The organism is Ralstonia chuxiongensis (assembly GCF_024158925.1).
Classification (GTDB): Bacteria; Pseudomonadota; Gammaproteobacteria; order Burkholderiales; family Burkholderiaceae; genus Ralstonia; species Ralstonia chuxiongensis.
Map to the genome: position 1 here is coordinate 1 of NZ_JAMYWC010000002.1, position 225422 is coordinate 225422.

Consider the following 225422-nt stretch of genomic DNA (forward strand, 5'->3'; position numbering starts at 1 on the left):
CTCTGTCCATGACCTGATTCACTGCCTCGATCTTGAATTCCTCGGCGTATCTCTGTGCGCTCATTGCTTCTCCTGTCTAACCTCTAGTTTGAGGCTTGCAGGTGTCTACCGAGGCCGGGGCGATTCATTGACTGTCTGAGGGTGGAGCGTCAGTCTCAGAGAGTCGAGTTCGACAGTCCAAGGGTCGCGCTTCACGCTCCAACACTCGAACGGCGTGAGCGGGCTTGCTCGCCCCATGTGCGGGCGCTTTCCGTCAAAAGTTGTGTACAGCATTGCGATACGCCGCAGCGGTAGCCAACCTCACCGGGTTGTGCCAATCGGCATGACGTTGATATCCGCTTTAGAAGGAACGCAATGTCTCAGAACTTGATCTCGTTTCAACCCAGCGCCACCGACCTGACCGCCATTGACGGTGCGCTGAAGACACTGGAAGAAAAGCTCGTCGGCCTGATTGACCTGTCAGTCGAGCAGCGCAGCACGCTCATGAAGATGGGCAACAAGTCCGAAGCGTTCTGCCGCCAGGCAGTGGAACTGCTGAGCAACAACCCCAGCGTGCTTCCTGCCAATTTCAGCCTACAGGAGATGCGACGTGACTTGGTGGGCTTTGACACCCTGCGCCCTCGCCTCGCCCGCGTGGAGAAGTTGCTGGAAAGGATGCAGGATTCGCAACTGGCGATGGGCAGTGATCTGATGACGGCCGCGCTGGAGGGTTACACGTACCTGAAGGTTGCGGGCAAAGGGGAAGGGTTGGATTCGGCGCGACGGACGTTGTCGGCGCGGTTTAGTCGGGGGCCACGGAAGAAGGTGGAGGAAAGTGTGCAGTGAGGTGATTGGCTGCTGATGGTGGCCTAGATGTGGAAAAGCCCGCGATACTTTTGGCTCGCGGGCTTTTTCTTGCATATCGTTTGGCAGTGGTTTTGTACTTTGCCTATTTGGGATACCGGAGAGGCAACAGTGCCGTGGCCCAGCCGCCCCACCCACACCACGTAATTTCCACGCACCGCCGTAATACGCAATCAAGGCTCAACGCGAACAACTGTTGAGGCCGATACAAAGTCCGCATCAGGCTTGCCACGCCACCTTAAGGAGCCGTTGTGAATCTGCATCTCTGCGGTCATCGAAATAATCGCATTAGCCGGAACAACAAGGGTTCGCATGTCGTCCATCTCAGCACCGGGAAGTAGCTGATACTCACCCCCGGTGGCTTTCATCAGATCGACCTTCGCGACCAGTTCGCCCTCATCCTCATCAATCACAGCCTTTTCTTTCTTGTCCATCGCGATGCGACGAAAACGCAGCTCGAACGAGTCTCCAGCGCTGCTCTTCAGGACGAACTCGTAGCTGCTTGGATTTTTTGACCTGACATGCACAACCAGAAGGCGAAGATCGTCTCGGTATGGAAGAACTTTCGTATCCAGTGCAATGTTGTTCGTCCAATCGGTCGCGCCGGACAATTCGTATTTGTAGATCGCCCAACCACCACCTGCAGCAAGCGCGACAAATGTAAGCACGCGCAGGATAAAGTCAGCTTTCTCGAGTCGTAGCCTCATGCGCTCCTCCGCAACCGGCTGAAACACTAATCAGAATTCAGATCAACTGAGCGAGCGACTGGAGCACGTTTGCAGCCGTGCTGCTGGTTTTCTCAAATTCCTCGATCAAGGCGTCCATTTCAGACACAAGGAACCGCCTCGCTTTGTTGAGGTCCCCCGACATCCTTGGCAGCGCTGCTACTGTCTCTCTCAGAGCCTTGATGCTCATCGTAGGTTCATGAATCTGCGATCCTAGAGTTTCCAATGCGTTTCGAATCTCCAAGAGTTCATGCCTGTCAGTGGCGCCAATCTCATGCTGCAAGAAGAGCGAGTCACTCAAGGCTTCAAACGCAGCTTCACGATGCGATGTTAGAGCCGGCGTCTGTCCCTTCAAGACTCTCGCATATGCCTCCATGTCTGCTGCACAAAGCTTAATTAATCTCTTTGCAGCTTTGGGAGAGGGGGCGACTCCTGCCGCGCCAAGCTGATTCATGGAGTCTGTGTGCCCCGACATTTGCTCGCCAATACGGACCGTTGCTTCCCCTATCAGATCCAGAGCAGCTGTCATGTTCTCCATGCGCGTTTGGAATATCTCAATGTGATCAAGCAAACCTAGCTCTTCGTCGTCCGCGCAGTGTTGGCCGTCTTCGCTAGAGGTGTTGCAATCGTCCACAACGCGAATCCCTCCAGTCCGAATAAACCTTTGCGCCAGCATGGAAAGATGAGCTCGCACGGAGACACTGAAGCTAGCAACGTCATCAAACGTCGCATACGCCCCTTGTTGCGCTATCGATTTTTTGAAGTCGTGGACCTGTGCAAGCTGATCAGCGTCGATCTTGGATGGCGCGATCGGTGCATCCTTAAAGTACACCATGAGCTCTGGGGTGTTCTGCCCCCCCACCAATCTCGAGCGAGCTCTTTCGAACTCTTCCGCCGTTCCAGACATTGCACGAGGAGTAGGCGTTCCGAACCGACTCCAGAGAATCCCGATGAACACGTCGTAGTCGTCTCCAATCTGTCGATTGATTAGATCTTGAGGGTCACTACCAAAAGCCGGAGCTACGTGCGTTTCCCAGCGGACCAGTTCAAATGCAAGCCCTGATGTCTTTGCCCAGGTCTGGTTAATCTCTCGAATCGCATCCTCGAGCGCGTCTCGCTCTGGTTGAACATCTGATGGGGAAGCAACAAATATCTGAATGATGGTTGTCGTTCTCGGCATGGCTCTACGTCGGCTTAGGTCGTGGTGTCGCACAGATGCGACGGCTATTTCATTACAGAATTGCAAGCCACAGCGCGAAAGTTGTTAGGCTTGGGCAGTTGCTCTGACAGTCTGATGTCCCGGAGGTCATAGAGACTGATGCCTCTAAGGCTCGGGGCGTTAACTGCGATGGCCTTTTCCACGCCATCGCCGAGGTACACAACAACCTCACCATCGCGGGCATCACATTTATGGACGGTTCGGAAATCCAGTGTATATGCGGCCAGAGCGGTGATGAATCGCCCGCGATCTCCTAGATACCGACTCATGGCTATGCCGGCCGTGAACATGGAGAGCATGACTGCTGCCCAACAGATAAAAATCACAAAGCGCTTGACCTTGCCCTGCACGCTACCAACGCGCCAAGTGAGGGGGCCAACCATGAGAACCTCTAAGGCAACTCCGCAGCACAGCAGGCAGATGGCCACGAACCCCGCCGTTGAATACACAGTGCCCAAGAGCATCGCCCATGGCAAAGATGACGTTGGAATCGGAAAGATCGAGGCGAGCACTGCTGCAGTCTGCGCCTTGGACCACACCAAGATACCTGTCGTCATGAAGAACAAGGCAACTTTTCCGGACATCGATTGCGCCACCTTCCGGACAGTGGGAGGTGTGAGCAGAAGTGCGAAAAGCGAGAGAACCAGTAAGCCGGACGAGAACATATCGCGAATCAAAAAGTTCATCGCGTTATCCTCAACCGGCACCCGCGTGTGGTAGACGGCCAAAGCTAATGACATCAGCATGAACACCGTTGCTCCCACTAGGCCAAGCAGCTTTCCGGGTGTATCAGCCAGTGCTGCAATCTCTTGATCCCAGCCTGTCGTGATGGGCTCAATAACTGCGTCACTTGCATCCCTGCGTACCCGCAATTGCCAGCGACGAAATCCAGCTAGCGCTTCTTTCTTGATCATCGAATTTCCTCGCTTCCAAATGTTCTTTTCCGTGCGAGCGATCGCCCCCAACGAATAGAGGGCATCGAGGCTCCTACTTGGCACATGAGGTCGCCACCCCACGGTGGAAGGGTGCTCTACGCCGCATCAGAACAGCGATGTCCGCCTGACGCGACTCTTAGCGTTCGTCTCATATCAGATGGAAGAAACGCTAACTACCGCAAACCCGCACCTTTGATAGCCTGCGCCCGCAACACATGACCACGCGCGCATGCGCTTCTTCGGGGGAGCACAATGAAACGTCGGCAATTCCTTGCACAATCCATGGCCATCGTCGCAGGAGCGCTAGGCTCTAAGTTCGCCGACGCGGCGGCCATCTACCCGGCCAGTCCTTACGTCTATACGCCAAACGCTCAGGCCGACAACGGCCCTGCAATCAAGTCGTTGCTGCAGGCCGGCTACCGGTGGATTCAGATCAACGGCTCGAGCTGCCCAATCCTTTCGCGCATTGACCTTCACAACTCGGCTACCGGTGATCCGTACAACGGCATCGTGATCGAGCCAGCGCCAGGCTACTCGTCCGTGCTCGTTGATGTGGGCGATCCACTCGGCCCGACGCCACGCCCAGGCATTGGCCGAAACGTATCGAACCCCACCGATCCGAGCTATGCGGCTTTCAGCTACGAGCTGTATGCAAAAGGCGCAAGCTATCTCGTCAAGGCCGCAGCCCTCAACGATGTCGAGATATTTGTCGCTGACCCTTCGAAGTACGGCTATGGCGACTGGGTGTTCATCTCGAACACTTCGACCAGCCCAGGCACCTACCTCGGCCCGCAGGATGGCCCGATGGAGGTACGACAAGTCCTCTATAAAACGACGACCTCGCTGATCGTGGACCGCGCCCTGAAGATCGCGCATCCGCTTAATGCGACTGTCTCTGTCGTTAAGCCGATCAAAAACGCTGTCTTCAGAGGGCTGCAGTTCACTGGCAACAGCACTGTCGGCATTCATCTACATGTCGCGCAGTACTGCTCCGTGGAAAGCATTACCTCCAGCAACTGGAGTGGCGGGACGCTGGTCCTGTTCGACAACGGAGGATCGTTCAACCTCTTGCGCGACATCTACTGCACCGGCAAACAACCGGTTGCTCAACCGGGTACACCGGCGGCGCTCAATCAAAACTTCTGGGGCGTGGCGATGGAAGGGCAGGATTCCACACGTGCAATCAACTGTGGCGGCGAGCAGTGCGGCAACGGCATCACGATGAACTACTGCATCGACACGATTGCTACGGACGCCCGTGCCCGTCTCAACACCGTCAATGCAAATGCGAACTGGCAATCGGTACGCAGTGGTTTCATCCGTCCCCATACCGGCAGCGCATATGCGGCCGATACCTTGATCAGTGCGGACTGCGTTGATTGCTATGTGCTCGAACCGGGGGCGTTCTCGTGATGAAGGGCCAGGGGCGTCGTATGAGTTTGAATGCCGTTGCGATTCTGGCGGCTTGCGCCCTGCTCGCCACCACCGCTGAGGCCAGAGGCAAGGGCGGTAGCCGACCATCCTATTCGGGCAGCAAGCACACTAGCAGCCATGGCGGCTCCTACGCCGGTGGTAGCGGCTCATCGCACAAGGGCGGCTCGTATCGGAATAGCCGATCCGGCGACCGATACGGGAAGCATGGCGGGTAACTGCGCACCAATCTAGCTTTGGAACTAGTAATGAAGCGATGCTGGATCGTCGGGCTACTGCTAAGCGATGCCAGTCGCATGCCCCCAATGTCACATATCACCAGGCCGGTGTACGGCCATTCAACACCATGGTTAGTGCGATCACTCGTTAGCAGTGCGACTCATTCATCCGCTTACGGATGTAGTTCAAGTTGTCCCGCCACGGAGACATCTGCTGCGTAGTCACAGACAGTCGCAAAATCCCATCTCGATCCGCCCTAAGCCGCGCGCACTCTGCGTTAACACTGCTGACCTGCTGCTGAACAGCAACCGCCTCAGCCGCCAAGTCCCGATCCCGCTGCGCCATCCGCTGATCCCACTGCCGCGCAAGCTGCTCTTCCGCACGCTTCGCTGCTGCTGCAGCCTCTGCCATCTCACGCTGACGAGCATTGCTCGGCGTCTCGGTGGGCGCATTGCCGACAAGCGCGCGCATCGCCTGCCCGCACGGCGCTTCCGTGTAGACCGTCTGTCCGTTGATCACGCATTTGTTCACGCCGGCCGGAGGCGTGGTGGCCCGTGCGGTGGGTTGCTGCATTGGGGGCATGGGCTGACGCTGCGGCGGCGCCGCGGTGGGCGCCGGTTGCGTTGACGCGGCCTGCTGACTAGGCACGGCGGCGCCGTTGCCCGTGAGCCGCAATTGCTTCGCGGCGATGTAGACGACCAGAAGAACGGCCACCCACACCATCAAGGAAACGATCCAGTGCACGCCTTGCTTGGCGCCCCGGGGTGGCTTGCCATACCAGCGGGCGTATTCCTTCTGCCAGTCGGGATTGCGCAGCTGCGGCTCTCGACGGTCTCTGAACCAATCGCGATCTTGTACTCCCACGACCCTCACCCCTTTCTATGGCGGCTTGTTTGTTATTTGCTGGAATCGCGCCGGACATAATCCGCTGGCCGGATATAAGTGGTGCCCCTGCTCCCGGCGAGGACCTACGCTACAACGAATTTATCCGGCGCGAAATGCCACAAATTGGGGTGTCGCACGTGCGCCTTGCTAAGGCTCAAAAATAGATAACGCCTTGCAACTGCAGAGCGCCCTTCCCGGCTCGTCGCCTGTCTCGATGTTTCTCTTTGATTTTTAAGGGGAAAGCGCCATGGCCGGAGCGGCGGCATTTTTGGGGCAAACCCCGGACGCTACTTCGGTCGTAAATCGAAAGGGGTAAGCGCGCCTGCATTACGCCGCCCGATACGGCGCGCTGAAAAATGCGGTGGAGTCAGAGAATGCAGGCAACAAAAAACCCGCGACGCTCAACGCTTCGCGGGTTTTTTGGGGCATCGCTCATCAAACGCTGCCAGTAACTTGGTGGACCGAAGGAGGATCGAACTCCCGACCTCCGCATTGCGAACGCGGCGCTCTCCCAGCTGAGCTATCGGCCCGTGAAAAACGAGTCTACCCGAACTCCCCAGGCCCTTTCAATCGGGGGTTCAACCCGCGTTTTCCATGCCCGCATTGCCTTCCACGCCGACAATGCGCGGCGTATTGAGCGGCCTGGCGGTCACTTCGCGCTGGTCGCGCAGCCAGTCGGCCAGCACGTCCCACACGGGGCGCCCGCCCGCCTTGCGGGCTTCGGGCGATACGGCGGCCCAGCCGGCCACTTTGTAGCGGCGGTCGGCGTCGATGGGCTTGCCGTCACCCGGGCCGAGGCGCATGTCGGTAATGCGCTGGCCCATCGGCTTCTTCGGGTCGATGGTGTAGCGCAGGCCGCCGGTGCGCACCATGTCGCCGCCCTGCTGGTAGTACGGGTCTGGGTTGAACAGGTTGTCGGCCACGTCTTCCAGCACGGTCTTGATGGTCGCGCCGGTCATCTCGGTCAGCGTGGTGGCCGGGTAGGTGATGGCGGTCTGGGCCATCAGCGCTTCCATGGTGAGTGCCTCGCCGGGCAGCAGCGTGGTGCCCCAGCGGAAGCCGGGCGAGAAGGCAATCTCGGCGCCCTGCGCGTGCATCAGGCCATCAACGATGAGCTGATCGAACGTGCCGTTGAAGTTGCCGCGCCGGTACAGCAGGCCACGGTTCGTGGCGAGCGTTTCGCCCAGCTTGTCTTGGTATGGCGCACGCACGCGGTTGATCAGCGCCGTCATGGCCGGATCGGGCGGCAGCAGATCGGCAAACACGGGCAGCAGCGTATAGCGGATGTCGCGCACGGTGCCACCGCGCACATCCAGATCGAGCACGCCGACAAACTTGCCGTTGGCGCCCGCGTTGGTAACGAGCGTCACGCCTCCCGGGTTGCTGACCTTGACGGGCGCGGGCACGGCATCATGCGTATGCCCGCCGAGGATGGCATCCAACCCACGCACGCGCGAGGCGAGCTTCAGGTCGACATCCATGCCGTTGTGCGACAGCAGCACGACCACCTTGGCGCCCTTGCCGCGCGCCTCGTCAATCATCTTCTGCAGCCGCTCTTCCTGAATGCCGAAGGTCCAGTCGGGCGTGAAGTCGGCCGGGTGCGCGATGGGCGTGTACGGAAACGCCTGCCCGATGATGGCCACGGGCACGCCGTTCAGCTCGCGCAGCACGTACGGGTCGAATACCGGATCGCCAAAGTCCACCGTCTGGATGTTCTGCGCGACAAAGGCGACCTTGTTCTTGAAGTCGTGATCGACCACGTGGCGCACGCGGTCTGCGCCGTAGGTCATCTCCCAGTGCGGGGTCATGACGTCCACGCCCAGCGCGAGGGCCGCGTCGACCATGTCCTGGCCGTTGGTCCACAGCGCGGTGGCAGAGCCCTGCCAGGTGTCGCCGCCGTCCAGCAGCAGCGCATTGGGGCGCGTGGCGCGCAGGCGCTTGATGAGCGTGGCCAGATGCGCGAAGCCGCCCATGCGGCCGTAGCGGCGGGCGGCCTCGGTAAAGTCGAGCGACGTGAACGCGTGCGCGGCGCGCGAGCCGGGCGCGATGCCGTAACGCTTGAGCAGCGCGTGCCCGACCAGATGCGGCGGCTGCCCGGCCCATTGCGCCACGCCCAGGTTGACGCTGGGCTCGCGGTATTCGATGGGCAGCAACTGCGCGTGGCAGTCGGTGAAGTGCAGCAGGTGGACGTTGCCAAAACGCGGTACGTCGTAGCTGAGCGTGTCAGCGTGGGCGTCGGTCAGGCGCAGGCCGGCGGCTGCGGCAATCGCCAGGGCTTGAACGAATTCGCGGCGGTTCATGGTGTGGTGCTGTGCGCGTAGCGAGCCAGGTCGGCTACGTCGTCTTCAAGCATCTCGCCAACTTCCTTGCGCACCACACGCCCCTTGGCGTCGAGCACGAGCAGTTCGGGCAGGCCTTTGCGCGGGCCGGTGGCGGCGCACAGCGCGTCGGTTTCCATCGCTACCGGGAAGGTGAAGTTGCGCTTGGCGACGTAGTCCTTCGCGAGCTGCGGGTTGGCGTCGATGCTGATGGTGAGGATGCGCAGGTCAGTGCCGCGCGTGGTGTCGTACAGCTTTTGCAGGCGTGGGTTCTGCAGCGCGCAGAACGGGCACCACGATGCCCACGTGGCGATGATGACCGGGTGCCCGCGCCACGCATCGCCCGGCACGCGCGTGCCGTCGAGCAATTGCAGATCGGGCAGCGCAACCACATCGCCCACTTCAACGGCCTGCGCATGATTGGCAAACTGCGTGGCGGCAAACACCATCGCCGCTGCCGCCCACATCAGGAACCGTCGAATGGCTTGCATGGCGTTATTAGGTCACTGGTTCACGGGCGATGCCGGGTCGAACAACAGCGCCATCACGTCGCGGATCTGCTGTTCGGTCAAGATGCCCTTGTGCCCGAAGCGCGGCATGTTGGAGCACGCCGCATACGCGTTGGAGTTGTAGATCTTGCCCCAGGTGTAGCGCAGGATCGCTTCCGAATCCCCGCGCAGCTTGCCGTACTGGTACAGCGACGGGCCAATGGTGCCGTACGACACTTCGTCTTTCGACAGGCGGTGGCACGCATAGCAGTTGGCACCGTTCGCGCCGCCGGCGGGGTCGGAGAACTGCATGCCGCGGCCGCTCTGGGCGGTCTTCTCGCCCGCCTTCCAGTCGCCCAGCCATTTGTCGTCGGCCGGGTAATGGATGGTCTTGAGCTGTGCGTCTTCCAGCTTCTTGGCCACGGCGGCGGGCACGGCGTTGCGGTCGGCAAACTGGCTGCAGATCTTCTGCACGTCGTCGCGCTCGGTCACGCCTTCCACGGTGGCCGGGCCCTTGGAGACAAAGCTCTCGTGAATAACCTTGACGAGCGCGGCGTCGGCCTTTGCATCGGGCTTGGGCGGGGTGACGGCCTTGGAGGTGGCGTCCGCTGCGTGGGCGGTGCCGGCAGCCAGCGCCAATGTCAGCGCCGTCAGAACGATGGGGGTCAGTCGAGTCATGCGTGGCCTCATCGTTTGATGGACGGCGCGTCCATCTTGCCGCCGTTGGCGTTGCGGGCGAGGAACATCTCCAGCGCGGTGATCACCTCGCTGCCGTAGAGCGGTTCCGGAAAGCGCTGCTGGCGCAGGCAGTCGTACAGGCGGTGCTGCATGGTGCGTACCTCGCCCTGCGAGACGCGATAGCCCGGCCACGTTGAATACGCATAGCGCGCGCCGTCGGCGGTCAGCAGATCGGGCAGGTCTTGCAAGCGGATGCGCAAACCCGGCTGGGCATGGCACGTGGCGCAGGCAAAGTCGTACGCGCCGCCACGGTAGAAGAACATGCGGCGGCCGAGTTCGTACATGCGCTTTTCTTCGGGGTGGGCAAGCGGAATGTCGATGGCCGCGCCGCGCGATTCCGAGGCGACGTAGGCCATCAGCCGTTCAATGTCCGACGATTTACCGGGTGACGAGAACGGCCGCGCCGATGCCTCTTCCTTGGTCAGCCCCTGCAGAGTCATGCGGCAATACATGAGGCGCTGTTCGGCGTCCATCACGCGGCCGGTGTCTTTGAAGAAGCGCGGTAGTTTGGCGTATGCGCCCTTCACCACGCCGGGGCCGAGGCCCAGATCGCACGCTTCAAGCGAGGCCTGCTTGGGGCCGGCGGGCTTCTTCCAGAGTTCTTCGCCTGCGGCTTCCCAGAGTTCGGCCGGGTTGCCGTCGGCCAGCATTTCGCGGTACTGCGCGATGCCGGCGGCGGTGCTGTCCTTGGTGTCCTGGGCGGATGCCATTACGGCGCCGCCGGCTGCCAACGCCGCAGCCAGCACCATCGTCCATGTCTTGTGTTTCACGGTCCCCTCCGTGGGTCGCCTACGGTTTGATATAGGCGAAACCTTCTTCCTGCTGCAAGCGGGTGATTTCCACCACGCCGGCAGGCACCACCTTGGCTTCGAGCAGCAGCTTGTCTTCCGGCACCTTGAAGGCCATCAGCGAGTTGTGGCACACGCGAAACTCCACGCCCATGCTGGCCAGTGCGGCCACCGGCGCATCAAACGTGCGGCCCTGCGCATCCTTGGCGCCTTCAACCAGAAACTCGATGCCGTGGCCGAACGCCACCACCACGATCTTCGTGCCGGGTGCGCCGTTCATATGGTTGCGCAGGTTACCGATGGCGCGCACGGCCTGGTCGATGCCTTCGCTCAACTGGTAAACCACCTTGTAGCGGGCGCCGGCGCCGCCAGCGCGCGGGGCATTCTGGGCAGCGGCCTTGCCGGCCACACCCAAGGCCGCCAGCGCGGCGGTCACACGAAAGAAGCTGCGTCGCATTTGGGCCTCCGGGCCTTTACTGGATAGACGTCTCGTCGGTGCGCTTGTCGCCGTGGTTGTCGACCCACGTGACCGTAACCTTGTCGCCCTTGGTGCCGCCCTTGAACTTGAAATTGAGGAACGGATCTTTCGACACAGCCGGGCCAAACTGCGCGTCGAGCACCGTCTTGCCGCTGTGCAGCACCGTCACGTTGGTGATGTGCCAGGCCGGCACGATCTTGCCGGACGCGTCTTTGCGCTGGCCGGTTTCCATGTCGTGCTTCATCAGGATCTTCACGTCGGTCGTGCCGCCGTTTTCCATTGCGCGAATGCGCATCGGGTCTGCCATGGTGTCTTCTCCTGATGTTTAACCGCCGCAGCCACCAAGGGTGACCTTTACTTCCTTAGCCGCCAGCACCCATTTGCCGTTGGCGCGCACGGCGGCGTAGACATGGGAGGTCTCGCCCATCTTCACGCGCGTGCTGACAAACGGGTCGGTCCCGGCCGGAATGGCGAACGTTGCGGCCAGCGTGTTCGGGTTCTTTTCGACCAGGATGGCGATGAGGTCGGTGCCGGGCAGCGTGCTCGTCACGACCAGCGGCACCACGGCGCCGTTTTCTGCGATGTCCGGTGCGGTGAGCTGGATGCCCGCGCCGCCCTTGTCGACCGCGCCACCGCCCAGTTGCTTGAGCACTTCGTTTACGCCCTTGACGGCAAAGGCGGCCTTGTTCCACTCGGCCGCCTGGGCCGGCGTGGCGATGCCGGCGGACACCAGCAGCGCCATCATGGCGCCGGCGCGCAGCACGTCGCGGCGGCTCAGGTTGATTGCATCATTCATCGTCCGTTCCTCACTTGGCCGGGGCGCCCGCAAGCACCCAGTCGATCACGGTTTTCAGATCGGCATCGGCAATCTTCGGATTGGCCGGCATCGGGATCTGGCCCCAGTTGCCCATGCCGCCTTCGCGCACTTTCTTGATGAGCCTGGCTTGCGCGCCGGCATCGCCTTTGTATTTGGCGGCAACGTCCTGGTAGGCCGGGCCGACGAGCTTGCGGTCTACGGCGTGGCAGCCCATGCAGGCGTTCTGGTTGGCGATGGACAGCGCGCGGGCAGCGTCAACAGTGGCCAGCGCGGGCGTGGCGGACAGCGCCAGGCCGGCCAGCACCGCCGCAGCGGCGAGCGTGGGGGCGAACTTCATGTGGTCTCCAGAAGACGAGGCTGCCCGCATGCGTGTGCGGGCCAATGGTCGCAAGGGTCAGGATTGGACCCGGTATTGTGCCCGAAGTAGGCCAAATCCTATGTCGCCCCCACAGCAAAACGCCCGGTACCTTTCGGCCCGGGCGCTTGCTGCTGAGGGGATGCGGCGTCAGGCCATCGCCCGCCGCGGCGCCAGCCGGCCGCCAAACACGTTGAGCAGCAGCCCGGCCATCACCACCGCGCCGCCCAGCCATTGGGCAGGCACCAGGCGTTCGCCCAGCAGCACGGCGGCAGACACCAGCCCCACCACCGGCACCAGCAGCGTGAGCGGCGCAACCTGGCTGGCCGCGTAACGCGCCAGCAGGCGACTCCACAGGCTGTAGCCAAAGATGGTGGCGCCGAAAGACAGGTAGACGATTGCGCCGATGCTCGACCCACTGATGTTCGCCAGGCTATGCGCAATCTGCTCCGGCCCCTCCAGCCAGTACGACAGCAGGAAGAACGGAATCGGCGGGATGGCGGCGCCCCACACCACCAGGCTCACCACGTTTACCGGCCCGATCCGCTTGGTGACGATGTTGCCGCTGGCCCACGAAAACGCCGCGCACAGCGTCAGCAGGAAGCCGGCGGTGGTCATGCCCGTGACCGAGCCGCCACCTGCCATGCCGATGATCGCCAGCCCGCCGGCGGCCACCGCCATGCCGGCCAAGTGGAACCAGCGGATCGGCTCGCGCAGCACGATGGCCGCAATCGTCAGCGTAAAGAACGCCTGCGATTGCAGCACCAGCGAGGCCAGCCCCGCCGGCATGCCCACATACATGGCCGAGAACAGGAACGCGAACTGCCCAAAGCTGATGGTGGCGCCATAGGCCAAGAGCCACTTGAGCGCAATCTTGGGGCGCGGCACGAACAGCACAGCCGGGAACGCGACCAGCGCAAAGCGCAGCGCACCTAGCAGCATGGGCGGCACGCCATGCAGGCCCACCTTGATGACGACAAAGTTGACGCCCCACACCAGCACAACGGTCAGGGCCAGCAGCAGATCCTTGGGAGACATGATGATCGGAAGGTTCGGACGGCCGCCCGTGCGGCCACATGACGCACTGTAGGCGCGGGCCGCTTACACGACTTGCACAATCTTGCGCATTGTTTGTGCCCGGAGCCTCACGTTTAGCTTCACCTTTAACCGAGCATGTCCGACCAGATGGCGCGGCTCCAGCCCTGCGCCAGCTTGCCCTCTGTGGCAGACGGCGCCTCGGAAAGCCCGCCAGCGCCGGGCACGGTCACCATGGTGTGCTCGGCCGCGTCGTAGCGGTGCACGGTCGCCACGTGCATCGCCTCGTCCGGCGTGGCAAAGCTGTAGCAGGTGTTGGTGTACAGCGGTGACGCATCGGGCGCGTGCCCGGCCAGCATCGCCACCACGGCGGCGGCGGCCACCTTGCCGTGCTGATTGGCCATGTGGCCCGACTTGGGCATCAGCGGCGCTGTCTGGATGGCATCGCCAATCACATGCACGCCCGGCGCCACCTTCGATTCAAACGAGAGGAAGTCCACCTCGCACCAGCGCCCGTTGGCCGTCGCCAACCCGGCTTGCACGGCAATCGCGCCGGCGCGCTGCGGCGGGATGAGGTTGACGACATCGGCCTGCACGTCGTCCTGCACATCGAACTTGAGCACGCGGCCCGTGGCATCGATGTCGACGGCGTTGTATTGCGGGCGATATTCAATGTGCTGTGGATAACGTTCAGCCCACACGCGCTTGAACAGCGCGCCCTTGGAGGTGACGTCGTCATTGGCATCGAGGATGAGCACGCGCGAATCCGGCTTGGCGCGCTGCAGCCAATGGGCGATCAGGCACGCGCGCTCGTATGGCGCGGGCGGGCAGCGGTATGGCGCCAGCGGAATGCTGATCGCCACCGTGCCGCCGTTGGGCATGGCTTCGAGCCGATGGCGCAACGCCAGCGTCTGCATGCCGGCCTTCCATGCGTGCGGTGCTTGGGCAGCGGTGGCCGCATTGGCGAGACCGGGAATCGCCCCCGGCACGAAGTCGATGCCGGGCGAGAGGATCAGCCGGTCGTAATCGAGCGTGCCGCCGCCGGTCAGCCGCACCTGCTTCGCCCCTAGGTCAATGGCCGATGCGCGGTCGCGCACCCACCGCACGCCGTGGCGCTCGACCAGCGCGTCATACGGCACGGTGATGGACGCCATGTCACGGTCGCCCGACAGCACGAGATTCGACAGCGGGCACGAGACGAACGCGGCGTTCGGCTCAACCAGCGTCACGTCGACACGGCCGCCGGAAAACACGCGCACGTATTTGGCTGCCGTCGCGCCGCCGTAGCCGCCGCCAACCACCACCACGCGCGCATTGCGCACGCCCGACAGCGATGCGCATGCGGCCAGCGGCCCGGCAAGCGCGGTTGCCCCGAGCGCGCGCAAGAGTGCGCGTCGATCCTTGCGCAACGATTCACTCATGGCGCCTCCTGCGATTGGCGCGACAGCCAGCCTGCAATGGCGACGATCTGCGCATCGTCATAACCGCGGGCAATCTGGCCCATCACCGTGGACGGGCGCGTGCCGTTGCGGAACGCCTGCATCGCGTCGATCAGCTCGGCTTGCGAGCGACCCGCCAGCGGCAGCAACGTCTGCGCGGGGAGCCTGGCACCGGGCGCGGTATCGGCGTGATGGCAGCTTGCGCACGTGGCGGCCCAGGTGCGGGCCTGCAGATTGGAGGGCGGACGATCGGCCGCTTGGGCCACTTGGGCCGCAGGGGCCGTGAGCAGCGCCGCAAGCAATGCTGCGGCGGCAAGGCGGTGGACGACGGGCATCGGGGGGCTGCGAAGTCGCGGAAGCGTCATACGCTAACACGCACGGCCAGCCGTGTGCCCTGTGATGCGTGCAGCCAACAAAAAACGCAGCGCGGTGGCTGCGTTCCTTGCGAACCGATGTTGCGGACGTGGCTTACGGCAATTGCTTGCCCGGCGGCAGCGCCGGCGAGTTGGTCGGCGACACGGTCACGCCAGGCGAGGCCGAGGTGACTGGTGCCGGGGCCTGCGTGGCCGTCGGCGTACCTTGCACCGGCGCCGGCGTGCCTTGCGACGCATCAGGCGCCGTCGACGCGTTGGTCGACGTGGCATTGGCGTCCAGGCGCTTGCGCTCTTCCTCGGTCACGTAGTCGAACACCTTGACGACCTTGTTCACGCCGCCCACCGTGCGCACGGCTTCGGTGGCCTTGTTGCCTTCGGCCTCGGTCACCACGCCCATCAGGAAGACGGTCTGCGCTTCGGTCGTCACCTTGATGGAGTTCCAGGGCACGCCTTCCGTGCCGGCCAGCACGCTCTTCACCTTGGTGGTGATGTACGTATCGTTGGTGCGCGAGCCGAAGGTGCTCGACACCGGCGTCACCACGATCTCGTTGACGACTTCACGTGCGTTCTGCAGCTTCTGTGCGTATTGGCCGATCTCCTGCTTGGTCTGCTCGGTGCCGGCTTCGCCGGTCAGCAGGACCTTGCGGTTGTAGACCGTCACGTTCACGTGGGCGCGGCCGTCGTAGCGCGAGATCAGCGTGTTCTCGGCTTCCATCTGCAGGCCGCGGTCGATGGTCTGGGTGGCGGTCGGGCGGCGGTCGGTGGCGAGCGCCACGCCGCCGGCCACGGCGCCGGCAAACAGCGGGAAGCAGGCGGTCAACTGCGTTGCGGTAATACCGGCCAGAGCGGCCAGCACGGCGGTGCGCTTGACCGTGTGACGGAAGCGGGCAAACGTAGGCGACGAGAGTTTCATGCTGTCCTTGAATGAAGTCCGGAAGAAAGAAGAGCGAGGTTCATGCGAGGTTTAGGCGTCGGCACCGAAGGCATCGCGCATCCATTCGATACGCGCGCCGTCGATGGCGATAACGTCAAAACGGCAGGCGGGCACCTCTTCAGCCTGCCGCGCGAGAAAATCTTCGGCCGCGGCAATCAGGCGACGCTGCTTGGCGGGCGTGACACTCGCGGCCGCCCCGCCAAAGCGCTGCGTGGAGCGCGCCACGCGGGCGCGCACCTCGACGAATACGAGCGCGCCGGCCGCATCGCGCATCACCAGATCGATCTCGCCGCCCTTGCAGCGATAATTGCGGCTGACCACCGCCAGCCCGCGCGCCTGCAAGTAGCGCAGCGCACGGTCTTCACCGGCTTCACCGGTGGCGGCTGTGATGGTCTGCGGCGCATGCATGTGCGGTTTGAACCAAGTGACTGAGAGAAGTTCTCGTGAGTGATCCTGACTGGACCCTGCTGGCGCATGACCAGCACTATCCCGCCGGCGCATTATATGTGGTGGCCACCCCCATCGGGAACGCTGCCGACGTGTCGCTGCGGGCGCGTTACGTGCTGGGCCTCGTCGATGCGGTGGCCTGCGAAGACACGCGCAACACTGGGCAACTGCTCAATCGGCTGGGCCTGTCTCGACCGATGCTCGCGGCGCACCAGCACAACGAGCGAGAAGCCGCTGCACGCATCGTCGCGCGCTTGGCGCAGGGCGAGCGCATCGCCTATGTGTCCGATGCGGGCACGCCCGGTGTGTCGGACCCGGGCTCGCGCATTGTCGAGGCGGTACGCGCGGCGGGCCAGCGCGTGATTCCGCTGCCGGGCGCCAGCGCCGTGGTGACGGCGCTTTCCGCTGCGGGGGAACTGCTCGACACGTCGGAGGGGCAGTTCACCTTTGTCGGCTTCCTGCCACCCAAGGCCGGGCAACGCGAGGCGGCCATCCGCCAATGGGCGGCGCATGGGCCGGCATGGGTTCTGTATGAGGCGCCGCATCGCATTGAGGCCACACTCGCCGCGTTGGCCGAGCACTTGCCTGCGCGACGCATTCTGATCGGCCGCGAGTTGACCAAGCTGTTTGAGCAGATCGTCGTGCTGCCCGCTGCGCAGGCGCCCGCATGGCTTGCCGCCGATGCCACGCACGGCAAGGGCGAATTCGTATTGGTGGTGGAAGGCGCAGGCGCGCAGGACGCGGCACCGACCGCGATGGCGGCGGATCAGGTCTTGCGCCTGCTGTTGGCCGAGCTGCCCGCCAAGCGCGCAGCCAAGCTGGCCGGCGCGATTACGGGCGCGTCGGTCGACACGCTGTATCAGAGCGCGCTGGCGCTAAAAAACGAAGGGAAGGACTGAGGCAGGAAGGCGGCCGGATCAGCGGTGGTGTTTGACGCGACGCTTGACCGCCTTCTTCTTGACCGGTGCGGGTTCATCGCCGCCCACATCGGCATCGCCGTCGTTGCTGGCGACGTCCGTTTGCGTCAGCTCAGGACGCAGCGCTTCGACTTCAGCGCGCGACAGGCGGCGGATTTCCACCTGCGTCGAACCGCGCTTGACGAAATCGAGTCGCTTGGCTGCGGCATACGACATGTCGAGGATGCGCTTGCCGTAGTAAGGGCCGCGATCCGTCACCTTGGCCACGACCACGCGGTCGTTGGCGAGGTTGCGCACCAGCACCCAGCTCTGCAGCGGCAGCGACGGATGCGCCACCGTGAAGGCGTTCATGTTGAAGCGCTCGCCGCTGGCGGTGCGGCGGCCGTGGAAGCCGCGGCCGTACCACGAGGCCAGGCCGCGCTGTTCAAACGTGCCGAGGTCGGCGCGCAGGCCGGGGCTGGTATCGGTGTTCTCGTCGAGCTTGAGGCTGCTCGAATCCGGCGCGCCACGGAACGACAGCGTGCCCCATGCATCGGGGTTGTCGCGCGGGTCGGCCACCTTCAGCGCGGACGCGGTGGGCTTGCTGGCCTGAAGACCGGATTGCCCACCCACGGGCGGCTCGCCAGGAATGGCTGCGCAGCCCGCCAGCACCAGCAGCGCGGTGCCATGCGTCAGCCAGGCACGCAGCGTGCGGCCGGCCGAACGGCTGGAATTGAGGTGGGTCAACTTAAGCATGGCCGCGAGTCTAACATGCATGCTTCGATCGATTATTTACATTTCCTATTAAAACGGTCACATCATGCTGCCATCTCGCGCCAATTTTGTAATATTTTCTTTCCGATGTAACAGCGCACCCCGCGAGCCCAGTGCTGGCGCGGGCTCGGCCCGATACAATCGGGTTATCCCTGCCATGTGCAATTGCGCATCAAAGATCACATGAAAGTCGTTGTCGTCCCCGTTACGCCGTTTGAACAGAACTGCACGCTGCTGATTGGCGACGACGGTGCTGCCGCCGTCACCGACCCGGGTGGCGATATCGAGCGCATCCTGGCCGCCGCCGAGCAGCACGGCGCGCGCATCGAAAAAATCCTGCTCACGCATGGCCACGTCGACCATTGCGCCGCCGCCGATGCCCTGCGCACGCAGCTTGGCGTGCCCATCGAAGGCCCGCAGAAGGATGAGGCGTTCTGGATCGATCAACTGCCAATGCAAAGCCAGCGCTTTGGTTTCCCGCCCGCCAAGGCGTTCGTGCCTGACCGCTGGCTGGAAGACGGCGACACCGTGGAAGCCGCTGGTCGCACCCTGCAGGTGTTCCACTGTCCTGGCCATACACCTGGCCACGTGGTGTTCTTCAGCCCGGAAGACCGCGTTGCCATCGTCGGCGATGTGCTGTTCGCGGGGTCGATCGGCCGCACGGACTTCCCGCGCGGCAATCATGCGGACCTGATCAACGCAATCCGCACCAAGCTCTGGCCGCTCGGCGACGACGTTACGTTTGTGCCGGGCCATGGGCCTGTCTCGACCTTTGGCGATGAGCGTGCCAGCAACCCATACGTCGCCGATCGCCTGTTCGCCAACGAAGGCTCAGCATGAGCGGGACCGCCAACACCAGCCCCAACAACAGCGCCAACGAGAGCGACGACCCCTTCGCCGACAGCGCGCCCGCGGCTGCAGCCGACAAGCCCCGCCGCAAGCGCGGCAACCAGCCGCCCGACACGCGGCCCGAAATCTACGTCAGCACTGATATCGAAGCCGACGGCCCCATCCCCGGCCCGCATTCGATGCTGAGCTTCGCCAGCGCGGCGTACCTGGCCGACAAGACGCTTGTGGGCACGTTTGAAGCGAACCTGCAAACGCTGCCCGGCGCAGAAGGCCATCCGATCCAGATGCAATGGTGGAAAACGCAGCCCGAGGCGTGGGCTGCATGCCGCGCAAACCTCGAAGCGCCCGAAGTGGCCCTGCCGCGCTACGTGGAATGGGTCGAGAGCTTGCCTGGCAAGCCGGTGTTCGTGGCGTTTCCGGCGGGCTTCGATTTCACGTTCATGTTCTGGTACATGATGCGTTTTGCCGGGCGATCGCCGTTCGGCTGGGCGGCGCTCGACATCAAGACGCTGGCCTTTGCGCTCACGGGCATGCCGTATCGGCGCAACGTCAAAGCGGCTTTTCCCGAGCATTGGCACGACCCGCTGCCGCACACGCACATCGCGCTGGATGACGCAAAAGAGCAAGGCACGCTCTTCTGCAACATGCTGGCCGAACTGCGCAAGCGCGAAGCCGAGCGCGCCGCCGCACAATTGCCCCACCAATCTGCTCAGGATTGAGCGCCGCGCACGTCACGCATCTGGCGAAGACCCGCACGCGGTTTGCCTCTTGCCCGCGTGATGCGGGCACCATGCCGCAACGCAACTTGCAGCGCTGCAAACCCCCGTCTACGCTGGGCTTGTGCGAGCGACCAGACGACTGCGCCACCCGGCGCCGACAAGCAAAGCCACTCGCATACGCCATTTGCTTGCCGTATCGTTTTCGGGCCGCACGTGCCCCCGACGCCGGTGCGTGCCGGCGTCGGCTACCAGCCAACAACGGGGAGGTACCGCGATGCGATTTTCCCGTGACGCGTTTGACACGCAACACTTGCGAGCGATGACGGAGCGCTTGCATTGGCATCGCAAATCATCTGCGAAGGCGGTTCCGTTGAGCATGCGTGCGCAGCATCTGCATCACACGCACAGCAACGCACACCACGACGCAGACGTCATGAAAGTCGCCATGGTCTCGACCGCGGCGGCGCTGGCAGTGGTGCTTGCCGCCCTGCTGGCAGTTGGCTTCGGGTCAGAAATGGCCCGATGGATGGGCCTGGAATAAACCGGTGCCCTTGCGCGTCTTGACGGACGCAGCCCCGGCCCTCGCGCAAAGCGAGATACGGCCACCCCTGAACGGCCTGTCCGATGGAAATCGGCAGGCCGTTCAACTTTGTGGGGCGCGGTGAATTACTTCAGAAACGCGTCGAGCGCTTCGGGCGTGCGACCGATGGTGGCGCGGCCGTTGCGAACGAGCACCGGGCGCTGCAGCAGCTTCGGATGTGCTGTGATGGCCTTGAGCAGTGCGTCGTCTGTTGCATCGGCCAGATTGAGCTGTGCGTATTCGTCTTCGTTCTCGCGGATCAGGCTGCGCAGTGGTGTGTCGAGCTGCGCTGCGAGCTTTTTGAGGTCAGCCAGCGTGGGCGGGGTGGTCAGGTATTCGATGACGTCGAGTTGTTCGCCTTTTTCTGCGGCGAAGGATTGGGCTTGCTCGAGAGCGGTGCGGGATTTGGAGCAGCGGGGGTTGTGGTAGATCTGCATGGGCTCTGGTGTTGGCTTGATGGAACGTGCCGCAATCTTAAGGGCTGGCGCTTGGTGGCTGGTTTCGTGGTTGGTGTTGGGGGGATTCGTGATTTTTGTTTTTGTGGTGCATCCCTTGTTTCATCCCCTGCCGGGGCTGACTCACTTTCTTTGGTCTTGCCAAAAGAAAGTAAGCAAAAGAAAGGCGCGCCCGAGATGACGAAAGACTCCTTCAATTTTCGTAACCGGGCGGAGGCGGGGAAAACTCGCTGCGCTCAGACAGTTCCCCGCCTTTTTTCCGCCCGCTTACAAAAATTGAAGGCGCCATCTAGGGCAGGAAAGTCAAAGGCCAAACCATCTCAACGCGGGCCCAAACGACAAAGGCCAACCGCGCGACGGGTTGGCCTTTGTCGTTTGACGTTGAGCCCTTGATGGCGCCTTGAATTTTTGTGAGCGGGCGGATCAAGGAAGGAGGCTGTCTGAGCGCAGCGAGTTTGCCTCCTTCCCCGCACGGTCACACAAATTCAAGGAAGGGGTCGCCATCTCGGGCGCGCCTTTCTTTTGCTTACTTTTCTTTGGCAAGACAAAGAAAAGTGAGTCGGTCCCGGCAGGGAACGAAAGGGAGATGGACCACCAAGACAAAAACAAAACAACAATCACCCACCCAACAACTCCCCCACAGCACACCCCACCACCACAGTCGCGCCCCGCAGATCATTCAACCGCAGGTTTTCATCCGTGTTGTGCCCACGCGCTTCCATCAACGTACGCGGTCCTGCGCCATACAGCACCGTCGGCACGCCATGCGCCGTGTAATGCCGGGCATCGGTATACAGCGGCACGCCATGCACCGGCACATCCCCGCCAAACACGGCCAAGGCATTCCGCCGTAGCGCGCCAATCAGCGCGTCCACGCCCGGCAGTTCAGCAAGCGGCTCCGCCAGCAGAATCCGTTCGACTGAAACTTCGATCCCCGGCCGTTCTGCAGCCGCGCGCTCGATCACCGCGCGCAGTTCGCCTTCTGCATCGCGCCCAGCTTCTTCGGGAATCATCCGCCGGTCAACACGGAACGTCACCAGATCGGGCACTACGTTGGTGTTGATGCCACCCTGGATCAACCCGACGTTGAGCGTTGCGTGGTCAATGCCCGGCACGGCGGATTTGCGCGTTGCGAGTTCCGCGCGATATGCATACACGGCCTGCAGGATATGCGTGGCCGCCTCGATGGCGTCGATGCCCGTATGGGGCATGGCAGCGTGCGCCTGCTTGCCGCGCACCGTCACCTGCACGTGCAGGCAGCCGTTATGCGCCGAGGTGATGCCATAAGCAAAACCCGCCGAGATCGCGTAATCGGGCTTGCTCAGACCTTGATCCAGCAGCCACTTCGGGCCGATGTCGCCGCCGGTCTCTTCGTCGTATGTGAAGTGCAGTTCGACCGTGCCGTTGAGCTTCGCGCCACGCTTTTCTGCTTCGATCAGCGCGAGCAGCGCCCACGTGTAGGTTGCAAAGTCTGACTTCGACACCGCCACGCCGCGGCCGAACATGGTCGGGCCGTGTTCGGTCTCGACGATCTCGCCCCCGTACGGGTCGTGCGTCCAGCCCAGGCCCGGCGGGACGACATCGCCGTGTGCGTTCATGGCGACCGTGGGGCCGCCGCTGCCGAACTTGTGACGCACGATCAGGTTGGTGGCGCTGACCATGCCGGCGGCACGTACCTGCGCCTGCGGCACGGCATGCGCCTCGACCGTCAGGCCCAGCGCCTCCAGCAGCGCCTTGGCGCGGGCGGCATGCGGGGCGCAATCGCCGGACGGGTTGTCCGACGGCACCTTCACCAGCTCGCGCAGGAAATCAATCTGCTGCGCGTGCGCAGCCTCAACAAACGCGCGGATGTCCGCATCGATGCCGGGGGTGGCGAGTTGAGCCTGGGTCATGTCGATGTCTCCCTGATTGTGGTGGGACGGAGATTGAAAGTGACTGAGCCCCCGTTGTGCGGGGGCTCAGGATTGGCGCGGATGACGCGATGCTTACTGCGCGGCCTGCATGGCCTCGGCGGTCAACCACACCGATTCGGCCAGGTCTTGCTCGTCGCAGTTGTGGCCTTCGCCACCACGGTCGACGACGAGGAAATCGCTCACCTCGCCCAGGGCCAGCAGCGGGTGATGCCACACGCCGCGCGCGTAGTTCACGCCTTGCCAGCCGCGCGAGACGAACGCGCGCAACTTGGACGGGTCCAGCTCGCCGGCCGGTGCCACGACAATCAGATACGGCTTGTCGTTCTGCGGGATGAACGCCTGGCTGCCACGCGGATGGCGCTCCAGCATCTTGACCTCGAACGGCAGCGTGCGCGGCTGACCACGGAACAGGCTGATCAGCGCGCGGCCGCCCTCGCCCACATCCACGTTGGCGAGGTCATGAAAGCGGATGGTCGTGCCCTGGTTGATGGGGAATTGCTTGGCCCCTTCCAGTTCGATCACGTCGCCGAACGGCGCAAAGGCTTCGCGCGTAAGCGGCTCGATGGTCAGCGCAACGCGTGCGACGGTCTCTTGGCTCATTCGAGCACCCCCCACAGGCGCAGACGCGACACACCGCCATCGGGGAACATGTTGAAGCGCACGTGCGTCACGATGCCGAGGTCGGCGATTTCCGCTTCGTAGTAGTGCTGGAGATCCATCTGCAGCTTCTGCTCGGGCAGCAGCGTTTGCCAGAACATCGCTTGCGTCTTCAGCGAGCTGTCAGTGCCGCCCACCACGCGAGCGGCCTGGATGGAAACGCGATCAGCGAAGTTGCCCTTGAAGTGCGCGGTGTCGACTTCGATCTTGCGGATGCGGCCCGGGTTGGCCAGGGCGATCACGCACCAGTCGTTGCCCGGTTCGCGGCGGCGGCGCGTTTCCCAGCCGTCACCCATGTTCACGCCACGGCCCGGCATCAACATGCGCGAGGCCGGCCCGAAGTGTTCGTTGTTGGCTTCGACCACGTAGGCGCCGTTTTCCATGGCGGCCAGGTCGAACAGCTTGGTACGATCCGCGCCCTTCCAGTCGACTTGCGGCTGGCCGTACACGCGCAGCCGCGCGATACCGCCGTCCGGGAAAATGTTCACGCGCAGGTGCGTGAAGGCTTGCGTGCTCGTCACGGCCACGTAGGCGTGGCTGTTGCCTTGCAGCGTGGTCGACGGAACGATTTCAGTCCACTGCGTCGCTTCGGTCGGCTCGCCATCCGGCAGATAAGCGGCTTCAATGGAAGCGGCCGGCGGAAAGTTGCCGGTGAAGTGGCTGGTGTCGATATCCACACCTTTCACCACGCCCGGGCGGGCCAGGCGGACGATGCAATGGTCATAGCCACCGTTGCGGCGACGGCGCGTTTCCCAGCCATCCATCCACTTGCCGTGGTCGTCGTACTTGCCGGGAATGAAGACCGCCGGCTCGGGGTTGAGCATGCGGTCTTTCGGTGCGAAGAATTCGTCGGTCGCAAACGTGGCCTCTGCGCCAAGGCGGGGGTCCGCCAGGTTCGGATATCGGCGCGTGAAATCCGGCGCGTTCGGATCGAGCGTGGGCATCGCCATGTGGAACTCCTTGGTATTTGTCTCTGAATGTTATACGGCCGCCCCATCGAACAAAAACGGCGAGTAAGAACACTCGAAACTGTGGCGATGGGAATGCCGGAAGTGCAGCTTAGATGGCGGAAACACAAGGCTTCGCGGGACTGCATGAGTCGATCCTAGCATGTGAATTCAAAAATTGCATACAAAAATTGGATGGCCTATGATGCCGTCAACGCTCAACAATTCATCGCGACAATTTGTTGCGACGCAGCGAGCGAAACAAGGCCGTGACGACAATCGCAACCAACTGAATTAGACGATTGGGCGCGGCTTGAGACATCAGTAATCCAAAGGAGGATTCACCATGCAACGCTTTACGCGCCCGTTGTTCGGGCAGGTTTTGATTGCTCTTGCGCTGGGCATCGCGCTGGGCGTCTGGGCACCGGACTTCGCGCAGCACCTCAAGCCGCTAGGCGACGGCTTTCTGAAACTAATCCAGATGCTGATTACGCCGATCGTCTTCTCGGTGGTGGTCGTTGGCATTTGCGGCGCCGGTGAGTTGAAGAAGGTCGGGCGCGTGGGCGGCAAGGCCGTCCTCTACTTCGAGGTGGTTACCACCATTGCGCTGGCGCTGGGTATTGCGCTGGCCTATCTGTTCGGACCGGGCCACGGCATGAATGTGGACCCGAAGACGCTGGACCCGGCAGCGCTGTCCACCTACATGGCCAACGCCGAGAAGATGCATTCAGGCGGGTTCGCGACCTTCTTTCTGGGCTTGATTCCGGACACCTTCGTGAGTGCCTTTGCCAAGGGCGACGTGTTGCAGGTATTGGTGCTGTCGATCTTGTTTGGTTGCGCGCTGTCGATGCTGGGTGAGCGCACCAAGCCTGTCGTGGCGTTCATCGATCAGTTCTCGCAAGTGCTGTTCCGCATGATGGCGGTGATCATCCGCTTGGCGCCGCTGGGCGTGTTGGGCGCGGTGGCCTTTACCGTGGGCAAGTACGGTGCGGGCTCGCTCAAGCAACTGGGCTTCCTGGTGCTGCTGTTCTATGCGGCGGTGACAATCTTCGTGGTGGTGGTGTTGGGCACCATCCTGCGCCTGGCCGGCTTCAACATCTTCAAGCTGATCCGTTTCCTGCGCGCCGAACTGGTGGTGGTGGCGGGCACGGCATCGTCCGATGCGGTGCTGCCATCGATCATGAACAAGCTGGAGAAGATGGGCATCAAGCGCTCGGTGGTGGGTCTGGTCATCCCGACCGGCTACTCGTTCAACCTCGATGCGTTCTCGATCTACCTGACGCTGGCGGCGGTGTTCATCGCGCAGGCGACTAACACGTCGCTGTCGCTGCATGATCTGCTGCTGATCCTGGCTGTGGCACTCATCACCTCCAAGGGCGCGCATGGTATTCCGGGCTCGGCCATCGTGATTCTGGCGGCCACGCTGTCGGTCATTCCAGCCATTCCGGCGATCGGCCTGGTGCTGGTGCTCTCCGTCGACTGGTTCATCGGAATTGCCCGTGCGCTGGGCAACCTGATCGGCAACTGCGTCGCCACGGTCGTCATCGCGGCGTGGGAAAAGGATATCGACCGGGTGCGCGCCAATGCGGTGCTCGACGGCAAGATCGACATCACCGAAGAAGGCGAAGCGATTGCGCACAGCCACGGTGTGGCCGCACAGGCCGCCCACACGCTGCCGCATGCCTGAAGCGGCGCTACTGTCGGACGGCGGTAAAATCGGCGCCATGACCGAAACCACCGCCGCCGACATTTCCTCCGAAGGCATTGCCGATGACATCGCCCAGGCGATCGTCGCGCATCGGCTGCCGCCGGGCACCAAGCTGCGCGAAGAGGCGCTGGCGCGGGTCTACCACGTCAGCCGCACGAAGATTCGCGCAGCGCTCCTGATGCTGGCCAAGGACAAGCTGATCCGCATGGAGCCGGATCGCGGTGCGTTCGTAGCCAAGCCGGATGAGACCGAGGCGCGCGAAGTGTTTGCCGTGCGCCGCGTGCTGGAAGTGGCGCTGGTACGCGAATTCATCGCTAAAGCGACGCCGGCCGATTACAAGCGGCTGGAAAAGCACCTGGCCGAAGAACACAAGGTGGCGGCAAGCGGCGACTTGTCTGACGTCCCGCGCCGCAATCGCCTGATGGCCGACTTTCACCTTTTGATGGCCGACGTGGTCGGGAACAGCGTGCTCAAGGAAATGCTCTACGAGCTTTCCGCCCGCAGCTCGGTGATCACGATGATGTACCAGTCGACGTACGACGCCGTGCGTTCGTCCGACGAACACACTGCTTTCCTGGACGCCGCCAAGCGCGGTGACGTGGAAGGCGCCATCGCGCTGATGGAAGAGCACATGGCGCACACCGAGGCGTCGCTCAAGTTCGAATCGCCGGGCGGCCGGGCGACGGATCTCGTAGCCGCCCTCCTCGCCTGACCGCGCGTGCCGACGTACACGCTGCGCGCGCCGGTTTCTGCCGAGCTGGAAATCAAGAAGAGCCGCTTTATCGGATTGGCAATGCCGGTTGAAGACCGGGCCGCCGCCATGGACGTCATTGCACGCCTGCGCGCCGAACACCCCTCTGCCACACACGTCTGCTGGGCGCTCCTGGCGGGCGGCCAGTCCGGCATGTCCGATGACGGCGAGCCCTCCGGCACGGCAGGCCGCCCCATCCTGGAAGTGCTGCGCCATCATGATCTGGATGGCACGCTGGGCGCCGTGGTGCGTTACTTCGGCGGTGTGAAGCTCGGCGCTGGCGGTCTTGTGCGCGCCTACACGGATGCCATTGCTACCGCGCTTATGCACGCCGAACGCGTGGAGCGCATCGCCAGCACCACGCTCACCCTCGCTACCGATTACGCCGATGAGGCGCGCATCCGCCGCTGGATCGATGATGGCGGGTATGTGCTGCTGGATGCCGCCTACGATGCGGGCGTCACACTCACTGTGCGATTGCCGGTGACGGACGAAGCGGCCGCGCGGGTCACGTTGCGGGATTTGACGCAGGGGCGTGTGGCGATTACCTAGCGCTTATCGCTGGGGAGCGAGCGGAGCGGCGGGCGCGGAGCCCGCGCAACACGGGTTCTGACAGTCCGGTTGGAAAACTACGTAGGCGGCTGTCGGCATTTTTGGGGCGACACCCTCGCGTTCCACGGCACGTAGATGCGTATCGGCTTCAGACGACTCGACTTTGTCGCCTTCGATTCCGACAGCGTCCAGCACGGCCTGGATGCTTCTGAGGCGCAGCACCGCCAGCTCTGGGTCTGGGGCAGGCTCGGACGCCTCCCGCAAGCGCACCCGGTACTTGCCGCCGCTGTGAAAATCTTCTTTGAGCTGCGAATCCCATTCCGCCAGTTTCAGGATTTCGGTGGTCGGCAGCGCAGACTCGCCGGGCGAGAACACCAGCGGGTGCTCAAGCCCGGTCAGATCGCACGCCAGGGCGGAGGTGCTGAGCATGAGAGCGCCGACAACTGCGGTTCTGTGTAGCATCTTCAGTCTCCGGCATTGAGCGCGCCACCCGCGATGCATCTGATGACAAGTTTAGGAACCGTCATCCATTTCCGCACGCTCAACTCGTTCGCGACCAATACCCCGCCTGCCCATACACCGTCTTCAGGTGTTCGATAAAGAAGCGGATCTTTGCCGGCACGGGCCGCTGCTGCGGGTACACGGCGAGGATGTCGTAATCGGGCAGCGCGTAGTCGTCCAGCACGGTCATCAGCGCGCCGGATTCCAACTCGGGCTGGATCTCCCACGTTGAGCGCCAGCCCAGGCCGAGGCCTTCGCCCATCCAGCGGTGCAGCAGTTCACCATCGTTGCAATCGAGGTTGCCGTTCACCTTCACGGTGACGGCCTTGCCGTTCTGCTGGAAATACCAGCCGCGCTGCTGCCCGCCCTGCAGGTTGAAGGCGAGGCAGTTGTGGCGCGCGAGATCATCCAGCGTGCGGGGCACGCCGTGCTTGGCGAAGTACGCGGGCGTGCCGCACACCACGCGCTTGTTCGACGCCAGGCGGATCGCCACGAAGTTCGGATCGATCGCGCCGCCAATGCGGATGCCCACGTCATAGCCTTCACGCACGAGGTCGACCACGCGGTCAGTCAGGTTGAAGGAGATGCGCACGTCGGGGTTGGCGCGCAGGAAGTCCGGCGCATGCGGCGCGACGTGCTTGCGGCCAAAGGCAGCCGGCGCCGAAACGATCAGGTGCCCGGTCGCCTTGTGGCGGCCTTCGGCAACCAGCAGTTCTGCACGGTCCAGCTCGCCCAGCGCCTTTTTGCACTGTTCCATGAACACCGCGCCCTGCTCCGTCACCGCAATGCGGCGAGTTGACCGGTGCAGCAGCTTCACGCCCAGGCGGGCTTCCAGCGCGTTGATGCGACGTCCGATCATGACGGGCGTCACGTCTTGCGTGAGCGCGGCGGCGGCCATGCTGCCGTGTTCCACCACGGCGATGAACGCTTCGATCTGCTTGAGCTTGTCCATTCCATCATTCCAGTTCGCAATGTCTGACCATTTTAGTGAGCATTCCGTACCTGGATTGCGACTTTCTGGCGCATATCACCTGTGACGAATGGCAAAAATGGTGGACGACGATGTGATCGATGCGAGCGTGTCGCGTCGAATTATTGCGTCGCACAAACGTGCCTGAAAATGGCTTGAATCCAAGGCTTTCCGGCATGTTGATTGCCTTGGTATTGGTGCAGCACGCAAATCTATTCGGTATTCCGAGTTAGCAATCAACTGACGAAATCTGCGTTTATCCATATCGGCATGCGGGAATAGGATCAGCTCCAACTGATTCCCACCTTCCCCTTCCTGGAGACACCCCATGCCGAAGATGAGAGCGATTGATGCCGCAGTTGCGGTGATGGAAAAAGAAGGCATCACCACCGCCTTCGGCGTGCCTGGTGCCGCCATCAACCCGTTGTACTCGGCGCTGCGCCGCGCCGGCAACATTGACCACGTGCTGGCCCGTCACGTTGAAGGCGCCTCGCACATGGCCGAGGGCTACACCCGCGCCGAACCCGGCAACATCGGCGTGTGCATCGGCACGTCGGGGCCTGCCGGCACCGACATGATCACCGGCCTGTACTCGGCCTGGGCAGACTCGATTCCCATCCTGTGCATCACCGGCCAGGCACCCCGCGCCCGCCTGTACAAGGAAGATTTCCAGGCCGTCGACATCGAGTCGATCGCCAAGCCGGTCACGAAGTGGGCCGTCACCGTGCGCGAGCCGGCTCTGGTGCCGCGCGTGTTCCAGCAAGCCTTCCACCTGATGCGCTCGGGCCGCCCCGGTCCGGTCCTGATCGACCTGCCGTTCGACGTGCAAGTCGCCGAGATTGAATTCGACCCCGACACGTACAGCCCGCTGCCGGTCTACAAGCCCGCGGCCACGCGTGCCCAAGCCGAGCGCGCCATCGAGATGCTGTGCCAGGCCGAGCGCCCGCTGCTGGTGTGCGGCGGCGGCGTGATCAACGCCGATGCGGCCAAGCTGATGGTCGAGTTTGCGGAGCTGGTGAACGTGCCTGTGGTGCCCACGCTGATGGGCTGGGGTGTGCTGGCTGACGACCACCCGCTCAACGCCGGCATGGTCGGCCTGCAAACGTCGCACCGCTACGGCAACGCCACGCTGCTGGCTTCGGACTTCGTGTTCGGCATCGGCAACCGCTGGGCCAACCGCCACACGGGCAGCGTCGACGTCTACACCAAGGGCCGCAAGTTCATTCACGTCGATATCGAACCGACCCAGATCGGCCGCGTGTTCGGCCCGGACCTTGGCATCGTGTCGGACGCCAAGGCTGCACTGGAGAAGTTCATTGAAGTGGCCCGCGAGCTGAAGGCCGCCGGCAAGCTGCCGTGCCGCAAGAGCTGGAACGCCGACGTGCAGAAGCGCAAGCGCACGATGCTGCGTCGCTCGGACTTCGACAACGTGCCCATCAAGCCGCAGCGCGTGTACCGCGAGATGAACCAGTACTTCCCGCGCGACGTGCGTTACGTGAGCACGATCGGCCTGTCGCAGATCGCTGCTGCGCAGTTCCTGTCGGTCAACCAGCCGCGCCACTGGATCAACTGCGGCCAGGCAGGCCCGCTGGGCTGGACGATTCCCGCCGCCATCGGCGTGAAGGTGGCCTCGCCCAACAGCGACGTGGTGGCTATCTCTGGTGACTACGACTTCCAGTTCATGATCGAAGAGATGGCGGTGGCCGCGCAGTTCAAGGTGCCGTACATCCACGTGGTGGTGAACAACTCGTACCTGGGCCTGATCCGCCAGGCGCAGCGCAACTTCGACATGGACTACTGCGTCCAGCTCGCTTTCGACAACGTCAACGCCCCTGAGCTGAACGGCTACGGCGTCGACCACGTGAAGGTGGTGGAAGGCCTGGGTTGCAAGGCGATCCGCGTGTTCAACCCGGAAGACATCGAACCCGCCTTCGCGCAGGCTCGCCTGCTGATGGCCGAGTTCTCGGTGCCGGTGATGGTGGAAGTGATTCTCGAGCGCGTGACCAACATCGCCATGGGCACGGAGATCGATAACGTGGTCGAGTTTGAAGACGTGCTCGACCTGGAAGACACCCTCACGGAAGCCGAAGGCGTCACCGCATAAAGACGGCGCGCTGTTCCCTCACCGTCCGATAAAAGGAGAAACCATGACAAAGCTGGCAGCCAACCTGACCATGCTCTTCAACGAGCAGGCCTTCCTTGACCGCTTCGAAGCCGCTGCACGTGCGGGCTTCCGCGGCGTGGAATTCTTGTTCCCCTACGCGTTCCACGCAGACCAGATTGCCGATCGCCTGAACCGCTTCCAGCTCGACCTCGTCCTGCACAACCTGCCGGCCGGCAACTGGGACGGCGGCGAGCGCGGTATCGCCATCCTGCCCGATCGCGTGAGCGAATTTCAGGACGGCGTGGGCGAAGCCATCAAGTACGCCAAGGTGCTCGGCGTGAAACAGCTCAACTGCCTGGTGGGCATTCGCCCCGAAGGCGTGAGCGAAGACGCCGCACGCAAGACGCTGGTGGAGAACCTGAAGTTTGCGGCGAAGGCACTCAAGGCCGAGAAGATCGATCTGCTAATCGAGCCGATCAACACGTTTGATATTCCTGGCTTCTACCTGAACCGCACGCAGCAGGCGCTGGATCTGATTACCGACGTGGACGCGTCCAACCTGTACGTGCAGTACGACATCTATCACATGCAACGGATGGAAGGCGAAGTGGCAAGCACGCTGAAGCGCCATCTGGACAAGATCAAGCATGTGCAGTTGGCGGACAACCCTGGCCGTAACGAACCTGGTACGGGTGAAATCAACTACCAGTTCTTGTTCAACTGGCTGGATGAGATTGGTTACACCGGGTGGGTTGGGTGTGAGTACAAGCCGAAGGCTGGGACTGTGGAAGGTCTTGGCTGGCGGGCGGCGCACAAGGTTGCTTGATTTGTTTTTTGCCTTGTTCCGGCGGGGGCGGTGCATCCCTTGTTTCATCCCCTGCCGGGGCTGACTCACTTTTCTTTGTCTTGCCAAAGAAAAGTAAGCAAAAGAAAGGCGCGCCCGAGATGGCGAAAGATTCCTTGAATTTATGTCGCAGGGAGGGGAAGGGAAAAACTCGCTTCGCTCAGACAGTTTCCCTTCCTTTTTCCTCCCTGCAACAGAAATTCAAGGCGCCATCTAGGGCTCCAACGGCCAAACCATCGACCACAGGTGCAGTAGGAACCCGCAGCACAACGCGAAGCGAGCAACACAACACCAAACAAGAGCCAGCTAGGTCAGCACACAGATTGTGTGGCCGTACCCCTGCCCTAGATGGCGCCTTGAATTTGTGTAAGCGGGCGGAAAACGGAAGGAGGCTGTTTGAGCGCAGCGAGTTTGCCTCCTTCCCCGCCCGGTTACACAAATTCAAGGAAGGGGTCGCCATCTCGGGCGCGCCTTTCTTTGCTTACTTTCTTTGGCAAGACAAAGAAAGTGAGTCGCCCCCGGCAGGGGGTGAAAGGGAGATGGACCTCCAAGGTCCAAACCAACAACCACCAACATTCAAACCAAGGAGATCCCTCACCATGGCAACCGCAAATCTCAACCTCGGTTTCATCGGCCTCGGCATCATGGGCGCCCCCATGGCTGGCCACCTGCGCGCCGCTGGCCACACGCTGTTCGTGCACGACGTCAACCCGGCACCGGCCGCACTGGTGGAAGCCGGCGTGACGGTCTGCACAAGCGCCGAGGAAGTCGCCAAGCGCGCCGACATCATCTTCATCATGGTGCCGGACACCCCGCACGTTGAAGCCGTGCTGTTCAGCGAGAAGGGCGTCGCCAAGGCGCTGAAGGACGCAGGCAAGGACGCTGCAGCCGGCAAGATCGTGGTCGACATGAGCTCGATCTCGCCGATCGCAACCAAGGACTTTGCTGCGCGCATCAACAAGACCGGCGCGCAATACCTGGACGCTCCGGTGTCGGGTGGCGAAGTGGGCGCGAAGGCTGCATCGCTGACGATCATGGTGGGTGGTGAGCAGGCTGCGTTCGACCGCGTTGCTCCGCTGTTCAATTTGATGGGCAAGAACATCACGCTGGTCGGCGGCAACGGTGACGGCCAGACCACCAAGGTGGCCAACCAGATCATCGTGGCGCTGAACATCCAGGCCGTGTCGGAAGCGCTGCTGTTCGCATCGAAGGCGGGGGCGGACCCGGCGAAGGTGCGCCAGGCGCTGATGGGCGGTTTCGCAGCGTCGCGCATTCTCGAAGTGCATGGTGAGCGCATGGTCAAGCGTACGTTCGACCCGGGCTTCCGCATCGAGCTGCACCAGAAGGACTTGAACCTGGCCCTGCAGGGCGCCAAGACGCTGGGCGTGGCCCTGCCGAACACGGCCACCGCGCAGGAGCTGTTCAACACCTGCGCTGCCAACGGCATGGGCAAGCAAGACCACTCGGCACTGTGCCGTGCGATCGAGATCATGTCGAACCACGATATTGCGTAAGTTGTGTGCACTGTCGCAGCCTTCGGGCGGCGGCAGTTTTTTTGTTGTCTCCCCCGCTTTCTGCCATGCACCACGACCAGTCTGCCCAGGCCGCCCTGCGCGCTGCCTTGCCCAATCCGTCGCCGCGCGCGTTGCTGCACGGCCTGTTTGATACTGCGGTGGCTGCGGTCAGCGCTGCGCAATGCTTGCCGGCATTCCTGCCCGAACCGCCGCGTGGCCGCACCATCGTCATCGGTGCTGGCAAAGGTGCAGCCGCGATGGCCGAGGCGGTGGAGCAGCACTGGAAGGGCGAGCTGTCTGGCCTGGTCGTCACGCGTTACGAGCACGGCCGCGCGCCCGGCACACAAGGCCGCATTGAAGTGGTTGAAGCCGCGCACCCCGTGCCCGATGCGGCTGGCCAACGCGCCGCGCAACGCATGGTCGGCCTGCTCGAAGGTTTGACGAAAGACGACCTCGTCCTGTGCCTGATCTCGGGCGGTGGCTCGGCCCTGCTGGCTGCACCGGCCGAAGGGCTGACGCTGGCCGACAAGCAGTCCGTCAACCGCGCGCTGCTCAAAAGCGGCGCCAGCATCGGCGAGATGAACTGCGTGCGCAAGCACCTGTCGTCCATCAAGGGCGGGCGCCTGGCGCTGGCGTGCGCACCCGCACGCGTCGAGACACTGCTGATCTCCGATATTCCCGGCGACGACCCGACGCTCATCGCCAGCGGCCCGACGCTGCCCGACGCCACCACCTGCGCGGATGCCCTGGCCGTGATCGAAAAATACGGCATTGATGTGCCTGAAGCCGTGCGCCGTCATCTGGAAACCGGCGCGGGCGAAACGCCCAAGCCCGGCGATGCGCGTTTCGAAGGCCATCGCAGCCACGTCATCGCGACGGCGCAGCACGCGCTGGAAGCGGCAGCCGCACAGGCACGCGCACTCGGTTATGAAGCGCACATCCTGTCGGACAGCATTGAAGGCGAGGCGCGCGATGTGGCCGAAGTGCACGCCGGCATCGTGCGGCAGATCGTGGCGCGCAATCAGCCGTTCACCAAACCGTGCGTGATTCTGTCGGGTGGTGAAACCACGGTGACCGTGCGCGGTAACGGCCGCGGCGGGCGCAATGCCGAGTTCCTGCTGGCGCTGGGCGTGGCGTTGGATGGCCTGCCGGGTGTGCATGCAATTGCTTGCGATACCGATGGCATTGATGGGTCTGAAGACAACGCTGGTGCGATCTTGACGCCGGATAGTCTGGCGCGTGCTGAAGCGCTTGGGTTGCGGGCTAAGCAACTGCTCGACAACAACGATGGGTATGGGTTTTTTGATGCGTTGGGCGATTTGATTGTGACTGGGCCGACGCGGACTAATGTGAATGATTTTCGGGCGATTTTGATTACTGGCTGAGTGGATTTGGATGCAGGGATGGATTGGTGTTTTGGTTCATCCCTTGTTTCATCCCCTGCCGGGGCTGACTCACTTTCTTTGTCTTGCCAAAGAAAAGTAAGCAAAGAAAGGCGCGCCCGAGATGGCGAAAGACTCCTTGAATTTCTGTCGCAGAGAGGGAGTGCAGGCAACTCGCTTCGCTCAAACAGGCCTGCACTCTTTTTCCTCTCTGCAACAGAAATTCAAGGCGCCATCAAGGGCAGGAACGTCAACGGCCAAACCATCGCCCACAAGTGCAGTGGGAATCAGCAGCACAACTCGAAGCGAGCAACAGCAGCAACAAACAAGAGCCACTCGGGCACGCGACCAACGGTTCGGTCGTTGACGTTCCTGCCCTAGATGGCGCCTTGAATTTGTGTAAGCGGGCGGAACAAAGACGGGGAGCTGTCTGAGCGCAGCGAGTTTTCCCCGTCTCCGCCCGGTTACACAAATTCAAGGAAGGGGTCGCCATCTCGGGCGCGCCTTTCTTTGCTTACTTTCTTTGGCAAGACAAAGAAAGTGAGTCGCCCCCGGCAGGGGGTGAAAGGGAGGTGGACCGCCAAGGTCCAAACAAACAACCCCACCGGAAACACCAACATGCGCCGCTTCCGCAACACCAAAATCCTAGCCACCCTCGGCCCCGCCAGCAGCGACAAAGACACCATCCGCGCCCTCTTCGACGCCGGCGCGGACGTCTTCCGCTTGAACTTCAGCCACGGCTCGCACGAAGACCACCGCAAGCGCTACGACACCGTGCGCGCGGTGGAGGCCGAGACCGGCCGCCCCATCGGCATCCTCGCTGACATGCAAGGCCCGAAGCTGCGCATCGGCACGTTTGCCGACGGCCGCGTCGTGCTCAAGAACGGCGATCGCTTTGTGCTCGACCGCGACCCGACGCCGGGTGATGTCACGCGCGTGCACCTGCCGCACCCGGAGCTGTACGCGGCTGCCGCGCCGGGGCAATCGCTGTTGCTCGATGACGGCAAGATCCGCCTGGCGGTGGAAGCGGCCGATCCGACGGCCATCGTCACGCGCGTGGTCGATGGCGGCCCGCTGTCGGACCGCAAGGGCGTGAACGTGCCGGATGCGGTGATTCCCATTCCGGCGCTCACCGAGAAAGACCTGCGCGACCTGGACTTCGCGCTGTCGCTGGGCGTCGATTGGATCGCCCTGTCATTCGTGCAGCGCGCCGAAGACGTGATCGCCGCGCGCGAGATCATTGGCGACCGCGCCGGCCTGCTCTCCAAGATCGAGAAGCCCGCAGCGCTACTGCATCTGGAAGACATCGTGCAGGCGTCCGATGCGCTGATGGTGGCGCGCGGCGACTTGGGCGTGGAGTTGCCGCCCGAGCGCGTGCCTGGCGTGCAGAAGCGCATCCTGCGCATGGCGCGCCACCACGGCAAGCCGGTAGTCGTGGCCACGCAGATGCTGGAATCGATGATTGAGGCGCCGGTGCCAACGCGTGCCGAAGCGTCTGATGTGGCCAGCGCCGTGTATGACGGCACCGACGCCGTGATGCTGTCGGCCGAGTCGGCCAGCGGCAAACATCCGGTGGCCGCAGTCAGCATCATGAACCGCATCATTGCCGAGACCGAGCGCGACCCGCTGTACCGCAACCTGATCGACGCGCAGCATCAACCGCCGCTGCCCACGCGCCAGGACGCCATCTGCGCGGCCCTGCGCGACGTGACGCACATCCTGGGCGCGGTGGCCACCGTCACCTACACGTCCAGCGGCAAGACCAGCCTGCGCGCCGCGCGCGAGCGGCCGCTGGCGCCCATCGTGAGCATCACGCCGCGCCTCGATACGGCGCGCCGTCTGGCGATCACGTGGGGCGTGCACAGCACGGTCAGCCCCGATGTGAGCAACGTCGACGAGATGGTGGATGCAGCGTGCCGTGCCGCTGCGCGAGAAGGCTTTGCCGTGTCGGGCGATCAGATTGCCATCACGGCGGGCATGCCGTTCGGCCAGGCTGGTTCGACCAACCTGCTGCGCCTGGCGGAAATCTGGCCGCAGACGCTGGTCAGTGCGCAGACGCAAACCACTGCACTGCAGCCCGAACCGGCAACGGTCTGACGTGACCTCGGGTCAGTAGGCGGATCAGACCACTTTGGAGTAGCGCGGGACGAAGGTGACGGGCTTGCCCTCGGCTTCCACCGCGCGCTCCGTGCCTGCCTCACGCAGGTGCGAATCGAACACCATGGCGATGCGGCGCACGAGCAGCCGCCCTTGCGGCGTGATGACAATACGCTCGTCCCCTACCTTCACCAGCCCGGCTTCCTCCAGGGGTGCCAGCGCCTGCAGCTCGTCCGCAAAGCTGCGTTTGAAATCCAACCCGTGGCGCGCGCCGAATGCGCGCATGTTCAATTCGAACCCGCACATCAACTCGCCAATCAGCGCGCGGCGCACGTGGTCATCGGGCGTGAGTGACATGCCGCGCAGCACGGCAAGTTCGCCGGCGTCGATACGTGCGTAATAGGCGTCGAGATCCTTCTCGTTCTGCGCATACACATCACCCACGCGGCTGATGGCGGACACGCCAAAGGCCAGCATGTCGCAATCGGCGTGCGTCGAATAGCCCTGGAAATTGCGCTGCAGCCGCCCTTCGCGCTGCGCGATGGCGAGTGCATCGTCAGGCCGCGCGAAGTGGTCCATGCCAATGTAGACATAGCCTTCGGCAACGAGGCGCTCCACCGTCATGGCGAGCAAATCGAGTTTTTGATCGGCGGTCGGCAGGGTCAGCATGTCGATGCGGCGCTGCGCCTTGAACAGATGCGGCAGGTGCGCATAGCTGTAGACGGACAGCCGATCAGGCGCCATCTCCAGCACGCGATCCAGCGTAGCGTTGAACGTTTCCGTACGCTGATACGGCAAGCCGTAGATCAGGTCGAAGCTGATCGACTCGAAGCCCAGTCGGCGCGCCGTGTCGACCACGCGGCGTGTCTCTTCCACGCTCTGGATGCGGTGGACCGCGCGCTGGACGTCGGGGTCAAAGTCTTGAATGCCGAGGCTTGCGCGGTTGAAGCCGATTTCGGCCAGTACCTCAAGCGTGGCGTCGTCGGCGTGGCGTGGGTCAAGTTCGACGGAGATCTCGCCATCGTCGGCCAGATCGAAATGCTCACGCGTGGCGGCCATCACGGCGCGCATTTCGTCGTGCGCAAGGAACGTGGGCGTGCCGCCACCCCAATGCAATTGCGTCACGCGGCGCAGCGGGCCAATCTGGTTGGCCACCATCGCCATCTCGCGGGCGAGGGTTTCAACGTAGCGTGCGCTGCGCGAGTGATCCTTTGTGATGACCTTGTTGCAGCCGCAGTAGTAGCAAAGGTTCGCGCAGAACGGCAGGTGCATGTATAGCGACAGCGGCGCATGCAGCGCGGGTGCAATCGTAGCGCGGCGGTGTAAGGCGTCGAGGTAATCGGCGTTACTGAATTTGTTGTGAAAGCGGTCTGCCGTCGGGTACGAGGTGTAGCGCGGGCCGTGCGTATCAAAACGCTGCGCGAGCTCGCGCACCTGCGGCGCCGACCAGCGGAAGGCGGTGTCATTTGCGGCGGACGGATCGTCGGCCGGCTTGGCGAACGGAAACATGGGGCGGTTCTAGTGGGGGCGATGGCTCATCCTAAAACCGGGATGTGGGCGCCGCGTTGATGTGTGTCAACGTCGGTCAACGCCTGTTCCAAAGCGTTGCTAGCTGCACGCAGGCCGTCACGGCGGCACAACAGCGCAGTTCGGCGACGGGTCTTTTCGGGGTTTTGTGCTTTTGGTCCATCCCTTGTTTCATCCCCTGCCGGGGCTGACTCACTTTCTTTGTCTTGCCAAAGAAAGTAAGCAAAAAAAGGCGCGCCCGATGCGGCGAACCATCCCTTGAATTTATGTCGCAAGGAGGGAGGGGAGGCAAACTCGCTGCGCTCAGACAGGCCTCCCCTCTTTTTCCTCCTTGCAACAGAAATTCAAGGCGCCGCATAGGGCAGGGAAAGTCAAAGGACAAAAGCAAACCTTCTGGGTGCCCGCCCAAACGAAAAAGGCCAACCGCGCGATGGGTTGGCCTTTCTCTTTTGACGTTGAGCCCTTGATGGCGCCTTGAATTTTTGTGAGCGGGCGGATCAAGGAAGGAGGCTGTCTGAGCGTAGCGAGTTTGCCTCCTTCCCCGCACGGTCACACAAATTCAAGGGGAAGTCGCCATCTCGGGCGCGCCTTTCTTTTGCTTACTTTTCTTTGGAGGACAAAGAAAAGTAGATCGGTCCCGGCAGGGAACGAAAGGAGGGTGGACCACTAAGGTCAAAAAAAATCAAGAAACCACAGGCTTCTTCGCCGCCAACAACCCCTTCAACGCCCCCAACCGATCCTTCGGCGACATCGCCGGCATGGTGTCCTCGGGCGTCGGCCCCGCGTCTTCGCCAAGCTTCATCTCGGCGATATAGCGCGACGGCTCACACACCACCGTCTCCCGAGCCCGCTTGCGCTTCTTGCACCAGCTGATATGCAGACTGCGCTGCGCCCGCGTGATGCCCACATACATCAACCGCCGCTCTTCTTCGATCTTCTCGTCGGTCAGATCATCGTCTTCGCGGCAGTGCGGCAGGATGCCCTCTTCCACGCCCACCAAAAACACATGCGGATACTCCAGCCCCTTGCTCGCATGCAACGTTGAAAGACGCACCGCATCCGGGTCTTCTTCCTTGCCTTCGAGCATGCTGATCAGCGCGATGGTCTGCGTGAGCTCCAGCAGGTTTTTGCCGGCATCCATCAGGCCATCGGCATTGTCGAAACCGGTGGCCTCTTCGTCATCCTCTTTCTCGGGCTTGGTGCCCTTGCGCTTGAGCCAGTCGAGAAACTCCAGCACGTTGGTCCACTTGTTCTGGGCCTGGCGCTCGTCGTAGGTGTCATACAGGTAGGCCTCGTAATGGATGCCTTCCATCATCTCGTCGAGCAGCGTGGCGGCGGGTTCCTTGGCGGCCCGGTCCGACAGCCGCACGATGAATTCGCAAAACACCCGCAGCGGTTCGAGCTGGCGCGGCGCCAGTTGGGCCTCGATGCCGCCCATCATCGCCGCCTCGAACAACGACACCTTGGCCTGTCCCGCGAACGAACCCAGCACTTCGAGCGTCGCATTGCCCACGCCGCGCTTGGGCGTGGTGATGGCGCGGATGAACGCAGGATCGTCATCCGCGTTGGCAATCAGCCGCAGGTAGGCGCATAGGTCCTTGATCTCGGCCTTGTCGAAAAAGCTCTGGCCGCCCGAGAGCACATACGGAATGCGCTCGCGGCGCAGGATCTGCTCGAACAGGCGCGCCTGGAAGTTGCCGCGATACAGGATCGCGTAATCCCGAAACTGCGCGCGACGCTCGAACTTGTGGGCAGAGAGCTTGAAGACGACGCTCTCGGCTTCGTGCTCTTCGTCATTGGCGCTTGTCACGTTGATCGCGTCGCCCATGCCATGCTCGCTCCACAACGTCTTCTCGAACAGCTTCGGGTTCTGCGCAATCACGGCGTTGGCCGCGTTCAGGATGCGCACCGTGGAGCGGTAGTTCTGCTCCAGCTTGATGACCTTGAGGTTCGGGAAATCCGTCTGCAGCAGCTTGAGGTTGTCGAGCGTGGCGCCGCGCCAGCCGTAGATGGCCTGATCGTCGTCGCCCACCGCCGTGAAGGCCGGCGCACGCAAGTGCGAGCCGCCCGCCAGCAGCTTCAGCAGCTGATACTGGCAGGCGTTGGTGTCCTGGTATTCGTCGACGAGGAAGTAGCGCAGGCGGTTCTGCCACTTCAGGCGCACCTCTTCATTGCGGGCGAACAGCTCGGCAGGAATACGGATCAGATCGTCAAAATCCACCGCCTGATACGCGTGCAGCGTCGCAACGTAATTGCGGTAGACGAGCGCCGCCTGGTGGTCATCGACGTTGTTGTTGGCGAGCGCTTCGGCAATCGCGGTGTCCGGGTCGACGAGACCGTTCTTCCACAGCGAGATCGTGCTCTGCACGCGGCGGATCAGTTGCTTGTCGGTGGTGGCCAGCTGCTCCTGGATCATCCCGAAGCAATCGTCCGAATCCATGATCGAGAAGCGCGGCTTCAGGCCCACATGCTCGGCCTCGGCGCGCAGAATCTGCACACCGAGCGAGTGGAAGGTACACACCGTCAACTGCTTGATGGGAATGCGCTTGCCGTCTTCGCGTGTCTTGCCGTCCATCAGCTTGGCCACGCGCTCCTGCATTTCCTTGGCGGCCTTGTTGGTGAACGTAACGGCAGCGATGTGACGCGGCTCAAACCCCTTGTTCAGGATCAGGTGCGCGATCTTCTGCGTGATCACGCGCGTCTTGCCTGAGCCCGCCCCGGCCAGCACCAGGCACGGGCCATCGAGGTAATGCACACCTTCGGATTGGGCAGCATTGAGCCCGTGGGCGAGACCGGAAGACATGGGAAGAGGCAGAAGAAAAAGCAGGCGGGAACATACAGCGGAGGGCGATGGTAGCACGGCGCCTTTGCATCGATTGAGCCTGCGCAAGGCCACCTGCGTCGGGCCTGACGGAGGTGCGCGAAGCTGCACCGCATGCGTTTGCGCCCCCCGCTTTTCGCACGGGCGTTACACCGCTTACGCGTGGTTACACGAACCACGTAAGCGGTCATGCGCGGCACCCCGTTATGGACGGGACAGCGGCTGAATCGGTCGGCCGCCCACCGGAGAACCCACCATGCACCGCATCGTCAAAGCCCTGGCCGTTACCGCCGTCGCCCTGTCCGCCACCACCGGCGCCTTCGCCCAAACGCAGTGGCAAAAAGACCACCCGCGCCGTGCCGAGGTCAACCACCGCCTGGCCAACCAGAACAAGCGCATCCACAACGAAGTGAAGGAAGGCGAGATCACCAAGGGCCAGGCGCGCCAGATGCACCGGGAAGACCACCAGATTCGCCAGGAAGAGCGCGACATGGCGGCTCAAAATGGCGGCGCCATCACCAAGCAGGAGCAGCGCACGCTGAACCAGCAGGAAAACCAGGTCAGCCGCCAGATCGGCAAGTAAGTCAAAGCCAAAGCAAGACCAACCAACACCCGCACTCCGGCCACACGCTTGGAGCTTGGCGACCTCGCCAGCTCCCGAGGGTGTGGCCGTTGTCTTTGGCCTTTGACGTACCTGCCCTAGATGGCGCCTTGAATTTCTGTTGCAGGGAGGAAAAAGAGGGGAGGCTGTTTGAGCGAAGCGAGTTTGCCTCTCCTCCCTCCCTGCGACATAAATTCAAGGAATCTTTCGCCATCTCGGGCGCGCCTTTCTTTGCTTACTTTCTTTGGCAAGACAAAGAAAGTGAGTCAGCCCCGGCAGGGGATGAAACCAGGGATGCACCGAAAGCATAAAAACCAGCCCTCCTTTCAAAAGCCGCCAAGTCCACCCCAATTGACAATCCCATCCCCCTTCCGTAAATTCCGCCCATCCATCCGGGAGAGCGTGCCCGCCGTACACGGCAAGGCGCCGCCGAAGGGGTAGCACCCGAAAACTCTCAGGCATCCAGGACCGGGCGGATCGGCGGACATGCGTCCGACCGCACTCTGGAGAGCTGGCGCCGCACGATCACTGCGGGCGCCCACCGAAGGGGCTCACGAACGGCGCGCACCGCTATGCGCCCCGCTTCGCAATCTCTCAGGTACCAAGGACAGAGGGGCCATCTGCGCAGCTTGTTGATCTTCATGGCGTCACCATGAGGGATCAGGCTGTGCAGGTGGCCTTTTTGCTTTTCTGGTTCCCGATCCATGCGCCGCGCCCAAGCCACGGCGGCGCGCTCAGCCGAGAGATTCCATGACGCTCCAACACACGCCGCTCAATGCCATCCACCGCTCGCTGGGGGCCCGCATGGTCGACTTTGGCGGCTGGGACATGCCCGTCAACTACGGCTCCCAGATCGAAGAGCACCACGCCGTGCGCCAAGACGCCGGTATTTTTGATGTCTCGCACATGTGCGTGGTCGACCTCACGGGCGCACGCGTGCGCGACTTCCTGCGTGGGCTGCTCGCCAACAACGTCGACAAGCTGCAAACGCCCGGCAAGGCGCTCTACAGTTGCATGCTCAACCCCAAGGGCGGCGTGATCGACGACCTGATCGTCTACTTCTTCCGCGAAGACTGGTTCCGCCTGGTGGTCAACGCCGGTACCGCGCCGACGGACCTGGAGTGGATCGTCGCGCAGAACGCCGCCGCCGGCACCGACGTGACGATCACGCCGCGCCGCTCCGACAACAACGCTGGCGCCGAGCCGCTGGGCATCCTGGCCGTGCAAGGCCCGAATGCGCGCGCCAAGACGTACGCCGCGCTACCCGGCACGCAGGCGGTGGGGGACGCGCTCAAGCCGTTCAACGCCGGCTTCGTCACCGTGGAAAACGTGGGCGAGATCATGGTGGCCCGCACCGGCTACACCGGCGAAGACGGTTTCGAACTGGTCGTGCCGGCCGCGCAGATCGCCGGTGTGTGGGAGCGCCTGCTGCAAGCAGGCGTACGCCCGGCCGGCCTCGGCGCGCGCGACACGCTGCGCCTGGAAGCGGGCATGAACCTCTACGGCCAGGACATGGACGAGCACGTCTCGCCGCTCGACGCCGGCCTCGCCTGGACGGTCGATCTGCAAAGCGAACGCGACTTCACCGGCAAGGCCGCGCTGCAAGCCGGCGGCCAGCGCGAACAGTTCGTCGGCCTGATCCTGCGCGACAAGGGCGGCGTGCTGCGCGCCCACCAGAAGGTCATCACCACCGCCGGTGACGGCGAGATCACCAGCGGCACGTTCAGCCCGAGCCTGTCGCTCTCGATTGCACTGGCGCGCCTGCCCAAGGACGTGGCCATCGGCACCGACGTACAGGTCGAAATTCGCGACCGCAAGTTGACCGCGACTGTGGTTAAACTGCCGTTCGTGCGCAATGGCAAGGCGCTGGTCAGCTGAACACCGAATCTGCATCCCCCAATACCAATCTTCCGGAGAAACCTTTCATGAGCAACGTTCCCGCCGATCTGAAGTACACCGAACACGACGAGTGGATCCGCGTTGAAGCCGACGGCACGCTGACCATCGGCATCACCGATTACGCGCAGGACGCGCTGGGCGACATCGTCTTCCTGGAGCTGCCGGACGCTGGTCGCGCAGTCGCCAAGGACGAGGCGATTGCCGTGGTCGAATCGGTCAAGGCCGCCTCCGACATCTACGCCCCCGTCTCGGGCGAGATCATCGCCAACAACGCCGACGCCGCGGGCGCGCCCGAGTCGGTCAACGCCGGCGCCTACGAGGCGTGGCTGTTCAAGATCAAGCCGACCAACGCCGACGATGTGAACGCGCTGATGTCGGCCGAGCAGTACGCCGCCAAGATCGGCTAAGCCGGTCACCGAAGCCGATGTGCCTGACCCGCACATCGGCGCTTTGCCTGAATTTCGAGCCCTTGCCATGAACGCTCCGCACCCCGCTTCCTCGGCGCTTGCTGCCGAACGCCCCACCCTCGCCGCCCTGGAGGCGTGCGACGCCTTCGCGCACCGCCACATCGGCCCGTCGCCGGAAGAGCAAGCGCAGATGCTTGCTGCGCTCGGTTTTGATAGCCGCGCCAAGCTGATCGACGCCGTGATCCCGCCCGCCATCCGCCGCCAGGACGGCATGCCGCTGGGCGAATTCACGCAGCCACTGACCGAAGAAGCGGCGCTTGCCAAGCTGCGCGGCATCGCGGGGCAGAACCGCGTGGCCAAGAGCCTGATCGGCCAGGGCTATTACGGCACGCACACGCCGGGCGTCATCCTGCGCAACATCCTCGAGAACCCCGCCTGGTACACGGCATACACGCCGTATCAGCCCGAAATCTCGCAGGGCCGCCTGGAGGCGATGCTGAACTTCCAGCAGATGGTGATCGACCTGACCGCCATGGACATCGCCAATGCGTCGATGCTCGATGAAGCGACCGCCGCTGCCGAGGCGATGACGCTGCTGCAGCGCATTGGTAAATCGAAGTCGACCGTGTTCTTTGTGGCGGACGACGTACTTCCGCAAACGCTGGAAGTCGTGCGCACCCGTGCCGAACCGATCGGCGTGCAAGTGGTGACGGGGCCGGCGGCCGACGCTGCCAAGCACGACGCGTTCGGCGTGCTGCTGCAATACCCGGGCGCCAACGGTGCGCTGCTGGGCGATCTGGCGACGTACCAGGCGCTGACCGATGCCGTGCACGCTGCCGGCGGTTTGGTCGTTGCGGCTGCAGACCTGCTGGCGCTCACGCTGCTGGCCGCGCCGGGCGAATGGGGTGCCGACGTCGTGATCGGCAACACGCAGCGCTTTGGCGTGCCGTTCGGCTTCGGTGGCCCGCATGCCGGCTACATGGCCGTGCGCGATGCGTTCAAGCGCTCGATGCCCGGTCGCCTGGTCGGCGTGACGATCGATGCGCAAGGCAATTCGGCCTACCGCCTCGCACTGCAGACGCGCGAGCAGCACATCCGCCGCGAGAAGGCCACCTCGAACATCTGTACCGCACAGGTACTGCTGGGCGTGATGGCCTCGATGTACGCCGTCTACCACGGCCCGCAGGGCCTGAAGCGCATCGCCCAACGCGTGCACCGCCTGACCGCCACGCTGGCCGCCGGCCTGCGCGCGATCGGCTACACGCTGGAAGCCGACGCCTTTTTCGACACGCTGACCGTCGCCACCGGCGCGCGCACTGCCAACCTGCACATCGCGGCACAGGCGCACGGCATCAACCTGCGCCAGATCGACGATGCACGCCTGGGTATCTCGCTGGACGAGACGGTCACACGCGCCGATGTCGTTGCGCTGTGGGAAGTCTTCGCGCACGCCGCACACGCTGCCGCACCGGACTTCGACAAGACCGAAGCAGCAGTTGCGGACGCATATCCGGCCTCGCTCGTGCGCCAGAGCGCGTACCTGACGCACCCGGTGTTCAACGCGCACCATTCCGAACACGAAATGCTGCGCTACCTGCGCAGCCTGGCCGACAAGGATCTCGCGCTCGACCGCACGATGATCCCGCTGGGATCGTGCACGATGAAGCTCAACGCCACCGCAGAAATGCTGCCGGTGACGTGGCCCGAGTTCTCGAACATCCACCCGTTCGCGCCGGCCGATCAGACCGTTGGCTACCGCGAGATGATCGATCAGCTCGAACAGATGCTGTGCGCCGCCACCGGCTATGCGGCCGTCAGCCTGCAGCCGAATGCCGGCTCGCAGGGCGAATACGCTGGCCTGCTGATCATCCACGCCTACCACGCCAGCCGTGGCGAAGCGCACCGCAATGTGTGCCTGATCCCGTCGTCGGCGCACGGCACGAACCCTGCATCGGCACAGATGGCCGGCATGCAGGTTGTTGTCGTGGCGTGCGATGAGCGCGGCAACGTCGACCTGGCTGATCTGGAGAAGAAGGCCGCCGAGCACAGCAAGAACCTCGCGGCAATCATGATCACCTACCCATCCACGCACGGCGTATTCGAGGAAGGCGTCAAGCGCGTGTGCGAGATCGTGCACAGCCACGGCGGCCAGGTCTACGTGGACGGCGCCAACATGAACGCCATGGTCGGCACCGCCGCACCGGGCCACTTCGGCGGCGACGTCTCGCACCTGAACCTGCACAAGACGTTCTGCATTCCGCACGGCGGCGGCGGCCCGGGCGTCGGTCCGGTGGCCGTGGGCGCGCACCTTGCACCGTTCCTCCCGGGGCGCGCAGCCTCGGGTGAAGACGCCAGCCAGAACATCGGCAACGTGTCGGCCGCAGCGTTCGGCTCGGCGTCGATCCTGCCGATCTCGTGGATGTACATCGCGATGATGGGCGCAGCGGGCCTGACCGCCGCCACCGAGACGGCCATCCTGTCGGCCAACTACGTGGCCAAGCGGCTCGCCCCGTATTACCCGGTGCTGTACACGGGCGCGCACGACCTGGTGGCGCACGAGTGCATTCTCGACATCCGCCCGCTGCAGAAGGAATCGGGCATCAGCAACGAAGATATCGCCAAGCGCCTGATGGACTTCGGCTTCCACGCACCGACGATGAGCTTCCCGGTGCCCGGCACGCTGATGATCGAGCCGACCGAAAGCGAGCCGAAGGTGGAACTCGACCGCTTCATCGACGCGATGATCGCCATCCGCGGCGAGGTCGACAAGGTGATCTCGGGCGAATTCGACCGCGAAGACAACCCGCTGAAGCACGCACCGCACACCGCAGCCGTGGTGATGGCCGATGACTGGTCGCACAAGTACACGCGTGAGCAGGCCGCCTATCCGGTAGCATCGCTGCGCAAGCAAAAGTACTGGCCGCCGGTCGGCCGTGCCGACAACGTCTACGGCGACCGCAACCTGTTCTGCGCCTGCGTGCCGATGAGCGAGTACGCGCAGGATTGAGGCATTCGAAGTGACATGACGCGGCGGCGGTGCATTGTGTTCCGCCGCCGCGTCACATGTAACCGGACGCAACCCCTGTAACCCGCGCTCACAACGGACGCTTTCAGCGCCCTTCGCCGTTATGGTGACGCCAGTTCACCTGATCCGACGGGACCCTGCTATGCCAACGCGCCACCCTGCCCCATTTTTCCGTCTGCTTGCCTGTGTTGCCGCAGTGGTTGTGTGCGGAGCCTGCTCGCCGACACAGGCAGGTGCGGCTGCATCGTTGTACGCAGCCGCGCACAACCCCGCCAGGCCGGGGCAGGACTGGTGCAGCGTTTCACCAGCGCAGTCCGGCGAGCCCGCCGCGGTAAAGCGGGTCGCCCGCGCCACGCAGCACCTCACGCAGACGCCGCACCCGTTGCCTCGCCTGCATACCGAAGGCACGTTGCCACACCAGGGCATCTACGACGAATCCGTTGTGGCCGCGCGGGACTTTCCGGTCATGCGCGACGCAGCAATGGCCTGGCGCCTCACAGGCGACATGCGGTTCGCCGAGCAGGTCGACACCTTTCTGCACGCGTGGGTCGGCACGTATGTACCGAGCTTCAACCCGATCGACGAGACGAAGTTCGATGCGCTGATCCAGGCCTACATGCTCGCGCGCGACGGCCTGACGCCCGGCACGCGCGCAGAGACGCAACGCTTCCTGCGCACGCTGGCCGAGGGCTATATTGCCCGCACCGAGGCTGCGCACCAGCCGCTGTCACACACGTGGGTGAACAACTGGCAAAGCCACCGCATCAAGCTGATGGCAATGTCGGCTGCCGCGCTGGGTGACCACGCGTTGCTCGCGCAGGTACATCGCCTGTTCCTGCAACAGGTCGCCAATAATGTGCGCCCGGACGGGTCGGTGGAAGATTTTGAAGACCGCGATGCACTTCACTACGTCGTCTACGACCTCGAGCCGCTGACGATGGCCGCGATTGCCGTGCAGCCTTTTGGCCAGCACTGGCTACATGAGCGCGCAGCCAACGGCGCCACGCTCGCCGCCGCCGTTGATTGGCTCGTGCCGTATGCCGACGGCAGCCGCACGCACGAGGAATACGTCCACTCGCACGTTGCCTTCGACAAGAAGCGAGCCGACGCGGGCCTGCCCGGCTTCTCCGGCATGTGGGAGCCGAAAAGCGCCGGCACGCTGTATTGGCAGGCTGCGCGACTGGACCCGAAATACCGCACGCTGGCCGAGCGGCTCGCCGCGACCGCGCCTGACTGGCTGGCGCTGTGCGCAGCCCGCTAACCGGCGAAGCTCTGTACTGACAGCGCGCACAACTACCTGGCGCAAGTGGCCACAAGCCGCTTGCACCCTTTAACGCCCCCGGAGCCTCACCCCATGGCTGTTTCCGTTTTCGACCTCTTCAAGATCGGCATTGGTCCGTCCAGCTCGCACACCGTCGGGCCGATGCGCGCCGCGCTCATGTTTGCTTCCGGCCTGGAAGCCGATGGGCTGATGCCGCAAGTCGCCAGCGTGCGTGTCGAGCTGTATGGCTCGCTGGGCGCCACCGGCAAAGGCCACGGCACCGATCGCGGCGTCATCCTCGGCCTGATGGGCGAGGCGCCGGATACCATCGACCCGGACACCATCGATGCCAAACTGGCAGCGTTGCGCGCATCGCAATCGCTGTCGCTGCTGGGCCGTCACGCGATGCGCTTTACCGAGAAAGAACACATCGCCTTCTACCGCCGCGAAGCGATGGCCGAGCATCCGAACGGTATGAAGTTCCACGCCTTCGACGCTGCCGGCGAGCGTCTGCGCGAGGCGCGCTATCTGTCAGTCGGCGGCGGCTTTGTCGTCACGGCCGGCGCGCCAAACACGCAGGTGCTTGCAGCGCATGACCAGTTGCCGCATCCGTTCCGCAGCGGCAAGGAACTGCTGGCGATGTGCGAATCGACGGGCAAATCCATCGCCCGACTGATGCTCGAAAACGAACTGACGACGCGCACGGAAGCTGAAGTGCGCGCTGGTCTGCTCAACATCTGGCATGTGATGCAGGCGTGCGTGGCGCGCGGCTGCCGCACGGAGGGCGAATTGCCTGGCCCGTTCCACGTGCGTCGCCGTGCCGCCGAGTTGTATTCACGGCTCACGGTGCAGGCCGAACGCACGCTGTCCGACCCGCTGTCAGTCATCGACTGGGTGAATCTGTATGCGATTGCCGTGAATGAAGAAAACGCTGCGGGCGGGCGCGTCGTCACGGCGCCGACCAACGGCGCAGCGGGCATTATCCCGGCCGTGATGCATTACTACGACCGCTTCGTGCCCGGCGCGAATGACGATGGCATCGTGGACTTCCTCCTCACCGCCGGCGCGATCGGCATGCTTTACAAGATGAACGCGTCGATCTCGGGTGCGGAAGTCGGGTGCCAGGGCGAAGTCGGCGTGGCGTGTTCGATGGCGGCGGGCGCGCTCGCTGCGGTGCTGGGTGGTACGCCTGCGCAGGTGGAGAACGCGGCTGAGATCGGCATGGAGCACAACCTCGGGCTGACATGCGACCCGGTTGGCGGACTGGTGCAGATTCCGTGTATCGAGCGCAATGCGATGGCGTCTGTGAAGGCGGTGAATGCGGCGCGCATGGCGTTGCGCGGGGACGGCACGCATTATGTTTCGCTCGACTCCGTGATCAAGACGATGCGGGAGACGGGGGCGGATATGAAGACTAAGTACAAGGAGACTGCGCGGGGCGGACTGGCTGTGAATATTGTGGAGTGCTGATTTTGATTTTTGCCTTGGTGGTCCACACTCCTTTCGTTCCCTGCCGGGACCGACTCACTTTTCTTTGTCTTGCCAAAGAAAAGTAAGCAAAAGAAAGGCGCGCCCGAGATGGCGAAAGCCTCCTTGAATTTGTGTGACCGTGCGGGGAAGGAGGCAAATTCGCTTCGCTCAGACAGCCTCCTTCCTTGATCCGCCCGCCCACAAAAATTCAAGGCGCCATCAAGGGCTCAACGTCAAAAGAAAAAGGCCAACCCGTCGCGCGGTTGGCCTTTGTCGTTTGGGCTTGCGTCCAGAGTGTTTGGCTTCTGTCTTTGACTTTCCCTGCCCTATGCGGCGCCTTGAATTTCTGTTGCAAGGAGGAAAAAGGAAGGGAAACTGTCTGAGCGCAGCGAGTTTTTCCCTTCCCCTCCTTGCGACATAAATTCAAGGAGGGGGGTCGCCGCATCGGGCGCGCCTTTCTTTGCTTACTTTCTTTGGCAAGACAAAGAAAGTGAGTCAGCCCCGGCAGGGGATGAAACAAGGGATGGACCACAAACAAAAAATCTAGAGGACACACCAAAAAAATCCACCAAGCCCCCGCCCCCATCCACTCCTATAATCCGCGCCACAAGAACCCTCTTTGGAGACCCGCAGGATGCAATCCCTCCATCCTCCCAAGCACATTTCGGCAGCGACCCTGCCCGAGCTGACGCTACGCGGCATGATCCTCGGCGCGATCATCACCGTGATCTTCACCGCTTCAAACGTGTACCTCGGCCTGAAAGTCGGCCTGACGTTTTCATCGGCGATTCCCGCAGCGGTGATTTCCATGGCGGTGCTGCGCATGCTCGGCGGCACGAACATCCTTGAGAACAACATGGTGCAGACGCAGGCGTCTGCGGCCGGGACGCTGTCTTCCATCATCTTCATCCTGCCCGGCCTGGTGATGATCGGGCACTGGCAAGGTTTCCCGTTTTGGCAAACGTTTGGGGTCTGCATGGCGGGTGGCATGCTCGGCGTGGTGTTCACGATTCCGCTGCGCCACGCGATGGTGGTGCAGAGCGACCTGCCCTATCCCGAAGGCGTGGCGGCGGCGGAAATCCTGCGCGTGGGCAGCGGCCAAACGTCGGATGGCTCGGACGCTGACGCCGTGCCCGCCGCCACTGGCATGCGCGATCTGGCTGCCGGCGGCATCGTCGCGGCCATCGTGGCGTTTGCAACCAGTGGTCTGCGCCTGCTGGGCGAAGGGGCAAGCTGGTGGTTCGCTGCGGGGGCCGCGGTGGTGCGCTTGCCGCTGGGCTTTTCAACGGCACTGCTAGGCGCTGGCTATCTGATCGGCCTCGTGGCCGGGCTGGCCATGCTGGTGGGCCTGGTGATCGCCTGGGGCATCGCCGTGCCGTATCTGACCTCCATCACGCCGGTGCCGGCGGGCAAGGCGCTGTCTGCGTTCGGTACGGACATTTGGCGCACGCAGGTGCGTTTTATCGGTGCAGGCGTGATTGCGGTGGCGGCCGTGTGGACGCTGGGCACGCTGATCGGCCCGGTGGTGCACGGCGTGAAGCGCTCGTTCGGCAGCCTGCGCCCGAAGGCCGATGGCACGCTGCGCACCGAGCAGGACATGGCTCCGCGCTGGATTCTGCTGGTCACGCTGGCCATGGTCGTGGTGCTGGTGATCACGTTTGCCGCATTCCTGGCGCCGACCATGCTGTCGGCCGGCTCGCGCTGGACGCTGATCACCTGCGCGGTGATCTTTGCGGTGGTGTTCGGCTTTCTGGTGGCGGCGGCATGCGGCTACATGGCCGGGCTGATCGGTTCGTCGTCGAGCCCGATTTCAGGCATTGGCATCATCGCCATCACCTTGGTGTCGCTGCTGCTGTTGGCTATCGGCGCGGACAACGGCATCGTGGGCTCGCCGGAAGCGAGCAAGCTGGGCATTGCGCTGGCAATCTTCACAACGTCGGCCGTGGTGGCCGTGGCTACCATCTCCAACGACAACCTGCAGGATCTGAAGACGGGCTGGCTGGTTGGTGCCACACCGTGGCGCCAGCAGGTGGCGCTGTTGATCGGGTGCGTCGCGGGTGCCGCAGTCATCTCGCCGGTGCTGGAGCTGCTATACAACGCGTATGGCTTTCCGGGTGCGCTGCCGCGTGCCGGCATGGACGCTGCGCAGGCACTCTCTGCCCCGCAGGCCACGCTCATGACGGCCATTGCCACCGGCATCTTCACGCACCAGTTGGAATGGAACATGGTGATTGCCGGCATCGTCATCGGCACGCTGCTGATTGCCGTCGACTGGGCGCTCAAGCAGCGTGGTGGTGTCGCCCGGCTGCCGGTGCTGGCGGTAGGCATCGGCATCTACCTGCCGCCGACGATCAGCACGGTGCTGGTGACCGGTGCGGTGCTGGCGTGGATCATCGAGAAGATTCTTGCCAAGCGTGCGCAGGCAGCCGGCGTGCCGTACGCGCGCTATGCCGAGGTACCGAACCGCCACGGCGTGCTGCTGGCGTCGGGCCTGATTGTGGGCGAAAGCCTGGTGGGCGTGCTGATGGCGGCCGTCATCGGGGCCACGGGCAAGGATGCGCCGCTGGCGATCGTGGGCGCGTCGTTTGAAGGCACGGCGCAATGGCTTGGGCTGATCGTGTTCGCCTTGGTATGCTGGGCCTTCGCGCGCCGTGTTCTGGCGGTGCGCCCGACCCATTGAGCCCATCACGCATCATGCTGCTCCGCGACGCAACGCAGGCCGATCTGCCAGCCATCCTCGCCATCTACAACGACGTGATCGCCACCTCCAACGCGATCTACACCGAAACGCCGGTCACGCTGGAAGACCGCACCGCGTGGCTGGCGTTGCGTGCCACGCAGGGGTATCCGGTGCTGGTGGCCGATGATGGCGGGCAAGTCGCGGGCGTTGCATCGTTTGGGGATTTCCGGCCGTACCCGGGCTTTCGCACCACCGTCGAGCACTCGGTGCATATTCATCGCGACTGGCGCGGCAAGGGCCTGGGCAGCCTGCTGGTCGAGGCACTGTGCGAGCGTGCCGCTGCGCTGGGCAAACACCTGATTGTTGGCGCCATCGACGGCGCCAACGCAGGCTCGATCCGGCTACACGAAAAGCTCGGCTTTAAAGAAGTTGGCCGCATGCCCGAGGCGGCCATCAAGCACGGCCAGTGGCTCGACCTCGTCTTCATGCAGCGGTGGCTTGAAGCGCCAGGAACGGTCCGCAACGACTGACCGTTCCTTGATGCATCAGGCGGGCTGCGTTGCCGCCTGCTGCGTCCACCGCCCGCAACCGCGTCGCACAGTCTCGTGCAGGTTGCGGGTTTCACGTTGCGCCGCGCGGATCCATTCTGCATCCGCATCACGCGCCTCCACCACCTCCCGCACCATGTCGAGCGCGCCTTCGGACGACAGCGCTTCGGCGTGTGCCGACAGCACCTTGCTCGTTTCCAGGATGTGATCAGCCAGCGCGCCGCGGTTGCCCGTGGCCGGATCGACGTATTCGCCGGCCAGCCCGAAGCGGCATGCCTGGAAGCGGTTGAAGGTGTAGACGAGGTAATCGTCTTCCACGGGCATGAACGGGCGATCGAGCAGCAGCCAGCGGCCCAATGCCTGGATATAAGCGGCGATGGCGGCCGCGCGTTCGACGGTCAGCGGGGTGTCCATCACGCGGACTTCGATCGTGCCGAATTCGGGCTTGGGGCGGATGTCCCAGTAGAAGTCCTTCATGCTTTCGATGACGCCGGTGGCGTGCATCTTGTCGAAGTACGCAATGAAGGCATCCCACGTCAGCACGAACGGCGCGCGGCCCGACATCGGGAAGGCGCTGACCGAGTTCATGCGCGCGGAAGCAAACCCCGTATCCACGCCCTGCACGAACGGTGACGACGCGGCCAGCGCAATGAAGTGCGGCACGTAGCGCGACATGGCGTGCAGCAGATACAGCGCGTCGTCCGGATTCGGGCAGCCAATGTGCACGTGCTGCCCGAACACGGTGAACTGCTTGGCGAGGTAACCGTACAGATCCGAGATGTACTGGTAGCGCGGCGATTGCGAAATCTGGCGCTGGCTCCATTGCTGGAACGGATGCGTGCCGCCGCCGCAGATGCCGATGTTCAGCGCCGTGGCGGCGTCGGCCATGCGGTCGCGCATCTCGCGCAACTGCCAGAGCGCTTCATCATGGCTGTGGCAGATGCCGGTGGAGATCTCGATCATCGAATCGGTGATCTCCGGCTTGATGTCGCCGGGGTATTCCTTGCCCTTGAGCATGCGCAGCAAGTCGGGCGACGCTGAGGCAAGGTCGTAGTCATGGCGATTGACGAGCTGCAATTCCAGCTCGACGCCAAACGTCAGGGCTTCGGATTTCGAGAACGGTTCGAGGGACATGGGGCTCAGTGCCTCCCTTCGTCTTGTCGCACCTCACCTGCCCAGCGCAGCGAACGCGCGGTCAGGATCGGCGCAACAATCTGTTGGATCGCCAGCGTGCAAAGAATGATGGCCGCAAGCGGCCCGCCGGTTTGTGGATACAGTGCCGCCGTATCGTGCATCAGCAACCATGACAATCCTGACATGGGCCCGAGCGCTAGGCCCAGCGCGATGCTCTGCCGCATCGACAGGCCCGAGAACGAGCCCAGCGCCGTCGTGGCCGCCAGTTTGGCGATGAAGCGCGAGAGCACCAATGCCACCGCCGCCACACCGCCGATCACCCAGTCCGACGCCTTGAGCGGCAAACCGAGCGACACGATCATCACCACAATCAGGATGCTGCCCGCGCTGCCGAAGTGCGATGGCCACACACGCGGGTGATCGTCCTGGTGCTTGAACACCACGCCCGCCAGCAGCAGCGTGAGCGGCACCGACAGCTTGAGCAGCTTGGCCATCGCCAGCGCAAACAGCACCAGCCCCACCAGCACCAGGAACGCGTAGTGATCGTCACCCGCCATGCGGTGATACAGCGCATGGCCCACCTTGCCGACCACCCAGGCTAGAAGCACGGAACCTGCCAGCAGGTACAGCGGATGGAACAGCGCCGCCGCCCAGTGGCCGTATTCGCTGTGCAGCCACCCGGCGGTGAGCGGCGCCAGCACGCTTGCGTAGATGCTGTTGAGCGCGCCCAACGAGAGCAACCGCTCCGTCACCTGGCCTTCGGCGCGCAGTTCGTTCTTCAGTTGCAGCAGCACCGTGGGGGACGTGGCCACCGCGATGGCGCCTGCGGCCACCGCCACCGGCGCCGCCACGCCAAACAACTGCAGCACCCAGGTGACCAGGCCCCAGGTCAGCAGGCTCTCGAAGCCACTGGTGAGCAAGAGCCAGCGATTGGCACGCAGCCACTCGAATGACAGCCGGTGCCCCAGTTCGAACAGCGCCAACGCCAGCGCCATCTCGATCAGGATGTGGGTCTGGTCGAGCATGTCGGCGTCGATGAGCGGGCGGCCGAGCACGCCGGCCGCCAGGCCCGCCGCCGCATAGCCGACGATGCGGGGCAGCTTGAGCGCCGCGCGCGCAAACTCGCCGCACAACGCCGCGCCGACCAGCGCCAGCCCGATCCAGAAGAGACCGCCAGGTGCGGGCGGCCACGAAGGGAAGAGATCGTGAAGTCCTGTCATGGCCGACATGGTACCCGAAGCACCCGATTGGAAAAGTCAGCCAAGCACTGACACGCGTTAGACCCGCGTTACCCGATATTTAACGATAGATCGATGGTTTTCGATGTAGAAAGCGACAAGCCTGCGTTTGGGGCCTTGGGCTGCCGGCAAAGAAAAACCGCCCCGGAGGGCGGTTTTCATACTGCGAATGGCTGAGAGCCGGTCGGATTACTTGCCGCCGACGCTCTCCAGCGGTGCCCACTTGCCGCCGGTGACCTTGTAGACGGTAATGCCGCCGTCCTTCAGGTCGCCCTTCTCGTCATAGGCGTAGTGCTTGGCGGTCACGCCTTGCATGTTGGTCGCAGCCAGGATCGGCAGGTACTTGCTCGGATCCGACGAGCCGGCCTTGACCATGGCTTGCATCAGGGCCATTGCGCCGTCGTAGGCGTACGGCGAGTACGTCTGCACCGGCGTGCCGAAGCGCTTCTCATAGCGGGCCTTGTAGCCAGCGCCGCCCGGCATCTGCTCCAGCGGCAGACCGGCCAGCGAGCACACCACGCCTTCGGCCGATTGCGCGCCAGCCAGCTTGATGAAGTCGTCGGTCTTGGACATTTCGCCCGACATCAGCGTGGACTTCATGCCCAGTTCGCGCATCTGCTTGACCAGCGGAGCCGATTGGCCTTCCGCGCCGCCGTAGAACACGGCGTCAGGCTTCTTGGCCTTGATCTGCGTGAGGATCGACTTGAAGTCGCTGGCCTTGTCGTTGGTGAACTCGCGACGCACGATGGTGGCGCCGGCAGCCTTGGCGGCCTTCTCGAACTCGTCTGCCAAACCTTGGCCGTAAGCCGTGCGGTCATCAACGATGGCGATGTTCTTGTAGCCCAGCTTCTTGACGGCGTACGTGCCGACCACCGAACCCTGCTGGGTGTCGGAGGTCATCATGCGGAACGTCGTCTTGTAGCCTTGCTTCGTGTATTCCGGTGCCGTTGCCATCGCGATTTCTGCGATGCCGGCGTTGTTGTAGATGCGCGAGGCCGGGATGGTCGTACCCGAGTTGAAGTGGCCCAGCATGCCCTTGATGCCGCTGTCCACAAGCTTCTGTGCGACGGTGGTGCCGGTCTTCGGGTCAGCTTGGTCGTCTTCCGAAATCAGCTGGAACTTGACTTCCTTACCGGCGATCTTCGGATGCGTGGCGTTGAATTCCTCGACCGCCAGCGTCAGGCCGTTCTGCATGTCCTTGCCGTACTGGGCTTGAGGACCGGTCATCGGGCCGGCGTAGCCCAGCTTGATGACTTCTTGGGCCGATGCCGCGCTACCCAGCGCGCACAGCGCTGCCGCCAGACACAGTTGCTTCAATTTCATTTGTGCGTCTCCTAGTTCAAACGCAATTTGGATCAATAGCGCGACGGGATCACCGTCGCCCTCCTCCCGCTTCGCGCTCCATCCGCACCCGTCGTGCGGATGGCGCTGCGAATCCTGCTCGTGCTCCCCGTCAGCCGATGGTCATCAGGCTGGCGTTGCCACCCGCTGCGGCCGTATTGACCGACAGCGAACGCTCGATCAGCAGGCGCTCCAGCGCCAGCCCTTCCCCGCCATGCGGCAGGCCTTGCACGCCCACGATGGGGCCGGCGCGTCGTGCCAGTCCTTCGCAAATCGCGCGCAGATGGTCCGAATCGCCGTGGTGCAGCACCGCATCAAACGCCGCTTCGTCGGTCGACCCGACCACGCGGACGCGCGATTGTACTGCCGCCGGCAAGCCCCGAAGTACCGCTTCGATGGCAGGGTTTTCCTGCACAACGGCCACGCTGCCCACGGCCAGCACAGCCGCCAGCTGGCGCAGCCAATCGGCCGGATCTGCCGCCACGCACAGCACCGCTTCGCGCGGCAGCAGCGTGTAGGTGTTGCGCTCGCCCGTCGGGCCCGGCAGCGTGGCCGTGGCGCCCGTGGCCGACGCCGCAGCCAGGCGTTCGCACAGCGATGCCAGCTCAGGCGCCTGCTTGCGCGCCCAGTCCGTCAGCGCGTCGAACGGCGCCAGCAGCGCGCGGCGCGCATCGGTATCGATTTCCGTGCCGGCACCTGCGGTCAGTTGCAGTGCGGTGCGCATGCCGTCCTGCGGGCACGTCGAGAGCAAACGCAGCAGATACAGCGGCCCGCCAGCCTTCGGACCCGTGCCCGACAGGCCTTCGCCGCCGAACGGCTGCACGCCCACCACGGCACCGACGATATTGCGGTTCACATACAGGTTGCCGACGTGCGCCCGGTCCACCACGTGCGCAATGGTCTCGTCGATACGCGTGTGGATGCCCAGCGTCAGGCCGTAGCCCGTGCCGTTGATCTGCTCGATCAGCTTGGTCAGACCGGCGTTGTCACCGGAGCGCTTCCAGCGCACCACGTGCAGCACGGGGCCGAAGATCTCGCGCGTCAGGTCCGACAGGCTGTCGAGTTCGATGACGGTCGGGGGCACGAAGGTACCGTGCGCGCAAGCAGCCGGCACAGGCGCCTGATGCACGCGGCGACCCTTGGCCCGCATCGCTTCGATGTGGCCGACGATGTTGTCGCGCGCTTCGGCGTCGATCACCGGGCCGACATCGGTGACGAGGCGATCCGGATTGCCCATCGCCAATTCAGCCATGCCGCCCTTGAGCATCGCGAGCACGCGGTCGGCGACGTCATCCTGCAGGCACAGCACGCGCAGCGCCGAGCAACGCTGGCCTGCCGAATCAAACGCAGACGACAGCACATCCGCCACCACCTGCTCAGCCAGCGCGGAAGAATCCACAATCATCGCGTTCTGGCCGCCCGTCTCCGCAATCAGGGGGATCGGCGCGCCGTTGGCGTCCAGACGGCCGGCCAGCGTGCGCTGCAGAATGCGCGCGACTTCGGTCGAGCCGGTAAACATCACGCCCTTGGTACGCATGTCCTTCACCAGCGCGGCGCCGACGGTCTCGCCGCGGCCCGGCAGCAGTTGCACGGCGCCAGCCGGCACGCCGGCTTCGCGCAGGATGCGCACAGCCTGGGCGGCGATCAGCGGGGTCTGCTCGGCAGGCTTGGCCAGGACCGGGTTGCCGGCGGCCAGCGCTGCGCTCACCTGGCCGGTGAAGATCGCCAGCGGGAAGTTCCACGGGCTGATGCAGACCACGGGCCCAAGCGGACGATGCGTGTCGTTGGAGAACCCGCCGCGCACCTGAGCCGCGTAATAGCGCAGGAAATCGACGGCTTCGCGCACTTCGGCAATCGCATTGGACAGCGTCTTGCCCGCCTCGCGAATGATCAGCCCCATCAGGTGCTGCATCTCGCCTTCCATCAGGTCTGCTGCGCGATCAAGCAACGCGGCGCGCGCCTCGGGCGGCGTGGCTTGCCAGATCGGGGCGGCAGCGACAGCGGCCGACAGCGCGGCATCCACGTCGGCTTCGGTGGCTTCCGTCACGTGGCCGACCACGTCGCGCAGGTCCGACGGATTGCGCACCGGTTGCGGCGTGCCGCCAGCGTAAGGCGCATCGCCGATGGTCGGCTCAGCGTTCCAGACCGTGCTCGTGCCCGCAAGAAGGGCGGACGACAACGACGCCAGGCGCTGCTCGTTCGCCAAGTCAATGCCCGACGAGTTGGCACGCACATCGCCGTAAAGGTGGCGTGGCAGCGGAATCTTCGGATGCGGCAGGCCGAGCGTCCCTTCATCGGCGTGCATCTTTTCCACCACCGCCACCGGATCGGCGACGAGGTCGTCCAGAGGAATCGACTCGTCCGCAATGCGGTTCACGAATGAAGTGTTGGCGCCGTTTTCCAGCAGACGGCGCACGAGGTAGGCCAGCAGCGTTTCATGCGTGCCGACCGGCGCGTAGATCCGGCACGGGCGGTTCAGCTTGCCCGGCTTGTTGCCGACGACCTGCTCGTACAGCGGCTCGCCCATGCCGTGCAGGCACTGGAATTCGTATTGGCCGGGGTAATAGTTCTGGCCGGCCATGTGGTAAATGGCCGCCAGCGTGTGCGCGTTGTGCGTGGCGAACTGCGGGAAGATCGCCTCCGGCGCGGCCAGCAGCTTGCGCGCGCAGGCCAGGTACGACACGTCGGTGTAGACCTTGCGCGTATAGACCGGGTAGCCCTCCAGGCCGTCGACCTGCGCGCGCTTGACCTCGCTGTCCCAGTACGCGCCCTTCACCAGGCGGATCATCAGGCGGTGCTTGCTGCGGCGAGCCAGATCGATGATGTAATCGAGCACGAACGGGCAGCGCTTCTGGTAGCCCTGCACCACGAAGCCGATGCCGTTCCAACCGGCCAGCTCGGGCGCAAAGCACAGGCGCTCCAGCAGGTCGAGCGACAGCTCCAGGCGGTCGGCCTCTTCCGCGTCGATGTTGATGCCGATGTCGTATTCGCGCGCCAGCATCGCCAGCGCCTTCACACGCGGATACAGCTCGTTGATCGTGCGGTCGTGCTGCGCGCGCGAGTAGCGCGGATGCAGCGCCGACAGCTTGATCGAGATGCCCGGCCCTTCGTAGATGCCGCGCCCGCCCGACGCCTGGCCGATCGCGCGGATGGCCTGCTCGTACGACGCGAGGTAGCGCTGCGCGTCTTCCTCCGTCATCGCGGCCTCGCCGAGCATGTCGTAGGAATAGCGGAAGCCTTCGGCCTCGAACTTGCGCGCGTTGGCCAGCGCTTCAGAAATGGTTTCGCCGGTGACGAACTGCTCGCCCATCAAGCGCATCGCCATATCCACGCCCTTGCGGATCAGCGGCTCGCCGCTCTTGCCGATGATGCGCGTGAGCGCCTTCGACAGCCCCGCTTCGTTATGCGTGGCGACCAGCTTGCCCGTGAGCAGCAGGCCCCAGGTGGCGGCATTCACAAACAGCGACGGGCTCTGGCCGACATGCGAATACCAGTTGCCGTTGCTGATCTTGTCGCGGATGAGCGCGTCGCGCGTGGCCTTGTCGGGAATGCGCAGCAGCGCCTCGGCCAGGCACATCAGCGCCACGCCTTCCTGGCTCGACAAGGAGAATTCCTGGATCAGGCCCTGCACCAGCCCTTCGCGACCAGTGCCGACCTTTTGCGTGCGCAGCTTGCCAGCCAGATCGCGGGCGAGCTGCTTGGCTTCCGAGGCGAGCGCGCCCGGCAGACGGGCCTGCTCCAGCAGCATCGGAATCGCTTCGGTTTCCGGCCGGCGATAAGCGGCGGTGATGGCAGCGCGCAAGACCGATTGCGGTTGCACGCTTTGTGCGAATTCGAGGAACGGTTGCACCGCGGGCTCATCACCCTCGTGCACGTCCGAGACGGCTGCGGCGGCGGACGGGAGGCCATCCGCCACCGGGCCGTTTGCGTCAGTTGGCAGCTGCCCCCGCTCCACTTGGTCCAGATACGTGAAGATCGCCTGCTTGATCAGCCAGTGCGGCGTGCGGTCAATGGACTGCGCAACGCGCTTGAGGCGTTCACGCGAAGCATCGTCCAGCTTGACCCCGAGGGTGGTTGTAGCCATGTGGGTTCCTATCCAGAGCTGCCATTGCCTAGCTTGTGGCCGGCAAATTGGGCGGATCATACGCCTGGCGATCTTGAAGGTGCAACCTAGTGAAACCCCTTGGTTCGAAATGGGTAGATTGGGGGTGCAACCGCGGGTGATGTTGGAGATGCTTGGGGGTAGTTTTATGGGCTTGGTTTTTTTGTTTTTGGTGCATCCCTGGTTTCATCCCCTCCGGGGCTGACTCACTTTCTTTGGTCTTGCCCAAAGAAAGTAAGCAAAGAAATGCGCGCCCAAGATGGCGAAAGATTCCTTGAATTTATGTCGCAGGGAGGGGAAGGGAAAAACTCGCTGCGCTCAGACAGCTTCCCTTCCTTTTTCCTCCCTGCAACAGAAATTCAAGGCGCAATCTAAGGCAGGAAAGTCAAAGGCCAAACCATCTCCGCGCTGGCCTAAACGACAAGGCCAACCTCGCGATGGGTTGGCCTTTTTCTTTTGACGTTGAGCCCTAGATGGCGCCTTGGATTTTTGTTGCGGGGAGGATCAAGGAAGGAGCCTTGTCTGAGCGTAGCGAGTTTGGCTCCTTCCCCTCCCCGCGACACAAATCCAAGGGGAAGTCGCCATCTCGGGCGCGCCTTTCTTTTGCTTACTTTTCTTTGGCAAGACAAAGAAAAGTGAGTCGGTCCCGGCAGGGAACGAAAGGGGGATGGACCACCAGCACTCAAATCCTCAAAGGATCAATCTCCAACTGCCACCGCACCCCCTTCACAGTCTTGCCGATCCCAGCAAACCCCTCGGTCCAGGCAGACAAGAACTTCTGCAAAGCCGCCCGAGAAGCCGACTCCACCAGCAACTGCGCACGCTCCCGGTTAGCCAGCCGCACCATCGTCATCGGCACCGGATCATGCAAAAACACCGGCGCGCCCAATTCAGCGGCCAAGGCTTCACCGGCAGAACGCGCCGCCCCCAAGAACTCCAGCGCGCGCGCCACTTCCTTGTGCTCGGTGGTCAGCAGCGCCTGGTAGGCAAACGGCGGCAGCCCGGCTTGCTTGCGTTCCCGCAGCAACTGGCGCGCGAAACCGCCGTAGTCGTGCCGAACCAGCGCCTGCAGCGCGGGGGCATCCGGATACCGCGTCTGAATCAGCACTTCCCCCGCCAGCCCGGCCCGGCCCGCGCGGCCCGCCACCTGCATCAGCGACGCAAAGAGATGCTCCCCCGCACGAAAGTCGTGCGAGAACAGTGAGGAGTCGGGCGCGACCACGCCCACCAGCGTCACGCGCTGAAAGTCATGCCCCTTGGCGACCATCTGCGTGCCGATCAGGATGTCGACGCTGCCTTCGTGCACGGTGTCGAACAGCGCTTCGGCGCTGCCTTTGCGGCGGGTGGAATCGGCGTCGATTCGGGCGACGCGCGCCTGCGGAAACAGCTCGCCAAGCGTCTCTTCGATGCGCTGGGTGCCGCGCCCCAGCGGGGCGATGTCGACGTTGCCGCAGTCGGGGCAGTGATGCGGGATGCGCGATTCGTACCCGCAGTGATGGCAGCGCAAGCGCCGCTCGGGCTTGTGCAGCACCAGATACGCCGAGCAACGCGGGCAGCCCGAGAGCCAGCCACACGCGTCGCACGAGAGCACGGGCGCGTAGCCGCGGCGGTTGAGGAACAGCAGGCTCTGTTCGCCGCGCGCCAGGCGATCGGCAATCGCATCGACGAGCGGCTTGGACAGCCCATCGCGAATCTCTCGCCCGGCGCGGCGCTCCAGATTCAAGTCGATGAGCGATACGCGCGGCAGCACCGCTTCAGCCTGCGCGCGTTGCGAGAGCGTCAGGCGCGTGGTGGCGGTCTGCTCCGCGCGCCACCAGGTTTCCAGCGACGGCGTGGCAGAGCCCAGCACGACGGGGATGTTGCGCTGCTTGGCACGCCATAGCGCCAGGTCGCGTGCGGAATAGCGCAGACCCTCCTGCTGCTTGTACGACGTGTCGTGCTCTTCGTCGACGAGGATGAGCGCGAGGTTGGGCAGCGACGCCAGCATCGCCAGCCGCGTGCCGAGCACGATGCGTGCCTCGCCGCGATGGGCGGCCAGCCAGTTCAGCGCACGCGGCTGCTCGGCCAGCCCGCTGTGCAGCGCCGCCATGGGCACGCCGGGAAAGCGTGCGGCGATGCGCGCTTCCAGTTGCGGTGTCAGGTTGATCTCGGGCACCAGCATCAGCACCTGCGCGGCAGGATCGCGCGCCAGGGCGTCGGCGATGGCGTGCAGGTAGACCTCGGTCTTGCCGCTGCCCGTGACGCCGTACAGCAGGAATGGGCTGAATGTGCCGGCCGCGCCAGCTTGGGCAATGGCCGCCACGGCGGCGGCCTGCTCATCGTTCAGGGCAGGTGCGACGGAAGGCGCCGGCAGTTCGAGCGGTTGCGGCAACAGCGCCTTCGGCCGCAGTTCTGCGCGCAGCCATCCGACGGTCGCCCAATCCCGCAGCTTAGCGACGGCCTGCCCGTGCAGTTCGACGGCAGCGCTGGTGGTCAACTCGCCATCCCCGGTCAGCGCTTCGGCCAAGCGCATGGCGCCGGATGCACGTTTCGGGATGCTGTCCAGCAACGCGGCCCGGGCCGGTTCAAACATCACATAGGCGGTTTCGTTGGCCCGGCGCGCAAGGTTGTCCCAGCTCCCGGGCGTGCGCCAAAGAGGCGGCAGCGCCGGCAACGTCACCTCGCCCAGTGCGCGGTGGTAGTAGCCAGCAGCAAATTCGGCCAGGGCACGCCATTCGCCGTCGAGCGGCGGCACCCAGTCGAGCACGCGCTCGACATCGCGCAGCTTCTCTTGCGGCACGTCGGTGGTCGCGGCAGTTTCGACCACCAACGCCACCACGCGCCGATTGCCAAAAGGCACCACAACCAATTGCCCCGGCAGCACAGGCGGCGCACACCGGTAATCGAACACCGCATCGAGCGGCGTATCGATCACCACCCGCACGATGGCGGCCGACGCCTTGGCATCAGAGAACGCAGCGTCGACTTGGGTGGTGGTCATGCAGAGCGCAAACGGTTGAATTGCAAAGGGATTGTTGCGATGCAGCGGCGGATCCTGCACCTGGGAAATGCGTCTTGCCCATCTCACCTTGCCTTCACAGCCATTGCCGTGGTCGGCTCAATGTTCAAGTATTACTTGAGGTTTGTGCCTTGGCGCCCTGATCGGCGACCATTTTCCCGGCTATCCACACGGCCTGTGGATAACTTTGTTGAAAAGTCGCCTGCCGCGCCCGCGCAAGCCAATGGATTCACCGTTTTTCTAGCTTGCACGATTTACGCGCACGCGGCTTTCTTTTATAAAAATCAAACACTTATGCGTTGGATGCACACAGCCTGCCCTGCTGCGCCGCGGAAAGAACCAGCCGCGACAGCTTTGTGCATAAGTCAAGTCTTGACAGCCGACTTACGCACCAGAAAGCGCGAAATAAATCGCTTGACACCCCTTTGGCGCCAGATGGGGCCACCCGCAGGCGAGCAGTCACTCACCCCGACTGCACCAAAGCGGCGAAGATTCCACCCGTGCCCCCGGCTTCACGCACAACTGCGGCCCAATTCAAACGCTATCGCACCGCAACATTGATCTGATACGTGTTACTTCGCTTTCGTGCGAAGCGCGCGGCTGAAGCTGTGCACCTCGTCCACCAGCACCGTCACGGCTTCGGGTGGCGTGAACTGCGAGATGCCATGGCCGAGGTTGAAGATGTGGCCGTCGCTGTCGCCGCTGGCTGCGTAGTCTTCCAGTACGCGGCGCACTTGGGCGCGAATGGCGTCCGGCTCGGCAAACAGCACCGTCGGGTCCAGGTTGCCCTGCAGGGCAACGCGCCCTTCCGTTCGCTCGCGGGCAAGCTGTAGGTTGACGGTCCAGTCCACGCCCAGCGCGTCGGCACCGGTCTCGGCCATGGCTTCGAGCCACAGGCCACCGCCCTTGGTGAACAGGATGACGGGCACGCGCTGGCCGTCGGCCCCGGGGCGAATACCCTTCACCACGCGCGCCATGTAGGCCAGCGAAAACTCCTGGTAGATGCCATCGGCCAGCGCCCCGCCCCAGGTGTCGAACACCTGCACAGCCTGGGCACCGGCATCAATCTGCGCGTTCAGATAGTCGATGACGGCCTGCGCGTTGATCTCCAGGATGCGGTGCATCAGGTCCGGGCGCGCGTAGAGCATCGACTTGACGGTGCGGAAGTCGTCCGAGCCGCCGCCTTCGACCATGTAGCAGGCAAGCGTCCACGGGCTGCCCGAGAAACCGATGAGCGGCACGCGCTGGCGGCCGTCCTGCACCAGCGCGCGGCGGATTTCCGCCACGGCATCGAACACATATTGCAGCGACGACATGTCGGGCACCGACAGCGCCGCCACATCGGCTTCCGTGCGCACCGGCTTGGCAAAGCGCGGGCCCTCGCCCTGCGCGAACGACAGGCCCAGGCCCATGGCGTCGGGCACGGTCAGGATGTCGGAGAACAGAATCGCCGCGTCCAGCGGATAGCGATCCAGCGGCTGCAGCGTCACTTCCGTCGCATACGCCGGCGACTTGGCCAAGCCGAGAAAGCTGCCGGCGCGTGCGCGCGTGGCGTTGTACTCGGGCAGATAGCGGCCCGCCTGGCGCATCAGCCACAGCGGCGTGTAGTCGGTGGGCTGGCGGCGCAGGGCGCGCAGGAAGGTGTCGTTGGCGAGCGGGGCGGACATGGCGAAGGACTCTTTAGGAGGGCGCCATTGTAAGGGATGGTGTTTTTATCCCGCCCTGACCCAGGCCAACATGTCGCAGATCACGCTGCAGATATCACGGCACCTTGTGCGTATCGCCCGCGCGCTGCGGCGGCAGCTTGATCGCCATCGCCTTGAAATCCGTGCTGGTCGTCAGCGTTCCGTGCACCACGCCTCGTGGAATCACGATCAGATCACCCGCCCGCACCTCGCGCGGCGCGTTGTCGAGCCAGACGGTGGCCGTGCCTGACATCACGTACTGGATCTCGTCCGAGTACGTATGCGTGTGCCTGGCCACGGTGCCCACCTGGATGCCGACCGTGCCGTTGGCCGCCGTCACCAGGGTCTTGGTGCGCAGCGTACCCATCTCGGCGATGACGGGGCCGATCTCGTCCGGCGTCATGCCGCCCATGTTGATGATCTGCGCCGAGAGCGGTGGCGCCGAGGGAGGAGCCGCCGCCGGTTCCGACGCTTGCGCAAACGCACCGGCGCAGCCGGCAAAGATGGCGGTGGCAGAAACCGCCCGGATCACAGCAACAGGACGATGGCGATGCATGATGGCTCCTCGTGACGCGGTCGCCGTCAAGGCGCGGCGATCCGTGGGACGTTCGTGTGGTCGGCTCGCGGCGATTGTCGCATCGCTGCACGGAGGCAGAGACCTAGGGCGATTCCCGAGAAAGCGGACATCGTGCGCGGACCGGCTCGCCTATAGTGAACGGCGCCACATCCACCACAAACACGCTACAAGGAGACCGGCATGACACACAAGGGAAGCTGCCACTGCGGAAACGTCGCGTTCGAAGTTGAAGGTCATCCGGAAAGTGCGATGGCGTGCAACTGCTCGATCTGCCAGCGCAAAGGCTCGCTGCTGTGGTTCGTGGCGCCCGACAAGGTGCGGCTGCTCACGCCGGAAGACAACGCCAGCACCTATCTCTTCCGCAAGCATGTGATCAAACACCGCTTCTGCCCGACTTGCGGCATCCATCCGTATGCCGAAGGCGTCATGCCCGACGGCACACCAATGATTGCCGTCAACGTCCGCTGCCTGGAAGACATCGATCTGGCCAGCGTGCCGGTCACCCACTTCGACGGACGGTCAATGTAACGACGTGGTGCGCTACAGCCACATCTGCATCACCCGCTCGCCCGGCTCCACAGGCTTGCCATTGGGCATCCACACGGCATCGAGCATGGGTCGCACAAGGTCGAGCTCGGTGGAGATGCCGTCCTGCCGACCAAAGCGCACGCTATTGGCAGCCTGCGCTTCGACCACCCGGCGGTCCTGCTCAGCCACCCGATATAGGAACGGCCAGACGAATGCACGCACGGCCCAGGCAGGCGCCCAGCGCTTTTCCACATGCAGCGTGCCGAACACGCGCGTGCGCATTTCGTCTTCTGGCGTGAAATGCAGCGTGAAGTACAGCGCGCTGCCGTTGGCGTAGCGGTATTCGAGCTGGGCCGAGGCAGGCGCGGCAGTGCCGAAGTGCGCGCGCTCCATCGAACGCGGCGATTCGAACAGCCGATAGAGCAGACCGCTTTGCTGCGCCTGGCCGGCGTAAGTCACCTGCAGCCCCTCAGCCGATTGCGTAAGCGTGATCGTCACGGGCTGGCGCGCGCCGTGCCTGCGCACGAGGCCAGGATGCACAAGGTGCGTGTGCAGCGGGTCGAGAAAATTCTCCAGCGCATCAACCGGGCGCGCATGCCACAACGTGCTCCACAGAAAGCGGCGGCTGCCGGCCGGCAAGCAATTCAGGAACGCCGGCAATGCTGCGGGGGCGGCTTCACCTGGCGCCCGTGCGCTCAGCCAGATCAGCCCGTCGTGCTCGAAGACCTGCCACGCGGTCACTTGCACGGCGGGCACAGCCGCGCCCGGGCACATACCCGGCATGGCGGTGCAGCGGCCGTCGGCGCCGAACGTCCAGCCGTGGTACTTGCACTGAAGTGTCTCGCCAACGAGCCGCCCATCGGACAACGGCACATGCCGATGCGGGCAGCGGTCATCAAGCGCGAGCAGGCTGCCCGAAGGCAAACGCGCGAGCACCACCGCACGACCAAATACGGTCACGCGCATCGGCTTGTCGCGCAGGCGACGCGCTTCGGCAACGGGATACCAACCGCGCAGCAGCGTGGAATTCCAGGCAGTCATAACTGAAAGCGTTGCATGATCGGCACGCCGATCCGGGTTGTGAGGGTGCACAGCACAGCGATTGCGCGGCGCGTGGCGGGCGGCAGATGCCGGCAGTACACGGCGCTCATCTCAATGGCCGGCATGCCGCCGCGCAGGCGCTTGAAGTGGGCAGCGCCGGCGCTCAGGTTCAGTTCGGCATCACGCGTGATGGTCAGGCGCAGCACGTGCGCCATCAGCAGACGATACAGCGCCGCCTGCTGCGGCCACGTCGTGTCGTATCCGACGATGGGCGCCGTCAGCAACGGCCCTTGCCCAAACACCCCGACCACCGCGCGCAGCACGCCCTGCGCATCGCGAAATCCCCCGCATTCGAGCAGCCCCGCCGCATGCCACGCGCGAAGAAACGCTGCCGTATAGCGCGGGTTCAGCGCGGAATACTTGTCGAGATAGAGCTGCGCATACAGCCGCTCGGCCTGGGCGAAATCGGCGTCGGCAAAGGCTTCATGCGGCACGAACGTCAGCGGCGTCTTGTCCAGCCATTGCAGGTCGCGGCGCAGGTTCTGGTGCTGGCGCGTGCGGCGCAGATTCCGGAACACATAGACCTGCCGCGTGGGAATCAACGCAAAGCCGGCCGACGTGGCGGCGCGCAGCCAATCGGCATGCTGCAATGTATTGAGCGAACGCAGCCAGATCGCGCGATCCGGCCACCGGTCGCGGCATGTATGCACCAACGCATCCAGATCAAAAGCCGCCGCCGGTGGATACAGGTTCGTACTGACCAACCAGTTGTTGACAGCCACCGCCCGGTCCAGCTGCGCATGCCGCATCCACGCATCGGCCAGCCCAATCGCACCGCGCAAGAGCGGCCGGAGCACGCGCGGCATCAACCGCTCGGACTCTTCCGCCGCATAGCGGCCATACGTGGTGATGGGCGAGCAGACCCAGGCATTCTCGGCATGACCGGCGCGATCCTCCCCGTCGTTGATCGTGACCGGCAGTGGCAAACCGCCGGCCTCCACCACGTCGACCTGCGTCACCAGATTGGCGACGAACGGCAGCGACGCCTGCCCGCGATGCACGTGCAGGAACGCGCCCGCCTTGTCGGCAAAGCACGCATGCGGCACGGCGCCGGGGGCATTCATACCTCGGGTAGCTCCTGGCCGTCCCACTCGATGTCTTGCGTGGCAGCTTCGCGCATATTGCAACGCTGCGCGATAGCCATGCGCGCATACGCGGCAAGATCGCAGACGCCGCCCCACAGCGGGCCGCGGTCGCCCGGCGTGGCGATGACGTCGGTGGCGGCACGCCAGTCCTGGCGCCATTGGCGCAGCCTGCCGTGGCGCACCGCATCGAACAGCCCCGCCGATGCCATTACCGCAGCCGCCATGCGCGGCACACCCGGCGACGGTTCGATACAACCGTCGAGCGTGCCGGCCAGCGCGGCGGGCAGTGCATCGTCAAGGCCAAACAGGTGGCAGCCGCTGGTGCCGCGCGGGTTGCATTCAAGCGGGCTCACGCGGCCATCGGCCTGCTGGATCCAGTCGAACGAGAGCTGCCCCGTGAAATCAAGCTTGCGCGCAAAGTTGGCAACGAAATTGCGTACCGCGTCGATGCGCGCGGGCGCGAAATAGAAACTCGCGCTCGTCGACATACGCCAATCGGGGCGATACAGCGCATGGGCCACAAGTCGGCCGCGATCGGCCACGCTGTACGAGCAGAATTCCTGACCCGCCACCAACGTCTGCACCACCCACGCGCCCAGGTCGGCCAGCGGCGGTGCGTCGTCGGGAATGCCGTTGCGATACAGGCGCACATGCACGCCAAAGCGCGAGAACTCCGGCTTGAGCACGATCGGGCGCCCGCCTGCCCAGGCGCGCGCTGCATCCAACGTGCGCACCCGCGCAGAGACCGGCACATCCGCGCCGCAATCCTGCGCAAGTTCCAGGAACTGCCATTTGCTGTGCACCGCGCGCAGCTTGTCGAAGTCCTCGGCCAGCACTCGCACGTGGTTCGGCAAGTGATGCCGATAACGCGATACGAAAAAGACTTCCTCGCAAGTCGGCACCACCAGATTGATGGACCGTTCGTTCACGATGCGTGCAAGGTCCGCCGCGAACTGCGCCGGCGCGTGGCGCGGCGATGCAATGCGAAACGTGGCCGCGACCGCCCGGGAGGCGCCGCTGATCTGGCACGGAATGCTGTCGGCAATGCAGACCGTCCACCCTTGGTGGGCAAAGCGGCGGGCGTGGTCGAGCGCCACCGGCGCGCGGCCACCGAGGATCAGCACATTGGGCATACCGGCGCAGCGTTGAGGTCAGGCAACGTCCGCCGAAGGCAAGAGGCGCGGGGGAAGCTGCCGGGGCTCCATTCTAGGCAAAGGAGCACCCGGCTCGGGCGCGGTGAAGAGGGGTAAGGCGCGTCAGGCGCTGCGCAGCTTGAACAGCCCGACCGTGCGTGCCAAGCCTTGCGCTTGCTCGTTGAGCATCGACGATGCAGCCGTCGACTGCTCCACCAGCGCGGCGTTCTGCTGCGTTGCCTGGTCCATCTCGGCGACGCTGCGATCGATCTGGCTGATACCGGTGCTCTGCTCGTGCATCGCACCATCGATTTCGCCGATGATGCGCGCGACACGCTCGATGCCCTGCACGATCTCCTGCATCGTTGCGCCGGCGGCCTGCACGCGTTGCGCGCCGGTCTTCACGCTGGCTTCCGATGCCTGGATCAGGTCTTTGATCTCGCGGGCGGCCGTAGCGCTGCGTTGCGCCAGCGTGCGCACCTCGCCGGCCACCACGGCAAAGCCGCGGCCGTTTTCGCCGGCACGGGCGGCTTCCACTGCGGCGTTCAGCGCGAGGATGTTGGTCTGGAACGCAATGCTGTCGATCACGCCGATGATCTCGGTGATGCGCGCCGAAGACTTGGCGATTTCGTCCATCGTGCTGACCGCGCTGGAGACCACGTCGCCGCCGCGCGTGGCGGCATCGCTCGCATCGCTGGCCAGGCGCGTGGCCTGCACGGCCGCATCTGCGGAGTTCTTCACGCTGGTCGTCAGTTCGGTCAACGCGGCAGAGGTTTCCTGCAAGTTGCTGGCCGAGACTTCGGTGCGGTTGGACAGGTCACGGTTGCCCGCTTCGATCTCGCCGGTGGCGGACTTCATGCTGTCGACGCTGGCGCGCACTTCCAGCAGCACTTCGCCAATCTTGTCGATGAACGTGTTGAACGAGGCACTGATCTGCGCGACTTCATCGTTGCCGACCACGGGCAGGCGGTGCGTGAGGTCACCACCGCCGGAGCCGATGGTGTCCATCGCATCACGCACCTGCGACAGGCGGCGGAACGACTGCGACGTGAAGAACGCGGCGATGCCCAGCGCGGCCAGTGTCAGCAGCACGATGGCGACGGCCAGAGCACGTACGACACTGCGCAAACCCGCGGTGGCCTCGGCTTTGTCCAGCGCGATCACCAGGCTCCAGTCGGTGCCTTGCACGGCCTGTGCCTTCAGCAGCTTCGGCGCGCCAGCAAGTTCCACTTCCAGCGGAGCATTGGCTTTGGCGAGCGATGCCAGCACATCGGCATTGAGCGCCGCCGACACATCGGACACCGGCTTGAGCATCAGCTTGGCGTCGGGGTGGGCGATGACTTGCCCGTCCTTTGCCACGACAAACGCGAGGCTCGACGGCGTCGGATGCACCGCGGCCACCACGTCGCGGACGCGATCCAGCGGCACGGCACCGCTCACCGCGCCGGTGGCTTCGCCACCGCGGATCAGCGGGGCAGAGAACGATACGTATTTCACGCCCGTAGCCACGTCACCGTAGGGCTTGGTGACCAGCAGCTTGCCGGCGGCAATGGCCTCCTTGTACCAGGGGCGGACCGTGGGGTCGTAGTCTTTGGGCGTGGTGGTGCTGGTAGACAGGAACGATTTGTCGGTCCAGCCGATGGTGGTGATGGGAAAGCCATCGGCGTCGCCCATGTGCTTGACCAGGCCGCGCGGATCGCCATGCTCGACGGCGTCTGCAGTGGTCTTTACGGCACGCGCTTTGGCGGCCACCCATTTGTCGATGACGAGGGTGTTGGCGCTGGTGATGGCAGCGAGATTCTGTTCGATCGATTCCATGGTGTTGGAGCGCACGATGGAATAGGTGGCGGCGCCGGACAACGCCAGGGCACCGACTACGGTGACCGATGAGATGAGGAGAATTCGGGTGCGGAGAGAGGAGATCATGATTCTTCTAGGCCAAACGTTTTCCATGAATCTGACTGCGTACGGTATTTGCCGTAGCGCCCTCCAGATCCGACTGCCGGCTGTCGGGGGCCACTCCAAACTGCTACGGCACCGCGCAGGCGAACTTGAGCCGGCGAAACCCGCCCCCACGAGGGGATGACTGCTATAAAAGGAAACGCCCCACATGATTGCCCAGGCAATTCATTCCCCTGAAACTGAAGCCCATGCACGACGCCCTCCACATCGACCCCGCCACCGGCGACATCCGGTTCGCCGACATCCGCATCACGCCGCAGACACGAGCCGATGCCCTGCCGGCACGCTTTGCAGTCGGGCCCGTGCGCTCCGTGAGCGTCGAGGGGAAAGACGTTCCCTGCCAATTCGCAACAGTGGCTGCGCTGGACGACGCCACGCCGGTGACCGTCAGCCTACGGTTTGAGGCCGATGCGCTCGTCAGCGTATTTGTCGAGCTGGCGCAGCCGGTCTCGTACGACGACATCGACGTCGCGGAAGAGCGCCACCGCCGCTGGATCGCCAGCAAACTCGGCAAGGACCCGGGCGGCCTGACGCGCTACCCCTGGGGCAGCGCCGGGGTGGCGCAAGACAAGAGCGGCGGCGTGCACATCTTTCTGCACAACCGCAACAACACCTGGGGGCGCTGAATACGTTGTAAGAGGCCCCGGCGTCGGCCCCAATTGCCGCCCCGGCATCGTTTGCAGTACCGTCGCTGGCATTCCTACGGAGCCGGGAGCCCCGCGCCATGGCCGTGCTGTTCACCATCCTGAAGATTGCCGTCGTGCTCGTGCTGGTGTCGTCACTGGCCGAGGCGATCGTGCTGTCCTTGAGAAACGGCTGGACCAACTACGACTGGAAGGCCGCCGGCGTGTCGGTGGTGGATTTCCTGGTACGCGAGTACCCACTGCGCTGGCTGGTGCCGCTGGCGTTCTGGATGCAAGGCCTGGAATGGGTCTACCAGCATCGTTTGTGGACACTGCCGATGGACCACTGGACGGGCTGGGCCGCATGCTTTCTCGGCCAGGAGTTCTGCTACTACTGGTACCACCGCGCCGCGCACCGCGTGCGCTGGTTCTGGTGTACGCACGCCATCCACCATTCGCCAAATGACCTGAACCTGTCGGCGGCCTACCGCTTCGGCTGGACAGGACGGTTGACTGGCACGCTCGCCTTCTTTGCGCTGGCGCCGCTGCTGGGCATGCCGCCGCGCATCGTGCTGATGCTGCTTTCGCTCAATCTGCTGTACCAGTTCTGGATTCACGCCACGTGGATCCCCCGCCTGGGGCCCCTGGAATGGGTGCTCAACACGCCGTCGGCACACCGCGTGCATCACGCATCCAACCTCGAATACCTCGACGGCAACTACGGCGGCGTGCTGATCGTGTTCGACCGGCTGTTCGGCACGTACATCCCCGAGCGCAAGAACGTGCCCTGCCGGTACGGCCTCGTGCACCCGATGCGCACATACAACCTGCTGGTGATCGAATTCGCACATTGGCGCGGGCTGTGGCAAGACCTGAAGACTGCGCGCTCGGCCAGCGAAGTGCTCGGCTATCTGTTCCGCCCGCCAGGCTGGCGGCCCGATGGCAATGGCGACACGACGGAGGATTTGCGCCGCCGCGCCGCGCTCATTCCCGAAGAGCAGCCAATCGCACCGGCCGTTGCAGCCAACTGAATCAGGGCAAACGCAACGTCTGCGCCAGGTGGCCATACACCACGGCAATCCGCCGCAAGTGCCTCGATTCCGGATGCGTCAGCAGCCATAACTCTGATTGATTGGCATCTTGCAGATCCCTCAGCGCCACCAGATCGCTGCGCTCCTGCGCCATCACCACGGGCAGGATCCCGACGCCCATACCCATCCCCACCATCTCGGCCGCGATCTGCAGGCTGTTGACGAAGTACGTGGGCATGACCTTGGGGAAATGCCGCTTGCGCCAACTCACCGACGGGTGATCGGGAATCGCGTCGTCAATCGCGAACCACTGCGTGCGGCCGGCTTCGACATCGGCGTAGGTGATGCCGCTCGTGCGCCCCGCATACAGCCCCACGCGAATCGACCCGATGTGTTTGCCCACCAGATGCTGCGGCGGGCGCCGTGTGGCCCGCACGGCAATGTCAGCATCGCGCCGGGTCAGGCTGGCCAGCTCGTTGCCCACACGAAGGTCGTAACTCAGGTTCGGATGCTCGGCCTGCAGCGCCTTCAACGCGGGCGCGACCATGCCGACCAGGATCGTGTCCGTGGTGGTGATGCGCACCGTGCCTGATACCTGATCGGGCACCGCATGCACGGCCGATCGCGCGGCCTCGAGCGCCGACTCCACCTGCTCGGCCTGTTCCGCCAGGGCCTGCGCCAAGTCCCCCGCCAGATAGCCCGTACGCGAACGCGCAAACAGCGTGGCGCCCAGCCCGCGCTCGATGCGCTGCAATGACCGGAACACGGTGGATGCATCCACGCCAAGCCGCTCGCCGGCCGCCGCCAGCGTGCCCGTGCGCACCATCGCCAGTACGATCTCAAGGTCGGCCGCGCTTAACCGGTATTGCGTCTGTGCAAGCATGATTTGCTTCTCCGCCTATTTCATTGGCACCGGCGCAATCCTACAGTGTCGTCACCGCCGCCGTCGGCGGCTTCCCAACCCGTTCACGAGATGACAACCATGAAGCTCTACTACTCCGCCGGCGCCTGCTCGCTGGCCGTTCATATCGCCCTGCGCGAAGTGGGTGCGCAGTTTGACCTGACCGCCGTCGACCTTGCCAAGCACGTCACCGCCGACGGCACGGATTTCTACACGATCTCGCCGCGCGGTTACGTGCCGCTGCTGGAGCTGGCCGATGGCTCGCGCCACACCGAAGCCGCCGCGCTGCTGCAATACGTGGCCGACCTCGACCCAACGCAAGCGCTGATCGGCAAGCCCGGCAGCGCGCACCGCCTGACCGTGATCGAATGGCTCACGTTTGTCAGCACCGAGCTGCATAAAGGCTTCGGCCCGCTCTGGTACAAGGAAACGCCCGAAGCCACGCGCCAGGGTGCCAAGGACAAGCTCGCCAAGCGCTTTGCCGAACTCGACGCGCGCCTCGCCAAACAGCCTTACCTGGCCGACACCTACAGCGTGGCCGACGCCTATGCCTTTGCGGTGCTGAACTGGACGAACTTCCTGGCGCTGCCGATGGGCGCGTATCCGAACGTGCAGGCGTATATGGCGCGGGTGGGTGCTCGGCCGCAGGTGGTTGAAGCGTTGACGGCGGAAGGCCTGATCAAGGCCGACGCAGCCAGCACCGTCGCCTGATCTGATCGGCCGGGATCGGCGAGACCTAAACAAAACCGCCGATCCCACCCCCTACTCCGCCTAACGTTTGCGGAACGTCTTACAACAGATCTCCATGTTGTAGATGGGCTCTATCCGGGCTGCACGCCGTGCTGTCACAGGTGCGTCGCTACAATCGCACGCTTCGCGTCTTCTGCAGTCCGCAGCTCTCCCCATGTTCAAGCACGTTGTTCTCGCCCTGGCCATTGCGGCTGCGGGCTTGCCGCTCCTCGCGCGCGCCGATGTGCGCGGCGCAGGTTCGACCGCCGCTGCGCCGGTCTATCGCGTCTGGTCGGCGGGATATGCCGCATCGTCGGGCGTTGCGCTCAGCTATGACGCGGTGGGCTCAGGTGAAGGCCTGAAGCGCATTCGCGCGGGCGCGGTGGATTTTGGTGCGTCTGACGTGCCGCTCTCCAGCGCGGAGGCTGCCAAGGCAGGCCTCGTCTGCGTGCCGTCGGTGGTGACAGGTGCGGTGCCGTTTGTGAACGTGCCGGGTGTGCCGCGCGGTCAGCTCAAGCTGACGGGCGAACTGCTGGCGCAGATCTTCCTCGGCAAGGTCGAGAGCTGGGATGCGCCTGAGCTGCGTGCGCTGAACCCGGGCGTGACGCTGCCCAAGCTGAAGATCCATCCCGTCGTGCGCTCCGATGGCTCAGGCACCACGTACCACTTCACCGATTATCTGAGCGCTGTCAGCGCCGAGTGGAAAAGCGCTTACGGCACCAAATCGACGATCAACTGGCCGGCGGGCTTTACCGCGGCAAAGGGCAGCGGCGATGTGGTCAAAGCGGTGCAGGCTACGTCCGGCGCCATCGGTTATGTCGACTACAACTACATCCTCGACAACGACCTGAGCGGCGTGCAGCTACGCAACGTGGCCGGCCGCTTTGTCAGCGCGCAGGTGAGCGGCTTTCGTGAGGCCGTGATGCAGAGCGCGTGGAACCGCAAAGGCGATTTCACGGCTCCGCTGGTCAACCTGCCGGGTGCGGAGACGTGGCCGATCACGATGGGCACCTTCATCGTCGTGCCGGCAGTCAGCGCATCGGGCCCGCGCACGCTGGCCGCGCTGAAGTTCCTGACGTGGGGTTACTTCCACGGCGACGAGTTGGCCGCGCGCGCGAAGTTCGTGCCGCTGCCCGAGCGCGTGCAGGCGATTGCGTATCGTGAACTGGCACGCGTGACGGATGCGTCGGGCGCCGCCATCGGCCTGCAGAGCATGCCCGCAAACTGGGGCAAATGATCATTGCCGGTGCAGTGTCTGCGCCGGCAACAGCACCGTTTTGATGCCGCGCAGGTGACCCGTTGAAAGCTTTGCAACAAGGCTGGATTGTTCCGACGCGTTTCCTATAGTGGTCACTTGCCGCGCAAGTCAGCCAGCGCGTCACCGCCAAAGCAACGACCGGAAAGCAAACATGGGTACCGCCATCGCAGACCAGGACGAGCAGATCCACCAGATCGCACAGGACACCGGCGCACCGGCTGATCTCGTCCGCGAGCAGTACATGCAGACAATGCGCACATTGGCGGCCGACGCCCGCGTGCACGACTATCTCTCGCTGTTTGTCACACGCCGGGTGCTCGCCGCGTTCCGCCCGCGCCGCACGCCAACGCGTTAGTCCCGCCCCGCTTATTCCTCGCTGATCATCCCGACGAATGCGTGCGCTGCGCGGCGCATCCATTCGCGTGCGCGCTCGGCCTCGAACTGGATGCGCGCAAAGGCGTGCGTCATGCCGGAGGCTTCGATGGTGATGACCTGCGCGCCGTGCTGCACGAGGTAGTCGGCGTATTGCAGGCCATCGTCGCGCAGCACGTCGTGCGCGGCCACGATGACGACGGTGTCTGGCGGCGTATATGCCGGCGCGCGCGCCATCAGGAAGATGCGTGGGTCGTGCTCGGCGAGTGGCTTGGCGAGTGCTTCAGCACCGATGTATTTCTCCCAGTACCAGCGCATTTCATCACGCGTGAGGCCGGGGCCTTGTGCAAACGCGTTGTAGCTTTCGCTACCGAAAGCGGGCGTGGTAACGGGGTACAGCAGCAACTGAGCATTCACGAGACCGGGGCGCATGCCCCGCGCGGCCTGCACCGCAAGATGGCCGCCCGCGCTGTCGCCGCCCACAGCCAGGAAGTCCGGGTCGAAGTCGAGGTCCGCGCGCTGTTCGGCAAGGTACGCGAGCGCGTCGCGTGCATCGTCCGCCGGCGTGGGAAACGCGTGCTCGGGCGCGAGGCGGTAATCGACACTCACAACGGCACAGCCCGTGTCTTGCGCGATCAAGGCGACCAGCATGCGATGCGTTGTGCGCGGCGCGCCAACCACCCAGCCACCACCGTGAAACCACACCAGCAAGCGCGGCGTGGTCACGCCTTTTGGACGAAAGACGATGGCGTCGAGCGTGCGCCCGGCGAGCGGCAGGCTGAGGTCTGAAACGTCAACGCTTTCGGGATCGGGCCGCTCGGATACCGCAGCAATCGCCTCAAAGCGCGCGCGCTGCGCGGGCGCGTCTTCAGACGGGGGCAAGGCGCCGAACTGTTCGGCAAGGCGTTGATAAAACTGCAGGATTTGCGGATCGACGGCCATGATGTAAGCGGGATGCGATGACCGCCAGAGTGTAGCGCGCCAGGTTGGCTCAACTCCCCCGATAGGTCAGGAAGCGATCGGCGCGGTCGTCGGCGAAACGTCTGTCCCCTGCGCCGCCGTGTCTGTCACAAGGCCTTGGGGCCGGCGTTCATTTTTGCTCGCCGATACCGAGCCGCCAGTGTTCGATCTTCGTGCAGCGGTCTTGCACGGCCGGAATGCCGGCGTTGCGCGCCACGGCCATCGCCTCGTCATTCACGATGCCGAGCTGCACCCAGATGCCTCCCACGCCCAGCGTCACGGCTTCCTGCACAACGGGCAAGACCTGTTCTGAGCGACGGAAGATATCGACCAGATCGATGCGCTGGCCGGCGGCGGCAAGGGTTGTCACCGCTTCGGTGAGCGTGGCGTAGCAGGGCTCGCCGAGCACGTCTTCGCCCGCGTGCTGCGGGTTGACGGGCACGATGCGATAACCGGCCTGTTGCAGATAGCGCGCCACGTCATAGCTGGGCCGCGTAGGGCGTGGCGACAGGCCGACCACGGCGATGGTCTTGCCGGACAGCAGCCGGCGCATGGTGGCTTGCTCGTCGGCGTACGAAGGATTGGCGGACATGGTTGGTGATGCGGCTGCAATCAGGTTGTGGGTCGCTTGCATGCGGCGCCCAGGTCATCGAAGCGCACGGCGGCTCGGAAGGCGCCCGACGAATACGGGCCGACCTCATACGGCCCGTAGTGCACGACGATGCGGTCACCCTGCAGCGTAAACGGAAACGCGGCGTTACGCAGATCGCGCTCCTTGAGCGCGCCGCGCGGCGCATCGGGTGCGCCTTCTCGCTTGAGCGCATCGACAATCTGCGTATTGAAGTTCTGCAGGCACGTGGATGTGGGGTTCAGCACATCGGCCAAGGCGATTGGCTGAAAGCCCTGCACACCGCGGCGCCAGTTGCCCGCTGTGAAGCTGTAGTTGCCGTGCGCGCCGCCGCTGTAGGCCCACACCATGCGCAACAGGCTCACGGTGTCGCCCAGGCCGACGGCGCTGATGCGGATGACGCATTCGGTGTCGTATTGGTCGCACTTGCGCACGCGCAGCGATTGGATCAGCGCGTCGATGGCGGCATCGCCTGTCACCGGATAGCGCTCGGTCAGCTTGGCCTGGCCGGCGGCGCCCGTGGCCTCCTGATAGCGCGCCACGCGCTTTAACGTGAAGGGCTGGCTGCGGCCACCGTCGCTCCAGGTGCCAGTAGCGGTGGCGCCGTCGGCCGAGAACGCACCGGAGAGCGTGCCGCCGTCGCGCACGACGGACTGGCCGGCCGCATCGAGCGCTTCTGCATGTTCGCGCCACACGAAGCGGCGCTCGGGCACGTTGCGCCCTTCGATGGTCCATAAGGCGCGGCCCTGGGGGCGGTCATCGTAGGCTTCGCCGGTCAGTGTGTCGGCCACCGGATCCTTGTCTTTGTCCTGCTCTTTGGGTGGCGGGTCGTACACGTTCAACCACACGTTCCAACCGGGGCTGTCGGCGCCCTTTCCCACCGCGCCCTGCCAGAAACTGCCGGCTAGACGCTCGGACTGCTCTTTCGTTTTTGCAAGAGGGACAGTTGGCGCAGAAGCAACAGGTGCGGAGGCGGCAGGCGCACTCGCCGGCGTTGCAGGCGGAGCAGAGGCCGCTTCGGTGCCGGCCTGTGCGCCCCCGGCCGCGCCCAGTGCCCCCATCAAGGTAACAAAAACGCCCGCGCCCACCGACTTCTGCAACACATGGTGCATCGCATGCCTGTGCATGCCTCCCTCCTATGAAACCGACACCCCAGACTAGGACACACCCCGCTGGTTCGCCTTTCTCCAAGCCCCGTCTGCCTAAGCGGCAAAGTGCTGGGACTGTGCGGGTGCAGCAGGCGTTCCCTGAGCAGGCCCTCCAGGCGCTTTTGCATGCACACCAAGCGGCCTTTACAGCGCTTGCATTCGATTGCAATCCGACACACTTTGTTACGCCTCAGGGCGAGCCCGTCACCCAAAATGCCTTCGCACCCCAGCGTTTGTGTCCAATTGTTGTGCGCCATATCGCGCCCCAAACGGTCATTCCCCCGACCCGATGGCGACGACACGATCCACGGTGCAAGGTTACCCCCTCCTTTCGAATTGACCCCTCGAAGGGATTTCCCGTCCGCGCGGTGCTCCCCGGCCCGCGCGCTTTTTTTTGTGCGCGCAATTCGCGCGCCTGCCCGTCTGCTTCCCGCCCTTCCCCAGCGCGCTCTGGAGGCGGCTGACTTGTGTGTCGGCTTCCCGCGCCAGGAAACACGCTCTTACAAAGCCAAGTCGACCCCTCGACGCCTGCCGCGTTAAATGGAGACATCCACGCGGCACAGGCCGCCATAAAAACGAGGGCTCACCATGTCCAATGTTTCCCGTCGTTCTCCCCTCTCCGGTGTACGGCTGCCGCATGTGTTGCGCGCGGTGGGCGTTGCCGCCGTATTGCTTGTCTGCGGTGCGCAGGCCGCGATGGCCGCCGATCCGGCCTCGCGGGTGGCGCGGCTGTCGGACTTTTCCGGCACGGTGAGCTTCGCGCCCGCCGGCTCCGATGACTGGGCCGGCGCCTCGCTCAACCGCCCGCTAACCACAGGTGACCGCCTGTGGTCGGACCAGGGCAGCCACAGCGAGCTGCACGTCGGGTCCACGGCGCTGCGGCTGGGCCAGAACACTGGCGCCACGCTCGTCGACCTGGACGACCGCAACACCCAGGTGAAACTCACCCAAGGCGCCCTGTCGGTTCGCGTGCGTTCGCTGCCCGCCGACCAGACCATCGAGATCGACACGCCCAACCTTGCGTTCACGCCACAGGCACCGGGCGAATACCGTCTCGACGTCGCCCCCGATGGCTCAAGCACGACCGTCACCGTGTGGCACGGCCAGGGCACGGCCTACGGCGATGACCGCTCCACTCCGCTGGGGGCGGGCCAGCAAATCCGCTTTGGCGGCACCGACCTCGCCGAGGCCGGCGGCACCGACAACCCCGGGCGCGACGCCTTCGACCGCTGGGCGGAATCGCGCGATGCCCGCGAAGACGCATCTGTCTCTGCCCGCTACGTCGGTCGTGAAATGACTGGCTATGAAGCCCTCGACGACAACGGCTCATGGCGTGAAGAAGACGGCTATGGCGCCGTGTGGGTACCGCGCGCCGTGCCCGCCGGCTGGGCCCCATATCGCACAGGCCATTGGGCGTGGGTGGCGCCCTGGGGCTGGACATGGGTCGATGACGCGCCGTGGGGTTTCGCGCCTTTCCACTACGGCCGTTGGGCGTATGTCGGCTCCACCTGGTGCTGGGTGCCCGGGCCGGTGGTGCCGCGGCCGGTCTATGCGCCGGCACTCGTTGGTTTCGTGGGCGGCGGAGGTGGCGGCGGCGTGAGCTGGGGGATCAACATCTCGATCGGCTCGCCGGGTGTGGCGTGGTTCCCGCTGGCGCCGGGCGAGGCATATCGCCCCGTGTACGCGGCCAGCCCGACGTACGTGACGAACATCAACCGCACGGTGGTGGTGAACAACGTCACGGTCAACAAGACCATCATCAACAACACCACCAACGTGACCAACGTTCGAAACGTGAACCGGGTCACCTATGTCAACGCAAACAACCCCGCCGCACTGACGGCAGTGCCGGCCAAGACGTTCGTGAACGGCCAGCCGGTCGGCCCTGCCATGACGCATCTGCGGCCGGAGCAACTGCGCGCGCAGATGGCGCACGCGCAGTTTGTGTCGACGCCGGCGCTGGCACCGGTGCGTGCCAGCCTGGTAGGCGCGGCGGCCAACGGCGGGCCTCATCAGTTGCCGCCGCCGCAGGCGTTTACACGTCAGGCGATTGCGGTGCGCGCCCCCGCCACACCGGCAGGCGGACACGATGCGTTGGCAGAACGCTTCCGCTCTCAAGGCGGCGCGCTCCCGGGCGCAGGCCCGGCGTGGACGGGCGGCAACGTGGGCGCCCGCGTTGCACCGGTGCGGGGTCACGCCAAAATAGAGATGCCGACCGCACCTGCGGCTGCGCAGGCAGCGGGTCTACGGTTGAGTCGCGCCGCACCGAACGGGGCCGCACACGCCGAGCCCGTCCGACCGGCGGAACAACGCGGTCCGAATGGTCCGCAAGGATTGATGGGCTCCCCGAACCCGCAGGGCACGCAGATGCCGCATGGTGCCCAGCCTGGACCGGCTCCGCGGGCCCTCATGGCCCCCGACGCGATCAACCGTCCACGCCCCTTGCCGGGCGCCGCCGCACCGCGGGAGCGGCCGGCGCAACCGCAGACTGCGCCTGCGCCACAAGGCCCGGCCGGCATGACGACACGTCCGCCGCAGCGCGAAGGCGCGCCAGGTACACCGCGCGACGAGCGCCGCGCCTTCGAGCCGCGCCCGCAACTGCCGCAGGCTGGCACACAGGCGCCGCATCCTCAAACGCAACCACAGCGCAGTGGCCAGGAGCCGAATCGCTTCAATAGCAACCCCGCACCGGCCATGCAGGAGCGTCCGCACAACGAGCCGCCGCAGATGCGCGCACGCCCGGAGCCTGAACAACGCCGGCCGGAACCGCATATGGAAGCCCCGCGTCCCGCACCGCAACCGCACGTTGAAATGCGGCCGCCGCAACCGCAGGCCCAGCCGCGTCCGCCTGAGGCGCGCCCGCCGCAACCTCAACCGCAGGCCCAACCGCCACGGCAGGAACACCATGAAGCCCAACCACATCCGCAAGGCAATCGCGGTGATGAGAAGCGCGAAGGCGAGCACCGCTGACCAAGTGCCGCGCCAGTTCGCAGGCGAAAAAAAAAGCAGCCCTTCGGGGCTGCTTTTTCGTCTGCGCCGGCCGATGACGCCGGCCGGTACACACTTGCCTTAGCGCTTGCGACGCAGGCGCGCGATCGCTGCAAGCTGCGCAGCGGCCACGGCCAGTTCACCTTGCGCACGGGCCAGATCCAGGTCGCTGCTTTGATTCTGGAGCGCCTCTTCGGCCGCACGCTTGGCTTCGCTCGCCTTGGCTTCGTCCAGGTCGTGACCGCGGATTGCGGTATCGGCCAGCACGGTCACCTTCTTCGGCTGCACTTCGAGAATGCCACCAGCAACGAACACGAACTCTTCGCCGCCATCTTCCTTCTCGATGCGCACGGCGCCCGGCTTGATGCGCGTGATCAGCGGCGTGTGGCCGGGCAGAATGCCCAGCTCGCCGGCTTCGCCAGGCAGTGCCACAAACTTGGCATTGCCGGAGAAGATCTCGTGCTCAGCGCTGACGACGTCTACATGAATGGTTGCCATCTCGATTCCTTTGCTCAGAAAAGCGGCTTCCTGAATGGGCTTCAGGAAGCCAGTACTGACCCCGGCTTACGCGCGGCGCCAGACGTTGCTCTTACTGGAGCTTCTTGGCCTTCTCGAAGGCTTCGTCGATCGAGCCGACCATGTAGAACGCCTGTTCCGGCAGGTGATCGCACTCGCCGTCCACCAGCATCTTGAAGCCGCGGATGGTTTCCTTCAGCGGCACGTACTTGCCCGGCGAGCCCGTGAACACTTCTGCAACGTGGAACGGCTGCGACAGGAAACGCTGGATCTTACGAGCGCGGCCCACGGCCAGCTTGTCTTCCGGCGACAGTTCGTCCATGCCCAGAATCGCGATGATGTCGCGCAGTTCCTTGTAGCGCTGCAGCGTCTTCTTCACGCGGTCGGCAACTTCGTAGTGCTCCTGGCCAACCACTTGCGGGTCGAGCTGGCGCGAAGTCGAGTCCAGCGGATCCACTGCGGGGTAGATACCCAGTGCAGCGATGTCACGCGACAGCACGACGGTCGAGTCCAAGTGCAGGAAGGTCGTTGCCGGCGACGGGTCGGTCAAGTCATCGGCAGGCACGTACACGGCCTGGATCGACGTGATCGAGCCAGTCTTGGTCGACGTAATACGCTCCTGCAGCTTGCCCATTTCTTCAGCCAGCGTCGGCTGATAGCCCACGGCGGAAGGCATACGGCCCAGCAGTGCCGACACTTCGGTACCGGCCAGCGTGTAGCGGTAGATGTTGTCGACGAAGAACAGGATGTCACGGCCTTCGTCACGGAAGCGCTCGGCCATCGTCAGGCCGGTCAGCGCCACGCGCAGACGGTTGCCCGGCGGCTCGTTCATCTGGCCGAACACCATGGCCACCTTGTCGAGCACGTTGGAGTCCTTCATTTCGTGGTAGAAGTCGTTGCCCTCACGGGTACGCTCGCCCACGCCAGCGAACACCGACAAGCCCGAGTGCTGCTTGGCGATGTTGTTGATCAGCTCCATCATGTTCACGGTCTTGCCGACGCCGGCGCCACCGAACAGACCCACCTTACCGCCCTTGGCGAACGGGCAGACCAGGTCGATCACCTTGATGCCGGTCTCCAGCAGGTCCACCGACGGCGACAGCTCGTCGAACCTCGGGGCCTTCTGGTGAATCGCGCGCTTTTCGTCGCAGGCGATCGGGCCGGCTTCGTCAATCGGACGACCCAGCACGTCCATGATGCGGCCCAGCGTGCCGTGACCGACCGGCACCGAGATCGGCGCGCCGGTGGTCGCCACGCGCATGCCGCGACGCAGACCGTCGGACGAACCCAGCGCAATGGTACGCACCACGCCGTCGCCCAGCTGTTGTTGCACTTCGAAGGTCAGGCCCTTCTCGGCGAACGAAGCGTCGTTGCTGTCGTCCAGCACCAGCGCGTCGTAGACCTTCGGCATCGCGTCGCGCGGGAACTGAATGTCCACCACGGCGCCGATGCACTGCACGATATTTCCGTTTGCGATACTCATTTGTATCTCCAATAACTTGATTCTTTGCCGTGGCTATCAGACTGCCGCTGCGCCGCTGACGATTTCGGACAGTTCCTTCGTGATCGCTGCCTGACGGGTCTTGTTGTAGACCAGTTGCAGTTCGCCGATCACGTTCTTCGCATTGTCCGAAGCCGCCTTCATCGCCACCATCCGGGCCGATTGCTCGGACGCCATGTTCTCGGCCACCGCCTGGTACACCAGCGCCTCGACGTAGCGGATCAGCAGCTCGTCGACCACCGTCTGTGCGTCCGGCTCGTAGATGTAATCCCACGAGTAGGCCTGCTTCTCGGCGTCGCTCTGCGCGAGCTTGTCGGCGGTCAGCGGCAGCAGTTGCTCGACCACCGGCTCCTGCTTCATCGTGTTGATGAAGCGGGTGTACGCGAGGTACACGGCATCGATCTGGCCTGCGTTGAACGCGTCCAGTTGCACCTTGATTGCGCCGATCAGCTTTTCCAGATGCGGCGTGTCGCCCAGATGCACGACGTTCGAGACCACCTTCGCACCGACGCGGCCCAGGAACTGCATGCCCTTGGTACCGATGGCAGTGGTTTGCGTCTCAACGCCCTTGTTCTGCAGATCGCGCAGTTGGGTGGTGACGGCACGCAGCACGTTGGTGTTCAAGCCACCGCACAGGCCCTTGTCCGTCGTCACCACGATCAGGCCGGCACGCTTGACGTCGCGCGCAACCATGAACGGGTGCTTGTACTCCGGATTGGCCAGTGCCATGTGCGCAGCCACGTTGCGGATCTTCTCGGCGTACGGGCGGGCAGCGCGCATCCGTTCCTGCGCCTTGCGCATCTTGGATGCGGCGACCATTTCCATCGCCTTGGTGATCTTGCGCGTGTTTTGCACGCTCTTGATCTTGGTGCGGATTTCTTTTGTTCCGGCCATTTCTTCCTCTCCGTTCAAACCTGGTCACGCTGGCTACGCGCGACCAGTTTCGGGAATGACGCGGTTAGAACGCGGCGGACTTCTTGAAATCCTCGATCGCGGCACGCAGGGCGGCTTCATCTTCCTTCGAAAGATCTTTCGTATCTTCGATGCGGTTGATGAGGTCGGCGTACTTCGTCTTCAGCGTGTCGTGCAGGCCCTTTTCAAAAGCCAGGATGTCCTTCACGTCCACGTTGTCGAGGAAGCCGTTGTTGGCTGCGTACAGCGACGCGGCCAGCTGCCACACTTGCAGCGGCTGGTATTGCGGCTGCTTGAGCAGTTCGGTCACACGGCGGCCGCGCTCGAGCTGCTTGCGGGTCGCTTCGTCCAGGTCGGAAGCAAACTGCGCGAACGCAGCCAGTTCACGATACTGAGCCAAGTCGGTACGGATACCGCCGGACAGCTTCTTGATGACCTTGGTCTGAGCAGCACCGCCCACACGCGACACCGAAATACCGGCGTTGATTGCGGGGCGCACACCTGCGTTGAACAGATCGGTTTCCAGGAAGATCTGGCCGTCGGTAATCGAGATCACGTTGGTCGGAACGAACGCGGACACGTCGCCGGCCTGCGTTTCGATCACGGGCAGCGCGGTCAGCGAACCGGTCTTGCCCTTGACTTCACCGTTGGTGATCTTCTCGATGTGCTCGGCGTTCACACGTGCAGCACGCTCCAGCAGACGCGAGTGCAGATAGAACACGTCGCCGGGGTACGCTTCACGGCCCGGCGGACGGCGCAGCAGCAGCGAAACCTGACGGTACGCCCAAGCTTGCTTGGTCAAATCGTCGTACACGATCAGGGCGTCTTCGCCGCGGTCGCGGAAGTATTCGCCCATCGTGCAGCCGGCATAGGCCGACAGATACTGCATGGCAGCCGAGTCGGAAGCGGCAGCAGCCACCACGATCGTGTATTCCAGCGCGCCGTGCTCTTCGAGCTTGCGGACGACGTTGGCGATCGTCGAAGCCTTCTGGCCGATTGCCACGTACACGCAGAAGATGCCCTTGCCCTTCTGGTTGATGATGGCGTCGACTGCCACAGCGGTCTTGCCGGTCTGACGGTCGCCAATGATCAGCTCACGCTGGCCACGGCCGATCGGCACCATTGCGTCGATCGACTTCAGACCGGTCTGCACCGGCTGGCTCACCGATTGACGTGCGATCACGCCCGGAGCGACCTTCTCGATCACGTCCGTCTTCTTGGCGTTGATCGGGCCCTTGCCGTCGATGGGCTGGCCCAGTGCGTTGACCACGCGGCCCAGCAGTTCCGGGCCAACCGGCACTTCCAGAATGCGGCCCGTGCACTTGACTTCGTCGCCTTCGGAAATGTGCTCGTACTCACCCAGCACCACAGCGCCGACAGAGTCGCGCTCGAGGTTCAGCGCGAGGCCGAACGTGTTGCCCGGGAATTCCAGCATTTCGCCTTGCATCACGCCCGACAGGCCATGAATGCGGCAGATACCGTCCGTCACGGAGATGACCGTGCCGGTGTTCTTTGCGTCAGCGCCAGCCTTCAAGCCCTCGATACGGGTCTTGATCAGGTCGCTGATCTCGGAGGGGTTCAGTTGCATCGAATGCTCCTAATTCTTCAATCTGTCTGCGGGCGCGATATCGTCGATTGCATCGGCGCCTCGCGAAACAGCATTACGCGGCGGTCAGCGCAGACTGCATCTGCGTCAGGCGCGCGCGCACCGAGGTGTCGAGCACTTCGTCGCCAATCTGCACACGCACGCCGCCGATCAACGAAGGATCGACGCTCACGTGAGCCTGCAGCTTCTTGCCGAACTTGCGTTCGAGCGTGGCGACCAGTTCGGTCAGGGGCGCGCCCTCAAGCGGGAACGCACTGGTGATCTCGACGTCGGCGGCGCCTTCGCTGGCATTCCGCAGCACATGGAATTGCGCGGCAATTTCCGGCAGCAACGACAGGCGCTTGTTGGCCACCAGCAGGCCAACCAGTTCCTTTGCTTCGTGCGATACCGGAGATTTCAGCGCCGACAGGAAGATCCCCGCCACATCGGCTTTGGAGAGCTTCGGATCATCGGCGACTGCCTTCATGTCGGGCACGGCGGCAATTTGCCCCATTTCCGACACGAGCTCAGACCATGCACCCAGATTGCCGGCCTTCGCCACGCGGAACAGCGCCTCTGCGTACGGACGGGCAACGGTTGCGAGTTCTGCCATGATTACAGCTCAGCCTTGAGTTGATTGAGCAGATCGGCGTGGACCTGCGCATTGACTTCACGCTTGAGGATCTGCTCGGCACCCTTGACGGCCAGCACAGCAACCTGGTCACGCAGCGATTCACGCGCGCGCACGGTTTGCTGCTCGGCTTCTGCCTTGGCCTGCGCGATGATGCGCGCGGCTTCGGCCTGGGCGTTTTGCTTGATCTCATCGGCGCTCATCTGGGCGCGCTTTTCAGCGTCCGCGATGCGTTGCGCGCCTTCATTGCGCGCTTCGGTCAGCGCTTGGTCGACCCGCTTGTTGGCCAGCTCCAGCTCAGCCTTGCCCTTATCGGCAGCGGCCAGGCCATCGGCGATTTTCTTCGCGCGTTCGTCGAGCGCCTTCACCAGGGGCGGCCAAATGAATTTGGCAACAACCCACCACAGGATGAAGAACACGACCATCTGCGCGACGAGTGTGGCGTTCAGGTTCATGGTGTGTTCCTTTCGGTATTGAGACTACGGATCAATGCACGAAGCGGCGAGGGTTACGCGTAGCGTTCACCCAGGCCGCCTCCGGCATCATGCAGACCGAAAAGAATTACTTGATGACCGACAGCAGCGGGTTGGCGAACGCGAACAGCATGGCCACACCAACGCCGATCAGGAATGCCGCGTCGATCAGGCCAGCCAGCAGGAACATCTTGGTTTGCAGCGGGTTCATCAGTTCAGGCTGACGTGCGCAGGCTTCGATGTACTTGCCGCCCATCAGTGCGATGCCCAGGCAGGCGCCGATAGCACCCAGGCCAATGATGATGCCGATACCGATGGCGGTCAGACCTTGGATGTTGGCGAGAAATGCTTGCATGATGACTCCCTTTTACGTGAAAGACTAAGAACTTGAGAACTTGGAAAAATCAAAACGGAACCGGAGAACCTGAACCGCAACTACTTAGTGGTGTTCATGTGCCTGGCCGATATACACCAGCGTCAGCATCATGAAGATGAAGGCTTGCAGCAGCACGATCAGGATGTGGAAGATCGCCCACACTGCACCAGCCACCACGTGACCCACGAAACCCAGCGCCGACGCGTCGGCACCGAACGTCCAGACCGAGCCAAGCAGCGCGATCAGCAGGAACACCAGCTCGCCCGCGTACATGTTGCCGAACAGCCGCATGCCCAGCGACACAGCCTTGGCGAGGAATTCGATGATGTTGAGGATCAGGTTGAACGGCGCGAGGTACCACTTGGCGCCGAACGGTGCCGACAGCAGCTCGTGCGCAAAGCCGCCAGCGCCCTTGATCTTGAAGCTGTAGTAGATCATCAGGATCAGCACAGCGAACGACATGCCGAACGTGCCGTTCAGGTCAGCCGTGGCCACTGCGCGGTGGTGCGGCACGTGCACGCCAAACGTACCGAGGAGGTGGTTGACGCCCGTGACCCAGTCCACCGGGATCAAGTCGACCGCGTTCATGAGCGTGACCCACACGAAGACCATCAGCGCCAGCGGAGCAATCCAGGAACGATCGCCGTGGATGATGCCCTTGGCCTGGTCATCGACCATCTCGACGACGAGTTCAACGAAAGCCTGGAAGCGGCCAGGAACGCCGGAGGTGACGCGGCGTGCAGCAATGCCCAGGAAGATGATGCCGATCAGACCCATCAACACGGACCAGAACATCGTGTCCCAGTTGATGACGGAGAAGTCGACAACGGAGGCCTGCTTGCCACCGATGCTATTGAAATTCTGCAAATGCTCCGCGATATACGCGGAAGGCGTGAGAGCGTGCTCGGCGGCGTGGCCGGCGGCTTCTGCGACTTCAGTTGCCATGATGATTCAGTCCAATATTGCGAAACATTCTTCGTGACCCGTTCCGACTCGCGCCCGATTCAACCAGGTTTCTCCTGGAGATCGCGGACTGCACGCGGCTGGAACGCGCCACCTTATTCTTTCGGAGTGTCAGCGCAATGAACCGGGGGCCTCTCCTGCCACACAGGTTCCTGCCACGTGCCAACACGTCCAGTGTGCCCGCCATGTCGCGGTGGGCTGGAGCCGACTCAACGCGCTATCGCAGCGCGAGCCCGACCCAATACATCTTGAGCGCCAGGATCAGGGTGATCAGCAAGGGCGGCCAATGCAGGCCCTTGAAGACAACCACCACGATCACCAGCAGCGCGACCGTGCCGAGCACCTTGATCGCTTCGCCCACCACCAGGCGGGCGATGGATTCGAACCCTTTGGCCTTCGACAGCCGCATCGCGAACCATGCCGAAGGCACCACGCACACGCCGCCGCCCAACAGCGCAGAAAGCGCAGCCTCGCCCGCTGACGCAGCGCCCGTGCCCGCGAACCAACTGCCGACATACCAACCGAGCGCACACAACAGTGTGATGGCCACCTGGCCGAGCACGATAGAAAAAGGCGTGATGCGCGAGGCCTGCAGAGCCTGCTCGCCAAACAGGGCGACCGCTTCGTCATGTGAGAGCACATGCACCGGCGGCTCCGCCTTCTCGTCATCGTCCCAACTGTCGTGCTTCGGATCCTGCACCGACTGGGGTCGGGCGGCGTTCAACGAAGCGCAAGAATCGGGCCGTTGCCGGTCGGCTGGCTGCATGGAAGAATGTGCTTTCATCATGCCGCACCGCTTTGGGTCAGGCGGATTTAAAACCGCACGATTTTACGGGACATGACGTTCGCCAGTCAACGCGCAAGCGAACGCTCGTGCGGGCGCCTTCGACAGCACTCTGCGCGGCCGCGTTCCATACCGCGTGCGCAATACGTTGCTGTTGCCAGGGCACCGAATCCGCCTGATGGAGCGGCACCCCGTTGATTCCATGATGGTGCTGGCGACACTCAGCGTCGATGACGCGGGAGGTAATCGCACCAATTCCGTGCCAACTGACTGCCCTCAAATGGCGCAACGACGCGGGCGAAGGCCTGTGCGTCAAACTGTCGCAGACGGAACTCAGGCAGCTTCTTCGTCGCCGTCAGGACGCAGACGCGCCAACAGACCGTCGAACTCATCGAGGCTGCTGAATTGCACGGTCAGCTGACCGCGGCCCTTCGCTGCCAGCTTGATCTGCACGCCCAAGCCCAGTTGATCAGCCAATTCCTCTTCCAGGCGCGCGACGTCGCGACCGCCCTGATGACCGCCCTTCTGCTTGAGTGACTTCAACTCGAATGGCTTGAGCGTCAGGGCCACCAGTTTTTCCGTCTCGCGGACCGACAGGCGCTTATTGACGATCTGGTTGGCCAAGGTGATTTGCGTAGCACCATCGACTGCGAGCAGCGCACGTGCGTGGCCCATATCCAGGTCGCCGGCCATCAGCATGGTCTGCACGGGCAGGGCAAGATTCAGTAGGCGTAGCAGGTTCGACACCGCGCTGCGCGAACGCCCCACCGATTCCGCCGCTTGCTCATGTGTGAACTGGAATTCACGCACTAGGCGCGCGATGCCCTGCGCCTCTTCCAGCGGGTTGAGATCTTCGCGCTGGATGTTTTCGATCAGCGCCATGGCGGCGGCCGATTCATCCGGCACGTCCTTCACGAGCACCGGCACTTCAGTCAGCCCGGCGAGACGCGAAGCGCGGAAGCGGCGTTCACCCGCAATGATTTCGTACTTCGGCTTGGTGCCGTCAGACTCGACCTTGCGCACCAGAATCGGCTGCATCAGGCCCTGCGCGCGGATGCTCGCGGCGAGTTCCTGCAGCGCGCCTTCATCCATGCGCGTGCGCGGCTGGTATTTGCCGGGCTGCATCTGCTCCAGCTTCAGCACCGTCGGCGCGCCCTCTTGCTTGGCAGCTTCGACAATCTCGGCTGGACTGCCGAGCAGCGCCTCGAGGCCTCGGCCCAGTCCCTTTTTCTTCATCGTGCTCATGTTGTTCCTCTTACCGCTCAGGCTGGCATCTCGGCCGCCATCTGCCGCACGCGCGCGATCATCTCGGCGCCGAAATCCAGATAGGCCTTGGCGCCCTTCGATGCCACGTCAAACGCCACGCCCGGCATGCCGTACGACGGCGCTTCGGCCAGCCGCACGTTGCGCGGGATGACCGTCTTGAACACCTTGTCGCCGAAATGCGATTCGAGCTGCGCCGATACCTGCTGCTGCAGCGTCACGCGCGGGTCGAACATCACGCGCAATAGACCGATCACCTTGAGATCGCGGTTCAGGTTGGCGTGCACCTGCTTGATGGTGTTCACCAGATCCGACAGGCCTTCGAGCGCAAAGTACTCGCACTGCATTGGGACGACGACGCCGTGCGCGGCACACAGGCCGTTCAGCGTGAGCAGCGAAAGCGACGGCGGGCAATCGATGAGGACGAAGTCGTAGTCGGCTTCTACCTCAGTGAGCGCGAGCTTGAGGCGATTTTCGCGATGCTCCAGATCGACCAGTTCGACTTCGGCGCCGGCCAGGTCACGGTTCGCTGGCAACACGTCATAGCGCCCCGCCTCGGAGCGCTTGCGCGCCTGCGGAATCGTCGCCAGCCCAACAAGAACTTGGTAGACGCTGAATTCGAGCGTGTGCTTGTCAATGCCCGAGCCCATCGAGGCGTTGCCCTGCGGGTCGAGGTCGACCAGCAGCACGCGCTGCCCTTGCGCGGCCAGCCCGGCCGCGAGATTCACCGTGGTGGTGGTCTTGCCGACCCCACCCTTCTGGTTGGCGATCACGAAAATATTCGACATGACTCCTCTGCGGTGAATGGCTCGCTACAACGTTCGCTCACGCCGACGGCGCAAGGATGACCAGGTGACGCTCGGCCGACAGCCCCGGCACGCTCAGGCGTTCGATGGCTTCGACGGTCCAGCCGGCGGGCAGGCGTTCGATTTCGGCATCCGGGCGCACGCCCTTCATGGCGACCATGCGGCCGCCCGGAGCCAGCAGATGACCGGCCAGATTCACGAAATCCACCAGCTCGGCAAACGCGCGCGAGGTGATGACGCCGTAGCCGGTGGCATCGGCCAGTTTTTCCACGTGGCCCCAATGCGACTGGGCATTGGTCAGGCCAAGCTCGGCACGGCACTGCGTCAGGAAGGCCGTCTTCTTTTGCACGATGTCGACCATCGTGACGCTCACATCTGGAAAAGCGATGGCCAGCGGAATACCAGGCAGGCCGCCGCCCGAACCGACGTCCAGCACGCGCGGCGCGTCAGGTTGAGCACGCCGAGCCAGCTCAGCAATGCGCGACACGGCCGAGAGCGAATCCAGCAAGTGATGCGTCAGCATGTCGCCGGCGTCGCGAATGGCCGTCAGGTTATAGACGCGATTCCATTTGGCGAGCAGCCCTTGGTACGCCAGCAGGCGATCGACTTGCGCGCTGTCCAGCGACAAGCCAAGCGCGCGGGCGCCGGCTTCCAGCTCTGCCCGGGCGTCAGTTAGTGCATCCGCCATCAAGCTGCCTCGCCTTGGGAATCGGTGCGAGGGCCCACTTGGCCGCGCAACACGCCCTTCTTCAAATGCACAAGCAGCAGCGACACGGCGGCCGGCGTGACCCCAGAGATACGCGACGCCTGCCCGATGGTCTCGGGCTTGTGCTTGGCCAGCTTCTGCTGCACCTCGATCGACAGGCCGCGCACTTGCGAATAGTCGAAATCCGCTGGCAGACGGGTGTTTTCGTTTGCACCCAAACGCTCCACCTCATCGGCTTGCCGGGCGATGTAGCCGTGGTATTTGATGCCGATTTCGACCTGCTCGCGAATCTGCTCAGCCAGCAACAGATCTTCAGCCAACTGGGCTTCAAGCGCGTACTTGCCGCCCTGCATGCCCATGAGCGTTTCGTAGGTCACGTTCGGGCGGCGCAGCAAGTCAGCAAGGGCGTACTCGCGCTCGATCCCCTTCCCAAGAACCGGCACAGCGTCTTCCAACGGCAGCGTGGCCGGGTTCACCCAAGTCGACTTGAGACGCTCTGTTTCACGTGAAACAGCGTCGCGCTTGCGGTTGAAGGCGTCCCAACGCGCGTCGTCAACCACGCCCAGCGTGCGCCCGACTTCTGTCAGGCGCATGTCGGCGTTGTCTTCGCGCAGGCTCAGGCGGAATTCGGCGCGGCTAGTGAACATGCGGTAAGGCTCGGTCACGCCTCGCGTGATGAGGTCGTCTACGAGCACGCCCAGATAAGCCTGATCGCGGCGCGGCGTCCATGCATCCTTGCCCTGCACTTGCAAGCCGGCGTTGATACCGGCCAGCAGACCTTGCGCCGCGGCCTCTTCGTAACCAGTCGTGCCGTTGATCTGGCCGGCGAAGAACAGGCCGGAAATCGCCTTGGATTCCAGCGAGGCCTTCAGCCCGCGCGGGTCGAAGTAGTCGTACTCGATGGCGTAACCAGGGCGCAGGATGTGGGCGCTCTCCAGGCCGCGCATCGAGTGGATCAGGTCGAGCTGCACATCAAACGGCAGGCTGGTCGACACGCCGTTCGGATAGAACTCGTTGGTCGCCAAGCCTTCCGGCTCCAGAAAAATCTGGTGGCTATCCTTGCTGGCGAAGCGGTGGATCTTGTCTTCGATGCTCGGGCAATAGCGCGGCCCCACGCCTTCGATAACGCCCGTGTACATCGGGGAGCGATCCAACCCGGCGCGGATGATGTCGTGCGTGCGCTCGTTGGTGTGCGTCACCCAGCATGGCACTTGCCGCGGATGCATGTCCGCACGCCCCATGAACGAGAACACCGGCACCGGATCGAGATCGCCTGGCTGCTCTTCCAGCACCGAAAAATTGATGGAACGGCCGTCAATGCGCGGCGGCGTACCGGTCTTGAGGCGCCCTTGCGGCAGCTTCAATTCCTTCAGACGCGCCGACAGCGACACCGCGGCCGGGTCGCCCGCGCGGCCGCCGGTGTAGTTGTTCAGCCCGACGTGGATCTTGCCGTCGAGGAACGTCCCTGCCGTCAGCACCACAGCACGGGCACGGAACTGCACGCCAACCTGCGTCACTGCCCCGACTACGCGGTCGCCTTCCACCAGCAGGTCTTCCACGGCCTGCTGGAACAGCATCAGGTTCGGCTGGTTTTCCAGGCGATGGCGGATGGCAGCTTTGTACAGCACGCGGTCCGCCTGAGCACGGGTCGCACGCACGGCCGGCCCCTTGCTGGAATTGAGGATACGGAATTGGATACCGCCCTCATCCGTTGCGATGGCCATGGCCCCGCCCAGCGCATCGACTTCCTTGACCAGATGGCCCTTGCCAATGCCCCCGATGGACGGATTGCAGCTCATCTGCCCCAGTGTTTCGATGTTGTGCGTCAGCAGCAGGGTCTGGCAACCCATGCGCGCCGCCGCCAAGGCGGCCTCGGTGCCGGCGTGTCCGCCGCCCACCACGATCACATCGAATTCAGTTGGATACAGCATGGCTTCCTCCTCGCATGGAGGCATCAAAAATTTGGAGAAGCGGAATTATAAGTCGCGCAGCTACACCACAGTTCGGCCATGCGGCAATCGAGACAAAATTCGGCTGCTTTTCATGTTTCACGTGAAACATGCACCGCTTGCTGACCACGTTTGTGTTTCACGTGAAACACATTAACCGGCAGGCGCCCGGCCTTCGCCGCCCGAACGGGCGGCAGAAAATCGATGAAGGCCACAGGCTTGTCGTGCAAGCTGTAGCGTCGCGGGGGAGATAGAGATGAAAGCGATAGACCGGCCACGCGGAAACCGTGATCGGCTAGGCAACCGTGTGCCGGAAGAAATCCCCACATAGGCGTTTTGAATTTCTATGCGGCGTAAATGGAACACGCCGCTCGGCCGCGCCGATTGCCTCGCTGCAAGCGCCCTACTCACTACTGATGCGCGGCATCGAGTGTTCGCAGCAGCAATTGGAGTTGCAGCCGCGCATGACACGTGAGCGCCTCGTCGCACGGCCGGTCTGAAGTTGACTGACGGGCCCCACCGAAATCCAGGTCGCGTTGTCCAAGACTACGGCATCGCCCATACCCAAGGGCCTCGTTACGGCTTGAGCCACAGAAAGCAAAACGCACGGCGCGAACCGTGCGTTTTGCGTGGGACGATGACGTTGGCTACATCGTTAATTCTGCAGCTTCCACTTCCCGTCCTTGATCTCCACCATCACCCGCGCCCGCTGGTCCAGCCCGAGGTGATCCTTCGCGTTCATATTCATCACGCCGTGCGAGATCGCCAGGTTGGTGGTTGTCTCCATCGCATCGCGCAGACCCTTGCGGAACGCCGGCGTGCCGGGTTGCCCCTTCTTCAGCGCTTCGGGCATCGCATGCGTGAACAACAAACCGGCATCCCACATGTGTCCGCCGAACGTGGAGACCTGCCCGCCGTAAGCCTTCTCATACGCAGTCTTGTACGCCAGCGCCGGCTTCTTCACCGGGTTGCTGTCGGGCAGTTGCTCGGCAACCAAGATCGGGCCTGCCGGTAGGAACGTGCCGTCACAGTCCTTGCCGCACACGCGCAGGAAGTCGGCGTTCGCCACGCCGTGCGTCTGATACAGCTTCCCCTTGTAGCCTCGCTCTTTAAGCGCCCGCTCCGGCAGCGCGGCAGGCGTACCCGAGCCTGCGATCAGCACCGCATCCGGATTGGCCGACATGATTTTCAGCACCTGCCCGGTCACTGACGTATCGGTGCGAGCGAACCGCTCGTTGGCGACAACCTTCAGCTTGCGCAACCCCGCCACCTTATCGAACTCTTGCGCCCACGAATCGCCATAGGCATCGGCAAAGCCGATCAGCGCGACGGTCTTCACGCCGTGGTTGACCATGTGTTCGGCAATGGCGGTCGCCATGTGCGAATCGTTTTGCGGCGTCTTGAAAACCCACGCCCGCTTGGCGTCCATCGGCTCGATGATGCGCGCCGATGCCGCCAGGGTGATCATCGGCGTTTCGCTCTCCGCCACCACATCCACCATCGCCAGCGAGTTCGGCGTGACGGTCGAGCCGATCACCAGGTCGACCTTGTCTTCGGTGATTAGCTTGCGCGTGTTCTTGACGGCAGTCGTCGTGTCCGACGCATCGTCGAGCACGATGTACTCGATCTTCTTGCCCGCGATTTCCTTGGGCAGCAGCGCCACGGTGTTCTTTTCCGGAATGCCGAGCGAGGCGGCCGGGCCCGTGGCAGACACCGTGATGCCGACCTTCACCTGGGCGAATGCCGTACCTGCCAACAGCGCCATTGCGGCGAGTGCAATGCGGGATGCGCGCGAAACCTTCATGCCGTCTCCTGAGATGTGCCGAGCGGGTCTGCGCCCGCCCTGATCTGCGATTGGCCGACCGCTGGGTCGGGGATGAACGAGTCTAGAAGGAGTCACGCCACCCGGGCAAGGGGGAGATACCCGAAACCTTAACGTGTTCACGACCTGGGCAGATTCAGCCCACGCGATACACCCGGCCGCTCTGCACGCCCTCCACGCTGCGGCGGTAGGCCAGCGCCGCCCGCGCCGCCGGTACCGGTTCGAAGCCGGGAAAGAACGGGCCATATGCGCCCATGGATTCGGTCAGCACGGTCGGGCTTACGGCATTGATGCGGAGGCTGCGCGGGAACTCGCACGCGGCTGCGCGCACGAAGCCTTCCACGCCCGCGTTCACGGCGGTCGCGTTGGCGCCCTGTGCGATCGGCTCCTGCCCGACGATGCCGGTCGTCAGCGTGATCGAACCGCCGTCGTTCAGATAATGCTGGCCGACCAGCGCCAGGCGCACCTGCCCAAGCAGCTTGTCCTGCAGGCCGACATTAAAATCCGCCGCGGTCATCTTGGTGAGCGGACCGAAGAACAAGTTGCCGGCGGTGGAGACGATGGCGTCCACACGGCCCAGCCTGTCGAACAGCGCGGCCACGCTGTCGGCGTTGGTGATGTCGACCTGATGCTCACCCTGCGTGCGCCCGACACGGATGATCTCGTGCACACCGCCCTGCTCCAGTTCCGTAACTACGGCGCGGCCAAGCGTGCCGCTGGCACCAATCACGACGATTTTCATGCTCTGCTCCTTCACAAATCCGGTTGGAATGGCGCCTATTCTTGGCCGAACCCATCATGCGATAAAGCCGTGATACCTTCGACCATTCCAAATCAATAGTTCGGAATATGGACAAGTTGCGCAGCATGGAAACCTTCGTCGCCGTGGTGGAGGGCGGCAATTTCACCGAGGCAGCGGCACGGCTGGAAATGTCCGCGGTCATGGTCGGCAAATATGTGAGCGCGCTGGAGACGCAATTGGGCGCGCGCCTGCTCCAGCGCAGCACGCGCCGCCAGAGCCTGACCGACGCCGGCCGCGTGTTCTACGAAGACGCCAAACGCGTGCTGGAACAGGTGCGCTGGGCGGAAACGTCCGTCGAACGGCTGCGCGCGTCGCCATCGGGCACGCTGCGCGTGAGCGCGCCCACCACGTTTGGCGCATGCGTGATCGCGCCGTTGGCGGCGACGTTCCAGCAGGCGCATCCGCAAGTGCGCGTGGAGCTGAACCTGAGCAACAGCATGGTCGATCTCGTCGACGAGGGGTTCGACCTTGCCATCCGCATCGGGCCGCTGGGCGACGCCGACTTGGTCGCCAAGCCGCTGTGCGTGTATCGCATGGTCATCTGCGCGTCGCCGGATTACCTTGCGCGGCACGGGCAGCCGGAAACACCGGCGGACCTATCGCAGCATCGCTGCCTCTCACACATGGTGTGGAACAACCGCAATGCGTGGCAGCTGCGCGGCTGGGATGGCGACACGCCGTGGCGCGACGACCCTGCCTTCACCTGCAACGACGGCCACGGCCTGCGCGCTGCAGCGGTTGCCGGTGCGGGCTTGCTGCTGCAGCCCGAAGTGCTCGTCGCAGAGGACTTGGCAAGCGGCCGCCTCGTGCGCGTACTGCAAGCGTATGCGCCCGAGCCGCGACCGATTCATGTCGTGTATCGGCAGGATCGGCGGCCGTTGCCGAAGCTCTCTGGTTTTGTTGCGCATTTGCTGGAGCAGGTGCCCGCGCTTGTCCCCACATCGACGGCACAATAGCGCCCATGAACCCCGAAGATCTCCAACGCCTCGTCACCACGCAAATGCCCTTCGGCAAGTACAAGGGCCGCCTGATTGCCGACCTGCCGGGCCATTACCTCAATTGGTTCGCGCGCGAAGGCTTTCCGCCGGGGCAGATCGGCCGGTTGCTCGCGCTGATGCAGGAGTTGGATCACAACGGGCTGAAGAGCCTGCTCGACCCATTGCGCCAGAAGCGATAACAACCCGATCGATCAATCGCCGTTGATGTACCGCAGCAACCCCGAGGCCAACGCGTCAAACACGACGCGGCAGCGCGGGCTGTCACGCAGGTCTTCGTGCATTGCCAGCCAGGTATCGAGCGTGATGGTGATCTGATCGCTGAACAGCCGAACCAGATCCACGTTGTGCCGTGCCAAGCCGACCTGGCAAAAGCCAACACCAAAGCCAGCACGCAGCACGGCAATCGCAGCCAGATCACTGTCGGTGCGCAGCGCGAAGCGGTTGCGTTGGATCCACGGGAACTGCGCCCGCACGCTGCGCAGGAATGCGTTTTCCTTGTCGTAGCCAATCAGGGTGTGGCCAGTGAGTTCTTCCATCGTAGTTGGCGTGCCGCGCTGCGCCAGGTAGCGCTGATGCGCAAACAGCCCCAATTCGATCTCGCCCAGGTGCCGCGCGACGAGCACGCCCTGGCTCGGCGGCTGCATGCGCACAGCGATGTCCGCCTCGCGGCGCAGCAGGTCTTCCATGCGGTTGGACGGCACAAGTTCGAGCGTCAGCTCCGGATATGCGGCGTGCAGATCGGCGAGGATGGGCGGCAACACTTCCACCGCCACGACCTCGCTGGCGGTGATGCGCACGGTGCCCCGTACGCCCTCGCCTTGGCTGGAGGCGGCGCGCAGCAAGGCGGCGCTGGTGGCTTCCAGCGATTCGGCAAACGGCCGCAGCGATAGCGCCGCTTCTGTCGGGCTCAGCCCCTGCTGCGTGCGGATGAACAGCGACATGCCCAGCGCCCGTTCCAGCGCATCGACATGCCGGCCCGCCGTCGGCTGCGTCAGCCCAAGCGCGCGCGCCGCGCCCGACAGCGATCCTTCTCGCACGACAGCAAGAAAGGTCCGATACAGCTCCCAACCCGGTTCAGATCCGCCCATACAAATTCGTATAGCTGCACGCTCATCGTCAACAATTCCATTGAAGCACAGCCGCGCCCAGAATGCCTCCATCGCAACGCTCTCACACAAACCAGGAGCACGGTCATGGAACAGGCACAACGCATCGCATTGGTATTGGGCGCCACCGGCGGCATCGGCGGCGAAGTGGCACGTCGGCTGGTGGCACGTGGCTGGCATGTGCGGGCGCTGCAGCGCAATCCGGATGCGCTGACGAACCGCAACACCGCATTCGAATGGATTCGCGGCGACGCGATGGTGCGCGAAGACGTGGTTGGCGCAGCACAAGGCGCGGAGTTGATCGTCCACGCCGTCAACCCGCCGGGCTACAAGAACTGGGCTGGCCAGGTGCTGCCGATGATCGACAACACCATCGCCGCTGCCCGCGCCTCCGGTGCGCGCATCGTGCTGCCGGGCACGGTGTACAACTTCGCGCCGGACACATTTCCGGTGCTGCGCGAAACGACAAAGCAGGCACCGCTCACGCGCAAGGGCAAGATCCGCGCAGAACTGGAGCGCCGCATGCAGGCCGCCAGCGCCGAGGGCGTGCGCAGCCTGATCGTGCGCGCGGGCGACTTCTTCGGGCCGCAAACAAGCAATACGTGGTTCGCGGGTGCGCTGGTCAAGCCGGGCAAGCCCGTGCGCACCGTCACGTATCCGGGCGCGGCAGGCATCGGGCATCAATGGGCTTACTTGCCCGATGTGGCCGAAACCATGCTGCGTCTTGTCGAGCAAGGCGACCGTCTGCCGGACTTCGCCGTTTATCACATGCGCGGCCACTGGGATGCCGACGGCACGCAGATGCCCGCATCGATTGGTCGTGCCGTGGGCCACCCGGTCAAGACGCGCGCGTTCCCGTGGTGGGTGATGCCCGTGCTGGCGCCGTTTTCGGAGATGCTGCGCGAAATGCGCGAGATGCGTTATCTGTGGCAGCAGCCGGTGCGCATGGACAACGCCAAGCTCGTGCAGGCGCTCGGCGCCGAACCGCACACACCGTGGGACGAAGCCGTGGGCACGACGCTGCGCAGCCTAGGCTGCCACTGAAACGCGCGCGGCCGTCGCCAGGAAGTGGGCAAGATCAGGCGTGCACTGACCGGCTACCTTGGCGAGGTCATCCCACCGACGCAGTTGCAGTGCATCAGCCGCGTACGGACGCTGCATGAATGCCTCGGCCTCGTGCGCCGAAAACACCCCGCCCTGCAATGCCAGGCTCCGTACGGAATCCGCTGACAGACGCGCGTAATAGTGCGCATCCATCGCGCACAGGCAGCGCTTGGCATCCACATGCAGGCGGATCGGCTCCAGCACGGCATCGGGAAACGTCGCACGCAGAAACGGCAGTGCAAAGTATTGGTGCTGATCGTCGATGCCGTGAGCGGTGGGCGTTTCACCCTGCAGGTTCAGCAAATGGCCAAGGTCATGCAGCAGCGCAGCGGTAACCAGCGCATCCGACGCGCCGGCCGCCTCCGCCAGCGCCGCCGTCTGCAGCGCGTGTTCGAGCTGGGTGACGGGCTCGCCGCTGTAGGCGATGTTGCCGTGGCGATCGAATAGCGTGCGGATGTCGTCGAGGCTGAGGGCCATGATGCTGCGCGGGAAAAGGCAGAACCTTGCAGCCTAGTCCGCGCGTGCGTCAACGGGGTGACAGCGCGCCGAGCATTAGCCTGCGTGATAGGCGCGATTAAAAAGTTTGGTTGGGAATGCGCGGCGGCCGCCCTTATCTTCAGAGCCTTCCCACACATCGGAGCGCAACATGCTCGCAGGACACGCCGTACAGGTCGCGCATGCGCTGGAACAAGTCACGGACTATTGGTCGCCGCGCATTGTCGGCCAAGTCAACGACCAATACATCAAGGTTGCCAAGCTCAAGGGCGAATTCGTCTGGCACGACCACCCGAATGAAGATGAGCTGTTCTTCGTGGTCTACGGCCACCTGAAAATCGCCTTCGAAGACCGCGCCGACGTGCACCTCGGCCCCGGCGAATTCTGCGTCGTGCCGCGCGGCGTGCGTCACTTTCCCGTTGCCGACGAGGAATGCGGAATCATGTTGATCGAGACCGTCACCACGCAGCACACGGGCGATGTCGTGACCGAGCGCACGGTAGCGCTCGATAAGCAACTCAACGGATGAACGCGTCGTAAGCCGTCTTCAAAATCAACGCCAGCACCACCACGATGAACACCTTGCGCACGAAGCGGCTGCCGTGCCGCAGCGCGAGGTGGCTGCCGACCTGATTGCCGGCCACGTTGGCGACCGCCATCACCACGCCGAGCTGCCACCACACGTGGCCCTTGGCGGCCAACAGCAACAGGGCCGCCACGTTGGTCGCCAAGTTGACGATCTTGGTGGACGCCGACGCGTGCAGGAAGTCGTATCCGAACACGCGCACGAACACGATCATTAGAAAGCTGCCGGTGCCCGGGCCGAACACGCCGTCGTAGAAGCCAATGGCGGCGCCGGCCACCAGGGCTGCCGCACGCTCACGCCAGCCCTTGAGGCTCGGGGCGTGATCGGCGCCAAGATCCTTCTTGGCGACCGTGTAGACGAGCAGCACGGCCAGCACGAACGGCAGCGCGCGGCGCAGCGGCTCGGCCGGGATATGCATGAGCGCCCACGCGCCCAGCAGCGAAAAGGCAAACGCCGTGACCACCGCCGGCGCCGTCGCGCCCCAATAGATGCGCACCGTGCGGCCGTAACGCACCGCCGCCGTAGCGGTGCCCGACATCGACGCGACCTTGTTCGTGCCGATCAGCGTAGCGGGCGCGATGTTGGGATACGCCGAGAACAGCGCAGGAATCTGCACCAAGCCGCCGCCACCGGCCACGGCATCGATCAGGCCGGCCAGAAAGCCAGCCACGGCGAGCAAAGCGAATTCCATCAGGAGAAACGAAACGGGAAGGATTAGCCCAGCGACTTGGGCGACGGGCGCGCGCTGCGCCGCCAGCAGCCGGATGCATCGGGCGCAAAGTCGAGCGCTGCGGCGTCTTCAGCAGAAAGCGCCGCGGGCGGCAGCAGGACGTGGAGTATGCCATGTGCTCTGGCGTACTCATTGATGGCGGCCAAGGCGATGTCACGGGTAGCCATGTCACCGGAAAGCACCATCACGCCAACGGGCAACCACGCCACCAAGCCGCCCAGCACCAGATGCGGCACGAGCGTGATCGGCGCCACGCCGGCCAACACCTCCCCTTTTTCCACCAGGAAGCAAGGATGCACGCTCGGATGCGCGAGCAGCGTATCGACGGCATGCGCCAACTGCAGCGGCGAGGCGGTCGATGCAACGGCGGCCAGCAGGCGCGGCCGGTCGTCAGGCGTGGCAAGGCGAGTGGAGAGAGTCATGGGCAGCTCTGGCGAAGGCGCCATTGTCATGCAGTGCGCGCATAGGCGTCGACACCGAATGCATTTCTCTGGTGAACGCGCGCGAACCAGAATGGAGCCGTCACCCTCCGGAGCCCGCCATGGCCGATCCGACCCGTGCCCTCACCCTGCAATTGCTGCAGTCGCTGGCCGAGCGGCCCAGGCCTTACGCCGAAGTGCTGGAAACGTGGCGGACGTCGTGTCCGCGTTTGTCGATCTGGGAAGATGCGTGCACTGACGGGCTGGTGGACTGCGCGCCCGGATCTCCGCCTGAGTTGCACCTGGTGACGGTCAGCGCCCGGGGTCGGGCATTGCTGGCTGACGGCCACGCGGAAGGTGAGCGCACAAACTAAAAGGCCCTGCCGGGGATCGCCTGGCAGGGCCTTCATTTATTTTGCATCTCCACCGTACATGCGGTGTGTGCTGTCGTCTCCTCGCTCCCGCCTCATTTATCTCGTGCGAAAACCGTAACGCGACTGTAAAAGATGCACCGCAATGCAGCAACTAGAGCAAACCCTTACGGTGCATGAGGCACCAAGTTCAGCCGTCTGGCTGAAACTCGCCGGCATCTTCTCGCATTGTGGCGTCAACGTCGCAACCAGGGCACGCGAGCCGCGATTTCGCCCATGATGCCGCGGCGGAAGGTCAGCACGCAGATCACGAAGATCGCGCCCGTGACCGTAGTGACCGATTCGCCGAGGATATTGAAGCCGTCGATGCCGGTCGCGCCGGCCAGGAAGCTGCCGACGTCGCCGAGCTTGTTTTCCAGCGCAATCACCAACGCCGCGCCCAGCAGCGGACCCGACAGGATACCCAGGCCGCCCACAAGCGTCATCAGGATGACCGAGCCGGACATCGACCAGTGCACATCGGTGAGCGTCTCGAAGCCAAGCACCAGCGTCTTGAGCGAGCCGGCCAGGCCCGTGAGCGCCGCCGACAGCACGAAGGCCAGCAGCTTGAAACGATCGGTGTCGTAACCGAGGGACGTGGCGCGCGGCTCGTTCTCTTTGATGGCCTTGAGGATTTGCCCGAACGGCGAGTGGATGGTGCGCACGATCAGCAGAAATGCCAGCGCCACGATGGCGAGCACAACGTAATACAGCGTCAGGTCGGACGACAGATCCAGCACGCCGAACAGCTTGCCGCGCGGCACGCCTTGCAGCCCATCTTCACCGCCGGTGAACGGCACCTGCAGGCAGAAGAAGTACAGCATCTGCGCCAGCGCCAGCGTGATCATCGCGAAATAGATGCCCTGGCGGCGGATGGCCAGCAGGCCGACGATCAATCCGATGAACGCGCCCGCCGCGGTGCCGGCCAGCAACCCCAGTTCAGGCGTGACATGCAGGTCGCGCATCATGTAGCCGGCCACGTAGCCCGCGCCGCCAAAGAAGGCAGCGTGCCCGAACGACAGCAGCCCCGTGTAGCCCAGCAGCAGGTTGAATGCGGAGGCAAACAGCGCAAAGCACAGCAGCTTGGCGACGAACACCGGATACGCGCCCACCAGCGGTGCGGCAATCAGCGCCACCAGCAGCAGGCCGTACAGGACGTATTTGAGGGAAGAAGAGTTGGTCATGTTGGCCGCGCCGCTCATTTCTCTTTACCGAACAGGCCCGCCGGACGTACCAGCAGCACCAGCACCATGATCACGAACACCACGGTCGCCGACGCCTGTGGATAAAACACCTTGGTCAGCCCCTCGATCACACCCAGGCCCAGACCGGTGATGATCGAACCGAGAATCGACCCCATGCCGCCAATCACCACCACCGCAAACACGGTGATGATCATGCTCTGGCCCATCAGCGGCGATATCTGGATGACGGGCGCGGCCAAGACGCCAGCGAACGCCGCCAGCGCCACGCCAAAACCGTAGGTGAGCGTGACCATCAGCGGCACGTTCACGCCAAAGGCTTCAACCAGCTTCGGGTTTTCGGTGCCGGCGCGCAGGTAGGCGCCCAGCTTGGTCTTTTCGATCATGAACCACGTGGCGAAGCACACCGCCAGCGACGCCACCACCACCCAGGCGCGATAGTTGGGCAGCATCATGAAGCCGAGATCGGTGGCACCCTGCAGCAATTCGGGCGTGTCATACGGCAGGCCCGACACGCCGTAAATGGCGCGGAACACGCCTTCGATGACGAGCGTCACGCCCAGCGTGAGCAGCAGGCCATAGAGATGATCGAGTTTGTAGATGAAGCGCAGCAGCGTGCGTTCGATCACCATGCCCAGCAGGCCGATCACCAGCGGCGAGAGCACCAGCATCGCCCAGTACGGCACGCCCAGGTACGAGAAGCCCATCCACGTGAGCACCGCGCCCAGCATGAAGAGCGCGCCGTGCGCAAAATTGATGACGTTGAGCAGCCCGAAGATGACCGCAAGGCCGAGGCTCAACATCGCATAGAAGGAACCGTTGACCAGACCCAGCAGCAATTGGCTGAGCATGGCCGGTAGCGGAACGCCGAAAATTTCCATCGCGGTCAGGAAGAGAACACCACACCAACAACGTTGATGACGCCGCCATCCACACGGACAGCGGCGCCGGATTGCCTACGCTTTTACTTCTTCATCAGCGAGCACTTCGACTCGGCCGGCGTGGTGAAGGCCTGTTCGCCCGGGATCGTCGCCACGACCTTCAGGTAGTCCCACGGCTTCTTCGATTCGGCCGGCGTCTTCACCTGCAGCAGGTACATGTCGTGGATGGCACGGCCGTCCTGGCGGATGTAGCCCTTCGTGTAGAAGTCGTCGATCTTGGTCTTCTTAAGCTGCGCGATGACCTTGTCCGGATCATCCGTGCCGGCAGCCGCCACAGCCTTGATGTAGTTCGACACCGCGGAGTAGTCCGCTGCCTGCAGGCTGCTCGGCATCTTCTTCATCTTCATGAAGTAGCGGTTGGCGAACTTGCGCGTGGCGTCGTTCATGTCCCAGTACCAACTGTCGGTCATCAGCAGGCCTTCGGCCGTCTGCAGGCCCAGGCTGTGCACGTCGTTGATGAACATCAGCAGGCCGGCGATCTTCATCGTCTTGGTGATGCCGAATTCCTTGGCCGCCTTGATCGAGTTGATCGTGTCGCCACCGGCGTTGGCCAGACCCAGGATCTGCGCCTTGGATGCCTGCGCCTGCAGCAGGTACGACGAGAAGTCCGACGCCGACAGCGGGTGCTTGACCGAACCGACCACCGTGCCGCCGTTGGCCTTGACCACGGCCGTCGTGTCGTTCTCCAGCGAGTGGCCGAAGGCGTAATCAGCGGTCAGGAAGAACCACGACTTGCCGCCCTGCTTGACCACCGCGCTGCCCGTGCCCTTGGCCAGCGCCACGGTGTCATACGCATAGTGGATCGTGTACGGCGTGCACTCTTCGTTGGTCAGGCGCGCCGTGCCGGCACCGATGTCGATGAACACGCGCTTCTTCTCGGAAGCCACCTTGTTCATGGCCAGGCCCGTGGCCGAGTTCGTGCCGCCCAGCAGCATGTCGAGGCCTTGCTGGTCCATCCACTCGCGCGCCTTCGAAGCGGCAATGTCGGCCTTGTTCTGGTGATCAGCCGTCACCAGTTCGATCGGCTTGCCGAGCACCTTGCCGCCCGCATCCTCGATCGCCATCTTGACCGCCTCGACACCGCCCTGCCCGTCGATGTCGGCATACAGACCCGAGAGATCGGTGATGTAGCCGATCTTCACCTTGTCGCCGCTTACCTGTGCGTGCGCGCCGAATGCTGCCGCGCCCAGCCCCACCGCCATCAATGCACCAGCCAGCTTCTTGAGTGTCATGGTCTTGTCTCCTGTGTCGTACGCGCCGCGGATCACGCTGGCGCAAGGGTCTTGCAAATCGATCGGGAAAACACCTTAAACGCCGAGCAGCTCGTGCAGCACCGGCATCTTGTCCTGCAACTGCGCCGCTTCGAAGCGCTCAACGATGCGGCCATGTTCCATCACATAAAAGCGGTCTGCCAGCGGCGCGGCAAAGCGGAAGTTCTGCTCCACCATCACCACCGTGTAGCCGCGCTTCTTGAGCATCAGGATCATGCGAGCCAGCGCCTGCACGATCACCGGGGCCAGCCCTTCGGAAATCTCATCGAGCAGCAACAGGTTCGCGCCGGTGCGCAGGATGCGCCCAACCGCCAGCATCTGCTGCTCGCCCCCCGACAGGCGCGTGCCCTGGCTTTGGCGGCGCTCGGCCAGGTTCGGGAACATCTCGTAGATCTCGTCGATGCTCATGCCGGCATTGCCGGTCTTGGCCACCTGGCCCTTCAATACCGGCGGCAGCATCAGGTTCTCTTCGCACGACAGGCTCGAGAAAATGCCGCGCTCTTCTGGGCAGTAGCCAATGCCGCAATGGGCGATCTTGTGCGTGGGCAGGTCGATCGTTTCTACGCCCGCCCCGCTTGCGTCATGCACGACGATGGAGCCCTTGCGCGTGCCCACCAGGCCCATGATGGCGCGCAGCGTGGTGGTACGACCCGCGCCATTGCGGCCGAGCAGCGTGACGACCTCGCCGCGGTTCACGGTCAGGTCGACACCATGCAGGATGTGCGATTCGCCGTACCAGGCGTGCAGGTCCTTGATCTGGAGCGCGGGCGTGCTCATTCAGTGTTCTCGTGTGTTCGGGTCTAGCGTTCGCTTACGTTTGATACGCGGCACGCAGCCGCGTCGCGTGATCGATCGGCGTCGATCAGTGGCCTCAATAGCCTCAATGGCCTTCCAGCGCCGCATCGGCGGTGCCCATATAGGCCTCCATCACCTGCGGGTTCTTCGAGACGTCTTCGTACGGGCCTTCGGCCAGGATCTGGCCGCGCTGCAGCACCGTGATCTTGTCGGCGATGGACGAGACCACGTTCATGTTGTGTTCGACCATCAGGATCGTGCGGCCCTGCGCGACGCGCTTGATCAGCTCCGTCACACGGTCCACGTCTTCGTGGCCCATGCCCTGCGTGGGCTCGTCGAGCAGCATCAGCTCCGGCTCCATCGCCAGCGTGGTGGCAATTTCCAGCGCGCGCTTGCGGCCGTAAGGCAGCTCCACCGTCACGGTGTGCGCGAACTCCGTCAGGCCCACCTGCTCGAGCAGCTCCATCGCACGCGCGTTCAGCCTGTTGAGCGACTGCTCGCTGCGCCAGAACGCGTACGCCGTACCGAGCTGCCGTTGCAACCCAACGCGAACGTTTTCCATCACCGTCAGATGCGGAAACACGGCGGAGATCTGAAACGAGCGGATCACGCCGCGGCGCGCAATCTGTGCCGGCTTTTCCGATGTGATATCGGCGCCGTTGAACAGAATCGTGCCGCGCGTGGGCACCAGAAATTTGGTCAGCAGGTTGAAACAGGTCGTCTTGCCGGCACCGTTCGGGCCGATGAGCGCATGGATGGACCCACGCTGCACGCGCAAGTTGACGTCGGACACGGCGGTAAAGCCTTTGAAGCCCTTGGTCAGTCCGCGCGTTTCGAGAATGATGTCCTGCGCCATGATTCCCTCTTGTCTCCCGCCCTTTTTATGGTGCGGATGATTGTCAACGGCTGTTGCGTTGCAAAACATCGGGGTTTTTACCGAGACGATTACACCCCGCTTACGCCCCGGAAACCCGCACCGGTATTGGCTTTCCGCCTCACAGGAGGGCGTTACGTAGAGTTACCTATCGGGGCAATGCGGATTGTGTATTCATATGACACGGGCGGTGTGTCACGCCCGTGTCATCGGCATCGGAGCCGGCGTCAGGCTGGTACGGCCTCACCGCGTGCACGGGCCTTGCGCGCGGCACGAATCATCTCGCTCGCCTTCTCCGCAATCATGATCGTCGGTGAGTTGGTATTGCCTGACGTAATCGTCGGCATGACGGACGCGTCGACCACCCGCAGCCCCTCGATGCCGCGCACGCGCAATTGCGCGTCGACCACCGCGTTTGCATCATCGGCGCGCCCCATGCGGCACGTGCCGACCGGGTGGAAGATGGTCGTGCCAATCTCGCCAGCGGCGCGGGCGAGTTCCTCGTCAGTTTGGAACGCCACGCCAGGCAGGTACTCCTCCGGCCGGTATTGCGCCAAGGCCGGCTGCGCGACGATACGGCGCGTGAGCCGCAGCGAATCGGCCGCGACTTTGCGGTCTTCCTCTGTGGACAAGTAGTTCGGCGCGATGCTCGGCGCAGCAAACGGGTCGGCGGATGTGACATGCACCGTGCCGCGCGAGGTCGGCCGCAGGTTGCACACGCTCGCCGTAAACGCATTGAACGCGTGTAGCGGATCGCCAAACTTGTCGAGCGAAAGCGGCTGCACGTGGTACTCCACATCTGGCCGCGACACGTGCGGATTCGAGCGCGCGAACACGCCCAGTTGTGACGGCGCCATGCTCATCGGCCCGCTCTGGTTGAACGCGTATTGCATGCCGATGAGCGCTTTGCCCCACCATTTGGAAGCGCGCGTGTTGAGCGTGGGCACGCCGTTCACCTTGACCACGCTGCGCAGTTGCAGATGGTCCTGCAGGTTTTCTCCCACCCCCGGCAATGCGTGGCGCACCGGAATGCCAAGCGCTTGCAGACGCTCCGGCTGGCCGATGCCCGCCAGCTCCAGCAACTGCGGCGAGTTGATCGCGCCAGCCGAAAGAATCACCTCTTCGCGCGCGGCCACCGTGTAGTCCTGCCCTGCCCCGCGATACGTCACGCCGGTGCAGCGCTTGCCATCAAACGTCAGCGCCCGCACTTGCGCACCCGTGACGATCGTCAGGTTCGGCCGCTGCGATGCTGGGCGCAGAAAACCCTTGGCCGTGTTCCAGCGGATGCCGCGTTTCTGGTTGACCTCGAAGTACCCGACGCCGAAGTTGTCGCCGCGGTTGAAATCGCTCGTGCGCGGAATGCCCGCCTGCACGGCCGCCTCGATGAAAGTCTCCAGCACCTGCCAGTGCAGACGTTGCGGCTCGACCCGCCATTCGCCGTTCGCGCCGTGCCATGCGTTCGCGCCGCCGTGATGGTTCTCGCTGGCCTTGAACTGTGGCAGCACGGCATCCCACTTCCATGAATCGTCGCCGGTAATGGCGGCCCAGCCGTCGTAATCCTCGCGCTGACCGCGCATGTAGATCATCCCGTTGATCGACGAGCACCCCCCCAGCACGCGGCCGCGCGGATACCCGAGCGAACGGCCATTCAGGCCAGGTTCTTCGCGGGTGCGATAGAGCCAGTCGGTGCGTGGATTGCCGATGCAATAGAGATAGCCGACGGGGATGTGGATCCAGTGGTAATCGTCCTTGCCGCCCGCTTCCAGCAGCAGCACGGAGACGTCGGGGTCGCGGGTCAAACGATTGGCGAGGACGCAGCCTGCGGAGCCTGCACCGATGATGATGTAGTCGTAGGTTTCCATGTCTCCGTGCTTCTTTTCCTTGGTGTTATTGGTTTTTATTGTTGTGGTGCAACCCTCGTTTCATGTCCTGCCGAGCTAACTTACTTTCTATATCTTTGCCAAAAAACGTAAGCAAAGAAAAGCGCCATCTTGCAGGAACGGCCACCTTGTTGGTTTGCTAAGGCTGCGGCTCCATCCCACCGGCGAAAAGCCATTGTGCACGGATTCGCCTGCCACCGTCTCGGTACAGCGTTGAGGCTGGTCACCAAAGGCGATGCGGGGCGCTTAAGCAGCTTTCGCTGGAATACGTCTCCGATGTCCTTGCACTCTTCCTCGTAGTCGGGGGGATCTTGGCGGACGCCGCACTGCGCCTGCGGGACAACGTCACGGCGAGGCCCACGGCAAGCTGGATGCGGTAGCCTTGCCTTGCCGGATATAAGCCAATGCTCAGCGAAATTTCGCACGCCCGACTTGCACCCGCTTGCCCGTTTTCCTACGTTCCAGAAACGCATTCAAATAAACGTCCAGCGCGGGCAATGAGCCAAACGCCCCGCAAAAGGGGGAGACGTGAAGGCAAGAATCGTGGCCGCGGTTGCCGTGTGCTCAGTTGCCGCTGCTTGGTGGTCTTTCTCATCCCGAAGCGAGGGCGATGCTCGGAACCAGGTGACCGGCGCAACAACATCCAGCGCCGTCCAAGCCAACAAGAGTTCCGTACTGAACCCACAGGTTGGCACGGTCGAAAATCAAGCCGGCCGTCCCGGCGTGAAATCGAGGGATTTCGACGCTTCCATCGCCGGCATCGACGCCAATAAGAACGGCATACGCGACGACGTCGAGCATTACATCGAGAAAACGTATCCGAATCCGGCACAACGGGCAGCAATGATGCAGTACGCAAAAGCCCAGCAGAACTTCATGCTGACAGCCACAACCCCAGAACGGGCTCAGCTCGCTGCACGAGAACTATGGCGCTCTTTCGCTTGCGCTCGCAGCGAGTTCGGACGCCCATGGCTGGATGCCACCAAGGACGTTCACGCGATGTACCTCAATACCCGTGACCGGCTGCATGCTCAAGCGAGAGCCCAAGACAATCTAGCGGGGCAAATCGTCGAGTCGTATTCGGGAGACAAGCCATGCGACTAAGAGCAGTTGCGCTTACGTGCTCCGTTTCAAACATGCGTCGCTTTGGCTAGCGAAACCACACCGTCCACACATGAAAGACGGATGGGGTTTCAAAAAATTCAAATCCGGCTACGGAGCCACTCCGTCATCTTCCCAAACACCTCACTACGCAGCGGCTCTGCTTCGTTGAAGATCTCGTGATAGCCCTTGTCGAACCACGCCAAGGTCCGCAGATCCTCGGGCGCATTCGCATAGAAATCCCGGCTGCCTGACGGATCGACAATCGAATCCGCGCCGCCGGCCATCAGCAGCATCGGCGCTTCCAGGCGCGGCGCGTCCTGCTGTGCCTGCGTGATCGCATTGAGCATGAACTCCAGCAATGATGCGCTGATCGTGCCCTGCACCAGCGGGTCTGCTCGATAGGCGGGCGCAACACTCGGGTCATGCGACAGCTTGGCCGGGTCCACCGGATTGGGCACCGCCAGCTTGGGCGCCAGCGCAGAAAGAACCCCACGCACGATGCCCGCCCCGGGCGGCAATTTCACGCGCAGCGCGGGCGATGACAGCAGCACGCCACGCACGGGCCGGATGCGCGCGGTGGTGAAGCGCGCGACGATCAGTCCGCCCATGCTGTGTCCAAGCACGAACGGCATCTCGTGCCATTCGGCGACGGCGGCGTCGATGATTTCCGCGAGATCGGTGAGGTAGTTGTCCTGCGCGTCGAGCGCCATGCGCGGGCCGCCGCTCTTGCCGTGGCCGCGCAGGTCGAAGGCCCGTACGCGCAGGCCCAGGTCGGTGAGCACCTTGGCCACATGTGGATAGCGGCCGCTGTGTTCGGCCATGCCGTGAACGAGGATGACGGTGCCGCGAGGTTCGCCGCTGTCGGGCGCGGGCAACCAGGTGCGGACCAGCAGTTCAGTGCCGTCCTTCATGCGCTGGCGGGTTTCCAGTGCTTGATGGGCGATGGCCTGAGCGGGGGCTTGCGTCATCGGCGTCTCCTCCTTGGGTTGCCAGATTGTGGCATAGACGCCGCCTGTCGCAATCCGTGTCAGTAGAGCGGCCCGTCAGTGACAGCACGCGTCGGTGTCACCACCCTCGCCGGCCACGCTCTGGAGGATCGGGCAGTCGGGGCGATCATCACCGTGGCACGCATTGGCGAGTGTCATGAGCGTGTCGCGCATGCTCTGCAGCTCGCTGATGCGCGCGTCGAGATCCGCCACGTGGCGCAGGGTAACGGCCTTCACATCGGCGCTGGCGCGTTCGCGGTCGTTCCATAGCGAAAGCAGCGTGCGAATCTCTTCCAGCGAGAAGCCCAGCGAGCGCGACCTGTGGATAAAGCGCAGCACGTGCACCGCCCGCGCGTCGTACATGCGGTAGTTGCCTTCGGTGCGGGGGCTGGGCGGCAGCAGGCCGATGCTTTCGTAATAGCGGATCATCTTGGCCGACACGCCACTGGCCTTCGCGGCCTCGCCAATGTTGACGGGGCCTTGGGTCTCGTTGAGGTCCGTGCGAGTCATGCGTTGTCTCCGGTGGCGCGCCAGCGGCGCAGCATCAGCGCATTGGTGACCACGCTCACGCTGGAGAACGCCATGGCCGCGCCGGCAAAGGTGGGGTTCAGCAAGCCGAATGCCGCCAGCGGAATGCCCACCACGTTATAGATGAAGGCCCAGAACAGGTTCTGCCGAATCTTGGCAACGGTGCGGCGCGACAGGTCCAGCGCGTCGCTCACCAGACGCGGCTCGCCACGCATGAGGGTGATACCAGCGGCTTGCATCGCCACATCCGTGCCCGTGGCCATGGCGATGCCGACATCGGCCGCCGCCAGCGCAGGCGCATCGTTGATGCCATCGCCCACCATCGCAACCACATGGCCGCTCTGCTGCCACGCCGTCACGCGTGCGGCCTTGTCTTGCGGCAGCACTTGCGCAGCCACTTCGTCGATCCCCAATGCCTGGGCCACGCTGCGCGCGGCGCCGGCGTTGTCGCCCGTCACGAGCGCGGTGCGCACGCCACGCGCCTGCAGGGCGGCCACGGCGTCCCGGGCACCGGGCTTAAGTGCGTCGCCAAATGCAATCAGGCCCCGCAGTTGCGCGCTGCCTCCATCACCCTGCGCGAGCCACGAGACGGTATTGCCTTGTGCTTCCAGCGCATCGGCGCGCGCTTGCAATGCACTTCGATCCAGCCCCAGTTCATCCATCCACCGCGCATTGCCGAGTTGCAGCAATGCGCCATTCACGATGCCGCGCGTACCGCGGCCAGCCAACACTTCCGGCGATTGTGCGGGCGTGATTGCGCGGCCCAGCTCTTTCACATGTTCACGCGTGGCCTGCGCAAGCGGATGCGTGTTCTCGGCCTGCAGCGCAGCAAGCTGATCGAGCAGCGTGTCGGCGTCAATGCCTGAAGCCGCTTCCACCGCCGTCACGCGCGGCTGGCCGACGGTAAGCGTGCCCGTTTTGTCGAAGACGACGAAATCCACCTGCTGTGCGCGCTCCAGCGCCTGCGCATCGGCAATCAGGATGCCGCGCCGTGCACCCGCACCGGTGCCGGCCATGATGGCGGACGGCGTGGCAAGACCCAGCGCACACGGGCAGGCAATCACCAGCACGGCCACGGCGTTGACGATGGCCGTCTCCCACCCCGCACCAGCGATAAACCAACCAGCCAGCGTAAGCAACGCCGCCACGAGCACCGCCGGCACAAAGATGGCGCTTACGCGGTCGACCAGTTGCTGGATCGGCGGCTTGGCGGCCTGCGCGTCTTCGACGAGGCGGATGATGCGCGAGAGCATGGTGTCTGCGCCGATCGCCGTGGTGCGCACGAGCAGCACGCCATTGGTGGCGATCGCGCCGGCGGTCACGCGGTCGCCTTCATGCTTGGGCACGGGCAGGCTTTCACCGGTCAGCATGGATTCATCGACGTGGCTCGCGCCTTCCAGCACCACCGCATCTACGGGGATGCGTTCCCCGGCACGCACAGACACCACATCGCCCACGCGCACCTGGGCCACGGGGATATCGCGCAGCGCGCCATCGGCGCCGCGCACACGAGCGGTATCGGAGCGCAGCGCCTGCAGGGCACGGATGGCCTGCGCGGTCTGGCGCTTGGCACGCACTTCCAGCCACTTGCCAAGCCGCACCAGCGTGATGACCACGGCCGCGCTTTCGAAGTACAGGTGCGGCTCATGGTGCATCCCGTCCGCTCCCGCGCGCGCCCACAGCCACAGCGACAGCCCATACGCCGCCGATGTGCCGAGCGCGACCAGCAGATCCATATTGCCGGCACCCGCGCGTACCGCCTTCCAGCCCGCCTTGTAGAAGCGCGCGCCGATCACGAACTGCACCGGCGTCGCCAGCAGCCATTGCGCCCAGGCGGGCAACATCCAGTCACTGCCGAGCCAGCCGGCAATCATCGGCAATACGAGCGGCACGGACAGTGCGGCAGCAATCCACACGGGGCCGGCACCTTCCCAGAAGTCGGGTTCCGCAGCAGCAGGGGCGGCGGTTTCGTCGGAAGCGACGCGCGCCTCATAGCCGGCGCCCGTCACAGCGGCGATCAGTGCATCGCTGGCGGCGCCACCCTGCACGCGGGCGCGCTCGGTCGCGAGATTCACGCTGGCTTCGGTCACCCCAGGCACGGCGCGCAAGGCACGTTCGACACGGCCTGCACAGGCAGCACACGTCATCCCGCTGATATCGAGATCGGTGGAGGTCACGTCGGCAAGGCTGGCGGCGGTCATGGAAGCGTCCGTTCTAAGGAAGATGGCATCAGCCTAGACCTTCCCATCTTGGCAAGGTCAAGCCCACATTTTACGCTTGCGCTTCCAACGATGGGAAGGTTCATACTCCTCCCGTGATTCTCTCTCCCCTCTTTCAGGAGCAAACCATGACAACGTCTTCCACGACCTTTTCCGTGAGTGGCATGAGCTGCGGCCATTGCGTGTCGGCCGTCACGCGTGCGGTGCAACAAGTCGATGCCGCTGCCAATGTGAAGGTAGATCTGGACAAGCAGACCGTGGCCGTCACCAGCGGCGCCAGCACCGATGCGGTCAAGGCCGCCATCGAGCAAGCCGGCTACCCCGTCAAAGCCTTCGCCTGAACCCGGCACGGGCAACAAAAAAGGCGTGCCGCTGTGGCACGCCTTTTTGTTTGCGCGGAAACCGCTTAGAAGCGGTAGCCGACGCTCAGGAAGGTCACGACCGGGTTGATCTTGATCTTCGCTTCGCTCTGGATGTGCACGCCGTTGATCAGCGTGGTGTCGATCTTGGCCGTGGTCTTCAGCGGCAGATAGGACACTGACAAGCCAACGAACCAATCCTTGGTGATGGCATAGGTGGCGCCCACGTTCAGCACCGGGTTGAGCGAGCTGTCGGTCGTCACGTTGCTCGTGCTGCCTGGCGTGCCGCGGCCCAGGACCTGGTTCTGGAAAGCGCTGTTGGTGATCTTCTCGTCGGAGAACCACGTGTAGTTCAGGCCGGCGCCGACATACGGACGGAACTTGCTGTCCGCGCTGAAGAAGTACCACTTGGCCAGCACGGCCGGGCTCCATTGCTTGGCAGAACCGATTTCGCCATAGCCGGAGAACGAGCCCGTGCCTTCAATCTTGTGGCGCGGCGGAATGCCACCGACCAGTTCCACGGCGATGTTGTCGGTGAAGAAGTGCGTAAAGGCGAGACCAACGGTATCGGCTTCCTTGATCTTCGCGCCGGTGTTCGGCACCGATTGGTTGATGGGTGCGCCGCCAACGCTGTTGATGAACAGCGGATCGCTCGAACTGTTCGGCATCACGCGGAACCAGCCGAGGCTGACAATATTGCTGCCGGCAGCCTGTGCGTGCGCGGCGGTGGCGAGGATCATCCCGGCGGCGGCCGCCAGTGCTTTTTTATAGGCCATCTCTGTATGTGCTCCTGTGTCAGACGCATCCGATGCAGACGGGTTGATACGTTTGCGGTGCGTTCTAAGTCTCCTCCCAGGCGGAAGGGATGGCCATTATCCCGTGTGATTGCCTTGGCTAGAACCCTTTTTCTAGAGGTTTCCTGTTACAAGCGGTGCGCTAAACCCGCTGGTGGCGGGCGTCTTCAGCACATGCTCAGTTTTTAAACAGGCTTGGACTTGGACAGCGCGAGCACGCACGCGGCCAGATCCCACAGGGCATTGCCAACGCTTTTGAATACCACTGGCGACACCGGCGTGGGCTGCGCGAGCGTGTCTGGCGGCGTATCGACGCACTGTTGTAACGGTCGCACACGCGACCACGGCACACCTGCCTGCAGCAGGTCACCAGCTTCGGCTTCCAGGTCGACCAAGGTGTCGGCGTACAGCCGATCGGCCGCGGCGGCATGCATACACAAGCGCGGCGGCAGCTCGGCCATGTCGGGCCGGAACGCGCCAACGGCGGCAATGAAGTGATGCGCGCCCCACGCATAGCCGGCAGGGTGGCTCGGGTCACCCAGATCCGGCAGCACTGGCTGCGATGACGGCGTGGCGGTGATGACCACCGGTGTTTGCGGCAGCACCGCACGGGCAGCGTCTGCCACACCGGCCGCATCGCCACCCGCCAGCGCCGTGGCGTCCATGCCGAGCGCGCGGGCGTACCCAGCCAGCCCATCCGCGCTGGCAGCCGTGCGCGCGATGATCGTGACGCGTCGTGTGCCTAGCCCGAAGCGGAAGGCTTCCAGATGCGCGCGTGCCTGAGCCCCGGCGCCGATCAGCAGCAGATCCCCGGCCGGCTCAGACGCCAGCAAGCGCGCCGCCAGCAACGACACAGCCGCTGTGCGGTGTGCGGTGACGGTGGGGCCATCCAGCATGAGTTGGCGCTCGCCGGTGCGAGCGTCCATCACCACCACCTCGCCGTGAATGGCCGGCAAGCCCTGCGCAGGGTTGTGCGGGTGAACGGTGATCATCTTGGTGACGGCGATGTCGGCGTTGGACGCGGGCATCAGCAGCAAACTGCCGCCGTCCGCCACCGGCATCACAAGCCGCGCGGGCGCCTGGGCCCGGCCCGCACGCGCATCGCGCAACACTTGGGCGATGGCATCGGCCAACGCGGCATACGGCAAGCGGGCCGCCGTGGTGGCAGCGTCGAGGGTCTGCAGCATGGGGCTCCCGCAGGGGAAGAAACGTCGGACGGACCTTATGCCACGGCGCGGCGCGCGGGCGGCATGCGGCGCGTGAGCAAACCGGCGCTGATGAGGAGCTGGGCAGCAGCGTAGCTCCACCAGATCGCTAGTTCATGGTCGGTGAACGGAAAGACAAACACGCTGATGCCGATCATGGCGTCGGAAGCCGCAAAGGCGAGTGCGCCCCAAGCCGTCAGCGGCCCAGGCAGGCGCGCCAGCAATGCCGCGCACACCATCGCCGAGAGCACCAGCATGTAGACGATCACAGGCCCCTTCAACTCACCCAGGCCGGGCCAATACCAAAGCAACATGCCGATGGCCACGCCGATCATCAAGCCGACGCCAATCATGCGGATGGCCGACGACGCCCCGCGCAGCCCCACCAGCACCCGCAGGTAGCACACGTGCGCCAGCAAGAAACAGCCCAGCCCAGCCATGAACGAGAACGCCAGCCACGGCAGCGCAAGCCATAGATCGCCGAGTGCAGAGAACACCATCGCGCCGATCAGCCAGCGCCGCTCGCGCGGAATGTCGTGCAGCGAGGCGGCGCGCGCCAGCAGCAACGCCATCAGCATTTTCCACAGCGGCTGCGCAACGATGCGGCCCACCAGCGGGGTGCCGGGTGGCACTTCGACGGCCACCATGGTCAGCATGCCGCCGTAGGTGACGCCTGCCACTGCAGCGGCCACCCACCACGCGCGAACCCGTGCCGACATGCCGTAGCCGCCTGCCAGATGCGCCGGCGCGTGCGCCGGATGCGTGGTGTGTCCGTCAACCATCGTGGTCTCCCGCCCAAGACAGGCGTTTCATATCGGCAAAGTGTTGTCGGCTTGCAGCGTGACACGCCGTGCACCCTGGCGCAAGGCGCGAGTCTACCCACCAAGGTGGGATAGCGGCAACGCGCCATCCCGCTTCAAGGCCGTCAGAACGATATTGGAACGCACGTTATCCACACCCGGCACCCGCATCAGCTTGCGCATGACAAATTCCGACAACGCAGGCAGATCGGGCACCACCACACGCAGCATGTAATCGGCGTCGCCGGCCACGGAATAACACTCCTGCACGGCGTCGAGCAGGCTGATCTCTTCATGAAAGCGTTCGACGATGGCGTCGCCGTGGTGCGCCAGCTTGACGCTGGCAAACACCGTCACACCCAAGCCCAGGCCCGTCGGCGAAAGCACCACCCGGTAGCCCTCGATCACGCCTTCCGATTCAAGCCGTGCCAGACGCCGCCCGACTTGGCTGGCCGACAGGTGAACCTGCTCCGAGAGCTGCTGATGCGTCGCACGCCCATCGCGCTGAAGGGCCGCTAGCAGGGCCAGATCGAAGGTATCGAGCGAAATCATGCACATCTCCTGCGTTGATAAGTTGAATTCTGCATGAATTCCGCAAACACTGCGCAATGGGTGGCGGTTTTGCGGCCAATCCGCGTGGGCGCGCCCATACACTGGCCGGACCCTGATTGCACAAAATCGACATTACAAATGGCCCTCGCAACCACCGCCCCCGACGCAGCCCAAAACGCCGCTCCGGCCGGCTTCAACGGCACCCTGACCGACAAACTGCGCGAGCAATTCGCAGAAGGCCTCGATGGCCAGACGCTGCGCGCCGACTTCACCATGCAGCAGCCGGTGCACCGTTACACCGCCGCTGATCATGCAACGTGGCGCACGCTGTACGACCGCCAGGAAGCGCTGTTGCCTGGCCGTGTATGCGATGAATTCCTGCAAGGTCTGTCAACGCTGGGCATGAGCCGCGATGCCGTGCCGTCATTCGACCAGCTCAACGAAACGCTGATGCGCGCCACGGGCTGGCAGATCGTTGCCGTACCGGGCCTGGTGCCCGACGAAGTGTTCTTCGATCACCTGGCCAACCGCCGTTTCCCCGCAAGCTGGTGGATGCGCCGCCCCGATCAGCTCGATTACCTGCAAGAGCCGGATTGCTTTCACGACATCTTTGGCCACGTGCCGCTGCTGATTAACCCGATCTTTGCCGACTACATGGAAGCCTACGGCAAGGGTGGCCTGAAGGCCGCGCGGCTGGGCCAGCTCGACATGCTCGCGCGCCTGTACTGGTACACGGTGGAATTCGGGCTGATCCGCACGCCGGCTGGTCTGCGCATCTACGGTGCAGGCATCGTGTCGAGCAAGAGCGAATCGGTGTACGCGCTGGATTCGGCCAGCCCGAACCGCATCGGCTTTGACGTGCGCCGCATCATGCGCACGCGCTATCGCATCGACACGTTCCAGAAGACCTACTTCACCATCGACAGCTTCGAACAGTTGTTCGATGCCACGCGCCCCGACTTCACGCCGCTGTATGAAGAACTGGCCGCGCTGCCCACTATTGGCGCAGGCGATGTGGTGGATGGCGATGTGGTGCTGAACGTCGGCAACCGTGAAGGTTGGGCAGACACTGCGGACATCTGACAGCAGATAGTCGAGCGCTGACTATACTGCGCGCATTCAAGATCCAACTTCGCACCCCATCATGATGCCGACCCTGAACGAAGACCAACGCAAAGCCCTCTTTGCCGAACTGCCCGGCTGGACGCTACAGAGCGAGCGAGACGCCATCCAGAAGACCTTCACCTTTGCCGACTTCAACGCCGCGTTCGGTTTCATGACGCGCGTGGCGATCAAGGCCGAGCAGATGAATCACCATCCGGAGTGGTTCAACGTGTGGAATCGCGTGGACATCACCTTGTCCACACATGATGCGAACGGGCTCACGCACCGTGATGCAGATCTCGCGCGCTTTATCGAGCAGGCCGCGAAAGGCACCAGCGCCACCGGCGCAAAGTAACGACCGCAATGCTGGCGCTCAGCCCTGTGAGGCTGCGCGCCACGCCTCATAAGCTGCCCGCGCCTTGTCGCCCAATTGCTCAGGGGCGATGCGGGTGGCGCCTTGTACAATCATCAGCGCATACGGCTTGGCCAGCGCCGACGCCTCGGCACACAGCCGCAGTTCCTCGCCTTCGGCGGGTGAACGGGCGCGCCAGAAATTGATGGCGGCCTCCAGATCGGTGATGGTGAGCAGGGCATCGGTCATCCGCGCATTGTAGCGCTGCCAAATCACGCCGATTGCCCCTTTTTGCCTTTTCCGCCCTGCACTCTGGATCGAGTCAATGCGCATCCTGCTGATTGAAGACGACCGTGCCATCGCCAGCGGCATCCATGCCGGACTCACGCAAGCCGGGCATCGCGTGCATGTCGTGCACGACGGCGTCTTTGCCACTGAACAACTTGCTAGACAGACACACGATCTGGTGATCCTGGATCTTGGGTTGCCCGGTATCGATGGCATGACGTTGCTGTCGCAGTTTCGGGCGCGCGATCGTGTGACGCCCGTGCTGATCCTGACGGCGCGCGACGGCCTGCTCGACAAGGTGAACGGCCTGAACGCCGGTGCAGACGATTACCTGCTCAAGCCGTTCGAGATGCTCGAACTCGTGGCCCGCGTGGGCGCACTGCTGCGCCGTCGCAACGATTCGACCGAACCCGCCGCACGCCCTGACATCCTTGTCGGACGGCTGCGCATGAGCGGCGTGGAACGGCGCATCTTTGTCGATGCCGCGCCGCTCGAACTCTCGCCGCGTGAATTTGCGGTGCTGGAGTTGCTGATGCAGCGCCAGGGCCGGGTGGTCAGCAAGGTGCAGTTGCAGGACCACCTTGCCAGCTTCGGGCATGCCATCGGCGAGGCGAGTCACGATGTGGTGGGCGATACGGCCATCGAAGTCTATGTGCACCGCGTACGCCGCAAGATCGAGCATTCCGAGGCGGAGATCGTCACGGTGCGCGGCTTCGGTTACCTGTTGCAGTCACGCTCCCCGGCGTAGTCCGGCCCATGTTCAAGCGCCACCGCCCTGCCTCGTCGTCGGCTTCATCAGCTCCAGCCAAGGGGGCTGGCAACGGTGCCATCAGCCTGCGCCTGCATCTGTTGCGTGCGCTGGCGACACCGCTGTTTGGTTTGATCGTGGGTACCGGCGCGCTGTCATATTGGCTGGCGGCGCACTACACCGCCCAGGTGTTCGATCGCGCATTGGTGGGGGTGGCCAACACGCTGGCCGAACAGTTGCGCATTGCTGGCCCGAACGTGCCGGCGGCCAAGCTCTACGACATCGCCCTCACCGCCCAGACGCTTGTACAGAACAGCGGCGAAGACCGCATCTACTGGCGCATTTCTGGCCCCACAGGCACGCTGGTCGGGCGCGACACGCCGCTGGGCTACGGCTCGGGCCAGGTGCGCATTGGCGAAGCACGCGTGTTCTATAGCTGGATCGACGGCAAACAGGTGCGCGCCGTGCATCTGCTCGTTCCGGGCGTGAGTGCGGAGGCGCCTAAACCACGCTCGCCGCGCCAGCCAGTGCCGCCCGAACCTGAAGACGACGTCACGCGCCCAGCGCTTGCGCCAACGCAGGCGCAGACAGCACCGGCATTCAACCCATCCAATCCGCCCGACACCATGAAGGCCGAAGACGGCATCGTCGTGGAAGTGGCGGAGCTGCTGGACCACCGCGATACGGCGGCCAAGGAAGTGCTGCTGTCGGTATCGATTCCGCTGATCGTGCTGCTGGCCATCGGGGGGCTGATCCTGTCGCTCGTGCTCAAGGAAGAATTGCAGCCGTTGCAGACGCTGGCCGACACACTCAACAAGCAGAGCGCACGATCGGTGACGCCGCTGCCAGCGGAGTCAGCGGAACACGTGCCCGCCGAACTGCAACCGCTTATCAATGCGATGAACGCGCTGCTGGCCCGGCTGCGCGACGCACTGGAAGCGCAGCGCACCTTCATCGCAGACGCGGCACATCAACTGCGCACGCCGCTTACCGCGTTGAAGCTGCATGCCGATCGCGCTGTCGATGCCAAGACATTGGACGAGGCCCGCCCTGCACTGCTGGAGCTGCAATCGGGTGCCAACCGCGCGGTGCGTCTGTCCAACCAGTTGCTGACGCTGGCGCGTGCCGAATCGGGCATGACGCTCGATCAGCTGGGCCCGCCGATGCGGGTCGATCTCGTCGCGCTGGCGTTCGATACCGGCGCCGAATGGGTTCCGCGCGCGCTTGCGCGGGGGCTGGATCTGGGCTTTGAGGCCTGGCCGCAGGAAGCCACGTCGCCGGGTTCCTTGCGGGCACCGGTGCTGGCCAACGTGGTGCTGCTGCGCGAGGCCATTAACAACCTGCTCGACAACGCCATCAAATACGTGCCGGCCGGCGGACGCGTGACCTTGCGCGCTGGCATGGAGGCCGACGCGGCATCCCAGTGGTGGGGTGTTGTGAGCGTGGAAGACAATGGCCCGGGCATTCCATCCGAGCGGCGCGGTGAAGTCTTCCAGCGATTCTTCCGTGGGGATGCGGACCACCGCCCCGGACAACCGCAAGGGAGCGGCCTGGGCCTGGCCATCGTGCACGACATCGTGCGTCTGCATGGCGGCACCGTCGCCATTGACGACGCGACTGCGCGTGATGGCAGCCGCGTGATGCGCTTCGTGTTGCGCCTGCCGCTGGCAAGCGAATCGGTCTGACTGACCGACCTTCGGCTTACTTCTTCTTGTTCTTCTCGGGCGGCGCCAGCATTGTGCCGCGGCACTTCTTCGCGCCGCAGCGGCACGCAAACTGCTCCTTCAGGGCCTTGGTCTGGCGGCCTTCGATGACGAGGCCGTAGTCGTAGAACAGTTCTTCGCCGGGTTCGATGTCACGCAGCGCGTGAATGAACACGCGGCCATCCTCTTCTCGCGCCTCGCAGTTCGGCTTGCAGGCGTGGTTGATCCAGCGCGCGCGGTTGCCGCCAAACTTGGCGTCGATCACGCTGCCGTCTTCCAAGCTGAAGTAGAACGTGTGATTCGGGTCGGACGGGTCGTGCGGATGGCGGCGCAGTGCCTCTTTCCACGTGATGTGCTCGCCCTTGTATTCGATGATCTTCTTGCCGCGTGCAATGGCCGCCACGGCATACACGCCGCGTCCGTGTACGCCAGATTCGCGCACCTCGATGCGATCGCGGCGGCGCAGTTTGGCCGGAGCTTCCGGCGTGGGCGAGGACTCAGCCAGAGCCGGCGTGGCATCAGCGGACGTGCGTGTCATGGAGAAAAGGCGCAGGAAAGCGAAACAAGAACGTCGATCAACGAAGCCGTGAGCCTACACCAAAAGCATGGCTTCTCGACACGTGCCGCAACCCCATGCTGCCCGGCCAGTGTGGATAACTCCGCCTGCAGCTGTGGATAACTACCGGCAAAGGCTGTTGGCTGTCTGTGGCTGCCCTGTCGACGGTGTGGGCACAAGTTACGGGGTTGCCAGGCGGGGGGTCTAAACAATCAGAAAGCTATCCACGCGAAGACACACGCGGTACCTCTGGTTTTGCTTGCAGCAAGTGCTTGAAAAAAAAGCGCTTTTTCCACTTATCCACAGAAACTATCCACCGTTATCTACTACTACTATCTGTATACATAAGAAAAAGGTAAACCAACTGATCGACTTGCGTCGAACCTATCAGCGAGCAGACAAGCCAACCGCAAAGCAGAACATCAAGTGTCAACATTGATGTGATGGGATCGCCGCGCAACGTAGGCCCCGTGCGGGTTTACGGAACCCGAATACCAGGTGCGGTTACAAAGCTCACGTGCCGACGCTGTTCGCATGCCGGTATCATGTCGCCCTTGGAGCCATCCCCCGGACGCTCTGTTGTGTGTTTTATCTACTCTTGAAGGGAGTCAAGCAATGACGAAAACCGAACTGATCGACGCCATCGCCAGCGGCGTAGACGGTCTGACCAAGGCCAAGGCCGAGCAGGCACTGAACGTGACGCTGCAAGCCATCATGGAATCCGTTGGCAAGGGCGATGCGGTCAGCCTCATCGGCTTTGGTACCTTCAGCCAAGGCGAGCGTGCCGAGCGTATGGCCCGCAACCCGCGTACCGGCGAAGAAATCAAGGTCGAAGCGGCCAAGACGGTCAAGTTCAAGGCCGGCCAGAAGTTCAAGGACGCTGTCAACGCCTAAGGCAATGACAACCCTCGGCGTGACCAGCCGGTCTGGTTAGCGCCAACGACGTGGCATGCCATTGCATGCGTGAATCGACCGCAGCATCGGCGTACCACGTCGGAAGGCCTGTCTCCCCGTCAGGCCATCCCTTCACCTTCTTCCATGTCCCGCCCTTTCCTGCGCAATTCGCTCGCTCTGCGCATTGCTCTGCCGATCGTTCTGATCGCACCGGTCCTCTGGTTTGCCGGTTGCGCGACGCCGCCTGCGCGTCCGCAAGCCGAACCGCTGCCTGACAACGAAGTCGTGCAGACCCGGCCAGGTGCCACGCCGCGCGAGAAGATGATCGAGATTGCCCTGACCGAATGGGATCGGTGGGGGCGCCAGGTGGTGCGCGTGGGGCGTGACGATACGTATTGCGTGGCAGGCGGTGGGTTTCCCGACCAGCCGCAGGGCCGTTGGCTGACGGCCGACGACCCCACCCCTGCCCCGTCCGATGAAGAAAGCGGTACCGACATGCCGTTGCCCAACGCAGCTGCCACGTCTGCGGTACCGCCCCCTGCGCCTTGCCTGCGCTATCCGGACGGCACGGGCGGTGAAGCCACCTCACGGGGTTGCATGCTGGCCAAGCGCTACTGGGGCATCGTTGGCAAGACACCGACGTGCCAGCAGTTGACCACCGGCGGCTGGGCGTGGTCTGCGGTGTTCATCTCGTGGATCATGCGCAAGGCCGGCTTGCAGAACGATCAGTTCCTGACCGGCGCCACGCATGCGGAATACGTGACTGACGCGCGTGACCATCTGCTCAAGCATCCCGCCTTCGTCCTTGAACGCACACCCGCCGTGCCGCGCCCGGGCGACCTCATCTGTACCGCACGCGGCGCCGATCGCTTCATGGCGGATCCGGCGGAGATCCAGGCCGGCAGAACCCCCATGCACTGCGATCTCGTCGTCGAGGTGGATCCGGTGCGCCATGAGGTGAAATCGATTGGCGGCAACGTGCAGCAATCCGCGTCGATGAGCATTACCGAGTTGAACGATGCCAACCAGCTTGATCCGTACACCAATTCGGTCATGCAGTGGCTGGTGATCCTGCGCAACCAGTTGCCCTAGCAGACAGCGGATGTAACGTGGTTTGACGTCCGGCACAAATTCATTAACATGTGAATAAATTTGGCGCCGGCAACCCGACCGGCGCATGGCCCCTGCGATCAGGAGACAGGTCATGACGGTGCTTTCGCTTTCACCCGATTCCGGGTCGGGCACCCAGGCCCACCGCCCGGACTGGTGCGGCCCACGCGAGTGGGTTGCGCGTGTGAAGCTGGCGGCGTGCTATCGCATCTTTGCGCAGCTCGGCTGGACTGAGCTCATCTACAACCACATCACGCTGCGCCTGCAGCCAGAAGACGGTGCGGACGGCGATGAAGGTCCGCACTTTCTGATCAACCCGTTTGGCCTGACGTACGCCGAGGTTTGCGCGTCGAACCTCGTGAAGATCGACCTGCAGGGCAATGTGCAGCGTGCGAGGGGTCAGCCGGACTGGCCGGTCAACCCGGCGGGCTTTACCGTGCATGCCGCTATTCATGCCGGCATCCCGGGGGCGCACTGCGTAATGCACACCCACACCACCGCCGGCATGGCCGTGGCATGTGCGCGCGATGGTCTGTCAATCAGCAACTTCTACGCGGCGCAACTGCACGGCAAGGTGGCGTATCACGACTTCGAGGGCATCACCGTGCATGCCGATGAAGGGCCGCGCCTGGTGAAGAACATCGGCGACAAGCCCGCGGTGATCTTGCGTAACCACGGGCTGCTGGCCTGGGGCGATTCGATTGCGCGGGCGTTTGCGGTGTTGTGGCTGCTCAACCGCGCGTGCGAGATCCAGCTCGCTTCCACATCGATGGGCCCGGTGCTGGAGATTCCCGAAGCGGTGGCACGCAACTGCACGCGCGATTCGCTGCAGTTCAACCCGAACTTTGGCGCAGGTGAAGACGTGTTCGCGGCGCTGATCCGCACCATCGACCGCATCGATCCTTCCTACCGAACCTGATCACATGACACGTATTTGCATCGTGGGCGCCGGCGCTGTCGGCGGCTATCTTGGCGCGAAGCTCGCGCTGGCAGATCAACCGATCAATGTACTGGCACGGGGGGCGACGCTTCAGGCATTGCATGCTGAAGGGCTGCGTCTGACCGAAGAGGGCAACACACGATCTGTGTCAGTGCATGCGGGTGACGACGCGCATGCGTTCGGTGTGCAGGACGTCGTGATCGTTGCCGTGAAAGCTCCCGCCATGGAAAACGTGGCGCAAGGCATTGCCCCGCTCATCGGCCCAGAGACCTGCGTGGTGGTAGCGATGAACGGCGTGCCGTGGTGGTTCTTTGATCGACACGGACCGCTGGAAGGCCAGCGCCTTCAGTCGGTGGATCCACACGGACGCATCGCGCAAGCGATTCCAACGAAGAACGTGCTTGGTTGCGTGGTGCATTTGACGTGCTCAACCTCGGCACCAGGACACGTGCGTCATGGTTTTGGCAAGCGATTGATTCTTGGTGAACCGGCGGGCGGCACCTCACCGCGCTTGGATGCACTCGGTGCGCTCTTTGAACGCGCTGGTTTGCAGATCGAACGCAGCGAAGCCATCCAACGCGACATCTGGTTCAAGCTCTGGGGCAACATGACGATGAACCCGGTGTCGGTGCTCACGGGCGCGACGTGCGATCGCATCCTCGATGATCCGCTGGTCAGTGCCTTTTGCCTTGGCGTCATGGAAGAGGCCAAAGCAATCGGTGCACGCATCGGTTGCCCAATCGAACAAAGCGGCGAAGAACGCAGCGCCGTCACGCGTCAACTCGGCGCGTTCAAAACGTCGATGCTGCAGGATGCGGAGGCCGGGCGCGGCCCGCTGGAGATTGATGCGCTGGTGGCCTCGGTGCGAGAGATTGGCCAGCATGTGGGCGTGCCGACCCCCCAGATTGATGCCCTGCTAGGCCTGGTGCGCTTGCATGCCCAGACCCGAGGGCTTTACTAAAGGAACTGCTGTATTACGGCGCCAGCGCAGGATGCTTCAGTGCATGTGCTGTTTCGATCCACTGCTGGTGATACGCCGCATCGTCGCGCTTGAGACCCAGTTCGCCGTTCTGATACGCCATCGCCAAGGCTTGCACGGCCTCCGGCAATTCGTGCTCGGCGGCGTCCTGGTACAACGCCAGCGCGCGGGCTTCATCGCGCGGCACACCATCGCCTTCACGGTACGCGTTGGCCAGCATGAACATCGCAGCCGGAATCTCGTGGCGGGCAGCGCGATCGAACCAGTGCGCAGCCTGTGCGGTGTCGATGGCCGTGCCGTAGCCGCTGCGATACATCACGCCCAGGTAATACGCGGCCGCCGCGTCGCCCTTGTCAGCGGATTGACGCAGCAGGCGCAGCGCGCGCGGATAGTCTCGTTCAACGCCGCCCGTGCCGAGCAGAAGCGCTTTGCCCAGCGACAGCTGCGCACGCGCATCGCTCGGTGCAGCGGTTTCCAGCCAGCGCATCCCTTCGTTACGTAAGACGCTGTCGTGCGCACTGAGCAACGCTTCGCCCAACGCTGACTGCGCCGGCACCGAGCCGCTGCGTGCGAGTTGACGCAACTGCTGCAGCGCCTCGGGCTCCATCGCTTGCACGACCATCGCGCGCCACGATTCCAGCTGCGTGGCGTCCACGGTGGGCGCCTGGCGTGCGTGCGACAGCCAACCGCCCGCCGTCACGACGATCGCCAGGGCCGCGGCCACCGTGAGCATCGGCACCGACTGGCGCGGAGATTCCAAGGCTGGCGCGCCAACCCATGCGGAACGAAGAGAAGGCATGGCGTGTTCCTCTTACTGCGTCAGATCGATCTGGTACAGCGACAGTCCCTTGTTGGTGCCGTCGTCGACCTGATACAGCGTGACGTTGTTGATGCCCGCCGCCCCGGCCACCGTCAGCTTGCCCGCCGCCGACGGGAACACCACCGTTGCCGCCGACGTCGCCAGCTTCGTAAAGCGCCAGCTGCGCTGCGAGCCGTTCGTCGCACGTTTCACGCTGCCGATCTTCTTGATGTAGCTGATCAGCACGTCGCGGTTGGCATCCGGCGACGCATAGATCGTCTTGCTGCCGTCCAGGCCCGGGAAGTTGCCACCGCCGCTTGCACGATAGTTGTTGGTCGCGACGATGAACTGAGCCGCCGGGTCGAGCGCCACGCCCTTGTACATGAGGTTCTTGATGCGGCTGCCCACGGGCTGCGTGACATCAATCTCATACGTCAGGTCCGGCGTGGTGAACATATCGAAGTTGTAGCCCGGGAACGTGCTCACCAGCTTCTGCACCGTCGCTTGCGTCGGGTCGATGGTGTTGAAGCGCTTGGCCGCCGTCTCCAGCCAGTTCTTGATGTCGGAGCCTGCCACTTTCACGGCGTAGATCGTGTTCGGATACAGGTACAGGTCAGCCGCGTTGTTGATCGCCAGCGGACCAGCCGCTACATCGGTGAAATCCGTACCGCCACCAAAGCCGCTCTTGAACGGCGCGCTGACCGACAGCACCGGCAGCGACGCGTAATGCGGCAGGTTCGCCTGAACATACGCCGACACGTAATCGGCCTGCGCCTGGTTGACGATCTCGATCGCGCCCGGGTCACCCACATCGGCAAAGTACGTGCTCATGTTGAAGTCGGTGCTGCCCACCGGCGTCTTCACGTAGTTGATCGTCGCCTGGTGTTCGGTGGCGATGGCTGCGGAAACAGTGGGGTCGGCTGCCACGTACGTCTTGTCGGCGTTCTGTATCGAGCGCGCTTCCACCGTGGTCTGCGTCTTGTCGACAGCCCAGTTTGTGCCGTTGAACGTCAGACCCAGCTTGATCACACCCAGGTGCTTGCCCCAGTAGTTCGCCATCACCGTCGGCACGCCGTTCACGGTGCCGGCCACCTTGTCGACACCCGGCAGGTTGAACTGGCTGACCGTGCTCTTGGCATCCGGGAAGAGCTGATGCGAATGGCCGATCAGCATGGCATCGATGCCCGGCACGGTGGAAAGCCACCAACTGCCGTTTTCCATCGTCGGCGAATACGTCGAGTTATCCAGACCGCCGTGCGAAATCGCGACCACAAGGTCGGCGCCCTTCGCGCGCATCTCGGGGATGTATTTGGCAGCAGTTTCCTTGATGCCGACGGTATAGACCTTGCCGTCGAGCCAGCGCTTGTCCCAGCTCGTGATCGTGGGCGGAGTAAAGCTGATGATGCCGACCTTGACCGGCGCGCTCACGGTGCTGCCATCCGGCGCAGTGGCCGTCACCGTCTTGGTGATGATCGTGTACGGCTGGAACAGCGGCGCATTCGTCTTGGCGCTGATCACGTTGGCAAGCACTTGCGGGAAGTTCGGGCCCGCGCATTTCTTCTGCGTGGCCGGATCGGGCAGGCCATCGACGTTGAACGTGTTGCCCGTTACCTGCGACAGATACGGCAGGCCGTAATTGAACTCGTGGTTTCCGATACCGCCGCCGTCGTACTTCGCAGCGTTCATCACCTTGTAGATCGCCAGCGTCTGGTCGCACGTGACCGGGCTCACCATGGCCTGGTAGTCCGACAGCGCGGTGCCCTGGATGGTGTCGCCGTTATCCAGCAGCAGCGTGTTCGGGAATTGCGTGCGCGCCTGGTTGATGAGCGTTGCCACGCGCTCGAAGCCGAGCGAGTTGTCGGCCGCGAGCTTGAAATAGTCGTACGACAGCACGTTGGTGTGCAGGTCGGTGGTTTCCAACACGGCCAGCGTGGCTTTGGTGCCTGCGGGGGCGGCGCTGGCAGCGGGCGTGGCGCTACCGTTCGAAGGGCTATCGCCGCCGCCACCGCAGGCAGCCAACGACATCGACAAGAACACAGCAAGCGGCAACGCCGCCGAACACAACGGTCGGACTCGCATGAACTTCTCCCTGAAGTCTATTTTTTGGTATGCGAACTACGGACTGCGGAATGCGAAATGCGAATTGCTGATGAAGCGAATGACGCGCGGACGCGCACGCAGAATCGGCGGAACCGTTTGCGCAACGCGAAAGGACAACAGACTGGGCCGGGGGGCGCAGAAGCGGAGAAGTATCAAAAGCGTGCATGACGATGCTGTGACCATCGCATGACATTTGCGCGTGGCGCCGACAGTGTGGAGAACGGCGCCGGCTGCGGGTCTCAGCCGGATGGCGGAGCGGCAGGCCCAAAAAATCCAAGGCGTTTCGTCAACAACGTTAGAATGAGCCCATTTTTCCGCGTAGCCGTTCTATGTCCCAGAAGAAAGCGCCGCTGTTCGAGATCCGCAGCGGCACCGTCGATGCCCTGCTGCTGTCGCCGCGCACCGCCGACATGGACGCCCTGGCCGCCGAACTCACGCGACGCTTTGCCGACACGCCGGAGTTTTTCTCCAACGACGTGATCGCCATTGATGTGCGCCGGCTGGCCGAAGACGAGCGCCTGCCCATCGACCGTTTGGTGGAGACGCTGACCTCGCTGCGCGCCCGCGCGATCGGCGTGGTTGCCAGCCCGGAGCAGGCCGAGTGGGCCCAGGCCTTTGGCCTGCCGCTGCTTGACAGCCACGGACGCCGTCCGCGCGGCGAGAAAGACGCCAAGGACAACGGCGAAGGCCAGGACACCCCCGAGCACGCCCAGGCTGCCGAAGCGCCGGCCCCCGCCCCTGCTGTTCCCCCCGTCGAAGCCATGGCCATGCAGCCCGGCACGATGATCATCGATCGCCCCCTGCGTTCCGGCCAGCGCATCTATGCGCGCGGGGACCTCGTCGTGCTCGACTTGGTGAGCGACGGCGCCGAGGTGATCGCCGAGGGCAACATCTATGTCTATGCCTCGCTGCGCGGCCGCGCGCTGGCGGGCGTGAAAGGCAACCTGGACGCGCGCATCTTCTGCACGTGCCTGGAGCCCCAACTGATTTCCATCGCCGGCATCTACCGCACCGGCGAAACCCCGTGGCCGGAGCCCTACGCCAGCAAGCCTGCGCAGGTCCGGCTCGCGGACAACACGCTGGTTTTCGAACCGTTGCGGATGAAGTGACGCACCCCGTGCGCCGAGCGATTTAACTTTTCGATATACGAGCCATGACCAAGATCATCGTAGTCACCTCCGGCAAGGGCGGCGTCGGCAAGACGACCACCAGTGCGGCGTTCTCTGCCGGCCTGGCGCTGCGCGGCCACAAGACCGCCGTCATCGACTTCGACGTCGGCCTGCGCAACCTCGACCTCATCATGGGCTGCGAGCGCCGCGTCGTGTATGACCTGATCAACGTGATCCACGGTGAGGCCAACCTGAACCAGGCCCTCATCAAGGACAAGAAGTGCGAGAACCTGTTCATCCTCCCCGCCTCGCAAACGCGCGACAAGGATGCGCTCACGCGTGAAGGCGTCGAGAAGGTGATCGAAGGCCTGAAGGAAATGGGCTTCGAATACATCGTCTGCGATTCGCCGGCCGGTATCGAATCGGGCGCGCTGATGGCGATGTATTTTGCCGATGAGGCCATCGTGGTAACGAACCCGGAAGTGTCTTCGGTGCGCGACTCCGATCGCATCCTCGGCATCCTGTCGTCCAAGTCGCGCCGCGCTGTGGAAGGCAAGGAACCGATCAAGGAGCACCTGCTGCTCACGCGCTACAACCCGAAGCGCGTGTCCGAAGGCGAAATGCTGTCGCTCACCGACATTCAGGAAATCCTGCGCATCAAGCTGATCGGCGTGATTCCGGAATCCGAAGCCGTGCTGCAGGCCTCCAACCAGGGCACGCCCGCCATCCACATCGAAGGCTCCGACGTGGCAAACGCCTACCACGACGTGATCGACCGCTTCCTGGGCAAAGAGAAAGAACTGCGCTACGTCGAATACAACAAGCCGGGCTTCCTGCAGCGCCTGTTCGGCGGCAGCGGTAAATAAGGAGACGCACATTCATGTCGATTCTGTCTTTCCTGCTGGGTGAGAAGAAGAAGACTGCGACCGTCGCCAAGGAACGTCTGCAGATCATCCTCGCCCATGAACGTACCGCCAGCGGTGCGCCTGCCGACTACCTGCCCGCGCTGCAACGCGAACTGGTGGCCGTAATTTCGAAGTACGTGAAGATCGGCAACGACGACATCAAGGTCAATCTCGAGCGCCAGGACAACCTGGAAGTGCTTGAGGTGAAGATCGAGATTCCGCAAGCCTGATCGCGCCTCAGCGCACACGAATGATGCGGCCCGCCGGTGCGTCCGGCGCGGCTGGCATCGGCCCCACATAGGCGGCTCTCGGGCGGATCAACTGCCCCGCCGCGCGCTGCTCCAGCGCGTGCGCAATCCAGCCTGCCGTACGCCCCGCTGCAAACAGGCCAAAGCCTGAACCTTCCGGTAGCCCGAGCACACGCCGGGTGGCCACCAGCGCGAAATCCACCGATGGCCCATCGCCGGTCAGCCCGGCCACGGCATCAATCACCGATTGCAGCCGCCTGCGTACCGCGCCCGCCTTCGGCAACTGCGCCAGGATTGCGTCGGCGCGCGGGTCGGCCTTGCGATACAGCGGGTGGCCAAAGCCCGGCAGCGTATCGCCGCGATCAAGCCGACGGCGCAGTGCCGTTGCCACGGAGCGCTCCCCTTCCAGCTCGCTCAGCAATGCCTCCACGCGCGCCGTGGTGCCGCCATGGCGGCCACCGGTGAGCGCAGCCAAGCCGGCGCTCACCACGGCGCCCAGGCTGGCGCCCGTCGATGCGACAACGCGTGCCGCAAAGCTTGAGGCATTGAGTTCGTGATCGGCGCAGAGCACCAATGCGACGCGGATGGCCTCGGCGGCGTGCGCATCAACGTTCCATGCCTGCTTGCATTGCAGATGCACGGGTGCGGTGTCGGGATTGTGGCCGAGCATGGCGGCAAACACCACGCGCAGGAGTGCGCCGGCATCGCGCGCGGTGCGTGCGGAATCCTGCCGCCACGCGGCCTCGTCCAGCGCCGGCAAAGCAAGCGCGCACAGCGCCATGCAGCGTTGGCGGATGTCCGCGTCTGCCAACGACGTGAGCGCCGCATACCAGCTCTTCGGCAACATCGGCGCGGGCGTGTTGAAGGCTGCCGCCTCTTCGCATTGCCAGAGTTGCGCCGCAACGGCCTCCAGCGTGGCGCGTTCGGCCAATTCCAAAGCAGGCGTGCCGCGATAGAACAACTGCCCGTGATCGATCAGCGTGATGGCCGATTCCATGACCGGCAGGCCCCAGTCCAGCGCGTGGCGCACCACCTGGCGCGGGCGCCGTCCGCCGGAACGCTGATCGGCCAGGCGGGCAACATCGGCTTCGCGATAGCGGCTGCCGCGTCCATCGGGCGACGGGTACGCCGCCAACAGCCCGCGGCTCACATAGGCGTACAGCGTGGGGCGCGAGATATGCAGTCGCGCGGCGGCTTCGGCGGCATTGAGGTAGGTGGTCATCGGGCCGGATGAGGTGGACGGCAATCGAGGTTGATCAGTCTAGTCAATGTTGACGCTATCGGCGGCGCGGGACTGTAATGGGCGCACTTTCCCCGCGGAGCCCCGCCATGCCGTCACCCGTTGCTGATGTGGTTGATCCTTCCACGCAGACTGTCAGCCCCGCCGGCGCACTCAGCCAGTTATGGAGCGTGCTCGGCCAGCCGGCGGATGCGCTGTCGCGTGCAACGCTCACGGGCGCGGAGCCGGCGCTGCCGTCGTCGTTTGCCGTGGGCACGCTCGCGCAAAGCACCATCGCTGCCGCTGCGCTTGCGGCGGCGCAGGTCGACACGTTGCGCAGCGGGCGGCAGCAGACCGTGTCGGTCGACATGCATCACGCCGCGTTGGAATTTCGCTCGGAGCGCTACTTCCGTCTCGATGGCCAGTTGCCGCCCGAACCGTGGGACAAGATTGCCGGGCTCTACCGCTGCGGCGATGGCCGCTGGGTGCGTCTGCACACCAACTTTCCGCATCACCGTGACGGCGTGCTGAAGTTGCTCGGCTGCGCGCATGACCGGGACGCCGTGGCCGCCGCGCTCAACCAATGGAAGGCGGAAGCGTTTGAAGAGGCAGCAGCGCAGGCGGGCATGGTCGTGACCGCCGCGCGCACGTTTGAAGAGTGGGACGCGCACCCGCAAGGCATGGCCGTGGCGCGCCAACCGCTGATGACGATCGAACGCATTGGCGACGCGCCCCCGCAGCCCCTGCCCGCGCATGCCAATGGCCGTCCGCTCTCGGGTGTGCGCGTGCTCGATCTCACGCGCGTGATTGCCGGCCCCGTTTGCGGCCGGACACTGGCGGCGCATGGGGCAGATGTGCTGCTCGTCACGGCGCCGCATCTGCCCGCCGTTCCGCCGCTGGTGATCGACACCGGGCGCGGCAAGCGCTCCGCGCAGCTCGACTTGCGTGATGCGGCGGGTGCCGGGCAACTCCGCACGCTGCTGCGCGACGCCGATATCTTCGTCCAGGGCTATCGGCCCGGTGGCTTGGCGGCGTTGCAGTTTGGGCCCGAGCAGGTTGCGGCGCTGCGCCTGGGCATCGTCTACGTGAGCCTGTGCGCATACGGCTATGACGGCCCCTGGGCCAATCGCCGAGGCTTCGATTCGCTTGTGCAGACCGCCAGCGGGTTCAACTGGGCGGAAGCGCAGGCAGCCGGTGATGCCAAGCCGCGCCCGCTACCCGCACAGGCGCTGGACCACGGCGCGGGTTACCTGATGGCGGCCGGCGCCATGACTGCTCTTTCGCGCCGCATGACCGAGGGCGGAAGCTGGCACGTGCGTGTGTCGCTCGCGCAGACGGCGCAATGGCTGCGCAGCTTCGGCCGCGTGGTCAACGGCTTTGATGCGGCCGACCCGCGCTATGAAGACATCGGTGCTTACCTGGAAACGTCGCCCTCCGGCTTTGGTGCGCTTACCGCGCTGCGCCACGCGGGGCAGCTCTCCGATACGCCGCCGCACTGGACGCTGCCCAGCGTGCCGCTAGGGACGCATCCCGCGCGGTGGTAGCATTCGCGCCTACCGTTTTCTCTGCCCGCGCCTGATACTCCGGGCGCACATGGCCCGCCGATGCTCAGTTACCGTCACGCCTTCCACGCCGGCAATCACGCCGATGTCCTCAAGCACGCCGTGCTTGTGCAGATGCTCGATTACCTCACGCAGAAGGACAAGCCGTTCTGGTACATCGACACGCACGCCGGCGCTGGCCTCTACGCGCTGGACCACGAATGGGCGCAAAAGAAGGCCGAGTTCGATACCGGCATTGGCCCGCTGTGGCGCGCGGCCCAAGCCGGCGAAACGCTGCCGCAGCTGCTCGATGCCTACCTCGACCAGGTGCGCGAGCTGAATCCCAACGGTGAACTGAGGCACTACCCAGGCTCGCCGTGGCTGGCGTGGCAAATGCTGCGCGACGCCGATCGCTTGCGCCTGTTCGAGCTGCACAGCTCCGAGATCAAGGTGCTGTCCAACAACTTTCGCGGCGCCGGGCGCAAGGTCATGCTGTACGACGGCGATGGCTTTGCCGGCATCAAGGCGATCCTGCCGCCGCCGCCGCGCCGCGCGCTCGTGCTGATCGATCCGTCGTTTGAAGACAAGCAGGATTACGCCCGCACCGTGCATTCGCTGCAGGACAGCCTGCAGCGCTTTGCGACCGGCATGTTTGCGGTCTGGTATCCGCTCGTGCAGCGGCGCGAGGCCGCGCAATTTCCCTCGCGCCTGAAGCAGTTGCGCCCCAAGGATTGGCTGCACGTCACGCTCACCGTCAGGCATCCGGTCGAGGGTGGCCTGGGCTTGCACGGCAGCGGCATGTTCATCGTCAACCCGCCTTGGACGCTCAAGGCGCAATTGCAGGAAGCCATGCCCACGCTGGTGCGCCTGCTCGGCCAGGACGATGGCGCCAAGTTCATGCTGGAAGGCGAGTCCAGTTAAGCCTTCGGGCGGCGTGACGCCCGCGTGTCACTCCCCTGCCACATGCTTGTGCTACCTAGTCGGGCTTAGACTTGCACTGCGCCGCCCATGCGCAGCGCCCCCCTCTCGGCAATATCCGCAAGATCGGCAGGAGCAACACACCATGAGCGAACGTGACGCAGCCCGGCAGGCGCGCCTGCAGGAAGACCTGCTCGACACGCTTGACGAAGAGCTGGAGATGGAAATCGACGACCACCTGCTCGGTGGCGGCGAAGGCATCAGCGACGAAGCGCGCGAAACGCGACGCATGTACTTCCGCGAGCTGTTCCGCCTGCAAGGCGAGCTCGTCAAGCTGCAGGACTGGGTGATCGAGACTGGCCACCGGCTGGTGGTGATCTTCGAAGGGCGCGATGCCGCCGGCAAAGGTGGCGCCATCAAGCGCATCACGCAGCGGCTGAACCCGCGGGTGTGCCGCGTGGCCGCCCTGCCCGCACCCACCAACCGCGAACGTACGCAATGGTACTTCCAGCGCTATGTGGCGCACCTGCCCGCCGCCGGCGAGATCGTCCTGTTCGATCGCAGTTGGTACAACCGCGCCGGCGTCGAACGCGTGATGGGTTTCTGCACCGACGAGGAATACGACGAGTTCTTCCGCTCCGTGCCCGAGTTCGAAAAGATGCTCGCGCGCTCGGGCATCCAGATCGTCAAATACTGGTTCTCGGTGACGGACGAAGAGCAGGAAGTGCGGTTCCAGAGCCGTATCGCCGATCCGCTCAAGCAGTGGAAGCTGAGCCCGATGGACTTGGAAAGCCGCCGCCGCTGGGAAGCCTATACGCAGGCCAAGGAGGCGATGCTCGAGCGCTCGCACATTCCCGAGTCGCCCTGGTGGGTGGTGCTGGCGGACGACAAGAAGCGCGCGCGCCTGAATTGCATCCACCACTTGCTTGGCCAAGTGCCTTACCACCCGGTGCCGCATTCGCCGGTGTCGCTGCCCGAGCGCGTGCACCACGCGGAGTACATTCGCCACCCGGTGCCGGAAGAGATGATCGTGCCGAACGTCTATTGATCCGCCAGCAATGCCATCAGCGAAAGAAGGGCGGCCTGCGCGGTCGCCCTTTTTGTTTCAATGCGCGCCTTCAGTTGCTTGGAGACCGCGGTGCCGAGCGTTACACCGTCGGGCGAATCTCGAAGCCGTGGACGAGCACCTCATGCTCGCCCGTGACCACCTCCAGCTGCGTGACCAGCGCGTTGTCTGGCCCCTCCCACATCCATTCCCGCATACTCAACACATTGGGCTCGGGGCCAGCCAGAAACGCCTCGACCGCCCCATCGCGGCGGTTGCGCACCCAGCCACGCAGACCGAGTAGGCGGGCGCGGTCGACACACGCCGCGCGATAGCCGACGCCTTGCACGCGGCCCTGTACGGTAACGATCACTTGCGCAATGACGGACATGGCGGCCTCCGGAGCAACACGGCAGGTGATGTGTTGGATAAAACATGACAAACCGGCGTTGTCGTATCTCTGTCACATTTCTGGAATGTGACGTCGTCAGACTGACAACCGCGCGGCGGCCTCTGACGTTACGCAAGGTAAACTAGGCGGCTTGCCGCCGGGTGCCAAGCAACGCTTGCGCAAAGCACTGCGCCCCGCCCCGCACGCCATGTATCGCGCCTCGGCCCCAGGCCTTGAGGCGCCCGAATTTCGTCCGCGGTTTCCGTCCCGGTTATCCAAGATGCAGCAAAACGACAACGAAACCACCATCCGGGGCCGCTTGGGTACCACCTTCGGTACCAACTTTGGCGTCAACTTCGGCCACCTGCTGACTGCGCCGCCCAACCGGTTTGACTTGGCCCTGCTGCCGATCATCCTGGCGGCCATCTTGCTCGTGGCCTATGCCGCCAAGCAGATGAACGTGCCCTACACGCCTGGCGAACAGCTGGACGTGAGCCTGGACGTCATTGAGCTGCCGTATTACCTGTTGCGCACCAGCATCCGCATGCTCCTGGCGCTGGGCGCGTCGCTGGCGTTCTCGTTTGCGTTTGCCGCCATTGCTTCCAAGAACCGCACGGCCGAGAAGGTGATGGTGCCGGCGCTGGACATCCTGCAATCGATTCCGGTGCTAGGTTTCCTGTCGATCACGGTCACGGGTTTCATTGCGCTGTTTCCGGGCAACCTGGTGGGCGTGGAATGCGCGGCCATCTTCGCCATCTTCACGTCGCAGGCGTGGAACATGGCGTTCTCGTTGTACCAATCGTTTCGCACCATCCCGACCGACCTGGAAGAGGCCGCCACGGTGTTCCGGCTGTCCAAGTGGCAGCGCTTCTGGCGCCTGGAAGTGCCGTTCGCCATGCCAGGCCTGCTGTGGAACATGATGATGTCGATGTCGGGCGGCTGGTTCTTCGTGGTCGCATCGGAAGCCATCTCGGTGTCGGGCCACGACATCAAGCTGCCGGGCATCGGTTCGTACATCTCGCTGGCGATCCAGCAACAGAACCTGCCGGCCATCGGCTGGGCCATCCTGGCCATGCTGATCGGCATCATCCTGTACGACCAGTTGCTGTTCCGCCCGCTGATTGCCTGGGCAGACCGCTTCCGCTTCGACACGATGTCGTCGGAGCGCGAACCGCAATCGTGGCTGCTCGACCTGCTGCGCCGCTCCGAGTGGGTCAAGGCGCTGCTCGAGCGCACCGCCGCGATGGCCGAACGCACGCTGTCCTGGGGTGCCGAGCGCACGCGGCCTACCGCTGTCGGCGGCAGCGGATTTCTGCCGCGCTTCCCGTGGTCGCACCGCATCGCTGATGTCGTCATCATCCTGGCCGCGCTGGTGGCGGTGGCGCACGTGCTGCAATTCGTGCGTTCCGAGGTGGGCTGGGCCGAGGTCGGCCACGTCTTCTGGCTCGGCTTCCTGACCATGGTGCGCGTGATCCTGCTGATTGCCCTGGCAGCCCTGGTGTGGGTGCCGATCGGCATCCGCATCGGCCTGAACCCGAACGTTGCACGCATCGCCCAGCCGGTGGCGCAGTTCCTGGCGGCGTTCCCGGCCAACCTGATGTTCCCGCTGGCGGTCATGCTCATCGCGCGCTTCGCGCTCAACCCCGAAATCTGGTTGAGCCCGCTGATGATTTTCGGCACGCAGTGGTACATCCTCTTCAACGTGATTGCCGGCGCGTCGGCCATCCCGACCGAGCTGAAACTGGCCGCCCGCAACTTCGGCCTGCGCGGCTGGCTGCTGTGGAAGCGCTTCCTCATTCCCGCCGTGTTCCCCAATCTGCTGACGGGCCTGGTGACGGCCGCCGGCGGTTCGTGGAACGCCAGCATCGTCTCCGAATACGTGTCCTGGGGCGACCGCACGCTGGTGGCAACGGGCCTGGGCAGCTACATCGCCGAGATGACATCGAAGGGCGACTTCCCGCGCATTGCCCTCGGGATTGCCGTGATGAGCCTGTTCGTGGTCGGCTTCAACCGGCTGCTGTGGAACCGCCTGTACGACATTGCGCAAGAGCGCACCCGCCTGTAAGAACAGGCTCATGATCCGACTGCGCACCCCGATCTTGAGCACGTTCTAAGACGACCTTATTTTGCAGAGAACACACATGGTTACCACCAGCACCCATAGCCAGAGCGCTGAAAGCGTCATGGAGCTGCGCGGCGTCTCGAAGATCTTCCGCACCGCAGACCACACCGACCGCGCCGTGCTCGAAGGCGTGGACCTCAACCTGCGCCAGGGCGAGATCGTCGCCATGCTGGGCAAATCGGGCTCGGGCAAATCGACGCTGCTGCGCATCATGGCGGGCCTGGTGCGCGCCGATCGTGGCCAGGTGCTGTTCCGTGGGCGCGAATACGCCGGCCCCGTGCAGGGCATCGCGATGGTGTTCCAGTCGTTTGCACTGTTCCCGTGGCTGACCGTGCAGCAGAACGTGGAGCTGGGCCTGGAAGCGCAAGGCGTGGCCAAGGCCGAGCGTGAAGAGCGCGCTGAACAGGCCATCGACCTGATCGGCCTGTCGGGTTTCAACAGCGCCCTGCCCCGCGAACTCTCCGGCGGCATGCGCCAGCGTGTGGGCATTGCGCGCGCGCTCGTCACCGAGCCCGACCTGCTGCTGATGGATGAAGCGTTTTCAGCGCTCGACGTGCTGACCGGCGAGAACCTGCGCGACGAAATGCTCGACCTGTGGGAAGGCCGCCGCACCAACATCAAGAGCATCCTCATCGTCTCGCACAACATCGAAGAGGCGGTGATGATGGCGGACCGCATCGTCATCCTGTCGAGCGATCCGGGGCGCATTCGCGCCGAGGTGCGCGTGCCGTTCCCGCGCCCGCGCAATCGTGATTCGGCCGCCGTGCGCAACCTCATCGACGAGGTGTACGGCCTGATGACCTCGCCGGAGCGTGTTGGCGTGCATGTGGGCGTGGAGCCCGCCGCCGAGCAGCTTGCCTACCGCCTGCCCGATGCCGAAATCGGCCAGATGGAGGCCATTCTCGACCTGCTGGTCGAAGCACCGTTCAACGGCCGAGCCGACCTTCCGCACTTGGCAGAAGAAGCCGGCGTGACCGACGACGACCTGCTGCCCGCGTGCGAAGCGCTGGCCCTGCTGCAACTGGCCACCATCGAGCGCGGCGACATCATCGTCACGCCGTTCGGCAAGACCTACATGGAAACCGAACCGCCCGAGCGCAAGGTGCTGTTCGGCCAGAAGCTGCTGGAGCGCGTGGCCCTGGCCGCGCACATCCGCGCCGAGCTGGACGCCAACGAAGACGGCGAGATCCGCGAAGAACATGTGCTGCGCGAACTGGAGGCGTACCTCAAGCCCGAAGAAGCCGAACGCGTGCTCAAGATCGGCATTGAATGGGGCCGCTACGGCGAGGTGTATGAGTACGTCTACAACACCGGCATGCTGACCCTGCCCCGTGAAGAGCGCGAGGAACGCGAAGAGCGGGAGGCGCAGGAAGGTGGGGATAACGCGGCGTAAGCGTGCGCTGCTGTTTAAGAAAAAAGAGCCGCTTGATGCGGCTCTTTCTATTTCACAGGCTGGATCAGCGATGTCACATTACCAACCCCAGCGCACCCCAGCCTTGCCGTTCACGCCATGCAGGCGACGGTCCGCGCTGACCTGGTAGCCGAGGCTGGCATAGAACACGCCGTTCTTCGCCACCTGCGCCGTGAGCCCGCCCGTCAGCTCCAGCGTCGTGCTCGGCAGTTGCGACGTGAACGGCACGAAGCCACCGTCCGGCGACGACATCTGCGTGCCCGTCTCACCGCGGAACTCATGCCACACATTCGCACGCAGCCACGCGGTGTGCTGACGTTCCGGCGATTCACCCCAGCGCTTGCTCACGCGCACGCCCAGGCGGCCGAGCATCGAGTTCACCGAGTTGAAGCGCACATCGGCGGCACCGTCGTTGGCATCGGCAAACGCGGCACGCTGATACACGAGCTGCGCTTGCGGCTCGACACGCCATTGCTGCGACAGCGCGATCGGGTAGCCCGCCTCAAGCGATGCCGCGTAACCGAGCGCGTGCGTCTTCAGGCCGTTCACGCCATGCGGCGAGGCATCGGCGTCGTAGCGCGTGCCCTGCACCACGCCATCCAGATACCAGCCTGACGGGCCGAAGTGCGTCCAATAAAGGCCGACCGTGTTGGCGTTGACGGTGTCACGGCCGGCGTCTGCGCCATCGGCGTGCGTCACGTCTGCCGCGATGCGGCCGGTGGCGAAGTAGCCGCCGGCGTGGTCGTGGCTGCCGTCTTCGCGCTGGCGCTGGTAGACATCGGCGCCGAACTGCACGCCGCCAAAGTCATAGCTGAACGCCGGGCCCTGGTTACCGTAGATACCGTTGCCATCCGACATGCGGCTGCCCTTCTGCGCGATTACGCGTGCCCAGCCGGTGCGCAGCACGGGGGATGTGCCTGCCGGTGCGGTGGCTTGGTTGCTCTCTTCACCCACGCGTTCGTGCAGCGTATCGAGCAGCGCACGACCGTACAGCAAGGTCAGCGACGGAATGGCGGTGTAGAGCGAGACCTCCTGACGCAGCGCAGGCTGCGTGGTGCCCGTGCCAGCGCCGCCGGTGCCCTCGGTTACTGTCTGCAGAGTGCGCAGATACCAGCTGTCCGCGCTGGCCGAGCCACCGCGTTGCAGCGTGTACTCATACGGGCCAGCGACCACACGGTTGGCGAGTGCGAAGGCATTGGCCTGCGTGGTCGCGCCATTGATGGCGCTGACGACTTCGATGCCATCACCCGTGGTTCGCGCACCAGCGCCGCCGGCATTGGTGACGCGCACTGCCGTATTGCCGCTCGCCGTGCCGCCCGAAATGACGAGCTTGTCGGTGGGCGAATTGTCGGTGCCCAGCTTGGTGTTGATGGCCAGCACGCCGCCATTGCCGACATAGTTGCCGTTGACCACCAGCTTGTTACCGACGCCTGCGCCACCAACCTGCACCGTGCCGGCGTTATTCAGTGACCCGTTGATCGTCAGGCTGCCGCTACCGCTGTTGGCAAACGCCGCCAGTGCGTCGGCCACGGCCACCGTACCGTTGTTGGTGACGGCGCCGTTCACGGTGCCGTAGCCGCCCAGCGTGGCGTTGGCTGCAATCTGGACATTGCTGCCGCTGCTGCCCGCCATCGGCCGCAAGCTCTGCGGCGCATTGGTGGCCGACACGCCGAGCGCGGCACTGGTGTGTGTCGCGTCGCCAATGGCCAGCGCCCCGCTGGCGACCAACGTGTCGCCCTGGATCGCGTTGTTAGCGGTCAGCACGGTCGTGCCTGTGCCGGCCTGCGTGATGCCGCCCGTGCCAGAGACGGTGCCGCCGAAGGTGAACACGTCCGATCGGTTGAACGTCAGCGTGCCGTTGTCCACCACATTGCCCAGGATCGAACCCGACGTACCACCGTTACCGAGTTGCAGCGTCCCCGCGGCGACAGTGGTGCCGCCCTGGTACGTGTTGTCGCCCGCCAGCACCAGCGTGCCGCCGCCGGCCTTGGTGAGTGCCCCCACGCCCGAAATGCCCTGGCTCACGGTCGACGTAAAGCCCTGCGTATCGATCGTGCCGTTGGCATTGGTGATGTCGATGGCGCGCGTGGCGGCCACATCCACATTGCCCGTCAGTTGCAGCGTGCCGCCGTTGAATGTCAGCGCGCCCGTGGCGCCGCCCAATGCGCTGTCCGCACCGATGGCGAGCGTGCCCTGCGTGATGGTCGTGCCGCCGCTGTACGTATTGCCCGCGCCGAGCGTGAGCGTGCCGGTGCCGGTTTTCTCCAGCGCACCTGCGCCGACGATCTGGCCGGCATAGCTGCCATCCGCATCCTGCTGGAAGCGCACCAGGCCGTTGTTCGTCACGGCCTTCGTCACGCTCAGTGCGTCGCCTTGCAGCGTGCCGCCGGCGTCTACCTGCATCGTGCCGGTGTAGGTGCCGTTATTGCCTTGCAGGATCAGCGTGCCTTGCTGCACCTCCGCATTGGTCACGCCCATGCTGGCGAGCGTCTTGGACAGCGTCCACGTGCCGCTGTCCTGCTTTTGCAGGGTCTGGAAGTTGGTGATGGTGCCCAGCGTCGCGCTGTCGGTGCCGTTGAGTGTGATGACGTTGGCACCGCCGCCGCCGCTGATGCTGCCGCTCACCGACGAGCCGGTATAGAAGTGCAAGGCATCATTGCCGCCCGCAAAGATCAGGTTGCCGATCACCTTGCCGCGGTTGGTGAAATCGACCGACCCATTGCCCGACGCACCCATCACGTTGCCGTTGGCGACGTCCGTCTGGATCGTCCCCGTGGCGTTGTTGATGACCGTGTTGCCGCCCGAGGTGTTCTGGAACCAGATCGCCGCGCCGTGCGCCGACTTGATCAGGCCATCGTTGACGATGGTGTTGCCGGTGCCTTCCGGATTGACGGCCTCTCCGCTCAACTGTGTGCCGTTGGCCAGCACCTGCGCGCCTTGCTGCACCGTCAGCGTGCTGTTGTTGCGGAAGTCGATCGCGTTGCCGCCCGTACCGTAAAAGCCGGAGTTCGACACCGCGTTCGCGCTGACCGTGCCGCCGGTTTGCACCGTGATGTTGGCGTTGTCGCGCACGGCAATGGCGCTGGTGTCACCCACCGCCAGCGTGCTGCCGTTCTGCACTGTCACCGTGCGGTTGTCTTCTGCCGCCACGTTGCCGGTGCCGACGGTGGATGTGGCGGGGTTGGGTGCCGCCGTATCGCAGACGGTGGTCTGCCCGGTGGTGGTGCAGTCTGCATGCGCAAGCGCCCCAAACAAGGCGAATGGCGAAGCAACAAGCGCGATGGAGACAAACTGAAGCCGCCCGCGGCGGCGCTGGAACAATGGCGTAGACATACGTTTGCGTCCGCGCGCAGCGAAAAGAAGCCGCTACGTCTGTCCCCCCGGACAGACGTAGCGCGATTTGCGCAGACTTCCCCTTCTTATCTTTGATGGTTTGATGAAGTCCAACTTCCCCGGTGGGCTGATCATCTCGCTAAGGTTGTCTCTGAACCTGCCCCGTCTTTAGCGGTGCACATGCCAGACCAACTCATCGCTGCGAGCATCAGCCCTGTCCGCGCGACTTGACCCACTGCATTTATTTTTAAAGTGTTGCGGACGGCGTGATTCTAGGAATGCCAATCAATAGCGATGTACAAAGAATGTAAAAATCAACGGTATTTGAGAATGTGTTCCTTCCCAACATCGCAAGTTCGACAAGATGCCCACGCCCATCTGGGGCACGTTGTATCTGCCCGAGACCCTGCAGGGCCGCGTGCCTGCGATGGTGATTTCGCATGGCTCTGCCGGGCCGCAGCAGAAAGACGTCGACCGGTGGGTGCGGCTGTTCAACCAGATGGGCATGGCCGCCTTTGTGGTGGACTCGTTTGGCCCACGCGGCATCACCAACACGATGGACAACCAGTCGCAGCTGAACCCGGCCGCCAACGACGCCGATGCGCTGTTCGCGCTTAAGCTGCTGAGCACCGATCCGCGTATCGACCCGAAGCGCATCGGGCAGATCGGTTTTTCACGCGGCGGCGGTGTGGCACTCGACATGACGCTCGATGCGTTCCGCAAAGGCGTCATCGATGACGACACGCGGTTTGCGGCGCTCATCGGCTTCTACCCGGGATGCTCGGCGTTCTGGTGGGAAGTGCCGCCGCCACCGCTGGCAGGCGCCCCGCTGATGCTCGCGCTGGGCGAGAAAGATGACTACACCCCGGCACAGCTCTGCCGCAATACGGCGGAGATCATGCAGCGTGACGGGCAGGCCGTTGACGTGCACGTCTACCCCGGCGCGTATCACGACTTCGACAACACGCGGGCGTACTTCAAGTACTTCCCCGGCGCGACCACGGCGCGCGAGTGCCCGCAGACGATGATCGACGTGCAGCACGATGCGTACTACCACCTGCAGACCGGCGAAAAGTACGCCAGCCTGCAGGCCATGGAGGCGGACTACAAGCGCTGCACCGTCCGGGGCGTATCCACGGGCGCCAACCTGGAGCAAGCCCGGCGTGCAGAGGCCGACGTCAAAGCGTTCCTGACGAAAACCATGGGTCTGCTGCCGCGCTGATGTAGGAACCTCTACAAGATTGCAGCGGTTATGACGCACGCCTATGCTGCCGTCATGACCGCCTCCCCCGATTCGTGGCTGCTGCTGATCGTCAGCTTGCCCACTGCCCGAGCAACCGCGCGCATGCGTATCTGGCGCGCCATCAAGGCCATCGGCTGTGTGGCCTTGCGCGATGGCGTTTACCTGCTGCCTGCGCGTGCCGAACACACAGCGCAACTCAATGACCTGGCAGACGAGACGTTGCAGGAAGACGGCCAGGCGTGGGTACTGCGCGTGCAGGCCAGCGATGCGGCGGAAGACGCGGCCTACCGCGCCCTGTTCGACCGCACGCCCGACTACGCCGAGTGGCTGGCCGAGCTGTCTGAAGCGCGCAAGACGCTCCCCGACTTGCCCGCCGCCGAGCGCAACCGGCTTCTGCGCCGCCATGCCCGCGCCTACGAGGCCATCCGCAAGATCGATTTCTTCTCCAACGAAGCGACCGTGCGCGCCGATGCGCAATGGCGCGACTTTGCTGCGGCAGCCGAAGCGACGCAATCGGCGGGCGAACCCCGCGCCGCTTCCGGCAGCATTCCGCGCCGTGATCCCATCCAATATCAGGGCCGCCTGTGGGCAACACGCCGGCACTTATGGGTGGACCGCGTTGCCAGCGCCTGGCTCATCCACCGCTTCATCGATCCGCACGCGCGGTTCCTGTGGCTCGACAGCCCGTCCGATTGCCCTACCGATGCGCTCGGCTTCGACTTTGACGGCGCAGCATTCACGCATGTTGGCGACCGCGTTTCGTTTGAGGTGCTCGTCGCCAGCTTTGGGCTCGATGAGGACGCCGGGCTCGCGCGCCTGGGCGCCATGGTGCATGCACTCGACGTGGGCGGCGCGGCCACGCCGGAAGCCGGCGGGTTCGAGGCCATCTTGGCGGGCGCCCGCAAGCGGCTGACGGATGACGACGCCTTGCTCGCAGAGATCGGCACCGTGCTCGACTCGTTGTATGTGCATTTTTCCGGCAGCCGGAAAACATGACCGCAGTCACCCATCGCAGGTAGCCCATGAACATTGCCTCCGAACGTCCCACCTATACGCTGCGGCAGCTGGTCCTGTATTTCCTCCGGCTTGGCGCACTGGGCTTTGGCGGCCCCGTGGCGCTGGCCGGCTACATGCGCCGCGACTTGGTGGAGGCACGCCAGTGGATCACCGAGGCCGACTACAAGGAAGGCCTCGCGCTCGCCCAGCTCGCGCCGGGGCCGCTGGCCGCGCAATTGGCCATCTACCTCGGCTGTGTGCACTACCGCATCGTCGGCGCCACGCTGGTCGGCATTGCCTTCGTGCTGCCCTCGTTCCTGATGGTGGTGGCGCTGGGCTGGGCCTATGTGCACTTTGGTGGGCTGACGTGGATGCAATCGGTGTTCTATGGCGTGGGCGCGGCAGTGATCGGCATCATCGCCATCAGCGCGCACAAGCTCACCACCAAGAGCGTCGGCAAAGACAAGCTGCTGTGGGCCATCTACCTGTTGCTGGCGGCGGTGACGGTGGTGACTGAATCCGAAGTGGCGTGGCTCTTCCTGGCGGCCGGCGTTCTGGTGTGGTTCTGGCGTGCGCCGCCCAAGTGGCTGCGCCAGGGCCGCATGAACGTGGTTGCCGTCACACCCGTCGCAGCGGCCAGCGGTTTGCTTGGCACGATCGACTGGCCCCTGCTTGCGCAGCTTGGCGCGTTCTTCGCCAAGGCTGGGGCGTTCGTATTTGGCTCGGGGCTCGCCATCGTGCCGTTTCTCTACGGCGGCGTGGTCACAGGGCACCATTGGCTCAACGAAAAGCAGTTCGTCGACGCGGTGGCCGTAGCGATGATCACGCCCGGCCCGGTCGTCATCACCGTCGGCTTTATCGGCTACCTGGTGGCGGGCGTGCCCGGCGCGTGCGTGGCTGCGCTTGGCACGTTTCTGCCGTGCTACCTGTTCACCATTCTGCCGGCGCCGTACTTCAAGAAGTACGGCAAGCTGCCCGCCATCCAGGCCTTTGTTGATGGCGTAACGGCAGCGGCCGTGGGCGCCATTACCGGCGCGGTAATCGTCCTGGCCAAGCGCTCCATCGTCGATGTGCCGACGGCGCTTCTGGCCGTGGCCACGGTCCTGCTGCTGGTGAGGTTCAAAAAGCTACCCGAGCCGGTGATCGTGGCGGGGGCAGCGTTGCTTGGCTTGGCGCTGTATCCGCTGCTGCATCGCTGACACACGATCGGCGGTGCCCTATCGCGTGCCGCAATATCTTCGGCGCACCGCAAGCGTTTGCAACCCAAATGGGTGAGACCACACCCACCCCAGCGGCGTTACGATTGGTTTCAAATCGACCAAAGTGCGTGCCATGGCCAGGACTATGCTTCGGGCACCCCCCCAAGCGAGGAGACAACCATGAAGACAACTTATCGAAACATCCTCTTTGCATTGCCCCTGCCGTTTCTCATCGCTGCATGCGGCGGTGGGGATGGCGGTACGGCTGCCGGCTCGGGCACCCTCCATGTCTCGATGACGGACGCACCGTCCTGCGGCTTTGATCACGTCTACGTCACGGTCAACAAGGTGCGCGTGAACGCCAGCGCGTCGGCCGCCGACACCGACGCCGGCTGGACCGACATCGCGTTGGCCACGCCGCAGAAGGTCGATCTGCTCTCCCTCACCAACGGCGTGCTGACTGACCTCGGTACGGCCCCGCTGCCGGCCGGGCAATATCAACAGTTGCGTCTGGTGTTGTCTGCCAATCAGGGCAACACGCTGGCCAATTCCGTGGTGGTCACTGGCTCGTCAACCGAGCAGGCGCTGGCCACTCCAAGCGGCACGCAGAGCGGCTACAAGATCATCCAGCCCTTCACGGTGCAGCCCAACACGCTGGTCGATCTGGTGCTGGATTTCAATGCCTGCAAATCGATCGTGCAACAGGGCAATGGCGGCTACAGCCTCAAGCCTGTCGTCACGGCAACGCCTACGGTCGTGAGCGGTTCGATTACCGGCTACGTGCCCACCGCACAGGCCGGCGCTACGGTCTATGCCGAGCAGAACGGCCAGGTCATCCGCGGCACGGTGGCGGACGCCACGGGCAAGTTCGTGCTGTCGCCGCTGGTGCAGAGCAGCAGCAATGGCGCTTATGACGTGGTGATCGTGGACAACGCGCAGCCGACCGGCCACGCCACGGGCATCATCCGCACCGTGCCTGTTACGGCCAGCACCACGACCACGGTTTCCACCACCGGCGCGCCGATCACGCTGCCCGCCTCCACCACCAATACCGCCTCCGGCACGGCCACCGCATCGGCGCAGGCTACGCTGCGCGCGCTGCAGGCGGTGAACTCGGTGTCGTACGAGATCACCTCGGCCAATGCCAACCTCGATACCGGCGCGTACTCGCTGGCGTTGCCCGCAGCCGCGCCGCTGGTCGGCACGTACAGCGCGACGCTGCCGATCGCGCTGTCGGCGGTGTCGGCATCGGCGGGTCAGTATTCGGTGCAGGCCACCAGTGCATCGGGCACCACGCTGAGCAATCCGGTCAACGTTTCGGCCGGCAGCCAGACCGGGGTCAACTTCAGTTTCTAACCAGGGAAAGGGGGGCGGAGCCCGCCCCTCACTACACAATGAAGAACATCATCCTCATCCTGTCTTTGGGCGCATCGCTGCTGGGCGGTTGCGTCTATCTGCCCGACGATGGCCCCGTCATGCGCCCACAAGGCGGCCCGGGCAATGGCTTCTGCCCGCCGGGACAGGCGAAGAAGGGCAATTGCTGAGCTGTTGACTCAGCGCTCGCGCAACAAAAAAGCCGGTCTGCGTGACCGGCTTTTTTTTGCTGCGTTGCGGTGCTTACTTGCCCTTGCCCGCGCGCTTGTGCTGCGTGGATTTGCCATGCTGATGGGCACGGTCTGCCGCACGCGCCTTACCTTTATCGCGGTCCAGGCTGTCCGGGCCGTTGGTGTTGGACATACCGTGGCTGCTCATATGCGCAGCAGAGCCGCCACCGGCGTTGCCGCCCTTGGCCTGCGCCGACAGCGAAACGGTGCACAGCGCGGCCATTGCGGCAGCCGCCATCCATTGTGCTCGGGTCATCTGTTTCCTCCTTCTCGTTTTTGGTTCCACCGATTGTAGGGACGCGCAGATGAGGATGTGCGTTTGAGTGCAACCAAACGTAACGACAATCGCAGGTGCACCGCACAAGGGGATGGGCGGGGGACGAGCGCCGCGAGGCGTCACCTCATTTCCACTTGGCGCCGATCTCCGCCAACCCCGCCTTCTGCAGATCCTCGGCACTCATCACGATGCGGAACTCACAGTCTGCGTTGAACAGCAGAAACCACGGCTCCGCCAGCGCGGGAATGTGCGAGGCCGATTCCACATTGACGATGAGCACTGCACCGCGATGGCCGTTCTGCTCCGTGAAGTAGACAACCTCGGGTTTGCTCTCGGCCATCACGCGCGGAATCAGTTCGGCGATGGAACCATCGCGCACGTAGGTGTTGAAGGGTTCGTGCGGAATCCGCACGTTGACGAGCATGCGCATGATTTGCCTCCTGGGTGATGGCCAGGGCAAGCGCCGCGACAAAGCCGCCACGGCCATGCATGGCCGAACACCGTAGGTATAGGACGGGTGCCGCGTTTGCGTTATCAGCCGTTGTCTAGGCGAGATGGCGTAGACGCCAGGATGAGGGCGTAGCGAACTCGCCCACGCTTGCCCCTCAATCCAACGGCATCAGCGCCTTCGGCACGACGTATTGCTTGCCGTCATACGCAAGCCGGTAGGTGGTGCGCCGCGGCTTGGCTTCGTGCGTCTGGCATTCGCCAGCCTTGTCGACCGTGTTGGTGGATGAAGACTTGGTTTCCGACACCGCGATATCGGCGTAGCCGTTGTGCGTGTCTGATGTCATGGTCAGCGTGCGCTTGATTTGCTCGAACGCGCCGGCGCAGTTGGTATCCCATTCGCCGCCGCCGCTTTCCACGACAACGCCGTTCAACACGGGTTTCAATTGATTGCCCTGGATGGTGTAGAGCCACAGACCGGTCTCATTGAACGGATTGGGCCGCGAGCTGCCCTCTTTGACGATGCGCACCCCAAATGCCATCTGACCTGGCGCGACCACGTAGCGCGCGGTATCGAACGTGACGGACTGGATGCGCACCGCGTCGTCCGACATGCGCGCAGGCAGGCGCAGACGTTGCCGGATGCTGCCGTTGCCGGTGTCGAGCACGAACAATTCAAGGTCGCCTTCATTGCCGGCGTCCGCGTCTTCCTGCTGCATGAGCGGCACGGCCATGAGCGTGAGTTCCGGATGCGCGGGCCACGTGCGGCACACCACCGCGTGCGGGCTGAACTCCTCCGATAATTGGATGCGCGCGTCGCCGACCTTGTAACCACGGTCTGCACGTTTTGCAGCGGGGTAAGCCCGCTTGATCGCGCTGTCTACCTGGGCGCTGCAGGCGTCTTCAGCAGCGTGGAGGGTTTGCGCGGCAAGCAGCAGGCCAGCAGCGCACAGCAGAGGGGTCAGGCGGGCGTGTTTCATGTCTGTTGATGTTGTTGGTGAGCGCGTTCACTTCGGCATCGGCTCGTAATGCACCTTGCTGCGCCATTTGCCATTGACGAGTGTTTCCACGGTGACTTTCATCTTGTCGCCGCTGCCCTGCGCGTCATCAATGCGGCGTTCAACAGCGACGGGTACATCGTGTTCGACGGCGTACGTCGTGTGCTCGTGATAGCAGCAACCGCTCTTCGCCCACGTGCGCAGACGCTTGTTCTTGGCATCCACTTCAAAGAACCCGAGCGTTTCCAGAATGAGCCCCGTCATCTCACTGTTGGGTACGAAGCGCTGCGCCTGCGCATTGAACAGATAGACGTCATAGCTGGGCCCACCGTAACTGCCCTCGTTGCCGGTCTGGATGCCGAAGTCTTCCTGGCCATCGAAGTTGAAATCGCCAACGTTGATCACGCCCTGGTCGTCATAGAGCCGCGTCGAGTTGACGAGCGGTCCCTTCTTCCCCTTGGGCAGCGTGACAAACACCTTCGGCAGGTTGATGACCTGACGCACGGCGCGTTGGCCCTTGTCATGGATGAGCAACTGGGCGGGCCCTTCGCAGGTGGTGTCCTCGTTGCTGCTTTCCGCCGGACACGCTTCGAGCATGCGCAGCACGAAGTCGTGCTGCTTGGCGATCGCCTTCAGGGGGAACACCGGGCCATCCACGCGCTCGCCCGGATCGGGAAACACGGGTTGCGATTTCACCTCGTCAATGCGCGTGCGGTACGCCTCCCTCAACGCTGCCACGTCGATCTGGCCCGACGGCCTACGCTGCTTCAGCCATTCGCGTTGCTCGGCCTTCAACGCATCGGTGTCCGCGCCGCGCTTGTTCAACGCAGCGCGGTACACATCGGCCAGTTGGCTATCCAGGGCGGAGAGCTGTGCGTCATTGCAGATGGCGTGCTCGATGGGGCTGCGCGCGGCGGCGCAATCAAAACTGGCTGCATGCGCAGCCGTGGGCAACAGAGCGATGGCAAAGGCGATGGTGGAGATGCCGCGAATTGGCGTCATTGGATGAATCCTGGGAAAGCTGAGATGAGCGTGTGCGCGATTGTGCTGGGGAATTGGCCCGTGTGGTGTGCCTTCTCCGCACATGGCCGCTTTCATCCCGCGCCCAGTGCGGCACGGGAAGACTTTTCCTACCATGGCAACCACCCCGCCCTGAAAACCACGAGGTACGCAATGGCCTTTCCGATGCACATCAGCCTGATCCGCCCGGCACACGATCCCGCCCCTCAGCGCGTGCGTGCAGTCGTGCGCACGCTATCCCTTGCGGCAGCTCTGCTGCTCCCCTTGACTGCATGGGCCGCCGACCCCGTCGACGACGCGCTCCAGCAATGCCTGAAGAGCCCGCGAGGCATCACGACGGCCGGCATGACCGAGTGCACGCACACCGCTTACCAGGCGTACGACCGCCAGATGAATACGCTGTATCAAGCGGTCATGAGCAAGACGGACCCCGCCTCCCGCCAGGCCATCCGCAACGCCCAACGTGCATGGCTGGCCTATCGAAACGCACAGCGGACGGCCGACAACGCACCGTGGCGCGCAGACAGCGGCTCAATGGCGAGCCCCGATATCGAAGGGCTGAACGTGGAGGCAATCCGCGCGCGCATTGCCGAGCTGGAGTATTACCCGCACTAGTCGGCTGCAAGAACGCCGCTGTGGATAACCTCCCCTCCCCCTGTGAATAACTCCAGGGACAAGCGTGTTGGTTCTCCGGGGTCAGTGGGCAGACAGCACGGGAACAACTTCCCACCGGGTCGACAGGGTCAGACGCGATCCCCCGGACTCATCCACGCAACAGCACACGCTGTCCGATGGGTTGTCCGTTCTGCAAGTCCTTGATGCAAAAGCGCTTTTGGTGCTTATCCACAGAACTTATCCACCGTTATCTACTACTACTATCTGTATACATAAAGAAGTAAACCTATAAACCCTCTGTCGGGCATCGAGCCCGTGGCTGGGTTGTGGGCAAAGCGGCATGCAAGTGCTGGCCATTGGTGAAGCGACCACCGAAGGCGACCGCCCAATCTCTCGCACAACAGCGTCAAGTGCTCCCCAATGTGTTCCCGGCATCACTGGCTGATCGTCTTGCTGCCGCCCTATATTTCGAATATATTAGAAATATGGAAGAAAACGACGCTATCCGATCCCTCGCCGCGCTGGCCCATGGCATTCGCCTGCAAGTGTTCCGCATGCTGGTGGTTGCCGGGCCGACAGGTCTGACGCCAGGCGCGATTGCCGAACAGCTCGACGTGCCGGGCGCCACGTTGTCATTCCACCTCAAGGAACTGACAGCCGCGCGCCTGGTGACGCAGGAGCGCGACGGCCGCAACCTGATCTACCGCGCGGCTTATGACCACATGAACGACCTGCTGGGCTTCCTGACCGCCAACTGCTGCCAGGGTGAAGCCTGCCTGGAACCAAACGCCACCGCCTGCAAGTGTTGAAGGAGCATCCCATGAAACGATTTCACGTCCATGTCCACGTTGACGACCTGAGCAAGAGCATCGCCTTCTACTCCAAGCTGTTTGCAGCCGAGCCGACGCGCGTGGAGACCGATTACGCCAAGTGGATGCTGGATGACCCGCGCATCAACTTCGCCATCTCGACGCGTGGCAGCGTCGCGGGCGTGGACCATCTTGGCTTCCAAGTCGATGACGCTGCCGAGCTGGCCGAGCTGAAGGCCCGCGCCGAAGCCGCAGACATGGCCCTATTGGACGAAGGCGAAACCACCTGCTGCTATGCCCGCAGCGACAAGCACTGGATTACCGACCCGCAGGGCATCGCCTGGGAGCACTTCCATTTGCTCGGCAACATCCCGGTGTTCCGCGAAGACAAGAAGGAAGAAGCCGCGACGGAAAGTTCTGCCTGCTGCGCACCACGGGCCCCGAAAGGTAAGCCGATCGGTATCGCAGTGAAATCCGACGCCGGCTCATCCTGCTGCTGACAGCGAATCGAACCCATGACCACCAACATCCTCATCCTCTGCACCCACAACTCCGCGCGCAGCGTGCTGAGCGAAGGGATGCTCAACCACTGGGCCAAGCAACTCGGCAAAGACGTGCGCGCCTACAGCGCCGGCAGCGCACCGAGCGGCCGCCTCAACCCGTTTGCACTCGAGGCCCTCACCAACGCAGGCATCGACACCACCGGCTACCGCAGCAAGAGTTGGGACGAGTTTGTTGCAGACGGCGCCCCGCAGATGCGCATCGTCATTACCGTGTGCGACAGCGCCGCAGCCGAGACTTGCCCGTATTGGCCCGGCAGTCCCGTGAAGGTGCATTGGGGATATGCCGACCCGTCCAACGCGACGGGCGGTGACGAGGGCAAGCGGCAAGCCTTTGAGCTGACACGCCAGGCCATCGGCTACCGCATGCTGCAGTTGCTGGCACTGCCGCTCGATGGCATGAGCAATGCCGAGCTGCAGGCCGCGCTGGAACGCATCTCGCAAAACTGATCTGAAGCCTGTCCAATGACTGCATCCAACGTAGCGCCGCCGGCACAGGCCGCTGCCAAGCCCGCCATCAATTTCTTCGAGCGCTACCTGACCGTCTGGGTGGCCCTCTGCATCGTTGCCGGCATCGCGCTCGGCCAAGTGCTGCCTGGCCTGTTCCAGCAGATCGGCCGGATGGAATACGCACAGGTCAACCTCCCGGTCGGGCTGTTGATCTGGGTGATGATCATCCCGATGCTGGTCAAGGTGGACTTTGGTGCGTTGCATGAGGTGCGTCAGCACGTCAAAGGTATTGGCGTCACGCTTGTCGTGAACTGGCTCGTCAAGCCGTTCTCTATGGCGCTTCTCGGCTGGCTTTTCATCCGTCACCTGTTTGCGCCGATGCTGCCTGCAGACCAGATCGACAGCTACATCGCGGGCCTGATCCTGCTGGCCGCCGCGCCGTGCACGGCGATGGTGTTCGTGTGGAGCCGGCTGACGGGCGGCGACCCGCTGTTCACGCTGTCGCAAGTCGCGTTGAACGACAGCATCATGGTCATCGCATTCGCGCCATTGGTTGGTCTGCTGCTGGGCATGTCCGCCATCACGGTGCCGTGGGCGACGCTGCTGACTTCGGTCGCTCTCTACATCGTCATCCCTGTGATCCTCGCGCAGATCTGGCGCAAGGCGCTGCTCGCGAAAGGCCAATCGGCGTTCGATGCCGCAATGGCGAAGATCGGCCCATGGTCTATCGCTGCGCTGTTGGCGACGCTGGTGTTGCTGTTCGCGTTCCAGGGCGAAGCGATCCTGAAACAGCCGCTGGTCATCGGCCTGCTGGCGGTACCGATCCTGATTCAGGTGTTCTTCAACTCCGCGCTTGCGTACTGGCTTAACCGGGCCGTTGGCGAGAAGCACAACATTGCGTGCCCCTCCGCCCTGATTGGCGCATCAAACTTCTTCGAGCTGGCCGTTGCGGCGGCGATCAGCCTGTTCGGTTTTCATTCCGGCGCGGCGCTGGCCACCGTCGTCGGCGTGCTGATCGAAGTGCCGGTCATGCTTCTTGTTGTGCGCATCGTGAACCAGTCGAAGGGCTGGTACGAGTGCCGTACCTAGCAGTACACGTTTCGATCTAGCGTTCAGCGCGCTCCTAGTCGTTCGCGGCGAACCGCCAAAGTTCGCACTGCCGCGAGCGGCCACCCCCTCCCCCATTGAATCGTCTGGCGAGCGGTCACAGCAGCCGTAACGCCTGAGGCGCTAGCGCACGCCGCCACCCCTCTCCTCCACGCTTGCGCCGCGCCGGGCGCGTACTACTCTTTACGAGGCCTGCGTGGCGCGCTGTTATCTGGCGCGTGCGGCCCGTACCCCAACGACCCGCTCAGCGGGCCGGCCCCCTCAGCCCCACAGCCGTACCCCCCGGAGAGAACAGCCATGCGAAAACTGTTTGCCGCCGTCGCGCTCATGCTTGCCATGACGCCCTTTGCGCAAGCGCAGGTGAAGCCGTATCCGCCGGGCTTCCGGCACCAGAACATCCAGACCGACGGGGCGACGCTGTTTGTGCGCGTGGGCGGCAGCGGCCCGGCCGTGGTGTTGCTGCACGGCTTTGGCGACACAGGCGACATGTGGGCGCCCTTGGCCGCCGAGCTGGCACGCACGCATACCGTAGTGGTGCCGGATCTGCGCGGCATGGGGTTGTCGTCGCACCCCGAAGGCGGCTATGACAAGCGTACCCAGGCCGGCGACATCCGGGCGGTGCTCACGAAGCTGAACATCGACCAGGCCGATGTGGTCGGCCACGACATCGGCACCATGGTGGCGTTTGCCTATGCGGCGCGCTATCCGGACAAGACCACGCGGCTGGTCGTAATGGACGCGCCCGTGCCGGGTGTACCGCCGTGGGAGCAGATCGTCCGCTCGCCCAAGCTCTGGCACTTCTCGTTCGGCGGCCCCGATGCCGAGCGGCTGGTCAAAGGCCGCGAGCGCATCTACCTCGATCGGTTCTGGAATGAGTTTGCCGGCGACCCTTCAAAGATCGACGAAGCCACGCGCGTCCACTACGCCCGCCTCTATGCCAAGCCGGGCGCCATGCATTCGGCGTTTGCGCAATTCCTGTCGATCCCGCAAGACGCGGAAGACAACCAGAAATCCATCGCCACCAAGCTGCCCATGCCGGTGCTGGCCATCGGCGGCGCCAAGTCCTTCGGCGAGAACGAGGCCATCGTCATGCGCAACGCCGCCACCAACGTGCAGGAGCTGGTGATTCCGGATGCGGGGCATTGGTTGATGGAGGAGCAGACGCAGGCTACGGTGGGTGCGGTGGTTAAGTTTTTGGCGCAGTAGCTCAAGAATGACCAAAGCTGTATGGACTCTCCTTGCCGCAGCAGCCCTCTTCTGGGGCATATGCGCCGTGTATCCGACAAGTCCGATCCACGTTGGATGGATCGGAACCTTGTTCGCGTCAACGGCCGGTTTGATTGCGACGATATCGAGCTATCTGACGGAAGAGAGGGTAGACGCTCGCGGTGGGACCATATTCAGGGCCGAATCACCGATCCACTTTTTCATCGCCTACGCTGTCGTCGGCTTGTTGTTTGTGGGCCTCATATGCATGAGCATCATGGGCAGCGTCGGACGGATCGCAGTATAGGAGCGCATACGTCTGCCGAATGGGGCTATATCGCCCACCTGTCCATGGCGCCGCTTGTTCGCAGGACCGGATACGGAGCGAATCAATCTGTCTTTCAACGCAGCTCAACGAAAGGAGTCTCCAATGCAGCCAGTCGTCCGAGTTTCGATTCTGCGGTGTCCGCCGGACAAGTTTGCCGAGATGCGGCAGATGATGAACGATCTCGAAGCGGTACTCCGGCCCGGTATCGAGGCCATGCGCGGGTTGGTCGCGTTTTATGTGGGCGAAGACGAGTCGACGTCGTCGCTCTCGAACGTGAGCCTATGGACTGACCTGGACGCGGCTAAGCAACTGGATACATTTCGCCCGATGCTGGATTCGGGCAAGCCCTTTATCGACAAGGGCGGCACGTTCGAGCGGCCGATCATGAATTACTTGCCGATGTGGGAGTTGAAGCCGGTGGAGAAGGTTTGAGGGTTTGCAAATAGATTCCCCGCCAGACACCGCACACCATGGACTCAGTTGATGAAATGGCCCGGCAGCGCAATGTTTCGATTGCCCGCCTGCAAGGACTTGAAGTTGCGACGATTTCTATCGATTGCGCCAAGCCAGTCGACGTCGGGTTCTACGCAAAGGAGAAGGCGCGCTTCGTGAACCCGCTGTCATGGCTTCCGAAAGCGGAAATCCGCCCCGGCCTTTTTGCGTATGGCAAACAAGCGCCCAACGTTGCTCACGCGGTTGCCGCTGACAGCGACCTATGCGCTGCGCTGGACGTTCTTTTGACACGCTACGCGTTCGCCGTCGAATGGTGCGATGCGTCCCTGCACGCCCGCGTGAACACCTGGACCGGGACGATCGACGGAGACTCCACAGGCGGTGAGCGCTTCTTGTCCAACCTTGAAACCGTTGCCAGACGCCTTGGCGATATCGCGCAAGGGCGCAGCCAGGTCGGAGCCAACTTGTCGACGCGAGCATTCGGCCCGACGTGGTTCCGCAATCGCGCCATGGTTGGTGGATTACTGACCGGGTTTCTAGGTGCCTTTCTGTTTTTGTTCGCCGTCATTGGGTTTAGCGCGCTCCGGCGGATGATGCATTGAAGGCGCGCGGCTCGCCGCAAGACCTGTTCAACGCATCTATGCCCATATGAACATCACATTGAAGTTTGCTGGTTGCCTCGTCCTCCTGGCGGCGTGTTCACACGCAAGCGCGCTCACCCCGCAGCGCCTCCCATCAGAGGTCAGAACGTTCATTGAGGAACGGAAAATCTGCGACCACTTTCGTGGAGAACCAGCCGAGGGAGACAGCCCGGAACAGGTGAAGCGAAGAGAATTCCTGTCCGACAGCTTAGACATCTACTGCGCTGGCACCGACAAACGCCTTGCCGCATTGAAGCGGCGGTATAAGTCCAATCCAGCAGTCATGAAGCGGCTCAACGAGTTTGAAGAGCACGTTGAGTGATGGGGTGATCTTGGCCATTGTGGTGAGGGAAGCGACGACACGGCCATGGCATTCCCGCCCGTCACGGGAATGCATCAATCCATTGTTATTGGCCGTAGCCCCGCCGCTCTACGGCGGCTAACACGTCCCGCGTTTGCGGATCGACTTCGCGTCCCCCGAGCGACATCGATACGTAAGCATCAATCGCATCCACAAAGCCTTTGATGAACGCTGGCGGGAATGCGTGTGCAGAGAGGTGTTGAAGCTGCTCACGCAGCATGCCCGGCCGGCATTGGCCGTGCGTGCACATGGCGGTGCGAGTCCGCTTGAGGTACGCCTGTGCCGCGATGGCGCCGTTCAGGTAGGTGCGGTTCTTGGTGAGCCTGCCTGTGTCGGAGGACGTGGGCGGTGGACTAGGCGACGGTGCTGGCGGGGATGGGTACGACGCTGGGCGCGTCTCGTCTGTAATAGGCATGGAGCCTCCTTGGGATTGAAGGAGCCCCACCATCTCGGCGCTAAACGAGGGTGGCGGGCCTGACGATGGTGTTAGCGACCCGGTCCCAAGGAAACCGGTAGACCCGAAGGTCTCACCATCCGGCCCGCCAAAGTAGGCGCGAACGGAAGCAGCAGTGCGACTGCATGCAGCAATCGTCCGCCTTGGTGTTTCAGGTCGCTAAACCAGGCTGCCGTTGGTGCGGCAGCGGGATGGATTATAGCGATGGGGGCTCCGTCCAACTTCCGATTCTGTGTCTCCGGCCGCTGGGCTTCAATGGCCGCGCGAGCACTGCGCAATTCGGCCCAACACGTGCGGCGGTTGACCCTGGGCGGAGCACATCCGCCCTTCTACTCCCCGCTGTCTTCCTGCAGACGGTCGAGTGCCGCAGTTTTAGGTGCGTGTGTCGATCTCAAACATTCGATCTCGACAGTCTGAGGCCGACACGCCACCGTCAGACAGTGGCGCATGGCCCCCAGAGGCCCGAACACGGCCCAAAAACATCCGACCCATCGGACCTCCGAGACCGGAGCTTGGCCCTCAAACACTCGAGGTTGCCCCGTTGAGGGTGACGCTCCACCGTCCGAGGGTCGAAGCCGGGTGTCAGAGGTCGAAACTTTCGAGCTCCGACAGTGGAAGCCGAGTGTTTGAGGTTCGCGCTCCGCCCTCAGAGGTCCGAACTCGACTGTTGGAGGCCCGCGTTCGAGCCGCGAAGGTTCGTGACCGAGCATCGCAGAACGGCCACCAAGATGGACGACAGGTCGGCTGGATTTTCAGAAACGGCTCATGCATTTGCGGACGTGCACCCTGTAGAAAACAGGCTCCTCTGCCAACTTTCTCAGGAGCACGCAATGTATGACCGCATCTCGGCTGCAAACTATGCAGCAAGCCATATCGAACCGAATAGTCTGGGCCGCTGCGCAGAATATGTTCGCAAGGCGATTGAATGGGGCGGCATCTCTTTGCAGCGCACCCGCTCGGCAAAGGACTACGGTCCATCACTGCAAGCCGCCGGATTTCATGAGGCGATAGGCTCGCCGGTGAAGGGAGACGTGATCGTGATTCAACCCGCCCCCGAACATCCTCACGGACACATGGCGATCTACGATGGTTCGCACTGGATTTCAGACTTCAAGCAGCTACACGGTTTCTATCCCGGCCCGGCTTACAGAAGCGCCCAACCGGCTTACAAAATCTACCGTTATCACTGAGGCAAACGCATGACCCGCTTCCTTTCCCTTCTCGTTGCTGTGGTTTGCGCCGTCGCGGTTTCGTCAGCGTCCGCTGCACAGGCGGACGTCTCGAAAAATACGCCAGAAGCCGCAGCTATCTCGTTCTACACATGGTTCATTCAGCACGATTCAGATCAAACGTATCCGCTGCGCGAGCCAGACATTGATCGCTATGTCGCCAAAGATACCGTTGCACGGTTGCGCAACGACTATGCACACGCCGGCCCGCCGAATGGCGTGGACTACTTCCTCAAGGTGCAGGACTACGATAGCCGCGACTGGCTTGCCCATATGCACGTGCAACGCGCGCTGATGCTGGGCGATGTTGCGATTGTGCCGGTCTCTTTTGGCTCGCAAAACCCAGTGCATGTGTTGGTGTTCATGAAGCGACTGGATGCGCACTGGAAGATCATCAAAATCGACGACACCTGGGAGTACAGGTAAACCGTCCCAGCAGAGAAACCAGGGCGTCGCTGCGTGGGGGCGCCTAGGTTTCAGCAGCGTCTTTACACTCCTCCCTATTTCCCGTTACCCCCCTTTTCCTATCAGGTACGGCAGGTTCTGGACGCCATCGACAGACTCAAGGAGCAAAAGTCATGACGCAAGACCACTTCACTTACCGGGTGACGTGGTCCCCTGAAGATGGGGAACACGTCGGCCTGTGCGCAGAATTTCCGTCGCTTTCGTGGCTCGATGAGACGCCAGAAGGCGCTCGTGCGGGCATTCGCCGCGTCGTCGTCGAAGTCGTGCACGACATGGAGGCTAGCGGCGAAAAGGTGCCTGATCCGATTGCGGATCGCACGTATAGCGGCGAGTTCAAGGTGCGTATCCCGCCGCAAGCGCACCGCGCCCTCGTCATTCAGGCAGCTGAGCAGGGCGTCAGCTTGAATCGGCTTGCAAGCGCGAAGCTGTGTTCATAGAGGAACAGCAATGCTTGCCAACCAGGCAGGTCTGCCAAAAGCTGCAAACGTTGCGTCGATCATCAGCGCCTTTCTCGCTCTCTTCCATTAGCTTCACCAAAGCCCGCACCAGCGGGCTTTTCTCTTACCTCCGCAGCCTGGCCAACCAATCCCTCGCTGGCGTCCGTGTCTTCGCCATTGGTCCGGCTCGATCCACCTCCCCAACCAGCTTGCGCAGCGCCGGGTGCATGTAGACCCAGGCATCTTCTATGCTGAACCAAAGTGCCCATCGCAACAGCGATCAGCAGGCTGGCGATCCACTCGCCACGTGACTCCAACGATCCAGCCGACCGGCAAGGGAGGCGCCATGCAAGGAATCAATCACAGGGTTTGTGCGGCCATGCTTGCCGTGATGACCTCGCTGCTTGCCGCATGCGGGGGTGGTGAGGGCTCGGGTAACGGCAGCGACTCAGCAACCCCGCCGGGTGGCGTTCATCTGCAGGTCGTCTCGTTCGGCGACAGCCTGTCGGACGTCGGCACCTACGCGCCCATTGCGAGCGTGGTGAGAGGTGGGCGTTTCACAACCAACCCGGGGCCGGTGTGGACGCAAAACGTCGCGCAATACTACGGCGATACGCTCAGCGCGGCGTTCACGATCGACATCACGCATGCGTTGACCGCGCAAGGCGGGCTCGGCTACGCGGAGGGCGGTGCGACAGTGGCAACGCCGGCAAACCTGTACGACTTTCTGACCGACGTGATCGGCAACGTCGAGATGCCCGTCAATGAGCAGGTTTCAAGCTATCTGGCCGCGCACGGGAGCTTCAACGCCAATCAACTGGTGCTGGTCTGGGCGGGCTCGAATGATGTGCTTCGCGCCGGGGCGTTGCCCGCCGCGGCGCCGATCGTGCAGACGGCGGCCGCCACCCTGGCGCAAATCGTTGCGCAGATCGTCCAGGGCGGCGCCACGCATGTGGTGGTCGTCAACGTGCCGAACGTCGGACTCTCGCCCAAAGGTTTCTCCTCGGGCGACGGCGGAGCAAACCTGACCCAGTTGTCGCAACTGTTCAACGACAGCCTGAACGCGGCCCTGCAGAGCAATGGCCTCCAGGGCAAGGTCATCCAGATCGATGCCTATACCTGGGTGAACCAGATTGTCGCGAGCTTTCAGGCTAACGGCTTTGTCGTGTCAAACACCAGCGTGGCCTGCGACCCAGCCAAAACGCCCGATGCAACGGCATTGTTCTGCTCGCCGGCGACCTACGTGACGGCCAACGCCGATCAGACGTACATGTTTGCCGACAACCTGCACCCGACGACACGCATGCATGCCCTGTTCGCCCAATTCGTGGAACAGCAGATCGCCAAGAGCGGTCTTGGACATTGAGCGTGCGGATAACCGATCACTGACTGGCGGGCAGCCGGCTGCCAAGGCAGACGTTTACACGGCGTTTACACCCCTCCCCCCAACCTTTACCCCGTTTTTACCCCCCTTTCCCTACTGTTGCACTGCACGCAGGCCCTGTGACGGGAGCCTGCCTGCACGCCGCATCCGGCCCCGTTGACGCGCACCTGCGCCGGGCCATGCGGCACCCAAAACAACAAGGGAAAGGTCCATGCAAGCCAAGGTTTCTTTGCACGCCACCGTCATCGGTGGCGTTGTCTTCTGCGCCGCAGCACTGTCGAGCGCGGCTGCTTTTGCGCAGTCCACTGACGCTGCGCCGGCACTTGTCGCCACTCCGGCCGCCCCTGCCAGCCCGTTGACGGCCAACGTCACGCTGGCCAGCCAGTACCGCTATCGCGGTCTCATGCAGACCAACAACAAGCCGGCCATTCAGGGCGGTGTGGATTACGCGCTGCCCAACGGCTTCTACGTGGGCAACTGGAACTCGTCGATCAGTTGGCTGGGGGATTCCAACCCCAACGTGTCCGCCCCCATCGAGATGGATTTCTACGGCGGCTACAAGACCGAGCTGATGAAGGACGTGCCCATTGATGTGGGCGTGCTGCAGTACTACTACCCGGGCAGCTACCCAAGCGGCTACACCCGCCCGCACACCACCGAAGGCTACGCACAGATCGGCTACGGGCCGGTCTCGTTCAAGTACTCGCACGCGTTCTCCAACCTGTTCGGTTTTGCCGACAGCCACCACAGCCAGTACTTCGACCTGTCGGGCAACTTCGACACCGGCTTCTGGGGCCTGACTCTGAACCTGCACGTGGGCTACCAGCAGGTGCCGCATCAGCTGGTGCGCACGTCGTATGCCGACTGGAAGGTGGGCGTGACGAAAGACTTCGGCAGCGGCTGGACGGCATCGCTTGCGTACATCGACACCAATGCTGCGCGCGCCGCCTACACCAACACGCGCGGCAACTACATGGGCAAGGCCACCGCGCTGCTGGCGGTGACCAAGACGTTCTGACCAACACGACCTGAAGGAAAGGGGAGCGCATATGGACCTCGTTTATCTCGCCGGCCTTGCGGTGCTGGCCCTGGCAGTGGGCGGATTGCTCGCCCTCTCCGGCCGGCTTGCCACCAAAGACCAACCCACCACGCACGCGATGGAGAAACAGCAATGACCTGGCTCTATGTGCTGTCCGGGGCCATCACGGTGGTTCTGCTCGTCTATCTGTTCGTGGCCCTGCTGTGGCCCGAACGCTTCTAACAACACTGCGAGGCACACCATGAATGCGTTCCTCCTCCAGCTGGCGATCTATCTGGTCGTGCTGCTGGTTCTGGCCAAACCGCTGGGCGCGTATATGACCGGCGTGTTTGGCGACAAGCCTTCGCGTGCGCATTGGCTCGGCCCCATCGAGCGGCTGTTCTATCGCGTGGCCGGCGTCAACCCGCAGGCCGAGATGGGCTGGAAGCGCTATGCGCTGGCCGTTATCGTCGTCAACGTGCTGGGCGCGCTGGCGGTGTATGCGCTGCAGCGCGCGCAGCAGTGGCTGCCGCTCAACCCGCAGGGCTTTGGCGCCATCACGCCGGATTCGTCCTTCAACACGGCCATCAGCTTTGTGAGCAACACCAACTGGCAAGGCTATTCGGGCGAAAGCACGATGAGCTATCTCACGCAGATGCTCGGCCTGGCGGTGCAGAACTTCCTGTCTGCGGCGACCGGCATTGCGGTGGTGATTGCACTCATTCGCGGCTTTGCGCGCCATTCGGCCAACACCATCGGCAACTTCTGGGTCGACTTCACGCGCGCCACGGTCTACGTGCTGCTGCCGCTGTCGATTCTGGTGTCGGTGTTCTTCGTGAGCCAGGGCGTGATCCAGAACTTCGATGGCTACAAGGAGGTGACCACCGTCACCGCCACCACGTACGACAACCCGAAGATGGATGCGCAGGGCAACCCGCTCAAGGATGCGCAAGGCAACCCTGTTACCGAAAAAGCCACCACGCAAACGCAGACCCTGCCTATGGGCCCGGTCGCGTCGCAAGAGGCGATCAAGATGCTGGGCACCAACGGTGGCGGCTTCTTCAATGCCAACTCCGCACACCCGTACGAGAACCCCAACGCGCTGACCAACTTCGTGCAGATGCTGGCCATCTTCATCATCCCGGCAGCGCTGTGCTTCACGTTTGGCGGCATGGTGGGCGATGGCCGCCAGGGCTGGGCCGTGCTGGCCGCGATGACGGTGTTGTTTGTGGCGCTTGCTACGTTCCTGGCATGGGCTGAGCTGCATGCCAATCCGATGCTTGCCAACCTCGGCGTCGATCAGGCGATGGGCAACATGGAAGGCAAGGAAACGCGCTTTGGCATCGTGGCTTCGTCGCTGTTTGCCACCATCACCACGGCGGCGTCGTGCGGTGCCGTCAATGCCATGCATGACTCGTTGACCGCGCTGGGCGGCTTCGTGCCGATGTTCCTGATGCAGCTGGGCGAAGTGGTGTTTGGCGGTGTGGGCTCGGGCCTGTACGGCATGCTGGTGTACGCCATCCTGGCTGTGTTCATTGCCGGTTTGATGATCGGCCGCACGCCGGAATACCTCGGCAAGAAGATCGAGGTGTTCGAGATGAAGATGACCTCCATCGCCATCCTCGTCACGCCGTTGCTGGTGCTCGTGGGCACGGCCGTGGCCGTGGTGGTGACGCAGGGCAAGGCCGGCATTTTCAACCCCGGCACGCACGGCTTCTCTGAAGTGCTGTACGCCTTCTCTTCTGCCGCCAACAACAACGGCAGCGCGTTTGCGGGCCTGTCTGCCAACACGCCGTTCTACAACGTGGCGCTGGGCATTGCGATGTGGCTGGGCCGCTTCTGGATCATCGTGCCGGTGCTGGCGATGGCAGGCACGTTTGCCGCCAAGAAGCGCCTGCCCGTGACGGCCGGCACGCTGCCCACGCATGGGCCGCTGTTTGTGGTGCTGCTGATCGGCTCGGTGCTGCTGGTGGGCGCGCTCACGTACATCCCGGCGCTCGCGCTCGGCCCCATTGCAGAGCATCTCGCCCGCTAAGTGCAAGGCGAGTCGTCTACCCAATATCAACAGGTGCCTTATGGCTATCCGTTATCCCGAATCCGAACCGGCTGTGCGTACGGTCAAGCACAAGCTTGAGCCGAGCGCCGGTACTGGTACTGCTGCAGCCGCCGAGCCGCAGGCACGCAGCACGCATACGACGCATACCACGCTGTCCGCCAAGGATGTGCGCAAGCTGTCGATGTTCTCGTCGGCGCTGGTCAAGCCCGCCATTGTCGATAGCTTCCGCAAGCTGTCGCCGCGCGCGCAGGCCAAGAACCCGGTGATGTTTGTCGTCTATATCGGCAGCATCCTCACCACCATCCTGTGGGTGATGGCGCTGCGCGGCCAGGCCGAAGCGCCGGCGGGCTTCATCCTCGCTGTATCAGTGTGGCTGTGGTTCACGGTGTTGTTTGCCAACTTTGCCGAGGCGCTGGCCGAGGGCCGCAGCAAGCAGCAGGCGGCATCGCTGCGCGGCATCAAGACCACCGTGCAGGCCAAAGTGCTGGCAGACCCGCACCGCCACGATGGTGCCAAATCGCGCGTGGACGCGCGCGCCGCCACCGCCCTGCGCCGTGGTGACATCGTGCTGATCGAAGCCGGCGACATGGTGCCCGGCGACGGCGAGGTCATCGAAGGCGTGGCCTCGGTGGATGAAAGCGCCATCACGGGCGAATCGGCACCGGTCATCCGCGAATCGGGCGGGGATTTCTCGTCCGTGACGGGCGGCACGCGCGTGCTGTCGGACTGGATCATCGTGCGCATCACCGCCAACCCCGGCGAGAGCTTCCTTGATCGGATGATCTCGATGGTGGAAGGCGCCAAGCGCCAGAAGACGCCCAACGAGCTGGCGCTGACGATCCTGCTGGTGAGCCTGACCATCATCCTGATGCTGGCGACCGTCACGCTGCTGCCGTATTCGATCTTCTCAGTGGACGCGATGAAGGCCGGCTCGCCGATCACCATTACCGTGCTCGTCGCGCTGCTGGTGTGTCTGATCCCGACCACCATCGGGGGGCTGCTGTCCGCCATTGGCGTGGCCGGTATGAGCCGCATGATGCAGGCCAACGTGATCGCCACGTCGGGCCGCGCCGTGGAGGCTGCCGGTGATGTGGATGTGCTGCTGCTCGACAAGACCGGCACGATCACGCACGGCAACCGCCAGGCTTCGCGCTTCATTCCCGCGCCGGGCGTGACGGCCAAGCAGTTGGCCGAGGCCGCATGGTTGTCGTCGTTGGCCGATGAAACGCCGGAAGGCCGCAGCATCGTCACGCTGGCACGCAACCTGGGCGAGGCATCCATCGATGAAGCGGCGCTTGCGAAGACGCAGCCGGTGTACGTCGCCTTCTCTGCGCAAACGCGTATGAGCGGCATCAACGTCTCGTATGCAGGCGACGCCCGTCAGATCCGCAAGGGCGCGGCAGATGCCATTCGCACGCATGTGACGCTGCTGGCCGGCAAGTTTCCCGACGCCGTGTCCACCGCCGTCGACGACGTCGCACGCCAGGGCGGCACGCCGCTGGTTGTGTCCGACAACGACCGCGTGCTCGGCGTGGTGGAGCTGAAAGACATCGTGAAGGCCGGCATCCGCGAGCGCTTTGCCGAGCTGCGTCAGATGGGCATCAAGACGGTGATGATCACCGGCGACAACCGCCTGACCGCCGCCTCCATCGCGGCCGAAGCGGGGGTTGACGACTTCATTGCCGAAGCCACGCCCGAGACCAAGCTCGCGCTGATCCGCGAGCAGCAAGCGCAAGGCCGCCTCGTTGCCATGACCGGTGACGGCACCAACGATGCGCCCGCGCTGGCACAGGCCGACGTGGCCGTCGCCATGAACAGCGGCACGCAGGCCGCCAAGGAGGCCGGCAACATGGTCGACCTGGATTCCAGCCCGACCAAGCTGATCCAGATTGTCGAGATCGGCAAGCAGATGCTGATGACGCGCGGCTCACTCACCACGTTCTCGATCGCCAATGACGTGGCGAAGTACTTCGCGATCATCCCGGCCGCATTTGCGACGACGTACCCGCAGCTTGCCGCACTGAACGTCATGCACCTGGCCACGCCCGCATCGGCCGTGATGAGCGCGGTGATTTTCAACGCGCTGATCATCGTGTTCCTGATTCCGCTGGCGCTCAAGGGCGTGAAATACCGCGCGCTGGGGGCGGCTGCGCTGCTGCGCCGGAACCTCTTGGTCTACGGCCTGGGCGGCCTGCTGCTGCCCTTCCCCGGCATCAAGATCATCGACATGTTCCTGGCCGCAATGGGCTGGGTTTAAGGAAGGAGTGCATTCATGGCAACCACAACACAAAACGTGCAGGCCGATGTGCCGCAACAAGGTGGGCTGCTGCGTGCGGCGCTGGTGGTGTTCGTCGGGCTGTCGCTCATTACCGGGGTGCTGTATCCGGTGGTGGTGACGGGCATTGGCAAGGCGCTGTTTCCGGCGCAGGCCGGGGGCTCGATCATCGAGCGCAATGGCAAGGCAGTCGGCTCATCGCTGATCGGGCAGAACTTTGAGTCGCCGGAGTATTTCTGGGGGCGGATCTCGGCGACTGCGCCGAACGCGTATAACGCGCAGGCTTCTGGTGGTTCCAACTTTGGGCCCAGCAACCCGGCGTTGACGGAGGCGGCGAAGGCACGCATTGCTGCGCTCAAGGAAGCGGACCCGACGAACACCGCGCCGATTCCTGCTGATCTTGTGACGGCGTCTGCGAGCGGGCTGGACCCGCAGATCAGTCCGGCTGCTGCGGCGTACCAAGTTGAGCGCGTGGCGCGTGCGCGACATCTGTCGGCTGAGCTGGTGAAGAAGGCGGTGGCTGAGAACACCAAGGGGCCGATTCTTGGGGTGTTTGGGGAGGCTACTGTGAATGTGTTGGAGTTGAATTTGGCGTTGGATGGTTTGAGGTGAACTTTGTGGACCACTGGTTTGTGTGTTGGTGGTCCATCCCCCTTTCGTTCCCTGCCGGGACCGACTCACTTTTCTTTGTCTTGCCAAAGAAAAGTAAGCAAAAGAAAGGCGCGCCCGAGATGGCGAAAGATTCCTTGAATTTGCGTAACCGGGCGGAGGTGGGGAAAACTCGCTGCGCTCAGACAGTTCCCCACCTTTTTTCCGCCCGCTTACGAAAATTCAAGGCGCCATCAAGGGCAGGAACGTCAACGGCCAAACCGGTGGTTTGTGTGGCCTGTCGGAGTTTCGTTTGTTGCGGTGTGCTGCTTTGCTTCGCTCGCTATCTCCACTTGGTTTTACTGCTTTGCCTCGCGTCTTGCCGCGCACCTACTGCTGCGTTGAGCTTCGATGGTCTGGCCGTACCCTGCCCTAGATGGCGCCTTGGATTTTTGTTGCGGGGAGGAAAAAGGAAGGAGCCTTGTCTGAGCGCAGCGAGTTTGGCTCCTTCCCCTCCCCGCGACACAAATCCAAGGGGAAGTCGCCATCTCGGGCGCGCCTTTCTTTGCTTACTTTCTTTGGCAAGACAAAGAAAGTGAGTCAGCCCCGGCAGGGGATGAAACAAGGGATGCACCACAAGAACAAAAAGCACCCAAAATACAAGCCATGCCAGCAGACCAACGCCCGAACCCAGACCAACTCCTAGCCGAACTCCAATCCGGCCAAGAGCAGTCCGCCCGCGGCAAACTCCGCATCTACTTCGGCGCCTCAGCCGGCGTAGGCAAGACCTACGCGATGCTGGCAGCAGCAAAGGCCGCGCGCGCCGCCGGCATCGACGCCATCATCGGCCTGGTTGAAACCCACGGCCGCGCCGAAACCGCCGCGCTGGTCGCCGACCTCGAACACCTCCCCACCCGCCAGATCGAATACAAGGGCCGGACGCTGCCCGAGTTCGACCTCGATGCTGCGCTGGCGCGAAAGCCCGCGCTCATCCTCGTCGACGAGCTTGCCCACTCCAACGTGGCGGGGTCGCGCCACCCCAAGCGCTGGCAGGACATCCAGGATTTGCTTGCCGCCGGCATCGACGTCTGGACCACCGTCAACGTCCAGCATCTCGACAGCCTGAACGAGGCAGTGGGCAGCATCACCGGCATCCGCGTGTGGGAAACCGTGCCCGATGCGGTGTTCGATGCCGCTAACGAAGTCATCCTCGTCGACCTGCCGGCCGATGAGCTGCTGCGCCGCCTGGCCGAGGGCAAGGTCTACATGCCCGAGCAGGCGCAGCATGCGGCGCGCAATTTCTTCCGCAAGGGCAACCTCATCGCCCTGCGCGAACTCGCCCTGCGCCGCACCGCCGACCGCGTGGACGACGACGTGCAGGCTTACCGCCGCGCGCGCCGCATTGAAAACGTCTGGCGCACGCGCGAAACCGTCGTCGCTTGCCTGGACCCGCAGGGCGACAGCGAGCAGGTGATCCGAAGTGCTGCGCGCCTGGCCGCGCAGCTTGAATGCGATTGGCATGCCGTGGCCGTGGTGATGCCGCATTTGCGTGCGGCCGATGCGCGCGCCGAACGCCTGCACGCGTTGCTCAAGCTGGCCGAAGATGCGGGCGCGCGCGTGGAAACGCTGGCCGGCACCAATGCCGTCGAGGCCATCACCGGTTATATCCGCCGCCACAACATCACCAAGGCCGTGATCGGGCGCCCGCCCGAGAAGCGCTGGCGGTCGGCGCGGGCCATCGTGGTTGCGCTGCGGCTGGCGATCGGGCTGGAGCGCCGGTTGCCCAGCGGTGACTTTGCCGAGGCGCTGGCGCGGCATTGTCCCGAGGTCGACGTGATTCGCGCCGCGGCCGACCCGGCGCATATCCAGCTCACGCCGCGCGCAGCGGAGGTCGGCCGTGCGGATGTGCGCAGCGAAGCCCAGCGCGCCGCCGATGCACAGGCCGGGTGGCTCAAGCCGGCTTACGTGGCCGCGTGCGTGTACGTCGGGATTGCGACGGCGCTCTCCAGCCTTGTGCGGCCGGTGTTCGATCTGGCCAACATCGTCATGCTGTTCCTGGCCGCCGTGGTGGCGGTGGCGATGCGGCATGGGCGCGGCCCGGCGGCGCTGGCGTCGGTGCTGTCGGTGGCGCTGTTCGATTTCTTTTTCGTGCCGCCGCGTTATTCCTTCGCCGTGAGCGACGTGCAGTACCTGCTGACCTTTGCGGTGATGCTGGCCGTGGGCATGCTGGTGGGCCAGTTGACGGCAGGCCTGCGTGAACAGGCCGAGGTGGCGGTGCAGCGCGAGGCCGCCGCGCATGCGTTGTATGAGGCCGCGCGGGAGTTGTCCGCCGCGCTCACGCTGGATCAGATCGTCAGCATCGGTGGGCGCTTCGTCAACGCCACCTTTGGCGGGCGCTGCGCGTTTTTCTTCGTCGGGCTTGATGGGCGGCTTGGCGCACCGCAAATCGCCAAGCCGGAAGGCACCACCGATGCACCGTCGGGCATGCCGAATCTCGACCGCGTGCTGGCCGATTGGACGTACCAGCACGGCCAGCCTGCCGGCACAGGCACGCACACGCTGCCGTCGGGTTCGGTGCTGTATCTGCCCCTGAAAGCGCCGATGGCCATTCGCGGTGTGCTGGCGGTGGAGTCCGAAACCTTCCACGTGCTCGCGCAGCCCGACAACCGGCGCCAGATCGATGCCTGCGCCACGCTCATCGCCATCGCCATCGAGCGCGTGCATTACGTGGAGGTTGCCCGCGACGCCTTGGTGCGCATTGAATCGGAGCGGCTGCGCAATTCACTGCTGGCCGCCGTGTCGCACGATTTACGGACGCCTCTCACGGGCCTGGTGGGGATGGCCGAGACGCTGCTGCGCGCGCAGCCGCCCCTGCCTGCGCTGCAAGCTGAGGCTGCCACCGCCATCGGCCAGCAGGCGCAGCGCATGCGCACGATGGTCACCAACCTGCTCGACATGGCGCGCCTGCAGAACCAGGACGTCAAGTTGCGGCTGGAGTGGCAGTCGATGGAAGAGCTTGTTGGCGCGGCGCTGCAAGCGATTCCGCTGCCTGATCATCGTGTGGTTGTGGATAACCTCGCAGCCCTGCCCCTTATCCGCTGCGACGGGCCGTTGATGGAGCGCGTGCTGTCGAACCTGCTGGAAAACGCGGGCAAGTTTGCGCCGGCCGGCACCGAGGTGCGCATCTCTGGGGAGATCGTCCACGACGACGCGCGCGGCGATGAACTGCGCCTGCGTGTGCGCGACCACGGCCCCGGCGTGCCGGCGGGCTCGGTGCGGACCATCTTCGAGAAGTTCACGCGCGGTGAGAAGGAATCGGCCACCACCGGGGTCGGCCTGGGCTTGGCCGTGTGCGAGGGGATCGTGAGCGCGCATCACGGCCGCATCTGGGTGGAGGCGCCGGCTGATGGCGGCGCGTGCTTCGTCGTCGCCCTGCCCGCCGCTGAACCTCCGCCCGTGGAGGACGGCGAGCCCATCGCCTAGCTGCACCGTTGTTGGGCATATGGACATGCCGAAAATGTCGTTCTGTCGTGAGCGCATGCGTGACACGATTGCGTCACACCGCCCGCTACCCGCGGGCGATTTCATTCACGACAAGATCCACGAGGTTTCTCCATGTCTCTGTTCTCCCGCCTTGCGCGCGTGGCCGTACCGGCCATCGCCTTTGCCGTTGCAACTGCCGCCAGCGCCGACACCAAGCAGATCAAGCTCGGCACCATGAGCGGCCCCGACGCGCAAATCTGGGAAGTCGTGCAGAAGGTCGCCAAAAAGGACGGCCTGGACGTCAAGGTCATCGAGTTCAACGACTACGCCCAGCCCAACCCCGCACTCGATTCGGGCGACCTGGACGCCAACGGTTTCCAGCACCAGCCTTTCCTCGACGGCCAGATCAAGGCGCGCGGCTACAAGATCGTCAACGTGGGCCTGACCTATGTGGCGCCGATGGGCTTTTACTCGAAGAAGATCAAATCGCTCGCGCAGCTCAAGGAAGGCGCCAAGGTCGGTATCCAGAACGATCCATCCAATGGCAACCGTGCGCTGCTTTTGCTGCAGAAGGCGGGCGTGATCAAGCTCAAGGCGGGCGCCGGCACGAACGGCAACAATGCGACACCGCGTGACGTGGTGGAGAACCCGAAGAAGATCAAGCTGATCGAGCTGGACTCGGCACAACTGCCGCGCTCGCTGGATGATCTGGACGCCGCTTCGATCAACACCGACTACGCGGTCAAGAATGGCCTGACGCCGGCCAAGGACGCCATCGCACTGGAAGATCGCCAGGGGCCGTACGCCAACCTGATCGCCGTGCGCGAAAAAGACAAGAACCAGCCGTGGGTGAAGACGCTGGTGCGCGCCTACCAATCGGAAGACGTGCGCAAGTTCATCGACACGCAGTTCAAGGGCGCGATCCTGCCGGCGTTTTAAGCAGCGGGTGCTAAGTCAGCGGTTACTTTCGCGGATGACCCCGCAAGTGAAGCGCCGCGAGCCTGGAACCGGAGGAGGTTTTCAGCACGCCACGTTGTTTTGCTGCGCTGCGTCATTGTGTAACAAGGGCAATCGTTTTCGTCACACGTGGCGCTGCGGCAACGCTTGTAGCTTCTCGTTACATTAAGTAGTTCTACGTTATTGCAACGCAACAAACGATTCGCTATAGTAGGAATTGTCTCCTCCACCCTCCTTGGTGGATTGTGGCCCGAGCACCTGGTGCTCGGGCTTTTTTCTTTGGCGCGCGGCTTTTGCTCTTCTTCTGGCCGCCTTGCATCTCGGCCGATCCCGGCTACCCTGAATTCTCAACTTTTCTACGTGTTTTCCTCGGCAGCGTTGCCCGATAGCAACGAGCGAGGATTTTTCAAGCGTGCGCTTCGAGTCGCCCCTCGAACACCTACACGTCTGTCGGCGCGAAATAACCAAAGCGCTGCTTGAATCACGTTAGCGCAGCGAATGTGCGCGCAACCGCCTGCTTTGTGCGGCTAACATCGCGAAATATCGTCAGCTTTTGTCCTACAAGCCTTTCGGCCAACCCCGGACAGTCTGACTTCACCCCCTCCACTAAACTTCACCTTGCTCTCTCTTTAGAGAGCACTCCCCCCCTTTTGAGCCCGCCCCTGTTGCGGGCTTCATTTTTTTCGGGCACGATTTCTTCCATCCCGACGCTGTCGACACCGGCGTCGGAAGCTCAAAAGGTTGGGGGAATCTCTCAAGGCCCGCGCAGTTGAAAAGCTGCGCGGGCTTTGTTTTTTCCGGCGCCGCACGCTGACTCCACCTGACAACGCCCCCGGCCGGTGCTTCAATGGCGGCTGACGGTGGCGTCACACAGCGCAAACGGGATGCGCCTCGCCCCGATACCGACAACAAGAAGGACTGGCCGATGGAAGGTTTCGCGCAACTCGCCGTGCTGGTGGTGGACGACCATCCGGTGCAACGGGCCGCCGCCCGGCAACTGCTCCATACGCTGGGCGTGCAGCAGATCCTGACCGCCTGCGACGGCCGCGAGGCGCTCTACCTTCTCCAGCTCTGCCACGTCGATCTCGTGCTGTGCGACATCGACATGCCCGGCATGAACGGCCCAGAGCTGATGGAGCAGATGCACTTGCGCGGCGGCTGCGTCTTTCCGCGACAGGCGCCTGTGTGGGCGTGGGTCAGCGCGATGGATGCGCCGATCGTCGAGTCGCACATCAGCCTGGCCGATGCGATCGGCTTGACGCGCACGCACGGCGTGCAGAAGCCGCTGCGCCCGGCGCACGTGCTGCCGCTGCTGGAGGAAGCCGCCGCGCGGGAGCGGGACGGGGCATCGGCTGCAGCCGCTGTCTTGCCGCAGTTCTCCGATGACGAACTTGTCGCGCTCATTCAGGAAACGCCAGAACAGATCGAGGTCGTATTCCAACCCCAGCACGATCTGGCCACCAACCAGATCGCCGGCGCCGAGGCGCTCTGCCGCTGGATGCATCCGGTGCATGGGCGTGTGTCGCCAGCGGCGTTCGTGCCGCGCCTGGAAGCGCTCGGGCTGGCTGATGGCCTGTTCTTCCATGTGCTGGAGCATTGCGTGCGCGTGCAGCACGCGCTGGCCGCGCATGCGTATCCCGTTTCGATCGGTGTGAATGCGTCTGCGCAGACGCTCAGCCGCGCCGGCACCATCGAGCGCATCGAAGCCATCGTGCGCGAGGCCCGCATAGCGCCAGCCGCCATCGCTATCGAGCTGACGGAGGATTCGCCCGTGCACGATGCAACGCAGCTCACCATCGCACTCAACCGCCTGCGCCTGCTGGGCCATCCGCTGGCCATCGACGATTTTGGTGTGGGCATTGCCACGCTCAAGCTGCTGGCCGACCTGCCCTTCACCATTCTGAAGATCGATCGCTCGTTTACGGCTGCGGTGGACCAGACCAGCCAGCGCGGCGTGATCTGCCGCACGATGATCGAGCTGGCGCGCACGCTGCATCTCGAGTGCATTGCCGAAGGCGTGGAAACCGAAGCGCAGCGCCAGACGTTGCGCGCGCTGGGCTGTGCGACCGGGCAGGGCTATCTGTGGGCGGCACCGCTGTCTGTCACCGCGTTTCTTGCGCATGTGCAAGCGGCAGCGTAAGCGCGAATAAGCGCGAATACCGCAGGGCCATTCAGTTTTTCTCAACCCAGATAGAAGCAGCTTCTGCCCCGAAAGGTTACGCGGAGCCAAAGTCAGAAAAGTCTGATCCCGCGCGGCATATCTGGTGAGTAAGGTACCGGCTCCTTTCAGCGGCGCTTCTGACTCCCATGACGGCTCCGATCCCTTCCACCCTGCTGCTCGCCACGCTGGACACCTCATCGCTGGCGACGCACCTGACCTGACGGCGTGCGCATGTGCTCTGTCCTCTCGATCGTGATGGCAGACGATCATCCGGTGATTCTTATGGGGCTGGCGGCGGCCATTGCGCAGTTTCCACAGCAGCAGGTCGTGGCACAGGCACACGACGGGCGCGAGCTGATGCAAGTGCTTACGCAAATCGACTGCAACGTCATCGTGACCGACTACAACCTGGGTGGCGAACCCGCCTTCGATGGCATGCAGTTGCTGGCGCGCTTGCGCAAGCAGCACCAGAAGCGCGCCATCGTCGTCTGCACGATGGTCCGCAACCCCGCCCTCTTGCGCGCCATGCGGCAGATTGGTGTGGCCGGCATCGTCAGCAAGAGCGATGACTTCGTTCATGTCGGGCACGCTGTCATGGCGGCCGCCCGCGGCGTGCGGTATGACAGCCCGCGCATCCTGGAAGAGACGGGCCTTGGTTCCAATGAACGAGATGTCTGCGAGCGACTGAGCGCGCGCGAGCGCGAAGTCCTGCGCCTGTATGCCGGCGGCACGGCCGTGACCGACATAGCGCTCATGCTCGGTTCGAGCGTGAAGACCGTCAGCACGCAAAAGGCCGTGGCGCTGCGCAAGCTGGGCCTGGCGCGCGAGATCGATCTCTTTCAGTACGCCCGCGCCCGCGGGCTGACAGCGCTCCGCTGAGCGCCCACCCTCAGCTTGGCTGACGGTGCATCGGCACAGCTTGAGCCGGCGCGATGGCGGCGCCGGATGCCTGCGCGGGTGCGGCTTCCACGCCCATCAGCCAACTGAACAACGGCGTTGCCAGCAGCGCGCCGGCGAGTTGCGCCAGCATGTAGCCCGGGACATCGCCGGGGCGGATGCCGGAGGGGCCGTCGGTCAGTGCGCAGGCAAAGGCCAACGCCGGGTTGGCCAGCGATGACGACGACGTGAACCAATACCCCGCAGCGATATAGGCAGCCACCACGAGCGGCAATTGCTTCGGCGCGTGACGCCCGCATGCGACGCCCACGCCGATCAGCCCGAACGTTGCCAGTGCTTCGCTCCACCACAGTGCGAGGCCGGTGGCGGCATGCGTGCCCGGCGCCCATGCCGGCATGCCAAACATGACGTGCGCGGCGGCCACACCCAGCGTGGCGCCCACGGCCTGTGCAGCCAGATAGGCCAGCGCTTCATGCCCACGCAGACCGCCCCGCAGCAACGCCGACAGGGTGACCGCCGGGTTCAGGTGCGCACCCGACACCGGCGCGAACACCGTCAGCAGCGCCAGCAAGCCGGCGCCACCGGCCAGCGATTGCGCCAGCAGCGTCCACGTGGCATCGCCGCCGGAGAGCCGGCTTGCGTGGATGCCGGTGCCGATCACCACCGCAATTAGCAAGGCCGTACCGAGCCCCTCCGCGACGATGCGGCGCGCCAGGGATGGTGCAGCGGACGTGGTCGAAGCCGCGGCGCGAAGGTGGGACACAGTGGCCATGAGGAAAGAAGAGGAGCGATGCCAAGCGCATCGCGCGGGAGTTTGGAACCTCCGTTGGGGCCGATCAATGCACACGGGCGCGCTTGTGTCGCGCGCCCGAGTATCGAATGGTGCGATTGATGCGGGGCTGCTCAGGCCGGGCTTGCCGCGCCAGCCGCGGCCAGTTGCCGCTGCTGTGCACCCAGCCGCGCAAAGCCGACGGCCGCTGCGCCAAGCGCTGCCAGCATGGCCATGCATCCCGCCATCGTGCCGTGCGCCATGCCATTGGCACCGTCGGCTGCGGCAAAGGTGAAATACAGCCCGCCGATGCAGGCGACGCCCAGTGCGCCTGCCAATTGCTGCGCAGTAATCAGCAGCCCCGCTGCAGCGCCCGCCTGCGTACGCACTACGCCAGTCAGCACCAAGCCGATCAGCGGAACGACGACCAGCCCCTGCCCTGCCCCGTACAGCGCCACGGCAATGCCGATGCGCATCATGCTCGGCGTGGCGGGGTGCGCCCACTCCGTACCGAAACCCGACAGCAGTGCCAGCAAGCCCAGCGCCATCAGGCCGAGGCCTGCCAGCAGGGCGCGAACGCCATAGCGCCGTACCAGCGCATTGGCCACCCGCGACGTGATCAGAAACGTGATGGCCAGTGGCAGGATGGCGACCCCCATGCGCACCGCAGAAAGCTGCCGCCCGTTCTGCAGATACAGCGTCAGCACCAGGAAGAACGCCATCATCCCGATGTAATGCAGCGCCGACGCCGTCAGGCCCGTCATGAAGGTGCGATGCTGCAGCAAGGTGGGCGGCAGCAGCGGCGTACCGCCGGCACGATCGACACGGGCTTCCAGTTGCTGGAACGTGGCCATGCCGAGTACGCCTACGACAAGCAGTGCCAGGGTCCACACCGGCCAGTGCAGTTCGCGGCCGAACAGCAGCGGCACCAGCACGGCCGCCACGCTCACGGCCATCCACGCCACGCCGGCGGTATCGAGATGCACCTTCGCTGCGTTGGCGCCCGGGTGCGGAATCCAGCGCCAGCCCAGCAGCGCGGCAGTCAGCCCGACCGGCACATTGATCAGGAAGGCCGCGCGCCAGCCCAGCCCCGCGATGTCTGCGCTGGTGAGTGCGCCGCCCACCAGCAGCCCGGCCGCGCCGCCGGTGCCCATCACCAGGCCGAAGATCGACAGCGCGCGGTCACGCTCGGTGCCGGCAAAGAGCGCCTGCACGCTCGCCAGCACCTGCGGCACCATCATCGCGGCCGACAGGCCCTGCGCGAAACGCCATGCAATGAGCGCCGCCGCGCTACCCGCCAGCCCGCAACCGGCCGAGGTGGCGGTAAAGGCGACGAGGCCCAGCAGGAACACGCGCCTGCGCCCGAACAGATCACCCAGACGGCCGCCCGTGATGAGCAGAATCGCGTAGCCAAGCTGGTACACCGCCAGCACCGCCTCCAGTTGCGCGGGCGTGGCGTGCAGGCTTGTGCGGATGCTCGGGATCGCCACATTCGCGATGAACGCGTCGACGATGAACATGAATTGCGCCGTCACCATCACACCGAAGGCGAGCCAGCGGCGAGGTTCCGATACTGAGGAAGCAGAGGAAATGTGAGTCACGATCGGCTCCGGAAAGAGGGATGAACGCAGCGTAGGTGCGCGAGCCGATTCGATGCAGAGCTAGGATTAACCTAGGATTGGGTTGTCCCTCCCACCTTCACGCGCTGTCGTGTGTAATGCCCCTCATGGACGATTTCACCGCCGACCTTGCCTCCTTCCCTGCGGCGCCCCGTAACGAGCTGGGCGAGTTCCTGCGCAGCCGCCGCAGCCACCTGCGTCCGCAGGACGTGGGACTGCCCGAGGGCAGCGGGCGCCGTCGCACCGCCGGCCTGCGCCGGGAAGAAGTCGCACAGCTCGCCAACATCAGCATCGACTGGTATGTGCGCATCGAGCAGGGGCGCGACGTGCGGCCTTCCGTGGCGACCATCGAGGCGATCGGGCGCGCGCTGAAGCTGTCTTCGGATGAGCGCGCGCACATGCGTGGCCTGGCGCGCGCGGAATCGGTCTTCACGGCAGCTGCGGCGACCGGGCGTTCGGCCGCCGAAGCGGTGCCCGATGTCTTGCGCCGGGCCGTCGCCGGCATGGTCTTGCCCGCCCACGTGCGTAGCTACCGCACCGAGCTGCTGTGCTGGAACGAGGCGACCTCGCAGCTCTTCATGGATTTCGGCACGATGCCGCAGGAAGACCGCAACTCGCTGGTCTACATGTTCCTGTACGGGAATGCACGCGAGCGTTTTGTCGAGTGGGAGAACGAGGCGCGGCGCATGCTGGCGAAGTTTCGCGCGGTGTACGACCCGCACGCAGACGACCCGGTGCTCGTCGCGTTGGTCGACCGGTTGCGCACCAGCAGCCGCGAGTTCGATACCTGGTGGCGGCAGCACGAGGTGCGCGCCCAGCGCGCGGAGCACAAGCTGATCCGCACGCCCGCCGGCAAGGTTGTCCGCTACGACTACATCGGCCTGCCGGTGATGGAAGACCCGCGCCTGCGTATGGTGCTGTACGTGCCGGTCGAGGACGGCGCCTGAACGTTCAGGCCGTCAGCGCCGCGAGGATCGTGCCGGTATCGCGCACGCGGCCCAGTCGCGGGAACACGTTCTCCACCGAGGATCGATGCATCGCCGCATCGTTCGAACTCATCGCGTCTTCGGCCAGCACCAGCGCGTAGCCGTGCTCCCAGGCGGCACGCGCGGTCGATTCCACCCCCACGTGTGTCGAGATGCCGCCCAGCACGATGGTGGTGATGCCGCGACGGCGCAATTGCAGATCGAGTTCGGTACCGTAGAACGCGCCCCACTGGCGCTTGGTGATCTGGATGTCGGTGGGCGCCACTTCCAGCTCGGCGGGTTGTTCCCACCATTGCGGCGGCAGGCCACCGGGCTGTGTGGGCGCGGGGCGGTCGACGGGCTGGCGCGGCGCATCGGCGTAGTCCGGCGCCCACCCCACGCGCACCAGTACCACGGGTGCACCCAGCTCGCGAAAGCGCTTGGCGAGCTTGGCAGAGGCGCCCAATACCTGCTCGGCCGAGTGCGGCCCCTGGGCAAACGGCAGGATGCCGCGTTGCAGGTCGATCAACACCAGCGCGGTGTTTTTCGCAGACAAGTCGGACAGGGTTTGCAGCGGTTCAGACATCAAGTGCTCCAGGTGAATCGGGGTTACGGACGACGGATGACACACGTTGCCGTGGCATGCGCCAGCAATGTGCCGTCCTGCGTTTTTAGCGTGCCCTCCGACACGCCGATCGTGCGCGAGACATGCAGCACGCGTCCAACGGCCACCAGCGGCGTATCCACCGGCACCGCCTTCACCATCTTTACGTTCAAGTCGACCGTGCCGTAGCCGACGCCGGCTTCGAGCATCGAATGCACGGCGCAGCCCGTCACGGAGTCGAGCACCGTCGCCGCAAAGCCGCCATGCACACCGCCCAGCGGATTGAGGTGGCGTTTGTCGGCCCGGGCACCGAAGTGCACCGTGCCCGCTTCGATGAGGTCCATCGTCATTGGGATGGTCTCGCTGATGGATGCGCGCGGCAGAGTGCCGTGCGACATGGCCTGCAGCAATTGCAGGCCGGTCATTTGGGACGGATGCATGGGAGGAGCCTGGTGGCGTTGAGGTGACTCGACACTCTACCGCGAGCCCGATTGCCAGGGCTGCAATGCGTTGCATTGGACGGCGCAACAACGCCCGCCTCTGCGCATGTTCCCAATGCGGGTAGACCCTAGCGTTGCGCGCACACCGACGCGAAAGGCTCCAGAAAGGTGCCCCCTTCTACGCTCGCCCAGCGATTGCATCGGGCGGTCTGACCCACTGCCGTTGCGCGTTTCCCGAAGCCGGCATCACGACCGGACACCATCACCCACAAAGGAAGGAGACTTCAATGTCCCGCATCAAGTTTGCCCTTGCGGCAACTGCAGCCGCAGCGGCCACGCTGGCCACCGGCGCCGCTCATGCCCAGTCGAACGTGACGCTCTACGGCCTGATCGACACCACTATCAGCACCGTCAACAACACCAACGCTTCAGGCGCGCGCACCACCGGCTTCCAGATTCCCTGGTTCTCGGGCAGCCGCTGGGGCCTGACCGGCAAGGAAGACCTGGGCGGCGGCACGTCGGCCATCTTCAAACTGGAATCGGAATACGAAACGCCGACCGGCAACATGGACACCCCGGGCGTGCTGTTCAATCGTGACGCCTGGGTGGGCCTGTCGAGCCAATCGCTGGGCAAGCTGACCTTCGGCCGCCAGAACGCGATTGCGCGCGATATCTCTGCCATCTACGGCGACCCGTACACCAGCGAGAAAGTCGGTCTGGAAGAAGGCGGGTACACCAACACCAACAACTTCAAGCAGCTGATTTTCTATGCAGGCAGCGCCACCGGCACGCGCATGAACAACGGCGTGGTGTGGAAGAAGATGTGGGGCGGCCGCTTCCTGACGGCCCTGGGCTATCAGTTTGGCGAAGTGCCGGGCCAGTTCACGCAAGGCACCACCGAGTCGCTCGCACTGGGCTACAACGGCGACAACTTCCATCTGGCAGGCTTCGCCCAACAGGCCAAGGTGGGCGGCTTCATGGATCGTTCCTACTCGCTGGGCGGCAACGTGATCATGGGTATGTTCCGTGTCAACGCCGGTTACTTCCACTACACCGGCGAGCAGCCAGCCGCGCTGGGCAATCGCAAGGACGACGCCTACACGCTGTCGCTGAAGATCGCTCCGCAAGGCGCGTTCGACTATGAAATCGGCTACCAGATCATGAAGGCTGACAACGCTGCCTTCAGCGCAGATGGCAACACGCTCAATGCGTACGCCAGCGTGGTGGGCGCCACCGCAGCGGGCAGCGGCCGCAAGAACACGCTGTACGGCTCGGTGTTCTACCACGTGTCCAAGCGCACGGAGTTCTACGTGGCGGCGGACTACATGAAGCTCAAGGATCAGTACATCGTGGGCGGCACCAACGGCCACAACAGCCAGACGGAGTTTGGTGTCGGTATGCGCACGCGCTTCTAAGCGAGTGTTTGGTTTGAGCTAGCGGCGCTCGCGCACCTGATCGACAAACTTGTTGGTGTAGGTGCGCGAGAGGTCGATGTGCTTGTCGCGCGCGTTGGCATTGCTGGCGGCGAGGACGCGCAGGACGGTGGGTGGGCCGTCGTCCGGCATGCGTCCGTCGGTGCTGAAAGTGGGCAACGCGGCGGCAAGCGCTTTTGTGTACAGCTCTGGATGATCGCGCCGGAATTCAGGCGGCATGCGGGCGGCAATGTCTTCAGCACCGTGCGTGCGCATGTAGCGCAGGGTGTGCACGAATGCGCGGGCCAGTTTGGCGGCGACGTCCGGATGCGCTTCCAGCCATTCGGTCTGCAAGTACAGACACGCGGCCGGATACGAACCGCCCAGCGCGGCACGCGTGCTCTCCAGCGTGCGCAGATCGAGCAGCACCCGGGCTTCGCCGCTGTGCACGAGGCGTGAGACCGTCGGGTCGGTGGTCATGCCGGCATCGATGCGGCCGCTGCGCAGAGCGGTGACGAAGCTGCGTTCGGCACCGACCGGCAGCATGGTGTAGTCGCCGGCCGACAGCCCCTGCTGCGTCATCAGGTAACGCGTGAGAAAGCTGGTGGATGCGCCCAGCCCCGTCACGCCCAGCGTGCGGCCGCGCAGGTCACGCATGGACTGCACCGTCGCCGGTAACCGTGTCGACACGACTTCCGCCTCGCCCGGCACCTGACTGAATACGACAATGGCGCGCACTTCCTTGCCCTTGGCCTGCAGGTCGATGGTGTGGTCATAAAAGCCGACCACGCCTTGCGCAAAGCCGGTGAGCAGTTCGCTCTCCGCATCGACGCCGGCGGGCTGCGAGACCAGTTCCACATCGAGCCCTTCGTCACGGAAATAGCCCAGGCGCTGCGCTAGCGTAGCGGGCAGGTAGATCATCTTGGCGGTGCCGCTGACCATGAGCGTCAGGCGCGCCGGGTCTTGTGCAAGGGCATGCGAAGTTGCCACGGCCAGAAGGGCAGCGAGCCACGGCGTGACCCAGCCCCGGACGCCGCGTGCGCGAGCGCTCCTGCAGGTAAAAACACCCATTGAGTTGTCTCCGGCTCTTTTGTAGATATCAGTATCGCGCGGTCCGGATCTGGTGAATGACGCCTCCGGCGCGCGTAGGCAGCCGCCACCATTCTAGGAAGCGGCAACCCACAAATAGCTTTCATTTTTCGGACGCGCTGTTTTCGCATGAAGCTGCTCCTGATCGAAGACAACGCCCCGCTGGCGCACTGGCTCTCTGAAGCCTTGCGCCGCGCCCATTTCACCGTGGATCACGCCACCGATGGCGAATCCGCCGACACGCTGTTGCTTACGCAACACTACGATGTGGTGCTGCTCGACCTGCAATTGCCCACGTTGTCAGGGCAAGGTGTATTGCAACGTTTGCGCGGCCGGCGCAACCCGGTGCCGGTGCTGATTCTCACGGCCAGCGGCGGGATCGACGACAAGGTTGCCTGCCTGGGTGCCGGCGCCGATGACTACCTCGTCAAGCCGTTCGAGATTCGCGAGCTGATTGCGCGCATCCAGGTGCTGGTGCGGCGCAGCGCGCCTGATCAGTCCGTCGAACTGCAATGTGGCGACCTGACTTACCACACCGGCAGCCGCACCTTCAACCTTGCCGGGCAGCCGCTGGTGCTGCCAGCACGTGAGCACACCGTCCTTGAAATCCTGATGCTGAAGCTTGGGCGCACGGTGTCCAAACCGGCGCTGGTGAACGGCGTGTTCGGGATGGACGACGAAGCCAGCCCCGAGGCCATCGAGATATACATCCACCGCCTGCGCAAGAAGCTGGAGCATTCCGCTGCCACCATCGTCACGCTGCGCGGCCTTGGCTACCTGCTGCGCGATGCCTCCGCCGCGCAGTCCTGACCAAGCGCCAGCGCAGTCCGCCCCAACGCGGGCGCGTAGCCTGCGTGCGCGGCTGGTGTTGTGGCTGGCATTGCCGCTGGTCGTCTATGTGGCGGCCGATGGCTGGCTCGACCTGGCCGCCGCACGTCATAACGCCGATCTCGTGCACTTCCATGCGCTCGACACGGCCGCACAGATGATCAGCGGCCAGATCGAATGGGACGAAGGCCGCCTGCGTGTGTCGGTGCCGCCGGCTGCGCTGGCCGTGTTTGCCGCGCCGGAAACCCCGGTGCGCGATCAGGTGGCGTACCAAGTCAGCACCGAGCACGGGCGCCTGCTGGCCGGGCGGCTCGACTTCGGCACGCGCCCCGCGTTTGACGCAGCGGGCCTGGCCGACGCCGGCACCTACACCGATACCGTGGAAGGCCAGCCCGTGCACGTGGCCGCAGTGGTGCGCACCATGTACGACGCCGGCCGCACCGAGCGCGTCGTCACGCGCGTCGCGCAAACCATGAACGGTCGTGACGCGATGATCCGCCAGCTGTGGTGGCCTGGCACCGTGCGCCAGCTCGCGCTGGTGGGACTGGCGCTGGCGATGATCCTCATCGGCCTGACGCTCGAGCTGCGGCCGATCTTGCGGCTGGCCGGCAACGTGTCGGCACGCGCGCCTACCGACCTTGCGCCGCTAGATCCCGCTGGCTTGCAGCACGAGCTGCAGCCGATTGCCGGGGCGTTCAACCAATACCTGCAGCGCATTGCCGACAACGCGATCACGCAGAAGCGCTTCATTGCCGATGCTGCGCACCAGATGCGCACGCCGCTGGCGATTCTCGATACGCAGATGCAGGTGGCAGCGCAAACCAACGCGGATGCCGCGCTGCACGAAGTCCTGAAGGCCGCGCGAACCAGCACGCGCAACCTGGCGGATCTCATCAACGACTTGCTGCTGCTGTCTCAGGCCGAAGCATCGGCCGCGACGAGCGAGGCGGTCGACCTCTCGCAAGTGGCGCGCACCGTGTTGGAGGACCTCGCGCTGCTGGCCGACGGCCGTCGGATCGATCTGGGGATCGAGCCTGCCGAGCAGCCCGTCTGGACGTCAGGCAACCGCACGCTGATCGCCGCTCTGCTCTTCAACCTGGTCGACAATGCCGTGCGTTACACGCAGGAAGGCGGCCGCGTGACGGTGCAGGTGTCGGCGGACTACGGTTGGGCCATGCTGACCGTGACCGACAACGGGCCCGGCATTCCGCCCGAGGCGTACACACGCGTGTTCGAGCGCTTCACGCGTCTGGAAGGCACGCAGACCCAGGGCAGCGGCCTGGGTCTGGCGATCGTGCGTCAGATCGTGGATCGCATGGGCGGTCAGATTGCGCTGGCGCCCGGGCCGGGCGGCGCCGGGCTGGCGGTGACGGTTTGGCTGCGGCGGACGAGTGCGCCCGCCGCAGCGTAAGTCACCGCCCCTGCCTTACTGCTTCGGCATTTATTGCACCGACACAAACACCGGGTTCGAGTAGAACCACAGATCGTTGTAGTTGCGATCGTTGATGGCGTTGAAGCGCGCGGCGTTTTCCGTCACCACGGTCTTCTGGTCGGGCAGCGGGTTGCCGTTGCTGGTTTCGCCCGACACGTTCATGCCGAGGTTGGTGCCGCGCAGGCGGAAGTATTGGTTCTTGGCCGCTGTGTAGGTGTACGTGATGCTGTTGTAGCCGTCGGCGTCGACCTTCCAGTCCGCCTTCGTGAACGTGGCGATGACCTTGGTGGAGTCATTGGTGTCCTTGGCATAGGCCGGCGTGCCCGATGCGGCCTTGCCCGTCACGTCACCCGCAATCAGGTCAACGTGATCCACCACCGGACGCATGTTGACCTTGAAGCCGCTGCCCAGCGGGTACTCGTAGTTGTTGTGATCGGGGCTCTTGAAGCGGATGGTGATCGTTACCTTGTCGCCGGCCTTGGCCGTGAGCGTGCCGCCCATGTCGGCTGACGTGGCCGCGGTCCCCGCACTGAAGTCCAGCGCGTTGATAAGGTCGCCAAACACGGCGAACGATTTGCCCGAGCGCATGGCCGCCAGCAGCGTCTTCAGGTCGGGGCTGGTGCCCGGCAGCCAGATGTAGGTCTTGGCGTATTCGCCGGGGTAGTAGCCGCTGCTGAACTGCTGTGTGGCATCCACTTCAAAGTGGTGGTCAGAATCGGCAAAGTTCCAGATGCGGCGGCCTTCGCCGAGCAGCGCATCCCAGATGCCGCCGACTTGCGCGACCACGTAGTCGACACCGCCGTAGGTGCGGTTCTTCAGGTTAGCGTCGGTGTAGGCGCTGGTATAGCCGCCGCGGTCGGGCTCCATCTGGTTGCCGACCATGCCTTCGATGCCGAACATGACGTCGGGCGCGGTGTCGTTGAACTCGCGGAAGTCCGCCACCGTGTACTTGCCCGGGTTGCGCGACGGATGGTTGATCAGGCCGTAGCTCGAGTTCGGGTAATTCGTCTTGAGCCACTTGAAGGCATTGACCACGTCGGCGTGCGTGGTGCCGGCGCGCGGGCCTTCCTGCTGCCACGCGGTTACATCGTTCGGGTCAAACAGCGATGCGGCCTGCTGCGTGAAGAAGTATTCGAACTTGTTCAGGCCCTTGGCCGACGTCTGCAGCTTGTCGGTGCCATCAAAGATACCGACGTTCAGGTGGTCGTGCGTGGGCATGTCCCATTCGGCAGCCGAGAAGATCAGCTTGCCCGCGTACTTGCCTGCCGCTTGCGCCTGCGCAATGGCGGGCATCTCGTACTTGGCGATCCCGGCGGACGCGGCAATGGAGCCGCCCGTGAGCGTGGCGCCCGTGGCGTCGCGCGGCGACGGGCGCAAGTGGTTCGATACGGCCATCCAGTCGAGGCTGTTGAGGTCGAACGCGTGGTCGAGCACCGTGGACAACGGCGTGACGGCATCGACGGACTCCGCCGTGTGCACGTGCAGATCGCCCGTCGTCCACATGCCTTGCGGCTTGGCAGGCTGTGTCGGTGTGGTGGGCGTGGTCGGTGCCGGCGAGGTGCCTGCCGTGCTCGTGGGCGCGGGGTCGTTACTGCCGCCGCAGGCGTAGAGGCCGAGGGTCATGCATGCCGGCACCGCAATCGCGAGCAGCGTTTTCTTGGTCGAAAGCATTGTGGTTTCCTGTCGATTCGATGAGGTCGGGCAAACGCCTCCGGCCACCCATGCATGTGGGCGGCTCTTGCACGACTAAAACGTTTGCGCGGCCGAATCTTGGCGGGAAACCATGAAAATTTAGTGACGAAGCCGCATGAAAACAGGAAGCGGTGTGGCCCAGAACGAATCGGTTGGGCACGCAAACAGCGCGCAAAGAAAACGGCCCCAACAAGGGGCCGCGTTCATCGCGATTTGTCCCGGCGCCAGGGCGGGGTCTTGGGGGCGCAGCGCGGAATTATTTCATCGCGGGCTTCAACTGCTCCGCCATCTGCAGATGCTCGCGCAGCGCAGGCAGGTTATGTGAGAAGAACGCCTTGATGTCGGGGTCCTTCGCATCCTTGGAGGCCTTGTCGAACAGTGAGACCGCCTCCTTGTGCGCTTTCACGCCCACCTCGTCGGCGTAGGCCTTGTCGAACTTCGCGCCTTCCAGCGCGCTGAGCTTGTCGACCTTGGCGCGCTCGTCCGCAGGCAAGCTGTCCGGCACCGCAATGCCCTTTTTACCGGCCAGCGCCTTGAGTTCGTCGCCCACCGTGGTGTGGTCCTTCACCATGCGCTGTGCAAAGGCGCGTACGTCCGGGTTGCTCGCACGTGTAATGGCAACCTGGCTGGCCTGCACTTCGAGCATCCCGGCAGCCGCAGCCTTGGTGACGAAGGTGGTGTCGGACTTGTCCGCCGCCGCCCGCGCCACACTCAGCGCACCGCCAAAGCCCAGCAAGCCCGCCACAAACAACGCTGCAACGCGGCGCGCGCCAATATGCTGTGTCGATCTGTTCATGAGTTGTCCTCCTGCGCGGGTGCGCATCACATTTCGTGGCCGATAGCCTTGGAAACGGCGGCCGGCGTGTCGTACTCGTCGTCGGGCATGTCGCGCAGCGTCTTGAGCGTGCTGTCGTCTGCACCGTTGGCCTGCGCGGTCTTCACCAACTCCTGCTTCTTGGCGGGGTAAGACGCGCCCTTCAGGGCCTTTTGAATGCCGATCGGCGAATGCGTTGCGTGTTCACGCCCGCTGCCGCCCTGTGCGCCGCGCTCCTTGTCGGATGCGCCGCTGCGCTTGCTTTGGGACGTCGATTTCGAGTGCGACGCGTGCTTGCTGTTGTCGCGAGTCGGTTTCATGACACCTCCGCTGGTCGGTTGACTGGGCCGTCACCGGAAATGGCGCGGCCCGCAACCGTTTTGCAGCAGCGAACATGCCTGCGCAAATGTGCGACGAAGGCAAAAGAAACGCGGGTCAGAAGCGGCGCGCGGGCTACGTGCGCGATGCAAGCTTGGCGCGAGGGCGCGGCATCGGCAGCGACGCCTCTCCCAACGCCCTGCTGACCGCGTTCGGCTTGTCGACCAGATCCTCCAGCGTGTAGCCATCGAGCACCTCAAAGTACGCCCGCAACGCCGCGTGCAGCACGCCACGCAGGCCGCACACGCGCGTGATGACGCAGTGGTTGTCGTCGCCGTGAAAGCACTCGACCATGCGGAAGTCGGGCTCGGTGGCGCGCACCACATCGCCGAGGTTGATTTCGGCCGCAGGGCGGCCGAGCGTGATGCCGCCCGCGCGCCCGCGCACGGTGTGCAGGAAGCCGTCTTGCCCAAGCTGCTGCACGATCTTGATGAGGTGGTTCTTGGGAATGTCGAAGGCATCCGCAATGCGCTGGATCGTGACGAGTTCGTCCGGGTGCACGGCCACGTAGATCAGCGTGCGCAGGGCGTAGTCGGTGTAGTCGGTCAGTCGCATGGCGGGCGGGCGGGTTTGCCGCAGGTAAAAACATTCATAAGAGGAACATCTTATCGGGAAGTTGCCCACAAGATGCGCCGGTTTGCCGCAGGTCAATTTGTTGCATCACAAATATACGTTTAATAGAATCCAATGCAAGCGGTGGCCTGAGGACCAGGCCATCCAGAACAAAGCGTGACGGCGCCCCCCGTCTTATTTGTTGCATATTTCACGCATATTTGGAGTCCAGCATGCTGTCCGACAAGTCCAAGCCCTATATCGATGCCAGCGTTCCGGTGCTGCGCGAGCATGGCTTGACCATCACCCAGACCTTCTATCGCAACATGTTCGCCAGCCACCCCGAGCTGACCAACGTGTTCAACATGGGCAACCAGGCCAATGGGTCGCAGCAGCAGTCGCTGGCTTCGGCGGTGTTTGCGTACGCCGCCAACCATGGCAACAACGCGGCGCTGGCGCCGGTGGTCAACCGCATCGTGCACAAGCACGCCGCTGTGGGCATCAAGCCGAGCCATTACCCAATCGTCGCGCGTCACCTGTTGGGGGCGATTGCGGACGTGCTGGGCGACGCCGCCACGCCCGACCTGCTTGCCGCCTGGGACGAAGCCTATTGGCTGCTCGCGGCCGAGCTGATCGCGGCGGAAGCGCGCCTGTATCAGCACACTGGCAGCGGCCCCGACCATCGTCAGCCGGTGCGCATTGTCCGCCGCCGTCAGCAGGCCGAAGACGTGGTCTCGCTCACGCTCGAAGCCGTGGGTGATGCGCCGCTGGCCGATTTCCTGCCGGGTCAATACATCTCGGTGCAAGTGGAGCTGGCCCCGGGCGCGCTGCAGCAGCGTCAGTACAGCCTGTCGGACGCGCCCAATGGCCGCACCTGGCGCATCTCGGTCAAGCGCGATGCGGGTGATGCTGATCGCCCTGCGGGCACCGTGTCGAGCTGGCTGCACGCCAATGCGCGCGAAGGCGACGTCCTGCTGGTCAGCCAACCCTATGGAGACTTTGTGCCGCAACTGGCGACCGACAACCCGATCGTGCTGATGTCGGCCGGTGTTGGCATCACGCCCATGATCTCGGCGCTCAACACGCTCGCGCAGCAGAACAGCGCGCGCAAGATCGTATTCAGCCACGCCAGTCGCGCGGCCTCGCATGTTGCCCACGCCGATGATCTGGAGCGCGCCGCACAGGCGCTGCCTGCATTCGAGGCGCACGTATTCCTGGAGTCCGGCGAAGACGCGGAATTCGCGCAGCGCCCGGCCCAGCCCGGCCGCATGACGGTCGACACGTTCGTGCGCGACCACGGGACGGAAGCAGACTTCTATCTCTGCGGCCCGCTGCCGTTCATGCAGGCGCAGCGTGCAGCGCTGCTCGCCAGCGGCGTGCCGTCGGAGCGAATCCACCGCGAAGTGTTCGGCCCCGATCTGCTGGACGACATCCTCTGACCTGAACCACGGAAATCACCATGCCCCGCCAAGCCCCGTTGCTCACCATCGGCAAGCCCGACCCGGCAAGCCGCATGCCTTACACGGGGCGGGCTGTTTTCGCGCTCGGCTTCCGACCCTTTTACCTGCTTGCAGCCGCCTTTGCCGCCTTGGGCATGGCGTTGTGGGCAGCGTTGCTGCTGGGCGTGCTGCCCTCGGCGCAGGGCCCTGCCACCATGGCACCGCTGTTCTGGCATGCGCACGAGATGGTGTTCGGCTTTGCTGCGGCGGTGGTGGTCGGTTTCCTTTTCACCGCAGGCAAGAACTGGACGGGCCTGCAGACGCCACAAGGCGCGCAACTCGCCGCGCTGGCCGCGCTGTGGCTGGCGGCGCGTGTGCTGATGTGGACGGGCCCCGTGGCGCTGGCCGTGGCGGCGGATGTGGCGTTTCTGCCGGCGTGCGGCGTGGCGTTCCTGCGCGTCCTCCGGCGCGCAAAAAGCGCCCGCAACTACGGCTTGGCGATCGCGCTGCTGGTGCTCGGTGCCGTCAACGCGGCGTTCCATTCGGCGCTGGCTCTGGACGCGCCGTTGGCCGCATTGCGCTGCCTCGATGCGGCCGCTGGGCTGGTCTGCCTGTTCGTCACGGTCATTGGCGGACGCGTCATCCCGATGTTTACGTCCAACGCCGTTCCTGGCGTGCACGTGCGCCGCGTAGTGTGGGCCGAGCGCGCTATCGTGCCGGCGACTGCGCTCGCCGTTGCCATGTTGGCGACGCCCCTTCAAGGCATCGTGCCGGCCATCGTGTTTTCGGCGGCAGCAGTCGTGCAGGCCGTCCGCTGGGCTGGCTGGGACACGCGCCGCACGCTGCGCACGCCCATCGTCTCCATCCTGCATGTGGCGTATGCCTTCCTGCCCATCGGCTTTGGCATGTTGGCTGCCGCAGCGCTCGGTTGGGGCGACCGTTCCACCGCGCTGCATGCGCTCACGGCAGGAGCCATCGGCGGCGCCATCATCGCGATGATCACGCGCACCGCGCTGGGCCACACCGGCCGGATGCTGCGTACGGGCCGGGCCGAGAATTTCGCCTACGCAGCCGTCGCGCTGGCTGCACTCGTGCGCGTGGCTGGCCCCGCCTTGCTGCCGCGCGAGGTGTGGATCGGTGGCGCGAGCGTGCTGTGGGTGGCGGCGTTTGTGGCGTACCTGTGGCGCTACACGCCGTGGCTGATGGCGCCGCGCGCTGACGGCCGGGAAGGCTGAGCTTCTCCCCTGCCCTTTCCGCCCCCGGCGGCTTCCGTAGAATGGCGCAGCTCCTTTGCACACTGCGCCCACGATGGATGTCCATTTGACGATCCACGGCCGGCACGACCTTGCCGGCCAGCTCTATCGACAACTCCGCACCGCCATCCTCGATGGTCGGCTCGTGCCGGGCGAGCGTCTGCCCTCCACGCGCGACCTGGCGCTGCAGATTGGTGTGTCGCGCAAGACCACGCTCGACGTATTCGAACGCCTCATTGCCGAGGGCTATCTACAGCCACGCGCCGGCTCCGGCACCTTCGTGGCCGAAGCCACCGAAGGGTTGCGCGCCCGCACGCTGGCCGTCTCGCCTGCGGCGCAACTTGCTTCGCCCAGGCCGGCCGTACGCACCTTCGACACGCCCTGGAACAACATGCCCGCGGTGCTGCCCCTGCCGCGCGCGAATCTCGTCTACGACTTTGTGGGTGGCGTGACGGAGAAGCGCCTGTTTCCGTTCGACGTGTGGCGCCGTTGTGTTGCGCATGCGCTGCGGCAGCAGGCGCGCGGGCGCGGCGGCTATCAGGACCCGGCGGGCGACCAGGCGTTGCGTCTGGCCATTTCGCGCTATCTCGCATTCAGCCGTGCGGTGGTGTGCGCGTGGGCCGATATTGTCGTCACGCAGGGCGCGCAGCAGGCCATCGACCTGATCGCTCGCGTGCTCGTGCGCCCCGGGGATACGGTGGCGATTGAAGACCCGGGTTACCCGCCCGCGCGCATTGCGCTGCAGGCGCTGGGTGCCAAGGTCGTGCCGGTGCCGGTAGACGCTGAAGGCCTGGTCGTCGATGCGCTGCCGAAGCACGCGAAGCTCGTCTACGTAACGCCGTCGCACCAGTTTCCGCTGGGCATGCCGATGAGCCTGGCGCGCCGCGCACAACTGCTTGACTGGGCGCAGCGCCATGACGCGCTGATCATCGAAGACGATTACGACAGCGAATTCCGCTTCGACGGCCGCCCGATGGAATCGCTCAAGAGCCTGGACGCTGCCGGTTGCGTGGCTTACGTGGGCACGTTCTCCAAAACGATCTTTCCGGAGCTGCGCATCGGCTACGTCGTGCCGCCCGCTTCGTTGGTGGCGCCGCTGCGGCACGCCAAGCAGGTGGCCGACTGGCACAGTGAATCGCTCATGCAGGCGGCGCTGGCCAAGTTCATGCTCGACGGCGATTTCGGCAAGTATCTGCGCCGCATGCACAAGGAATACGCTGCACGACGCAATGCGCTGCTGCGACATCTGCGTGGCCCGCTGGCACCTTGGCTGGCGCCCGTGCCGTCGGCGGCGGGCATTCACATGGCAGCGCAGTTGCAAGCGCCGTTGGCGGAAGCCGAGTTGGTCAAGCTGGCGGAGAGTGTGGGCGTCGGGCTATACGGCACAGCCCGGATGCATGTGGCGCGGCCGCCGCAGCCCGGATTGCTGATCGGCTACGGCCATGTAAACGTTGCGGAGATCGACGCGGGCCTTGGCAAGCTGGCGGAAGTGCTAGTCAGAGTGGCTACCTGATATTCGCTGGGATTGGCGATTTCAAGGTGCCACCTGCGCGCCTAGACTGGCTCCAGTTCTCAAGCACAGGAGCCATCTCATGGAACCCCGCCTCGACTTCTATCAAAGCAATCCCGCCGCCATCCAGGCCGTCATGGGCCTGGAAAAAGCGCTGGGCAAAAGCACGCTGGAAAAACCGCTGACTGAACTCGTGCGCCTGCGGGCCTCGCAAATCAACGGCTGCGCCTACTGCGTCGACCTGCACACCGCCGATGCCCGCAAGGGCGGTGAAGACAACCGCCGCCTGGCCACCGTGTCCGTCTGGCATGAGACGCCGTTCTTCACCGACCGCGAACGCGCCGCGCTGGCGTGGACAGAAGCCGTCACCCTCGTCGCACAAACGCGCGTGCCCGATGACGTCTGGCAGTCTGTGCGGGCGCAATTCTCCGATGCCGAGCTGGTCGATCTCACGCTGCTGGTGAGCACCATCAACACGTGGAACCGCCTGGCCATCAGCTTTCGCAAGCTGCCCGCTTGAGCGCCGCATATACTGCCTCGCACGGCGCGCGCCGCACACGGAGGCCACATGCTGCACAACGTCCGCGCCCTAAGCGTGAATGTCGAGCGTCACTTTGATGACGTGGCCATGTTCCTGGCCGAGCCGCTGAACTTCCCGATCTGGGCGACCGGTCTGTCGGAAGGGCTCGCGCCCGGCACGCAGGGTTCGGGCGCGGCCCCCGACGAGTGGATTGCGAAGGCCGCACCCAACAGCGACGAAGGCAGCGTGTTCATCCGCTTCAGCCCGCCCAATGAATTTGGCATTGCCGATCACTGGGTCCGCCTGCCGGACGGGTCAATCGTCTACGTGCCGCTGCGCGTGGTGCGCAACGGCGCGGGCACGACAGTCTCGCTCACGCTGTTTCAGCAACCGAACATGGACGACGCACAGTTCGACGCCGATGCCGAATGGGTGCAGCGTGACCTGGTGAAGCTGAAGATGGTGCTGGAAGCCGAGTAACCGCTCAGGCCTTCTCCGCCTGCGGGGCTTGCGGCGCCGTTTGCGGACCGGACGCTCCGGAAGAGGCCAGAGATGCGGCCAGCGACGGGTCGCCATGCGCATCCGATCCCTTCACCTGGCTCACCCAGAACACGCAGAACAACCCCGCCGCCACGGCCAGCCAGCCGTTGAGGCCATAGCCTTCGATGCGGCCACCCGCGCCGCCGGACAGCAGCAGCCCGCCGACCCACGCACCTACGCCGGTACCCACCGACATCACCGCGCTGTTGGCCGACAGGAACGCACCGCGCACCTGCGGGGCGGGCACCGTCGTCATCAGCGCTTGCATCGGCACCATGCGGCTGGAGAGGATCACCATGAAGAACGGGAAGAACAGCAGCATGCCAATGAAGGGCCAGTCAGGCAGATGCGTCATCACCAGCACCGGGATGAACGCCAGCAGTGCGGCGCCCACGAACACGCGGCGGCGGCCGTAACGGTCGGCCAGCTTGCCCACCGCGCGTGAGCTGAAGAACGACGCCGCGCCGCCAGCCACATACAGCCATGACAGATTTTCGGGCGACACCCCGTGATTGGCCACCAGTACCGGCGAGATGAACGGAATCACCATCATGTGCGAGCCCATCATCACGAAGGTCAGCACAAAGGCGCGCAGGTGGCGCGGGTTGGTGAGCAATTGCCACAGGCCGGAGAGGATCTCGCCCAGCGTCTGGCTGCGCTTGCCTGCCAGATGTTCGGCCAGCGGCGGAATGGTCTGCCGTGCGCCCAGCCAGATCAGTACCGTAAGCGCCGTCAGCAGGAAGAACGGCGCCGACCAGCCGAAGTGCGCGCCAATGGCAATGCCCACCGGCACGCCCGCCATGGCTGCCAGCGCAAACGACGACATCACTACACCAGTGGCGGCACCGCGCCGTGCGGGCGGTACCACGTCTGACAGCACGGCCATGATGATCGACCCGAGCACGCCGCCCGTGACGCCCGCAAATGCGCGGGCAAACAGCAGCATGCCGTAGCTGCCCGACAGCGCGCAGGCCAGGTTGGCCAGCGTGAAGAGGCCGTAGACGGTCAGCAGCAGGCGGCGCCGGTCAAAACGGTCGACATAGGTGGCGGCCAGCAGGCCGGAAGCGCCCGAGCACAGCGAATACACCGACACCGCCGTGGCGAACGCCGCCGGACCGATGCCAAACGTATGCATGATCTGCGGACCAAGCGGCATCATCACCATGAAATCCATGATGACGGTGAACTGCGTGAGCGCGAGCAGCCAGAGCAACCGGCGCTCGCGCGAGGAATCAAGTAAAGGCATGAGGGCGAGCGAAGAAAGGGAGAAGGCGGCGCGCGCAGACTGGAGCCGGAATCGGCCGGCTGGCACGCCGTGTTGTGTCAGAAAACATATCTTAAGATAGTTGTCGCGACACAAGAAGTCAAACTTTATTCAAGCGGGATTCTCCGCCTCGTCACGGTTTCGAGGCGAGCAATGGGCTATTTCGCCCGGAGCATCCAAAGCACGTCGAGCACATGCTGCGTCGATCGCTCAACGTGGCCGGCCCGGTGCGCGATGCCAAGCTCTCGCCACAAGGCGGGCCTGAGCGGCCGCATGGTGATACGTGCATCCGACGGCGCGGCCGAGGCCTCGTGCGGCAGCAGCGTTGCGCCATAACCGGCGGCGACCAAGCTCTTGATGGCGTCGTTGTAGTTGAGCTGGATGCGCGGCACGGGGTGATGGCCGCCCGCCGCGAACCATTCGGTCGTCTGGCGCGAGAGTCGTGTGGTCGCGTCGTTCAGGATCAGCGGTTGTGCAGACAGCCACGCGGGCGTGATGCGTTCCGGGCTCTGCCAGTGCGCCGGCAGGAACGCCATGACCGGGTCGCGCCGCCACGGCTTGATGGCCAGGCCGGCCACCTGCGATTGCGGCAGCGCCACCAGGCCAATATCCAAGGCCCCATCGGCAAGCCCCACCAGCGTTTCCTGCGAGGTGAGCACGGCCACCTGCACGTCGATGCCGGGGTGGTTTTGCCGCAGCACGTCCAACGCCTGCGGCAGCAGATGTGCGATCGCGCCGGTGGAAGCGCCCAGCCGGACGCGTCCGCTCAAGCCTTGCACCTGCCGCTGGATGTCGTCCAGCGCCTGTTCGGCATCGGCGAGCAGCTTGCGCGCGCGTTCCACCATCACCTCGCCAATGGCGGTGGGCTGCACCTGCCCGCGCTTGCGAGAGAGAAGTTGCGCGCCTACGCGATCTTCCAGCTCGGCAATGTGCAGGCTCACGGTGGGCGCCGCCAGATGCAGTGCCCGCGCCGCGTCGGCAAACGATCCGCGGCCGGCCACTTCCACGAGTGTGCGCAGGCGGTCCAGGCTGATTTCTCGCATGATTCAGAAAAGCTGAATGTGATGGTTGGGAAATTCAACTTTTCATATTCTAGGTCGCGCTCGAAGATGGGGGGTCGCATTCACCGCCCTCTTCTTTCTTCTATTGGAGCGCCCCGCCATGTCCACTCCCCTCGTCTTCATTGATGGCGACCAAGGCACCACCGGCTTGCAGATTCACGAGCGTCTGCGTGACCACGTGGAGCGGCAGGACCTGAAACTGCTCACGCTTCCCGCCGACGCGCGCAAAGATGCGCAACGCCGCGCCGAGGTCATCAACGCCTGCGATATCGCCATCCTATGCCTGCCCGATGCGGCTGCGCGCGAGGCGGTCGCGGCCGTCGTCAACCCGAGTGTGCGCGTGATCGACGCCAGCTCCGCGCATCGCACCACGCCGGGCTGGGTGTACGGCTTTCCGGAGATGAGCGAAGGGCAAGCCCAAGGTGTTGCCGCGGCGTCGCGCGTAACCAATCCCGGCTGCTACCCGACCGGCGCGATCGGGCTGCTACGTCCGCTTGTGCAGGCCGGCCTCGTGCCGGCGGATTACCCGATCAGCATTCATGCCGTGTCCGGCTATTCGGGTGGTGGCCGGGCGGCGGTGGAAACCTACGAGGGGCCGGATGCAGCAAATGCCTTGCCGTTCCAGGTGTACGGGCTGGGTTTGGCGCACAAGCACACGCCGGAGATCCAGCTGCACGCGGGGCTCACGCAGCGGCCGATGTTCGTCCCGGCCTACGGTGCATATCGCCAGGGCATCGTGCTGACGGTGCCGCTGGAACTGCGCCTGCTCAACGCTGGCATTGATGCGGCCGCGCTGCACGCGTGTCTGGCCGACCATTACGCCGGCGCGCAGCATGTGGACGTGATGCCGCTGCAGGTGTCGTCGGCCTTGCCGCATCTGGACCCCCAGGCGCTCAACGGCACCAACGACATGCGCCTGGGTGTGTTCGCCAACCAGCACGATCAAGTCTTGCTCACGGCGGTGTTCGACAACCTTGGCAAGGGCGCCTCAGGCGCGGCGGTGCAAAACCTCGACTTGATGCTGACGCACTGATTTACGTATCGCTCGGTCGATGGGTAGTGGCAAATCGAATGGATGTCATCGCCACATTTAATTGGTCGATTGTGAGCGACTTCGCTATCGTCAACGCCGCTCGTGTACGAACTGCCCGATGCTGTTTGTGCCCGGGGCCGGACCAACCCATTGCCTGAATGCAATATGTCTAAGACCACGTATTACGCGCCGCATGGCGGCCATCCGCCGCAGACGGATCTGCTGACCGATCGCGCGATGTTCACCGAGGCGTACGCGGTGATCCCCAAGGGGGTGATGCGCGACATCGTCACGAGCTGGCTGCCGTTCTGGACCAACACGCGCCTGTGGGTGATCGCCCGCCCACTCTCGGGTTTTGCCGAGACCTTCTCGCAGTACATCGTCGAAGTGAACCCGGGCGGCGGCAGCGACAAGCCCGAGCAGGACAAGAACGCCGAAGCCGTGCTGTTCATCGTTGAAGGCGAGGCCGAGCTGACGCTGCAGGGCACGAAGCACACGCTCACGCCGGGCGGCTACGCGTTCATTCCGCCGGGCGCCGACTGGACGCTGCACAACGTCAGCGATGCCGCGGTGCGCTTCCACTGGATCCGCAAGCATTACCAGGTCGTCGATGGCATTCCGCTGCCGGAAGCCTTCGTCACCAATGAACAGGAGGTCGAGCCGATCCCGATGCCGGGCACCAACGGCGCCTGGGTGACCACGCGCTTTGTCGACATGAGCGACATGCGCCACGACATGCACGTGAACATCGTGACGTTCGAGCCGGGCGGCGTGATTCCGTTTGCCGAAACCCACGTGATGGAACACGGCCTGTATGTGCTCGAAGGCAAGGCTGTCTATCGCCTGAACCAGGACTGGGTCGAGGTGGAAGCCGGTGATTTCATGTGGCTGCGCGCGTTCTGCCCGCAAGCCTGTTATTCGGGTGGCCCCGGCCGCTTCCGTTATCTGCTGTACAAGGATGTGAACCGTCACATGAACCTGACGCTGAACCCGTCGCGTTAAGCGAACCAGAGGTCGGACAAAAAAGCCCGCGCGCGGTACCGGCGGGCTTTTTTCATGGCTGGAGTTTCTGTTTCTGGAGGTCCACCTATTTGCGTGTGGCCACGATGAACAGCCTCGGGAAGGGCAGCAGCACCGTGCCATCGTCGAAGGCCGGATAGGCCTGGGCGATCGCGTCGCGATAGCGCGATAGGAACGCGGGGCGCTCGTCCTCGCTCAACGCTGCCAGGAACGGCCGCAACGCGCTGCCCTTGAACCACTCCACCACCGCGTCCGCGCCGCCTTGCAGCGGGTGCATGTACGTGGTGCGCCACACGTCGACGCGCGAGCACAACGGCGAGAGCAGCGCGTAATAGCGGCGCGCATCGAAGCGCTCCGTGCGCTCCACACCCTTGAGCTTGCTGGCCCACGGCCCCGTAGCGGCCACCTCGCGCATCAAGCGGTGCGCCGGTTCATCGAGGTTGTCCGGCATCTGCACGGCCAGGTGGCCACCCACAGCAAGCTTGCCCACGAGCTTCGGAAACAGCGTTTCATGCGCTGGCAGCCATTGCAGCACCGCATTGGCGAGGATCAAGTCGTACGCGCCGGGCTCATCCCACGCAGCAATGTCGGCGACATCGAAGCGCACCTCGGGCAGGCGCTTGCGCGCGGCTTGGATCATGTCGGCCGAGGCGTCGGTGCCGCGAACGGCTGCGGCGGGCGCACGCGCCATCAGCGCTTCCGTCGAATTGCCCGGCCCGCAGCCAATGTCGATGGCGACATGGATAGGCGTAGGCGGCACAGCGGCCAGCAAATCGCGGACGGGTCGCGTGCGCTCGTCTTCAAATTGCACGTACTGCTTTGCGTACCAATCGTGTGTCGTCACGAAGCGCTCCTGCGTTGTTTGCGGATGCGCAGAGTGTCGGGCTTCCTGATCGATCAGTAAAATGAATTCAATTTCCTGATTGATTCACTACGCTGATGAAAATCGATACGCTGGGCGTGCAGGCATTTGTGGCGATTGCGGAGTGCGGCAGCTTTACGCAAGCCGCTGAAACGCTGCACGTGACGCAGACTGCGATCACGCAGCGCCTGCGCAAGTTGGAGGCGTTTCTGGGCGTTGCGCTGGTGGAGCGCACCACGCGCCGGACCGAGCTGACGGAAATCGGTGAACGTTTTCTGCCGCAGGCGCGGCGTCTGCTCAACGAGCTGTCCGATGCGCTCACGGAGATTCGCGAGACGGGCCTGAGCCAGCGCGGCGACATCACGATCGCCTGCGTGCCGACGGTGGGCGTGCAATATCTGCCGCGCATCTTGCGCGCGTTCTCCGAGCACCGCCCGCACGATCGCGTGAAGATTCTCGACCATGCATCGGCGTCTGTGCTGCAAGCGGTGCTGCGGCGTGAGGCCGAGTTCGGCATCAGCATTGCGGGCGACCAGCATCCGGAGTTGGTGAGCGTGCCGCTGACGAGCGATCCGTATGTCCTTGTCTGCCGCGACGATCATCCGTTGGCCAAGCGCCGCCGCATCCGATGGCAAGCCTTGCAGCCCTACCCGCTCATCTTTGCCGGCGAGGTCAGCGGCAACCGCAGCCTGCTCGACGGCGCGCTCAAGGCGAGCGGCGTGACGCTGCATTCGTTCTACGAAGTGCAGCGCAGTTCAACAGCGCTGGGGCTGGTGGCGCAAGGGCTGGGCGCGGCGGTGGTGCCGCGGCTCGCCATTCAGAAGAATGCGTATCCGATGATCCGCACGGTGGAACTGGTCGAGCCGGAAGTGTCGCGCACGCTGGTGCTCGTCACGCGCAAGGCGGCGCAGCTGTCGCCAGCGGCGCGTGCGCTATATGACCGGATCGTCGAGGGGGCGGCGCCCTCGACGTGATGCCGGCGCAGAAGGGGCCGTGTTTCTTAGCGGCCCCTTTCATGCCATGCGCAGCCATTCACGCGCGTGCACCGTCCGTGCCGCCGGGGTAGCTCGTATCGCCGCGCCATGCGAGCACATCATGTGCGCTGGCTTGCCGATCAGCGCCTTGCGCATACGGATCGAAGCGATCGTACTTCCACGACAGATAGCCGTAGGTATCGGCCTGCCGATCAGCACCTTGCGTGAACGGGTCCGTCTTGTCGACGGCGCCTTGCGTGTACGGATCGTACTTGGCCTGCGCGGCCAAGGCCGGCTGCGCGATGAACAGTGCGGCAGAAGCGGAAAGCGTGGCAAGCAAGGCCAGGGAAATGCGGCGGGTGTGCATGATGAACTCCTCGAGCGGTGAACGTGCCGCCGGAGGCGGCATCCCAATCGGATCGCCGGCGGAGCGTGGCCGCCTGGATCCCACAGGTTGGTCGCGGTGCGCATGCAAACCTGACACTGCATCGACGAAAAAATTGCCGCACCAGCCTGTACCTACAGATACGCAGCCCGTGCGGCACTGGATGCAGCCCTTGCGAAAAAAGCGTGGACGCTGCTACGGCAGTTGCATCAGCCCGTGCACGCCCTGCCAGCCCACGTACAGCCCCACCAGGGCAATCAGCACGCCCGAGAGGTACGGCGCCTTGCGCGCAAACTCACCAAAGCCACCCCAGCGGCGGGAGACGTGTTTCACGCTCAGCGCCGCCAGCGCGCCGGAGGCCACCAGCGTGAGCGCCAGCCCGATGCTGAAGCACAGCACCAGCGCTGCGCCCAAGGTGATCTTCTTGAGCTGCAGGCACAACAGCAGCACGGTGATCGACGCCGGGCACGGAATCAGCCCGCCGGTGAGCCCGAACACGATGATTTGGCCCGTGGTCACTTCACGGTTGGCGAAGCGGCGGCGGATGTCGTTGGCGTGCGCGCGTTCGTGGGCGTCCTGGTGTTCGGCCGACGATACATCGAGCCCGCCGTGGTCGTGGTCATGCCCGGCGAACGTGACGTCATAGTCATGCCGATGGTGTTCGTGCCCCAGCGACAGGCGCGCCACAAACGCGTGCGGCTCGGGAATGGCTTGCTCCGATTCCAGAAAGCCGTCGCGCTGGACGAAGCGGAAGGTTTGCGTGTTGCCGTCGGGGCGTTCCGTCACGACCTGCACTTGCTCCGCCGACCATGCGGTGCCGCGTGTGCCCTCGCGCGTCAGCCGGAAGCGCGGTGGCACGCCGTCTTCGAAAATCGCCAACTGCACGACGCCATGGCCGGTGTCGATGCGCCGAACCTCGTCATGGCCATGATCGTGATCATGGTGATGATGGTCGTGGTCGTGGTCGTGGTCGTGCGCCGCGTGGGTACTGCGCCAGGTGCGCCACATCATCCACGCCGCCACGGCCACGATCAGCACGGCAGACACCACTTGAAAATACGGCTCGGTGGTTTCTGCGTTCCAGTTGCGGCCGAAGTACAGGCCTGCCATGGCCACCGCCCACACCACCGCCGTGTGCGACACGGTGGCCGACAGCCCCAGCAAGACCGCCTGCGTGAGCGTGCCGCGGATGGCGACGATGAACGCCGCCATCATCGTCTTGGAATGCCCGGGCTCCAGGCCGTGAAGCGCACCCAGCAGGATCGCACTGGGAACGAACAGCCAGGCGTTGCCTTGCTGCAGCAGGGTGGTGAACGCGGTCATGGATGGCAGTCGATAAATTCGGGTAGGCGAAATATACTCCCCCCGAGTATAGTGATGCTACCCTCCCGCGTCATTTACACCACCTCGATATCCGACCCATGGCCCATACCATCCGCGACAAAGCCAAGCTGCTGGCGCGCGTGCGGCGTATCCAGGGGCAAGCCGCTGCGTTGGAAAAACAACTCGCCGACGAGGGCGATTGCACGGCCATCCTGCAGCAGATTGCGGCCATTCGCGGAGCGGTCAACGGGCTGATGGCGGCGGTCATCGAAGGCCACCTGACGGATCACGTGGTGAAGGAGCCTGCCGAGGCGCAGCGCCAGGAAGATCTCGACACGGTGATGCAAGTGATCAAGTCGTACCTGAAGTAGCGCGCCGCCCTTGCGCCATGCGCACGATGCCGATACGCTGCTCGAACGCCATCGGCCAATTCTGATTCTTCGATTCTTCGTCTTCATGTCCCGACTTCACGCCACCCTCCTCGCCGCCGGCCATCGGGCCCGCGTGGATGACGTGTGCGTGCAGCCCGGGCCCTTCCCTCCTCCTGTCGTGTCTTGGGGCTACGACGTCGGCGCACCGCCGCCGCCGCATCTGCCCGCACACGGCTGACTTCCAGCCGCTCCGTTTCCGGTTGACCTGAACCAGGCTCGGGCACACGCCCGAGGCAGGCGCCCGCCTGCGCGCCGGAATCCGACATCTCTTTTCGACAGGTGAGTGGTATGCGTTCCATGCAAGCCGCGCTGGCAGGGTCCGGCGCGACGGTTCTATTCGTGCTGCTGTGGAGCAGCGGCGCAATCTTTGCGGAGATCGGGGTGCAGCATGTCCCGGCGTTCGCGTTTCTGGTTGGGCGCTTTGCGCTCGCGTCTTTGGTGCTGGCGGGGCTTGGCCTCCGGCGGGGGCGGTGGTGGCCGGCGCCGGGGTCACGCCTGAAGGTGGCGGTCACCGGTGCGTTGCTGACCGGCGGCTATTCGATCTGTTATCTGCTCGCGCTGGACCGCGGCCTCACGCCCGGGTTGCTGGCCACGGTGCTCGGCGTGCAGCCGCTGCTCACGCTGCTGGCGACCGAGCGCACGTGGTCTGTTCGGCGGATGGCCGGTCTGATGCTCGCGCTGGGCGGCCTATCGCTCGTGGTAGGCGGGGCCGATGCGCAGCAGGTGCCGATGGCCGGTCTCGGCTATGCGCTGGCCGCGCTTCTCTGCATGACGGTTGGCGCCATCGGCCAGAAGCGGCTGAACCAGTCGCCCATTGATACGCTGCCGCTGCAGAACGCGGTGAGCCTCGTGCTGTGCGTGGGGTTTGCCATCGAGCAGCCCGCGCAATCACTAACATTCACGCCCAGCCTGCCGGGCATCGCGGCCTTGTTGTGGATGGGCGTGGTGATGTCGGTGGGGGCGCAGTTGCTGTTCTACCGGCTCATGCAGCGCGGCAATCTCGTCAACGTGACAAGCCTGTTCTACCTCGTGCCGGTGGTCACGGCGCTGCTGGATGATCTTGTGCTGGGGCATCGCCTTGCGCCCGTTGCAATGGCGGGAATGGCCATGATTCTGCTGGGGTTGGCGGTGGTGCTTCGGGCGCGGCGGTAGATCGGTGTGCGGTTGCCACTAGGCGGTTGGCAACCGCACCGTCACCCGCAACCCGCTGACACCACCATCGGCCTCGCCCAGTTCGACCTCTCCGCCGAGCCGTCGCACCACGGTGCCCACGATCGACAACCCAAGCCCCGAGCCGGTCGCCTCGTTGCCGAGCACACGGTAGAACGGGTCAAACACGCGCGCGTGCTCGTCGGTGGGGATGCCGGGGCCGGTGTCCTGCACGGCAATCGACACAACGCGCGCGTCATCGGCTACCGACAGGTCGACGCGTCCGCCTTCCGGCGTGTAGCGGATGGCGTTGTCCACGAGGTTGCGTACCACGACGAAGAGATCGAGTTCGTTGGCATGTACGTGCGCATCGGCTTCAGAGGTGACGCCCACGTCGAGCTGCTTGGCGTCGGCCAGCGGCATGAGATCTTCGAGCACGCTGCGGAACACGCGCTGGACGGAGATGGTGGCCGTCGGCACACCAGTGGCCTCTTGCGCGCGTGCCAGGGCCAGCAGTTGTTCGAGCAGCCCGCGGCTACGTTCGATGCCCTGGCGCAGTGTGCCGAGCCGCTCCTGCGCGTCGGGCGACATGGCGGCCTGGCCGAGCCGTTCGGCCTGCAGCGACAGTGCAGACAGCGGCGTGCGCAACTCGTGCGCGGCATCGGCGACAAAGCGGTGCTGTGCATCCATTGACTGTTGCACGCGCGCAAGCAGTCGGTTGATCGCCACCACGAAGGGGCGCACCTCGTCGGGCACGGCTTCGGGCGCGATGGCGTGCAGTTGCCGCTCGTCACGTTGGTCCACCTCATGCGCGAGTCGCTTGATGGGCGCGAACATCTTGCGCAACACGTGGGCTACGGCCAGCAGCAGTATCGGCACGAGAATCAGGAACGGCATCAATGTGCGCAGAGCGCTGTCGCGGGCGGTTTCGTCGCGCACGGCGGTCTCCTGCGCCACGGCGATTCGCTGGCCGTTGGCGAGCGTGCGGACCCACACGCGGTAGTCGCGCTTGCCCAGGCGTGCGGTCTGCATGCCGTCGGCCAGCACGGGCATACTGGCCGCGGGCGCAACGCCGGCCGGCGGCAACACCTGGACGATCACGCGGGCCTCTTTGTCCGAGACCTTGGGTGCATCGGCCGGGTTGCCGGGGGCCGGCAGATGCGCGGGGTCGAACATCGCCCCCACCTGGCGCAAGACGTCGTCCTGCAATTCATACGCTTCACGAAAAGCCGAGGCAAAGGCAAAGCCGCCGGCCAGCACGGCCACCGCCACGATGATCACCGACAGCCACACCGACAGCCGCCGCTGCACGGATGCTGCCGTGGACGCGGTCGCTGTCATTGCGCCTTGGGCACCATCCATCCCACTCCCCTGACGTTCTTGATGGCCTGCGGGCCGAGTTTCTTGCGCAGTGCGTGGATGAGGAACTCGACCGCGTTGCTCGCCACCTCATGGCCCCAGCCGTAGATGCGCTCTTCCAGTTCCGTGCGCGAAAGGATGGCGCCAGGCCGCAGCATGAGCGCCTGCAGCAACGCGAACTCGCGCGCGGACAGGCGGATCGGCTCGGCATCGCCCATACGCGCTTCGTGTGCGGCGGGGTCGAGCGTGAGCACGCCATTGGTGAGCATGGGGCTCGCTGCTCCGCCCTTGCGTCGCAGGACGGCGCGCATGCGGGCGAGCAGCTCAACCATCTCGAAGGGCTTGAGGATGTAGTCATCCGCGCCACCGTCGAGGCCGCGCACGCGCTCATCCACCGCATCGCGCGCGGTCAGGATCAGCACAGGCACAGCGTTGTTGCGGGCGCGCAGGCTGCCGAGCACCGCGTGGCCGTCCTTTCCTGGCAGGCCGAGATCGAGCAGCAGCAGGTCGTAGTGTTGATGTGCCGCCACGTCGAGCGCGGTCTGGCCGTTGCGTACCCAGTCCACCGCATAGGCGGCGTCTTGCAGCGCGGCTTGCACGGCCGCGCCAATCATCGGGTCGTCTTCAACGAGGAGCACTCGCATGCAGTGTCTGGTGAACGGTCAGGCAGATTGCAGCGCGCTACGCCGCGCCTGCCAACTCGTAATGGCAATCGTGATGAGCAGGATCGCCAGCAGCACGGCCGATGCGCCCGCCGTGCCGAGGTTCAGCCCGCCCGCGCTGACGGGTTTGGTCAGCAAATCGCCGCCCGTGGCGCCCAGGGGCCGGGTCAGCACAAAGGCCATCCAGAACAGCGCCACGCGTGAAATGCCGGTCAGATAATACGCCGCCGCAATCAGCGCAATCGCCCCCGCAATGAGCAGTGCACCGCCCGCAAAACCGAGCCCCGACGAATCGGCCAGGAAGTCGCCCAGCGCCGTGCCCAGCGTGTTGGACACGAGGATGGCGCACCAGTACAGCAATTCCTGCCCGCTGCTGCGGACGTGCGTGACCGACAACGATTTCTGCGTCAGCTTCCAGTACACGAGCACCGCGCACAGCAGGCTGGCGAGGATAGCCGCGCCGGTGGCGTAGCCCAGGCCCAGCGTGCGGTCCATGAAATCCGACAGCGTGGTGCCCGCCGTGCTGGTGGCAAGGATCACCGCCCAGTACAGCAGCGGGTGATACGTCTTGCTGCGCAGTTGCGCACCCAGCGTGATGAGAAAGACGCCGATCAGCAGCACCGAGCTGGCGGCATAGCCGATCTTGAGCGTCATCGAGAGCAGATCGCCCGCGGTTTCCCCCAGCGTGGTGGCGCTGATCTTCATGATCCAGAACGCCAGGGTGATTTCGGGCAATTTGCTGCGCGAGGCGGCGGGCTCGTGCGTATTTGTATGTGTGGAGAGAGTCATGCGGATTCTCCAGAGAGAGGGAGGGAGATTCCGCACCAGTCTGCCGAGGCAGACTTAGATGACCCATAGTCGCCCGGTGGCCGATGCCTTACTGCGCCAGCCGCCGCAACTTCCATTCCCCGCTCGGCTGCTTGCACAGCCATGCCGTCCACTGTTCCTTGCTGCTGCCGCGTGCCAGCTCGCTCTGCAGGCGGCGGCACGATTGCCCGGCGTCGGTCTTGGATTCCAGCGGCGTGATGGTCGCGTCAATGGCGGGCTGCTTGCCTCTGGCCGGCGAGGTCCATTGCGCGGGCGCGTTGTCGGCGGTGCTCTTCAGCACATCGCCGATGGCCTTGGTGAACGACTTCAACTCCGTCGGGCTCATCGAGCCGATGATGGTGCTGGCCAGTACGTTACGGAAATAGGCGAACGAAGGCGTGGCGGCAGCAAAGAGCGCGGCGCCCGCGAAGGCGAGCGCAAGACGGCGGCGATGCGACATGGGTCCCCCAAGGATGTGACGAAAAGGTGCCTTCATCCTAGAACATCCCGCATCGGCTTGTGGCGGCAATGCGCGTTCAGCCACCCAGCTTGTCGAGCAGGCTGTACCACGCCACGCCCGCCGCGATGTAGAAGCGTTGCAACCCATGCAGCGGGATCGGCGTGATGGGCGACATGGGATACGGAAACGCGTCTCCACTGCCCGCAAGCCGTGCGGCGATGTGCTGGCCAAGACTGGTGCACAGCGCGATGCCGCGCCCGTTGCAGCCCAACGCCATCGTGATGCCAGGCGCGGGCTCGTGGATGTGCGGCATGAAATCGCGCGTGATGGCGATGCGGCCAGCCCAGCGGTACTCGTATTCAAGCGGACCGAGTTGCGGAAAGAGCAGCTCCAGTGAGCGTTCGAGGTGTGCAAAATCCTGCGCGTCGCGCGGCTCGGAAAAGAAGCCGCGTCCACCCATCAGCAGGCGCCCGGCTGCATCTTTGCGGAAATACAGCAGCAGCCGTTGCGAGGTGGAAGCTGTCTCACCGCGCGCCAGGATGGCTTGTGCATCCGCCGTCTTGAGCGGCTTGGTTGCGACGATAAAGCTGTTGGCGGAAAGCACCGTCTGCGCCAGGCCAGGCCACAGCGAGCCGGTATAGCCATTGGTGGCGATCACCACGCGCTGTGCACGCACCACGGCGCCGGTGCTGGTGGTGGCGATCCACTGCGCGCCTTGTCGCTCCAGCGCAGTCACGGCGGTCTGCCCGTGCACGGTGGCACCCGCTTGCTGTGCGGCCCGCACCAAACCGCGCGCATACGCCAGCGGCTGAATGCCGCCTGCGCGGCCGTCGAGCCATGCGCCTGCAAACGCCTCAGTGCCCACCCTGCGCGCGACAGCGGCGCGGTCCAGCATCTCGACCGGCACGCCGCGCTTCTCCCACTGCCGTGCGCGCGCATGCAGTGCCGGCACGGCCTTGTCCGAATACGAAAGCTGCAGCCAACCCGCGCGCACGGGCTGGCAGTCGATGCGATGCCGGTCGATCAGATCGAACACCAGATCGGCGGAGCGCGAGACGGCTTCGATCAACGGTTCGGCACGCGCGGCACCGAACAGGCTCACCAGTTCATCGGGGTCATGCTTGAGCGTTGGGTTGACCTGCCCGCCGTTGCGCCCGGAAGCACCCCAGCCCGGATCGTTGGCCTCCAGCACCGTGACCTTCGTGCCGCGCTCGGCCAGATGCAGCGCGGTAGAAAGCCCGGTGTATCCACCGCCGATGACGAGCACATCGGTGGTGATCGATTCCATCAACGCAGGTGTGGGCGGCGCGGCTGGCGCCGTGGCGGCCCATAGTGATGCCGGCAGCGGCTCCCCGCCGAATGTGCCGGGGGCGATATCGAGTTGCGGCTGCGTCATGGCACGAGGTCTCCGGCAGGAGCATCGGCGGGTTTGTGCAGCACGCGGCGCAGGAAGTCTTGCGTGCGCGGCTGGCGCGGGGCGCCGAGCACCTGCGCGGCTGGGCCTTCTTCGACGATGGTGCCGCTGTGCAAAAAGCACACGCGGTCGGCCACCTCGCGCGCAAAACCCATCTCGTGCGTGACGACGATCATCGTCATGCCTTCGCGGGCCAGGGCGCGCATCACCTCCAGCACATCGCCGACAAGTTCGGGGTCGAGCGCAGATGTGGGCTCGTCAAACAGCATCGCCTCGGGCTCCATCGCCAGCGCGCGTGCAATTGCTACGCGCTGCTGCTGGCCACCGGAGAGCTGCGCTGGATACGCCTGCGCCTTGGCGGCCAGGCCCACCTTCTCCAGCAGCGCCATCGCCTTGGCACGCGCCGCTTCGGGGCGCTCGCCCTTCACATAGACCGGGCCTTCCATCACGTTTTCCAGCACGCTGCGATGCGGAAACAGGTTGAAGCGCTGGAACACCATGCCCATGCGGCTGCGCAATGTGTGGATGGTCTTGCTGTGCTGATCGACGCGTTCGCCGAAGGCCCGGATCTCGCCGCCGTCGTACGCCTCCAGCCCGTTGATGCAGCGCAGGACGGTGGATTTGCCTGAGCCCGATGGGCCGATCAGGCAGACGACTTCGCCTTTGTTCACATGCAGGCTCACGCCGCGCAGCACGTGGTGCTCGCCAAAGTGTTTCTGCAGATCGCGAATCTCGATCATGGCTTGGCCCTCCCTGCGCCCATGCGGCGTTCAAGCTTGCGCAGGCCAAACACCAGCGGCAGGCTCATCACCAGATACAGCAGCGCCACCAGCGTGTAGACCGTCATGTTCTGGAACGTGGACGAGGCGATGAGCTGCCCCGCGCGCGTCATTTCCGCCACCGTGATGGTCGACACCAGCGAAGAATCCTTGAGCATCATCACCAGCGTGTTGCCGTATGGCGGCAGCGCAATACGAAACGCCTGCGGCAGGATCACGCGCCGCATGATGAGCGCGCCGCGCATGCCCATCGCCTGGGCGGCTTCGCGCTGGCCGGGGTCGACTGCCTCGATGCCGGCTCGGAAGTTCTCGGCCTGATACGCCGAATACGCAATGCCCAGCCCGATCACGCCCGCCTGAAACGCGGTGAGCTGAATGCCGATGTCCGGCAGCACGAAGTAGATATAGAAGAGCTGCACGATGATCGGCAGCCCGCGGATGATGTTGACGATGGTCGCCCCAGCCGCAGACACGGCCTTGATAGGCGACAACCGCATCAGCGCAAGCCCCAGGCCGATCACGCTGCTGAGCAGGAACGACAGCACGGTCACCTCAACCGTGACCACCGCCCCTTTCAGCAGGATCGGCAGGAAGTCCTGCGCGTTCTCAAGAAACGTTGCAACACTCATGGCGCATCACCGATCCGAAATCAGATGCCCCACTTTTTGACGATGGCATCCAGCGTGCCGTCTGCCTTGATCTTGGCGATGGCCTTGTTGATGCGGTTGAGCGTTTCGGTATCGCCCTTGCGCACCACCAGGCACACATCGCCCACGTTGGCGGGTTTGTAGCCGGCGGCCAGCTTCACGCCCTGGAAGGCGTGCTGACGAATCTGGTACGCGATGATGGGCTGATCGCCCAGGCCGGCCTTGATGCGGCCCAGCGCCAAATCGCGCGTCATGTCGGCCACCGAGTCGTAGCTGCGCACTTCCTTGAAGATGCCCTTCTTGTTGAGCATGTCGAGGAACACCGTGCCGACCTGCGCGCCCACCACCTCGCCTTTCAGATCATCAAGCGTGGCGTAGTTCTTGGCGTCGTCAGCCTTGACGATCAGGCCCTCGCCGTACGAGTAGACCGGGTCGGAAAAATCCACCACCTGCGCGCGTGCCGGTGTCTTGAGCATCGCTGCCGAGATGATGTCGATCTTGTTGGACGTGAGCGACGGAATGAGCGCCGAGAACACCGTCTGCTGCACGTTCACGTTGAAGCCGCCCGCCTTGCCCACGGCAGTCACGGTGTCGACCATCATCCCCTGGATGGAATTCGTCTTCACGTCCAGAAACGTGAACGGCACGCCCGTGGCCGTGGCACCCACGTTGTAGGTGGCTGGCGCGCCCTGCGCCCAGGCAAACGATGCGGTGCCGAGCATGCACAAGGCCAGTGCAGCGCGACGGAAGGTGGTGACAACAGACATGGCAATCCTCCAGGCAACGGAAAAAAGACGCACCCCGAACGCGCATGCACGGGGAATGGCTCAACGTGATGCAATGCTTGTGCCAATATTCGAACGTATCGAATCGATTAATAACTATGGAAAACCACTAATCGACGTATGCAAATCGATATGCGATTCTTTGACCGTTGATCTGCCACCGAGCCGCCACTTGTCATGACCGACCCTGCTGAATCTGCCGACGCCCCCGACCTGCTGTTCAACCAGTCGCTGGAGAAAGGGCTGGCCGTGCTGGGTGCCTTCAACGCGCAGCGCCGCACCATGACGATTGCCGACGTGGCCGCTGCCGCTCGCATCAACAAAAGCTCGGCACAGCGCATGGTCTACACGCTCGAGCAGCTCGGCTACCTGCGCAAGCATCCGCAGACGCGCCGCTACCAGCTCACCCCGGCGGTGATGAAGATCGGATTCAACTACTTGGCCGCCGACACGCTTATCGACGTGGCCAATCCGTTCCTGGCCGAACTCACCAAGATGACCACCGAAACCTCGTGCCTGACCGAGCCCGATCAGGACGAGATGGTGTACGTCGCGCGCTTTGTGAGCGCGCACTTTGTGCCGGTGCATATGCCCATCGGCAGCCGCATCCCGATGTATTGCACGGCGTCTGGCCGGGCCTACCTGAGCGCTCTACCGATGCCTGAGGCGCAGGCCATCGTGGAGGCGTCGCAGCGCGTGGCGCACACCATGCACACGCGCACCGAGGTGGCCGACATCATGGAAACGCTGCGCCAGGCGCGCCAGCGCGGTTACGCCACCAACTGCGAAGAACTGTTCCTTGGGGATATGACCATCGCCGCGCCCATCGTCAGCAGCAACGGGCGGCCGCTGGGGGCGATCCATCTTGTTGCGCCCACCGGGCGGTGGACGGCGGAAGAGATGGAAACGAAGCTGGGCCCCGCGCTGCTGCAATGCGCGCGGGCGATCAGCACGTCGGTGCGGGCGCTGGGGTAGCGTGGCGCGCAGCGGAGTTGATCTGCTCCGCGCCGCACACCACCATCAAGCCTTGGGCGCCTTCACCAACACCACTGGGCATTCGGCATGCGCGAGCACCCGGCCCGCCACCGAGCCCATCAGCGCTTCGACGAACACGCCGCGCCCATGCGAGCCCATGACGATGGCCGCGGCCCCCGCGCTTTGCGCGTGATGCACGATGCGGTCGGGCGGAAAGCCCACCAGAGCATGCTGCTCGAACGGCACGCCAGCCGCACCCAGGATCGCGCAGACCGATGCCATGGCGCCGGTGCTTTCCTCCGCGTACCAAGCGTCGACCTCTGCCTTGCCGACGAGCGACTTGATGTCGCCCGAGAGATCCGGCATGCAGTGCACGACGTGCACCGTCACATCGCTGCCGAAGAGGGTCTTGTCGGCAATGCAGCGTGCTGCCGCATCGGAATAGGCCGATCCGTCCGTCGCCAGTACCAGGGTTTTCATGTGGCCTCCTTGCCATGTTTGCGACCGCGCCGCGTGCGCGGCCGGCGTCTGCTTCCAACTTAAGCGCTGCTGAAAGCCACGCGTTGATACGAGTCAACGGAAGCGCTGTGGTGCGGTCACCCGGTCAGCGTTTGCACAGGAAGGCAGGCAGAATGCGCAGATTGCCCCAGACTTCGCGCCCCCTCATGACGACCACGCCATCCCTTTCCGATTACCCGCTGCACTCGACCGACAAGCTCCGCTACGGCGACACCGACCGCCAGGGCCACGTCAACAACGCCGTCTTCGCCACGTATCTGGAGACGGGCCGCGTAGAGATGCTGTTCTCCCCCGACAACCCGCTGGCCGCGCCCGGCTGCGAGTTCGTCATCGCGCAGCTCGTGCTCGACTTCCGCAGCGAGATTCTCTGGCCCGGCTCCGTGCAGATCGGCACGCGCGTGGCAAGCGTCGGGCGCAGCTCGGTCAAGCTGGAGCAGGCCATCTTTCAGAATGGCCGCTGCGCCGCCACCTCGCAATCGGTGATTGTGCAGATCGACGTTGCCACCCGCCAATCGAGCCCGATTACCGACAGCGCCCGTCAGCGCCTTGCCGCGCTCACCGCCACCCCTGCTGGCGCAGAAGCGGAGTGACGCGCGCTGTACGCAAACGACCGCCCGCCAGAAATTTTTAACTTTGATTGCACTTCCGCCGCTTGCCGGTGGGAAGATTGCTCTCCCGTTCAATCACGCGGAGGTGACCATGGGACTGTTGGATGAAGTGGGCAAGATCGCCGGCGCCGTCGCCGCCGTTGAAGCCGCCGAGAAAGTCGATCCGGATGCCGGTCTGCTGACCAAGGCCGTTGCCGCCGTCGCCGGTTTCAAGGGCGCGGGCGCGCTGGAAGAGATGATCGAAAAGAAGGACGAAGCCAAGGCCGAAGGCGCCGAAGCAGCTCCTGAAGATGGGGCTGCGCCGCAAGCCTGATTTGCTTGCAGGCTCAAAAGGATTTGGGGGACCCCGCCGGTTGGCGGGGTTTTTGTTTTGTCTACAGCGTTGATGACTCAGGAGAACACGGCGAGTCCGTGCTTCTGCACCAGTTGCAGGAGGCGTGCAGCCATGCCGCTAGGTTTTTTGTCACCTTGCTCCCACTGACGCACTGTCGAAGCAGTGGTGTTCAGATATGCAGCGAACACACTTTGGCTGACGTTCACAGATTTACGGATGCGCGCGATTGCTTTCGCATCGAATTCCGGCACGGGCTCTATGCACAGGTCGTCGTACTCGCGCATGGTTTTCTTGTCGATGAGCTTGGCGCGATACAGGTCCGAGGCTAGGCTGTGAATGGCCTCAGATGCGTCGCTCTTGAATCGTGTCTTAGTCATTGCAAATTTCCACCAGTGCTTGCAGTTCGACCAGCGAGTCAATCTCTGTGTCTCGCAGTTTGCCCAAATTTGCGGCAACTTTTCGGAAGTCCTTCAGTTCACGGTCATTGATGTTCTCTCGGTCGCTCTTGGCGAACAGAAAGACAAAGAACCAAAAATGGCCAATCTTGTTCACCACGATGCCGCGCCTGCGGTTCTGGTCGAGACGCTTCTTCCATACATTGCCGCCGAGATCGTCGCCCATGCCCTGCATTAACTGTCTTGCCGCGCGGCATAGTTCCACGTCGGTAATACCTGCGACTTTCGCCGCTCTGTTGAACCACTTGGTTTTGAAAATGCGCGGCGTGCGGGACGTCATGCTGCTCCGATGAGAACTAAATATACCACTTGGTGGTATAGATTTAGATGCCTCGTGGATGAGGGATAGCGCGCAAACTTAGCGAGCAATGTGAGCCATCGCTATCGGAATTGTCCGCAACCCAGGGCAGAGCGCTTCCTTGGGAAGACTGTGGCCATATAATCCCCACCGTCACCGCACCAACGGTGACTGGGTTTAGCAGCCCACCCCTTTTTCCCAGACGGACAGCCGCCTCCGCGCGGCATTTTTGTGTCCGGTGCTTGTGCACGCCTATGTGTTTTATGGCGGGCCGGGCGGTGAGACCTTCGGGTCTGCCGGTAGCTGGGATAGGGCCGGTCTGCTAACGCCGTCGTCAGGCCCGCCACCCTCGTTTAGCAGCGAGCGGCGAGCCTCCATCAACCTATCCCCGGAGGCCACATGGCTACCGCACTCAGCGGGCATCGCCCCGCGTCTTACCCTTCCCCGCCGTCTTGGCGCTGCGTGCATCCCACGCAACCGGGAGGTGCCGCATGTCTCTGACTAAAAACCGCCTCTACCTGGATGGCGCCGTCTCGGCACGCGCATTTCTGTGCCGCACGCACAGCGTCATGCTCGACCCTGGGCATTGCCGCCCCGGCAGGCTGCGCGAGCAGCTCACGTACTTTTCGGAACACGCGTATCCACCGGCATTCGTGAAAGGCTTTATCGATGCCATCGACGCGTATCTGTCGATGTCGCTCGGGGGGAGCGATGTGGACCCGCACACGTGGGAGGTGTTGGCCGCCATTGAGCGCCGGCGGGTTTCCGCCGCATAAGAACAGTTGGACACATCCTCGAGACGGGCGGGGATGCCGGCACCACGCAGCAACGCCGTGGAATGCGCTGTGGCATGCTGGGCGCTCCGGTTTCAGACCGATATAGCGGGAGCCATTTTGAAGCTCGATCACATTGCGTTCGTCGCGCAATCCCTCGACCAGGCGCAGGCTTATGCCTCGCGGTTGTTTGGCGTGACGCTGCCTGCGGGCGGCAAGCATCCCTTGATGGGCACGCACAACCTTGTCACGCGGATCGCGCCCGGCGTCTTTCTGGAGTTCATCGCCATCGACCCCGAGGCGCCGCCGCCCAACAGGACGCGCTGGTTTGCGCTCGACCGCCTGACGCGGGAAGGCGCGTTAGAAGATGCGCCCCAACTGTTCGGCTGGGTCGCGAGCGTTCCGGATCTGGCGCGCAACGTAAGCGAATTACCGCAGCACGAATTGCTAGAAGTGACGCGTGGCGATTTGCGCTGGCATTTCTTCCACCGCAAGGACGGTGAAGCGGAAGCGGGCGGTTGCTGGCCCGCACTCATCGACTGGGCGGGTGGCCAAAGCCCGGTCGACCGGATGCAGGAGGTTGGGCTGCGCCTGAACCACTTCCAACTCGCACATCCGGAGATGCCGGCCATGCGCGCAAAGCTTCAGGGGCTGGGGTGGGATGCTTCTGAACCGGAGAACCGATACGTCGAATTGGCCGAGGCGGCGCGGCCGGCATTGACGCTTGTGCTCGATACGCCGAATGGGCACGTGCAGATCGAAGGCGGCGGCTTGTAACGGCCAGCCACGGGTCAGGCGGCGCGCCGCTCCGCCACGCGCTGCCGCGTAGAGAACCCGTCGCGCACGCATTGGGCCAACGCCAGCGCCGCCGCACTCGCACCTTGCGCGGGCAGCAGCAGGCTGATTGCAAACATCGGCAGTTCCGGCAGGCCGGCTTCAGGTCCGAGGATGTCGAGGTCCGCCGGCACCGTCGGCGTCAGCCACGCCGTAACGGCAAGCCCGGTGCGCACCGTGGCGGTGGTCGCTTCGATGTTGCCGCTCTCGAACACCGTGCGCCATTCAATGCCCTGCTCGCCCAGCGCTTTGAGCACACGGGTGCGGAAGGCGCAGCTCTCATCCACCATGGACAGCGGCAGCGGTCGTTTCGCATGCACGTTGCCGCCGCGCGGGCCAACCCATACCAAGCGCTCCACGCACAGGCATTCGCCCGAGGCTTCATCCACCGGCGCTTCGACCACGGCGACGTCCAGCTCGCCGCGCGCAATGCTCTCCGCCAGCTCGGGCGACGTGCCGCACACGATGGTCAATTCCACCGACGGCCACGCCTCGGTAAACGCCTTGAAGATCGGCGGGAAAACGGTGCCCACGAGGTCGTAAGGCACGCCCAGGCGCACCGGACCCTGCAGCGGGCGTGCCGCCATGTCGGCCCAGATTTCGTCGTTGAGCGCGAGCAGGCGTTTGGCGCGCCCGAGGAAGCGTTCACCCGCGTGGGTGAGTTCCAGCCGCCGGCCGTCGCGTTCGAACAGGCGGCATTCGAAGGCGTCTTCGAGCCGCTTGATCTGCTGGCTGATGGCGCCCTGCGTGAGGTGCAGCGCGTTGGCGGCCACCGTCATGCTGGCGTTTTCGGCCACGGCAATGAAGGTGCGGACGAGGGTGATGTCGAGGTTTTTGGCCATCGGAGCATTCTAGATGCTAATGGATTGGATCAAAAACCTTCGATTTTCTAATGGTTTTGAGCGCTCTACAGTGGGCCATCCGTCATCAACCCAAGAGTGCCGCTTATGGCCGTCGAAGCGTTTTCCTCTATCGCGCCGCTGGTGTTGTTTGCCGTGGTGTCTACCGTGTCGCCGGGCGGGGCCACGACGCTGGCGACAGCCTCGGGGTCGCAATTTGGGTTTCGGCGCTCGATTCCGCTCATGGTGGGCATTGCCGTCGGGCTGGCTTCATTGGCGGCGGGGGCGGCAGCGGGCTTGGCCGGGTTGCTAATGGCTGCGCCGGGGCTGCTGCTGGGGATGAAGGCGGCGGGCTCGGCCTATCTGCTGTGGCTGGCATGGAAAGTGGCGCGCAGCGGTCCGCCCAAACTCAATGCCGCCGCCACGGTGCCGACCACGCTGCTGGGCGGTGCCTGCCTGCTGTGGCTGAACCCCAAGGGCTGGGCGATGGCATTGGGTGCGGCGGCTTCGTTCGCAATGCTGGCGAGCGGCCCGCTGCAGCTGGCGGCGCTGCTAGGCGCGACCTTTGGTTTGGCCGCGCTGGCGTCGCTGTCGCTGTGGTGCGCGGCCGGTATCGTGCTGGCGCGGCTGTTGAAGACGCCGCGCCAGTGGCGTGTGCTCAATGCGGTGCTGGGCGTGCTGCTGGCCGTCTCGATCGTGCCGATGTGGCAGCCGTGATCGGGTGCCAGTCGATCAGCGCACCAAGAGCTTCATCATCGCCTCAAACGTCTTGCCGTACGGCGCACGGAACAGGCCCAGCCCGTTGATGGCCGATTGCCGGAACACTGGCTTCATCTTCGAGAACCGCTCGAACCCGTGGATGCCGTGGTACGCGCCCATGCCGCTGGCGCCCACGCCGCCAAAGGGCAGGTCGTCTTGCGCCACGTGCAGCAGCGTCTCGTTGATGCACACGCCGCCGGCAATGGTGCCGGACAGCACGCGGTCGACCGTGGCGCTGCTGCGCTCGAACAGGTACAGCGCGAGCGGCCGTGGGCGGGCGTTGATGTAGTCCAGCGCTTCGTCCAGCGTGCGATACGGCACCAGCGGCAGCAGCGGGCCGAAGATTTCTTCCTGCATCACGCGCATTGCCTCGGTGCCGCCCGTGATGAGCGCGGGCGGAAACTGGCGCGTGCCTTCGTCGGGCACGGCGTTGGTGAGCGGCAGCACCTGCGCGCCCTGCTCGCGCGCTTCATCCGCCAGGCTGGCCATGCGCTGGAAGTGGCGCGGGCTGATGAGCGTGGTGTAGTCTCGGTTGCGCGCCATGTCGGGGTACATCTTGCTGACCAGCTTGCGAGCCGCATCGATGAAGCGCTGCTCGGTGCCGGCGGGCAGCAATACGTAGTCGGGCGCCACGCAGGTCTGCCCTGCGTTGAGTAGCTTGCCCACCAGCGTGCGTTCCACCGCACGGTCGAAATCCGCATCCGGCCCGATGATCGTGGGCGATTTGCCGCCCAGCTCCAGCGTGATCGGCGTGAGGTTGTCGGCTGCCGCGCGCATGACGTGGTGGCCGACGTTGGTGGAGCCCGTGAACAACAGGTGATCGAACGGCAGCCGCGAGAACGCCTCGGCCACTGCCGCATCGCCATTGATAACGCGCACTTCATCGGCGGCAAAGTTGCGCTCGATCAGGTCGGCAAACAGGGCGGAAAAGCGCGGCGTGTATTCCGACAGCTTGACCATTGCGCGGTTGCCCGCCGCCAGCGCAGACACCAGCGGCCCGATGGTCAGGTAGATCGGGTAATTCCAGGGCACGACGATGCCCGCCACGCCCAGCGGTTGCGGAATCAGCCGCGTGCTGGCGGGCCGGAACCACAGGCTCACGCCCCGGCGCTGCACGCGCATCCAGCGCTTGCCGTGCGAGAGCGCATGCTTGATGCCGTCCACGCTCGGGAAGATTTCCAGCAGGTCGGTCTCTTGCCGAGAGCGGTTGCCGAAGTCAGCGCTGACGGCCTGGGCGATGGCGTTGCGGTTGTCCATGACGAGGCGCATCAGACGCATCAGGCGGTCGCGGCGCACAGGCCAGGCAGGCAGCATGTCGGCCTGGTGGGCAGCGCGCATGGCCTCGAAGGTCTGCTGCATGCGAAGCAGGTGCGGGGCAGGCAGATCGGCAGGTTGCATGGGGGCTCCTGGCAAAGTTGGCGGATCGGCGCAATTGCAAAGCAGTATGGTCGCCAGGCGCCGTTGCGACGGCCTGATACGGCTGCGCCGTGTGCGGCATGCCCGGCGCGCGTGAGCGCGCGCAACCGTGTGCCAGCCCCGAATTGCTGCGATGCAATATTTCGCCATTGGCATCAGTTCAAGGGTTTGGGTGCTGCCTCCCGCCGTTTTGTTGCATGACATCGAACGATGCCTCTAATGCGGGTAAGCCCGGTCGTTTGAAACAACCCGGCACGCCTAGGATGTGAGTTCGTGACCGGCAATAAGCCGGCGGCGTCGCTCGCCCATTAGAAAACCATCCGGAGACACCCATGGCCACCGAATCGCAGACATCCGCGCTCACCTTCGACTACGTCATCGTCGGCGCAGGCTCAGCCGGTTGCGCGCTTGCCAGCCGGCTGACCGAAGACCCGGACGTGACCGTCGCGCTGCTGGAGGCTGGGCCGCACGACCATCATCTTTCCGTCTGGGTGCCAGCCGGGTGCGCGGCGTCGCTGCCGTTCAAGAACAAGCGCAACTATGGGTTTCAGACCGTGCCGCAAGCGGGGCTGGGCGGGCGCCAGGGCTATCAGCCGCGCGGGCGGGGGCTGGGCGGCAGCTCGTCGCTCAACGCGATGATCTACATCCGTGGCACGCCCAGCGACTACAACCACTGGGCGGCGCTTGGCTGCACCGGCTGGGGGTGGGGCGATGTGCTGCCGTACTTCAAGCGATCCGAGGGCAACGAGCGCTTTGCCGGTCGCGATGACGACGCGCTGCACGGCGGTACCGGCCCGCTGCACGTAAGCGACCTGCGCACCGGCAACCCGATCGCACAACGCTTTGTCGATGCCGGCGTGGCAGCAGGCTACCGCCGCAACAACGATTTCAACGGCCCCGATCAGGAAGGCGTCGGCTCATACCAGGTCACGCAGTACAACGGCGAGCGCTGGAATGCCGCGCGCGCCTACCTGCATGGCGGGGACAAGGCAGACGCCACCTTCAGCCGCAACCGCCGCCAACTCACGGTGATGCCCGACACACAAGCGCTGCGCATCGTCTTTGAGGGCAAGCGCGCGGCCGGTGTGACGGTGGAGCGCGGCGGTCGCACTGAAACGCTGCGCGCGCGTCGCGAGGTGATCGTCTCATCGGGCGCGTTCGGCTCGCCGCAGTTGCTGATGGCCTCGGGCGTGGGCCCGGCCGAGCATCTGCGCTCGCTCGGCATTCCGGTCGTGCACGACCTGCCCGGCGTCGGCCAGAACCTGCAGGACCACCTCGACATCATCCTGCACAAGAAAGTCTTCAACCTGGATTTGATCGGCTATTCCGCGCGCGGCAGCGCCCACATGCTGGGCGAGATCCTGCGCTACCGGCGCGAGCGTCGCGGCATGCTGGCGACCAACTTTGCCGAAGCCGGCGGCTTCATCAAGAGCCGGCCCGATCTGGCCGATCCCGATCTGCAACTGCACTTCGTGGTGGCCATGGCCGACAACCACAACCGCACGTTCAACTACGGCCACGGCTATTCGTGCCACGTGTGCGTGCTGCGCCCGAAAAGCCGCGGCGAAGTGCGCCTGGCCTCCGCCGACACGCGCGACGCACCGCTGATCGATCCACGTTTCCTGTCTGACCCGGACGACATGAACGGCATGCTTGCCGGCTTCCGCGCCGTGAAGAGCATCTTCGCGCAGCGTCCGTTGGCTGACCTTGGCGGGCGCGAGCTGTATTCCGGAAACATCCGCGGCGATGGCTCCGACGACGAAGCCGTCCGCGCCCTGATCCGCCAGCATGCCGACACCATCTATCACCCCGTCGGCACCTGCAAGATGGGCAGCGCCGACGACGCCATGGCCGTGGTCGATCCGGAACTGCGCGTGCGCGGCCTCACGGGCCTGCGCGTGATCGATGGCTCGGTCATGCCCACGCTGATCGGCGGCAACACCAACGCCCCCATCATCATGATTGCCGAACGCGCCGCAGACCTCATGCGCCAAGGCGGCCGCCCGACGCTGAACGTGGTGAGCAGCATCCCCGCACAAGCTGCCCCGGCCGAGGTGCACTGAGAAACAAGACAGCAAGACACACCTGGGCGCCAACCCAGGCACACCCACGGTGTGGCCGTTGATGCCCTAGATGGCGCCTTGAATTTGTGTGAGCGGGCGGATGAAGGAAGGAGGCTTGTCTGAGCGCAGCGAGTTTGCCTCCTTCCCCGCACGGTCACGGAAATTCAAGGGGAAGTCGCCATCTCGGGCGCGCCTTTCTTTGCTTACTTTCTTTGGCAAGACAAAGAAAGTGAGTCAGCCCCGGCAGGGGATGAAACCAGGGATGCACCAACAACATCAACGAGCACCCCGAAGCAAATCAGACATCAGTTCCCAGCACTATCCGTAGGCGTATTAAACGAATCCCGCAGCAAATAACTCATCGGCACCTCCAGATTCACCCCATTCGGCGGAATCGGCTGCTGAAACCACTTCTTGTACAGCTTCGGCACCTCGCCATCGACAATCAGCCGCGTCATCGATTGGTCGATCAGCTTCTTGAACTCGGGGTCCTGCTTGCTGAGCATGATCGCGTATGACGACACAAGCTGCGTCTTGCCCGTCAGGCGGTAGTCAGCCGGGTTCTTGGCCGTGGCGCGCATGCCCGAGAGCAGGATGTCGTCACCGGCAAATGCATTGGCGCGGCCATCGGCCAGCATGGCGAAGGCGCTGCGCAGGTCGTTGGCATCCACCACGTGCATCGTCATACCCGTCTCGTTGAGCTTGCGTGCGAGGTCGGCATTGGTCGATCCGCGTGCGGCCACCACGGTCTTGCCGTTCAGGTCTTCCCATTGCTGGATCGGCGAGCCAGCCTTCACCAGCATGCGGCCCTTGGTGATGTAGTGCGGAATGGTGAAGGCGACCTTCTCACGGCGCTCGCGCGAGTTGTTGGTTGAGCCGCATTCCAGGTCGGCCTTGCCCGAGGCGACCACGTCCATGCGTGTGGCGGCTGTCACCGGCAGGTACTGCACCTTCAGGTCCGGGCGCTTGAGCGAGGTCTTGATCGAATCGATCAGGCGCGAGCAGATGTCGATCGTGTAGCCGACCGGCTTGTTGCCATCGAGGTACGAAAACGGAATCGAGTCTTCCCGATACGCCACGTGCACCGTGCCCGAATCGCGGATGCGATCGAGCGTCGGGTTGGCGGCAACGGCGGTGGACGGGAAGACAGCGGTGGAAACAGCAGCGGGAACGGCAAGCGCGGCCAGCAGCCACGTGCGCGCAGCGAACGGCATCGTCAAAGGTCCTAGGAGAGGTTCGGGCTTCTAATGGCCAGCCGACCGCATCGGGGCCCTATCGACGCGGCCGTGCGCGCAATCGATTGCTGGGCGACATCCGCCCAGCTGCGCAGCATTGGCTGGGGCGCGCCGTCACTCCCCCCGGGAATGCCAAAACGTGAAGCAATGTCACGCGCCGCCATGGGCGCGCATTATGCGCTGAATGCGGGTATACCCTCAAGCACCTTCTCGGTGCATGGTTGATCAGCGTTGCGCTAATCCGCCACCTTGTCGGTCGGGAACTTGAACGAGTCGCGCAGCAGAAAGCTCATCGGGATTTCCAGCTTCACGCCATTGGGCGGAATGGGCTGCTGGAACCACTTTTTGTAGAGCTTTTCCGCCTCGCCATCGAGGATCGTGCGTGACATCGCCAGGTCGATCACTTTCTTGAACTCCGCGTCGTCCTTGCCGAGCATGATCGCGTACGGCGCCACAGCCAGGTTGCTGCCGACGACTGCGTACTCCGCCGGGTTGGGTGACGTCGCCCGGAAGCCATAGAGCAGCACATCGTCCATCGCAAACGCATCGGCCTTGCCGGCCGCCACCATGCCGAAGGCTTCGGCGTGGTCGCGGGCCTCCACCACGTTGACCTTGAGCACGCGCGCATCGGCCATCGCGCGGATCTGCCCGCCGTTCGTGCTGCCGCGCGTGGACACCACCGTCTTGTTGTTGAGGTCTTCCCAGCGGTGAATGCCTGAACTGGTCTTCACCAGCATGCGGCTGCTGGCAATGTAATGCGGAATAGTGAACGCTACCTTCTCACGCCGCTCGCGCGTGTTGTTGGTCGAGCCGCATTCGAGGTCTGCGCGGCCCTCGGCGATGGCGGCGATACGCGTGGCGGGTGTCACGGCCACGTATTGCACCTTCAGGTCGGGCCGCTTGACCGCCACCTTGATCGCGTCGACCAGCCGCGCGCAGAGGTCGATCGAATACCCCACCGGCTTGCCGCCATCGACATAGGAGAACGGTACGGAGTTCTCGCGATACGCCAGCCGGACGGCGCCGGTATCGCGGATGCGGTCAAGCACGGGGGATGCAGCCAACGCCTGGAAAGTGCACAACGCCAGGCCGGCCGCGAGCAATGCGCGGGTCGGGTGCGGCACGGAATGTCTCCTGTCTGGTTATTTTTCTGGTGCCGGCGCGCTCGCGCGGCTCCCCCACCCTAGGCGATGTGATCTTTCATCCCGCTTTCACGCCGGCTGTCCCGCTTTACTCTTCACAGAATCTTCATACAGGCCACGCGCGTTGCAGCACTGCACCCAGCTCCTGCGCATGTCCGTCGAGCGTGCCGAACACGCGGCCATGCTGATGATGGAAGCGGCTGGCGATGAAGCGCTCGGCGTCGTCCGGATGCGCGTGGGCTAGCATCAGCGCCGCCTGTGCCGTGAGCGCCAGCCCCTGCGCGATGCGGCGCGCGGAGGTCTCCTGAATGTCGCCGGGCTGGTGCAGCATCGCCTGCAGCGCGGCCAGCTCCGCGCGCACCGCACGGTGGCCCTGCGCGCGCTCGCCAATGTCGTGCACCAGGCGCAGCGCGTCGTCCGGCGTGCGGGCAATGGCGCGCAGCACGTCCAGGCACATGACGTTGCCCGAGCCCTCCCAAATGGAATTGACCGGCGATTCGCGGTACAGGCGCGCCATCGGCCCTTCTTCCACGTAGCCGTTGCCGCCCCAGACCTCCATTGCCTCGCCGGTCGCCTCAATGGCGCGCTTGCAGACCCAGAACTTGGCGGCGGGCGTGACGATGCGCTTCCACGCCGCGGCCAGCGGATCGACGTCGGCACGCTCGAACGCGCTGCCGAGTTCCATCATCAGCAACGTTGCCGCCTGCGATTCGAGCGCGAGGTCGGCCAGCACATTGCGCATGAGCGGTTGATCGGCCAGCAGGCGGCCGAATGCCATGCGATGGCGCGCGTGGTGCAGCGCCTGCATCAGCGCGTGACGCAGGATGGCCGCGCTGCCGATCACGCAATCCAGCCGCGTATGCGTGGCCATCTCGATGATGGTCGGAATGCCGCGCCCTTCTTCGCCAATCAGGATGCCCTCTGCGCCGAGGAACTCCACTTCGCTGCTGGCGTTGGACCGGTTGCCGAGCTTGTCTTTCAGGCGCTGGATTTGGATCGGGTTCTTGCTGCCGTCGTCACGAAAGCGCGGCACGAAGAAGCACGACAGGGGCCCGTCTTCTGCGCCCATGCGCGCGACCACCAGGTGCGCATCGCACATCGGCGCAGAGAAGAACCACTTGTGCCCGGTGATCGCGTATGTGGCGCCGCGGCCCTCGCCGCGCAGGGGCATTGCCACCGTGGTGTTGCTGCGCACATCGGAGCCGCCTTGCTTTTCAGTCATGCCCATGCCGACAAGGATGGCGGTCTTCTGGCGCCACGGCAGATCGCGTGCGTCGTGTTCGCGGGCGTAGAGACGCGGCCCCAGATCGGCAAACAGCGCCGTCTCTTTCTGCAGAACGGGGATGCTCGCGAACGTCATCGTCGCCGGGCACAGCGTGCCGGATTCGATCTGCGCCTGCATGTAATAGCCCGCCGTGCGGGCGGCCCATGCGCCCGCGCGCGGCTCGGCGAAGGGTAGCGCCTGTAGCTCCTGGCTGCGCATCAAACCGAGCAGCGCATGCCACGCGGGGTCGAAGCGGATGGCGTCGATGCGCTCGCCGGTGCGGCTGTGGGTGTGGAGTTCGGGGTGGTATGTGTTGGCCTCGGCGGCCCACCGCAGCGTCTCGGGGGCGCCGAGCTGATCACCGAAGGCTTGCAACGCGCTGGCGTTCCAGCCGCCGCCCAGACGTTCGAGTGCGTTTTGCAGCGTGGTGTCGGACGTGAAGGGGTTGAAGCCGGTCAGGTCCGGGACCTGGTTGAAGACGCGGTGGGTGGCCTCGGTGGGCATTTGGGGTCTCCTGGCGTGGTGCTTTGGTTGTGTGGGCCATGGTAGACCACCGGTGGTGGGGGTGGGTGGAGGAGGATTTCTATACGGTTGCCGCTTGCCTGGCGGCCCCATCCCACTCGAGAAACAGATACACGCCCTTGTCCTCCACCAGGCGAAACCCCATCCGCTGATACAAGCGCTGAGCTGGGTTGAAGCGCTCCACATGGATCTGCACGCGTTTTCCTGAAGCGCGGGCCTGCGCAAACACAGCAGAAATCACCGCACTGCCGATCCCCGAACCGCACTGCTCCGGCACCAGCGAGATATCGATGATCAGCAGGGCTTCCCGTCGATGCTGCAGGTAGATCCGCCCGGCGGGTACGCCGTCCTGTTCGATCACGAAAAATTCCGCGTCAGGGTAGGCAAAGTACGCGCGTTGCTGGGCATCGAACTGCATCCGCACGAACTGCGCTTTCTGTTCGGTGGTCCAGCCGGTCGCCCGCAGCTCGGCTTCGCGGGTGGTGCCGTAGAGGTGCAGCAGGAAGGGCTGGTCAGAGTCGGTCAGCGGCCGCAGTGCGGTGCCGTGCCGTTCAATGCGGAAGACGGGCATGCGGTGCCTCAGCTGAGATTGAAGCAGGCCTGGTAGCGGAAGCCGTCGGCACTGCGTTCGACCGGAACCAGAAAGATCGCCTGTTCGGGCAGCGTGTCGTGCTGCAGGAAGTACGTGCCCTG

The 225422-nt window shown here is 64.1% G+C and carries 218 protein-coding genes, 1 tRNA gene and 2 riboswitches (1 of these 221 running past the window's edge); of the genes, 101 read left to right on the top strand and 118 right to left on the bottom strand.

The genetic code is table 11. The features are described from left to right. Window positions 1–354: 354 nt before the first annotated feature. Complete coding sequence (locus tag NKG59_RS04620) at window positions 355–825, top strand: hypothetical protein (RefSeq protein WP_045204702.1); 471 nt, start codon at window positions 355–357, stop codon at window positions 823–825. Between the two features lie 191 nt (window positions 826–1016). Here the strand turns inward: NKG59_RS04620 and NKG59_RS04625 are convergent, their stop codons facing one another. Genes NKG59_RS04625 through NKG59_RS04635 form a run of 3 tightly spaced genes read right to left on the bottom strand, consistent with a single transcriptional unit; the run spans window position 1017 to window position 3701 of the window. After that, window positions 1017–1550 carry a hypothetical protein gene (locus NKG59_RS04625; protein ID WP_253535691.1) on the bottom strand — a complete coding sequence of 178 codons (534 nt, stop codon included), beginning with the start codon at window positions 1548–1550 and terminating at the stop codon, window positions 1017–1019. A gap of 37 nt (window positions 1551–1587) precedes the next feature. Continuing rightward, window positions 1588–2748 (bottom strand): DUF4062 domain-containing protein, encoded by a 1161-nt coding sequence (locus NKG59_RS04630; RefSeq protein WP_253535692.1) that lies wholly within the window; start codon window positions 2746–2748, stop codon window positions 1588–1590. Window positions 2749–2792: 44 nt separating this feature from the next. Continuing rightward, complete coding sequence (locus NKG59_RS04635; protein WP_253535693.1) at window positions 2793–3701, bottom strand: hypothetical protein; 909 nt, start codon at window positions 3699–3701, stop codon at window positions 2793–2795. 303 nt (window positions 3702–4004) lie between these two features. On the opposite strand from NKG59_RS04635, the gene NKG59_RS04640 reads away from it, so the two are divergent. After that, window positions 4005–5135, top strand: a complete 1131-nt coding sequence (locus NKG59_RS04640; protein WP_253535694.1) for a hypothetical protein — start codon at window positions 4005–4007, stop codon at window positions 5133–5135. 384 nt (window positions 5136–5519) lie between these two features. On the opposite strand, the gene NKG59_RS04645 is transcribed toward NKG59_RS04640, so the two are convergent. The 15 genes from NKG59_RS04645 to NKG59_RS04715 form a co-directional block, all read right to left on the bottom strand. Then, window positions 5520–6116 (bottom strand): hypothetical protein, encoded by a 597-nt coding sequence (locus NKG59_RS04645; protein ID WP_253535695.1) that lies wholly within the window; start codon window positions 6114–6116, stop codon window positions 5520–5522. 595 nt (window positions 6117–6711) lie between these two features. Beyond that, window positions 6712–6787: transfer RNA gene (locus tag NKG59_RS04650), tRNA-Ala, on the bottom strand. A 48-nt stretch (window positions 6788–6835) separates the two neighbouring features. Further along, window positions 6836–8557 carry a thiosulfohydrolase SoxB gene (gene soxB, locus NKG59_RS04655; protein WP_253535696.1) on the bottom strand — a complete coding sequence of 574 codons (1722 nt, stop codon included), beginning with the start codon at window positions 8555–8557 and terminating at the stop codon, window positions 6836–6838. Next, window positions 8554–9066, bottom strand: a complete 513-nt coding sequence (locus NKG59_RS04660) for a TlpA family protein disulfide reductase (protein WP_253535697.1) — start codon at window positions 9064–9066, stop codon at window positions 8554–8556. Before NKG59_RS04660 ends, soxB begins: the two co-directional genes overlap by 4 nt. A 12-nt stretch (window positions 9067–9078) precedes the next feature. Then, window positions 9079–9753, bottom strand: coding sequence for a sulfur oxidation c-type cytochrome SoxX (soxX, locus tag NKG59_RS04665; protein WP_253535698.1), 675 nt, complete (start codon window positions 9751–9753; stop codon window positions 9079–9081). Beyond that, window positions 9750–10550 carry a sulfur oxidation c-type cytochrome SoxA gene (soxA, locus tag NKG59_RS04670; protein ID WP_253536461.1) on the bottom strand — a complete coding sequence of 267 codons (801 nt, stop codon included), beginning with the start codon at window positions 10548–10550 and terminating at the stop codon, window positions 9750–9752. The genes soxX and soxA overlap by 4 nt, the downstream gene beginning before the upstream one ends. Window positions 10551–10590: 40 nt before the next feature. Then, window positions 10591–11046, bottom strand: a complete 456-nt coding sequence (locus tag NKG59_RS04675) for a DsrE family protein (RefSeq protein WP_253535699.1) — start codon at window positions 11044–11046, stop codon at window positions 10591–10593. A 16-nt stretch (window positions 11047–11062) separates the two neighbouring features. Next, window positions 11063–11374: a thiosulfate oxidation carrier complex protein SoxZ gene (gene soxZ, locus NKG59_RS04680; protein ID WP_253535700.1), complete on the bottom strand. Its 312-nt coding sequence runs from the start codon at window positions 11372–11374 to the stop codon at window positions 11063–11065. A gap of 18 nt (window positions 11375–11392) precedes the next feature. Then, complete coding sequence (gene soxY / locus NKG59_RS04685) at window positions 11393–11863, bottom strand: thiosulfate oxidation carrier protein SoxY (RefSeq protein WP_253535701.1); 471 nt, start codon at window positions 11861–11863, stop codon at window positions 11393–11395. A gap of 10 nt (window positions 11864–11873) precedes the next feature. Continuing rightward, on the bottom strand, window positions 11874–12221 hold the full coding sequence (locus tag NKG59_RS04690) for a c-type cytochrome (RefSeq protein ID WP_024977293.1): 348 nt from the start codon (window positions 12219–12221) through the stop codon (window positions 11874–11876). 168 nt (window positions 12222–12389) lie between these two features. Continuing rightward, complete coding sequence (locus NKG59_RS04695) at window positions 12390–13277, bottom strand: EamA family transporter (protein ID WP_253535702.1); 888 nt, start codon at window positions 13275–13277, stop codon at window positions 12390–12392. 125 nt (window positions 13278–13402) lie between these two features. Next, a complete protein-coding gene (locus NKG59_RS04700; RefSeq protein WP_253535703.1) occupies window positions 13403–14695 on the bottom strand; it encodes an NAD(P)/FAD-dependent oxidoreductase in 1293 nt (430 codons plus the stop codon). Further along, entirely contained in the window at window positions 14692–15048 is a 357-nt protein-coding gene (locus tag NKG59_RS04705) for a c-type cytochrome (protein WP_253535704.1), read from the bottom strand. Before NKG59_RS04705 ends, NKG59_RS04700 begins: the two co-directional genes overlap by 4 nt. 133 nt (window positions 15049–15181) lie before the next feature. Continuing rightward, window positions 15182–16000 carry a BON domain-containing protein gene (locus NKG59_RS04710; RefSeq protein ID WP_253535705.1) on the bottom strand — a complete coding sequence of 273 codons (819 nt, stop codon included), beginning with the start codon at window positions 15998–16000 and terminating at the stop codon, window positions 15182–15184. A gap of 51 nt (window positions 16001–16051) precedes the next feature. Next, complete coding sequence (locus NKG59_RS04715) at window positions 16052–16429, bottom strand: YraN family protein (RefSeq protein ID WP_045204725.1); 378 nt, start codon at window positions 16427–16429, stop codon at window positions 16052–16054. Between the two features lie 35 nt (window positions 16430–16464). Here NKG59_RS04715 and rsmI point away from each other — a divergent pair, with 35 nt between their 5' ends. Further along, entirely contained in the window at window positions 16465–17367 is a 903-nt protein-coding gene (rsmI, locus tag NKG59_RS04720) for a 16S rRNA (cytidine(1402)-2'-O)-methyltransferase (protein ID WP_253535706.1), read from the top strand. Window positions 17368–17385: 18 nt separating this feature from the next. Here rsmI and NKG59_RS04725 read toward each other — a convergent pair whose 3' ends face one another. Beyond that, complete coding sequence (locus NKG59_RS04725; RefSeq protein WP_253535707.1) at window positions 17386–18120, bottom strand: septal ring lytic transglycosylase RlpA family protein; 735 nt, start codon at window positions 18118–18120, stop codon at window positions 17386–17388. A 201-nt stretch (window positions 18121–18321) separates the two neighbouring features. On the opposite strand from NKG59_RS04725, the gene NKG59_RS04730 reads away from it, so the two are divergent. From NKG59_RS04730 to NKG59_RS26460, 3 genes are all read left to right on the top strand, one after another. Beyond that, window positions 18322–18978, top strand: a complete 657-nt coding sequence (locus NKG59_RS04730) for an MBL fold metallo-hydrolase (RefSeq protein ID WP_045204741.1) — start codon at window positions 18322–18324, stop codon at window positions 18976–18978. Next, window positions 18975–19706, top strand: coding sequence for a 3'-5' exonuclease family protein (locus tag NKG59_RS04735; protein WP_253535708.1), 732 nt, complete (start codon window positions 18975–18977; stop codon window positions 19704–19706). Before NKG59_RS04730 ends, NKG59_RS04735 begins: the two co-directional genes overlap by 4 nt. Window positions 19707–19980: 274 nt before the next feature. Further along, the gene (locus tag NKG59_RS26460) at window positions 19981–20247 is read left to right on the top strand and encodes a hypothetical protein (RefSeq protein WP_024977283.1); all 267 of its coding nucleotides are present in this window, start codon (window positions 19981–19983) and stop codon (window positions 20245–20247) included. 125 nt (window positions 20248–20372) lie between these two features. Here NKG59_RS26460 and arsC read toward each other — a convergent pair whose 3' ends face one another. The 4 genes from arsC to alc form a co-directional block, all read right to left on the bottom strand. After that, on the bottom strand, window positions 20373–20723 hold the full coding sequence (gene arsC, locus NKG59_RS04740) for an arsenate reductase (glutaredoxin) (protein WP_253535709.1): 351 nt from the start codon (window positions 20721–20723) through the stop codon (window positions 20373–20375). Window positions 20724–21358: 635 nt separating this feature from the next. Then, complete coding sequence (locus NKG59_RS04745; RefSeq protein WP_253535710.1) at window positions 21359–22633, bottom strand: M20/M25/M40 family metallo-hydrolase; 1275 nt, start codon at window positions 22631–22633, stop codon at window positions 21359–21361. Between the two features lie 93 nt (window positions 22634–22726). Then, a complete protein-coding gene (locus NKG59_RS04750; RefSeq protein ID WP_253535711.1) occupies window positions 22727–23254 on the bottom strand; it encodes an ureidoglycolate lyase in 528 nt (175 codons plus the stop codon). After that, window positions 23251–24261, bottom strand: coding sequence for an allantoicase (gene alc / locus NKG59_RS04755; protein ID WP_024977279.1), 1011 nt, complete (start codon window positions 24259–24261; stop codon window positions 23251–23253). Before alc ends, NKG59_RS04750 begins: the two co-directional genes overlap by 4 nt. Before the next feature lie 343 nt (window positions 24262–24604). On the opposite strand from alc, the gene NKG59_RS04760 reads away from it, so the two are divergent. From NKG59_RS04760 to NKG59_RS04770, 3 genes are read left to right on the top strand one after another with little or no spacing between them, the layout of a single operon-like run. Beyond that, the gene (locus tag NKG59_RS04760; protein ID WP_253535712.1) at window positions 24605–25945 is read left to right on the top strand and encodes a C4-dicarboxylate transporter DctA; all 1341 of its coding nucleotides are present in this window, start codon (window positions 24605–24607) and stop codon (window positions 25943–25945) included. A 37-nt stretch (window positions 25946–25982) separates the two neighbouring features. Then, window positions 25983–26678, top strand: coding sequence for a GntR family transcriptional regulator (locus NKG59_RS04765; RefSeq protein WP_024977277.1), 696 nt, complete (start codon window positions 25983–25985; stop codon window positions 26676–26678). 6 nt (window positions 26679–26684) lie between these two features. Beyond that, window positions 26685–27269, top strand: coding sequence for an IMPACT family protein (locus NKG59_RS04770; protein ID WP_253535713.1), 585 nt, complete (start codon window positions 26685–26687; stop codon window positions 27267–27269). 3 nt (window positions 27270–27272) lie between these two features. Here NKG59_RS04770 and NKG59_RS04775 read toward each other — a convergent pair whose 3' ends face one another. Together NKG59_RS04775 and NKG59_RS04780 are read right to left on the bottom strand one after the other, a co-directional pair. Next, window positions 27273–27698: a hypothetical protein gene (locus NKG59_RS04775; protein ID WP_253535714.1), complete on the bottom strand. Its 426-nt coding sequence runs from the start codon at window positions 27696–27698 to the stop codon at window positions 27273–27275. 112 nt (window positions 27699–27810) lie between these two features. Continuing rightward, window positions 27811–28722: a LysR family transcriptional regulator gene (locus NKG59_RS04780; RefSeq protein ID WP_252692331.1), complete on the bottom strand. Its 912-nt coding sequence runs from the start codon at window positions 28720–28722 to the stop codon at window positions 27811–27813. A gap of 346 nt (window positions 28723–29068) precedes the next feature. On the opposite strand from NKG59_RS04780, the gene gcl reads away from it, so the two are divergent. The 5 genes from gcl (at window position 29069) to pyk (ending at window position 36681) form a co-directional block, all read left to right on the top strand. Continuing rightward, window positions 29069–30844: a glyoxylate carboligase gene (gene gcl / locus NKG59_RS04785; RefSeq protein WP_253535715.1), complete on the top strand. Its 1776-nt coding sequence runs from the start codon at window positions 29069–29071 to the stop codon at window positions 30842–30844. 43 nt (window positions 30845–30887) lie between these two features. Beyond that, window positions 30888–31670, top strand: coding sequence for a hydroxypyruvate isomerase (gene hyi, locus NKG59_RS04790; RefSeq protein WP_253535716.1), 783 nt, complete (start codon window positions 30888–30890; stop codon window positions 31668–31670). A gap of 557 nt (window positions 31671–32227) precedes the next feature. Further along, window positions 32228–33202, top strand: coding sequence for a 2-hydroxy-3-oxopropionate reductase (glxR, locus tag NKG59_RS04795; RefSeq protein ID WP_338001599.1), 975 nt, complete (start codon window positions 32228–32230; stop codon window positions 33200–33202). 65 nt (window positions 33203–33267) lie between these two features. Continuing rightward, complete coding sequence (locus NKG59_RS04800; protein WP_253535718.1) at window positions 33268–34587, top strand: glycerate kinase type-2 family protein; 1320 nt, start codon at window positions 33268–33270, stop codon at window positions 34585–34587. Between the two features lie 615 nt (window positions 34588–35202). Further along, complete coding sequence (gene pyk, locus NKG59_RS04805) at window positions 35203–36681, top strand: pyruvate kinase (RefSeq protein ID WP_253535719.1); 1479 nt, start codon at window positions 35203–35205, stop codon at window positions 36679–36681. 24 nt (window positions 36682–36705) lie between these two features. On the opposite strand, the gene hemN is transcribed toward pyk, so the two are convergent. Both hemN and NKG59_RS04815 read right to left on the bottom strand, forming a co-directional pair. Beyond that, complete coding sequence (hemN, locus tag NKG59_RS04810; RefSeq protein WP_253535720.1) at window positions 36706–38190, bottom strand: oxygen-independent coproporphyrinogen III oxidase; 1485 nt, start codon at window positions 38188–38190, stop codon at window positions 36706–36708. Between the two features lie 700 nt (window positions 38191–38890). After that, complete coding sequence (locus NKG59_RS04815; protein WP_253535721.1) at window positions 38891–41011, bottom strand: UvrD-helicase domain-containing protein; 2121 nt, start codon at window positions 41009–41011, stop codon at window positions 38891–38893. Between the two features lie 274 nt (window positions 41012–41285). Here NKG59_RS04815 and NKG59_RS04820 point away from each other — a divergent pair, with 274 nt between their 5' ends. From NKG59_RS04820 to NKG59_RS04855, 8 genes are all read left to right on the top strand, one after another. Beyond that, on the top strand, window positions 41286–41612 hold the full coding sequence (locus tag NKG59_RS04820) for a hypothetical protein (RefSeq protein WP_045206802.1): 327 nt from the start codon (window positions 41286–41288) through the stop codon (window positions 41610–41612). 401 nt (window positions 41613–42013) lie between these two features. After that, window positions 42014–42111, top strand: a riboswitch (glycine riboswitch). A 12-nt stretch (window positions 42112–42123) separates the two neighbouring features. After that, a riboswitch (glycine riboswitch) is annotated at window positions 42124–42251 on the top strand. A gap of 129 nt (window positions 42252–42380) precedes the next feature. Beyond that, on the top strand, window positions 42381–43508 hold the full coding sequence (gene gcvT, locus NKG59_RS04825) for a glycine cleavage system aminomethyltransferase GcvT (RefSeq protein WP_253535722.1): 1128 nt from the start codon (window positions 42381–42383) through the stop codon (window positions 43506–43508). A 47-nt stretch (window positions 43509–43555) separates the two neighbouring features. Next, the gene (gene gcvH / locus NKG59_RS04830; RefSeq protein WP_253535723.1) at window positions 43556–43936 is read left to right on the top strand and encodes a glycine cleavage system protein GcvH; all 381 of its coding nucleotides are present in this window, start codon (window positions 43556–43558) and stop codon (window positions 43934–43936) included. A 67-nt stretch (window positions 43937–44003) separates the two neighbouring features. Beyond that, a complete protein-coding gene (gcvP, locus tag NKG59_RS04835; protein WP_253535724.1) occupies window positions 44004–46943 on the top strand; it encodes an aminomethyl-transferring glycine dehydrogenase in 2940 nt (979 codons plus the stop codon). Between the two features lie 160 nt (window positions 46944–47103). Continuing rightward, window positions 47104–48222: an alginate lyase family protein gene (locus NKG59_RS04840; protein ID WP_253535725.1), complete on the top strand. Its 1119-nt coding sequence runs from the start codon at window positions 47104–47106 to the stop codon at window positions 48220–48222. A 93-nt stretch (window positions 48223–48315) separates the two neighbouring features. Continuing rightward, window positions 48316–49692, top strand: coding sequence for an L-serine ammonia-lyase (locus NKG59_RS04845; protein ID WP_253535726.1), 1377 nt, complete (start codon window positions 48316–48318; stop codon window positions 49690–49692). A gap of 634 nt (window positions 49693–50326) precedes the next feature. Beyond that, window positions 50327–52372 carry an OPT family oligopeptide transporter gene (locus NKG59_RS04850; protein WP_253535727.1) on the top strand — a complete coding sequence of 682 codons (2046 nt, stop codon included), beginning with the start codon at window positions 50327–50329 and terminating at the stop codon, window positions 52370–52372. A gap of 14 nt (window positions 52373–52386) precedes the next feature. Then, the gene (locus tag NKG59_RS04855; RefSeq protein ID WP_045206837.1) at window positions 52387–52902 is read left to right on the top strand and encodes a GNAT family N-acetyltransferase; all 516 of its coding nucleotides are present in this window, start codon (window positions 52387–52389) and stop codon (window positions 52900–52902) included. A 15-nt stretch (window positions 52903–52917) separates the two neighbouring features. Here the strand turns inward: NKG59_RS04855 and NKG59_RS04860 are convergent, their stop codons facing one another. From NKG59_RS04860 to NKG59_RS04890, 7 genes are all read right to left on the bottom strand, one after another. Then, the gene (locus tag NKG59_RS04860) at window positions 52918–54054 is read right to left on the bottom strand and encodes a YbdK family carboxylate-amine ligase (RefSeq protein ID WP_024977256.1); all 1137 of its coding nucleotides are present in this window, start codon (window positions 54052–54054) and stop codon (window positions 52918–52920) included. Between the two features lie 5 nt (window positions 54055–54059). After that, complete coding sequence (locus tag NKG59_RS04865; protein WP_253535728.1) at window positions 54060–55283, bottom strand: cation:proton antiporter; 1224 nt, start codon at window positions 55281–55283, stop codon at window positions 54060–54062. A gap of 198 nt (window positions 55284–55481) precedes the next feature. Further along, on the bottom strand, window positions 55482–56615 hold the full coding sequence (locus NKG59_RS04870; protein ID WP_045206831.1) for a branched-chain amino acid ABC transporter substrate-binding protein: 1134 nt from the start codon (window positions 56613–56615) through the stop codon (window positions 55482–55484). Between the two features lie 130 nt (window positions 56616–56745). Continuing rightward, a complete protein-coding gene (gene putA, locus NKG59_RS04875) occupies window positions 56746–60717 on the bottom strand; it encodes a trifunctional transcriptional regulator/proline dehydrogenase/L-glutamate gamma-semialdehyde dehydrogenase (protein ID WP_253535729.1) in 3972 nt (1323 codons plus the stop codon). A 700-nt stretch (window positions 60718–61417) separates the two neighbouring features. Next, the gene (locus tag NKG59_RS04880; RefSeq protein ID WP_253535730.1) at window positions 61418–63715 is read right to left on the bottom strand and encodes a primosomal protein N'; all 2298 of its coding nucleotides are present in this window, start codon (window positions 63713–63715) and stop codon (window positions 61418–61420) included. 590 nt (window positions 63716–64305) lie between these two features. Beyond that, entirely contained in the window at window positions 64306–65400 is a 1095-nt protein-coding gene (gene hemE, locus NKG59_RS04885) for a uroporphyrinogen decarboxylase (RefSeq protein WP_253535731.1), read from the bottom strand. A gap of 94 nt (window positions 65401–65494) precedes the next feature. Beyond that, the gene (locus NKG59_RS04890) at window positions 65495–65974 is read right to left on the bottom strand and encodes a cupin domain-containing protein (RefSeq protein WP_253535732.1); all 480 of its coding nucleotides are present in this window, start codon (window positions 65972–65974) and stop codon (window positions 65495–65497) included. A 201-nt stretch (window positions 65975–66175) separates the two neighbouring features. Between NKG59_RS04890 and NKG59_RS04895 the strand changes: the two genes are divergently transcribed. Further along, on the top strand, window positions 66176–66523 hold the full coding sequence (locus tag NKG59_RS04895; RefSeq protein ID WP_045205317.1) for a GFA family protein: 348 nt from the start codon (window positions 66176–66178) through the stop codon (window positions 66521–66523). A gap of 12 nt (window positions 66524–66535) precedes the next feature. Here NKG59_RS04895 and NKG59_RS04900 read toward each other — a convergent pair whose 3' ends face one another. From NKG59_RS04900 to NKG59_RS04915, 4 genes are all read right to left on the bottom strand, one after another. Next, window positions 66536–67564 carry a Rieske 2Fe-2S domain-containing protein gene (locus NKG59_RS04900; protein ID WP_253535733.1) on the bottom strand — a complete coding sequence of 343 codons (1029 nt, stop codon included), beginning with the start codon at window positions 67562–67564 and terminating at the stop codon, window positions 66536–66538. Continuing rightward, entirely contained in the window at window positions 67561–68688 is a 1128-nt protein-coding gene (locus NKG59_RS04905) for a hypothetical protein (protein ID WP_253535734.1), read from the bottom strand. The genes NKG59_RS04900 and NKG59_RS04905 overlap by 4 nt, the downstream gene beginning before the upstream one ends. Continuing rightward, complete coding sequence (locus tag NKG59_RS04910) at window positions 68685–69842, bottom strand: ATP-grasp domain-containing protein (protein ID WP_253535735.1); 1158 nt, start codon at window positions 69840–69842, stop codon at window positions 68685–68687. Before NKG59_RS04910 ends, NKG59_RS04905 begins: the two co-directional genes overlap by 4 nt. 123 nt (window positions 69843–69965) lie before the next feature. After that, window positions 69966–71768 carry a methyl-accepting chemotaxis protein gene (locus NKG59_RS04915; RefSeq protein ID WP_253535736.1) on the bottom strand — a complete coding sequence of 601 codons (1803 nt, stop codon included), beginning with the start codon at window positions 71766–71768 and terminating at the stop codon, window positions 69966–69968. Between the two features lie 224 nt (window positions 71769–71992). Between NKG59_RS04915 and NKG59_RS04920 the strand changes: the two genes are divergently transcribed. After that, the gene (locus NKG59_RS04920; protein ID WP_253535737.1) at window positions 71993–72430 is read left to right on the top strand and encodes a hypothetical protein; all 438 of its coding nucleotides are present in this window, start codon (window positions 71993–71995) and stop codon (window positions 72428–72430) included. A 98-nt stretch (window positions 72431–72528) separates the two neighbouring features. Further along, window positions 72529–73458 (top strand): sterol desaturase family protein, encoded by a 930-nt coding sequence (locus tag NKG59_RS04925; protein WP_253535738.1) that lies wholly within the window; start codon window positions 72529–72531, stop codon window positions 73456–73458. A gap of 1 nt (window position 73459) precedes the next feature. Here NKG59_RS04925 and NKG59_RS04930 read toward each other — a convergent pair whose 3' ends face one another. Next, window positions 73460–74341 carry a LysR family transcriptional regulator gene (locus tag NKG59_RS04930; protein ID WP_253535739.1) on the bottom strand — a complete coding sequence of 294 codons (882 nt, stop codon included), beginning with the start codon at window positions 74339–74341 and terminating at the stop codon, window positions 73460–73462. A 99-nt stretch (window positions 74342–74440) separates the two neighbouring features. Between NKG59_RS04930 and gstA the strand changes: the two genes are divergently transcribed. The 3 genes from gstA to NKG59_RS04945 all read left to right on the top strand — a co-directional run bounded on the left by gstA (window position 74441) and on the right by NKG59_RS04945 (window position 76701). After that, on the top strand, window positions 74441–75070 hold the full coding sequence (gstA, locus tag NKG59_RS04935; protein WP_045205310.1) for a glutathione transferase GstA: 630 nt from the start codon (window positions 74441–74443) through the stop codon (window positions 75068–75070). Between the two features lie 193 nt (window positions 75071–75263). Continuing rightward, complete coding sequence (gene pstS / locus NKG59_RS04940) at window positions 75264–76325, top strand: phosphate ABC transporter substrate-binding protein PstS (protein ID WP_253535740.1); 1062 nt, start codon at window positions 75264–75266, stop codon at window positions 76323–76325. A 172-nt stretch (window positions 76326–76497) separates the two neighbouring features. After that, window positions 76498–76701: a DUF3562 domain-containing protein gene (locus NKG59_RS04945; protein ID WP_253535741.1), complete on the top strand. Its 204-nt coding sequence runs from the start codon at window positions 76498–76500 to the stop codon at window positions 76699–76701. An 11-nt stretch (window positions 76702–76712) separates the two neighbouring features. Here NKG59_RS04945 and NKG59_RS04950 read toward each other — a convergent pair whose 3' ends face one another. The 3 genes from NKG59_RS04950 to NKG59_RS04960 all read right to left on the bottom strand — a co-directional run bounded on the left by NKG59_RS04950 (window position 76713) and on the right by NKG59_RS04960 (window position 79433). After that, window positions 76713–77660, bottom strand: a complete 948-nt coding sequence (locus tag NKG59_RS04950) for an alpha/beta hydrolase (RefSeq protein WP_253535742.1) — start codon at window positions 77658–77660, stop codon at window positions 76713–76715. 148 nt (window positions 77661–77808) lie between these two features. Further along, entirely contained in the window at window positions 77809–78270 is a 462-nt protein-coding gene (locus NKG59_RS04955) for a CoA-binding protein (protein ID WP_253535743.1), read from the bottom strand. A 20-nt stretch (window positions 78271–78290) separates the two neighbouring features. Then, window positions 78291–79433: an RsiV family protein gene (locus tag NKG59_RS04960; RefSeq protein ID WP_253535744.1), complete on the bottom strand. Its 1143-nt coding sequence runs from the start codon at window positions 79431–79433 to the stop codon at window positions 78291–78293. Window positions 79434–80042: 609 nt separating this feature from the next. Between NKG59_RS04960 and NKG59_RS04965 the strand changes: the two genes are divergently transcribed. Continuing rightward, window positions 80043–82424, top strand: coding sequence for a DUF6600 domain-containing protein (locus NKG59_RS04965; protein WP_253535745.1), 2382 nt, complete (start codon window positions 80043–80045; stop codon window positions 82422–82424). A gap of 99 nt (window positions 82425–82523) precedes the next feature. On the opposite strand, the gene NKG59_RS04970 is transcribed toward NKG59_RS04965, so the two are convergent. The 15 genes from NKG59_RS04970 to NKG59_RS05040 form a co-directional block, all read right to left on the bottom strand. Continuing rightward, complete coding sequence (locus NKG59_RS04970) at window positions 82524–82940, bottom strand: F0F1 ATP synthase subunit epsilon (RefSeq protein ID WP_253535746.1); 417 nt, start codon at window positions 82938–82940, stop codon at window positions 82524–82526. Between the two features lie 91 nt (window positions 82941–83031). Next, window positions 83032–84435, bottom strand: coding sequence for a F0F1 ATP synthase subunit beta (gene atpD / locus NKG59_RS04975; protein ID WP_045205355.1), 1404 nt, complete (start codon window positions 84433–84435; stop codon window positions 83032–83034). Window positions 84436–84477: 42 nt separating this feature from the next. After that, on the bottom strand, window positions 84478–85353 hold the full coding sequence (gene atpG, locus NKG59_RS04980) for a F0F1 ATP synthase subunit gamma (protein ID WP_024977233.1): 876 nt from the start codon (window positions 85351–85353) through the stop codon (window positions 84478–84480). Between the two features lie 64 nt (window positions 85354–85417). Next, window positions 85418–86959, bottom strand: coding sequence for a F0F1 ATP synthase subunit alpha (gene atpA, locus NKG59_RS04985; RefSeq protein WP_045205304.1), 1542 nt, complete (start codon window positions 86957–86959; stop codon window positions 85418–85420). Window positions 86960–87032: 73 nt separating this feature from the next. After that, window positions 87033–87569: a F0F1 ATP synthase subunit delta gene (locus NKG59_RS04990; RefSeq protein WP_009239555.1), complete on the bottom strand. Its 537-nt coding sequence runs from the start codon at window positions 87567–87569 to the stop codon at window positions 87033–87035. A gap of 2 nt (window positions 87570–87571) precedes the next feature. After that, window positions 87572–88042, bottom strand: coding sequence for a F0F1 ATP synthase subunit B (locus tag NKG59_RS04995; RefSeq protein WP_045205302.1), 471 nt, complete (start codon window positions 88040–88042; stop codon window positions 87572–87574). A 106-nt stretch (window positions 88043–88148) separates the two neighbouring features. Next, on the bottom strand, window positions 88149–88415 hold the full coding sequence (gene atpE / locus NKG59_RS05000; protein ID WP_003262709.1) for a F0F1 ATP synthase subunit C: 267 nt from the start codon (window positions 88413–88415) through the stop codon (window positions 88149–88151). 84 nt (window positions 88416–88499) lie between these two features. Further along, window positions 88500–89381, bottom strand: a complete 882-nt coding sequence (atpB, locus tag NKG59_RS05005) for a F0F1 ATP synthase subunit A (RefSeq protein WP_045205301.1) — start codon at window positions 89379–89381, stop codon at window positions 88500–88502. Between the two features lie 235 nt (window positions 89382–89616). Then, window positions 89617–90123 (bottom strand): ATP synthase subunit I, encoded by a 507-nt coding sequence (locus NKG59_RS05010; RefSeq protein WP_420804020.1) that lies wholly within the window; start codon window positions 90121–90123, stop codon window positions 89617–89619. 393 nt (window positions 90124–90516) lie between these two features. Then, complete coding sequence (locus NKG59_RS05015) at window positions 90517–91428, bottom strand: ParB/RepB/Spo0J family partition protein (RefSeq protein WP_253535749.1); 912 nt, start codon at window positions 91426–91428, stop codon at window positions 90517–90519. 17 nt (window positions 91429–91445) lie between these two features. Next, window positions 91446–92234 carry a ParA family protein gene (locus tag NKG59_RS05020; protein WP_253535750.1) on the bottom strand — a complete coding sequence of 263 codons (789 nt, stop codon included), beginning with the start codon at window positions 92232–92234 and terminating at the stop codon, window positions 91446–91448. Window positions 92235–92271: 37 nt separating this feature from the next. After that, the gene (gene rsmG, locus NKG59_RS05025) at window positions 92272–92940 is read right to left on the bottom strand and encodes a 16S rRNA (guanine(527)-N(7))-methyltransferase RsmG (protein ID WP_253535751.1); all 669 of its coding nucleotides are present in this window, start codon (window positions 92938–92940) and stop codon (window positions 92272–92274) included. Then, complete coding sequence (gene mnmG / locus NKG59_RS05030) at window positions 92940–94889, bottom strand: tRNA uridine-5-carboxymethylaminomethyl(34) synthesis enzyme MnmG (RefSeq protein WP_253535752.1); 1950 nt, start codon at window positions 94887–94889, stop codon at window positions 92940–92942. The genes rsmG and mnmG overlap by 1 nt, the downstream gene beginning before the upstream one ends. 673 nt (window positions 94890–95562) lie before the next feature. Next, the gene (locus NKG59_RS05035) at window positions 95563–96711 is read right to left on the bottom strand and encodes an ABC transporter substrate-binding protein (protein ID WP_253535753.1); all 1149 of its coding nucleotides are present in this window, start codon (window positions 96709–96711) and stop codon (window positions 95563–95565) included. A gap of 154 nt (window positions 96712–96865) precedes the next feature. Further along, complete coding sequence (locus tag NKG59_RS05040) at window positions 96866–97471, bottom strand: short chain dehydrogenase (RefSeq protein WP_253535754.1); 606 nt, start codon at window positions 97469–97471, stop codon at window positions 96866–96868. Window positions 97472–97578: 107 nt separating this feature from the next. On the opposite strand from NKG59_RS05040, the gene crgA reads away from it, so the two are divergent. Together crgA and NKG59_RS05050 are read left to right on the top strand one after the other, a co-directional pair. Further along, window positions 97579–98487, top strand: coding sequence for a LysR family transcriptional regulator CrgA (gene crgA, locus NKG59_RS05045; RefSeq protein ID WP_253535755.1), 909 nt, complete (start codon window positions 97579–97581; stop codon window positions 98485–98487). A gap of 5 nt (window positions 98488–98492) precedes the next feature. Next, the gene (locus tag NKG59_RS05050; RefSeq protein ID WP_024977221.1) at window positions 98493–98708 is read left to right on the top strand and encodes a DUF3820 family protein; all 216 of its coding nucleotides are present in this window, start codon (window positions 98493–98495) and stop codon (window positions 98706–98708) included. Window positions 98709–98720: 12 nt separating this feature from the next. Here NKG59_RS05050 and NKG59_RS05055 read toward each other — a convergent pair whose 3' ends face one another. After that, the gene (locus tag NKG59_RS05055) at window positions 98721–99617 is read right to left on the bottom strand and encodes a LysR family transcriptional regulator (RefSeq protein ID WP_253535756.1); all 897 of its coding nucleotides are present in this window, start codon (window positions 99615–99617) and stop codon (window positions 98721–98723) included. Window positions 99618–99722: 105 nt separating this feature from the next. Between NKG59_RS05055 and NKG59_RS05060 the strand changes: the two genes are divergently transcribed. Further along, the gene (locus NKG59_RS05060) at window positions 99723–100679 is read left to right on the top strand and encodes an SDR family oxidoreductase (RefSeq protein ID WP_253535757.1); all 957 of its coding nucleotides are present in this window, start codon (window positions 99723–99725) and stop codon (window positions 100677–100679) included. Here NKG59_RS05060 and NKG59_RS05065 read toward each other — a convergent pair. After that, window positions 100665–101216: a phosphonate degradation HD-domain oxygenase gene (locus NKG59_RS05065; protein WP_253535758.1), complete on the bottom strand. Its 552-nt coding sequence runs from the start codon at window positions 101214–101216 to the stop codon at window positions 100665–100667. The two genes, NKG59_RS05060 and NKG59_RS05065, sit on opposite strands and share 15 nt — an antisense overlap. 169 nt (window positions 101217–101385) lie before the next feature. Between NKG59_RS05065 and NKG59_RS05070 the strand changes: the two genes are divergently transcribed. Then, window positions 101386–101763 carry a cupin domain-containing protein gene (locus tag NKG59_RS05070; protein WP_253535759.1) on the top strand — a complete coding sequence of 126 codons (378 nt, stop codon included), beginning with the start codon at window positions 101386–101388 and terminating at the stop codon, window positions 101761–101763. Here the strand turns inward: NKG59_RS05070 and NKG59_RS05075 are convergent. Together NKG59_RS05075 and NKG59_RS05080 are read right to left on the bottom strand one after the other, a co-directional pair. Continuing rightward, window positions 101753–102511, bottom strand: coding sequence for a sulfite exporter TauE/SafE family protein (locus NKG59_RS05075; protein ID WP_253535760.1), 759 nt, complete (start codon window positions 102509–102511; stop codon window positions 101753–101755). The two genes, NKG59_RS05070 and NKG59_RS05075, sit on opposite strands and share 11 nt — an antisense overlap. Window positions 102512–102534: 23 nt before the next feature. Further along, a complete protein-coding gene (locus NKG59_RS05080; RefSeq protein ID WP_253535761.1) occupies window positions 102535–102972 on the bottom strand; it encodes a hypothetical protein in 438 nt (145 codons plus the stop codon). Between the two features lie 119 nt (window positions 102973–103091). On the opposite strand from NKG59_RS05080, the gene NKG59_RS05085 reads away from it, so the two are divergent. Next, window positions 103092–103343 carry a hypothetical protein gene (locus NKG59_RS05085; protein WP_045205287.1) on the top strand — a complete coding sequence of 84 codons (252 nt, stop codon included), beginning with the start codon at window positions 103092–103094 and terminating at the stop codon, window positions 103341–103343. Between the two features lie 233 nt (window positions 103344–103576). Here the strand turns inward: NKG59_RS05085 and NKG59_RS05090 are convergent, their stop codons facing one another. From NKG59_RS05090 to NKG59_RS05115, 6 genes are all read right to left on the bottom strand, one after another. After that, window positions 103577–104563, bottom strand: coding sequence for a branched-chain amino acid ABC transporter permease (locus tag NKG59_RS05090; protein WP_045205353.1), 987 nt, complete (start codon window positions 104561–104563; stop codon window positions 103577–103579). A 14-nt stretch (window positions 104564–104577) separates the two neighbouring features. Next, a complete protein-coding gene (locus NKG59_RS05095) occupies window positions 104578–105462 on the bottom strand; it encodes a branched-chain amino acid ABC transporter permease (protein WP_024977212.1) in 885 nt (294 codons plus the stop codon). 83 nt (window positions 105463–105545) lie between these two features. Further along, window positions 105546–106754, bottom strand: coding sequence for an ABC transporter substrate-binding protein (locus NKG59_RS05100; protein ID WP_253535762.1), 1209 nt, complete (start codon window positions 106752–106754; stop codon window positions 105546–105548). A 75-nt stretch (window positions 106755–106829) separates the two neighbouring features. After that, window positions 106830–107570, bottom strand: coding sequence for an ABC transporter ATP-binding protein (locus NKG59_RS05105; protein WP_045205285.1), 741 nt, complete (start codon window positions 107568–107570; stop codon window positions 106830–106832). A 103-nt stretch (window positions 107571–107673) separates the two neighbouring features. Continuing rightward, the gene (locus NKG59_RS05110; protein ID WP_045205284.1) at window positions 107674–108444 is read right to left on the bottom strand and encodes an ABC transporter ATP-binding protein; all 771 of its coding nucleotides are present in this window, start codon (window positions 108442–108444) and stop codon (window positions 107674–107676) included. Window positions 108445–108689: 245 nt separating this feature from the next. Further along, window positions 108690–110324, bottom strand: a complete 1635-nt coding sequence (locus NKG59_RS05115) for a GMC family oxidoreductase (protein ID WP_253535763.1) — start codon at window positions 110322–110324, stop codon at window positions 108690–108692. Between the two features lie 561 nt (window positions 110325–110885). On the opposite strand from NKG59_RS05115, the gene NKG59_RS05120 reads away from it, so the two are divergent. Continuing rightward, the gene (locus NKG59_RS05120) at window positions 110886–111446 is read left to right on the top strand and encodes a hypothetical protein (RefSeq protein WP_253535764.1); all 561 of its coding nucleotides are present in this window, start codon (window positions 110886–110888) and stop codon (window positions 111444–111446) included. 98 nt (window positions 111447–111544) lie between these two features. Here NKG59_RS05120 and NKG59_RS05125 read toward each other — a convergent pair whose 3' ends face one another. The 3 genes from NKG59_RS05125 to NKG59_RS05135 form a co-directional block, all read right to left on the bottom strand. After that, the gene (locus tag NKG59_RS05125; protein WP_253535765.1) at window positions 111545–112414 is read right to left on the bottom strand and encodes an alpha/beta hydrolase; all 870 of its coding nucleotides are present in this window, start codon (window positions 112412–112414) and stop codon (window positions 111545–111547) included. A 75-nt stretch (window positions 112415–112489) separates the two neighbouring features. After that, a complete protein-coding gene (cueR, locus tag NKG59_RS05130; RefSeq protein WP_253535766.1) occupies window positions 112490–112942 on the bottom strand; it encodes a Cu(I)-responsive transcriptional regulator in 453 nt (150 codons plus the stop codon). Then, on the bottom strand, window positions 112939–115161 hold the full coding sequence (locus NKG59_RS05135; protein ID WP_253535767.1) for a heavy metal translocating P-type ATPase: 2223 nt from the start codon (window positions 115159–115161) through the stop codon (window positions 112939–112941). The genes cueR and NKG59_RS05135 overlap by 4 nt, the downstream gene beginning before the upstream one ends. A 146-nt stretch (window positions 115162–115307) precedes the next feature. Here NKG59_RS05135 and NKG59_RS05140 point away from each other — a divergent pair, with 146 nt between their 5' ends. Next, window positions 115308–115520 (top strand): cation transporter, encoded by a 213-nt coding sequence (locus tag NKG59_RS05140; protein WP_253535768.1) that lies wholly within the window; start codon window positions 115308–115310, stop codon window positions 115518–115520. Window positions 115521–115585: 65 nt separating this feature from the next. On the opposite strand, the gene NKG59_RS05145 is transcribed toward NKG59_RS05140, so the two are convergent. The 4 genes from NKG59_RS05145 to NKG59_RS05160 all read right to left on the bottom strand — a co-directional run bounded on the left by NKG59_RS05145 (window position 115586) and on the right by NKG59_RS05160 (window position 118889). Then, on the bottom strand, window positions 115586–116314 hold the full coding sequence (locus NKG59_RS05145; protein WP_045205278.1) for an OmpW/AlkL family protein: 729 nt from the start codon (window positions 116312–116314) through the stop codon (window positions 115586–115588). Window positions 116315–116517: 203 nt separating this feature from the next. After that, the gene (locus NKG59_RS05150; RefSeq protein ID WP_253535769.1) at window positions 116518–117519 is read right to left on the bottom strand and encodes a delta(1)-pyrroline-2-carboxylate reductase family protein; all 1002 of its coding nucleotides are present in this window, start codon (window positions 117517–117519) and stop codon (window positions 116518–116520) included. A 35-nt stretch (window positions 117520–117554) separates the two neighbouring features. Next, on the bottom strand, window positions 117555–118319 hold the full coding sequence (locus NKG59_RS05155; protein WP_253535770.1) for a lysoplasmalogenase: 765 nt from the start codon (window positions 118317–118319) through the stop codon (window positions 117555–117557). Between the two features lie 93 nt (window positions 118320–118412). Beyond that, window positions 118413–118889, bottom strand: coding sequence for an Lrp/AsnC family transcriptional regulator (locus NKG59_RS05160; RefSeq protein WP_004628561.1), 477 nt, complete (start codon window positions 118887–118889; stop codon window positions 118413–118415). A gap of 138 nt (window positions 118890–119027) precedes the next feature. Between NKG59_RS05160 and phhA the strand changes: the two genes are divergently transcribed. Beyond that, window positions 119028–119972 carry a phenylalanine 4-monooxygenase gene (gene phhA / locus NKG59_RS05165; RefSeq protein ID WP_253535771.1) on the top strand — a complete coding sequence of 315 codons (945 nt, stop codon included), beginning with the start codon at window positions 119028–119030 and terminating at the stop codon, window positions 119970–119972. Between the two features lie 61 nt (window positions 119973–120033). Continuing rightward, window positions 120034–120348: a 4a-hydroxytetrahydrobiopterin dehydratase gene (locus tag NKG59_RS05170; protein ID WP_024977199.1), complete on the top strand. Its 315-nt coding sequence runs from the start codon at window positions 120034–120036 to the stop codon at window positions 120346–120348. An 18-nt stretch (window positions 120349–120366) separates the two neighbouring features. Here NKG59_RS05170 and NKG59_RS05175 read toward each other — a convergent pair whose 3' ends face one another. Then, a complete protein-coding gene (locus NKG59_RS05175) occupies window positions 120367–120594 on the bottom strand; it encodes a DUF3717 domain-containing protein (RefSeq protein WP_045205351.1) in 228 nt (75 codons plus the stop codon). A gap of 76 nt (window positions 120595–120670) precedes the next feature. On the opposite strand from NKG59_RS05175, the gene NKG59_RS05180 reads away from it, so the two are divergent. Together NKG59_RS05180 and NKG59_RS05185 are read left to right on the top strand one after the other, a co-directional pair. Further along, entirely contained in the window at window positions 120671–121381 is a 711-nt protein-coding gene (locus NKG59_RS05180; RefSeq protein ID WP_253535772.1) for a response regulator transcription factor, read from the top strand. Between the two features lie 8 nt (window positions 121382–121389). Further along, window positions 121390–123066, top strand: coding sequence for a sensor histidine kinase (locus tag NKG59_RS05185; protein ID WP_253535773.1), 1677 nt, complete (start codon window positions 121390–121392; stop codon window positions 123064–123066). A gap of 16 nt (window positions 123067–123082) precedes the next feature. On the opposite strand, the gene NKG59_RS05190 is transcribed toward NKG59_RS05185, so the two are convergent. Continuing rightward, complete coding sequence (locus tag NKG59_RS05190) at window positions 123083–123622, bottom strand: SET domain-containing protein (RefSeq protein WP_045205272.1); 540 nt, start codon at window positions 123620–123622, stop codon at window positions 123083–123085. Window positions 123623–124255: 633 nt separating this feature from the next. Between NKG59_RS05190 and NKG59_RS05195 the strand changes: the two genes are divergently transcribed. From NKG59_RS05195 to NKG59_RS05210, 4 genes are all read left to right on the top strand, one after another. Beyond that, window positions 124256–124534, top strand: coding sequence for an HU family DNA-binding protein (locus NKG59_RS05195; RefSeq protein ID WP_004628548.1), 279 nt, complete (start codon window positions 124256–124258; stop codon window positions 124532–124534). Window positions 124535–124678: 144 nt separating this feature from the next. Further along, window positions 124679–125626: a DUF2272 domain-containing protein gene (locus NKG59_RS05200; RefSeq protein ID WP_045205271.1), complete on the top strand. Its 948-nt coding sequence runs from the start codon at window positions 124679–124681 to the stop codon at window positions 125624–125626. 112 nt (window positions 125627–125738) lie between these two features. Then, window positions 125739–126563 (top strand): class II aldolase/adducin family protein, encoded by an 825-nt coding sequence (locus tag NKG59_RS05205; protein WP_045205270.1) that lies wholly within the window; start codon window positions 125739–125741, stop codon window positions 126561–126563. Window positions 126564–126567: 4 nt separating this feature from the next. Beyond that, on the top strand, window positions 126568–127545 hold the full coding sequence (locus tag NKG59_RS05210) for a 2-dehydropantoate 2-reductase (RefSeq protein WP_253535774.1): 978 nt from the start codon (window positions 126568–126570) through the stop codon (window positions 127543–127545). A 13-nt stretch (window positions 127546–127558) separates the two neighbouring features. On the opposite strand, the gene NKG59_RS05215 is transcribed toward NKG59_RS05210, so the two are convergent. Together NKG59_RS05215 and NKG59_RS05220 are read right to left on the bottom strand one after the other, a co-directional pair. Beyond that, the gene (locus tag NKG59_RS05215) at window positions 127559–128362 is read right to left on the bottom strand and encodes a tetratricopeptide repeat protein (RefSeq protein ID WP_045205268.1); all 804 of its coding nucleotides are present in this window, start codon (window positions 128360–128362) and stop codon (window positions 127559–127561) included. Window positions 128363–128374: 12 nt separating this feature from the next. Beyond that, window positions 128375–130441 carry a bifunctional 2',3'-cyclic-nucleotide 2'-phosphodiesterase/3'-nucleotidase gene (locus NKG59_RS05220; RefSeq protein ID WP_253535775.1) on the bottom strand — a complete coding sequence of 689 codons (2067 nt, stop codon included), beginning with the start codon at window positions 130439–130441 and terminating at the stop codon, window positions 128375–128377. A 350-nt stretch (window positions 130442–130791) separates the two neighbouring features. Between NKG59_RS05220 and minC the strand changes: the two genes are divergently transcribed. Genes minC through minE form a run of 3 tightly spaced genes read left to right on the top strand, consistent with a single transcriptional unit; the run spans window position 130792 to window position 132706 of the window. Next, window positions 130792–131571, top strand: coding sequence for a septum site-determining protein MinC (gene minC / locus NKG59_RS05225; RefSeq protein WP_045205266.1), 780 nt, complete (start codon window positions 130792–130794; stop codon window positions 131569–131571). Window positions 131572–131615: 44 nt separating this feature from the next. Continuing rightward, complete coding sequence (minD, locus tag NKG59_RS05230; protein ID WP_012436754.1) at window positions 131616–132437, top strand: septum site-determining protein MinD; 822 nt, start codon at window positions 131616–131618, stop codon at window positions 132435–132437. A 14-nt stretch (window positions 132438–132451) separates the two neighbouring features. After that, window positions 132452–132706: a cell division topological specificity factor MinE gene (gene minE / locus NKG59_RS05235; protein ID WP_024977189.1), complete on the top strand. Its 255-nt coding sequence runs from the start codon at window positions 132452–132454 to the stop codon at window positions 132704–132706. Between the two features lie 7 nt (window positions 132707–132713). Here minE and NKG59_RS05240 read toward each other — a convergent pair whose 3' ends face one another. Continuing rightward, window positions 132714–133946 (bottom strand): citrate synthase family protein, encoded by a 1233-nt coding sequence (locus NKG59_RS05240; RefSeq protein ID WP_253535776.1) that lies wholly within the window; start codon window positions 133944–133946, stop codon window positions 132714–132716. Between the two features lie 107 nt (window positions 133947–134053). Here NKG59_RS05240 and NKG59_RS05245 point away from each other — a divergent pair, with 107 nt between their 5' ends. The 3 genes from NKG59_RS05245 to ppk2 all read left to right on the top strand — a co-directional run bounded on the left by NKG59_RS05245 (window position 134054) and on the right by ppk2 (window position 137450). Next, window positions 134054–135487, top strand: a complete 1434-nt coding sequence (locus NKG59_RS05245) for a CoA transferase (RefSeq protein ID WP_253535777.1) — start codon at window positions 134054–134056, stop codon at window positions 135485–135487. Between the two features lie 60 nt (window positions 135488–135547). Beyond that, window positions 135548–136405, top strand: coding sequence for a 23S rRNA (adenine(2030)-N(6))-methyltransferase RlmJ (locus NKG59_RS05250; RefSeq protein ID WP_253535778.1), 858 nt, complete (start codon window positions 135548–135550; stop codon window positions 136403–136405). A gap of 142 nt (window positions 136406–136547) precedes the next feature. After that, a complete protein-coding gene (gene ppk2, locus NKG59_RS05255; protein WP_253535779.1) occupies window positions 136548–137450 on the top strand; it encodes a polyphosphate kinase 2 in 903 nt (300 codons plus the stop codon). A 100-nt stretch (window positions 137451–137550) separates the two neighbouring features. On the opposite strand, the gene NKG59_RS05260 is transcribed toward ppk2, so the two are convergent. Beyond that, on the bottom strand, window positions 137551–137838 hold the full coding sequence (locus tag NKG59_RS05260; protein WP_045205260.1) for an acylphosphatase: 288 nt from the start codon (window positions 137836–137838) through the stop codon (window positions 137551–137553). A gap of 280 nt (window positions 137839–138118) precedes the next feature. Here NKG59_RS05260 and NKG59_RS05265 point away from each other — a divergent pair, with 280 nt between their 5' ends. Both NKG59_RS05265 and NKG59_RS05270 read left to right on the top strand, forming a co-directional pair. Continuing rightward, window positions 138119–139903, top strand: a complete 1785-nt coding sequence (locus NKG59_RS05265; protein ID WP_253535780.1) for an ABC transporter permease — start codon at window positions 138119–138121, stop codon at window positions 139901–139903. Between the two features lie 76 nt (window positions 139904–139979). Then, on the top strand, window positions 139980–141353 hold the full coding sequence (locus tag NKG59_RS05270; RefSeq protein WP_024977182.1) for an ABC transporter ATP-binding protein: 1374 nt from the start codon (window positions 139980–139982) through the stop codon (window positions 141351–141353). A gap of 78 nt (window positions 141354–141431) precedes the next feature. Here NKG59_RS05270 and NKG59_RS05275 read toward each other — a convergent pair whose 3' ends face one another. Continuing rightward, window positions 141432–144704 (bottom strand): autotransporter outer membrane beta-barrel domain-containing protein, encoded by a 3273-nt coding sequence (locus tag NKG59_RS05275; RefSeq protein ID WP_253535781.1) that lies wholly within the window; start codon window positions 144702–144704, stop codon window positions 141432–141434. Window positions 144705–145068: 364 nt separating this feature from the next. Here NKG59_RS05275 and NKG59_RS05280 point away from each other — a divergent pair, with 364 nt between their 5' ends. The 5 genes from NKG59_RS05280 to NKG59_RS05300 all read left to right on the top strand — a co-directional run bounded on the left by NKG59_RS05280 (window position 145069) and on the right by NKG59_RS05300 (window position 149686). Then, window positions 145069–145926, top strand: coding sequence for a dienelactone hydrolase family protein (locus NKG59_RS05280; RefSeq protein ID WP_253535782.1), 858 nt, complete (start codon window positions 145069–145071; stop codon window positions 145924–145926). A gap of 54 nt (window positions 145927–145980) precedes the next feature. Further along, window positions 145981–146943 carry a chromate resistance protein ChrB domain-containing protein gene (locus NKG59_RS05285; RefSeq protein WP_253536462.1) on the top strand — a complete coding sequence of 321 codons (963 nt, stop codon included), beginning with the start codon at window positions 145981–145983 and terminating at the stop codon, window positions 146941–146943. A gap of 26 nt (window positions 146944–146969) precedes the next feature. Continuing rightward, window positions 146970–148142 (top strand): chromate transporter, encoded by a 1173-nt coding sequence (locus NKG59_RS05290; RefSeq protein WP_253535783.1) that lies wholly within the window; start codon window positions 146970–146972, stop codon window positions 148140–148142. Between the two features lie 180 nt (window positions 148143–148322). Next, window positions 148323–149498 (top strand): DUF4382 domain-containing protein, encoded by a 1176-nt coding sequence (locus NKG59_RS05295; RefSeq protein WP_253535784.1) that lies wholly within the window; start codon window positions 148323–148325, stop codon window positions 149496–149498. Window positions 149499–149536: 38 nt separating this feature from the next. Next, complete coding sequence (locus NKG59_RS05300; RefSeq protein ID WP_037031851.1) at window positions 149537–149686, top strand: hypothetical protein; 150 nt, start codon at window positions 149537–149539, stop codon at window positions 149684–149686. 73 nt (window positions 149687–149759) lie between these two features. Here the strand turns inward: NKG59_RS05300 and NKG59_RS05305 are convergent, their stop codons facing one another. The 4 genes from NKG59_RS05305 to NKG59_RS05320 all read right to left on the bottom strand — a co-directional run bounded on the left by NKG59_RS05305 (window position 149760) and on the right by NKG59_RS05320 (window position 152470). Further along, window positions 149760–150002 (bottom strand): hypothetical protein, encoded by a 243-nt coding sequence (locus NKG59_RS05305; RefSeq protein WP_156158423.1) that lies wholly within the window; start codon window positions 150000–150002, stop codon window positions 149760–149762. A 145-nt stretch (window positions 150003–150147) separates the two neighbouring features. Then, window positions 150148–150453 (bottom strand): hypothetical protein, encoded by a 306-nt coding sequence (locus NKG59_RS05310; protein ID WP_024977174.1) that lies wholly within the window; start codon window positions 150451–150453, stop codon window positions 150148–150150. A gap of 175 nt (window positions 150454–150628) precedes the next feature. Next, window positions 150629–151450 (bottom strand): PA3715 family protein, encoded by an 822-nt coding sequence (locus NKG59_RS05315; protein WP_253535785.1) that lies wholly within the window; start codon window positions 151448–151450, stop codon window positions 150629–150631. 27 nt (window positions 151451–151477) lie between these two features. Then, window positions 151478–152470, bottom strand: coding sequence for a lysozyme inhibitor LprI family protein (locus NKG59_RS05320; RefSeq protein WP_253535786.1), 993 nt, complete (start codon window positions 152468–152470; stop codon window positions 151478–151480). Window positions 152471–152641: 171 nt separating this feature from the next. Between NKG59_RS05320 and NKG59_RS05325 the strand changes: the two genes are divergently transcribed. The 9 genes from NKG59_RS05325 to NKG59_RS05365 all read left to right on the top strand — a co-directional run bounded on the left by NKG59_RS05325 (window position 152642) and on the right by NKG59_RS05365 (window position 158979). Next, entirely contained in the window at window positions 152642–153103 is a 462-nt protein-coding gene (locus tag NKG59_RS05325) for a lysozyme inhibitor LprI family protein (protein WP_253535787.1), read from the top strand. Window positions 153104–153588: 485 nt separating this feature from the next. Next, complete coding sequence (locus tag NKG59_RS05330) at window positions 153589–153912, top strand: ArsR/SmtB family transcription factor (protein WP_253535788.1); 324 nt, start codon at window positions 153589–153591, stop codon at window positions 153910–153912. A gap of 11 nt (window positions 153913–153923) precedes the next feature. Next, the gene (locus tag NKG59_RS05335) at window positions 153924–154412 is read left to right on the top strand and encodes an ArsI/CadI family heavy metal resistance metalloenzyme (protein WP_253535789.1); all 489 of its coding nucleotides are present in this window, start codon (window positions 153924–153926) and stop codon (window positions 154410–154412) included. 15 nt (window positions 154413–154427) lie between these two features. After that, a complete protein-coding gene (locus NKG59_RS05340; protein WP_253535790.1) occupies window positions 154428–154922 on the top strand; it encodes an arsenate reductase ArsC in 495 nt (164 codons plus the stop codon). A 15-nt stretch (window positions 154923–154937) separates the two neighbouring features. Beyond that, window positions 154938–156011 (top strand): ACR3 family arsenite efflux transporter, encoded by a 1074-nt coding sequence (arsB, locus tag NKG59_RS05345; protein WP_253535791.1) that lies wholly within the window; start codon window positions 154938–154940, stop codon window positions 156009–156011. Between the two features lie 315 nt (window positions 156012–156326). After that, window positions 156327–157235: an alpha/beta fold hydrolase gene (locus tag NKG59_RS05350; protein ID WP_253535792.1), complete on the top strand. Its 909-nt coding sequence runs from the start codon at window positions 156327–156329 to the stop codon at window positions 157233–157235. Window positions 157236–157665: 430 nt separating this feature from the next. Continuing rightward, complete coding sequence (locus tag NKG59_RS05355; protein ID WP_045205246.1) at window positions 157666–157995, top strand: hypothetical protein; 330 nt, start codon at window positions 157666–157668, stop codon at window positions 157993–157995. Between the two features lie 38 nt (window positions 157996–158033). Continuing rightward, entirely contained in the window at window positions 158034–158618 is a 585-nt protein-coding gene (locus tag NKG59_RS05360; RefSeq protein WP_253535793.1) for a hypothetical protein, read from the top strand. Between the two features lie 46 nt (window positions 158619–158664). After that, window positions 158665–158979, top strand: a complete 315-nt coding sequence (locus NKG59_RS05365) for a hypothetical protein (protein ID WP_253535794.1) — start codon at window positions 158665–158667, stop codon at window positions 158977–158979. An 85-nt stretch (window positions 158980–159064) separates the two neighbouring features. On the opposite strand, the gene NKG59_RS05370 is transcribed toward NKG59_RS05365, so the two are convergent. After that, entirely contained in the window at window positions 159065–159433 is a 369-nt protein-coding gene (locus NKG59_RS05370; protein WP_253535795.1) for a hypothetical protein, read from the bottom strand. An 869-nt stretch (window positions 159434–160302) separates the two neighbouring features. Here NKG59_RS05370 and NKG59_RS05375 point away from each other — a divergent pair. The 14 genes from NKG59_RS05375 to NKG59_RS05435 all read left to right on the top strand — a co-directional run bounded on the left by NKG59_RS05375 (window position 160303) and on the right by NKG59_RS05435 (window position 176404). Further along, window positions 160303–160662: a CHAP domain-containing protein gene (locus tag NKG59_RS05375; protein WP_253535796.1), complete on the top strand. Its 360-nt coding sequence runs from the start codon at window positions 160303–160305 to the stop codon at window positions 160660–160662. A 9-nt stretch (window positions 160663–160671) separates the two neighbouring features. Next, window positions 160672–161127 (top strand): DUF3828 domain-containing protein, encoded by a 456-nt coding sequence (locus tag NKG59_RS05380; RefSeq protein ID WP_253535797.1) that lies wholly within the window; start codon window positions 160672–160674, stop codon window positions 161125–161127. Window positions 161128–161279: 152 nt separating this feature from the next. After that, complete coding sequence (locus tag NKG59_RS05385; protein ID WP_253535798.1) at window positions 161280–161603, top strand: type II toxin-antitoxin system HicB family antitoxin; 324 nt, start codon at window positions 161280–161282, stop codon at window positions 161601–161603. 346 nt (window positions 161604–161949) lie between these two features. Beyond that, window positions 161950–162969, top strand: a complete 1020-nt coding sequence (locus NKG59_RS05390) for an SGNH/GDSL hydrolase family protein (RefSeq protein WP_253535799.1) — start codon at window positions 161950–161952, stop codon at window positions 162967–162969. 229 nt (window positions 162970–163198) lie between these two features. Further along, window positions 163199–164005, top strand: coding sequence for a TorF family putative porin (locus NKG59_RS05395; RefSeq protein ID WP_253535800.1), 807 nt, complete (start codon window positions 163199–163201; stop codon window positions 164003–164005). A 31-nt stretch (window positions 164006–164036) separates the two neighbouring features. After that, window positions 164037–164162: a hypothetical protein gene (locus NKG59_RS26395; protein WP_004628489.1), complete on the top strand. Its 126-nt coding sequence runs from the start codon at window positions 164037–164039 to the stop codon at window positions 164160–164162. After that, window positions 164159–164248 (top strand): K(+)-transporting ATPase subunit F, encoded by a 90-nt coding sequence (kdpF, locus tag NKG59_RS05400; RefSeq protein ID WP_004628487.1) that lies wholly within the window; start codon window positions 164159–164161, stop codon window positions 164246–164248. Before NKG59_RS26395 ends, kdpF begins: the two co-directional genes overlap by 4 nt. A 19-nt stretch (window positions 164249–164267) precedes the next feature. Then, entirely contained in the window at window positions 164268–166040 is a 1773-nt protein-coding gene (kdpA, locus tag NKG59_RS05405; RefSeq protein ID WP_253535801.1) for a potassium-transporting ATPase subunit KdpA, read from the top strand. 40 nt (window positions 166041–166080) lie between these two features. Next, complete coding sequence (gene kdpB, locus NKG59_RS05410) at window positions 166081–168318, top strand: potassium-transporting ATPase subunit KdpB (RefSeq protein WP_253535802.1); 2238 nt, start codon at window positions 166081–166083, stop codon at window positions 168316–168318. A 15-nt stretch (window positions 168319–168333) separates the two neighbouring features. Continuing rightward, window positions 168334–168948 (top strand): potassium-transporting ATPase subunit KdpC, encoded by a 615-nt coding sequence (gene kdpC / locus NKG59_RS05415; protein ID WP_253535803.1) that lies wholly within the window; start codon window positions 168334–168336, stop codon window positions 168946–168948. 642 nt (window positions 168949–169590) lie between these two features. Further along, a complete protein-coding gene (locus tag NKG59_RS05420) occupies window positions 169591–172407 on the top strand; it encodes a sensor histidine kinase (protein ID WP_253535804.1) in 2817 nt (938 codons plus the stop codon). Between the two features lie 132 nt (window positions 172408–172539). Further along, complete coding sequence (locus NKG59_RS05425; RefSeq protein WP_253535805.1) at window positions 172540–173346, top strand: MetQ/NlpA family ABC transporter substrate-binding protein; 807 nt, start codon at window positions 172540–172542, stop codon at window positions 173344–173346. A 943-nt stretch (window positions 173347–174289) separates the two neighbouring features. Further along, window positions 174290–175504 carry an EAL domain-containing response regulator gene (locus NKG59_RS05430; protein WP_253536463.1) on the top strand — a complete coding sequence of 405 codons (1215 nt, stop codon included), beginning with the start codon at window positions 174290–174292 and terminating at the stop codon, window positions 175502–175504. A 252-nt stretch (window positions 175505–175756) separates the two neighbouring features. Beyond that, window positions 175757–176404: a response regulator gene (locus NKG59_RS05435; protein ID WP_253535806.1), complete on the top strand. Its 648-nt coding sequence runs from the start codon at window positions 175757–175759 to the stop codon at window positions 176402–176404. Between the two features lie 10 nt (window positions 176405–176414). Here NKG59_RS05435 and NKG59_RS05440 read toward each other — a convergent pair whose 3' ends face one another. Continuing rightward, on the bottom strand, window positions 176415–177194 hold the full coding sequence (locus tag NKG59_RS05440; RefSeq protein WP_253535807.1) for an aquaporin: 780 nt from the start codon (window positions 177192–177194) through the stop codon (window positions 176415–176417). Between the two features lie 131 nt (window positions 177195–177325). Continuing rightward, window positions 177326–178792 carry an MFS transporter gene (locus NKG59_RS05445; protein WP_253535808.1) on the bottom strand — a complete coding sequence of 489 codons (1467 nt, stop codon included), beginning with the start codon at window positions 178790–178792 and terminating at the stop codon, window positions 177326–177328. Window positions 178793–178917: 125 nt separating this feature from the next. Between NKG59_RS05445 and NKG59_RS05450 the strand changes: the two genes are divergently transcribed. Continuing rightward, a complete protein-coding gene (locus NKG59_RS05450; RefSeq protein ID WP_253535809.1) occupies window positions 178918–179757 on the top strand; it encodes a helix-turn-helix transcriptional regulator in 840 nt (279 codons plus the stop codon). Window positions 179758–179761: 4 nt separating this feature from the next. On the opposite strand, the gene NKG59_RS05455 is transcribed toward NKG59_RS05450, so the two are convergent. Further along, window positions 179762–180361 carry a hydrolase gene (locus NKG59_RS05455; RefSeq protein WP_253535810.1) on the bottom strand — a complete coding sequence of 200 codons (600 nt, stop codon included), beginning with the start codon at window positions 180359–180361 and terminating at the stop codon, window positions 179762–179764. A 23-nt stretch (window positions 180362–180384) separates the two neighbouring features. Next, entirely contained in the window at window positions 180385–180819 is a 435-nt protein-coding gene (locus tag NKG59_RS05460) for a PaaI family thioesterase (protein WP_253535811.1), read from the bottom strand. A 287-nt stretch (window positions 180820–181106) separates the two neighbouring features. On the opposite strand from NKG59_RS05460, the gene NKG59_RS05465 reads away from it, so the two are divergent. Then, entirely contained in the window at window positions 181107–182234 is a 1128-nt protein-coding gene (locus tag NKG59_RS05465) for a porin (protein ID WP_045205229.1), read from the top strand. 18 nt (window positions 182235–182252) lie between these two features. Here NKG59_RS05465 and NKG59_RS05470 read toward each other — a convergent pair whose 3' ends face one another. Then, window positions 182253–183302 carry an ABC transporter substrate-binding protein gene (locus NKG59_RS05470; protein ID WP_253535812.1) on the bottom strand — a complete coding sequence of 350 codons (1050 nt, stop codon included), beginning with the start codon at window positions 183300–183302 and terminating at the stop codon, window positions 182253–182255. Between the two features lie 147 nt (window positions 183303–183449). Between NKG59_RS05470 and NKG59_RS05475 the strand changes: the two genes are divergently transcribed. Together NKG59_RS05475 and NKG59_RS05480 are read left to right on the top strand one after the other, a co-directional pair. After that, the gene (locus tag NKG59_RS05475; RefSeq protein WP_024977145.1) at window positions 183450–184130 is read left to right on the top strand and encodes a response regulator; all 681 of its coding nucleotides are present in this window, start codon (window positions 183450–183452) and stop codon (window positions 184128–184130) included. Beyond that, window positions 184108–185559, top strand: a complete 1452-nt coding sequence (locus NKG59_RS05480; protein ID WP_253535813.1) for a sensor histidine kinase — start codon at window positions 184108–184110, stop codon at window positions 185557–185559. The genes NKG59_RS05475 and NKG59_RS05480 overlap by 23 nt, the downstream gene beginning before the upstream one ends. 30 nt (window positions 185560–185589) lie before the next feature. Here NKG59_RS05480 and NKG59_RS05485 read toward each other — a convergent pair whose 3' ends face one another. The 4 genes from NKG59_RS05485 to NKG59_RS05500 all read right to left on the bottom strand — a co-directional run bounded on the left by NKG59_RS05485 (window position 185590) and on the right by NKG59_RS05500 (window position 189019). Next, window positions 185590–187251 (bottom strand): S-layer protein, encoded by a 1662-nt coding sequence (locus tag NKG59_RS05485; protein ID WP_253535814.1) that lies wholly within the window; start codon window positions 187249–187251, stop codon window positions 185590–185592. 277 nt (window positions 187252–187528) lie between these two features. Next, complete coding sequence (locus tag NKG59_RS05490) at window positions 187529–188068, bottom strand: DUF4142 domain-containing protein (RefSeq protein ID WP_253535815.1); 540 nt, start codon at window positions 188066–188068, stop codon at window positions 187529–187531. Between the two features lie 26 nt (window positions 188069–188094). Then, a complete protein-coding gene (locus NKG59_RS05495; protein ID WP_253535816.1) occupies window positions 188095–188406 on the bottom strand; it encodes a DUF2795 domain-containing protein in 312 nt (103 codons plus the stop codon). 133 nt (window positions 188407–188539) lie between these two features. Then, window positions 188540–189019 carry an RrF2 family transcriptional regulator gene (locus NKG59_RS05500; RefSeq protein ID WP_253535817.1) on the bottom strand — a complete coding sequence of 160 codons (480 nt, stop codon included), beginning with the start codon at window positions 189017–189019 and terminating at the stop codon, window positions 188540–188542. A 230-nt stretch (window positions 189020–189249) separates the two neighbouring features. Between NKG59_RS05500 and NKG59_RS05505 the strand changes: the two genes are divergently transcribed. From NKG59_RS05505 to NKG59_RS05525, 5 genes are all read left to right on the top strand, one after another. Further along, complete coding sequence (locus NKG59_RS05505) at window positions 189250–190455, top strand: globin domain-containing protein (RefSeq protein WP_045205221.1); 1206 nt, start codon at window positions 189250–189252, stop codon at window positions 190453–190455. Between the two features lie 20 nt (window positions 190456–190475). Next, window positions 190476–191690, top strand: coding sequence for an NnrS family protein (locus tag NKG59_RS05510; protein WP_253535818.1), 1215 nt, complete (start codon window positions 190476–190478; stop codon window positions 191688–191690). A gap of 73 nt (window positions 191691–191763) precedes the next feature. Continuing rightward, window positions 191764–193221, top strand: coding sequence for a MocR-like pyridoxine biosynthesis transcription factor PdxR (pdxR, locus tag NKG59_RS05515; RefSeq protein WP_253535819.1), 1458 nt, complete (start codon window positions 191764–191766; stop codon window positions 193219–193221). A gap of 79 nt (window positions 193222–193300) precedes the next feature. Next, window positions 193301–193738: a carboxymuconolactone decarboxylase family protein gene (locus tag NKG59_RS05520; protein WP_253535820.1), complete on the top strand. Its 438-nt coding sequence runs from the start codon at window positions 193301–193303 to the stop codon at window positions 193736–193738. 48 nt (window positions 193739–193786) lie between these two features. After that, window positions 193787–194218 carry an SRPBCC family protein gene (locus NKG59_RS05525; protein WP_253535821.1) on the top strand — a complete coding sequence of 144 codons (432 nt, stop codon included), beginning with the start codon at window positions 193787–193789 and terminating at the stop codon, window positions 194216–194218. A gap of 4 nt (window positions 194219–194222) precedes the next feature. Here NKG59_RS05525 and NKG59_RS05530 read toward each other — a convergent pair whose 3' ends face one another. Both NKG59_RS05530 and NKG59_RS05535 read right to left on the bottom strand, forming a co-directional pair. Beyond that, complete coding sequence (locus NKG59_RS05530) at window positions 194223–195524, bottom strand: MFS transporter (RefSeq protein ID WP_253535822.1); 1302 nt, start codon at window positions 195522–195524, stop codon at window positions 194223–194225. A gap of 176 nt (window positions 195525–195700) precedes the next feature. After that, window positions 195701–196585 carry a LysR family transcriptional regulator gene (locus NKG59_RS05535; RefSeq protein WP_253535823.1) on the bottom strand — a complete coding sequence of 295 codons (885 nt, stop codon included), beginning with the start codon at window positions 196583–196585 and terminating at the stop codon, window positions 195701–195703. A 118-nt stretch (window positions 196586–196703) separates the two neighbouring features. On the opposite strand from NKG59_RS05535, the gene argC reads away from it, so the two are divergent. Next, window positions 196704–197636, top strand: coding sequence for an N-acetyl-gamma-glutamyl-phosphate reductase (gene argC / locus NKG59_RS05540; protein ID WP_253535824.1), 933 nt, complete (start codon window positions 196704–196706; stop codon window positions 197634–197636). A gap of 165 nt (window positions 197637–197801) precedes the next feature. Beyond that, complete coding sequence (locus NKG59_RS05545) at window positions 197802–198638, top strand: bifunctional allantoicase/(S)-ureidoglycine aminohydrolase (protein WP_253535825.1); 837 nt, start codon at window positions 197802–197804, stop codon at window positions 198636–198638. Window positions 198639–198723: 85 nt separating this feature from the next. On the opposite strand, the gene tam is transcribed toward NKG59_RS05545, so the two are convergent. After that, on the bottom strand, window positions 198724–199500 hold the full coding sequence (gene tam / locus NKG59_RS05550; protein WP_253535826.1) for a trans-aconitate 2-methyltransferase: 777 nt from the start codon (window positions 199498–199500) through the stop codon (window positions 198724–198726). A 95-nt stretch (window positions 199501–199595) separates the two neighbouring features. Here tam and NKG59_RS05555 point away from each other — a divergent pair, with 95 nt between their 5' ends. Continuing rightward, window positions 199596–200492: a LysR family transcriptional regulator gene (locus tag NKG59_RS05555; RefSeq protein WP_253535827.1), complete on the top strand. Its 897-nt coding sequence runs from the start codon at window positions 199596–199598 to the stop codon at window positions 200490–200492. A gap of 58 nt (window positions 200493–200550) precedes the next feature. Here NKG59_RS05555 and NKG59_RS05560 read toward each other — a convergent pair whose 3' ends face one another. Both NKG59_RS05560 and NKG59_RS05565 read right to left on the bottom strand, forming a co-directional pair. Then, complete coding sequence (locus NKG59_RS05560; protein ID WP_253535828.1) at window positions 200551–200859, bottom strand: hypothetical protein; 309 nt, start codon at window positions 200857–200859, stop codon at window positions 200551–200553. 213 nt (window positions 200860–201072) lie between these two features. Further along, window positions 201073–202200 (bottom strand): nickel/cobalt efflux protein RcnA, encoded by a 1128-nt coding sequence (locus NKG59_RS05565; protein WP_253535829.1) that lies wholly within the window; start codon window positions 202198–202200, stop codon window positions 201073–201075. A 98-nt stretch (window positions 202201–202298) separates the two neighbouring features. On the opposite strand from NKG59_RS05565, the gene NKG59_RS05570 reads away from it, so the two are divergent. Next, a complete protein-coding gene (locus tag NKG59_RS05570) occupies window positions 202299–202571 on the top strand; it encodes a metal/formaldehyde-sensitive transcriptional repressor (protein WP_252692187.1) in 273 nt (90 codons plus the stop codon). A 348-nt stretch (window positions 202572–202919) separates the two neighbouring features. After that, window positions 202920–203783: a DMT family transporter gene (locus NKG59_RS05575; RefSeq protein ID WP_253535830.1), complete on the top strand. Its 864-nt coding sequence runs from the start codon at window positions 202920–202922 to the stop codon at window positions 203781–203783. Window positions 203784–203801: 18 nt separating this feature from the next. Here the strand turns inward: NKG59_RS05575 and NKG59_RS05580 are convergent, their stop codons facing one another. The 8 genes from NKG59_RS05580 to NKG59_RS05615 all read right to left on the bottom strand — a co-directional run bounded on the left by NKG59_RS05580 (window position 203802) and on the right by NKG59_RS05615 (window position 210675). After that, window positions 203802–205142 (bottom strand): ATP-binding protein, encoded by a 1341-nt coding sequence (locus NKG59_RS05580; RefSeq protein ID WP_420804021.1) that lies wholly within the window; start codon window positions 205140–205142, stop codon window positions 203802–203804. Beyond that, entirely contained in the window at window positions 205118–205783 is a 666-nt protein-coding gene (locus NKG59_RS05585) for a response regulator (protein ID WP_253535832.1), read from the bottom strand. The genes NKG59_RS05580 and NKG59_RS05585 overlap by 25 nt, the downstream gene beginning before the upstream one ends. An 18-nt stretch (window positions 205784–205801) precedes the next feature. After that, complete coding sequence (locus NKG59_RS05590) at window positions 205802–206590, bottom strand: COG4705 family protein (RefSeq protein WP_253535833.1); 789 nt, start codon at window positions 206588–206590, stop codon at window positions 205802–205804. Window positions 206591–206678: 88 nt separating this feature from the next. After that, on the bottom strand, window positions 206679–207068 hold the full coding sequence (locus NKG59_RS05595; RefSeq protein WP_045205205.1) for a hypothetical protein: 390 nt from the start codon (window positions 207066–207068) through the stop codon (window positions 206679–206681). 76 nt (window positions 207069–207144) lie between these two features. Next, on the bottom strand, window positions 207145–208464 hold the full coding sequence (locus NKG59_RS05600) for an NAD(P)/FAD-dependent oxidoreductase (RefSeq protein WP_253535834.1): 1320 nt from the start codon (window positions 208462–208464) through the stop codon (window positions 207145–207147). Continuing rightward, window positions 208461–209222, bottom strand: a complete 762-nt coding sequence (locus NKG59_RS05605) for an amino acid ABC transporter ATP-binding protein (protein WP_253535835.1) — start codon at window positions 209220–209222, stop codon at window positions 208461–208463. Before NKG59_RS05605 ends, NKG59_RS05600 begins: the two co-directional genes overlap by 4 nt. Further along, the gene (gene ehuD / locus NKG59_RS05610; RefSeq protein WP_045205202.1) at window positions 209219–209890 is read right to left on the bottom strand and encodes an ectoine/hydroxyectoine ABC transporter permease subunit EhuD; all 672 of its coding nucleotides are present in this window, start codon (window positions 209888–209890) and stop codon (window positions 209219–209221) included. The genes NKG59_RS05605 and ehuD overlap by 4 nt, the downstream gene beginning before the upstream one ends. A 20-nt stretch (window positions 209891–209910) precedes the next feature. Then, complete coding sequence (locus tag NKG59_RS05615; protein ID WP_045205201.1) at window positions 209911–210675, bottom strand: ABC transporter substrate-binding protein; 765 nt, start codon at window positions 210673–210675, stop codon at window positions 209911–209913. Window positions 210676–210870: 195 nt separating this feature from the next. Here NKG59_RS05615 and NKG59_RS05620 point away from each other — a divergent pair, with 195 nt between their 5' ends. Next, window positions 210871–211668, top strand: a complete 798-nt coding sequence (locus tag NKG59_RS05620) for an IclR family transcriptional regulator (RefSeq protein WP_253535836.1) — start codon at window positions 210871–210873, stop codon at window positions 211666–211668. A gap of 45 nt (window positions 211669–211713) precedes the next feature. Here NKG59_RS05620 and NKG59_RS05625 read toward each other — a convergent pair whose 3' ends face one another. Continuing rightward, a complete protein-coding gene (locus NKG59_RS05625; RefSeq protein WP_253535837.1) occupies window positions 211714–212148 on the bottom strand; it encodes a universal stress protein in 435 nt (144 codons plus the stop codon). A 185-nt stretch (window positions 212149–212333) separates the two neighbouring features. Here NKG59_RS05625 and NKG59_RS05630 point away from each other — a divergent pair, with 185 nt between their 5' ends. Both NKG59_RS05630 and NKG59_RS05635 read left to right on the top strand, forming a co-directional pair. After that, window positions 212334–212777 (top strand): acyl-CoA thioesterase, encoded by a 444-nt coding sequence (locus NKG59_RS05630; protein ID WP_024977123.1) that lies wholly within the window; start codon window positions 212334–212336, stop codon window positions 212775–212777. 109 nt (window positions 212778–212886) lie between these two features. Continuing rightward, a complete protein-coding gene (locus NKG59_RS05635; protein WP_009239453.1) occupies window positions 212887–213108 on the top strand; it encodes a hypothetical protein in 222 nt (73 codons plus the stop codon). Window positions 213109–213185: 77 nt separating this feature from the next. Here the strand turns inward: NKG59_RS05635 and NKG59_RS05640 are convergent, their stop codons facing one another. Both NKG59_RS05640 and NKG59_RS05645 read right to left on the bottom strand, forming a co-directional pair. Further along, complete coding sequence (locus tag NKG59_RS05640; protein ID WP_102080461.1) at window positions 213186–213506, bottom strand: helix-turn-helix domain-containing protein; 321 nt, start codon at window positions 213504–213506, stop codon at window positions 213186–213188. Then, on the bottom strand, window positions 213499–213864 hold the full coding sequence (locus NKG59_RS05645; protein WP_045205197.1) for a type II toxin-antitoxin system RelE/ParE family toxin: 366 nt from the start codon (window positions 213862–213864) through the stop codon (window positions 213499–213501). The genes NKG59_RS05640 and NKG59_RS05645 overlap by 8 nt, the downstream gene beginning before the upstream one ends. 509 nt (window positions 213865–214373) lie before the next feature. Here NKG59_RS05645 and NKG59_RS05650 point away from each other — a divergent pair. Together NKG59_RS05650 and NKG59_RS05655 are read left to right on the top strand one after the other, a co-directional pair. Beyond that, window positions 214374–214658: a hypothetical protein gene (locus tag NKG59_RS05650; RefSeq protein WP_253535838.1), complete on the top strand. Its 285-nt coding sequence runs from the start codon at window positions 214374–214376 to the stop codon at window positions 214656–214658. A gap of 117 nt (window positions 214659–214775) precedes the next feature. Beyond that, on the top strand, window positions 214776–215432 hold the full coding sequence (locus NKG59_RS05655) for a VOC family protein (protein WP_253535839.1): 657 nt from the start codon (window positions 214776–214778) through the stop codon (window positions 215430–215432). Between the two features lie 14 nt (window positions 215433–215446). Here the strand turns inward: NKG59_RS05655 and NKG59_RS05660 are convergent, their stop codons facing one another. Next, complete coding sequence (locus NKG59_RS05660; RefSeq protein ID WP_253535840.1) at window positions 215447–216331, bottom strand: LysR family transcriptional regulator; 885 nt, start codon at window positions 216329–216331, stop codon at window positions 215447–215449. A 105-nt stretch (window positions 216332–216436) separates the two neighbouring features. Between NKG59_RS05660 and NKG59_RS05665 the strand changes: the two genes are divergently transcribed. Beyond that, window positions 216437–217045, top strand: a complete 609-nt coding sequence (locus NKG59_RS05665) for a LysE family translocator (RefSeq protein WP_045205195.1) — start codon at window positions 216437–216439, stop codon at window positions 217043–217045. Between the two features lie 15 nt (window positions 217046–217060). On the opposite strand, the gene NKG59_RS05670 is transcribed toward NKG59_RS05665, so the two are convergent. Then, a complete protein-coding gene (locus NKG59_RS05670; protein ID WP_301288078.1) occupies window positions 217061–218485 on the bottom strand; it encodes a coniferyl aldehyde dehydrogenase in 1425 nt (474 codons plus the stop codon). Window positions 218486–218835: 350 nt separating this feature from the next. On the opposite strand from NKG59_RS05670, the gene NKG59_RS05675 reads away from it, so the two are divergent. Further along, entirely contained in the window at window positions 218836–220566 is a 1731-nt protein-coding gene (locus NKG59_RS05675) for a GMC family oxidoreductase (protein WP_253535841.1), read from the top strand. A 305-nt stretch (window positions 220567–220871) separates the two neighbouring features. Here NKG59_RS05675 and NKG59_RS05680 read toward each other — a convergent pair whose 3' ends face one another. The 5 genes from NKG59_RS05680 to NKG59_RS05700 all read right to left on the bottom strand — a co-directional run. Continuing rightward, window positions 220872–221780 (bottom strand): amino acid ABC transporter substrate-binding protein, encoded by a 909-nt coding sequence (locus NKG59_RS05680; protein WP_253535842.1) that lies wholly within the window; start codon window positions 221778–221780, stop codon window positions 220872–220874. Window positions 221781–222037: 257 nt separating this feature from the next. Further along, window positions 222038–222925: an amino acid ABC transporter substrate-binding protein gene (locus NKG59_RS05685; protein WP_253535843.1), complete on the bottom strand. Its 888-nt coding sequence runs from the start codon at window positions 222923–222925 to the stop codon at window positions 222038–222040. Between the two features lie 124 nt (window positions 222926–223049). Beyond that, window positions 223050–224711 carry an acyl-CoA dehydrogenase family protein gene (locus tag NKG59_RS05690; protein ID WP_253535844.1) on the bottom strand — a complete coding sequence of 554 codons (1662 nt, stop codon included), beginning with the start codon at window positions 224709–224711 and terminating at the stop codon, window positions 223050–223052. Between the two features lie 79 nt (window positions 224712–224790). Continuing rightward, window positions 224791–225300, bottom strand: coding sequence for a GNAT family N-acetyltransferase (locus NKG59_RS05695; RefSeq protein ID WP_253535845.1), 510 nt, complete (start codon window positions 225298–225300; stop codon window positions 224791–224793). Between the two features lie 8 nt (window positions 225301–225308). Next, window positions 225309–225422 carry the 3' portion of a DUF6916 family protein gene (locus NKG59_RS05700; protein WP_052672847.1) on the bottom strand. The gene runs 186 nt beyond the window's last position, so 114 of the gene's 300 nt are visible here — the last part of the coding sequence; its start codon lies beyond the right edge, outside the window; its stop codon occupies window positions 225309–225311.

Coding starts and splice junctions, on each gene's coding strand:
- NKG59_RS04620 (WP_045204702.1), top strand. CDS start 355: ATGTCTCAGAACTTGATCTCGTTTCAACCCAGCGCCACCGACCTGACC.
- NKG59_RS04625 (WP_253535691.1), bottom strand. CDS start 1,550: ATGAGGCTACGACTCGAGAAAGCTGACTTTATCCTGCGCGTGCTTACA.
- NKG59_RS04630 (WP_253535692.1), bottom strand. CDS start 2,748: ATGCCGAGAACGACAACCATCATTCAGATATTTGTTGCTTCCCCATCA.
- NKG59_RS04635 (WP_253535693.1), bottom strand. CDS start 3,701: ATGATCAAGAAAGAAGCGCTAGCTGGATTTCGTCGCTGGCAATTGCGG.
- NKG59_RS04640 (WP_253535694.1), top strand. CDS start 4,005: ATGGCCATCGTCGCAGGAGCGCTAGGCTCTAAGTTCGCCGACGCGGCG.
- soxB (WP_253535696.1), bottom strand. CDS start 8,557: ATGAACCGCCGCGAATTCGTTCAAGCCCTGGCGATTGCCGCAGCCGCC.
- NKG59_RS04660 (WP_253535697.1), bottom strand. CDS start 9,066: ATGCAAGCCATTCGACGGTTCCTGATGTGGGCGGCAGCGGCGATGGTG.
- soxX (WP_253535698.1), bottom strand. CDS start 9,753: ATGAGGCCACGCATGACTCGACTGACCCCCATCGTTCTGACGGCGCTG.
- soxA (WP_253536461.1), bottom strand. CDS start 10,550: ATGGTGCTGGCTGCGGCGTTGGCAGCCGGCGGCGCCGTAATGGCATCC.
- NKG59_RS04675 (WP_253535699.1), bottom strand. CDS start 11,046: ATGCGACGCAGCTTCTTTCGTGTGACCGCCGCGCTGGCGGCCTTGGGT.
- soxZ (WP_253535700.1), bottom strand. CDS start 11,374: ATGGCAGACCCGATGCGCATTCGCGCAATGGAAAACGGCGGCACGACC.
- soxY (WP_253535701.1), bottom strand. CDS start 11,863: ATGAATGATGCAATCAACCTGAGCCGCCGCGACGTGCTGCGCGCCGGC.
- NKG59_RS04690 (WP_024977293.1), bottom strand. CDS start 12,221: ATGAAGTTCGCCCCCACGCTCGCCGCTGCGGCGGTGCTGGCCGGCCTG.
- NKG59_RS04695 (WP_253535702.1), bottom strand. CDS start 13,277: ATGTCTCCCAAGGATCTGCTGCTGGCCCTGACCGTTGTGCTGGTGTGG.
- NKG59_RS04700 (WP_253535703.1), bottom strand. CDS start 14,695: ATGAGTGAATCGTTGCGCAAGGATCGACGCGCACTCTTGCGCGCGCTC.
- NKG59_RS04705 (WP_253535704.1), bottom strand. CDS start 15,048: ATGCCCGTCGTCCACCGCCTTGCCGCCGCAGCATTGCTTGCGGCGCTG.
- NKG59_RS04710 (WP_253535705.1), bottom strand. CDS start 16,000: ATGAAACTCTCGTCGCCTACGTTTGCCCGCTTCCGTCACACGGTCAAG.
- NKG59_RS04715 (WP_045204725.1), bottom strand. CDS start 16,429: ATGCATGCGCCGCAGACCATCACAGCCGCCACCGGTGAAGCCGGTGAA.
- NKG59_RS04725 (WP_253535707.1), bottom strand. CDS start 18,120: ATGCTTAAGTTGACCCACCTCAATTCCAGCCGTTCGGCCGGCCGCACG.
- NKG59_RS04730 (WP_045204741.1), top strand. CDS start 18,322: ATGAAAGTCGTTGTCGTCCCCGTTACGCCGTTTGAACAGAACTGCACG.
- NKG59_RS04735 (WP_253535708.1), top strand. CDS start 18,975: ATGAGCGGGACCGCCAACACCAGCCCCAACAACAGCGCCAACGAGAGC.
- NKG59_RS26460 (WP_024977283.1), top strand. CDS start 19,981: ATGCGATTTTCCCGTGACGCGTTTGACACGCAACACTTGCGAGCGATG.
- arsC (WP_253535709.1), bottom strand. CDS start 20,723: ATGCAGATCTACCACAACCCCCGCTGCTCCAAATCCCGCACCGCTCTC.
- NKG59_RS04745 (WP_253535710.1), bottom strand. CDS start 22,633: ATGACCCAGGCTCAACTCGCCACCCCCGGCATCGATGCGGACATCCGC.
- NKG59_RS04750 (WP_253535711.1), bottom strand. CDS start 23,254: ATGAGCCAAGAGACCGTCGCACGCGTTGCGCTGACCATCGAGCCGCTT.
- alc (WP_024977279.1), bottom strand. CDS start 24,261: ATGGCGATGCCCACGCTCGATCCGAACGCGCCGGATTTCACGCGCCGA.
- NKG59_RS04760 (WP_253535712.1), top strand. CDS start 24,605: ATGCAACGCTTTACGCGCCCGTTGTTCGGGCAGGTTTTGATTGCTCTT.
- NKG59_RS04765 (WP_024977277.1), top strand. CDS start 25,983: ATGACCGAAACCACCGCCGCCGACATTTCCTCCGAAGGCATTGCCGAT.
- NKG59_RS04775 (WP_253535714.1), bottom strand. CDS start 27,698: ATGCTCAGCACCTCCGCCCTGGCGTGCGATCTGACCGGGCTTGAGCAC.
- NKG59_RS04780 (WP_252692331.1), bottom strand. CDS start 28,722: ATGGACAAGCTCAAGCAGATCGAAGCGTTCATCGCCGTGGTGGAACAC.
- gcl (WP_253535715.1), top strand. CDS start 29,069: ATGCCGAAGATGAGAGCGATTGATGCCGCAGTTGCGGTGATGGAAAAA.
- hyi (WP_253535716.1), top strand. CDS start 30,888: ATGACAAAGCTGGCAGCCAACCTGACCATGCTCTTCAACGAGCAGGCC.
- glxR (WP_338001599.1), top strand. CDS start 32,228: ATGGACCTCCAAGGTCCAAACCAACAACCACCAACATTCAAACCAAGG.
- NKG59_RS04800 (WP_253535718.1), top strand. CDS start 33,268: ATGCACCACGACCAGTCTGCCCAGGCCGCCCTGCGCGCTGCCTTGCCC.
- pyk (WP_253535719.1), top strand. CDS start 35,203: ATGCGCCGCTTCCGCAACACCAAAATCCTAGCCACCCTCGGCCCCGCC.
- hemN (WP_253535720.1), bottom strand. CDS start 38,190: ATGTTTCCGTTCGCCAAGCCGGCCGACGATCCGTCCGCCGCAAATGAC.
- NKG59_RS04815 (WP_253535721.1), bottom strand. CDS start 41,011: ATGTCTTCCGGTCTCGCCCACGGGCTCAATGCTGCCCAATCCGAAGGT.
- NKG59_RS04820 (WP_045206802.1), top strand. CDS start 41,286: ATGCACCGCATCGTCAAAGCCCTGGCCGTTACCGCCGTCGCCCTGTCC.
- gcvT (WP_253535722.1), top strand. CDS start 42,381: ATGACGCTCCAACACACGCCGCTCAATGCCATCCACCGCTCGCTGGGG.
- gcvH (WP_253535723.1), top strand. CDS start 43,556: ATGAGCAACGTTCCCGCCGATCTGAAGTACACCGAACACGACGAGTGG.
- gcvP (WP_253535724.1), top strand. CDS start 44,004: ATGAACGCTCCGCACCCCGCTTCCTCGGCGCTTGCTGCCGAACGCCCC.
- NKG59_RS04840 (WP_253535725.1), top strand. CDS start 47,104: ATGCCAACGCGCCACCCTGCCCCATTTTTCCGTCTGCTTGCCTGTGTT.
- NKG59_RS04845 (WP_253535726.1), top strand. CDS start 48,316: ATGGCTGTTTCCGTTTTCGACCTCTTCAAGATCGGCATTGGTCCGTCC.
- NKG59_RS04850 (WP_253535727.1), top strand. CDS start 50,327: ATGCAATCCCTCCATCCTCCCAAGCACATTTCGGCAGCGACCCTGCCC.
- NKG59_RS04855 (WP_045206837.1), top strand. CDS start 52,387: ATGCTGCTCCGCGACGCAACGCAGGCCGATCTGCCAGCCATCCTCGCC.
- NKG59_RS04860 (WP_024977256.1), bottom strand. CDS start 54,054: ATGTCCCTCGAACCGTTCTCGAAATCCGAAGCCCTGACGTTTGGCGTC.
- NKG59_RS04865 (WP_253535728.1), bottom strand. CDS start 55,283: ATGTCGGCCATGACAGGACTTCACGATCTCTTCCCTTCGTGGCCGCCC.
- NKG59_RS04870 (WP_045206831.1), bottom strand. CDS start 56,615: ATGAAATTGAAGCAACTGTGTCTGGCGGCAGCGCTGTGCGCGCTGGGT.
- putA (WP_253535729.1), bottom strand. CDS start 60,717: ATGGCTACAACCACCCTCGGGGTCAAGCTGGACGATGCTTCGCGTGAA.
- NKG59_RS04880 (WP_253535730.1), bottom strand. CDS start 63,715: ATGACCACCACCCAAGTCGACGCTGCGTTCTCTGATGCCAAGGCGTCG.
- hemE (WP_253535731.1), bottom strand. CDS start 65,400: ATGTCCGCCCCGCTCGCCAACGACACCTTCCTGCGCGCCCTGCGCCGC.
- NKG59_RS04890 (WP_253535732.1), bottom strand. CDS start 65,974: ATGCATCGCCATCGTCCTGTTGCTGTGATCCGGGCGGTTTCTGCCACC.
- NKG59_RS04895 (WP_045205317.1), top strand. CDS start 66,176: ATGACACACAAGGGAAGCTGCCACTGCGGAAACGTCGCGTTCGAAGTT.
- NKG59_RS04900 (WP_253535733.1), bottom strand. CDS start 67,564: ATGACTGCCTGGAATTCCACGCTGCTGCGCGGTTGGTATCCCGTTGCC.
- NKG59_RS04905 (WP_253535734.1), bottom strand. CDS start 68,688: ATGAATGCCCCCGGCGCCGTGCCGCATGCGTGCTTTGCCGACAAGGCG.
- NKG59_RS04910 (WP_253535735.1), bottom strand. CDS start 69,842: ATGCCCAATGTGCTGATCCTCGGTGGCCGCGCGCCGGTGGCGCTCGAC.
- NKG59_RS04915 (WP_253535736.1), bottom strand. CDS start 71,768: ATGATCTCCTCTCTCCGCACCCGAATTCTCCTCATCTCATCGGTCACC.
- NKG59_RS04920 (WP_253535737.1), top strand. CDS start 71,993: ATGCACGACGCCCTCCACATCGACCCCGCCACCGGCGACATCCGGTTC.
- NKG59_RS04925 (WP_253535738.1), top strand. CDS start 72,529: ATGGCCGTGCTGTTCACCATCCTGAAGATTGCCGTCGTGCTCGTGCTG.
- NKG59_RS04930 (WP_253535739.1), bottom strand. CDS start 74,341: ATGCTTGCACAGACGCAATACCGGTTAAGCGCGGCCGACCTTGAGATC.
- gstA (WP_045205310.1), top strand. CDS start 74,441: ATGAAGCTCTACTACTCCGCCGGCGCCTGCTCGCTGGCCGTTCATATC.
- pstS (WP_253535740.1), top strand. CDS start 75,264: ATGTTCAAGCACGTTGTTCTCGCCCTGGCCATTGCGGCTGCGGGCTTG.
- NKG59_RS04945 (WP_253535741.1), top strand. CDS start 76,498: ATGGGTACCGCCATCGCAGACCAGGACGAGCAGATCCACCAGATCGCA.
- NKG59_RS04950 (WP_253535742.1), bottom strand. CDS start 77,660: ATGGCCGTCGATCCGCAAATCCTGCAGTTTTATCAACGCCTTGCCGAA.
- NKG59_RS04955 (WP_253535743.1), bottom strand. CDS start 78,270: ATGTCCGCCAATCCTTCGTACGCCGACGAGCAAGCCACCATGCGCCGG.
- NKG59_RS04960 (WP_253535744.1), bottom strand. CDS start 79,433: ATGCACAGGCATGCGATGCACCATGTGTTGCAGAAGTCGGTGGGCGCG.
- NKG59_RS04965 (WP_253535745.1), top strand. CDS start 80,043: ATGTCCAATGTTTCCCGTCGTTCTCCCCTCTCCGGTGTACGGCTGCCG.
- NKG59_RS04970 (WP_253535746.1), bottom strand. CDS start 82,940: ATGGCAACCATTCATGTAGACGTCGTCAGCGCTGAGCACGAGATCTTC.
- atpG (WP_024977233.1), bottom strand. CDS start 85,353: ATGGCCGGAACAAAAGAAATCCGCACCAAGATCAAGAGCGTGCAAAAC.
- atpA (WP_045205304.1), bottom strand. CDS start 86,959: ATGCAACTGAACCCCTCCGAGATCAGCGACCTGATCAAGACCCGTATC.
- NKG59_RS04990 (WP_009239555.1), bottom strand. CDS start 87,569: ATGGCAGAACTCGCAACCGTTGCCCGTCCGTACGCAGAGGCGCTGTTC.
- NKG59_RS04995 (WP_045205302.1), bottom strand. CDS start 88,042: ATGAACCTGAACGCCACACTCGTCGCGCAGATGGTCGTGTTCTTCATC.
- atpE (WP_003262709.1), bottom strand. CDS start 88,415: ATGCAAGCATTTCTCGCCAACATCCAAGGTCTGACCGCCATCGGTATC.
- atpB (WP_045205301.1), bottom strand. CDS start 89,381: ATGGCAACTGAAGTCGCAGAAGCCGCCGGCCACGCCGCCGAGCACGCT.
- NKG59_RS05015 (WP_253535749.1), bottom strand. CDS start 91,428: ATGAGCACGATGAAGAAAAAGGGACTGGGCCGAGGCCTCGAGGCGCTG.
- NKG59_RS05020 (WP_253535750.1), bottom strand. CDS start 92,234: ATGTCGAATATTTTCGTGATCGCCAACCAGAAGGGTGGGGTCGGCAAG.
- rsmG (WP_253535751.1), bottom strand. CDS start 92,940: ATGGCGGATGCACTAACTGACGCCCGGGCAGAGCTGGAAGCCGGCGCC.
- mnmG (WP_253535752.1), bottom strand. CDS start 94,889: ATGCTGTATCCAACTGAATTCGATGTGATCGTGGTGGGCGGCGGACAC.
- NKG59_RS05035 (WP_253535753.1), bottom strand. CDS start 96,711: ATGAAGGTTTCGCGCGCATCCCGCATTGCACTCGCCGCAATGGCGCTG.
- NKG59_RS05040 (WP_253535754.1), bottom strand. CDS start 97,471: ATGAAAATCGTCGTGATTGGTGCCAGCGGCACGCTTGGCCGCGCCGTA.
- crgA (WP_253535755.1), top strand. CDS start 97,579: ATGGACAAGTTGCGCAGCATGGAAACCTTCGTCGCCGTGGTGGAGGGC.
- NKG59_RS05050 (WP_024977221.1), top strand. CDS start 98,493: ATGAACCCCGAAGATCTCCAACGCCTCGTCACCACGCAAATGCCCTTC.
- NKG59_RS05055 (WP_253535756.1), bottom strand. CDS start 99,617: ATGGGCGGATCTGAACCGGGTTGGGAGCTGTATCGGACCTTTCTTGCT.
- NKG59_RS05060 (WP_253535757.1), top strand. CDS start 99,723: ATGGAACAGGCACAACGCATCGCATTGGTATTGGGCGCCACCGGCGGC.
- NKG59_RS05065 (WP_253535758.1), bottom strand. CDS start 101,216: ATGGCCCTCAGCCTCGACGACATCCGCACGCTATTCGATCGCCACGGC.
- NKG59_RS05070 (WP_253535759.1), top strand. CDS start 101,386: ATGCTCGCAGGACACGCCGTACAGGTCGCGCATGCGCTGGAACAAGTC.
- NKG59_RS05075 (WP_253535760.1), bottom strand. CDS start 102,511: ATGGAATTCGCTTTGCTCGCCGTGGCTGGCTTTCTGGCCGGCCTGATC.
- NKG59_RS05080 (WP_253535761.1), bottom strand. CDS start 102,972: ATGACTCTCTCCACTCGCCTTGCCACGCCTGACGACCGGCCGCGCCTG.
- NKG59_RS05085 (WP_045205287.1), top strand. CDS start 103,092: ATGGCCGATCCGACCCGTGCCCTCACCCTGCAATTGCTGCAGTCGCTG.
- NKG59_RS05090 (WP_045205353.1), bottom strand. CDS start 104,563: ATGACCAACTCTTCTTCCCTCAAATACGTCCTGTACGGCCTGCTGCTG.
- NKG59_RS05095 (WP_024977212.1), bottom strand. CDS start 105,462: ATGGAAATTTTCGGCGTTCCGCTACCGGCCATGCTCAGCCAATTGCTG.
- NKG59_RS05100 (WP_253535762.1), bottom strand. CDS start 106,754: ATGACACTCAAGAAGCTGGCTGGTGCATTGATGGCGGTGGGGCTGGGC.
- NKG59_RS05105 (WP_045205285.1), bottom strand. CDS start 107,570: ATGAGCACGCCCGCGCTCCAGATCAAGGACCTGCACGCCTGGTACGGC.
- NKG59_RS05110 (WP_045205284.1), bottom strand. CDS start 108,444: ATGGCGCAGGACATCATTCTCGAAACGCGCGGACTGACCAAGGGCTTC.
- NKG59_RS05115 (WP_253535763.1), bottom strand. CDS start 110,324: ATGGAAACCTACGACTACATCATCATCGGTGCAGGCTCCGCAGGCTGC.
- NKG59_RS05125 (WP_253535765.1), bottom strand. CDS start 112,414: ATGACGCAAGCCCCCGCTCAGGCCATCGCCCATCAAGCACTGGAAACC.
- cueR (WP_253535766.1), bottom strand. CDS start 112,942: ATGACTCGCACGGACCTCAACGAGACCCAAGGCCCCGTCAACATTGGC.
- NKG59_RS05135 (WP_253535767.1), bottom strand. CDS start 115,161: ATGACCGCCGCCAGCCTTGCCGACGTGACCTCCACCGATCTCGATATC.
- NKG59_RS05140 (WP_253535768.1), top strand. CDS start 115,308: ATGACAACGTCTTCCACGACCTTTTCCGTGAGTGGCATGAGCTGCGGC.
- NKG59_RS05145 (WP_045205278.1), bottom strand. CDS start 116,314: ATGGCCTATAAAAAAGCACTGGCGGCCGCCGCCGGGATGATCCTCGCC.
- NKG59_RS05150 (WP_253535769.1), bottom strand. CDS start 117,519: ATGCTGCAGACCCTCGACGCTGCCACCACGGCGGCCCGCTTGCCGTAT.
- NKG59_RS05155 (WP_253535770.1), bottom strand. CDS start 118,319: ATGGTTGACGGACACACCACGCATCCGGCGCACGCGCCGGCGCATCTG.
- NKG59_RS05160 (WP_004628561.1), bottom strand. CDS start 118,889: ATGATTTCGCTCGATACCTTCGATCTGGCCCTGCTAGCGGCCCTTCAG.
- phhA (WP_253535771.1), top strand. CDS start 119,028: ATGGCCCTCGCAACCACCGCCCCCGACGCAGCCCAAAACGCCGCTCCG.
- NKG59_RS05170 (WP_024977199.1), top strand. CDS start 120,034: ATGATGCCGACCCTGAACGAAGACCAACGCAAAGCCCTCTTTGCCGAA.
- NKG59_RS05175 (WP_045205351.1), bottom strand. CDS start 120,594: ATGACCGATGCCCTGCTCACCATCACCGATCTGGAGGCCGCCATCAAT.
- NKG59_RS05180 (WP_253535772.1), top strand. CDS start 120,671: ATGCGCATCCTGCTGATTGAAGACGACCGTGCCATCGCCAGCGGCATC.
- NKG59_RS05185 (WP_253535773.1), top strand. CDS start 121,390: ATGTTCAAGCGCCACCGCCCTGCCTCGTCGTCGGCTTCATCAGCTCCA.
- NKG59_RS05190 (WP_045205272.1), bottom strand. CDS start 123,622: ATGACACGCACGTCCGCTGATGCCACGCCGGCTCTGGCTGAGTCCTCG.
- NKG59_RS05195 (WP_004628548.1), top strand. CDS start 124,256: ATGACGAAAACCGAACTGATCGACGCCATCGCCAGCGGCGTAGACGGT.
- NKG59_RS05200 (WP_045205271.1), top strand. CDS start 124,679: ATGTCCCGCCCTTTCCTGCGCAATTCGCTCGCTCTGCGCATTGCTCTG.
- NKG59_RS05205 (WP_045205270.1), top strand. CDS start 125,739: ATGACGGTGCTTTCGCTTTCACCCGATTCCGGGTCGGGCACCCAGGCC.
- NKG59_RS05210 (WP_253535774.1), top strand. CDS start 126,568: ATGACACGTATTTGCATCGTGGGCGCCGGCGCTGTCGGCGGCTATCTT.
- NKG59_RS05215 (WP_045205268.1), bottom strand. CDS start 128,362: ATGCCTTCTCTTCGTTCCGCATGGGTTGGCGCGCCAGCCTTGGAATCT.
- NKG59_RS05220 (WP_253535775.1), bottom strand. CDS start 130,441: ATGCGAGTCCGACCGTTGTGTTCGGCGGCGTTGCCGCTTGCTGTGTTC.
- minC (WP_045205266.1), top strand. CDS start 130,792: ATGTCCCAGAAGAAAGCGCCGCTGTTCGAGATCCGCAGCGGCACCGTC.
- minD (WP_012436754.1), top strand. CDS start 131,616: ATGACCAAGATCATCGTAGTCACCTCCGGCAAGGGCGGCGTCGGCAAG.
- minE (WP_024977189.1), top strand. CDS start 132,452: ATGTCGATTCTGTCTTTCCTGCTGGGTGAGAAGAAGAAGACTGCGACC.
- NKG59_RS05240 (WP_253535776.1), bottom strand. CDS start 133,946: ATGACCACCTACCTCAATGCCGCCGAAGCCGCCGCGCGACTGCATATC.
- NKG59_RS05245 (WP_253535777.1), top strand. CDS start 134,054: ATGCCGTCACCCGTTGCTGATGTGGTTGATCCTTCCACGCAGACTGTC.
- NKG59_RS05250 (WP_253535778.1), top strand. CDS start 135,548: ATGCTCAGTTACCGTCACGCCTTCCACGCCGGCAATCACGCCGATGTC.
- ppk2 (WP_253535779.1), top strand. CDS start 136,548: ATGAGCGAACGTGACGCAGCCCGGCAGGCGCGCCTGCAGGAAGACCTG.
- NKG59_RS05260 (WP_045205260.1), bottom strand. CDS start 137,838: ATGTCCGTCATTGCGCAAGTGATCGTTACCGTACAGGGCCGCGTGCAA.
- NKG59_RS05265 (WP_253535780.1), top strand. CDS start 138,119: ATGCAGCAAAACGACAACGAAACCACCATCCGGGGCCGCTTGGGTACC.
- NKG59_RS05270 (WP_024977182.1), top strand. CDS start 139,980: ATGGTTACCACCAGCACCCATAGCCAGAGCGCTGAAAGCGTCATGGAG.
- NKG59_RS05275 (WP_253535781.1), bottom strand. CDS start 144,704: ATGTCTACGCCATTGTTCCAGCGCCGCCGCGGGCGGCTTCAGTTTGTC.
- NKG59_RS05280 (WP_253535782.1), top strand. CDS start 145,069: ATGCCCACGCCCATCTGGGGCACGTTGTATCTGCCCGAGACCCTGCAG.
- NKG59_RS05285 (WP_253536462.1), top strand. CDS start 145,981: ATGACCGCCTCCCCCGATTCGTGGCTGCTGCTGATCGTCAGCTTGCCC.
- NKG59_RS05290 (WP_253535783.1), top strand. CDS start 146,970: ATGAACATTGCCTCCGAACGTCCCACCTATACGCTGCGGCAGCTGGTC.
- NKG59_RS05295 (WP_253535784.1), top strand. CDS start 148,323: ATGAAGACAACTTATCGAAACATCCTCTTTGCATTGCCCCTGCCGTTT.
- NKG59_RS05300 (WP_037031851.1), top strand. CDS start 149,537: ATGAAGAACATCATCCTCATCCTGTCTTTGGGCGCATCGCTGCTGGGC.
- NKG59_RS05305 (WP_156158423.1), bottom strand. CDS start 150,002: ATGACCCGAGCACAATGGATGGCGGCTGCCGCAATGGCCGCGCTGTGC.
- NKG59_RS05310 (WP_024977174.1), bottom strand. CDS start 150,453: ATGCGCATGCTCGTCAACGTGCGGATTCCGCACGAACCCTTCAACACC.
- NKG59_RS05315 (WP_253535785.1), bottom strand. CDS start 151,450: ATGAAACACGCCCGCCTGACCCCTCTGCTGTGCGCTGCTGGCCTGCTG.
- NKG59_RS05320 (WP_253535786.1), bottom strand. CDS start 152,470: ATGACGCCAATTCGCGGCATCTCCACCATCGCCTTTGCCATCGCTCTG.
- NKG59_RS05325 (WP_253535787.1), top strand. CDS start 152,642: ATGGCCTTTCCGATGCACATCAGCCTGATCCGCCCGGCACACGATCCC.
- NKG59_RS05330 (WP_253535788.1), top strand. CDS start 153,589: ATGGAAGAAAACGACGCTATCCGATCCCTCGCCGCGCTGGCCCATGGC.
- NKG59_RS05335 (WP_253535789.1), top strand. CDS start 153,924: ATGAAACGATTTCACGTCCATGTCCACGTTGACGACCTGAGCAAGAGC.
- NKG59_RS05340 (WP_253535790.1), top strand. CDS start 154,428: ATGACCACCAACATCCTCATCCTCTGCACCCACAACTCCGCGCGCAGC.
- arsB (WP_253535791.1), top strand. CDS start 154,938: ATGACTGCATCCAACGTAGCGCCGCCGGCACAGGCCGCTGCCAAGCCC.
- NKG59_RS05350 (WP_253535792.1), top strand. CDS start 156,327: ATGCGAAAACTGTTTGCCGCCGTCGCGCTCATGCTTGCCATGACGCCC.
- NKG59_RS05355 (WP_045205246.1), top strand. CDS start 157,666: ATGCAGCCAGTCGTCCGAGTTTCGATTCTGCGGTGTCCGCCGGACAAG.
- NKG59_RS05360 (WP_253535793.1), top strand. CDS start 158,034: ATGGACTCAGTTGATGAAATGGCCCGGCAGCGCAATGTTTCGATTGCC.
- NKG59_RS05365 (WP_253535794.1), top strand. CDS start 158,665: ATGAACATCACATTGAAGTTTGCTGGTTGCCTCGTCCTCCTGGCGGCG.
- NKG59_RS05370 (WP_253535795.1), bottom strand. CDS start 159,433: ATGCCTATTACAGACGAGACGCGCCCAGCGTCGTACCCATCCCCGCCA.
- NKG59_RS05375 (WP_253535796.1), top strand. CDS start 160,303: ATGTATGACCGCATCTCGGCTGCAAACTATGCAGCAAGCCATATCGAA.
- NKG59_RS05380 (WP_253535797.1), top strand. CDS start 160,672: ATGACCCGCTTCCTTTCCCTTCTCGTTGCTGTGGTTTGCGCCGTCGCG.
- NKG59_RS05385 (WP_253535798.1), top strand. CDS start 161,280: ATGACGCAAGACCACTTCACTTACCGGGTGACGTGGTCCCCTGAAGAT.
- NKG59_RS05390 (WP_253535799.1), top strand. CDS start 161,950: ATGCAAGGAATCAATCACAGGGTTTGTGCGGCCATGCTTGCCGTGATG.
- NKG59_RS05395 (WP_253535800.1), top strand. CDS start 163,199: ATGCAAGCCAAGGTTTCTTTGCACGCCACCGTCATCGGTGGCGTTGTC.
- NKG59_RS26395 (WP_004628489.1), top strand. CDS start 164,037: ATGGACCTCGTTTATCTCGCCGGCCTTGCGGTGCTGGCCCTGGCAGTG.
- kdpF (WP_004628487.1), top strand. CDS start 164,159: ATGACCTGGCTCTATGTGCTGTCCGGGGCCATCACGGTGGTTCTGCTC.
- kdpA (WP_253535801.1), top strand. CDS start 164,268: ATGAATGCGTTCCTCCTCCAGCTGGCGATCTATCTGGTCGTGCTGCTG.
- kdpB (WP_253535802.1), top strand. CDS start 166,081: ATGGCTATCCGTTATCCCGAATCCGAACCGGCTGTGCGTACGGTCAAG.
- kdpC (WP_253535803.1), top strand. CDS start 168,334: ATGGCAACCACAACACAAAACGTGCAGGCCGATGTGCCGCAACAAGGT.
- NKG59_RS05420 (WP_253535804.1), top strand. CDS start 169,591: ATGCCAGCAGACCAACGCCCGAACCCAGACCAACTCCTAGCCGAACTC.
- NKG59_RS05425 (WP_253535805.1), top strand. CDS start 172,540: ATGTCTCTGTTCTCCCGCCTTGCGCGCGTGGCCGTACCGGCCATCGCC.
- NKG59_RS05430 (WP_253536463.1), top strand. CDS start 174,290: ATGGAAGGTTTCGCGCAACTCGCCGTGCTGGTGGTGGACGACCATCCG.
- NKG59_RS05435 (WP_253535806.1), top strand. CDS start 175,757: ATGTGCTCTGTCCTCTCGATCGTGATGGCAGACGATCATCCGGTGATT.
- NKG59_RS05440 (WP_253535807.1), bottom strand. CDS start 177,194: ATGGCCACTGTGTCCCACCTTCGCGCCGCGGCTTCGACCACGTCCGCT.
- NKG59_RS05450 (WP_253535809.1), top strand. CDS start 178,918: ATGGACGATTTCACCGCCGACCTTGCCTCCTTCCCTGCGGCGCCCCGT.
- NKG59_RS05455 (WP_253535810.1), bottom strand. CDS start 180,361: ATGTCTGAACCGCTGCAAACCCTGTCCGACTTGTCTGCGAAAAACACC.
- NKG59_RS05460 (WP_253535811.1), bottom strand. CDS start 180,819: ATGCATCCGTCCCAAATGACCGGCCTGCAATTGCTGCAGGCCATGTCG.
- NKG59_RS05465 (WP_045205229.1), top strand. CDS start 181,107: ATGTCCCGCATCAAGTTTGCCCTTGCGGCAACTGCAGCCGCAGCGGCC.
- NKG59_RS05470 (WP_253535812.1), bottom strand. CDS start 183,302: ATGGGTGTTTTTACCTGCAGGAGCGCTCGCGCACGCGGCGTCCGGGGC.
- NKG59_RS05475 (WP_024977145.1), top strand. CDS start 183,450: ATGAAGCTGCTCCTGATCGAAGACAACGCCCCGCTGGCGCACTGGCTC.
- NKG59_RS05480 (WP_253535813.1), top strand. CDS start 184,108: ATGCCTCCGCCGCGCAGTCCTGACCAAGCGCCAGCGCAGTCCGCCCCA.
- NKG59_RS05485 (WP_253535814.1), bottom strand. CDS start 187,251: ATGCTTTCGACCAAGAAAACGCTGCTCGCGATTGCGGTGCCGGCATGC.
- NKG59_RS05490 (WP_253535815.1), bottom strand. CDS start 188,068: ATGAACAGATCGACACAGCATATTGGCGCGCGCCGCGTTGCAGCGTTG.
- NKG59_RS05495 (WP_253535816.1), bottom strand. CDS start 188,406: ATGAAACCGACTCGCGACAACAGCAAGCACGCGTCGCACTCGAAATCG.
- NKG59_RS05500 (WP_253535817.1), bottom strand. CDS start 189,019: ATGCGACTGACCGACTACACCGACTACGCCCTGCGCACGCTGATCTAC.
- NKG59_RS05505 (WP_045205221.1), top strand. CDS start 189,250: ATGCTGTCCGACAAGTCCAAGCCCTATATCGATGCCAGCGTTCCGGTG.
- NKG59_RS05510 (WP_253535818.1), top strand. CDS start 190,476: ATGCCCCGCCAAGCCCCGTTGCTCACCATCGGCAAGCCCGACCCGGCA.
- pdxR (WP_253535819.1), top strand. CDS start 191,764: ATGGATGTCCATTTGACGATCCACGGCCGGCACGACCTTGCCGGCCAG.
- NKG59_RS05520 (WP_253535820.1), top strand. CDS start 193,301: ATGGAACCCCGCCTCGACTTCTATCAAAGCAATCCCGCCGCCATCCAG.
- NKG59_RS05525 (WP_253535821.1), top strand. CDS start 193,787: ATGCTGCACAACGTCCGCGCCCTAAGCGTGAATGTCGAGCGTCACTTT.
- NKG59_RS05530 (WP_253535822.1), bottom strand. CDS start 195,524: ATGCCTTTACTTGATTCCTCGCGCGAGCGCCGGTTGCTCTGGCTGCTC.
- NKG59_RS05535 (WP_253535823.1), bottom strand. CDS start 196,585: ATGCGAGAAATCAGCCTGGACCGCCTGCGCACACTCGTGGAAGTGGCC.
- argC (WP_253535824.1), top strand. CDS start 196,704: ATGTCCACTCCCCTCGTCTTCATTGATGGCGACCAAGGCACCACCGGC.
- NKG59_RS05545 (WP_253535825.1), top strand. CDS start 197,802: ATGTCTAAGACCACGTATTACGCGCCGCATGGCGGCCATCCGCCGCAG.
- NKG59_RS05555 (WP_253535827.1), top strand. CDS start 199,596: ATGAAAATCGATACGCTGGGCGTGCAGGCATTTGTGGCGATTGCGGAG.
- NKG59_RS05560 (WP_253535828.1), bottom strand. CDS start 200,859: ATGCACACCCGCCGCATTTCCCTGGCCTTGCTTGCCACGCTTTCCGCT.
- NKG59_RS05565 (WP_253535829.1), bottom strand. CDS start 202,200: ATGACCGCGTTCACCACCCTGCTGCAGCAAGGCAACGCCTGGCTGTTC.
- NKG59_RS05570 (WP_252692187.1), top strand. CDS start 202,299: ATGGCCCATACCATCCGCGACAAAGCCAAGCTGCTGGCGCGCGTGCGG.
- NKG59_RS05575 (WP_253535830.1), top strand. CDS start 202,920: ATGCGTTCCATGCAAGCCGCGCTGGCAGGGTCCGGCGCGACGGTTCTA.
- NKG59_RS05580 (WP_420804021.1), bottom strand. CDS start 205,142: ATGGATGGTGCCCAAGGCGCAATGACAGCGACCGCGTCCACGGCAGCA.
- NKG59_RS05585 (WP_253535832.1), bottom strand. CDS start 205,783: ATGCGAGTGCTCCTCGTTGAAGACGACCCGATGATTGGCGCGGCCGTG.
- NKG59_RS05590 (WP_253535833.1), bottom strand. CDS start 206,590: ATGACTCTCTCCACACATACAAATACGCACGAGCCCGCCGCCTCGCGC.
- NKG59_RS05595 (WP_045205205.1), bottom strand. CDS start 207,068: ATGTCGCATCGCCGCCGTCTTGCGCTCGCCTTCGCGGGCGCCGCGCTC.
- NKG59_RS05600 (WP_253535834.1), bottom strand. CDS start 208,464: ATGACGCAGCCGCAACTCGATATCGCCCCCGGCACATTCGGCGGGGAG.
- NKG59_RS05605 (WP_253535835.1), bottom strand. CDS start 209,222: ATGATCGAGATTCGCGATCTGCAGAAACACTTTGGCGAGCACCACGTG.
- ehuD (WP_045205202.1), bottom strand. CDS start 209,890: ATGAGTGTTGCAACGTTTCTTGAGAACGCGCAGGACTTCCTGCCGATC.
- NKG59_RS05615 (WP_045205201.1), bottom strand. CDS start 210,675: ATGTCTGTTGTCACCACCTTCCGTCGCGCTGCACTGGCCTTGTGCATG.
- NKG59_RS05620 (WP_253535836.1), top strand. CDS start 210,871: ATGACCGACCCTGCTGAATCTGCCGACGCCCCCGACCTGCTGTTCAAC.
- NKG59_RS05625 (WP_253535837.1), bottom strand. CDS start 212,148: ATGAAAACCCTGGTACTGGCGACGGACGGATCGGCCTATTCCGATGCG.
- NKG59_RS05630 (WP_024977123.1), top strand. CDS start 212,334: ATGACGACCACGCCATCCCTTTCCGATTACCCGCTGCACTCGACCGAC.
- NKG59_RS05635 (WP_009239453.1), top strand. CDS start 212,887: ATGGGACTGTTGGATGAAGTGGGCAAGATCGCCGGCGCCGTCGCCGCC.
- NKG59_RS05640 (WP_102080461.1), bottom strand. CDS start 213,506: ATGACTAAGACACGATTCAAGAGCGACGCATCTGAGGCCATTCACAGC.
- NKG59_RS05645 (WP_045205197.1), bottom strand. CDS start 213,864: ATGACGTCCCGCACGCCGCGCATTTTCAAAACCAAGTGGTTCAACAGA.
- NKG59_RS05650 (WP_253535838.1), top strand. CDS start 214,374: ATGTCTCTGACTAAAAACCGCCTCTACCTGGATGGCGCCGTCTCGGCA.
- NKG59_RS05660 (WP_253535840.1), bottom strand. CDS start 216,331: ATGGCCAAAAACCTCGACATCACCCTCGTCCGCACCTTCATTGCCGTG.
- NKG59_RS05665 (WP_045205195.1), top strand. CDS start 216,437: ATGGCCGTCGAAGCGTTTTCCTCTATCGCGCCGCTGGTGTTGTTTGCC.
- NKG59_RS05670 (WP_301288078.1), bottom strand. CDS start 218,485: ATGCAACCTGCCGATCTGCCTGCCCCGCACCTGCTTCGCATGCAGCAG.
- NKG59_RS05675 (WP_253535841.1), top strand. CDS start 218,836: ATGGCCACCGAATCGCAGACATCCGCGCTCACCTTCGACTACGTCATC.
- NKG59_RS05680 (WP_253535842.1), bottom strand. CDS start 221,780: ATGCCGTTCGCTGCGCGCACGTGGCTGCTGGCCGCGCTTGCCGTTCCC.
- NKG59_RS05690 (WP_253535844.1), bottom strand. CDS start 224,711: ATGCCCACCGAGGCCACCCACCGCGTCTTCAACCAGGTCCCGGACCTG.
- NKG59_RS05695 (WP_253535845.1), bottom strand. CDS start 225,300: ATGCCCGTCTTCCGCATTGAACGGCACGGCACCGCACTGCGGCCGCTG.